General features: G+C 44.6%; 223 protein-coding genes, 1 tRNA gene, 6 pseudogenes, 1 riboswitch and 6 other annotated features (2 of these 237 cut by a window edge). Of the genes and pseudogenes, 42 read left to right on the top strand and 188 right to left on the bottom strand.

Annotation, left to right across the window (positions count from 1 at the left end; translation table 11 throughout):
• The 3 genes from aspS to SB658_RS01720 all read right to left on the bottom strand — a co-directional run.
• Positions 1 to 805: the start of an aspartate--tRNA ligase gene (gene aspS / locus SB658_RS01730; RefSeq protein WP_003229758.1), read on the bottom strand. Its footprint begins 974 nt before the window's first position; the window shows 805 of its 1779 coding nt (coding positions 1–805); it begins with the start codon at positions 803 to 805; the stop codon falls past the left edge of the window.
• A 13-nt stretch (positions 806 to 818) separates the two neighbouring features.
• Complete coding sequence (hisS, locus tag SB658_RS01725) at positions 819 to 2093, bottom strand: histidine--tRNA ligase (RefSeq protein ID WP_003229755.1); 1275 nt, start codon at positions 2091 to 2093, stop codon at positions 819 to 821.
• Between the two features lie 89 nt (positions 2094 to 2182).
• Positions 2183 to 2415, bottom strand: a binding site (T-box leader).
• 59 nt (positions 2416 to 2474) lie between these two features.
• On the bottom strand, positions 2475 to 2645 hold the full coding sequence (locus SB658_RS01720; RefSeq protein ID WP_004399157.1) for a YrzK family protein: 171 nt from the start codon (positions 2643 to 2645) through the stop codon (positions 2475 to 2477).
• A 132-nt stretch (positions 2646 to 2777) separates the two neighbouring features.
• Here SB658_RS01720 and SB658_RS01715 point away from each other — a divergent pair, with 132 nt between their 5' ends.
• Positions 2778 to 4334, top strand: a complete 1557-nt coding sequence (locus tag SB658_RS01715; RefSeq protein WP_144500667.1) for an N-acetylmuramoyl-L-alanine amidase family protein — start codon at positions 2778 to 2780, stop codon at positions 4332 to 4334.
• Between the two features lie 26 nt (positions 4335 to 4360).
• On the opposite strand, the gene dtd is transcribed toward SB658_RS01715, so the two are convergent.
• The 8 genes from dtd to comN all read right to left on the bottom strand — a co-directional run bounded on the left by dtd (position 4361) and on the right by comN (position 13733).
• Positions 4361 to 4801, bottom strand: a complete 441-nt coding sequence (gene dtd, locus SB658_RS01710; protein WP_004398689.1) for a D-aminoacyl-tRNA deacylase — start codon at positions 4799 to 4801, stop codon at positions 4361 to 4363.
• Between the two features lie 12 nt (positions 4802 to 4813).
• Entirely contained in the window at positions 4814 to 7018 is a 2205-nt protein-coding gene (gene relA / locus SB658_RS01705; RefSeq protein ID WP_410601061.1) for a GTP diphosphokinase, read from the bottom strand.
• A 167-nt stretch (positions 7019 to 7185) separates the two neighbouring features.
• Positions 7186 to 7698: an adenine phosphoribosyltransferase gene (locus SB658_RS01700; protein WP_029727134.1), complete on the bottom strand. Its 513-nt coding sequence runs from the start codon at positions 7696 to 7698 to the stop codon at positions 7186 to 7188.
• A gap of 5 nt (positions 7699 to 7703) precedes the next feature.
• Positions 7704 to 10064: a single-stranded-DNA-specific exonuclease RecJ gene (recJ, locus tag SB658_RS01695; RefSeq protein ID WP_015714440.1), complete on the bottom strand. Its 2361-nt coding sequence runs from the start codon at positions 10062 to 10064 to the stop codon at positions 7704 to 7706.
• Positions 10065 to 10130: 66 nt separating this feature from the next.
• On the bottom strand, positions 10131 to 10454 hold the full coding sequence (locus SB658_RS01690) for a LapA family protein (RefSeq protein ID WP_003229740.1): 324 nt from the start codon (positions 10452 to 10454) through the stop codon (positions 10131 to 10133).
• Between the two features lie 75 nt (positions 10455 to 10529).
• A complete protein-coding gene (locus SB658_RS01685; RefSeq protein ID WP_015714441.1) occupies positions 10530 to 11027 on the bottom strand; it encodes a cation:proton antiporter regulatory subunit in 498 nt (165 codons plus the stop codon).
• Positions 11028 to 11184: 157 nt separating this feature from the next.
• Positions 11185 to 13398, bottom strand: a complete 2214-nt coding sequence (gene secDF / locus SB658_RS01680; RefSeq protein ID WP_015714442.1) for a protein translocase subunit SecDF — start codon at positions 13396 to 13398, stop codon at positions 11185 to 11187.
• Positions 13399 to 13436: 38 nt separating this feature from the next.
• Positions 13437 to 13733 carry a post-transcriptional regulator ComN gene (comN, locus tag SB658_RS01675; protein WP_003229735.1) on the bottom strand — a complete coding sequence of 99 codons (297 nt, stop codon included), beginning with the start codon at positions 13731 to 13733 and terminating at the stop codon, positions 13437 to 13439.
• Positions 13734 to 13848: 115 nt separating this feature from the next.
• On the opposite strand from comN, the gene spoVB reads away from it, so the two are divergent.
• The gene (spoVB, locus tag SB658_RS01670; protein ID WP_015251562.1) at positions 13849 to 15405 is read left to right on the top strand and encodes a stage V sporulation protein B; all 1557 of its coding nucleotides are present in this window, start codon (positions 13849 to 13851) and stop codon (positions 15403 to 15405) included.
• 3 nt (positions 15406 to 15408) lie between these two features.
• Here the strand turns inward: spoVB and SB658_RS01665 are convergent, their stop codons facing one another.
• Positions 15409 to 16065, bottom strand: coding sequence for a DUF421 domain-containing protein (locus SB658_RS01665; protein ID WP_015483509.1), 657 nt, complete (start codon positions 16063 to 16065; stop codon positions 15409 to 15411).
• 197 nt (positions 16066 to 16262) lie between these two features.
• Here SB658_RS01665 and SB658_RS01660 point away from each other — a divergent pair, with 197 nt between their 5' ends.
• Positions 16263 to 16652: a TIGR04086 family membrane protein gene (locus SB658_RS01660; RefSeq protein WP_031315243.1), complete on the top strand. Its 390-nt coding sequence runs from the start codon at positions 16263 to 16265 to the stop codon at positions 16650 to 16652.
• A gap of 56 nt (positions 16653 to 16708) precedes the next feature.
• Here the strand turns inward: SB658_RS01660 and yajC are convergent, their stop codons facing one another.
• From yajC to iolG, 9 genes are all read right to left on the bottom strand, one after another.
• Positions 16709 to 16975, bottom strand: a complete 267-nt coding sequence (yajC, locus tag SB658_RS01655) for a preprotein translocase subunit YajC (RefSeq protein ID WP_004398708.1) — start codon at positions 16973 to 16975, stop codon at positions 16709 to 16711.
• A gap of 36 nt (positions 16976 to 17011) precedes the next feature.
• Positions 17012 to 18157, bottom strand: coding sequence for a tRNA guanosine(34) transglycosylase Tgt (gene tgt, locus SB658_RS01650; protein ID WP_003229725.1), 1146 nt, complete (start codon positions 18155 to 18157; stop codon positions 17012 to 17014).
• A gap of 26 nt (positions 18158 to 18183) precedes the next feature.
• Positions 18184 to 19212, bottom strand: a complete 1029-nt coding sequence (gene queA, locus SB658_RS01645) for a tRNA preQ1(34) S-adenosylmethionine ribosyltransferase-isomerase QueA (protein WP_003229723.1) — start codon at positions 19210 to 19212, stop codon at positions 18184 to 18186.
• Positions 19213 to 19241: 29 nt separating this feature from the next.
• Entirely contained in the window at positions 19242 to 19442 is a 201-nt protein-coding gene (locus SB658_RS01640) for a DUF2905 domain-containing protein (RefSeq protein ID WP_003222669.1), read from the bottom strand.
• Entirely contained in the window at positions 19435 to 20439 is a 1005-nt protein-coding gene (ruvB, locus tag SB658_RS01635; RefSeq protein WP_003229718.1) for a Holliday junction branch migration DNA helicase RuvB, read from the bottom strand. The genes SB658_RS01640 and ruvB overlap by 8 nt, the downstream gene beginning before the upstream one ends.
• Before the next feature lie 10 nt (positions 20440 to 20449).
• Complete coding sequence (gene ruvA, locus SB658_RS01630) at positions 20450 to 21055, bottom strand: Holliday junction branch migration protein RuvA (RefSeq protein ID WP_003229717.1); 606 nt, start codon at positions 21053 to 21055, stop codon at positions 20450 to 20452.
• 138 nt (positions 21056 to 21193) lie between these two features.
• The gene (gene bofC / locus SB658_RS01625; protein ID WP_014480438.1) at positions 21194 to 21706 is read right to left on the bottom strand and encodes a sporulation cell-cell signaling protein BofC; all 513 of its coding nucleotides are present in this window, start codon (positions 21704 to 21706) and stop codon (positions 21194 to 21196) included.
• 47 nt (positions 21707 to 21753) lie between these two features.
• Positions 21754 to 23061, bottom strand: coding sequence for an MFS transporter (locus tag SB658_RS01620; protein WP_015483512.1), 1308 nt, complete (start codon positions 23059 to 23061; stop codon positions 21754 to 21756).
• 70 nt (positions 23062 to 23131) lie between these two features.
• Positions 23132 to 24157 (bottom strand): inositol 2-dehydrogenase, encoded by a 1026-nt coding sequence (gene iolG / locus SB658_RS01615; protein WP_032726305.1) that lies wholly within the window; start codon positions 24155 to 24157, stop codon positions 23132 to 23134.
• A gap of 237 nt (positions 24158 to 24394) precedes the next feature.
• Between iolG and SB658_RS01610 the strand changes: the two genes are divergently transcribed.
• Positions 24395 to 25042, top strand: a complete 648-nt coding sequence (locus SB658_RS01610; protein ID WP_003246159.1) for a phosphotransferase — start codon at positions 24395 to 24397, stop codon at positions 25040 to 25042.
• A gap of 45 nt (positions 25043 to 25087) precedes the next feature.
• Here the strand turns inward: SB658_RS01610 and SB658_RS01605 are convergent, their stop codons facing one another.
• Entirely contained in the window at positions 25088 to 25210 is a 123-nt protein-coding gene (locus SB658_RS01605) for a hypothetical protein (protein WP_003229707.1), read from the bottom strand.
• Between SB658_RS01605 and SB658_RS01600 the strand changes: the two genes are divergently transcribed.
• The 3 genes and pseudogenes from SB658_RS01600 to SB658_RS01590 all read left to right on the top strand — a co-directional run bounded on the left by SB658_RS01600 (position 25190) and on the right by SB658_RS01590 (position 27145).
• The gene (locus SB658_RS01600; RefSeq protein WP_350337728.1) at positions 25190 to 25741 is read left to right on the top strand and encodes a DUF5412 family protein; all 552 of its coding nucleotides are present in this window, start codon (positions 25190 to 25192) and stop codon (positions 25739 to 25741) included. The genes SB658_RS01605 and SB658_RS01600 overlap by 21 nt on opposite strands.
• A 6-nt stretch (positions 25742 to 25747) precedes the next feature.
• Entirely contained in the window at positions 25748 to 25888 is a 141-nt protein-coding gene (locus SB658_RS01595) for a hypothetical protein (protein ID WP_004398683.1), read from the top strand.
• Between the two features lie 163 nt (positions 25889 to 26051).
• A pseudogene (locus tag SB658_RS01590) lies at positions 26052 to 27145 on the top strand (alanine/glycine:cation symporter family protein).
• A 40-nt stretch (positions 27146 to 27185) separates the two neighbouring features.
• Here SB658_RS01590 and SB658_RS01585 read toward each other — a convergent pair.
• The 6 genes from SB658_RS01585 to nadB form a co-directional block, all read right to left on the bottom strand.
• Complete coding sequence (locus tag SB658_RS01585) at positions 27186 to 27908, bottom strand: YebC/PmpR family DNA-binding transcriptional regulator (RefSeq protein WP_144500744.1); 723 nt, start codon at positions 27906 to 27908, stop codon at positions 27186 to 27188.
• Positions 27909 to 28010: 102 nt separating this feature from the next.
• Positions 28011 to 28607, bottom strand: coding sequence for a spore germination protein SgpA (sgpA, locus tag SB658_RS01580; RefSeq protein WP_032726308.1), 597 nt, complete (start codon positions 28605 to 28607; stop codon positions 28011 to 28013).
• Between the two features lie 147 nt (positions 28608 to 28754).
• A complete protein-coding gene (gene safA, locus SB658_RS01575) occupies positions 28755 to 29918 on the bottom strand; it encodes a spore coat assembly protein SafA (RefSeq protein WP_144500665.1) in 1164 nt (387 codons plus the stop codon).
• Between the two features lie 116 nt (positions 29919 to 30034).
• The gene (nadA, locus tag SB658_RS01570; RefSeq protein WP_144500664.1) at positions 30035 to 31141 is read right to left on the bottom strand and encodes a quinolinate synthase NadA; all 1107 of its coding nucleotides are present in this window, start codon (positions 31139 to 31141) and stop codon (positions 30035 to 30037) included.
• Complete coding sequence (nadC, locus tag SB658_RS01565; RefSeq protein ID WP_144500663.1) at positions 31128 to 31997, bottom strand: carboxylating nicotinate-nucleotide diphosphorylase; 870 nt, start codon at positions 31995 to 31997, stop codon at positions 31128 to 31130. The genes nadA and nadC overlap by 14 nt, the downstream gene beginning before the upstream one ends.
• Positions 31951 to 33546 carry an L-aspartate oxidase gene (gene nadB, locus SB658_RS01560; protein WP_144500662.1) on the bottom strand — a complete coding sequence of 532 codons (1596 nt, stop codon included), beginning with the start codon at positions 33544 to 33546 and terminating at the stop codon, positions 31951 to 31953. Before nadB ends, nadC begins: the two co-directional genes overlap by 47 nt.
• Before the next feature lie 102 nt (positions 33547 to 33648).
• Here nadB and nifS point away from each other — a divergent pair, with 102 nt between their 5' ends.
• Together nifS and SB658_RS01550 are read left to right on the top strand one after the other, a co-directional pair.
• Positions 33649 to 34836 carry a cysteine desulfurase NifS gene (gene nifS, locus SB658_RS01555; RefSeq protein ID WP_070547604.1) on the top strand — a complete coding sequence of 396 codons (1188 nt, stop codon included), beginning with the start codon at positions 33649 to 33651 and terminating at the stop codon, positions 34834 to 34836.
• Complete coding sequence (locus SB658_RS01550) at positions 34796 to 35338, top strand: transcription repressor NadR (RefSeq protein WP_004398582.1); 543 nt, start codon at positions 34796 to 34798, stop codon at positions 35336 to 35338. Before nifS ends, SB658_RS01550 begins: the two co-directional genes overlap by 41 nt.
• 23 nt (positions 35339 to 35361) lie before the next feature.
• Here the strand turns inward: SB658_RS01550 and pheA are convergent, their stop codons facing one another.
• Genes pheA through spo0B form a run of 4 tightly spaced genes read right to left on the bottom strand, consistent with a single transcriptional unit; the run spans position 35362 to position 38638 of the window.
• The gene (pheA, locus tag SB658_RS01545) at positions 35362 to 36219 is read right to left on the bottom strand and encodes a prephenate dehydratase (protein WP_014477545.1); all 858 of its coding nucleotides are present in this window, start codon (positions 36217 to 36219) and stop codon (positions 35362 to 35364) included.
• 16 nt (positions 36220 to 36235) lie between these two features.
• Positions 36236 to 36679: a transcriptional regulator ThrR gene (thrR, locus tag SB658_RS01540; protein WP_003222630.1), complete on the bottom strand. Its 444-nt coding sequence runs from the start codon at positions 36677 to 36679 to the stop codon at positions 36236 to 36238.
• A gap of 60 nt (positions 36680 to 36739) precedes the next feature.
• Positions 36740 to 38026: a GTPase ObgE gene (obgE, locus tag SB658_RS01535; protein ID WP_021480237.1), complete on the bottom strand. Its 1287-nt coding sequence runs from the start codon at positions 38024 to 38026 to the stop codon at positions 36740 to 36742.
• A 33-nt stretch (positions 38027 to 38059) separates the two neighbouring features.
• Positions 38060 to 38638 (bottom strand): sporulation initiation phosphotransferase Sop0B, encoded by a 579-nt coding sequence (gene spo0B, locus SB658_RS01530; RefSeq protein WP_004399131.1) that lies wholly within the window; start codon positions 38636 to 38638, stop codon positions 38060 to 38062.
• Positions 38639 to 38715: 77 nt separating this feature from the next.
• On the opposite strand from spo0B, the gene SB658_RS01525 reads away from it, so the two are divergent.
• On the top strand, positions 38716 to 38838 hold the full coding sequence (locus SB658_RS01525) for a hypothetical protein (protein WP_003229671.1): 123 nt from the start codon (positions 38716 to 38718) through the stop codon (positions 38836 to 38838).
• Positions 38839 to 38958: 120 nt separating this feature from the next.
• Here SB658_RS01525 and rpmA read toward each other — a convergent pair whose 3' ends face one another.
• From rpmA to valS, 16 genes are all read right to left on the bottom strand, one after another.
• Positions 38959 to 39243, bottom strand: coding sequence for a 50S ribosomal protein L27 (rpmA, locus tag SB658_RS01520; RefSeq protein ID WP_003222623.1), 285 nt, complete (start codon positions 39241 to 39243; stop codon positions 38959 to 38961).
• Between the two features lie 12 nt (positions 39244 to 39255).
• Positions 39256 to 39594, bottom strand: coding sequence for a ribosomal-processing cysteine protease Prp (locus SB658_RS01515; protein ID WP_003229669.1), 339 nt, complete (start codon positions 39592 to 39594; stop codon positions 39256 to 39258).
• A gap of 2 nt (positions 39595 to 39596) precedes the next feature.
• Positions 39597 to 39905 carry a 50S ribosomal protein L21 gene (gene rplU / locus SB658_RS01510; RefSeq protein ID WP_003229668.1) on the bottom strand — a complete coding sequence of 103 codons (309 nt, stop codon included), beginning with the start codon at positions 39903 to 39905 and terminating at the stop codon, positions 39597 to 39599.
• A gap of 13 nt (positions 39906 to 39918) precedes the next feature.
• Positions 39919 to 39994: a sequence feature (ribosomal protein L21 leader region), on the bottom strand.
• A 57-nt stretch (positions 39995 to 40051) separates the two neighbouring features.
• The gene (gene spoIVFB / locus SB658_RS01505; RefSeq protein WP_004398649.1) at positions 40052 to 40918 is read right to left on the bottom strand and encodes a stage IV sporulation intramembrane metalloprotease SpoIVFB; all 867 of its coding nucleotides are present in this window, start codon (positions 40916 to 40918) and stop codon (positions 40052 to 40054) included.
• On the bottom strand, positions 40911 to 41705 hold the full coding sequence (gene spoIVFA, locus SB658_RS01500; protein WP_029727118.1) for a stage IV sporulation protein SpoIVFA: 795 nt from the start codon (positions 41703 to 41705) through the stop codon (positions 40911 to 40913). The genes spoIVFB and spoIVFA overlap by 8 nt, the downstream gene beginning before the upstream one ends.
• A gap of 148 nt (positions 41706 to 41853) precedes the next feature.
• On the bottom strand, positions 41854 to 42660 hold the full coding sequence (gene minD / locus SB658_RS01495) for a septum site-determining protein MinD (protein ID WP_004398624.1): 807 nt from the start codon (positions 42658 to 42660) through the stop codon (positions 41854 to 41856).
• A gap of 1 nt (position 42661) precedes the next feature.
• Positions 42662 to 43342 carry a septum site-determining protein MinC gene (minC, locus tag SB658_RS01490; protein ID WP_004398901.1) on the bottom strand — a complete coding sequence of 227 codons (681 nt, stop codon included), beginning with the start codon at positions 43340 to 43342 and terminating at the stop codon, positions 42662 to 42664.
• Between the two features lie 52 nt (positions 43343 to 43394).
• A complete protein-coding gene (gene mreD, locus SB658_RS01485; protein ID WP_004398811.1) occupies positions 43395 to 43913 on the bottom strand; it encodes a rod shape-determining protein MreD in 519 nt (172 codons plus the stop codon).
• Complete coding sequence (gene mreC, locus SB658_RS01480; RefSeq protein WP_003222609.1) at positions 43910 to 44782, bottom strand: rod shape-determining protein MreC; 873 nt, start codon at positions 44780 to 44782, stop codon at positions 43910 to 43912. Before mreC ends, mreD begins: the two co-directional genes overlap by 4 nt.
• A 30-nt stretch (positions 44783 to 44812) precedes the next feature.
• Positions 44813 to 45826: a cell shape-determining protein MreB gene (mreB, locus tag SB658_RS01475; RefSeq protein ID WP_003229650.1), complete on the bottom strand. Its 1014-nt coding sequence runs from the start codon at positions 45824 to 45826 to the stop codon at positions 44813 to 44815.
• Positions 45827 to 45917: 91 nt separating this feature from the next.
• Positions 45918 to 46613, bottom strand: coding sequence for a RadC family protein (gene radC / locus SB658_RS01470; RefSeq protein ID WP_014480455.1), 696 nt, complete (start codon positions 46611 to 46613; stop codon positions 45918 to 45920).
• 36 nt (positions 46614 to 46649) lie between these two features.
• On the bottom strand, positions 46650 to 47219 hold the full coding sequence (locus tag SB658_RS01465) for a Maf family nucleotide pyrophosphatase (RefSeq protein ID WP_024572904.1): 570 nt from the start codon (positions 47217 to 47219) through the stop codon (positions 46650 to 46652).
• Positions 47220 to 47371: 152 nt separating this feature from the next.
• On the bottom strand, positions 47372 to 48364 hold the full coding sequence (gene spoIIB, locus SB658_RS01460; protein ID WP_144500661.1) for a stage II sporulation protein SpoIIB: 993 nt from the start codon (positions 48362 to 48364) through the stop codon (positions 47372 to 47374).
• A gap of 133 nt (positions 48365 to 48497) precedes the next feature.
• Positions 48498 to 49244 carry a prepilin peptidase gene (locus SB658_RS01455; RefSeq protein ID WP_144500660.1) on the bottom strand — a complete coding sequence of 249 codons (747 nt, stop codon included), beginning with the start codon at positions 49242 to 49244 and terminating at the stop codon, positions 48498 to 48500.
• 141 nt (positions 49245 to 49385) lie between these two features.
• A complete protein-coding gene (locus SB658_RS01450) occupies positions 49386 to 50678 on the bottom strand; it encodes a bifunctional folylpolyglutamate synthase/dihydrofolate synthase (protein ID WP_029727116.1) in 1293 nt (430 codons plus the stop codon).
• Between the two features lie 59 nt (positions 50679 to 50737).
• A complete protein-coding gene (valS, locus tag SB658_RS01445; RefSeq protein ID WP_029727115.1) occupies positions 50738 to 53380 on the bottom strand; it encodes a valine--tRNA ligase in 2643 nt (880 codons plus the stop codon).
• 59 nt (positions 53381 to 53439) lie between these two features.
• Positions 53440 to 53662, bottom strand: a binding site (T-box leader).
• 165 nt (positions 53663 to 53827) lie between these two features.
• Here valS and SB658_RS01440 point away from each other — a divergent pair.
• A complete protein-coding gene (locus SB658_RS01440) occupies positions 53828 to 54019 on the top strand; it encodes a hypothetical protein (protein WP_003222590.1) in 192 nt (63 codons plus the stop codon).
• A gap of 18 nt (positions 54020 to 54037) precedes the next feature.
• Here the strand turns inward: SB658_RS01440 and cotN are convergent, their stop codons facing one another.
• From cotN to hemA, 8 genes are all read right to left on the bottom strand, one after another.
• Positions 54038 to 55063: a spore coat protein CotN gene (gene cotN / locus SB658_RS01435; protein WP_029727114.1), complete on the bottom strand. Its 1026-nt coding sequence runs from the start codon at positions 55061 to 55063 to the stop codon at positions 54038 to 54040.
• A gap of 32 nt (positions 55064 to 55095) precedes the next feature.
• On the bottom strand, positions 55096 to 56823 hold the full coding sequence (spoVID, locus tag SB658_RS01430; RefSeq protein WP_144500659.1) for a spore coat morphogenetic protein SpoVID: 1728 nt from the start codon (positions 56821 to 56823) through the stop codon (positions 55096 to 55098).
• Positions 56824 to 56953: 130 nt separating this feature from the next.
• On the bottom strand, positions 56954 to 58246 hold the full coding sequence (hemL, locus tag SB658_RS01425; protein ID WP_144500658.1) for a glutamate-1-semialdehyde 2,1-aminomutase: 1293 nt from the start codon (positions 58244 to 58246) through the stop codon (positions 56954 to 56956).
• A 29-nt stretch (positions 58247 to 58275) separates the two neighbouring features.
• Positions 58276 to 59250 carry a porphobilinogen synthase gene (hemB, locus tag SB658_RS01420; RefSeq protein ID WP_029318190.1) on the bottom strand — a complete coding sequence of 325 codons (975 nt, stop codon included), beginning with the start codon at positions 59248 to 59250 and terminating at the stop codon, positions 58276 to 58278.
• Positions 59247 to 60035 (bottom strand): uroporphyrinogen-III synthase, encoded by a 789-nt coding sequence (hemD, locus tag SB658_RS01415; RefSeq protein ID WP_014477560.1) that lies wholly within the window; start codon positions 60033 to 60035, stop codon positions 59247 to 59249. Before hemD ends, hemB begins: the two co-directional genes overlap by 4 nt.
• Positions 60025 to 60969 carry a hydroxymethylbilane synthase gene (gene hemC / locus SB658_RS01410; RefSeq protein WP_015251536.1) on the bottom strand — a complete coding sequence of 315 codons (945 nt, stop codon included), beginning with the start codon at positions 60967 to 60969 and terminating at the stop codon, positions 60025 to 60027. Before hemC ends, hemD begins: the two co-directional genes overlap by 11 nt.
• A gap of 32 nt (positions 60970 to 61001) precedes the next feature.
• Positions 61002 to 61832, bottom strand: a complete 831-nt coding sequence (locus tag SB658_RS01405; protein ID WP_003222575.1) for a cytochrome c biogenesis protein — start codon at positions 61830 to 61832, stop codon at positions 61002 to 61004.
• A gap of 7 nt (positions 61833 to 61839) precedes the next feature.
• Positions 61840 to 63207 (bottom strand): glutamyl-tRNA reductase, encoded by a 1368-nt coding sequence (hemA, locus tag SB658_RS01400; protein WP_004399038.1) that lies wholly within the window; start codon positions 63205 to 63207, stop codon positions 61840 to 61842.
• A 228-nt stretch (positions 63208 to 63435) separates the two neighbouring features.
• Between hemA and SB658_RS01395 the strand changes: the two genes are divergently transcribed.
• Positions 63436 to 63933, top strand: a complete 498-nt coding sequence (locus SB658_RS01395) for a hypothetical protein (RefSeq protein ID WP_144500657.1) — start codon at positions 63436 to 63438, stop codon at positions 63931 to 63933.
• A gap of 21 nt (positions 63934 to 63954) precedes the next feature.
• On the opposite strand, the gene yihA is transcribed toward SB658_RS01395, so the two are convergent.
• From yihA to ilvB, 13 genes are all read right to left on the bottom strand, one after another.
• Positions 63955 to 64542 carry a ribosome biogenesis GTP-binding protein YihA/YsxC gene (yihA, locus tag SB658_RS01390; protein WP_003229621.1) on the bottom strand — a complete coding sequence of 196 codons (588 nt, stop codon included), beginning with the start codon at positions 64540 to 64542 and terminating at the stop codon, positions 63955 to 63957.
• Positions 64539 to 66863 (bottom strand): endopeptidase La, encoded by a 2325-nt coding sequence (lon, locus tag SB658_RS01385; protein ID WP_003229618.1) that lies wholly within the window; start codon positions 66861 to 66863, stop codon positions 64539 to 64541. Before lon ends, yihA begins: the two co-directional genes overlap by 4 nt.
• A 180-nt stretch (positions 66864 to 67043) precedes the next feature.
• A complete protein-coding gene (gene lonB, locus SB658_RS01380) occupies positions 67044 to 68702 on the bottom strand; it encodes an ATP-dependent protease LonB (protein WP_144500656.1) in 1659 nt (552 codons plus the stop codon).
• A gap of 153 nt (positions 68703 to 68855) precedes the next feature.
• Positions 68856 to 70118 (bottom strand): ATP-dependent protease ATP-binding subunit ClpX, encoded by a 1263-nt coding sequence (gene clpX, locus SB658_RS01375; RefSeq protein ID WP_003229613.1) that lies wholly within the window; start codon positions 70116 to 70118, stop codon positions 68856 to 68858.
• Positions 70119 to 70389: 271 nt separating this feature from the next.
• Positions 70390 to 71664: a trigger factor gene (tig, locus tag SB658_RS01370; protein WP_003229611.1), complete on the bottom strand. Its 1275-nt coding sequence runs from the start codon at positions 71662 to 71664 to the stop codon at positions 70390 to 70392.
• Positions 71665 to 71891: 227 nt separating this feature from the next.
• The gene (ddcA, locus tag SB658_RS01365) at positions 71892 to 72896 is read right to left on the bottom strand and encodes a DNA damage checkpoint antagonist DdcA (protein WP_029726367.1); all 1005 of its coding nucleotides are present in this window, start codon (positions 72894 to 72896) and stop codon (positions 71892 to 71894) included.
• A gap of 118 nt (positions 72897 to 73014) precedes the next feature.
• Entirely contained in the window at positions 73015 to 73614 is a 600-nt protein-coding gene (leuD, locus tag SB658_RS01360) for a 3-isopropylmalate dehydratase small subunit (protein ID WP_029726368.1), read from the bottom strand.
• A 12-nt stretch (positions 73615 to 73626) separates the two neighbouring features.
• Positions 73627 to 75045, bottom strand: a complete 1419-nt coding sequence (gene leuC, locus SB658_RS01355) for a 3-isopropylmalate dehydratase large subunit (protein ID WP_003229604.1) — start codon at positions 75043 to 75045, stop codon at positions 73627 to 73629.
• A 49-nt stretch (positions 75046 to 75094) separates the two neighbouring features.
• Complete coding sequence (gene leuB, locus SB658_RS01350; RefSeq protein ID WP_144500655.1) at positions 75095 to 76192, bottom strand: 3-isopropylmalate dehydrogenase; 1098 nt, start codon at positions 76190 to 76192, stop codon at positions 75095 to 75097.
• A gap of 20 nt (positions 76193 to 76212) precedes the next feature.
• Positions 76213 to 77769, bottom strand: coding sequence for a 2-isopropylmalate synthase (locus tag SB658_RS01345; RefSeq protein WP_410601040.1), 1557 nt, complete (start codon positions 77767 to 77769; stop codon positions 76213 to 76215).
• Positions 77756 to 78784 carry a ketol-acid reductoisomerase gene (ilvC, locus tag SB658_RS01340; RefSeq protein WP_144500653.1) on the bottom strand — a complete coding sequence of 343 codons (1029 nt, stop codon included), beginning with the start codon at positions 78782 to 78784 and terminating at the stop codon, positions 77756 to 77758. Before ilvC ends, SB658_RS01345 begins: the two co-directional genes overlap by 14 nt.
• Positions 78785 to 78807: 23 nt before the next feature.
• Complete coding sequence (gene ilvN, locus SB658_RS01335; protein WP_004399096.1) at positions 78808 to 79326, bottom strand: acetolactate synthase small subunit; 519 nt, start codon at positions 79324 to 79326, stop codon at positions 78808 to 78810.
• The gene (gene ilvB / locus SB658_RS01330) at positions 79323 to 81047 is read right to left on the bottom strand and encodes an acetolactate synthase large subunit (protein WP_029726372.1); all 1725 of its coding nucleotides are present in this window, start codon (positions 81045 to 81047) and stop codon (positions 79323 to 79325) included. Before ilvB ends, ilvN begins: the two co-directional genes overlap by 4 nt.
• Before the next feature lie 121 nt (positions 81048 to 81168).
• Positions 81169 to 81415 (bottom strand) — a binding site (T-box leader).
• 447 nt (positions 81416 to 81862) lie between these two features.
• On the opposite strand from ilvB, the gene cotQ reads away from it, so the two are divergent.
• The 3 genes from cotQ (at position 81863) to SB658_RS01315 (ending at position 83821) form a co-directional block, all read left to right on the top strand.
• The gene (gene cotQ / locus SB658_RS01325; protein ID WP_029726373.1) at positions 81863 to 82189 is read left to right on the top strand and encodes an inner spore coat protein CotQ; all 327 of its coding nucleotides are present in this window, start codon (positions 81863 to 81865) and stop codon (positions 82187 to 82189) included.
• A 168-nt stretch (positions 82190 to 82357) separates the two neighbouring features.
• Entirely contained in the window at positions 82358 to 82813 is a 456-nt protein-coding gene (locus tag SB658_RS01320) for a GNAT family N-acetyltransferase (protein ID WP_029726374.1), read from the top strand.
• Positions 82814 to 82996: 183 nt separating this feature from the next.
• Complete coding sequence (locus tag SB658_RS01315; protein ID WP_029726375.1) at positions 82997 to 83821, top strand: YsnF/AvaK domain-containing protein; 825 nt, start codon at positions 82997 to 82999, stop codon at positions 83819 to 83821.
• Between the two features lie 63 nt (positions 83822 to 83884).
• Here the strand turns inward: SB658_RS01315 and SB658_RS01310 are convergent.
• From SB658_RS01310 to sdhC, 12 genes are all read right to left on the bottom strand, one after another.
• A tRNA-Arg gene (locus tag SB658_RS01310) sits at positions 83885 to 83958 on the bottom strand.
• Between the two features lie 129 nt (positions 83959 to 84087).
• A complete protein-coding gene (locus tag SB658_RS01305; RefSeq protein WP_029726376.1) occupies positions 84088 to 84597 on the bottom strand; it encodes a metallophosphoesterase in 510 nt (169 codons plus the stop codon).
• A gap of 15 nt (positions 84598 to 84612) precedes the next feature.
• Positions 84613 to 85209 carry an XTP/dITP diphosphatase gene (locus tag SB658_RS01300; protein WP_015251523.1) on the bottom strand — a complete coding sequence of 199 codons (597 nt, stop codon included), beginning with the start codon at positions 85207 to 85209 and terminating at the stop codon, positions 84613 to 84615.
• 12 nt (positions 85210 to 85221) lie between these two features.
• Positions 85222 to 85959, bottom strand: coding sequence for a ribonuclease PH (gene rph / locus SB658_RS01295; RefSeq protein WP_019712911.1), 738 nt, complete (start codon positions 85957 to 85959; stop codon positions 85222 to 85224).
• A gap of 110 nt (positions 85960 to 86069) precedes the next feature.
• Positions 86070 to 87170, bottom strand: coding sequence for a spore germination protein GerM (gene gerM, locus SB658_RS01290; RefSeq protein WP_003229578.1), 1101 nt, complete (start codon positions 87168 to 87170; stop codon positions 86070 to 86072).
• Between the two features lie 114 nt (positions 87171 to 87284).
• Positions 87285 to 88103: a glutamate racemase gene (racE, locus tag SB658_RS01285; protein ID WP_010886589.1), complete on the bottom strand. Its 819-nt coding sequence runs from the start codon at positions 88101 to 88103 to the stop codon at positions 87285 to 87287.
• A 7-nt stretch (positions 88104 to 88110) separates the two neighbouring features.
• On the bottom strand, positions 88111 to 88551 hold the full coding sequence (locus SB658_RS01280) for a MarR family winged helix-turn-helix transcriptional regulator (protein WP_003229573.1): 441 nt from the start codon (positions 88549 to 88551) through the stop codon (positions 88111 to 88113).
• Between the two features lie 243 nt (positions 88552 to 88794).
• Positions 88795 to 89019: a spore germination transcription factor GerE gene (gene gerE / locus SB658_RS01275; protein WP_003184172.1), complete on the bottom strand. Its 225-nt coding sequence runs from the start codon at positions 89017 to 89019 to the stop codon at positions 88795 to 88797.
• Between the two features lie 115 nt (positions 89020 to 89134).
• A complete protein-coding gene (locus tag SB658_RS01270; protein ID WP_072173596.1) occupies positions 89135 to 89578 on the bottom strand; it encodes an acyl-CoA thioesterase in 444 nt (147 codons plus the stop codon).
• Positions 89579 to 89638: 60 nt separating this feature from the next.
• Complete coding sequence (sdhB, locus tag SB658_RS01265; protein ID WP_144500652.1) at positions 89639 to 90400, bottom strand: succinate dehydrogenase iron-sulfur subunit; 762 nt, start codon at positions 90398 to 90400, stop codon at positions 89639 to 89641.
• A gap of 2 nt (positions 90401 to 90402) precedes the next feature.
• Entirely contained in the window at positions 90403 to 92163 is a 1761-nt protein-coding gene (gene sdhA, locus SB658_RS01260; protein ID WP_003229567.1) for a succinate dehydrogenase flavoprotein subunit, read from the bottom strand.
• A gap of 33 nt (positions 92164 to 92196) precedes the next feature.
• On the bottom strand, positions 92197 to 92805 hold the full coding sequence (gene sdhC / locus SB658_RS01255) for a succinate dehydrogenase cytochrome B558 (RefSeq protein ID WP_003222512.1): 609 nt from the start codon (positions 92803 to 92805) through the stop codon (positions 92197 to 92199).
• A gap of 292 nt (positions 92806 to 93097) precedes the next feature.
• On the opposite strand from sdhC, the gene SB658_RS01250 reads away from it, so the two are divergent.
• A complete protein-coding gene (locus SB658_RS01250; RefSeq protein WP_144500651.1) occupies positions 93098 to 93544 on the top strand; it encodes a YslB family protein in 447 nt (148 codons plus the stop codon).
• Between the two features lie 43 nt (positions 93545 to 93587).
• Here the strand turns inward: SB658_RS01250 and SB658_RS01245 are convergent, their stop codons facing one another.
• From SB658_RS01245 to zapA, 14 genes are all read right to left on the bottom strand, one after another.
• Positions 93588 to 94814: an aspartate kinase gene (locus tag SB658_RS01245; RefSeq protein WP_024572581.1), complete on the bottom strand. Its 1227-nt coding sequence runs from the start codon at positions 94812 to 94814 to the stop codon at positions 93588 to 93590.
• Between the two features lie 125 nt (positions 94815 to 94939).
• A riboswitch (Lysine riboswitch) is annotated at positions 94940 to 95119 on the bottom strand.
• Positions 95120 to 95183: 64 nt separating this feature from the next.
• A complete protein-coding gene (gene uvrC, locus SB658_RS01240; protein ID WP_144500650.1) occupies positions 95184 to 96956 on the bottom strand; it encodes an excinuclease ABC subunit UvrC in 1773 nt (590 codons plus the stop codon).
• Between the two features lie 135 nt (positions 96957 to 97091).
• Positions 97092 to 97406, bottom strand: coding sequence for a thioredoxin (gene trxA, locus SB658_RS01235; RefSeq protein WP_003222500.1), 315 nt, complete (start codon positions 97404 to 97406; stop codon positions 97092 to 97094).
• A 322-nt stretch (positions 97407 to 97728) separates the two neighbouring features.
• Complete coding sequence (gene abfB / locus SB658_RS01230) at positions 97729 to 99216, bottom strand: alpha-L-arabinofuranosidase AbfB (RefSeq protein WP_015483534.1); 1488 nt, start codon at positions 99214 to 99216, stop codon at positions 97729 to 97731.
• A 218-nt stretch (positions 99217 to 99434) separates the two neighbouring features.
• The gene (gene etfA / locus SB658_RS01225; protein ID WP_004398999.1) at positions 99435 to 100412 is read right to left on the bottom strand and encodes an electron transfer flavoprotein subunit alpha; all 978 of its coding nucleotides are present in this window, start codon (positions 100410 to 100412) and stop codon (positions 99435 to 99437) included.
• Positions 100413 to 100447: 35 nt separating this feature from the next.
• Positions 100448 to 101221, bottom strand: a complete 774-nt coding sequence (gene etfB, locus SB658_RS01220; protein WP_014480500.1) for an electron transfer flavoprotein subunit beta — start codon at positions 101219 to 101221, stop codon at positions 100448 to 100450.
• 14 nt (positions 101222 to 101235) lie between these two features.
• Positions 101236 to 102012 carry an enoyl-CoA hydratase gene (locus SB658_RS01215; protein ID WP_017696681.1) on the bottom strand — a complete coding sequence of 259 codons (777 nt, stop codon included), beginning with the start codon at positions 102010 to 102012 and terminating at the stop codon, positions 101236 to 101238.
• A 14-nt stretch (positions 102013 to 102026) separates the two neighbouring features.
• Positions 102027 to 102611, bottom strand: coding sequence for a fatty acid metabolism transcriptional regulator FadR (gene fadR / locus SB658_RS01210; RefSeq protein ID WP_014477593.1), 585 nt, complete (start codon positions 102609 to 102611; stop codon positions 102027 to 102029).
• A 104-nt stretch (positions 102612 to 102715) separates the two neighbouring features.
• Positions 102716 to 104398, bottom strand: coding sequence for a long-chain-fatty-acid--CoA ligase LcfA (gene lcfA / locus SB658_RS01205; RefSeq protein ID WP_144500649.1), 1683 nt, complete (start codon positions 104396 to 104398; stop codon positions 102716 to 102718).
• Positions 104399 to 104586: 188 nt separating this feature from the next.
• The gene (locus SB658_RS01200; RefSeq protein WP_003237674.1) at positions 104587 to 104991 is read right to left on the bottom strand and encodes a DUF350 domain-containing protein; all 405 of its coding nucleotides are present in this window, start codon (positions 104989 to 104991) and stop codon (positions 104587 to 104589) included.
• A gap of 14 nt (positions 104992 to 105005) precedes the next feature.
• On the bottom strand, positions 105006 to 107363 hold the full coding sequence (locus tag SB658_RS01195) for an endonuclease MutS2 (RefSeq protein ID WP_410601030.1): 2358 nt from the start codon (positions 107361 to 107363) through the stop codon (positions 105006 to 105008).
• Between the two features lie 20 nt (positions 107364 to 107383).
• Positions 107384 to 109096, bottom strand: coding sequence for a DNA polymerase/3'-5' exonuclease PolX (gene polX, locus SB658_RS01190; RefSeq protein WP_015384310.1), 1713 nt, complete (start codon positions 109094 to 109096; stop codon positions 107384 to 107386).
• Between the two features lie 73 nt (positions 109097 to 109169).
• Positions 109170 to 109703, bottom strand: coding sequence for a CvpA family protein (locus SB658_RS01185; RefSeq protein WP_003229537.1), 534 nt, complete (start codon positions 109701 to 109703; stop codon positions 109170 to 109172).
• 6 nt (positions 109704 to 109709) lie between these two features.
• Positions 109710 to 109967, bottom strand: coding sequence for a cell division protein ZapA (gene zapA / locus SB658_RS01180; RefSeq protein ID WP_003229534.1), 258 nt, complete (start codon positions 109965 to 109967; stop codon positions 109710 to 109712).
• A gap of 133 nt (positions 109968 to 110100) precedes the next feature.
• Between zapA and rnhC the strand changes: the two genes are divergently transcribed.
• On the top strand, positions 110101 to 111039 hold the full coding sequence (gene rnhC, locus SB658_RS01175) for a ribonuclease HIII (protein ID WP_144500647.1): 939 nt from the start codon (positions 110101 to 110103) through the stop codon (positions 111037 to 111039).
• A 35-nt stretch (positions 111040 to 111074) separates the two neighbouring features.
• Here the strand turns inward: rnhC and pheT are convergent, their stop codons facing one another.
• Entirely contained in the window at positions 111075 to 113489 is a 2415-nt protein-coding gene (gene pheT, locus SB658_RS01170) for a phenylalanine--tRNA ligase subunit beta (RefSeq protein WP_144500646.1), read from the bottom strand.
• A 15-nt stretch (positions 113490 to 113504) separates the two neighbouring features.
• Positions 113505 to 114539: a phenylalanine--tRNA ligase subunit alpha gene (pheS, locus tag SB658_RS01165; protein WP_004398818.1), complete on the bottom strand. Its 1035-nt coding sequence runs from the start codon at positions 114537 to 114539 to the stop codon at positions 113505 to 113507.
• Between the two features lie 82 nt (positions 114540 to 114621).
• Between pheS and SB658_RS01160 the strand changes: the two are divergent.
• Positions 114622 to 114827 (top strand): annotated as a pseudogene (locus tag SB658_RS01160) (hypothetical protein).
• Between the two features lie 66 nt (positions 114828 to 114893).
• Here SB658_RS01160 and SB658_RS01155 read toward each other — a convergent pair.
• Positions 114894 to 115640 carry a TrmH family RNA methyltransferase gene (locus SB658_RS01155; protein ID WP_032726352.1) on the bottom strand — a complete coding sequence of 249 codons (747 nt, stop codon included), beginning with the start codon at positions 115638 to 115640 and terminating at the stop codon, positions 114894 to 114896.
• A gap of 118 nt (positions 115641 to 115758) precedes the next feature.
• Between SB658_RS01155 and sspI the strand changes: the two genes are divergently transcribed.
• The 4 genes and pseudogenes from sspI to SB658_RS01135 all read left to right on the top strand — a co-directional run bounded on the left by sspI (position 115759) and on the right by SB658_RS01135 (position 119995).
• A complete protein-coding gene (gene sspI / locus SB658_RS01150) occupies positions 115759 to 115974 on the top strand; it encodes a small acid-soluble spore protein SspI (RefSeq protein WP_021480275.1) in 216 nt (71 codons plus the stop codon).
• 68 nt (positions 115975 to 116042) lie between these two features.
• Positions 116043 to 117149: pseudogene (locus SB658_RS01145) on the top strand (CdaR family transcriptional regulator).
• A 102-nt stretch (positions 117150 to 117251) separates the two neighbouring features.
• Positions 117252 to 118664: a glycolate oxidase subunit GlcD gene (gene glcD / locus SB658_RS01140; RefSeq protein ID WP_038828004.1), complete on the top strand. Its 1413-nt coding sequence runs from the start codon at positions 117252 to 117254 to the stop codon at positions 118662 to 118664.
• On the top strand, positions 118661 to 119995 hold the full coding sequence (locus SB658_RS01135; RefSeq protein WP_074794638.1) for a (Fe-S)-binding protein: 1335 nt from the start codon (positions 118661 to 118663) through the stop codon (positions 119993 to 119995). Before glcD ends, SB658_RS01135 begins: the two co-directional genes overlap by 4 nt.
• Positions 119996 to 120033: 38 nt before the next feature.
• On the opposite strand, the gene SB658_RS01130 is transcribed toward SB658_RS01135, so the two are convergent.
• The 14 genes and pseudogenes from SB658_RS01130 to SB658_RS01065 form a co-directional block, all read right to left on the bottom strand.
• Complete coding sequence (locus tag SB658_RS01130; protein WP_015384319.1) at positions 120034 to 120402, bottom strand: VOC family protein; 369 nt, start codon at positions 120400 to 120402, stop codon at positions 120034 to 120036.
• Positions 120317 to 120504, bottom strand: a pseudogene (locus SB658_RS01125) (hypothetical protein). Before SB658_RS01125 ends, SB658_RS01130 begins: the two are co-directional and overlap by 86 nt.
• Complete coding sequence (gene cstA, locus SB658_RS01120) at positions 120447 to 122243, bottom strand: carbon starvation protein CstA (RefSeq protein WP_014477607.1); 1797 nt, start codon at positions 122241 to 122243, stop codon at positions 120447 to 120449. Before cstA ends, SB658_RS01125 begins: the two are co-directional and overlap by 58 nt.
• 151 nt (positions 122244 to 122394) lie before the next feature.
• Positions 122395 to 123897: an alpha-L-arabinofuranosidase AbfA gene (gene abfA, locus SB658_RS01115; RefSeq protein WP_003222445.1), complete on the bottom strand. Its 1503-nt coding sequence runs from the start codon at positions 123895 to 123897 to the stop codon at positions 122395 to 122397.
• Positions 123898 to 123915: 18 nt separating this feature from the next.
• A complete protein-coding gene (araQ, locus tag SB658_RS01110; protein WP_003229508.1) occupies positions 123916 to 124761 on the bottom strand; it encodes an arabinooligosaccharides ABC transporter permease AraQ in 846 nt (281 codons plus the stop codon).
• Positions 124762 to 125703 (bottom strand): arabinooligosaccharides ABC transporter permease AraP, encoded by a 942-nt coding sequence (gene araP / locus SB658_RS01105; protein ID WP_003229507.1) that lies wholly within the window; start codon positions 125701 to 125703, stop codon positions 124762 to 124764. It lies immediately after the preceding gene.
• 35 nt (positions 125704 to 125738) lie between these two features.
• Positions 125739 to 127040, bottom strand: a complete 1302-nt coding sequence (gene araN, locus SB658_RS01100) for an arabinooligosaccharides ABC transporter substrate-binding protein AraN (protein ID WP_074794645.1) — start codon at positions 127038 to 127040, stop codon at positions 125739 to 125741.
• 30 nt (positions 127041 to 127070) lie between these two features.
• On the bottom strand, positions 127071 to 128255 hold the full coding sequence (gene egsA / locus SB658_RS01095) for a sn-glycerol-1-phosphate dehydrogenase (RefSeq protein ID WP_074794650.1): 1185 nt from the start codon (positions 128253 to 128255) through the stop codon (positions 127071 to 127073).
• Positions 128252 to 129070 carry a sugar-phosphatase AraL gene (gene araL, locus SB658_RS01090; protein WP_074794671.1) on the bottom strand — a complete coding sequence of 273 codons (819 nt, stop codon included), beginning with the start codon at positions 129068 to 129070 and terminating at the stop codon, positions 128252 to 128254. The genes egsA and araL overlap by 4 nt, the downstream gene beginning before the upstream one ends.
• Positions 129048 to 129737, bottom strand: a complete 690-nt coding sequence (gene araD, locus SB658_RS01085) for an L-ribulose-5-phosphate 4-epimerase (RefSeq protein WP_003229501.1) — start codon at positions 129735 to 129737, stop codon at positions 129048 to 129050. Before araD ends, araL begins: the two co-directional genes overlap by 23 nt.
• 16 nt (positions 129738 to 129753) lie before the next feature.
• Positions 129754 to 131436 carry a ribulokinase gene (araB, locus tag SB658_RS01080; protein ID WP_080529649.1) on the bottom strand — a complete coding sequence of 561 codons (1683 nt, stop codon included), beginning with the start codon at positions 131434 to 131436 and terminating at the stop codon, positions 129754 to 129756.
• Between the two features lie 13 nt (positions 131437 to 131449).
• On the bottom strand, positions 131450 to 132940 hold the full coding sequence (gene araA / locus SB658_RS01075; protein WP_101172345.1) for an L-arabinose isomerase: 1491 nt from the start codon (positions 132938 to 132940) through the stop codon (positions 131450 to 131452).
• A gap of 177 nt (positions 132941 to 133117) precedes the next feature.
• Positions 133118 to 134089, bottom strand: a complete 972-nt coding sequence (gene abnA, locus SB658_RS01070) for an arabinan endo-1,5-alpha-L-arabinosidase AbnA (RefSeq protein WP_144500644.1) — start codon at positions 134087 to 134089, stop codon at positions 133118 to 133120.
• 197 nt (positions 134090 to 134286) lie between these two features.
• Positions 134287 to 135372, bottom strand: coding sequence for a M42 family metallopeptidase (locus SB658_RS01065; RefSeq protein ID WP_003229495.1), 1086 nt, complete (start codon positions 135370 to 135372; stop codon positions 134287 to 134289).
• A gap of 183 nt (positions 135373 to 135555) precedes the next feature.
• Between SB658_RS01065 and ysdB the strand changes: the two genes are divergently transcribed.
• On the top strand, positions 135556 to 135948 hold the full coding sequence (gene ysdB, locus SB658_RS01060; RefSeq protein WP_029318219.1) for a sigma W pathway protein YsdB: 393 nt from the start codon (positions 135556 to 135558) through the stop codon (positions 135946 to 135948).
• A gap of 15 nt (positions 135949 to 135963) precedes the next feature.
• Here the strand turns inward: ysdB and SB658_RS01055 are convergent, their stop codons facing one another.
• Genes SB658_RS01055 through infC form a run of 4 tightly spaced genes read right to left on the bottom strand, consistent with a single transcriptional unit; the run spans position 135964 to position 137415 of the window.
• Positions 135964 to 136233, bottom strand: a complete 270-nt coding sequence (locus SB658_RS01055) for a DUF1294 domain-containing protein (RefSeq protein ID WP_003229490.1) — start codon at positions 136231 to 136233, stop codon at positions 135964 to 135966.
• Between the two features lie 56 nt (positions 136234 to 136289).
• Positions 136290 to 136649, bottom strand: a complete 360-nt coding sequence (gene rplT / locus SB658_RS01050) for a 50S ribosomal protein L20 (RefSeq protein WP_003222420.1) — start codon at positions 136647 to 136649, stop codon at positions 136290 to 136292.
• 31 nt (positions 136650 to 136680) lie between these two features.
• Positions 136681 to 136881, bottom strand: coding sequence for a 50S ribosomal protein L35 (gene rpmI, locus SB658_RS01045; RefSeq protein ID WP_003222418.1), 201 nt, complete (start codon positions 136879 to 136881; stop codon positions 136681 to 136683).
• A 12-nt stretch (positions 136882 to 136893) separates the two neighbouring features.
• On the bottom strand, positions 136894 to 137415 hold the full coding sequence (gene infC / locus SB658_RS01040) for a translation initiation factor IF-3 (protein WP_010886591.1): 522 nt from the start codon (positions 137413 to 137415) through the stop codon (positions 136894 to 136896).
• Between the two features lie 58 nt (positions 137416 to 137473).
• Positions 137474 to 137604: a sequence feature (ribosomal protein L20 leader region), on the bottom strand.
• Positions 137605 to 137861: 257 nt separating this feature from the next.
• On the opposite strand from infC, the gene SB658_RS01035 reads away from it, so the two are divergent.
• Positions 137862 to 138524: a hypothetical protein gene (locus tag SB658_RS01035; protein WP_041851081.1), complete on the top strand. Its 663-nt coding sequence runs from the start codon at positions 137862 to 137864 to the stop codon at positions 138522 to 138524.
• Between the two features lie 31 nt (positions 138525 to 138555).
• Here SB658_RS01035 and lrgB read toward each other — a convergent pair whose 3' ends face one another.
• The 4 genes from lrgB to lytS all read right to left on the bottom strand — a co-directional run bounded on the left by lrgB (position 138556) and on the right by lytS (position 142331).
• Positions 138556 to 139251, bottom strand: a complete 696-nt coding sequence (gene lrgB / locus SB658_RS01030) for an antiholin-like protein LrgB (protein ID WP_003229482.1) — start codon at positions 139249 to 139251, stop codon at positions 138556 to 138558.
• Between the two features lie 21 nt (positions 139252 to 139272).
• Positions 139273 to 139713, bottom strand: coding sequence for an antiholin-like murein hydrolase modulator LrgA (lrgA, locus tag SB658_RS01025; RefSeq protein ID WP_014477620.1), 441 nt, complete (start codon positions 139711 to 139713; stop codon positions 139273 to 139275).
• Positions 139714 to 139846: 133 nt separating this feature from the next.
• Positions 139847 to 140572 (bottom strand): two-component system response regulator LytT, encoded by a 726-nt coding sequence (lytT, locus tag SB658_RS01020; RefSeq protein ID WP_019712907.1) that lies wholly within the window; start codon positions 140570 to 140572, stop codon positions 139847 to 139849.
• Entirely contained in the window at positions 140550 to 142331 is a 1782-nt protein-coding gene (gene lytS / locus SB658_RS01015; RefSeq protein WP_019712906.1) for a two-component system sensor histidine kinase LytS, read from the bottom strand. Before lytS ends, lytT begins: the two co-directional genes overlap by 23 nt.
• A 166-nt stretch (positions 142332 to 142497) precedes the next feature.
• On the opposite strand from lytS, the gene SB658_RS01010 reads away from it, so the two are divergent.
• Positions 142498 to 143280 (top strand): HAD family hydrolase, encoded by a 783-nt coding sequence (locus SB658_RS01010; RefSeq protein ID WP_004398978.1) that lies wholly within the window; start codon positions 142498 to 142500, stop codon positions 143278 to 143280.
• A 40-nt stretch (positions 143281 to 143320) separates the two neighbouring features.
• Here the strand turns inward: SB658_RS01010 and thrS are convergent, their stop codons facing one another.
• From thrS to SB658_RS00965, 9 genes are all read right to left on the bottom strand, one after another.
• Complete coding sequence (thrS, locus tag SB658_RS01005; RefSeq protein ID WP_003229473.1) at positions 143321 to 145252, bottom strand: threonine--tRNA ligase; 1932 nt, start codon at positions 145250 to 145252, stop codon at positions 143321 to 143323.
• A 397-nt stretch (positions 145253 to 145649) separates the two neighbouring features.
• Positions 145650 to 146495 carry a putative sporulation protein YtxC gene (ytxC, locus tag SB658_RS01000; protein ID WP_003229471.1) on the bottom strand — a complete coding sequence of 282 codons (846 nt, stop codon included), beginning with the start codon at positions 146493 to 146495 and terminating at the stop codon, positions 145650 to 145652.
• A 78-nt stretch (positions 146496 to 146573) separates the two neighbouring features.
• Positions 146574 to 147215 (bottom strand): TVP38/TMEM64 family protein, encoded by a 642-nt coding sequence (locus tag SB658_RS00995; protein ID WP_003229468.1) that lies wholly within the window; start codon positions 147213 to 147215, stop codon positions 146574 to 146576.
• A gap of 33 nt (positions 147216 to 147248) precedes the next feature.
• Positions 147249 to 148184, bottom strand: a complete 936-nt coding sequence (gene dnaI / locus SB658_RS00990) for a primosomal protein DnaI (protein WP_003229466.1) — start codon at positions 148182 to 148184, stop codon at positions 147249 to 147251.
• A 27-nt stretch (positions 148185 to 148211) separates the two neighbouring features.
• Positions 148212 to 149630 (bottom strand): replicative helicase loading/DNA remodeling protein DnaB, encoded by a 1419-nt coding sequence (dnaB, locus tag SB658_RS00985; protein WP_003229464.1) that lies wholly within the window; start codon positions 149628 to 149630, stop codon positions 148212 to 148214.
• Positions 149631 to 149744: 114 nt separating this feature from the next.
• Positions 149745 to 150203, bottom strand: a complete 459-nt coding sequence (nrdR, locus tag SB658_RS00980) for a transcriptional regulator NrdR (RefSeq protein ID WP_003223586.1) — start codon at positions 150201 to 150203, stop codon at positions 149745 to 149747.
• 273 nt (positions 150204 to 150476) lie between these two features.
• Complete coding sequence (speD, locus tag SB658_RS00975; protein ID WP_003223584.1) at positions 150477 to 150857, bottom strand: adenosylmethionine decarboxylase; 381 nt, start codon at positions 150855 to 150857, stop codon at positions 150477 to 150479.
• Positions 150858 to 151095: 238 nt separating this feature from the next.
• Complete coding sequence (locus SB658_RS00970; RefSeq protein WP_003229459.1) at positions 151096 to 152118, bottom strand: glyceraldehyde-3-phosphate dehydrogenase; 1023 nt, start codon at positions 152116 to 152118, stop codon at positions 151096 to 151098.
• A gap of 205 nt (positions 152119 to 152323) precedes the next feature.
• Entirely contained in the window at positions 152324 to 152704 is a 381-nt protein-coding gene (locus tag SB658_RS00965) for a winged helix-turn-helix transcriptional regulator (protein ID WP_003229458.1), read from the bottom strand.
• 183 nt (positions 152705 to 152887) lie between these two features.
• Between SB658_RS00965 and SB658_RS00960 the strand changes: the two genes are divergently transcribed.
• The gene (locus SB658_RS00960; protein ID WP_032726374.1) at positions 152888 to 154075 is read left to right on the top strand and encodes an MFS transporter; all 1188 of its coding nucleotides are present in this window, start codon (positions 152888 to 152890) and stop codon (positions 154073 to 154075) included.
• A 23-nt stretch (positions 154076 to 154098) separates the two neighbouring features.
• A pseudogene (ytbE, locus tag SB658_RS00955) lies at positions 154099 to 154939 on the top strand (aldo/keto reductase YtbE).
• Positions 154940 to 154980: 41 nt separating this feature from the next.
• On the opposite strand, the gene coaE reads toward ytbE, so the two are convergent.
• The 10 genes and pseudogenes from coaE to SB658_RS00905 all read right to left on the bottom strand — a co-directional run bounded on the left by coaE (position 154981) and on the right by SB658_RS00905 (position 167128).
• Positions 154981 to 155574 (bottom strand): dephospho-CoA kinase, encoded by a 594-nt coding sequence (coaE, locus tag SB658_RS00950; RefSeq protein WP_004398928.1) that lies wholly within the window; start codon positions 155572 to 155574, stop codon positions 154981 to 154983.
• 15 nt (positions 155575 to 155589) lie between these two features.
• Positions 155590 to 156240, bottom strand: a pseudogene (gene ytaF / locus SB658_RS00945) (sporulation membrane protein YtaF); the annotation flags it as partial.
• A 147-nt stretch (positions 156241 to 156387) separates the two neighbouring features.
• Positions 156388 to 157218, bottom strand: a complete 831-nt coding sequence (gene mutM, locus SB658_RS00940; protein ID WP_003246122.1) for a DNA-formamidopyrimidine glycosylase — start codon at positions 157216 to 157218, stop codon at positions 156388 to 156390.
• 22 nt (positions 157219 to 157240) lie between these two features.
• Positions 157241 to 159883 (bottom strand): DNA polymerase I, encoded by a 2643-nt coding sequence (gene polA / locus SB658_RS00935; protein WP_004398870.1) that lies wholly within the window; start codon positions 159881 to 159883, stop codon positions 157241 to 157243.
• Between the two features lie 243 nt (positions 159884 to 160126).
• Entirely contained in the window at positions 160127 to 161866 is a 1740-nt protein-coding gene (gene phoR / locus SB658_RS00930; RefSeq protein ID WP_029726381.1) for a sensory box histidine kinase PhoR, read from the bottom strand.
• Complete coding sequence (phoP, locus tag SB658_RS00925) at positions 161859 to 162581, bottom strand: two-component system response regulator PhoP (protein WP_003229442.1); 723 nt, start codon at positions 162579 to 162581, stop codon at positions 161859 to 161861. The genes phoR and phoP overlap by 8 nt, the downstream gene beginning before the upstream one ends.
• A 211-nt stretch (positions 162582 to 162792) precedes the next feature.
• A complete protein-coding gene (mdh, locus tag SB658_RS00920; RefSeq protein ID WP_003237775.1) occupies positions 162793 to 163731 on the bottom strand; it encodes a malate dehydrogenase in 939 nt (312 codons plus the stop codon).
• 43 nt (positions 163732 to 163774) lie between these two features.
• The gene (gene icd, locus SB658_RS00915; RefSeq protein ID WP_003229433.1) at positions 163775 to 165046 is read right to left on the bottom strand and encodes an NADP-dependent isocitrate dehydrogenase; all 1272 of its coding nucleotides are present in this window, start codon (positions 165044 to 165046) and stop codon (positions 163775 to 163777) included.
• A gap of 164 nt (positions 165047 to 165210) precedes the next feature.
• On the bottom strand, positions 165211 to 166329 hold the full coding sequence (gene citZ, locus SB658_RS00910) for a citrate synthase (protein ID WP_004398810.1): 1119 nt from the start codon (positions 166327 to 166329) through the stop codon (positions 165211 to 165213).
• A 334-nt stretch (positions 166330 to 166663) separates the two neighbouring features.
• Positions 166664 to 167128, bottom strand: coding sequence for a DUF441 domain-containing protein (locus SB658_RS00905; RefSeq protein ID WP_015251478.1), 465 nt, complete (start codon positions 167126 to 167128; stop codon positions 166664 to 166666).
• 96 nt (positions 167129 to 167224) lie between these two features.
• Between SB658_RS00905 and ytvI the strand changes: the two genes are divergently transcribed.
• On the top strand, positions 167225 to 168340 hold the full coding sequence (gene ytvI, locus SB658_RS00900; protein ID WP_029318231.1) for a sporulation integral membrane protein YtvI: 1116 nt from the start codon (positions 167225 to 167227) through the stop codon (positions 168338 to 168340).
• Between the two features lie 32 nt (positions 168341 to 168372).
• On the opposite strand, the gene SB658_RS00895 is transcribed toward ytvI, so the two are convergent.
• The 7 genes from SB658_RS00895 to dnaE all read right to left on the bottom strand — a co-directional run bounded on the left by SB658_RS00895 (position 168373) and on the right by dnaE (position 178677).
• Complete coding sequence (locus SB658_RS00895) at positions 168373 to 168756, bottom strand: FxsA family protein (protein WP_038429450.1); 384 nt, start codon at positions 168754 to 168756, stop codon at positions 168373 to 168375.
• Between the two features lie 92 nt (positions 168757 to 168848).
• A complete protein-coding gene (pyk, locus tag SB658_RS00890) occupies positions 168849 to 170606 on the bottom strand; it encodes a pyruvate kinase (protein ID WP_004398560.1) in 1758 nt (585 codons plus the stop codon).
• 42 nt (positions 170607 to 170648) lie between these two features.
• Positions 170649 to 171608 carry a 6-phosphofructokinase gene (pfkA, locus tag SB658_RS00885; RefSeq protein WP_003229420.1) on the bottom strand — a complete coding sequence of 320 codons (960 nt, stop codon included), beginning with the start codon at positions 171606 to 171608 and terminating at the stop codon, positions 170649 to 170651.
• 183 nt (positions 171609 to 171791) lie between these two features.
• Positions 171792 to 172769: an acetyl-CoA carboxylase carboxyl transferase subunit alpha gene (gene accA, locus SB658_RS00880; protein ID WP_003229417.1), complete on the bottom strand. Its 978-nt coding sequence runs from the start codon at positions 172767 to 172769 to the stop codon at positions 171792 to 171794.
• Entirely contained in the window at positions 172754 to 173626 is an 873-nt protein-coding gene (gene accD, locus SB658_RS00875) for an acetyl-CoA carboxylase, carboxyltransferase subunit beta (RefSeq protein ID WP_024573337.1), read from the bottom strand. Before accD ends, accA begins: the two co-directional genes overlap by 16 nt.
• 334 nt (positions 173627 to 173960) lie before the next feature.
• Entirely contained in the window at positions 173961 to 175193 is a 1233-nt protein-coding gene (gene ystJ, locus SB658_RS00870; protein WP_014664951.1) for an NADP-dependent malic enzyme, read from the bottom strand.
• 136 nt (positions 175194 to 175329) lie between these two features.
• The gene (dnaE, locus tag SB658_RS00865; RefSeq protein ID WP_410601007.1) at positions 175330 to 178677 is read right to left on the bottom strand and encodes a DNA polymerase III subunit alpha; all 3348 of its coding nucleotides are present in this window, start codon (positions 178675 to 178677) and stop codon (positions 175330 to 175332) included.
• Positions 178678 to 178816: 139 nt separating this feature from the next.
• Between dnaE and ytrH the strand changes: the two genes are divergently transcribed.
• From ytrH to SB658_RS00850, 3 genes are all read left to right on the top strand, one after another.
• Positions 178817 to 179158 carry a sporulation membrane protein YtrH gene (gene ytrH / locus SB658_RS00860; protein ID WP_003229410.1) on the top strand — a complete coding sequence of 114 codons (342 nt, stop codon included), beginning with the start codon at positions 178817 to 178819 and terminating at the stop codon, positions 179156 to 179158.
• On the top strand, positions 179155 to 179658 hold the full coding sequence (gene ytrI / locus SB658_RS00855; protein ID WP_003229408.1) for a sporulation membrane protein YtrI: 504 nt from the start codon (positions 179155 to 179157) through the stop codon (positions 179656 to 179658). Before ytrH ends, ytrI begins: the two co-directional genes overlap by 4 nt.
• 101 nt (positions 179659 to 179759) lie before the next feature.
• The gene (locus SB658_RS00850) at positions 179760 to 179951 is read left to right on the top strand and encodes a YtzJ family protein (protein WP_003229407.1); all 192 of its coding nucleotides are present in this window, start codon (positions 179760 to 179762) and stop codon (positions 179949 to 179951) included.
• Positions 179952 to 179968: 17 nt separating this feature from the next.
• On the opposite strand, the gene nrnA is transcribed toward SB658_RS00850, so the two are convergent.
• A complete protein-coding gene (gene nrnA, locus SB658_RS00845) occupies positions 179969 to 180910 on the bottom strand; it encodes a bifunctional oligoribonuclease/PAP phosphatase NrnA (protein ID WP_004398971.1) in 942 nt (313 codons plus the stop codon).
• Between the two features lie 130 nt (positions 180911 to 181040).
• On the opposite strand from nrnA, the gene SB658_RS00840 reads away from it, so the two are divergent.
• On the top strand, positions 181041 to 181343 hold the full coding sequence (locus SB658_RS00840) for a YtpI family protein (RefSeq protein WP_003229401.1): 303 nt from the start codon (positions 181041 to 181043) through the stop codon (positions 181341 to 181343).
• 18 nt (positions 181344 to 181361) lie between these two features.
• Here the strand turns inward: SB658_RS00840 and SB658_RS00835 are convergent, their stop codons facing one another.
• The 15 genes from SB658_RS00835 to sppA all read right to left on the bottom strand — a co-directional run bounded on the left by SB658_RS00835 (position 181362) and on the right by sppA (position 193923).
• The gene (locus SB658_RS00835; protein WP_004398641.1) at positions 181362 to 182681 is read right to left on the bottom strand and encodes a CBS domain-containing protein; all 1320 of its coding nucleotides are present in this window, start codon (positions 182679 to 182681) and stop codon (positions 181362 to 181364) included.
• A gap of 110 nt (positions 182682 to 182791) precedes the next feature.
• Complete coding sequence (locus SB658_RS00830; RefSeq protein ID WP_003245964.1) at positions 182792 to 183475, bottom strand: metal-dependent hydrolase; 684 nt, start codon at positions 183473 to 183475, stop codon at positions 182792 to 182794.
• 62 nt (positions 183476 to 183537) lie between these two features.
• Complete coding sequence (locus tag SB658_RS00825; protein WP_004398521.1) at positions 183538 to 184305, bottom strand: SDR family oxidoreductase; 768 nt, start codon at positions 184303 to 184305, stop codon at positions 183538 to 183540.
• 126 nt (positions 184306 to 184431) lie between these two features.
• Positions 184432 to 184566 carry a hypothetical protein gene (locus SB658_RS00820; RefSeq protein WP_004399018.1) on the bottom strand — a complete coding sequence of 45 codons (135 nt, stop codon included), beginning with the start codon at positions 184564 to 184566 and terminating at the stop codon, positions 184432 to 184434.
• Positions 184567 to 184627: 61 nt separating this feature from the next.
• Positions 184628 to 186013: an argininosuccinate lyase gene (gene argH / locus SB658_RS00815; RefSeq protein ID WP_072175312.1), complete on the bottom strand. Its 1386-nt coding sequence runs from the start codon at positions 186011 to 186013 to the stop codon at positions 184628 to 184630.
• Positions 186010 to 187221, bottom strand: a complete 1212-nt coding sequence (locus SB658_RS00810) for an argininosuccinate synthase (protein WP_003229357.1) — start codon at positions 187219 to 187221, stop codon at positions 186010 to 186012. The genes argH and SB658_RS00810 overlap by 4 nt, the downstream gene beginning before the upstream one ends.
• Positions 187222 to 187389: 168 nt before the next feature.
• The gene (locus SB658_RS00805; protein ID WP_003229354.1) at positions 187390 to 187902 is read right to left on the bottom strand and encodes a MogA/MoaB family molybdenum cofactor biosynthesis protein; all 513 of its coding nucleotides are present in this window, start codon (positions 187900 to 187902) and stop codon (positions 187390 to 187392) included.
• Positions 187903 to 187986: 84 nt separating this feature from the next.
• Complete coding sequence (locus SB658_RS00800; RefSeq protein WP_003223511.1) at positions 187987 to 189174, bottom strand: acetate kinase; 1188 nt, start codon at positions 189172 to 189174, stop codon at positions 187987 to 187989.
• A gap of 172 nt (positions 189175 to 189346) precedes the next feature.
• On the bottom strand, positions 189347 to 189550 hold the full coding sequence (locus tag SB658_RS00795) for a hypothetical protein (RefSeq protein WP_120028477.1): 204 nt from the start codon (positions 189548 to 189550) through the stop codon (positions 189347 to 189349).
• Entirely contained in the window at positions 189522 to 190511 is a 990-nt protein-coding gene (locus SB658_RS00790; protein WP_042974972.1) for a class I SAM-dependent methyltransferase, read from the bottom strand. The genes SB658_RS00795 and SB658_RS00790 overlap by 29 nt, the downstream gene beginning before the upstream one ends.
• Positions 190512 to 190571: 60 nt before the next feature.
• Complete coding sequence (gene tpx, locus SB658_RS00785; protein WP_003223506.1) at positions 190572 to 191075, bottom strand: thiol peroxidase; 504 nt, start codon at positions 191073 to 191075, stop codon at positions 190572 to 190574.
• 109 nt (positions 191076 to 191184) lie between these two features.
• Positions 191185 to 191640: a GerW family sporulation protein gene (gene ytfJ, locus SB658_RS00780; protein WP_003223504.1), complete on the bottom strand. Its 456-nt coding sequence runs from the start codon at positions 191638 to 191640 to the stop codon at positions 191185 to 191187.
• Between the two features lie 13 nt (positions 191641 to 191653).
• Complete coding sequence (locus SB658_RS00775) at positions 191654 to 192334, bottom strand: DUF2953 domain-containing protein (RefSeq protein ID WP_015483561.1); 681 nt, start codon at positions 192332 to 192334, stop codon at positions 191654 to 191656.
• Positions 192335 to 192408: 74 nt separating this feature from the next.
• Positions 192409 to 192903 (bottom strand): RDD family protein, encoded by a 495-nt coding sequence (locus tag SB658_RS00770; RefSeq protein WP_014477652.1) that lies wholly within the window; start codon positions 192901 to 192903, stop codon positions 192409 to 192411.
• Positions 192904 to 192915: 12 nt separating this feature from the next.
• Positions 192916 to 193923 (bottom strand): signal peptide peptidase SppA, encoded by a 1008-nt coding sequence (gene sppA / locus SB658_RS00765; protein WP_021480310.1) that lies wholly within the window; start codon positions 193921 to 193923, stop codon positions 192916 to 192918.
• Between the two features lie 185 nt (positions 193924 to 194108).
• On the opposite strand from sppA, the gene SB658_RS00760 reads away from it, so the two are divergent.
• Positions 194109 to 194912 (top strand): NAD kinase, encoded by an 804-nt coding sequence (locus SB658_RS00760; RefSeq protein ID WP_046160737.1) that lies wholly within the window; start codon positions 194109 to 194111, stop codon positions 194910 to 194912.
• A 31-nt stretch (positions 194913 to 194943) separates the two neighbouring features.
• Here the strand turns inward: SB658_RS00760 and SB658_RS00755 are convergent, their stop codons facing one another.
• The 5 genes from SB658_RS00755 to SB658_RS00735 all read right to left on the bottom strand — a co-directional run bounded on the left by SB658_RS00755 (position 194944) and on the right by SB658_RS00735 (position 200978).
• The gene (locus tag SB658_RS00755) at positions 194944 to 196533 is read right to left on the bottom strand and encodes an amidohydrolase (protein WP_144500642.1); all 1590 of its coding nucleotides are present in this window, start codon (positions 196531 to 196533) and stop codon (positions 194944 to 194946) included.
• A 19-nt stretch (positions 196534 to 196552) separates the two neighbouring features.
• A complete protein-coding gene (gene mbcS / locus SB658_RS00750) occupies positions 196553 to 198142 on the bottom strand; it encodes an acyl-CoA synthetase MbcS (protein ID WP_038827971.1) in 1590 nt (529 codons plus the stop codon).
• Positions 198143 to 198320: 178 nt separating this feature from the next.
• Entirely contained in the window at positions 198321 to 198530 is a 210-nt protein-coding gene (sspA, locus tag SB658_RS00745) for an alpha type acid-soluble spore protein SspA (RefSeq protein WP_003223491.1), read from the bottom strand.
• A 93-nt stretch (positions 198531 to 198623) separates the two neighbouring features.
• Complete coding sequence (gene thiI / locus SB658_RS00740; RefSeq protein ID WP_144500641.1) at positions 198624 to 199829, bottom strand: tRNA uracil 4-sulfurtransferase ThiI; 1206 nt, start codon at positions 199827 to 199829, stop codon at positions 198624 to 198626.
• Positions 199830 to 199832: 3 nt separating this feature from the next.
• Positions 199833 to 200978 carry a cysteine desulfurase family protein gene (locus SB658_RS00735; protein ID WP_021480314.1) on the bottom strand — a complete coding sequence of 382 codons (1146 nt, stop codon included), beginning with the start codon at positions 200976 to 200978 and terminating at the stop codon, positions 199833 to 199835.
• 194 nt (positions 200979 to 201172) lie between these two features.
• Between SB658_RS00735 and brnQ the strand changes: the two genes are divergently transcribed.
• Positions 201173 to 202510: a branched-chain amino acid transport system II carrier protein gene (brnQ, locus tag SB658_RS00730; protein ID WP_003229322.1), complete on the top strand. Its 1338-nt coding sequence runs from the start codon at positions 201173 to 201175 to the stop codon at positions 202508 to 202510.
• 95 nt (positions 202511 to 202605) lie between these two features.
• Here the strand turns inward: brnQ and ezrA are convergent, their stop codons facing one another.
• The gene (gene ezrA / locus SB658_RS00725) at positions 202606 to 204294 is read right to left on the bottom strand and encodes a septation ring formation regulator EzrA (RefSeq protein ID WP_003229320.1); all 1689 of its coding nucleotides are present in this window, start codon (positions 204292 to 204294) and stop codon (positions 202606 to 202608) included.
• Positions 204295 to 204490: 196 nt separating this feature from the next.
• On the opposite strand from ezrA, the gene hisJ reads away from it, so the two are divergent.
• Positions 204491 to 205297 (top strand): histidinol-phosphatase HisJ, encoded by an 807-nt coding sequence (hisJ, locus tag SB658_RS00720; RefSeq protein ID WP_003229318.1) that lies wholly within the window; start codon positions 204491 to 204493, stop codon positions 205295 to 205297.
• Here hisJ and refZ read toward each other — a convergent pair.
• Positions 205294 to 205917, bottom strand: a complete 624-nt coding sequence (refZ, locus tag SB658_RS00715; RefSeq protein WP_014477663.1) for a transcriptional regulator RefZ — start codon at positions 205915 to 205917, stop codon at positions 205294 to 205296. The two genes, hisJ and refZ, sit on opposite strands and share 4 nt — an antisense overlap.
• Positions 205918 to 206043: 126 nt before the next feature.
• Between refZ and SB658_RS00710 the strand changes: the two genes are divergently transcribed.
• On the top strand, positions 206044 to 206535 hold the full coding sequence (locus tag SB658_RS00710; protein WP_015714522.1) for a GAF domain-containing protein: 492 nt from the start codon (positions 206044 to 206046) through the stop codon (positions 206533 to 206535).
• Positions 206536 to 206572: 37 nt separating this feature from the next.
• On the opposite strand, the gene SB658_RS00705 is transcribed toward SB658_RS00710, so the two are convergent.
• On the bottom strand, positions 206573 to 208312 hold the full coding sequence (locus SB658_RS00705; RefSeq protein WP_410600998.1) for a diguanylate cyclase domain-containing protein: 1740 nt from the start codon (positions 208310 to 208312) through the stop codon (positions 206573 to 206575).
• 294 nt (positions 208313 to 208606) lie between these two features.
• On the opposite strand from SB658_RS00705, the gene rpsD reads away from it, so the two are divergent.
• A complete protein-coding gene (rpsD, locus tag SB658_RS00700) occupies positions 208607 to 209209 on the top strand; it encodes a 30S ribosomal protein S4 (RefSeq protein ID WP_003229304.1) in 603 nt (200 codons plus the stop codon).
• Positions 209210 to 209230: 21 nt separating this feature from the next.
• Here the strand turns inward: rpsD and sr7p are convergent, their stop codons facing one another.
• From sr7p to acsA, 3 genes are all read right to left on the bottom strand, one after another.
• Positions 209231 to 209359, bottom strand: coding sequence for a small protein SR7P (gene sr7p / locus SB658_RS00695; RefSeq protein WP_015714524.1), 129 nt, complete (start codon positions 209357 to 209359; stop codon positions 209231 to 209233).
• A gap of 129 nt (positions 209360 to 209488) precedes the next feature.
• On the bottom strand, positions 209489 to 210757 hold the full coding sequence (gene tyrS / locus SB658_RS00690) for a tyrosine--tRNA ligase (RefSeq protein ID WP_014480566.1): 1269 nt from the start codon (positions 210755 to 210757) through the stop codon (positions 209489 to 209491).
• 50 nt (positions 210758 to 210807) lie between these two features.
• Positions 210808 to 211044: a binding site (T-box leader), on the bottom strand.
• 54 nt (positions 211045 to 211098) lie between these two features.
• Positions 211099 to 212817, bottom strand: a complete 1719-nt coding sequence (gene acsA / locus SB658_RS00685) for an acetate--CoA ligase (RefSeq protein WP_144500639.1) — start codon at positions 212815 to 212817, stop codon at positions 211099 to 211101.
• A 160-nt stretch (positions 212818 to 212977) separates the two neighbouring features.
• Here acsA and acuA point away from each other — a divergent pair, with 160 nt between their 5' ends.
• From acuA to SB658_RS00670, 3 genes are read left to right on the top strand one after another with little or no spacing between them, the layout of a single operon-like run.
• A complete protein-coding gene (acuA, locus tag SB658_RS00680; RefSeq protein ID WP_003229296.1) occupies positions 212978 to 213610 on the top strand; it encodes an acetoin utilization protein acetyltransferase AcuA in 633 nt (210 codons plus the stop codon).
• 26 nt (positions 213611 to 213636) lie between these two features.
• Positions 213637 to 214281, top strand: a complete 645-nt coding sequence (locus SB658_RS00675; protein WP_003229294.1) for an acetoin utilization AcuB family protein — start codon at positions 213637 to 213639, stop codon at positions 214279 to 214281.
• Complete coding sequence (locus SB658_RS00670) at positions 214278 to 215441, top strand: acetoin utilization protein AcuC (RefSeq protein WP_015714526.1); 1164 nt, start codon at positions 214278 to 214280, stop codon at positions 215439 to 215441. The genes SB658_RS00675 and SB658_RS00670 overlap by 4 nt, the downstream gene beginning before the upstream one ends.
• A 10-nt stretch (positions 215442 to 215451) precedes the next feature.
• Here the strand turns inward: SB658_RS00670 and motS are convergent, their stop codons facing one another.
• The 13 genes from motS to SB658_RS00605 all read right to left on the bottom strand — a co-directional run bounded on the left by motS (position 215452) and on the right by SB658_RS00605 (position 227552).
• A complete protein-coding gene (gene motS / locus SB658_RS00665) occupies positions 215452 to 216180 on the bottom strand; it encodes a flagellar motor protein MotS (protein WP_003229290.1) in 729 nt (242 codons plus the stop codon).
• Positions 216170 to 216988, bottom strand: a complete 819-nt coding sequence (motP, locus tag SB658_RS00660; RefSeq protein ID WP_014477672.1) for a flagellar motor protein MotP — start codon at positions 216986 to 216988, stop codon at positions 216170 to 216172. Before motP ends, motS begins: the two co-directional genes overlap by 11 nt.
• 62 nt (positions 216989 to 217050) lie before the next feature.
• The gene (gene ccpA, locus SB658_RS00655) at positions 217051 to 218055 is read right to left on the bottom strand and encodes a catabolite control protein A (RefSeq protein WP_003229285.1); all 1005 of its coding nucleotides are present in this window, start codon (positions 218053 to 218055) and stop codon (positions 217051 to 217053) included.
• A gap of 275 nt (positions 218056 to 218330) precedes the next feature.
• Positions 218331 to 219407, bottom strand: coding sequence for a bifunctional 3-deoxy-7-phosphoheptulonate synthase/chorismate mutase (locus SB658_RS00650; protein ID WP_003223454.1), 1077 nt, complete (start codon positions 219405 to 219407; stop codon positions 218331 to 218333).
• A 236-nt stretch (positions 219408 to 219643) separates the two neighbouring features.
• Positions 219644 to 219970 carry a bacillithiol system redox-active protein YtxJ gene (ytxJ, locus tag SB658_RS00645; RefSeq protein WP_038429472.1) on the bottom strand — a complete coding sequence of 109 codons (327 nt, stop codon included), beginning with the start codon at positions 219968 to 219970 and terminating at the stop codon, positions 219644 to 219646.
• 22 nt (positions 219971 to 219992) lie between these two features.
• Positions 219993 to 220448 carry a YtxH domain-containing protein gene (locus SB658_RS00640; RefSeq protein WP_004398549.1) on the bottom strand — a complete coding sequence of 152 codons (456 nt, stop codon included), beginning with the start codon at positions 220446 to 220448 and terminating at the stop codon, positions 219993 to 219995.
• A gap of 30 nt (positions 220449 to 220478) precedes the next feature.
• Positions 220479 to 220901 carry a DUF948 domain-containing protein gene (locus tag SB658_RS00635; RefSeq protein WP_003229276.1) on the bottom strand — a complete coding sequence of 141 codons (423 nt, stop codon included), beginning with the start codon at positions 220899 to 220901 and terminating at the stop codon, positions 220479 to 220481.
• Between the two features lie 161 nt (positions 220902 to 221062).
• Positions 221063 to 222361 carry a UDP-N-acetylmuramate--L-alanine ligase gene (murC, locus tag SB658_RS00630; protein ID WP_003229274.1) on the bottom strand — a complete coding sequence of 433 codons (1299 nt, stop codon included), beginning with the start codon at positions 222359 to 222361 and terminating at the stop codon, positions 221063 to 221065.
• A gap of 249 nt (positions 222362 to 222610) precedes the next feature.
• Positions 222611 to 225469: a DNA translocase SftA gene (sftA, locus tag SB658_RS00625; RefSeq protein WP_144500638.1), complete on the bottom strand. Its 2859-nt coding sequence runs from the start codon at positions 225467 to 225469 to the stop codon at positions 222611 to 222613.
• A gap of 159 nt (positions 225470 to 225628) precedes the next feature.
• A complete protein-coding gene (gene ytpR, locus SB658_RS00620; protein WP_076458270.1) occupies positions 225629 to 226234 on the bottom strand; it encodes a YtpR family tRNA-binding protein in 606 nt (201 codons plus the stop codon).
• Positions 226235 to 226249: 15 nt separating this feature from the next.
• Positions 226250 to 227059: a DUF1444 domain-containing protein gene (locus SB658_RS00615; RefSeq protein WP_009967991.1), complete on the bottom strand. Its 810-nt coding sequence runs from the start codon at positions 227057 to 227059 to the stop codon at positions 226250 to 226252.
• A 14-nt stretch (positions 227060 to 227073) separates the two neighbouring features.
• Positions 227074 to 227397: a thioredoxin family protein gene (locus SB658_RS00610; RefSeq protein ID WP_003229265.1), complete on the bottom strand. Its 324-nt coding sequence runs from the start codon at positions 227395 to 227397 to the stop codon at positions 227074 to 227076.
• Between the two features lie 38 nt (positions 227398 to 227435).
• Entirely contained in the window at positions 227436 to 227552 is a 117-nt protein-coding gene (locus tag SB658_RS00605; protein WP_004399150.1) for a hypothetical protein, read from the bottom strand.
• 78 nt (positions 227553 to 227630) lie between these two features.
• Here SB658_RS00605 and SB658_RS00600 point away from each other — a divergent pair, with 78 nt between their 5' ends.
• On the top strand, positions 227631 to 228077 hold the full coding sequence (locus tag SB658_RS00600; protein ID WP_003229263.1) for a YtoQ family protein: 447 nt from the start codon (positions 227631 to 227633) through the stop codon (positions 228075 to 228077).
• 54 nt (positions 228078 to 228131) lie between these two features.
• On the opposite strand, the gene SB658_RS00595 is transcribed toward SB658_RS00600, so the two are convergent.
• Positions 228132 to 229205, bottom strand: coding sequence for a M42 family metallopeptidase (locus tag SB658_RS00595; protein ID WP_144500637.1), 1074 nt, complete (start codon positions 229203 to 229205; stop codon positions 228132 to 228134).
• A gap of 158 nt (positions 229206 to 229363) precedes the next feature.
• Here SB658_RS00595 and SB658_RS00590 point away from each other — a divergent pair, with 158 nt between their 5' ends.
• Positions 229364 to 229681 (top strand): PepSY domain-containing protein, encoded by a 318-nt coding sequence (locus tag SB658_RS00590; RefSeq protein WP_014477682.1) that lies wholly within the window; start codon positions 229364 to 229366, stop codon positions 229679 to 229681.
• A 52-nt stretch (positions 229682 to 229733) separates the two neighbouring features.
• On the opposite strand, the gene SB658_RS00585 is transcribed toward SB658_RS00590, so the two are convergent.
• On the bottom strand, positions 229734 to 230686 hold the 3' portion of the coding sequence (locus SB658_RS00585) for an NAD-dependent malic enzyme (RefSeq protein ID WP_003229258.1). Its footprint extends 748 nt past the window's final position; 953 of the gene's 1701 nt are visible here — the last part of the coding sequence; the start codon falls outside the window, past its right edge; its stop codon occupies positions 229734 to 229736.

Below are 230686 nucleotides of genomic sequence, written 5' to 3'. Positions count from 1 at the left end.
CCTCACCTTTTGTTTCACGCATAACCTTTGCCATCATCTCCTCAGCCAATGACATAATGTCTTCCTGGCTCATAAAGGACATTTCAATATCAATTTGCGTAAACTCAGGCTGACGGTCCGCACGCAAGTCTTCATCGCGGAAACAGCGGGCAATTTGATAATATCGTTCAATGCCTGATACCATCAGAAGCTGTTTAAATAGCTGCGGAGACTGCGGCAGCGCGTAGAACTCACCTTCGTGCACACGGCTCGGCACCAAGTAGTCACGTGCGCCTTCAGGCGTGCTTCCTGTTAAAATCGGCGTTTCAATATCAAGAAACCCATTTTCATCTAAAAAGCTGCGAACAGCTTTCGTCACGTTATGGCGCAGCTGCATCGTCTGGAACATAGCCGGTCTGCGCAAATCTAAGTAACGGTGTTTTAAACGAACGTCCTCTGACACTTCTTCAGCTTGATCAGAAATCGCAAATGGAGGTGTCTTTGCAGCATTTAATACGTTCACTCCATCAGCATGTATTTCGATCGCGCCTGTTTTCAAATTCGGATTAACTGTTCCCTCTTCACGCGCCACCACTTTTCCTTGAATATCAAGCACGTATTCATTTCTGATGCCTTCCGCAATAGCAAGCGCTTCTTTTGACACATCAGGGTTAAAAACGACTTGAACAATGCCCGTACGGTCACGCAAGTCAATAAAAATCAATCCGCCGAGGTCTCGTCTTTTTTGGACCCAGCCTTTCAGCGTTACAGATTCGCCAATTGCTTTTTCAGTTATATCACCGCAATAATATGTTCTTCCAAACAATGCGTTTCACTCCTTATCCCTTTTGGTTTGCCTTCATCACATGTATAAATTCATCAAGTGCCACTTCAATCTGTTCGCCCGTCTGTGCATCCTTTACATTGATTTTGTTTTGGGCAAGCTCATCTTCACCCAAAATCGCAATAAATCTGGCCTTTAAGCGATCAGCTGTTTTAAACTGGCCTTTCATTTTCTTATTTTCATAATCGATTTCACTGGAAATGCCTGCTTCTCTCAGTTTGTACACCAATGAAACAGAATAATCCTTTGCTTTTTCGCCGAGTGTGACGATATAGCAGTCGATTCCCTTATCAACAGGCAGCTCTCTTTTTTCAGCATCAATTGCGGCAAGCAAGCGTTCGATGCTCATCGCAAATCCGATGCCCGGTGCTTCAGGTCCGCCGATCTGTTCGACAAGCCCGTCGTAGCGTCCGCCGCCGGCAAGTGTCGTAATCGCGCCAAAGCCCTCCGCATTGCTCATAATTTCAAATGCGGTGTGGTTGTAATAATCCAGCCCTCTCACAAGGTTCGGATCGATTTCATACGAAATGCCAAGATCATTTAAGTATTGTTTCACTTTTTCAAAATAAGCGGCTGATTCTTCATTTAAATATGTCAAAATCGAAGGTGCCGATTTCATCAGCTCATGATCACGGTCTTTTTTGCAGTCCAAAATTCTAAGCGGGTTCGTGTGCAGCCGGGACTGGCAGTCTGAACAAAATTCTTCGATGCGAGGCTCGAAGTGTTTCACGAGCGCTTCTCTGTAGCTTTTGCGGCTATCTTGATCGCCGAGACTGTTTATGACAAGCTTAACGTTTTCTAAACCTGCTTTTTCATAAATACTCATCGCAAGCGCCATTACTTCAGCGTCGATTGCAGGGTCTTTCGAACCAATCGCTTCAATTCCAAACTGATAAAACTGGCGGTAACGGCCCGTCTGAGGACGTTCATAACGGAACATCGGCCCGACATAATAAAGCTTTGTCGGCTGTACAGGATTTGCGAACAGCTTGTTTTCATTAAAAGCGCGAACCGCAGCAGCTGTTCCCTCCGGACGAAGCGTCAGGCTTCTGCCTTTGCGGTCCTCGAAGGTATACATTTCTTTTTGTACGATATCCGTTGATTCTCCGACGCCTCTGGCAAACAGTTCTGTATGCTCAAAAATCGGTGTGCGGATTTCTTTATATTGATAAGTGCGGCAAGTGTCTCTCATAATTTGTTCAACAAACTGCCAGCGATCTGATTCTCCAGGCAGAATATCCTGTGTTCCTCTCGGAATGTTATATCCCATAGGTAGACCTCCTTATGTATTCCTTATAAAATATCCAATGATCGTTAATGATGAAAATGAAAAAAACTCCCGCCCCTACTATACATGATAGTAGGGACGAGAGTTATACCCGTGGTGCCACCCTAGTTGGAATACGTTCATATTCCCGCTCGATCCTTTAACGCAGGTTCACGTTCACTGCCTAATGGCGTTATTCACGCGTTCAGCAGGAAACCTCCGGAGTGTTGTTTCGAGAAAGACGCAATGGGATCCGCTTTCAGCCTAGGGCGGGTTCCTCTCTAATCATGCAATCTGACCTACTCTTCTCCATTATTGGTTCGAATCTTTCATCATTTGCTATGTACTCAATTTCTATTATAATAATGGGATTGGGGTTCTCTGTCAAGCTTTATTCCGGTTGTTTTTCCTCAGCGCTGCTTCTTTGGACATAAGACCAAATTCAGATGCTGTTTCCGTAAGATAACCAGTCGTATCGGGATCTGCGTGATCGCTGTAATGCAGATTCGCTTCACCGTCGTGAAATGCACGTCCCATTTTTGGATGATATTTCATGATTTGCACACCTTTTTGATTGTATTTACGCTTAGTATAAACAAATCATTTTATTTTTATTTAAAAATCAGAAAGGACTTTACGATATTAAACAAGAATGCTTTTTTAATGATCATCAGAAAGGAGGACACAATGAACAAGAAATACTTTGTCCTTATTGTATGTATTATTTTCACCGCAGCGCTATTCCCGACCTTTTCATCCGTTACAGCTGCTCAAGGAGAAGCGGTCATCGCAACAGATGAAATGAACGTCAGAAGCGGCCCTGGGCTTAGCTACGGCATTACAGCGGAAGTAAAAAAGGGAGAACGCTATCCAATTTTAAAGGAAGATGGAGACTGGGTGCAGACACAGCTTGGTTCTGGAGAAAAGGGCTGGGTAGTCTCCTGGCTTATTACAAAGGAAGACCAGGCCAGCACAAGCTCCTCAGGAAGCAGTGACACTGTGACATCAACAGACCCCGATCTGCGGATGAGAAGCGGCCCGGGCACTTCCTACGAAGTCATCGGCAAATTCCCGCAAGGCAGCCAAGCATCTGTCATTGATAAAGATTCGGGCTGGATCAAGATATCCTATCACAGTGCCACCGGGTGGGTATCATCTGAATATGTCACATCAGGAGGCAGCAGTTCAGCGTCTGATGAGAGTGACCAAACCGAGGATTCGGGTGCGTCAACGACGGGCACAGTCGGTGTTTCTTCGCTAAATGTAAGAGCCTCCGCCTCACATGACGCGGCAATTATAACAAAACTTGATCGCGGAACGAAACTGACGGTTCTCAACGAGAAAAATGGCTGGGCTCACATTGAGGTGAACGGGCTAAAAGGCTGGGTTGCAAGCCATTACCTTTTGACTAGTTCTGTTCCAGCTGATGATTCAGCAAATGCCGGCAGTTCATCCTCCGCTAAAAAAGCCTATATCATGTACGGAGGAACGAATCTAAGAAGTGATGCGTCAACATCAGCTTCGATCGTTGAGCGCGCTGCCAAAGGAGATTCATACACCATTACCGGTTCAAAGGGAAGCTGGTATGAAATAAAGCTTGATAACGGGCAAACTGCTTATGTAGCCAATTGGGTGGTCCAAACGTCTAAAAGCGCAGAAGAAGCAGGTGAACCGCCAGTCTCTGATTCCCCGTCTGGAAACGGCTCTCTAAACAATAAAACGATTATTGTTGACCCGGGACATGGAGGAAAAGACAGCGGAACGATCGGGTATTCGGGGAAATTCGAGAAAAACCTGACGATCAAAACGGCAAAACTGCTCGCCAGCAAACTTAGATCGGCTGGAGCGGATGTATATGTGACACGCCAGGATGATACCTTTGTCAGCCTGCAGTCACGGGTCTCTACCTCTCACTACCGTAACGCTGACGCCTTTATCAGTATTCATTATGACAGCTATGCGGATACCTCTACTAGAGGCAGTACAGCATATTACTACAGTCCTGCCAAAGATCAGGAACTCGCATCAGATGTCCACTCAGAAGTGGTGAAGCGTTCTTCCATTCCAGACCGCGGCGTATTATTCGGAGATTATTATGTGCTCCGGGAAAACAGACAGCCCGCAATGCTGTATGAGCTGGGATATGTAAGCCATCCGCAGGAAGAAGCCATTGTACATAGCAATTCATACCAAGAAAAAGTAACAGATGGGATCGAAAGCGGATTAGAGAAATACTTCCAATAAAAAAAGCTGCCTTTTGGCAGCTTTTTTTATTTTGAATCCATAATGAGCGTGACCGGTCCGGAGTTTGTAAGCTGAACATCCATCATTGCTCCAAACGTTCCGGTCTCCACTTTGATTCCCTTTTCACGAAGCAGGTCATTCCATTTTTCATAAAGACCTAAAGCTTTATCGGGTTTGGCCGCGTTCATGTAGTTCGGCCGGCGCCCTTTTTTCGTATCTCCATAAAGCGTAAACTGTGAGACGGATAAAATCTCTCCTCCTATATCTACAAGAGACAGATTCATTTTTCCTTCACTGTCATCGAAAATACGGAGATTGACAACTTTATCGGCTAAATAAGCTGCATCATCTTCTGTATCATCATGAGTGATGCCGACCAGCACCATGAGGCCTTGTCCAATTTGGCCGACGACCTCTTCGTCCACTGTAACGCTTGCTTCTGTTACTCGCTGAACAACTAATCTCATTTTCTAACCCCTTTAGTTCATGACGCGGCGCACAGAATAGATATCTCTAATCTGTTTAATACGCTCGACGACTTTGTGCAAGTGATTGATATTCTGGATAAAAATCGCCATATGAATGGTTGCCACTTTATTGCGATCCGATTTGCCAGAGACAGATGAAATATTGGTTTTCGTTTCATTCACTGCCTGGAGTACCTCGTTCAGCAATCCGCGGCGATCATACCCAAGAATCTCTATCTCAACATTGTATTCCTTGCGCTTTTGAACCTGTGACTCATGTTCCCACTCTACCGGGATCAGCCGCTCTTGGGCTTCATTCGTTTTGACATTCGGACAGTCTTCGCGATGGACCGAAACCCCTCTGCCTTTTGTGATAAAGCCGACAATATCATCACCTGGCACAGGATTGCAGCATTTTGATAAACGGACAAGGAGGTTGTCGATGCCCTTGACACGAACGCCAGCTTCCCGTTTTCTTCCTTGCGGGTATGGCTTAGGTTCCCCAGTGACTTCCTGAACGATCTTTTCCTGTTCTTCCTGATCGCGCTGCTTTCTCTCTTTTTCTGTTAGGCGGTTCGCCACCTGCAGAGCCGTAATGCCGTTGTAACCGACCGCCGCGTACATATCCTCTTCATTTGAGAAATTAAATTTGTCAGCAACCTTTTGAATATTCTCCGGCGTTAAAACATCCTTCAATTCAAAATCCAAGTTTTTAATTTCTTTTTCGACCAGCTCACGGCCTTTTTCGACATTTTCTTCACGCCGCTGTTTCTTAAAGAATTGACGGATTTTATGCTTCGCTTGGGATGTTTGGGCAAGCTTCACCCAATCCTGGCTCGGGCCGTAGGAATGCTTAGAGGTGAGAATTTCAACGATATCACCTGTCCGAAGCTTATGGTCAAGCGTAACCATTTTTCCGTTTACTTTGGCACCGATTGTTTTATTGCCGATTTCAGAGTGAATCCGGTAAGAAAAATCAATCGGAACAGAACCGGACGGAAGCTCGATTACATCTCCTTTTGGCGTAAAGACATACACCATGTCAGAGAACAAATCAATTTTGAGCGATTCCATAAATTCTTCTGCATCTGTCGATTCATTTTGAAATTCTAAAATTTCACGGAACCAAGAAAGCTTTTTCTCAAAGGTTGCACCTTCATTGGCTGCTTTCCCTTCTTTATAAGCCCAGTGAGCCGCAACCCCGTATTCAGCTATTTCATGCATTTCAAAGGTGCGGATCTGCACTTCAAGCGGATCGCCTTTAGGCCCAATAACCGTTGTATGAAGCGATTGATACATATTCGGCTTCAGCATTGCGATATAATCTTTGAATCTGCCGGGCATCGGTTTCCAGCATGTATGAATGATGCCAAGCACCGCGTAGCAGTCCTTTATGCTATTCACAAGAATACGGACAGCCAACAAATCGTAAATTTCATTGAATTGCTTATTTTGCAGCACCATTTTTCGATAAATGCTGTAAATATGTTTCGGACGTCCCGAGAAGTCAGCCTTGATATTTACTTCTTCGACACGTTTCTTCACTTCATTGACAACCTCATCAACATAAAGCTCACGTTCTGCGCGTTTCTTCTTCATGAGGTTGACAATTCTGTAATATTGCTGAGGGTTCAAATAACGGAGCGCCGTATCTTCCAATTCCCACTTAATTTTTGAAATCCCGAGACGATGCGCCAAAGGAGCAAAAATTTCCAGCGTTTCATTGGAGATTCTCCGCTGTTTTTCCTGAGGCAGATGTTTCAGTGTCCGCATATTGTGAAGACGATCCGCCAGCTTGATCAATATGACCCTGATATCTTGAGCCATAGCGACAAACATTTTGCGATGATTTTCCGCCTGCTGTTCCTCTTGAGATTTATATTTAATTTTGCCGAGTTTCGTTACGCCGTCTACAAGCATTGCCACTTCTTCGGAAAATGCTTCTTTCAGGTCATCGAGCGTCACATCTGTATCTTCCACGACATCGTGCAAAAATCCGCCCGCGATTGTGGAAGGGTCCATTTCAAGATCAACGAGTATCCCCGCAACCTGAATCGGATGAATAATATATGGCTCGCCCGATTTGCGGTATTGCTCGCGATGAGCATCTTCAGCGTACAGATATGCTTTTTCGACAAATGCGATATGCTCATCAGATAGATAGCTGCGCGCTTTATCTATAACTTGCTCGGCAGTCAATACTTGTTCGTTCGCCATGGAATCACCTTTTTTAAAATGTAAACTGTATTGTAGTTTATTATCAAGAAAAAAACGAAAGATGTAAAGAGCAGAAGTTCAAATAGCCAAATATTATATAAAATAAATGCAAAACAATAGGAAAAAAGCACCCTGACATGGAGTGCTTTTTCGTTATGCGGTTATCCTTAGTATTTCATCAATGTTAAGATGTCGTAATTTTCCAGCTTATCTCTGCCGTCAAGGTAAGAAAGCTCGATTAAGAAAGCGATACCAGCAACAACGCCGCCAAGTTCTTCAACAAGTTTGATTGTCGCTTCAATTGTGCCGCCTGTCGCAAGCAGGTCATCTGTAATAAGCACACGCTGACCAGGCTTAATCGCATCTTTGTGGATCGTTAATACGTCTTTTCCGTATTCCAAGCCATAATCCACTTTGATTACTTCACGAGGCAACTTGCCTTCTTTGCGGACCGGCGCAAAACCTACGCCAAGCGCGTAAGCAACGGGACAGCCGATGATAAAGCCGCGCGCTTCAGGGCCAACGACCAAATCAATTTGCTTTTCTTTCGCATATTCAACAATTTGATCTGTGGCATAGCGGTATACATCGCCTTTATCCATCAGTGTCGTAATATCTTTAAATTGCACGCCCTCTTTCGGGTAATCCGGTACAATTGTTACGTATTGTTTTAAATCCATCTGTTTTATGTCCTCCTCGTACTTTCATAAGCCTCTGAATCTTGTTTCATCAGCTTATTCAGCCATTCCTTCAGCTCTTCAGCAGAAGAATAATTCAGCTTTTGATCCAGTTCCATCAGCTGCTGTTTCGCCTGATATGTTTGTGAGTCTGTTAAGTCGCGTTTCTTTGCTCCGCTCACAACAGACAGCACACCATTCTCTATTTTAACAAAACCGAGATCAAAAAACACCTTTGTCATGAAATTGATTGTTTCAACGGACCAGCCTTTATGTTTTGCAAGCTCTGAACCGTGTTTTTTCACGTCAAAAGCGCCTCTTTTCAGCAAGAACGCATAATACCATTTAAAGTGGTCTCTTGCGGGAAAAGTTGATAAAAAGTGGTCCTCATGATTGAGAAAAATAAAATATATCCGCTCGGGCGCCTTTCCTTCCAGCAAACGGGCGAGCATGTCCAGCGAAGGCGGCGGATCCAGTAATACAATATATGCACCATCGAGGTCAAACGCCTTTGCTTGATCTTTAGAACTGATGACGTGCACTTCTCGGCGAAGGTCTTCAGTTTGAAGTAATGTTGTTGAGTCTTCTTTGAAAGAGACAATGGCCCGTTTAGCAGATGGAAGGGCGGAAACTGTGTCTTCCCACGTCCGTTTTCCCCTTAAATCAAACAGCTGCCATTCAGAAACAGCGGCATCCTTTATCATAAGCTGCGGCTTTTTTCGATTGTTCCATTCGTTGATTGACATCTCACCGACAATGGAAATTCTTGAACCCGGTACGATGCCTTCTTGAAGCTCGCCTTTATTAAAACCGACGCAATCAAGCTGGGACGACTCGTTTCTGATCGTCATTTTGACATGAGTTTTATTTGCCCCTATCTTGCGGACATCTTCCAGTACTGCGTTTTCTACGAGAACGTGCGGTTTCGGGTTAAGCATGCCAAAAGGAGACAGCATGTTCATTTCTGCGATGCTTTCAACTGTAATGTCCTCGACGCTGCAGACAAGGTCGACTTCCTGTACGGGAATAAAATCCTCTTCCGTAAGCGTATTGTCCGCTATTTCGTTCAGCCTGCTTCGCAAATCCGGCACATCTTCAGCTTTCAGCGTCATCCCCGCAGCCATTGGATGGCCGCCGAAATGAGGAAGAATATCTCTGCATTCAGAAAGGCTCTCAAATAAATTAAAGCCTCTGATGCTTCGGGCCGAACCTTTAGCGATTCCCTTTTCTTCATCAATGCCAAGAACAATGGCCGGTCGGTAGAAGCGGTCCACAAGCTTTGAAGCCACAATCCCGACGACTCCCGGGTTCCATCCAGCTTTGGCCACGACAATTGCAGTTTGATCGAGCCCTTGCTGTTCAACCATTTCAATCGCTTCATCCGTCATTTTGCTGACCATTTTTTGGCGCTCTTTGTTCAGCTGGTCAATTTCTGCGGCAAGCTCTTCCGCTTCAAACGAATCCTCTGACATAAGCAAATGAACAGCGGGATCCGCCTGTTCGATTCTTCCGACGGCATTCAGCCTTGGTGCGAGCTGAAATCCGACTGTTTCTTCGTTCGCTTCTCCGATGTCTCCGCCTGACAGCTTAATCAGCTCTTTTAAGCCGAGCCGATTTGTCCGTCGAAGCCTTTCAAGTCCTAGTGTTGCAATTAATCTGTTTTCGTCATGCAGCGGGACTAGATCGGCAATGGTGCCGATAGCCGCCAGGTCAAGCAGTTCATCAGGAAGTTCACCCAATAAAGCGTGGGCAAGCTTAAACGCGACTCCAACCCCGGCAAGCTCTTTAAACGGGTAAGTGCAGCCAGGCTGCTTCGGGTGGACGATCGCATGGACATCCGGAAGCTCCGGTCCCGGTTCATGATGATCGGTAATGATGACATCCAGTCCGAGTTCCTTTGCCACCTTCGCTTCATGCACAGCGGCAATTCCTGTATCAACCGTAATGATCAAAGAGAAGCCCCGATCTTTAATCGAACGAAACGCCTGTTCATTAGGTCCATATCCTTCTTTAAAACGGTCAGGTATATAAAAATCAACTTGAGCCGACAGTTTTTGCAGCGTGTGAAGCATCACTGACGTACTTGTAACCCCATCGGCGTCATAATCGCCATATATCATAATCTTTTCTTGTTGTGAAATCGCCTGTTTTATTCGATCTGCCGCTTCTTTCATGCCTTTCATTTCAAAAGGATCATAAAAATCGGCATCCTTTGTATGTAAAAACAGCCTAGCGCTTTCTGCCGTATCAAAGCCTCTTTTTACAAGCAGGGACGCAACAAGAGGTGTTATATGCAATTGTTCTGTGAGTGATTTGACCTTATCCTGATCTGGTCGCTGGATTTCCCATCGCATTTTTGACGCTAACATAAATTCACCCCTCAACCACCCTATTATACTAGAGCAGGCTGAGGGGTTTCAAATAATATTCGAAAACTAGTCTTTTTTCTCAATCATGGCTGATGCATCCTGTGTGTCAGTCTGATCAGCAAGATGAGTATCCTCTTGTTTATGTATTGCTGTTCTATTTTCTTTCCGCAAGGTTTTTATTTCCCGCTTCAATTTCATTACCTGAAAAATGCCGACAGAAAATACGATCAGCGCTCCCATTAAAACTGAGCCCAAAATAACAAGAATGAGCGGCCATTCTGATCTTCCAAACAGGTAATCAACTTCTACGGATCGAACATTAATGACTGCGAAAATAGCGACAATTAAGGTGAAAATAAGTGCGAAAATAATGGTCCATTGTTTATTCATTCTCTTTTCCCCCAAACTTCTTATTGAGGTAACTTTCCCCATCAAGACTGGTTTTAAACATGGCTTAACACTAGGTTAAGCTCCCTTTGCTGTTAATTTTTCCCAGATCAGCCTCTTCAGTCCGGTTCCCTCACCGGAAATCACAAGTGTATCGCCTTCGTCAATGACTGTTTCAGAGCTCGGATTCAGTTGTTTATCCTGATTCTTTTTTACAATTGCAATGACCGTTACATGATATTCCTGACCCACATTCAAATCACCAATCGTCTGATGAATGGCAGGCGCTCCCGCCTCTGCTTTACACCACTCTATAATCAAATCATCAAGGGCTGACTCGACCTGTTCTAACGCTTTCGGTTTATATGCCATTCCGCCAAGAATTGCAGACATTTGCCTTGCTTCAGCGTCATCAAACTGCACGGAGGCAACACATTCCTCATGGTCGTTTTCGTCAAAATAGTAAAGCTCTCTTCGTCCGTCATGATGAATGATAATTGAAATTTTATCACGGTTTCTAGTAATCATTTCAACTTTTTGTCCTATGCCCGGCAGCTCTGATTCGCGAACCCTCATATATAAACCCTCCTACATATCTGAAAACCAGTCATAAACACTTTTAACACCATATATATGTTTAAATGTAAGCGTATGTCATTATAGCAAATGTCTATTTTAAGTTCAATGAAACTTCAAAAAACAGGCTGCCCTGCAGAGGACAGCCTGATATTTTTTATTGCGCCGAATCTTTTTTCAGTTCTCTTCCTTTCCATGCAAGCCAAATTTGTGCGGCAATGTATAGAGAAGAATAAACGCCTGTTAACAGCCCGACCAATAAAGCAATTGAGAAGTTAGTAATAGAAGATGCTCCAAAGATCAGCAATGTCACAACAACAATCACAACAGTTAATACAGTGTTAATTGAACGTGTAAAGGTTTGCTGCAGGCTCAGGTTTACAATATGGTTCAGATCGGCAAAGGTTTTCGGCTTACGCTTTTTCATATGCTCGCGGACCCTGTCAAATGTAACGATTGTATCGTTAATGGAATACCCGATTATCGTCAAGATGGCCGCGATGAACGTAACATCTACCTCAAGCCTTGTAATACTGAAGAACGTGACGATAAAGAATGCGTCATATAGCAATGAGGCGATGGCAGCAATCGCCATTTTGTATTCGAATCGGATTGAAACGTAAATAATGATGCCAATAGAAGCTATAGCAACTGCGTACAGCGCATTTCTTGCAAGCTCCTTACCGACTGTCGGTGAAACTGTGCTGACATTTGGCTCAGATCCGTATTTGTCTTTAAAATATGTTTTTACTTTTGCTATGGTTTCTTTATCTGGCACCCCGACAAAACGGGCAACACCGATATTGCTCTTTTCGCCTGACAGAACTACAGTATCAGGGTCCATACCCAGAGATTCAAAGTCCTTCTCAACTTGCTCTGTCGTCAGCTTATGGTCGCTTTGCACTTCAATCCGTGCACCGCTTGCAAAGTCAATGCCAAGATTCAGCCTGAACACAAGCAGGATAATAATCCCGGCAACCGTGACCGCACTGGAGAAAATAAAGAAGTATTTGCGTTTGCTCGTGAAATCCCATTTTTGGAATGGCGTATGCGGCTCTGTATTTTCATCCGTATCCTGAATATCCATGATATGTTTCTTATTGACACCAAACCAGCCTTTTTTCCGATCAAGCCATCTGCTTTCCACAAGGAGAGCGAGGAGAAATCTCGATAAGAAAACGGCAGTGATAAAGCTTGTCAAAATCGATAGGATCAGCATTGTCGCAAACCCTTTAACAGAGCTTGTCCCAAAGATAAAGAGCACAACCGCTGCAATAATGGTTGTAATATTCGCATCAAAAATCGTCGCAAATGACCGTCTGTTTCCTGAACGGAAGGCAGAGCGGACTGACTTTCCTAGCTTGAGTTCTTCTTTAATCCGCTCATAGGTAATAATGTTGGCGTCAACAGCCATCCCGACACCTAAAATGAGAGCGGCAATTCCCGGAAGCGTGAGTACGGCATTCATCCAGTCAAAGATCTGGAGTGTAATGTAGATATAAACAGATAGCGTAATCACCGCGATTAATCCCGGCAGACGGTAATAGAAAAGCATAAATAAGAAAATAATTGCGATACCGACAATACCGGCAAACACCGTATCATGGAGAGCCTGCTGGCCGAATTGTGCGCCTACTGATGTTGAATACTTTTCAGTCAGTTTCACAGGAAGTGCGCCTGCGTTTAAAATGCTGGCTAAATCTTTTGCTTCTTGAACCGTAAATTGCCCTTCAATTGTAACGTCAGTTGTGTTTAATTCCTGACTTACATTTGGGGCGGATACATATTTAGGGTGCTCTTTTTGAACCTCTTTTTTAAATGAGTCCCCTTTTTCGTAATCCATCCAAATAACAAGCTGGTTGTTTGGCGCCATTTTCATGACCTTTTTGGTCACTTCGCCGAATTTATCAGCATCTTTCAGTTTAATGCTGACAATCGGTTCATTTGTTTTGGCGTCATACGTTTGTTTAGCTCCGTTTTCGACGAGGTCAGAGCCATTCAGCAATTCTTTGTCATTCGTATCTCTGAAAGAAAGCTGCGCTTCAGTCGCCAGAATTTCACGCGCTCTGTTTTGGTTTGTCACACCAGCGAGCTGAACGCGAATCCGGTTATTCCCTTCAATTTGGATGTTCGGTTCGCTGACACCGAGAACATTGGCCCGGCGGTTCAATGCCTCTACAGTGCTGACCAGAACGTCTTTTGTGATTTTGTCACCTTTTTTTACAGGCTGTACATCATACAGCACCTCAAATCCGCCTTGCAAATCCAATCCTAACGTAATATTGTTAGCGGCAGGCTTCGTAAAATAGCCCAAGCCCGTGCCGATCAATAGAACGAAAAGGAAAAACGCAATCAAGCGTCCTTTTTTCATTATGTATATCCTCCCTTAAACCTGTGCGAATCAACCTGCTATCTCAGCAGTTCTTCCAATGCTTCCTGGCCCTCTTCACTGCCCAGCCAATTAGACGTTTTAAATGACTCAACGGTTGCATAGTTCATAAATTCGCCAATTTTCACTGATAAAATATCACTCGCCAGTTCATAAATGTTCAGTTCCGTTTTCTTTTTCCACTTCTTATCTGTTAAGTATGACCACAAACTTTCGAGTTCAACATCATCATACCCGAGAATCTTAAACTCTTCCAGTTTGCTGTAAAGAAACGGCCTGACGTGGTCTTTATATAGATCGGCTGGATGCTTCTCCACGAATTCCACGCTCCTTTTTTATTGTTTTTCAAGAAGACTTGTCATGCTTGGACGATATATACGCATATCTTTATTGTATATGATTCCAGGTAGTTTGAGAAGGCAGGGGGTAAAAATGGCGAAACAGACGTTTTTAAAGGGCACTCTTATCCTTATCGCAGCAGGAATGGTTACAAGAATGCTCGGGTTTGTCAACCGGGTGGTTATCGCCCGTTTTATCGGTGAAGAAGGAGTCGGGCTTTACATGATGGCGGCGCCTACCTTCTTCTTGGCCACTACATTAACTCAATTCGGTCTGCCGGTCGCGATCAGCAAGCTAGTCGCTGAAGCCAGTGCGCGCGGAGATCATCAAAAAACGAAAAATATTTTAGTCATGTCTCTGACCATCACGGGAGTGCTCAGCCTCATCTTTACACCGCTGTTTCTGTTTTTCGCCCCGGTTATGGCTGAAACGATGCTGACAGATAAGCGAACACTGTATCCGCTCTTGGCCATTACGCCGGTTGTGCCGATTATTGCTATATCGAGTGTGCTGAGGGGATATTTTCAAGGAAAACAGAATATGAACCCGCTTGCTATGTCACAAGTCCTTGAACAGGTCGTCCGGATTTCACTCGTGGCTGTCTGCACAACGATTTTTCTCCCTTACGGAATTGAATATGCTGCAGCCGGAGCAATGCTATCCTCAGTGGCAGGGGAGCTGGCATCACTTCTTTATTTATTCGTTTGCTTTAAGTATAAAAAGACAATTAAAATCAGAAAGCATTTTTTCCAGTCAATTAAAAACGGAAAACAAACCTTTACCCAATTAATGAGCGTGTCCCTTCCAACAACCGGGAGCCGCTTTATCGGAAACCTCTCTTGGTTTTTCGAGCCAATCGTCGTCGCTCAAAGCCTTGCCATCGCCGGTGTGGCAACAGTTGCCGCAACAAAGCAATACGGGGAACTGACCGGCTTTGCCATGACGCTGCTGACTCTGCCCAGCTTTATTACATATTCTTTGTCGACCGCGCTTGTTCCTGCGATCAGTGAAGGAATGGAGCAGAAAAAATTGCAGGTGGTGGAATACCGCTTGGAACAGGCGATGCGTCTCTGTCTGCTCAGCGGAGGCATTTCAGTTGTTATTTTATTTGTATTTGCAGATGAGCTGATGAGAGTGATGTACGGTTCCTCAGGCGCAGCTGTATTTATAAAAGTAATGGCCCCGTTTTTTCTGCTTTATTATTTCCAAGGCCCGCTTCAAGCTGTGCTGCAGGCGCTTAATTTGGCTGGAGCTGCGATGATGAACAGCTTAATCGGAGCGCTTGTCAAAACAGGCCTTATTTTTGTCCTTGCCACAAGGCCTTCTCTTGGCATTATGGGCGCGGCATTAGCCATTGTGACAGGCATGGTGCTCGTCACGCTATTGCACGCAGCAACCGTAAGCAAAGTGCTGCCGATCAGCATCAAAATCAAGGAGTATGCGCTCAGCTTCGCTGTTATTGTAATTTGCGGATTTATCAGCTCCGCCATCAAACAATATATAAGCTTTGGAGCATCTGAGGCTGTCAATCTAGCCGGATGGATTGCGGTGAGCGCCGCCATTTATATCATCCTCCTGCTCGTTTTCCGTTTAATTAAAAAAGATGAGCTTCGCCGCATTCCCATTATCGGACGTCTAATCGTCCGATAACGGTCACGGGCGGTGCCCATCTTTTTCATCAATAAATAATTCTCCGTCTGTAAACGAGCAAAAAGAAATATCTGAAGGGTTTGTGTATCCGTGTTTTTGCAAACTTTCGAGCAGCCATTTTTTATCTTTACTGATTCTGGACAGGTTTTCTGTTTGAATGAAGCCGTCTATAATGAGCGGCATTTCGAGCTGTCGATGCTCTCCGCTGTTTTCTTTCTTAACAATAGTCAGTTTGCCCGACGGCTCTAAAATAGCAAATGATACGTCAGCTACTCTGTCGATGCTATTTTCTCTGAGCTGAACCATTAAATCATCAAAATTATAACGCTGTGATTTCATGGCGTCTTCGTCAATTTTTCCATATTTGATAATTATGGTCGGCTTACCGTCAAGAAGCTGGCGGACTTTTCGGTTTTTTAAAGAAAAGTATGCCAAAGTCACTTGAATGATCATTAATACAAGCATTGGCAAAATGGTATGAAATAGATGATCGTCTACGTTTTCTATGGCTAAAACGGCAATTTCAGCCATCATGATAAAGACAACGAGATCTAATATACTAAGCTCTCCGATCTCCCGTTTGCCCATGAGACGAAAAATGATCAATATCACAAAATACAATACGACTGTGCGAAACGCAATAGTGAGAAGCTCTTCCATCATGCACCTCCAACTCATTATAGGTTGCAACAAAATGATCAATTTATGTAAGAAAAACCGATTGCATTTCACAAAGCTTTTACGTCTAATTCATGGGATAAGGGAATACATTTTTACAAAGACGAGCCATCAGCATGTCTGACGGCTTTGTGCAAAAAGAACAGAAGCCTTTTAATACAGGCAGAAAGGAGACAATCATGGAGGAGACGAAACAAGTTGGAAAAGGCATTCTTTACGGTTTAATCGCCATATTTGCAGCCATGCTCCTGACAAGTTTGGCGGTTTCACTTTTATTGACCGCAACCTCGCTGGAAGAATCATCATTTAACTGGCTGATCACAGCTATCTCATTTCTCTCTTTATTTATCGGCGGGTTCATTTCAGGCGGGAAAGGCAAGGAAAGAGGCTGGATGATTGGAGCATTGACTGCCTTAAGTTTTTCTCTGATTATCTTATTGTTTCAGTATTTAGGATTCGGAAAGACATTTACAGCAGAACAGCTGATCTTCCATCTGGGATTTTTAGGAGTGTGCATGCTGGGCGGGATTTTCGGCGTGAACATGAGGGGAAACAGGTCTTCCACATAAAAAAGAGCGGGCTCACTTGCCCGCTCTTTTTTGTTTGCTATGTATAGCTCCTGCTGTTATTCAGCAGCAGAAACTTCTCTGATCGCGCGGCGGTCGAACGTAAGACGTGTGTTATCACCAGTCTTAATTACGACTTTGCTTTCGTCGATAGAGTCAACAGTACCGTGCAATCCCCCGATTGTCACTACTGAATCGCCTTTTTTCAGTTCCTCTTGCATTTGGCGTACAGCCTTTTGCTGCTTTTGCTGAGGACGAATCAGCAAGAAGTAAAGGACCGCAAACATTAAAATAATAGGAACCAATGTACCTAAAGTGCCAGTCATCATTTTCACCCCTTTCTGTAAGCCTGTTATGTTTATTTAGAAGCTTTTCGCATTTGGCTTGTTATAGCCGTAACGCTCAAAGAACTCTTCTCTGAAATCACCCAGACGATCCTCGCGAATAGCCTGTCTTACCTGCTCCATTAAGTGTAACAGAAAATGAAGGTTATGGTAAGTTGTTAATCGAAGGCCGAATGTTTCATTACAGCGAATCAAGTGCCTAATGTACGCGCGAGTGTAGTTTTTACATGTATAGCAATCACACTCTTCATCAATCGGACGGAAGTCTCTTTCAAATTTCGCATTTTTCATATTGAGTCGTCCTTCAGCAGTAAACACTGTGCCGTTTCTTGCAATCCGTGTAGGCAGCACACAGTCAAACATATCGACCCCGCGGATCGCTCCGTCGATCAGTGCATCCGGAGAACCTACTCCCATCAGATATCTCGGTTTATCCTTCGGCAAGAGCGGTGTTGTAAATTCGAGTACACGGTTCATGACATCCTTCGGTTCACCTACAGACAATCCGCCTATAGCATATCCCGGAAAATCAAGGGAAATCAAGTCCTTCGCACTTTGTGTCCGCAGATCTTCATATTCTCCGCCTTGTACAATACCAAACAGCCCTTGTTCATCCTGACGATTGTGGGCATTCAGGCAACGTTCCGCCCAACGGCTTGTCCGTTCAACTGACCTCTTCATGTAGTCGTACTCCGCCGGGTATGGCGGGCATTCATCAAACGCCATCATAATATCAGAGCCGAGTGCGTTTTGGATCTCCATCGCTTTTTCCGGAGATAAAAACAGCTTGTCTCCATTTAGATGATTGCGGAAATGGACACCCTCTTCCTCTATATTACGAAACTTGCTTAAAGAAAAGACCTGAAAACCGCCTGAATCTGTTAAAATTGCGCGGTCCCAGTTCATAAATTTATGGAGCCCGCCCGCTTCTTTGACAATGTCTTGGCCCGGACGAAGCCATAGATGATAAGTGTTGCTCAAAATGATACCTGCATCCATTGCTTTCAGCTCTTCAGGCGACATTGTTTTGACTGTCGCCAGTGTGCCGACCGGCATAAAAACCGGCGTTTCGAAGGAGCCGTGAGGCGTATGCACTTTGCCCAGCCGCGCTCCTGTTTGTTTGCATTCTTTTATAAATTCATAGCGTATTGGTTGTTCAGCCACTTTTGATGAGGCCTCCTGTTCTCAAATTATATAATCAGCATCGCGTCTCCGAAGCTGAAGAAACGGTATTCCTCTTCCACTGCATGGTTATAGGCACGCAGAATGTTTTCTCTTCCAGCAAGCGCGCTGACCAGCATAATCAATGACGATTTCGGCAAATGGAAGTTTGTAATCATTCCGTCAATGGCTTTAAATTCATAGCCCGGATAAATAAAAATAGATGTCCAGCCGCTTGATGCTTTAAATTGCCCGTCATGTTCCCCGGCAATCGTCTCAAGCGTGCGTGTCGAGGTCGTGCCGACAGAAATGATCCGACCGCCATTTTCTCTTACTTTGTTTAAGGCTGCAGCCGTTTCTTCTGACATTTGATAAAACTCTGCATGCATATTATGCTCTTCCACTTCATCGGCACTCACAGGGCGAAACGTTCCAAGGCCTACGTGCAGTGTGATGAACTCAATTTGCACGCCTTTGTCTTTCAGCTGCTGTAAGATTTCTTCCGTGAAGTGAAGGCCAGCTGTAGGCGCAGCAGCAGAGCCGATTTCTTTTGAATACACTGTCTGGTAGCGCTCTTTGTCATCAAGCTGTTCTTTGATATATGGAGGGAGCGGCATCTCTCCAAGGGATTCAAGCACCTCGTAGAAAATACCGTCATATTGAAATTCCATCTTTCTGCCGCCGTGCTCAAGCTCTTCCGTGCAGATTGCCTTCAATCTTCCGTCTCCAAATGTGACAACAGTTCCTTTTTTCACCCGTTTCGCCGGTTTGGCAAGTGTTTCCCATTTATCACCGGTTTCCTGTTTCAACAAAAGAAGTTCCACTTTCGCGCCGGTATCCTCTTTTGTGCCGAATAACCGCGCAGGCAGTACCCGGGTATTGTTCAGGACTAGACAATCGCCTTCGTTAAAGAAGCTGATAATGTGTTTAAACGAGCTGTCAGTAAGCTCTCCTGTATGTTTATCGAGCACCATCAGCCTTGAAGCATCACGCTGCTCCAACGGTACTTGTGCAATTAAACGTTCTGGTAGTTCAAAATCAAATAAATCGACTTTCATGATGATTTCACCTTTATTCTAGTCTTTTGTTATTTCATTCTGCCAAAAAGATTAAGCAAAATTGATAATACCACACTTATAATAATACAAGTGACAACCGGGAAGAAAAACGTGACATTTCCTTTTTTTACAAAAATATCTCCCGGCATCTTGCCGACAAAATGCAAAACTGCTCCGATAATAAGCAAAACAGCACCAAGAATCATGATGATCTTAGGAAATTCAGTCATATCGGGGAGCCTCCATTTGGAAATGATGATAAACGGCCGGTGTCACGATCCTTCCACGCGGCGTTCTTTGTATAAATCCAATTTGCAGCAGATATGGTTCATATACGTCTTCAATCGTATGCGATTCCTCGCCGATGGTAGCTGAAATCGTATCAAGGCCTACTGGGCCGCCGTTGAATTTTTCGATCATGCCCATCAGCAGCTTATGATCAATATGATCCAAACCGAGACGGTCAACCTGAAGCCGCTCCAGCGCATTCTGAGAAATGTCTTCCGTAATCCTGCTGTCACCCAGCACTTGGGCGAAATCGCGCACCCTTCTCAGCAGGCGGTTCGCCACGCGGGGCGTCCCTCTCGATCTTCTTGCAATTTCAAGAGCCGACGGTTTATCAATCTCAACCTCGAATACATCAGCGGTTCTTGTGACAATATCCGCCAGTTCTTCTTGTGTATAGTACTCAAGGCGAGACATGACGCCGAATCTGTCTCTTAAAGGAGCCGTCAAAAGCCCCACCCTCGTCGTGGCTCCCACCAGCGTAAAAGGCGGAAGGTCGAGCCGAACCGAGCGGGCAGATGGGCCTTTGCCAATCACAATGTCCAGGCAAAAGTCTTCCATTGCAGGATAAAGCACCTCTTCGATCGATCTGTGCAGCCTATGTATTTCATCAATAAATAATACATCTCCCGGTTCCAGCGCCGTTAATATAGCAGCCAAATCACCAGGCCTTTCAATAGCAGGCCCTGATGTCGTCCGCAATTCCACTCCCATTTCATTAGCAACAATCGAAGCAAGCGTTGTTTTTCCGAGTCCGGGCGGCCCGTACAGAAGAACATGATCCAGCGTCTCCTGTCTCATTTTCGCCGCATCTATAAACACGCGCAAATTTTCTTTTACCTTATGCTGCCCGATATACTGTGCCAGATTTTGCGGCCTCAGGCTTTGCTCTATCACTGATTCATGGTTGTCTGCTTCACTTGAGACGAGCCGTTCATCCATGAACATCACCTTACTTTAATAGTTTTTGTAATGCTTTTTTCACATATTGGTCTGTTGTCAGCCCAATTTCTTCTTTAAGGTGAGGAAGCACCTTTTTGATTTCTTTTTCAGCATATCCGAGAACCCTGAGGGCTTCAAGTGCTTCTTCAAGAGCCGTTTCCGCTGTTTGCTTTTCAAGCCTTTCTTCATGATTAAACAGATTTTCAATCATTTCAGGCACAACATCTGCCAGCTTTCCTTTTAAATCTAGAATAATCTGGCGTGCGGTTTTCTTTCCTACTCCAGGAAACTTGACCAAAAAAGCTTCATCTTCATTTTCAATTGCTTGGATGACCGCTCCGGGATCACCCGAGCCCAAGATGGCAAGTGCTCCTTTCGGGCCAATTCCGGTCACGTTTAACAGCTTTGTAAAGAGCGCCTTCTCCTCTCTTGTTGAAAAACCGTAAAGCGAAAAAGCATCCTCTCTGATATGATGGTATGTAAAAATCGTTTCCTGGCTTCTCTCCTTATATATAAACGGATTCGGCGTGAAAATCTGATAGCCGATGCCGCCGTTCTCTATGACAATATATTGGGGAGATACATAATCAATCGTCCCTTTAACAAATTCAATCACGCAAATTCACCTCTTTGACTGTTCTTCATTGTACCATAAAAACAGCCAAAGTCTTATAGAAAAGTTAACATATGTTCGCTTCTCTCTCATTCTTTCACGAAAAAAAAGACATGAATACATGTCTTCAATCAGCGGACGTTACCCGCTGTATGTCTTCATATGTTCGATGACATCCTCAAACTCCGCTTTTGTCCGAAATGGAATGCCTTTCAGCAGATTTTTTTGCATATGGCTTTCCAGCCTTTCTAAATCAATTTGAAAAAAAGACTGAATTGGTTCGGAAGCTGGCTCAGGCCGCCCATGAAAAGTGGAAATCACTCCATTATCCGATACACCGATATACCCGTTGACCTTGCTGAGCGGAGATATATCGTCCATTTGCTTCCGGAAGAGCACATATCCCTTTTTTTGTTCCACAAGCGTCCATCCGGCATAAGCTGCCCAAAAATCATCCATAGAAAACACTTTTTCATGCCTATGCTCAATGCTGACATCGCCGTCCAAATACACCTTTTCAAGCTGCACATGCACCTGCAGCGGCTCATAGTGCTCCACTTCCGCGCCAAGTGCGCGGGAAGGAGCTCCTATTAAAAATACTGCCGCTGAGCAAAGAATGCCCAGCAAAAGATACGCCGTGCTGAATCGTTTCACCCTCTACACCTCTTTGCACACGTTTATGATTAGTTTGACCAAAGAGGCTACTGCTTAACCGTTTTATCAAAATTTGTCTGCACATTTTCCCTGACAAACCGTTCCTCCGTATACACACCTGTGCTTTGCTCAGAAATTGTCAAGAATCGCGTCAGAAAGGCACTGAAAAAATACAATGCCGCAAAGATCCAAATCACGCCGCCTGCACCGAGCGGCCCAATGAAAAGACTCACGATGCCCGGCGCGATAAACGCACATAAACCAGATCCCAAATTCAACACTGACATGGCAGCACCTTTATTATCAGGTGCAAGCGTCGGCAAAAGCGCGCTTAATGGAACGTACCCTGCTAAAGCCGCGCCGTAGCAGCAGGCGATAATCATGAGCACCCAATACTGATGCCCGATCAGCTGAGGCGTGTAATACAGCGCCAGCGTAAAAATACCGCATCCGACACCGCCAAACCACATGACCGTATTGCGCCAGCCAAGTCTATCTCCGACTGCACCGAAAATGATATTAAACACAATATTCACAAAAAACAGCGTCCCCCATATTTGCAGCCATTCCGAAACCGAATACCCGTATCGTGCTAAATAAGTAGGAAGAAAGATGGCAAATCCAAATTGTCCTATCGCATTAATCGTCTTGACCACTCCGCCGATGCCTACCTTTGGGTTTTCAAACATAATCGTAAATGCCTTCGACAGTTCTTTCCATTTCGGCTGATCTTGTTTTTGTATCGGAGTAAATTTATCTTTGTTAAAAAATAAGGCAAGAATTCCGCCTGCCGCCACAAACAGTAAAGCGCTCCAAAGCGTATTGATTTCTCCAAAGGCCGGAACTGCATAGCTGGAATAGAACGGGCCGAGCACGTTAAGGCCGCACGTAAACATAAACCAAAACCAGCCGACGGCTTTGCCGAGAATATTTTGAGAGGTGCTGTATGACACCCATACGAGAAAAGAGTATGCAAACAGCGGATATCCCAAGCCTCTAAGAGCATAGCTGCCCAAGAGAGCCGGATAATACATATGAGGAATCGCCCAGCCGATAAAAGCGGCCGAACCGAGAATAAATGCAAGCAATCCGACAGTCATCGTTTTTCTCGGCCCCCAAGTTTGGACAAACGTTCCTGAAAGCCAAGCTGAGATGGTGACAGCAATGCCGTACATGGTAAATAACGATGCGGATTGCTGCATACTGAGACCATGATCAACGAGAAAAGGAGACAGCCAGCCTTGTTCGAGGCCGTCTCCAACCATAAAGATGACAACGCCAATATAACCCCAAACCATGTGAGAAGGAATTCCGATTTTGTTCAAAACATTTCCTTTAGCATGTACTGTATTCATTTTCTCCACCGCCTACTTAAAGTATCAATGGAGTATATACCCAAGCTTGCTGAATTGTAATCCTGTTAGATTAAAAAGCGATTTTTTCAGTGTGCTCAATGCTGACAGGCATGCCAAAAGCAAGCGATTGCTGTGCTGCTCTGGCGATCCTTCCGGCCTGTAAACCGTCATTGCCGGTGCAGGGAGTCTCCTGGTTTGTGCCGATCGCTTCTGCAAAACGGAGAATCTCCTCCTCATATGAATCCTTATAGCGTTCAAGGAAAAAGAAATGCGGTTTATCCTTCATCACAAAATCAGCTGTTGACACCTCAACCGTTGTCGGCCTGCTATTGTCAGCCGCTGCAGAGCCTTTCGTCCCGAAAACCTCAACCCGCTGGTCATATCCGTACACAGCTTGGCGGCTGTTATCAATCACAGCCATGGCACCGTTTTCAAAAGTCAGTGTAATAACAGCTGTATCAATATCACCCAGCTCCGCAAAAGAAGGATTCACCAAAGCCGCCCCTTTGGCATACACTTCCGTCACTTCGCTTCCCATAATATATCTGGCCATATCAAAATCATGGATCGACATATCCATAAACAATCCGCCTGACGTACGGACATAATCTATATTCGGGGGTTCTGGGTCCCGGGACGTGATTTTTAATAAATGAGGTGTACCGATTTCACCATTTTCAACAATCGTTTTGATTTTCTTAAAATGAGGATCAAAGCGGCGGTTAAATCCGACTTGAAGTGTTACCCCGTGTTTCCGGACAGCCGCAAGCGCTTCACTCGTTTCGTCCAGAGAGAAACTAACGGGCTTCTCACAAAATATATGCTTTTTCGCCTCGGCTGCTTCTTTGATCATCTGTGCATGTACGGCTGTAGGAGAGCAAATAAAAATAGCATCAATATCAGGATCATGTAATAAATCACGATAATCAGAGGTTATGTATTCAATCTGATGACTGTCGGCCCAGCTTTTTATACGGCTTGCCTGAATGTCAGAGACTGCTTTTATTTTCATGTGAGGAATCCGGCTTATATTTTGAACATGAAGTTTGCCGATGCGGCCTGCACCGATAATCCCTGTCACAATCTGTTTTGTCATGGCTTCTTCCCCCTTGATCATTCACGAAAGCGCTTTATTTAAAATTAATACTATCCCATTTGTAAGCGCTTTTCAAGAATGGAAATTAAACGTTCTATGTCTCTTTTATCACAATTCATGCTTATAAGTAGCCTTCTTCTTCAAGACCAGATACACTAGAATTAGGCTCTTTTTCCTGAACAGTTTATGATTTTCCTATAAACAGCTGCATAAAATAGAGCAAAGAAGGTGAATGAAATGCTGACAAAAGCAGAGGCACTGGCCCATACCGTCATATACCGCAAGAACAGCAGATTTGATAAAGTCAAAGAGAAATCCGAGGAATTAACACTAATCGGCAAGGGAAGAAGCGCCTATGTGTTTGCCTTAACAGAAGGCGGTCGAAAAATGGCGCTGAAAGTATTTTTTCCGGAATATCAAGCGACAGCAGTCAAAGAAGCAGCGATCTATGAAAAATTAGCCGGGTCCGCATTCTATCCTGACATTTACGAAACTGGCGATTCATTTATTCTCATGGAATATATTAAAGGTGAAACCTTTTATAACTGTCTGAAGAAAGGCATTGCAATCAGTGATGACATGATTCAGCAGGTTGAAGAAGCGCTTTCTGACGCCCGGGCAGCCGGACTGAACCCGTCAGATATTCATTTGCGGAATCTGATATTGACAGAAACCGGGGCGGTGCGGGTGATTGATGTTGCGAGATTTGAGCAGACAAAAACATGCACGCAGTGGGACGACTTAAAATCCGCATATCATGCACTCTACAAAAAACCGATATTCCCCAAAAAGATTCCGGGTTTTTGGCTGGAGATCATCGCATTTTTATATAAGAAAGATTGGTTTCAAAAGCATTTCGCACAGCGGAAAAGAAAATATTCTTAAATCAAAAAGGCAGCCGCACAAGCGGCTGCCTTTATCATGTATTTTTTACTTTCTGACGGCAGAAATCAGTTTCATTTGTTCAGGCGACAGCTTAATTCGATAGCCTCTCACAGTTAAGTAGACCGCTTCTGGGTCCTTCTCGCCGGAATGACAATACGTTTTTTCCATTTCTGTCTCCCCTCACCCTTTATTGGCTTTATTTCATCTTATCATTGCTTTATTAAGGTAATTTTAAAGAAATGTAAAGATCATATGAATCCGATATATAGTAAAATGAAAGAAAAAAAGGGAGAGAGTCACATTAAGACACGCAGCAACATCCCGCTTATTATGTTTGCCCTGCTGGTCTTCTTCGGCGGCGCCATCTATTGGATGTTATTTTCACTAAAAAACGTTCCGAAAGGCAATCTCGTCCAATCGGTTGAATCGCCGGACGGCAGCTATACGTTAAACACTTATGTATCCGAAAACACCTTGAGCTTAGATGCAGCCAGAGGTGAACTTGTAAATGAAAAAACACTTGTCAAGAGAACAATCTACTGGAATTACCCGGACAGCCGCCCAGCAGTGACGTGGGTCAATCACCATACAGTGAAAATCGGCAATCAGACTTTACATCTTGATACTGATGAAACGTATGATTGGCGAAAAGATGATCATTGGATCCGTGAAGAACCGCCGCAGGCGTCAGTGAGGTGATGAAACATGAATAAGATGAACGGAACAAATGATGAAAAGCATTTCAATCATTTTGTGATTGCTTTATCCTTTATATACGGTTTGACTGAACTAGGCTATTTGTTGCTGAAGGATTTTATAACAATTGCCATAAGTTTGCCTCTGTAGAAAAACGCAGCGTAGTCGATACGCCGCGTTTTTTCTTTTTCCCTTCCTCTTCTTATTGATAATTACAGGTCATATAATGTGACAAATCGATTGTAGAAATAGTTCGATTAGACCAAAATCCTTTTTATACATGTATTCGAATTTGAAGTGAGGGGGAATCTTGATGGCAGATTTTGTTGCTAGTTTGAATGCGGTCTTATGGAGTACGCCCGTCATTTATATTTTATTGGGAATTGGATTCGCCTTTTCAATTATGACCCGTTTTTTACAAGTCCGACATTTAAAAGAAATGATTGTTCAGATGTTCAAAGGCAAGAGCTCTGAAGCCGGCGTTTCATCTTTCCAAGCGTTATCGATTGCGCTGTCCGGCCGTGTGGGCACAGGAAACATCGCGGGAGTGGCGACAGCAATTGCATTCGGCGGACCCGGTGCAGTGTTCTGGATGTGCTGTCTTTGATTATTATTGTCATGAATGTGTCTGAATTGCCTGCTGTGATCTCATTAATATTCAAAAGCGCCTTTGCATTGGATTCCGCTTTTGGCGGCTTGATCGGCATGGCGATTTCCTGGGGCGTTAAACGTGGCATTTATTCAAACGAAGCCGGCCAGGGAACAGGCCCGCATCCGGCAGCTGCTGCAGAGGTTTCTCATCCGGTCAAGCAGGGACTGGTTCAGGCATTTTCTGTTTATATTGACACCTTGTTTGTATGTTCCGCTACAGCTTTCATGATCTTGTTTACCGGCATGTACAATACCCAGGCTGCAGATGGTTCCTTTATCGTTCACCAGCTTAAAGGCGTAGAAGCAGGACCTGGTTTCACACAAGCGGCAATTGACAGTGTTCTGCCCGGATTCGGTGCAGGCTTTGTTGCCATCGCTTTATTCTTCTTCGCTTTTACAACAATTATGGCGTATTACTACATCGCAGAAACAAATATCGCCTATTTAGCACGAGGCAGAGAAAGCAAATGGGCGATGCTTGGCTTAAAACTGATTATTTTAGCCGCCACGTTCTATGGTACTGTGAAAACAGCTTCACTTGCTTGGGCATTAGGGGATGCAGGGCTTGGCATTATGGTATGGCTGAACGTCATTGCCATTGTGCTGCTTGCCAAACCGGCGCTTCTTGCTTTAAAGGATTATGAGCGCCAAAAGAAGCAGGGCTTAGACCCGGTCTTTGATCCAAAAGCGCTGGGTATCAAAAACGCTGATTTCTGGGAGAAAGAATACACTCATGAAAGTGAACGTGTCTCCTGAACATACTAAAACCGGCCCGATATGACCTCGTGCCGGTTTTTTATGAACGATAGTTTGTATACACTTCTTGAACATCATCGTCTTCTTCAAGGACGTCTATTAATGTGTCCAGCTTCTCAACAGCCTGATCATCGGCTTCTGCATAGGTATTGGGAAGCATGGTCACCTCCGCCGAAGAAATTAGATATTTCGATTCGAGGGCTGTTTGCACTTCTTCAAAATGCTCAGGCTCTGTGAACACCTCATATAGGTCTTCTTCAATTCGCAGCTCTTCTCCTCCTGCTTCAAGCACATCAAGCATGAGCTCATCTTCTTCTATTTGCCGTTCAGTACGGTCTATCGTAATGAACCCCTTTCGTTCAAATAAAAAGGCTACACATCCGCTTTCTCCCAGACTTCCGCCATTTTTATTAAAGGCTGTCCGCACATTTGACGCCGTTCGGTTTTTATTATCTGTTACGCATTCAACCATGACGGCAATCCCTGAAGGGCCGTAGCCTTCATAGGTGATTTCTTCATAGCTGCTTCCGTCTTGGCCTCCCGCAGCTTTTTTAATGGCCCGATCTATATTTTCATTCGGCATATTGGCGCCTTTTGCTTTTTCGATGACAAGACGCAATGCTGAATTTGCTTCTGGATCCGCTCCGCCTTCTTTCGCTGCCACATAGATTTCTTTTGCAAGCTTCATAAATATTTTGCCGCGCTTTGCATCCTGTGCATTTTTTCTTTTTTGAATGTTTTTCCACTTGGAATGGCCTGCCATGTTTTCACCTTCTTTTACTTTTTCTATGTACACTTTAATGGGAATTGTTCGCTGATGCAAAGAAAAAGGCTGCCGAATATCACTTCCGGCAGCCCTTCCTTCCTAGCGGTTGTTCATTTTATGAAGTTTTCTGAACAGCCCTTTATCTGTTGATACCTGGACATCACGGCCATTTGCATAGTTGCGCGCTGCTTTTACGACATTATCTCTGTCAGACTTTGTGAACTCTCTATGGCTTCTGACTGCGATAACTACTCGATCATCCGATACCATAACTTGTGTGTCATTGACGTTTTTCACTTGTTTCACACGGTTGGCAATTTTTGCAGCCAGTCTTCTGTTTTCTTGGTTGTCATACCCGTTGTTCGCTGCATTCCGATTCATGTTTCGGTTATTCGTGTTGTTATATGTTCCGTCAGTTGCCAAAGGAACACGATCGTCAGCAGTAACACGGTCACGGTTATTTACATTCGTGGTGTTTCGGTTACCGTCGTTCTGATCCTCCATTAATTCAGAAACAGGACCATCGTGGTCGACTCCGTCTCCCTGTCTATCGGCGTCATTTTCATTTGTATAATATCCGATTGGACGGGTATTGCCGTTATTGCGCGTATCATTCATAGCATTATCGTTTGCTCCGCATGCTGTTAAGCCGGCTGTCATTAGAATCAGGCTAGCGATCGTCATTTTTTTACCCAATGGAAAAACCCCCCGTGGACGAATTGAGCATGTTTGCTCGCTTTTATCATGTGCGTATGGGGGGCATGTTAAGCGTGTCAGTTCTCTCCATTTGGCAGTGATCTGCTTAAAAATAAAAAAAGGAACGATTTACATCGTTCCGAACGATCACTCATTTTCTTCTTCCGGCCGGCCAAACATTTGGTTTACAGAAGGCTGATTCGTCATTGGCATAGAAACTCCTGCCGAATATGGGTTTGGATTTGGGTTAGCTGTGCCATATGGCATATTGGGGCTTCCGTAAGCTCCCATTCCCGAATGGCCAGGCGCAGAGAAATATGGCTGATGATCACCGTCACAGCCGCAGTCGTCATGATCTTTGTACGGCATGTAACCATGAGCCGCAGCAGGCTGGTATGCTCCCATTACTTGGGGAGTGCCGTAATAAGGGCCATACGGCATATGTCCATACGGAGATCCATAAGCCGGAGATGCGTATTGCGGCGCACCGTATGAACCGTAATGTCCGTGATGGCTGTTTTCATGATGCTGGTTTTCATAACCCGGGTCATACTGAGGCGATACAAAGCCTGGCTGGTATCCATGCATCGGATGCATTGGATAAGCTTGTGCCGGATAGTACGGATAGCATAATCCTGATCCTGGAAGAATTGGCGAAACAGGCACCGGACACGGTACGAAATGAGCCGGATAATGATAATAAGGCTGAACAGCCGGCATCGGCATATTCGGAACTGTGTGATGAACGTTTTCCTCTTCTACACCGCCTACCTCTGGCGCCTTTGGCATATTAGGCATATTCGGATAATTTGCATTTTCCATATTACTCATAGCCTCCTGTTGTGGAAATTGGTCTTGCATATGATACATATGATCCATATTTCCGTCAGAATGTTTTTTCGGCTCCTCCGGTTTAGGAGGCGACCAAGGCTGGAAAAGCTGTTTCATATCATAATAATCGTTCACATCAGCTTCAGGGTACACATTTTCCTGCAAATTAGGCATCGGCGGGACATACGGCATGGACTTCTTTTCTTTCGGCTTTGTGTCTTCTACATCGACAACGGATTTAGGCTTCTCTTTCGCATATGGATGTTCTTGCTTCACACTCCCGGCCGCAGGACTTTTGCCCGCTTTTGGCTCTTTTCTGACCGGGACTCCTTCTGACGGCACTTTTATTTTCATTCCAGGCATGATTAAGTCTGGATTGCTAAGCTGTGTATTGAGTTTTTTCACTTCCTCAACATCGACTCCGTACTTTTCAGCTATTTTCCAGAGCGAATCACCTTTTTGAACGATATGGATTTTCAACGTTTTCCCCTCCTATGCAAAACGTGAACAGTTCAGCTGTGATTACAATATGTTTCTTCACAACATATGCCTGAACAAAAGAAGTTATGAGTAAAGGAAGGGAAAATATTTCTGATCTACGTGATCGAAAGCATTCGATTCAGGGCAAGGAGTGCATCTTCCTGAATGGCTTTTGGCACCTTGATGACGCCTGAAGGTTCTCCTTTTTCAATTTGTTCCAGCGACCACAACAAATGCGGCAAATCAATTCGGTTCATTGTCAGGCAAGGGCACATGTCAGGGTTAAGTGATTCGATTTGTTTATCTGGATGCTCGTGAATGATCCGCTGAACAAGATTCATTTCTGTCCCGATTGCCCACTTGCTTCCCACCGGAGCCTGGTTGATTGTGTCGATAATATATTTCGTTGATCCGTTATCATCGCTTAGTGTCACGACTTCGTGTGAACATTCCGGGTGCACAATGATCTGAATGTCGGGGTCTCGCTCTCTCATATCATGGATATTTTTAGTGGTGAATTTCTCGTGAACAGAGCAATGCCCTTTCCACAAAATCACTTTCACATTCGTATGCCCGGATTCAGCTACTAATTCATCTTTCATCGGATGCCACACAGCCATATCTTCAAGCGCAATGCCCAGATCATAAGCCGTATTTCTCCCTAAATGCTGATCAGGCAAAAATAAAATTCTTTTTTTCTGTGTAAACGCCCATTCAAGCACTTTTTTCGCATTCGAAGAAGTCACAGTTGCTCCGCCATGCTTTCCGACGAATGCCTTGATCTCCGCAGTGGAGTTCACATAAGTTAAAGGTATGATCGTATCTCCAAATATATGCTGAAGCTTCTTCCATGCCCTATTGGTCTGCTGCATGTCAGCCATGTCAGCCATAGAACATCCAGCTCTCATATCTGGAAGGACGACCGTTTGCCGCTCACTTGTCAGCATATCGGCGGTTTCTGCCATAAAGTGAACGCCGCAAAATACGATATAATCCGCTTCTTTGTTTTTTTCCGCTACTTGGGCCAATTGCAGGGAGTCGCCTGTTTGGTCAGCAAATTGTATCACTTCATCCTTTTGATAATGATGGCCTGGTATAAAGAGCCTGCTGCCGAACTTTTTTTTAATGGCGGCAACGCGCGTTTCCATATCCTTTCTCGATAGTTCTTTATAACTTTCGGGCATCATATCATTCGATTGTTTGATCACATCAAGAATTGACATAACGGCATTCCTCCACAGATTCATTTGATAACGTAACATCCATGCTGATATCTAAACTTTTGACGGAATGAGTCAGAAATCCTAATGAAATATAATTCACACCCGTCCCTTTAAAAGCAGGCAAAGATTCTAACGTAATCCCGCCGGAGGCTTCAGTTTTTATATGATCCGGTGTGAGCTTTGCAAAATGACGGACCGTATCAGGCGGACAGTTGTCAAACATAATAACATCCGCGCCAGCTGCAATTGCTTCCCGCAGCTGTTCCTCCGTTTCAATTTCCACCTCGATATTTACCATGTGCCCTGCGGCCTGACGGGCTTTTTTGCATGCCTCTAAAATAGAGCCGCATGCTGCGATATGATTATCTTTAATCATGATGCCGTCATACAAACCGAATCGATGATTATACCCGCCGCCGGCTCTGACAGCATATTTCTCCAGCATTCTGAGCCCCGGTGTTGTTTTTCTCGTGTCACAAATTTTAATCTGTTCATCATCCAGACACCGAACAGCCTCTCTTGTCATTGTCGCAATTCCTGACAGCCTCTGAATAAGATTTAATACGACCCGCTCTCCTGATAGGAGCGCAGCTGCGGGACCGTGTAACTCGGCAATCACTTCACCTTTATGCAACATGTCCCCATCTTTTTTGTGCAAAATGATTTGAGCATTTTCGTCCAATAACGAAAAGCCTTCTTTTATGATCGCTGCTCCTGCAAAAATACCCTCTGACTTTGCAACAATCTCCGCTTCACAGCTCTGTTCTCCAAAAATAGACTGCGATGTAAGATCCCCTGTCCCAATATCCTCAAGAAAAAAGTGATTCAGTAATTTTTTCAGCTGTAAATGATTCATTGTTCCAAATCCCCTCGTTTTTTCTGATCTTCGTTCCTTTTTTTGTATGGACAATTTGTCTTCCTTGCCAGCTCACCTCAGCATGAGGAAAATCGGTGCGGAAGTGAGCCCCTCTGCTTTCCTCCCGCAAAAGCGCAGAAAACGTCATCAGCTTTGCAGTTTGCCATAGATGAGAAAGCTCCATCTGCCGAATTGTGATATCCTTCACATTCACTTCCTGAAAAGGCAGCGTATGAAGCCAGATGCTAAGCTCAATCAAACTGCTTTGTTCCCGCAAAATAGACATGTGGCTTGTCATTTTGCTTTGTAGTTCATACACCTCTATATCCGGCACCTCGTAGACGACACTGGTTTCTAACCTTGATTGATATTGCCTGTTATAAACCGGTTTTTGGATAATATGCTCTGCTGCCCTTTTTCCAAATACCAGCGCTTCCAATAAAGAATTGCTTGCAAGCCGGTTTGCTCCATGTAAACCGGAGCATGCTGTCTCGCCAATCGCATAAAGTCCCGGCACTGTCGTTTCTCCCCAGCGATTAACTGAAACACCTCCCATTAAGAAATGCATTCCCGGAGCAACAGGAATTTTTCCGCTTTGAATATCAACCTCTGCTTTTTCACAAATAGCGGTGATGGTAGGGAAACGCGTTTCAAAATCAGAAATCGCACTGAAGTCTATATAAACGCGATTTCCTTTTGCCATTTCTTCGTGAATAACCCGTGAGACAATATCTCTTGGAGCCAGGTCACCTAAAGGATGCCGTTCAGCCATAATCCTGCGGCCGTTTTCGTCTACTAAACATCCGCCTTCCCCTCTGACAGCTTCTGAAACAAGCCCGTAGGATACACCATTTTTCACAAGCAGTGTCGGGTGAAACTGAGTAAACTCCAAATCCGTTAATTCCGCCCCGGCCCGGTAAGCCAGAGAAAGACCGTCACCTGTGACAGTAGGATCATTCGTATGGTGAAGAAACAGGTTTCCACAGCCGCCGGCAGCCAGCACAACTTCGTCTGCGTGCCTTACCTTGAGCCGCCCTTTGCTGTCTTTTGTCATGACGCCGATACATCGTCCGTCCTCTATAAGCAAATCTGCTGCCATTTCATTCTCGATTAATTTGATTTTGCTGTTGATCCGTTTGAGCAAATAATCGATAAGCAGCCTGCCTGTTGCGTCTCCGCCTGCATGAAATATGCGGTTGTATGAGTGGGCCCCTTCTCTTCCAAGACAAACACCGCCTCGTTCATTGCGGTCGAATGGAAATCCACGCTCCAATAGGCTTTGAACCATCATTTTTCCATCATGTAAAATGTCTGCTGCAATAGCTAGATTATTATGGCCGCACCCTGCGTATAACGTATCCTCCAGATGGGCTTCAATCGAGTCATCTTTTGCATAGGCCGCAGCAATCCCGCCTTGTGCATAGACAGAATTGCTGTTTTTGACGCTTTTTTTTGTGATAACAGTCACTTCGTATGAGGGTGGGAAAGCTGCAGCTAAGGAAAGTGCCGCCGCCCCTGAACCGATGACTGCAATCGTCTTTTTAGACATATGCCATCCTCCTGTTGTTTACACCTGTCTTGACACCTATATTTACACAAGGATAAAATAAACTCAAGAGTTTTTTATGGAGAACGGATGGAGGAAGACCGGATGATTTATTTAGATTATGCAGCGACAACGCCTATTTGTGAGGAAGCCCTTACTGTATATCAGAAGCTTAGTATGGATATGTACGGAAATGCCAGCAGCCTGCATGATGCAGGAGGAAAAGCAAAGCACATACTGGAGTACTGCCGTGAAAAAATCGCCAACATCATTGGCGGAGAAGCAAGCGGCATCTATTTTACAAGCGGCGGCACTGAATCCAATTTTCTGGCCATTCAATCATTGCTAAACGGCCTGCCAAAAACGAAAAGACATTTTATTACGACTGCCATGGAACATCAGTCCATTCATAATTGCGCTGCTTTTTTGGAACAGCAGGGATATGATGTAACAGTCATTGAACCGAATGAATACGGGCTTATTACCGAGGAAATATTACTAGCCCATATCCGGCCGGAAACAGGCCTTATATCTATTCAGCATGCAAATTCTGAAACCGGGATCATTCAGCCCATTCAACGCCTGTCTTCATACCTGCACAATAAGGGGATTCTTCTTCATTGCGACGCTGTTCAAACGTTTGGAAAGATCCCGATCAATACAAAAAATCTGGGAGTAGATGCACTCTCAATGTCCAGCCATAAAATCCACGGTCCAAAAGGAGTAGGGGCGGTCTATATCCGTCCGGATGTCCCTTGGAAACCCGTTTATCCTCTGACTACTCACGAATACGGATTCAGAGCCGGCACCGTAAATGTTCCCGGGATCGGTGCCTTCACTGCCGCTGCAGAATTGATCGTAAGCGAAATGGAAAAACAGATATCCCGCAATGAGGCATTAAGAACATACTTTCTAGACCAAATCCGTATTCGGTCTCTCCCTATAACCCTTGCGGCAGAGACTTCGCAAGCAGAATGTCTTCCGCATATTATAGGGTGTTTTTTTCACTCATTTGAAGGACAATATGTTATGTTAGAATGTAATCGGAGTAATATTTGCATTTCAACCGGCAGCGCTTGTTCTGCAGGTTACCACGGTCCGTCTGAAACAATGAAAGCATTAAGAAAAACCGAACAAGAAGCTCTGCAATTTATCCGCATCTCTTTTGGCAGGCATACAACAGCTGAACAGCTGGAACAGTTATTACATACGTTTACAGTGCTTTGGGAACAAAAGAAAGGAGAATTTGATATTGACCGAAGAATTAAAGCTAATGGGCGCCAACAGGCGTGACCAGCTTCTTCTGTGGCTGAAGGAATCTAAATCACCGCTGACAGGAGGAGAACTCGCAAAAAAAGCGAACGTTTCAAGACAGGTTATTGTACAGGATATATCGCTCTTGAAAGCGAAAAATGTACCGATTATCGCCACAAGCCAAGGATATGTATACATGGATGCAGCCGCTCAGCAGCACCAGCAGGCAGAAAGAATCATAGCATGTCTACACGGTCCTGAACGGACAGAAGAGGAACTGCAGCTCATCGTCGACGAAGGCGTTACAGTAAAAGACGTAAAAATCGAGCATCCCGTGTATGGAGATTTAACTGCAGCCATCCAAGTAGGCACCCGGAAGGAAGTTAGCCATTTCATTAAAAAAATCAATTCTACGAATGCTGCCTACTTATCACAGCTGACCGACGGCGTGCACCTGCATACACTGACAGCACCTGATGAACATCGCATCGATCAAGCCTGCCAAGCCCTCGAAGAAGCCGGCATTTTAATTAAAGACTAAAAAAAGCCCTCTAGAGGGCTTTTTTATAATTGGTAAGACTGGTATGCACCCAGGAGCTTCACTTTGCAGCCGAGCGCTTCAAGCTCCTGCATGGCCCCTGGAATCAATACATCATCAAACGCTTTCTCAATATCAATAATAAAGAAATAATGGCCTAATCCGGTTTTAGTCGGACGTGACTCAATTTTTGACAAGTTTAAATTTCTCCAAGAAAATGCAGACAGCACTCTATGCAGCGCCCCGGACTGATCATCCTGCGGCAGCATGACCATTAAGGTCGTTTTGGGCCTAGAGCTCAATTTTGAATTCACTTCAAAAGATATGTTTTCATCAGGAGACAGGATAACAAATCTTGTATGATTGTCCCTATAATCCTGTATATCCCGTTTCACGATTTTTAATTCGTATGTAGAAGCTGCCATATCATTGGCAATGACCCCGATATTCAGCTCGGGATGGTCACTGACAAACTTTGCTGCCGCCCCGGTAGAATTGGCGTATTCATATGGAACGGAAGGAAAATGTCGATGAAGAAATTTATGGCATTGCGCAATCGCGTGTGAATGTGAGTAAATTTTGTCGAGCTCTTTCCATGCATTCTCTCTAGAGGGATGGACGAGCAAGTGCTGATGAATCGGCAACGTCATTTCACCCACGATTGGCAAGGGCTGTTCATGTATTAAATAGTCTATTGTTAGATTAACAGATCCTTCTAATGCATTTTCCAAAGGAACAAAAGCAAAATCAACTTCGCCTGCAACGGCTGCATCTATACACTCCGGAATGGTGCGGTAAGCAACATGTTCGGCGCCGTTTTGAAAACAAGAACTGACTGCTAGATGTGTAAATGTAGCTGCTGGACCTAAATAACCGACTTTCATGACGATTTTCTCTCCCTTATGCACCTGAACCTAATATTTCAACCTTTTCTACAAAATCAAACTTCCTGAGCTTATTCATTAATGTATGAATGTCTTCTTCCATTGCCGACGTACTGATAGACAGTGTCACATTTGCTCTGCCTTGAAGCGGAATGGTCTGGTGAATGGAAAGAACGTTGCTTCCAGAATCAGCTACCGCCTGAAGAAGCTGAGATAACGCACCTGACCTATCCTCCAAATGAAAGAAAAGTGTGATAATTTGTTCTTTTACCATGGTGTAGAATGGAAAAACAGCATCCCTGTATTTATAAAACGCACTTCTGCTTAAATCGACCTTTTGAACGGCATCTGCTACTGAATCTGCTTTTTTTCGATCAAGCAGCTTTTTGACTTCTAATGTTTTTCTCATTGCATCGGGCAATACATCTTCACGGACAAGATAAAATGTCTCCTCTTTCATTTGCATCTCCCCTTTAAAATAGAGAGCCTGACACCAGGCTCTCTTTTCAGCCAACATTCATTAATCAATAAATTCAAATTCAAATTCCAGAAGCCTGATTATATCTCCATCCTTGGCTCCGCGTTCTCTGAGTGCTTCATCAACACCCATTCCGCGCATCTGTCTTGCAAACCGTTTAACCGATTCATCACGTGAGAAATCAGTCATCTTGAATAACCGCTCAAGGCTGTCTCCTGAAAGCACAAATACACCGTCTGGATCGCGTGTAATGTTAAATGGCACTTCTTCATTTTCCATCGTGTACATGACACGGTTTTGTGTAAGCTCTTCCTCGTCATACAGCGGGAATTCCGGTGTGTTCTCAAGCTGATTGGCAACCTCAAACAGAAGCTCACGCAGACCTTCTCTTGTCACCGCACTGACCGGGAATACCGGATAATCATCCGTCAGCTTTTCTTTAAAGGCTTCGAGATTTTCCGCAGCCTCCGGCATGTCCATTTTATTTGCAACGATAATTTGCGGACGCTCGGTGAGACGCAGATTGTACTCGCTCAGCTCCTGGTTAATCGTAAGATAATCCTCATACGGATCGCGGCCTTCTAAGCCTGACATGTCAATGACGTGAACAATAACCCTCGTCCGTTCAATATGGCGCAAAAACTGGTGGCCCAGTCCGACGCCTTGGTGTGCGCCTTCAATCAGCCCCGGCAAATCGGCCATGACAAAGCTGCGTCCGTCATCCGTTTCAACCATGCCGAGATTCGGGACAAGCGTTGTAAAGTGATAGTCCGCAATTTTCGGTTTTGCAGATGAGACAACAGACAGCAAAGTAGATTTTCCCACACTCGGGAACCCGACAAGTCCGACATCTGCAAGCACTTTTAATTCAAGAACAATGTAGCGTTCTTTTCCCGGCTCGCCGTTTTCTGAAAGCTGAGGCGCGGGATTAGCCGGTGTAGCAAAGCGGCTATTCCCTCTTCCTCCTCTTCCGCCTCTTGCAATGACAGCCCGCTGTCCGTGCTCTGTTAAATCAGCGATGACCTGTTTTGTATCATCGTCTGTCACAACGGTGCCCGGTGGAACTTTAATGACCATATCATCAGCATTTCGCCCGTGCTGGTTTTTGGACATGCCATGCTCGCCGCGAATCGCTTTAAAGTGTTTTTTGTATCTAAAATCCATCAGGGTGCGGAGACCTTCATCTACTTCAAAAACGACGTCTCCTCCCTTTCCTCCGTCACCGCCGGCAGGGCCGCCTTTCGGCACATATTTTTCACGGCGAAACGCAACCATACCGTTGCCGCCGTCGCCGCCTTTTACATATACTTTGACCTGATCTACAAACATAATGTCCTCCGTTCTAAACCGTTAAAAACTCCGCTAGTCCAACCCAATTTCAATCAGACATTCGTGACTCGTGATTTCAAAACGCATGATATCAACGTCCTCATATCCATTCTGCCGAATATCATCAAAAGCAGATGGATCGGCAAAGGCGCCGTGAAAATCAAGGTACAGAATCAGCTGTCTGTCAGGATGATCCGTTTGAAGCGAAACCGTTAAATGATTTTCACTCTCTCTGCTGACTGCTTGATCAAACAGATGAAACAGCTTTCTCATCAGTTTCGCCAGCTTTTGATCATAAGCCGACAAATCCTTAATTTCTCCGAGAACTTCATATTCAAGCGTCATATAATGGGTTTTCCAATTAAACGTAAGAAAATCAAACGCCAAATGCGGTGTTTTCAGGTTTGAGAGCTTTGATTCGTGCTTTGCGTCTATAACCATTTCTTCAATCATTTCAAAGACGCGGTCATACTTCTGCAAGCTTAAGTTTCCTTTAATCAGCTGCAGCTTATTCATCCAATCATGCCGGGAATGGCCAAGCAGATGAATCAGTTCGTTTGTTAATGCCGTGTCGCTTATATTTTCTTCTTGATTTTTTGAAACATCCTTCATTTTCGCACTCCCAATCATTTAATTTCTTATTTAGGAGTCTGTATAAGTGTGTATTATGAATTATAACAGAGAAGGCTTTGTTAGAAAAACAATTGTTTTTCCCAGAAATATCATGTTCCTTTTTTCTGGCTTTGGTTGATTTGCAGCCAGGCAGAACATTTTATGTATTACTGCTTGGGGAACATATCCAGTGGGTTTGAGATGTTTATTCTCATTCTTGGCGGGGTCTGCTCGCACATACTCTGCATTTCATTCTAGGTGTTTACTCCGCATATTGCAAAAAAAACTCCAGTCATCATCGACCGGAGTTTTTTGAATCATTATTGAGCTACAGGATATACGCTCACTTTTTTGCGGTCACGGCCGAAACGTTCGAATTTAACAGTTCCGTCGATTTTCGCAAATAGAGTGTCATCTCCGCCGCGGCCCACGTTTTCACCTGGGTAAATTTTTGTTCCGCGTTGACGGTAAAGGATAGAACCGCCTGTTACGAATTGACCGTCAGCACGTTTAGCACCTAAACGTTTAGCCTCAGAGTCACGTCCGTTCTTTGTAGAACCTACTCCTTTTTTAGAAGCGAAAAACTGAAGATCTAATCTAAGCATGTAGCTCACCTCCTATATTATGTTTGTGGTCACACGCAAGTTGTCTTTGTAATCCCGTTCGATTGTCTCCAGCGAAACAATCATGCCTTCAATCAGCAACTGAGCTTTTTGGCGTGCCTCTGGATCAAGAGATTCAGGGAATTCAAAATAAAAATAACCCCCGTCCTCCCCTATATCAAGAAGCGGCTCGAAGCCCGCGAGCACAATGACCGCGTTAACGGCTCCAAACACAACGGCTGTCACTCCGGCACAAACAAGATCTTGTCCATGTTCAGCAAAATTCGCATGGCCCGTCATTTCAAAAGACAATATGCCTTTATCATGAGACCTCCTGATTGTTGCCTGAATCATGCTTACGCGTTGATTTTTTCGATCGTCACTTTAGTGTAAGGCTGACGATGACCTTGTTTTTTATGAACGTTTTTCTTTGGTTTGTATCTGAAAACAGTGATTTTTTTCGCGCGGCCTTGTTTTTCAACTTTAGCCGTTACTGTTGCGCCTTCAACTGTAGGGTTGCCGACTTTCACGTTGTCTCCGCCAACAAACAAAACGTCTTCAAAAGTAACTGTTTCACCTGCTTCAGCAGCAAGTTTTTCGATGTAAACAGTTTGGCCTTCTTCAACTTTGATTTGTTTACCGCCTGTTTTAATGATTGCGTACATTCTCTGCACCTCCTATTAGACTAAGACTCGCCAGATACCAGGGGGCTGTAAAAGCTCTTAACACCTGTACTGAGCGGTTGTAGCAATGGTGCTACATCCATAACATTAAAAAATATACCAAAATACAAGCCGTTTGTCAATCAGTTTTAGTAGGGCAGAAGCAGTTCCTCCATGGAAGAATTCGTCCGCTTATCGGCAAAGTAAGCGTGCAGCACTTCATTCTCGTCAAGCTGGCTGAGCTTTTGGCCTGATTTTTCTATAATAATCGGATGCTTACAGCCACGTTTGAACTCGGCCATCACATGATAGACTTTATCCTCCGCCTTTACTGTCAGCGGCAGAAGTTTCTCAAGCTCCCTGTTTTTTCCGTAATACCTTTCGAGGAGAAATCTCACATGGATATAGTGCCTTTGCCGATATTCCTCAAACAAGGAAACAGCCAGAAAGACAAACAAAACCCATGCGCTGATCTGCAGAGGAATCACGAATAAAACCCAGCACCCGAGCAACAGGCAGAAGCAGAGCGACGTTTTTAGATTAAGCCGGTGAGCCTTTTGAAAAGGCAGCTGTTTGGAAAACAACAAAAATAACAGTTTTCCTCCATCCAGCGGCCAGATCGGCAGTAAATTGACAAATAAGATAGAAAGATTATAAAAGGTGAAGAGTTCAAAGGTATGCTGATGAATCACTGAGACTTCTGCAAGCATCCAGGCGGCAAACTGAAGCCAGATGTGCTGAAGAGGGCCGGCAATAATGACCGCAAACTCTTCCTTTAACGGCCGATTCCCGTGTTCTTCCACTTCGACCGTTCCCCCAAACGGCAGCAAAAAAACACGCTTGATTCTCCAAGAAAAAAATACGGCCAGAGCAGCATGCCCCAGCTCATGAATCAATACAATCAGGAGCAGACATAATAATGCTTTCATATGGCCTGTGAGCAAGCCCAGCGCCGCGATAATCCAAAGAAAAGGATGCACATGGATCTTTAAGATAAGGTCGAGCCATTTATTCAAATGTAATCACCTGAATCGGATCAATAAATTTATCGCCGTCTTTCATGGCAAAATAATAGACCCCTTTATTATGATCATCAAGCTTAATCGAACCGAGCTTTTTGCCTTTATCCACAAAATCATATAAAGCAACATCCACATCTTTGAGCTCGCCATAGATACTATAGGTGTTGTCAGCATGCTGCACCTTAACCGTCAGTCCCGTCTGGCTGTCTTTGCTGACTTCAACCACATAGCCTTCTTTTACACTATCAATCTTATCGCTGCTTGTTTCGACTTTAATTCCTTCCCCATTGTCCTGAAAATCCTGCTGTACTTTCCCGGATGCAGGCGCGATCAGATCTTTGCCTACTTCAATCTGCTGTTCCTTATTTTTGTGTTCAGGAGCCAGGAAAGCAAGCGGATTTCCGAATTTGGTTTCGAACCAATGGCTTGCTGAAGCAAATTGAAATTCAGTTTCAAAGGTTTTGGCTACGGCGGGTTTAATCTGACTGACGGGTCCAATGTTTGTTTTATAGGCTATAGCTGAAACGAGAACAAGGCAGGCCGACAGAAGACATTTCAGGATAATTGAATCTGTTTTCACCAATGGGTGTTTTCCGTTGAATGTTGGCATGTTATCTTCGTAGACCGGAAGTGTTCCATGCTTTTCCTGATCCGTTACCATCACCCAGGACGGGGGTTTCTGCTTTTCAGAAACTGTCTGAGTAGAGAAACGTTTTGAGCCGGAAAGCTGCTTTCTTCTTTTCTCTAATCGTTTTCTGATTTCATCTGCTCTGTGACTCATTGCCATCATCCTTTGCATTCGTTGGGTTTGTACATCATATGTCTTGTCCATGGCAAATATTCGGTTTAGTCAGGAACAAAGCAGGCAAAAACAAAAAAACCTGACACAGCATTTGCTTTGTCAGATTCTTCTCTTTAATTCTATCACATTAAGATCTTACGCCGAAAAATGACTTAATCTTAGCCATCATTCCTTTATTTTGCTCTTCAAGCACCTGTAAAGGAACAGATTCACCTAAGATGCGGCGGGCAATATTGCGATATGCAATAGAAGCGCGATTTTTCGGGTCCATCGCAATCGGTTCACCATGGTTGGAAGCTTTGATGACTTCATCATCATCAGCCACGATTCCTAGCAAATCGATCGACAAATGCTGTACGATTTCGTCGATATCCATCGTGTCACCGTTTTTCATCAGGTGATTTCTGATTCTGTTAACAACGAGCCGCGGCGGTTCAATATTTTCCTCTTGCTCCAGCAGCCCTATAATACGGTCAGCATCACGAACAGCTGAGATTTCAGGCGTAGTGACCACAATCGCTTTATCAGCTCCGGAAACGGCATTTTTGTACCCTTGCTCGATTCCGGCAGGACAGTCTATGATGACATAGTCAAATTCCTGTTTGAGCTCTTGGACCATGTTTTTAATTTGTTCAGGAGCAACAGCTGTCTTATCGCTCGTTTGAGCAGCGGGCATTAAATAGAGCAGATCATCGAAACGTTTGTCTTTTACGAGCGCCTGATGCATTTTGCATCTGCCCTCTACAACGTCTACCAGATCGTAAATAATTCTATTTTCAAGACCCATTACAACATCAAGGTTGCGCAGTCCTATATCAGTATCTACTAAGCATACGCGCTTCCCTAAAATGGCTAAGGCGGTACCGAGGTTCGCAGATGTTGTTGTCTTACCTACTCCGCCTTTTCCCGAAGTTATTACGATAGCCTCACCCAATTCACATTCCTCCCTCAAGCCTTGTTAGATCAGGTCTTAAATGAGCCAAATGTTGAAGGCGTTCAATGACCATATTTCCGTCTGTATCTAAATAAGCACATTCCATTTCGTTCCCTTTTTGAATGTGGTCTGGGGAGCGATTTAACACATGATTGATTCTTAATTGTGTCGGAAGCATTTCAGAGGCGGCGATGACCGCTTGATTATTTCCATTAAACCCGGCATGCGCGATTCCTTTCAGTGAGCCCAGAACAAAAATGTTCCCTCCGGCCCTGACTGTTCCGCCGGGATTCACGTCACCGATCAGGAGCAAGTCGCCTTTTACCTGCAGCACTTGGCCTGAACGGACAATTTTTGAAACAGAAATAATTTCGGCTTCCTCTCTTATCTGCTGTGCTTCTTTTTTAGTAATGACTTCACTGTCAATAGAATGAACAAACAAATCTTTCTTTGACGCAATCAATTCGGTTAGCTGTTCCTCTTGCTCCTTATATAAAAAGCGATTTCCCAGCTTAACATGAACGCTGATTTTCTGGCCTTTTCCATCGGTATATTGTTCAATTGACAGCATATTCTGAAGACCATCGAGAAGCTCATCAAAAGAACACGCATCATCCAGATGCAATGTTAGTCCATTCTTTGTTCCTTTTATTGTTACATATTGCTGCTTTTTGGTCTTCACAATATTCACCTCAACAACATACTCATTTCGTCAAAAAAAGATAAAATCCTTTTTACTCATCTCTCAATTCTTTCTTTAGACTCATAAAAAACAATCTAAATGGCAGAACAAGAATAAGAGCTGCTGCAATATTTAATAAAATTGTCGGTATAAACCGGTCAAGCACAAATCCGTTAAACGTCATAATATCTTTATGAATCAAAGACTGAATGCCGAATACGTAAAATTCGAGCAGACAGACAGCCAGAACTGCTATCAATATCACTACAAATGCGTTTGTATGTAACACTTTAAACGCTTTTGAAGCCAAATAGCATAACCCTGCAAAACCAAACATGTAAACGCCTAATAGACTTGTATAGTTCATGTCATATAGAAAACCAAAAATAAATCCGTAAATCATCGCGTGTTTTTGGTTGATAAAAGCCGACATGAATATCAATACAAGCATCAAAAAACGCGGGGCGAGCACTTGGTCATCTGTAACGAAAGGAAAATGCACCAAATCTGTAAAAATGCTTTCCGCAGAAAAAACAAGCATCATAACGAAAGGGAGAAGGAAACGTTTCACGATCCTTCCTCCTCTGTATCGACAGTCGGCACGTCACGGTTAACAACGATCACATTATTTAAATCTGTAAGGTCAGCCGCAGGTTTTACATAAGCAACCTTTGTCAGTCCATAGGAATCTGACTCGATATCAGTCACTTCACCGATTGTCAGCCCTTCTGGGAAAACACCGCCTGTCCCTGATGTTTCAATAAGATCGCCTTTTTTCACGTCTTGTTTATCCTTACGCTCAATAATTGTCATCTTAAGACGTTTTTTCTCTTTGTCATATCCTTCGATCAAGCCGTAGCCTTTGCTGCCTTTTTTTCCGGAAATTTTTGTCGCGACTCTGTTATTGCGGTCAGTATCGCTTAAAAGCTGAACAGTAGACGTAAAATTGTTAAGTCCGGAGCTTTTGATCTTGCCGATTAATGCGCCTTTTTCGTTTGTAACGGCCATATCTTTCGCTACGTTTTGCTGAGTCCCCTTGTTAATGGTGACCTGTTTGGCCCAATTATCAGGGCTTCTGGCGATGACCGTTGCTAAAATCGGCTTGTAATCTTTAATCGATTTGACATGGCCAAGCTCGTCACGCAAGGATTTGTTTTCTTCTTCAAGCTCTTGAAGCTTGGCTTCATATTGTGTCTGTCCGTCAAGTTTTTCTCTTAGACGCTCGTTTTCTTTGTATGTGTTTTTTAAATCATTGATGTTCTCAAATATTCCTGCAAAAAATTCGGCAGGCGTATGAAAAATATTTTGAAATACTCCCGTCGTATCGCCGATCACTTTCTCAGGCCAGGTGGTATTGCGGCCGCCCTTCAGCGAAAATCCAATCATAGCCACCAATATGATAATACACAGAAGTAATAGCATTAACCGCTTATTCGGCATCGTGTTACACCTCTTCTATTGAACTCCCGATTATCTAGTTTTCCCTTTGAAAAGATGGATGTGCTCCAGTGCTTTCCCTGTTCCGATCGCTACACAATCAAGCGGGTCTTCGGCGATAAGGACCGGCATTTTTGTTTCTTCGCTGATGACTTTGTCTAAATTGCGCAAAAGCGCTCCGCCGCCGGTTAACACTATACCTCTGTCCATGATATCTGCTGCAAGCTCAGGCGGTGTTTTTTCGAGTGTGCTCTTCACTGCTTCGACAATTGTAGATACAGTGTCGCGTAGAGCATTAGAAATCTCTTTTCCTGTAATTTCAATTGTTTTCGGCAGACCTGTGAGCAAATCGCGTCCGCGGATTTCCATGTTGTCGGATTCTTCAGGAGCTTCTGCAGATCCGATTTCCATTTTAATCGCTTCAGCCGTACGGTCACCGATCATCAGGTTGTACGTTTTTCTGATGTAGTTGATAATTGCGTCGTCCATCTCATCACCGGCTACACGGATTGACTGAGACGTTACGATGCCTCCGAGGGAAATAATCGCAACTTCTGTCGTACCGCCCCCGATATCAACAACCATGCTTCCAGTCGGTTCCCAAACTGGCAGATTGGCTCCGATTGCTGCGGCAAAAGGCTCTTCAATCGGATACGCGTCACGCGCTCCCGCCTGTCTTGTCGCATCGATAACAGCGCGTTCTTCAACAGCTGTAATGCCTGATGGGACACATACCATTACATATGGTTTTCTGGCAAACATGCCTTTATTTTTTATGGCTTGATTGATGTAATATTTCATCATCGTCGCCGTTGTTTCATAATCAGCGATAACGCCGTCTTTCATCGGGCGAAGAGCCACCACGTTGCCCGGTGTCCGTCCAATCATATTTTTCGCATCATTTCCGACAGCGACAATCGATTTCGTATCCGTCTGCAAAGCGACAACTGACGGCTCTCTCACAACAATTCCTTTTCCTTTTACAAAAACAAGCGTATTCGCAGTTCCAAGATCTATACCAAGGTCTCTAGCACCAATTCCAAACATATGTATGTATCTTCCTTTCTTAAAGCAAAAATACCCTAAAGGGAAAAACTCATAAACTCTATTATAGCTTAATTCGACGAAAAAAAAAGTGTTACAAATATCCTTTTTCCTTTAAACTCACAAATTTTTTATCCCCGATCACCAAATGGTCAAGCAGCTCGATGCCAATCAGGTTTCCGCATTCAAACAGCCGTCTTGTCACTTCAATATCCTCCCTGCTCGGCGTCGGATCTCCAGAAGGATGATTATGAACACAGATAAAGGAAGCGGCAGATCGTTTAAACGCTTCTTTAAACACCTCTCGCGGGTGGACAATAGATGAATTCAGGCTTCCGATAAATACGGTGCGTTTATGGATGACTTGATTTTTTGTATTTAAGTATAAACAGACAAAATGCTCCTGGGTTAAAAAGCGCATATCCTCCATGACGAGATTAGCGCCGTCTTCCGGGGAGCGAATAACGAAATGTTCTTCGTTGGCTAATTTGTGAATCCGGCTTCCAAGCTCAACTGCAGCCAGTATTTGAATCGCTTTTACCATACCGATTCCCGGGATGCTTGACAGCTCTTCAACCGATGCTTCCTTGAGCAGACGCAGCCCGTCAAATGAGCGCAGCAGCCGGTTTGACAGGTCCAAAACAGATTCGTGTTTAGTCCCTGTCCGCAATAATATAGCCAAAAGTTCATGATTCGCTAAGTTCTCGGCTCCGACTTTCAGGAGCCGTTCTCTTGGCTTTTCTTTGATTGGGAAATCTTTGAGTTTTAATGGCAGATCGTGTATGACCAAGCACTCCTTTTCTTTCCCTTCCCGTTTATAGAACCGTCATGCCCTTATATCAAAATGGCGAAGAGCTCTCATTGTTTTTGATATAGGAAGGCCCATGACTGAATAATAATCTCCGTCTATTTTCTTTACAAAAAGCGCGCCTCTTCCTTGGATGCCGTATGCACCTGCTTTATCCATCGGCTCTTTTGTTTCAATATACGTCCAAATCTCTTCTTCACTGAGGGACCAAAACACAACTTCTGTCTTATCATAAAAAGTCTCGCTGTGATTTTCAGCTTGAATGCTGACCGCGGTTATTACTGAGTGACTTCGGCCTGAAAGCCTCCGCAGCATAGAAGCAGCTTCTTCTTGATCCTGCGGTTTGCCAAGACATTCGCCGTCAAGGCATACCATTGTATCAGCACCGATAACGATTGCATGCGGGTGGAGATCAGCTACAGCCTTAGCTTTTTGTTTTGCCAACCATTGGACGTTTTCTTCTGGTGAAAAGTTTCGATTTAATTTTTCTTCTACTTCACTGACAATAATGGAGTAGGGCAGCTGGAGAAGATCGAGGAGTTCTTTCCTGCGCGGAGATTGTGATGCAAGTATTAGCGGTTTTGTCATGTTCGTCATCCTTTCAGGGTTTGCTTAAGAAAAAAAGATACTCGTTTATCCTACCAAATCACGAGGCTTGTCACAATTTCAGAAAAATAACTTTTTCATGACAAAATAAAAAAAGCCTGTCACTAAAGGACGAAGGCTCAGGGCACTATCTCTTATTTTACGACGGCTAACAGCTCCTGCTGAGCCTTCCACCCGGCTTCAGCACTTGGATCCTCTAATTCCTTTAAAGCCTGCAAAATCGCTTTTTTCTCTCCTGAAGCTTTTGTTTCACCAAGCGACTTTTCTATTTTCTCTACACTCGCTTTTGTAATGTCTTCGCCGAGAATCGCCTTTGCTGCAAGCTCCGCTGTTTCCTTAAAAGAATCTGTCATATCTGACTCTATTGATAAGGAAAGCTCCTTGCCTCCCCAGGCTTCAAAATCACTGTCGATTAAAACCTGTCCTAACTGCTGTGAGACCTCCTTTTCACTTGCTAAGCCTGCAATAACATACGTATACCCGTCATCCTTTGACAGTGACACGGCGGAATATCCTTTTTCGGTCAATTGTTCTGTTAACGTTTCGGCGCCCTTTTCATTTGAAAATTTTCCGGCTTGCACAGCGTATGTTTTGTATGTACCTTCAGTTTGTGCCGCTTGTTTTTCTGCGCCTGAAGTTTGTTTTTCAGTTGAAGTATCCCCTGCTTTTGCCGTTTGGCTGCCTAGAGAATCCTCTAAAGAGGCCGGTGCTGACGCTTCTTTATTCCCCGATATGTTTAACGCGAATAACCCTAATCCAGTGCCAATGACAGCCGCGAAGGCAATCGTCGCGGCCACTCTTTTTACCGGTTTGGCAGCCCCGGTCTTTCCTTTTGCATAAAGCTTTGTTTTTTTCTTTTGAAAAGGAGGAACAACTTTTGGATCCTCTTTAAACACCTTGTCCTCCTCGGAATCCCAATTGAATTCATCTTCATCAGGATGTTCCTGGGATGCCGCAACTTCTTGTTCTGCCTGTCTTTTTTCCTCCCAATTTGAAAATGTCATGCTTTTATCTGCCTCTGTATCTGGTGTCTCTTGTTCGTAAACCGTCTCTTCTTTTCCATTAATCGTCACCTTGAGGGCTTTTTCTGCGGCTTTACTGTTTTTTTTATTCTTTCTTTTTTTCAATTCCGCTTCCTCCCTTCATTTGCTTGACCGTTCTTGTCGGCTTTTCATGCTACACACTTTAGCACAGGCAAAGAAAAAAAGAACAAGACTTTTGTCGCCTTGTCCAAAAAACGTTCGTCAAATTTTTCAGCAGTCAGCCCAATGCCATTTTGATATAAAAAGAAATGATAGAGTCACCGTATAAATAGGCTAAAATGCTCCCTGCGGCTATAGCGGGGGCGAAGGGAAGCGGCTGCCTTTTAGCGAGCCTACCAGTCAGAACAGCTGTCGCTCCATATAATGCACCTATCAAAACTGAAAAGAAAAAGGCAGCTGCCAGCATTTTCACACCAAGCACAAAGCCAATCACCGCAAATAATTTAATATCTCCTCCCCCTACTCCCCCATGGGTGATTGCGGCAATTACAGCCAGAAATAGAAATCCGGCTGCCGCACCTAGCAGGCCTGCATACCAGGAATCAAGCGGAGAAATCAATCTCGCGGCCGCCAAAAAGGGAAGAAAGAAAATCAATATTCGATTTGGAATCAGCATAAAATGAATATCTGTCACTGCAACAATAATGAGAAGAGAGATAAACACCACAGCGGGAAACAGTTCCAGCGATGTGCCAAAGCGTATTCCTGCGGAAGCAAATAAACACGCTGTCACAAGCTCTGCTGCGGGATACATAAAAGAAATCCTATGCCCGCAGCTTTTACATTTACCTTTTTGAAATAGGAATGACAGGATGGGAATTAATTCTGCAGGAGTTAATGTCCGCCGGCAAAACGGGCATGATGAACGGGGCGCAATAATAGATAGATGTAAGGGGATACGGCACCCGGCCGTATAGTAAAAAGAACCAAGGATAAGTCCGAAGATAAAAAGAATGGATAGCATAGACAACACACCTTTACTCATTGAGTTCTGGTATGGATTGTAGCAAAATGGACATCCTGAGCTCCAATTGGGAATATTCAATTTTACACATAAAAAAAACGGCAGAATCTTTTTTTTTGATTCTGCCGGAGCCGGATGCTTTTATTTCAACCTTTTTCGAATGTCAGAAATAAAGTAAAGAGATCCGGTAATCAGCACAATTTCATTTGAGCCCTTTTTGCTTTCTATGAATTTGATCACATCGTCTGGATCTTCACTCCAGCTTTTATTGCTGATTTCACTTGCATCATAGAGATCTTTTGCAAGAGAAGCACGCGGGAAATCAAAAGAAGCAAAATGCATCGCATGAGCAATGGTTTCCAGTCTTTTAATCATGTTCTGATACGGTTTGTCCTTTAACGCGCTAAACACCACAGAAATGCGTGAATTGGCGAAACGCTGCTTCATCGTTTCCGCCAGCTTTTCAACACCTTCTTCGTTATGCGCACCGTCTAAATATACCGGAGGATGCTCCTGAACAAGTTCTAACCGTCCCGGCCAAGCAGCCTTCACAAGCCCGCTCCTTAACGCTTCGTCACTGATATGGGCGATATTCTCCTTATTGAGCCACTCCGCAGCCAAAATGGACAAAGCAGCATTTTGTCTTTGATAGGTGCCAATCAGAGATGTCCGAATATCTTCATAGCATTTCTCTTCCGTTTTGAATGAAAACTGTTCTCCTGCAGGCAGAGCCTCTTCATTGAAAATAACACATGCATCATGCAATGACTGGAACGGCGCAGCATGCCGTTCGGCTTCATGGCGGATGACCTGTAAAGCTTCCGGCTGGGTAACTGCTGTAACGATTGGAATACCTTCTTTAATAATACCAGCCTTTTCTCCTGCAATTTCTTCAATGGTGTTTCCCAAAATGTTCATATGATCGTGTCCGATGCTTGTAATCACAGTTAAGAGCGGTTCAACCACATTAGTAGAATCGAATCTACCGCCCAGACCTGTTTCAAAAATAACAAAATCGACCTTATGAAACTCTGCAAAATATAAAAATGCACAAGCTGTCATAATTTCAAATTCTGTCGGCTGTCCGTATTCCGTTTGATCAAGGGCTTCAACGTGCGGTTTCATTTGATTGACGAGTGCTGTCCATTCCTCATCAGAAATCGGTATCCCGTTTACGCTGATCCGTTCATTAAACGTAATAATATAAGGCGATGTAAATGTTCCAACCGTATATCCGGCTTCCTGCAGCATAGAACGGATAAAAGCGACAGTTGATCCTTTACCGTTTGTTCCTGCGACGTGGAACGCTCGGATTTTTTTTTCAGGATGTCCTAACCGCGCCATCAGCTGTTTCATTCGGCCAAGTCCGGGCTTCACCCCGAATTTCAGCCTCCCGTGAATCCAGCTGCGCGCATCTTGATATGCAGTAAACAATGATAATCCCCTCTTTTATAAGACAAGGCGGTTTCTCTAGAAACCGCCCCGGCTTTTCATTAACCCTTCAGCTCAGCCATTCGTTTTTGAACAGCGTCACGCTTCGCCACATAATCTTTTTCTTTTTCACGTTCTTCATCAATTACGTGTGCAGGCGCTTTTTTCATAAATCCTTCATTTCCAAGTTTCTTTTGGACACGCTCAACTTCTTTTGTCAGTTTATCAAATTCTTTTTGCAGACGGGCAATTTCTTCATCAATATTGATTAAGCCTTCAAGCGGAAGAATAACCTCTGCTCCTGAGACAACGGCCGTCATCGCCTTATCAACAGCCTCAATATCGGTGCCAATTTTAAGCACACTCGGATTCGTAAAGCGTTCAACATATGAACGGTTTGCTTCGAGGCGGGCTGCTATTTCGTCTGTGCTTGTTTTAATGTACAGTTCAACCTGCTTGCTCATTGGCGTATTGACTTCACTGCGGATATTGCGCACAGAACGGATCAGCTCAACAAGAAGCTTCATGTCAGCTGCCGCTTCAGTATCGGTATGCTCCGGCACTACTACAGGCCATTGACTTACTGTAATCGAGTCCCCTTGGTGAGGAAGGTGCTGCCAAATTTCCTCCGTTAAGAATGGCATAAACGGATGGAGCAGACGCATCGTTTGATCAAGTACGTAAGCAAGGATGGAACGGGTAGTTTTCTTAGCCGCTTCGTCTTCTCCATAAAGCGGAAGCTTCGCCATTTCAATATACCAATCACAGAAATCATCCCAAATAAAGTTATATAAATGGCGTCCTACTTCACCAAATTCATATCGATCAGCAAGCTGGGTCACGTGCTCGATCGTTTCATTTAATCGCGTTAAAATCCACTTGTCAGCGACTGACTTTTCGCCTGACAGATCAAGCTCATCGTACGTCATGCCATCCATATTCATTAATGCAAAACGGGAAGCGTTCCAAATTTTATTGGCAAAATTCCAGGTTGATTCCACTTTTTCATAGCTGAAGCGCAGATCCTGGCCAGGAGAGCTTCCAGTCGCAAGGAAATAACGCAGAGAATCGGCTCCGTACTTGTCAATCACATCCATCGGGTCGACACCGTTGCCAAGAGATTTACTCATTTTCCGGCCTTGCTCGTCACGGATTAAGCCGTGGATTAAAACATCTTTGAACGGGCGCTCGCCTGTAAATTCAATGCCTTGGAAAATCATGCGTGATACCCAGAAGAAAATGATATCGTACCCTGTCACGAGAACATCTGTCGGATAGTAGCGTTTAAAGTCTTCAGCCGTTACATCAGGCCAGCCCATTGTGGAGAAAGGCCATAGCGCAGAACTGAACCATGTATCCAGTACGTCTGTATCCTGTTCCCAATTTTCGCTGTCTTCCGGCGCTTCAAGCCCGACATATAGCTCGCCTGTTTCTCTATGATACCAGGCAGGAATACGATGGCCCCACCACAATTGACGGGAGATACACCAGTCGCGGATGTTTTCCATCCAGTGTAAATACGTTTTTTCGAAACGGTCAGGCACAAAGTTGACCTTTTCTTCTTTCTTTTGCAGCTCAATCGCTGCATCAGCAAGCGGCTGCATGCGCACAAACCATTGTGTAGAAAGATAAGGCTCCACAACAGCCCCGCTTCGTTCACTATGGCCGACAGAGTGCATATGATCCTCGATCTTGAAGAGAACTCCCGCCTCCTGTAAATCTTTCACGAGCTTTTTGCGGCATTCAAAACGATCCATACCTTGATATTGGAGCGCATTTTCATTCATCGTGCCATCTTCATTCATGACAAGGATGCGTTCTAAATTGTGGCGGTTGCCAAGCTCGAAGTCGTTCGGATCATGAGCAGGCGTAATTTTCACGGCACCTGAACCAAATTCCATATCAACATAGTCATCACCGACAATCGGAATTTCACGATTTACAATCGGCAGGATCACCGTTTTTCCGATAAGGTGTTTATAGCGCTCGTCTTCAGGGTGAACGGCAACAGCTGTATCACCGAGCATTGTTTCAGGACGTGTCGTCGCAATTTCAATTGAGCCTGAACCGTCAGCAAGCGGATAGCTCATATGATAGAATGCGCCTTGAACATCCTTGTAAATCACCTCAATGTCGGATAGGGCTGTTTTTGTCGCTGGGTCCCAGTTAATAATATATTCGCCTCTGTAGATCAGGCCTTTTTCATAAAGCTTAACGAATACTTCCCTTACCGCTTTGCTCAAGCCTTCATCCAGCGTAAAACGTTCACGGGAATAATCTAGGCCAAGACCTAATTTCGCCCACTGGCTGCGAATAAAGTCAGCATATTCTTCCTTCCACTTCCACGTTTCTTCGAGGAATTTTTCACGGCCTAAATCGTAGCGGGATTTGCCTTCTTCACGAAGTTTCGCCTCCACTTTAGCCTGTGTCGCGATGCCGGCGTGGTCCATGCCAGGAAGCCACAGCACATCATAGCCCTGCATGCGTTTCATTCTTGTTACAATGTCTTGCAGCGTTGTGTCCCATGCGTGGCCAAGGTGAAGTCTCCCTGTTACGTTTGGCGGCGGGATGACAACAGAGTATGGCTCTTTTGTCTGGTCACTGCCCGCTTCAAAAAATTTGCCTTTTAGCCAAAAATCATATCGGTCTTTTTCAACCGCTGCCGGATCATATTTCGTCGGCATTGTTTGTTCATTCGTTTCCATCATAACCCTCCAGCATGTTTAAAAATGGCTGAGAACGAAAAAAGAGCTCTTCATCCCTGTAAAAGGACGAAAAGCTCTTTCGCGGTACCACCTTTTTTCATGAACTCAATCAGTTCATGCACTTATAACGGATAACGGGTGTTTCCCGAATTTCTCTACTCTTCTTTCAAGAAATTATGCTCCCGGGCGACCTTCCAATCAGACAACATAAGAAGCCTTTCAGCAAACGGCTTCTCTCTCTGCATGCGCCTTTTTTGTACTCTTCCCGTTCTAAGCAGGTGTATTTATCAGCTCATTGTATACATTATTTATGTTCTTTATTATAGTAAAAGTGTTTTTGATTCGTCAATCATCTTTTCCAAAAACACCGCTTTCTATACAGATGGGCAGGCACCTATTGCCCAAGTTTACATATGATGCTTGTAAATGCGTAGAGGAGGATGCACCGTGAAGAAACGTTTCAGCTCTTATTCGCTGCCGCCATGGGTAAGGCAAATTCGGCTTGTATCCGCACAAGTGATTATTCCCATTACGATTTTTCAAGGAATCAGAACCATTTTCTTTCCGACAACCTTTGATGTTTTGCTGCTCGCAATCCTAATCTTTTTAGCTTGCGCCCTTCATTTAGAATGGATATAAACAAACAAGTCCGCGCCATTAAGACGTGGACTCGTTTTCAGCCTGAAATTTTTTCTCTTGTTCAATCTGATGAATTTTCATCACAAACGGCTCTATGTTTTTCATTTGCCAATAAGCCTTTAATAATTGTGTACATTCCTCTTTTTCATGCTGTCTTTTCCCAGTTTGATAACCGTTCAGCACCTTGTACATGGCTGCCGGATATGCCATATAGCTGAGAAAAAGACTGACTTCCGCTTCACGCAAAGGGAATGATTTCGTATATCCATAAAACCATTCGACGCATTCCGGACAAGCTTTCGGAAAGCCTCTGAACATTTTTGTATAAAAGCCGAGCAGGTCGTTTTGCGGAGGACCGACAGATGCTCTTTCGAAGTTTGTAAAATATCCGGTCCCAGCATCATTATACAGAAAATGGTGTATAGACAGGCTGCCGTGGTTCATTACAACCCTTGAAACGTCCTTTTCCTTTGCGGACTCATACCAGTCCTCCAGCCGTTCCAGCGCAAAGTTCACCGCGGAAATGGTTTCAGAAAAATAGGTTATGGCCTGGAGTTCAAAGGGAGAAAGGTACCATTCCTTCTCCGCTCTATCCACAAACTGCTCATAGAAAATTTTATCTTGTTCCCACTTTTTTTTCGTTTGCCCGTAATAACGTTCAATCTCATCACGTCTAACCTTTAGTTCCTGTGCAGTTCTCTCGTGAAGACGGGCTGTTTCTCTAAATAAATAAACATGTTTTTGATCCCGTTCTTCCTCTTGGTCAAATTGGAGCCAAGGCATTAAATAGTAGGTATCTCCGTATTGTATGCCTGCTGAGAAAAACTCACCGCTATTTGTTCTGTAAACGGGAACGAATGAACGAAAGCCTTTTTCCTCAATCGCCACCATATGATCCGTAAAATGCTTGCCGCGACCTTCTTTCAATTTTTTCAGGGCAAATATGCCGTAGTCTGTATACACTTTCCAAACAAGAGGACTGACAGGCTCAATAAATTGAGCAGTCAGTCCGTATTCCTGAAGAACCGATTGGGTATCTTCCATTTCATTCACCACATTTTCCGATCGCTTACGGTTTACGCATGGCTATTTTTATATTGAGGAATATAGAGAATCTGTCCTGCTTTTAATTCATCATCCAAGGCTAAAGAATTCATCCTGATCAGCTGCTGGGATGTAATTTCATACCGTTCGCATAAACGCTCGATCGTATCTTCCTGCTGCACAATACAAATTTTCATTCTCGAAAACTCATCCGCTTCTTTTGTAAAGAGTTTTGTTAAATAAAGAGAATTATCACTTTCCTTTGTTTGAGGTTCCTTCGTTTCAGCAGCAGGAGCAACCCTAGGAACAGCATCCGTTTCCTTCCTTTCAGTCTCAGAAGATTCAGGCAGCTGGAAGGATTGAAAAGGTGTTTCTTCCTTAGGCTCTTCAGGTGATGGTGTTTTTCTCACTTCAATTTCGAAGCTCTCTTCCTCTTGTTCTTCCTCCTCCAGCAGCTTAGGCGCTGAATAAAAAGAATCCTCCTCTTCTTGTTCAGACAGGAAGGTACGGTATGCCGGTTCAGGCAATTCTTCTTGAGATGCCTCCTCCGAGCTTGTTTTTTGATTGAAATGGAAATGTAAATCGGCTTTGTCATTCTCCACATATACAGCTGAAGCTGTGTCTCTGCTATCTTCTATGGAGAGAGCGGCCTCTGATACACTCTCCAAAGCTTCATCCGCTTCCGCCTCTTCTTGGCAAAGTGCAGGATCAGCCTGATCCGATTGAGCTGCTTCTTCATTTTGAGCCTCTTGGCGCAGCGCATATTCATGATTAGGAGACACTGTTGTTTCCTCTTTTTCCTTTGCAATCACAGTCTCTGAATGAAGCTCAGCTTCCAAAGCAGGCGATTCTTCTGCTCCAACGTGTTCACGAAGCTCAGTCTCCGCTGGAGAGTCTGCTTCTTCACGAACATCCGCTATTGCAGCTGCCGGCTCTGCCGTTTCTTTTTTTGCTTTAACGATCTCTTGAATCTCTATTTCTGAAGGATCAGGTTCTGGCTCAGATTCTTCTGTTTCCGATTCAGCACGAACCTCCGTTTCCGGCACAGCAAGCTCTTCTGACTCTTCTTCCTCTTTCACATCTTCTCTTGCCTCTGGTTCTGAAGCAACCGATTCAGGCGGCTCAGATTCTGCTTTTTCTGTCTCCAGTTCTTCACGGAGCCCCGCTTTCGAGATAAAAAGTTCTGGCGGTTCGGCTGGCGGTTCATGCTGAAGAACTGCTTCCTCTGCCGATGATGCACCCGGTTCTTCTACTACACTATGTGCCGGCGGCTCTGAAAGCTCTTCCTCCCTGAATGCCGCAGGAGCTTCATATAAAGGTATCTCCGGCTCTTTGTCTTGCGTATCATCCAAAAGCCCTTCAATCGCTAAATCAGCTTGAATTGTTAAAATGCGCGAATCCGTCAATTGATAGTCAAATGCGTCAATAAAGACGAAGACATCCTGTAAATGGCTCACTTTATTTTTCGGAATGGTAATATCCACAGGAAAACAGTGAGTCAGTTCCGCACTTCCATCCTCTCTCTTTCTGACTTGTTCAACAAACCGCTTATCTGTATAAATCTCTTCGGTATGTTTGTTTTGATCTATGTTGTACTCACCTGTAAGTTCAAGCGATCCTATGATTGATACATAATCATTTACTTCCTGAACCCTAATATCAGGATCTAATGAAATAGAAAGCAGTTCAGAAACTTCCTGTCCTTTTTGGAAACAGATCGATTCTTCTACAGAAAATTGCAATCGATGATTTTGCGGCAAGTTCATATCCTCCTTTCATCTAATCCTTAAAATTAGATGTCACTAAAGGTGTATGTATGAACTGGAGAAAATATGAGTGGGAGAGCACGAAAAAACCGGCACAAGGAGTCCTTGATACCGGTTTTCACTCTTATCTGCGGCTGATCTCAGCAAATACTTTCTCAGCTGCCTGGATTGTGTTTTCAATATCTTCATCAGTATGGGCCGTTGAGAGGAAAAGACCTTCGAATTGTGATGGCGGAAGGAATACCCCTTCATTTGCCATCCCTTTATAATAGCTTGCGAACAGCTTCAAATCAGATGATTTCGCTGTTTCATAATTGATGACTGGTTCGCTTGTAAAGAAGAAACCGATCATCGAACCTGCACGGTTAAAGGTATGCGGAATGCCATGAGCCTCGGCGGCTTTTGAAATTCCTTCTTCCAGTCTGTCGCCTTTTTTGATGAAATTCTTGTAGGAATCAGGTGTCAGCTGTTTCAATGTCTCTAAGCCAGCCGTCATCGCAAGCGGGTTGCCTGACAATGTACCAGCTTGATAGATCGGGCCGCTTGGAGCGATCTGCTCCATGATTTCTGCCTTTCCGCCATAAGCGCCGACAGGAAGTCCGCCCCCGATTACTTTTCCTAAACAAGTCAGATCAGGCGTTACGCCGAAGTAGCCTTGAGCGCAGTTATAATCGACCCGGAAGCCAGTCATCACTTCATCAAAAATCAGCAGGGAGCCGTACTGCTCAGTGATATCACGCAGACCCTGCAGGAAACCTTCTTGCGGCGGAACAACACCCATATTTCCGGCAACTGGCTCTACAATGACTCCCGCAATGTCTTCACCGAATTGCTGGAAAGCAAGCTTTACACTTTCTAAATCATTGTACGGAACGGTGATGGTGTTTTTCGCAATGCCTTCAGGCACCCCCGGGCTGTCAGGCAGACCGAGAGTGGCAACACCTGAACCAGCTTTAATCAAGAGAGAATCGCCGTGTCCGTGGTAGCAGCCCTCAAATTTTAAAATCTTGTTGCGGCCCGTATAGCCCCTTGCCAAACGGAGGGCACTCATTGTAGCCTCTGTTCCGGAGCTTACCATTCGTACAATTTCTACAGATGGCACACGATCAATGACGAGCTTAGCCAGTTCATTTTCTACTTCAGTCGGAGCACCGAAGCTTGTCCCGTATTCAGCCACTTTTTTGAGGCTTTCTACGACGCGGTCATTTGTATGCCCTAAAATTAAAGGCCCCCATGACAAGACGTAGTCAATATATTCATTCCCGTCAATATCAAAGATTTTCGAGCCTTTTCCGCGCTCCATAAAAATCGGGTCCATGTCTACCGATTTAAATGCGCGAACGGGACTGTTCACACCGCCCGGCATGAGTTTTTGCGCTTCTTTAAAAGCCGTTTTTGATTTTTCATAGCTTCTCATCTGCCTCAACTCCTGTCAACTGAATAAAATTACTCCGCAAGCCATTTCGCTGCGTCTTTCGCATGATACGTAATAATCAGGTCGGCACCCGCGCGCTTCATGCTTGTCAAAATTTCCAACACAATTTCTTTTTCTTTGATCCAGCCGTTCTGCGCTGCAGCCTTCACCATTGAATACTCTCCGCTTACATTATAAGCGACGAGCGGCAAAGTAAACTCATTTTTTACGTCACGCATGATATCCATATAAGAAAGCGAAGGTTTGACAATCAAAAAGTCCGCGCCTTCCTCGACATCTGATTGTGCTTCGCGGAGTGCCTCCATACGGTTGGCAGGGTCCATCTGATATGTTTTGCGGTCTCCGAATTGCGGTGTGCTGTTTGCTGCATCACGGAACGGACCGTAAAACTCGCTAGAATATTTCACAGCGTAAGACATGATGGGAATATTGACGAATCCTTCTTTATCAAGTGCTTCTCTGATCATTGTAACAAATCCGTCCATCATGTTTGATGGCGCAATGATATCCGCACCTGCTTTCGCTTGGCTGACAGCTGTCTGCGCCAAAAGCTCCAGCGATTCATCATTGAGGATGACCCCGTCTTTGACAAGTCCGCAATGGCCGTGGTCTGTATATTCGCACAGGCACGTGTCAGCGACAACAACCATTTCAGGGAAGTGTTCTTTAATTTCTGTGATGGCTTTTTGGACAATTCCGTGATCATGGTACGCTTGTGTTCCGCAATCATCTTTTTCTTCCGGGATGCCGAACACGATAACAGATTGAATGCCCAGTTTGACCAGCTCCGCTACTTCATCCTTCAATAAATCTAATGATACATGGTAAACATCAGGCATTGACGGAACAGCTTTTTTGCCTTCCAGCCCTTCAACGACAAAAATCGGATAAATAAAATCTGATGGATGCAAACGTGTTTCCTTTACCATTTCTCTCATTGCTTTTGATGTCCGCAGGCGGCGGTGTCTATTAAATGATTGACTCATATTCTCTCTTCCTCTCTTGACATGCTGCACATTAATTCAAGCATGCCATCTATTGTAAATGTATCAGGCGTATGCGATGTGATGCCGTACGTCAGAAGGGCATCATTTGTTAAAGGCCCAATGCTGATACAGGCCGTCCCATTCGCCTTCCACTTTTTTAATTCTTCTCCCAAGACATGCATAAACGTATGTACGGTTGATGAACTCGTAAATGTTACATAGTCAAAGGAATATTGACCCGCAGCGTCTTTCAGTGCCTCAATGCCTTCTTCATCCGGAATCGTTTCGTAGAGAACCCATTCCTTTACTTCAAAACCGAGCGGGACAAGCTCTTGTTTTATCACATCACGTGACAAATTCCCTTTCATCACGGTAATGGGCTCCCCCGGTTCAGCATGTTGCTTAAGAGCGTCAGCCAATTGTTCAGCAATATACTCCTGTGGCATCACATCAACCGATACGTTATGCGTTTTTAAACGGCGGGCGGTTTTTTCACCGACGGCTGCAATTTTTTTATGTGCAGGGAGAATAAGCTGATTTTCCTTCAGATAAGAAAAAAAGAAGTCTGCCCCGTTCACACTTGTAAAAACAAGCCAGCCTGGCGCGGCAAGATCCTCTCTTACCTGTTCCGCAACATCATTCGGCAAAGCGCGGCGAAACGTAATCAAAGAGGTTAAAACCGCTTTACCGCCAAGCGCCTCCACTTTTTGCTGAAATGATGTTGCCTGTGCCTTATTCCGGGTGACAAGCACTGTTTTTCCTTTCAACGGAAAATCATTTTCCATCCTCATCAAGCTCCCGTTTTACACGATCAATTAAATCTTTTGCTCCTTTGTCAGCCATAAGAGCGGCACAGCGCTTTCCTACTTCCTCCGGATCGTTTCCGGTGACGGTTTCTTTAAAAATGATTTTGCCGTCAGGTGAAGCGACAAGACCTGTCATTTCAATTTCATCCTGTCCATTTAACACGGAGTAGCCTGCGATCGGAACCTGGCAGCCGCCCTCCATCGCGTTTAAAAAAGCACGTTCCGCTAAGACAGTCCGTTTTGTATATTCATCTGTAAACTGAGAAAACAACGCCAACAGCTCTTCATCCGATTCTCGGCACTCAATCGCCAGTGCTCCCTGCCCCACAGCAGGCAAACAGCGCTCAGGCTCAAGGAATTCGGTTACGACATCTTGCTTCCACCCCATTCTAGAAAGTCCGGCAGCCGCTAAAATAATCGCGTCATAATCCTCTGTTTCCAGCTTTTGAAGTCTTGTATCTATATTACCTCTAATCCATTTAATTGTAAGGTCAGGGCGCTCAATCAAAAGCTGTGCGCTTCTTCTTAAACTGCTTGTGCCAATGACAGCACCTTCCTTCATTTCTGAAAGCTTTACGCGATTCTTTGAAATAAGGGCATCACGCGGGTCCTCCCGTTCAGGAATACAGCCGATCACAAGGCCTTCAGGCAAAACAGCAGGCATGTCCTTCATGCTGTGCACCGCCATATCAATCTCTTCGTTTAAAAGCGCCTGTTCAATTTCTTTGACAAAAAGCCCTTTTCCACCCACTTTTGAGAGTGTAACATCGACAATCCGGTCGCCCTTTGTCACGATCTCTTTAATTTCAAAAGCAAACGAAGGATTGATTTCCTTCAGTTTTTGAATAACCCATTTTGTTTGAGTCATAGCGAGTTTGCTTCGTCTGGAACCTACTTTAATCGTTCTCATCATTTCTTTCCTCCCGAATCTGCTTGGGACATCGTTTAACTGAACCAATGGAATTGCGACAGGCTTCCAAGCAGGAAATAATTGATCATCAGCACCAGAAAACAAGCCGTATTCCACAGTGCAGCGACCTTTCCTTGCAGCTCTTTAATCAGCCTGATATAAAGATAATAGCTGTACAGCAGCAGGACGACAAACGAACCAAGCACTTTGGCGTCAAACCAATACAGCGTTTCTAGTGAGACATATGCCCATATGACGCCGAGAATCAAACTCAGCAGCAGCATCGGAACCCCGATGACATTTAAAACATACGCCATATAATCAAGCTTAGATAAATCTTCTATTCTCAACAGCCATTTTCCCCACTTTTTCTTTTTCAGCAGATGATATTGAAACATATATAGCACAGAAAAAACGAAAGAAAGGGAAAAAGCGCCGTATGAAAGAATCGCCATTGTAATATGAATCACCAAAAGCTCGGATACAAGCTGCCCGGAAAAAGCAGCTGACTGCTGCTCTGTCGGTGAAAATGTGTGAATGGCGATCATAGAAAATCCTATAACATTTGTAAAAAACACGATAAAGTCAACACGTAAAAGCTTTGTCAGTACAAGTGACAGCGTGACAAGCACCCAGGCATAAAAATAAAGCGCCTCTGTCACATTTAATACCGGAAACCGCCCCGTCACCCACATAAAATAGGCCAAATACACGGTTTGCAGAGTCCAGACAATAGAAAGCAACCAGAAGGCCATTTTTCCAGCCTTCCGGTTGTGTTGAAGAAAATCTATAAAATAAAAGAGTACACTTAACGCGTAAATGACGATTGTCCCCTCATTAAGTCTTGCCATTGCAGTATCAATCATTCAGCTTTCACTCACTTACAAGTGGGCTAAAGCCCGCTTTTGATTCAGCCTTCTTAAAAGAGTGGACCTTTTGGCTGCTTTCAACGGTTTTCATCATTTGACGGCCCGCAGCTTCTTCAATATCAAAAATCTGCATAAACAACGCGAGCTTTTCTTCCGAATCAGCATCTGCCGCAAGCTCTTTCACCTTTAAAATCGGATCACGAAGCATTTGGTTAATAATACTTTTGGTGTGTTTGTTCAACAGTTTTTTCTCTCTTGTGCTTAAGTGAGGCAGCTTACGCTCAATGCTGTCCATCGTTTCTGACTGGATGGCAAGCGCCTTTTCGCGCAATGCAGAAATAACCGGCACAACACCAAGTGTATTCATCCATTGTTTAAATTCCACAATGGTTTCTTCAATTAACAGTTCAACTTTTTCAGCTGTTTCTCTCCGCTCTTTCATGTTCGCTTCTACAATGCCTTCCAGATCGTCGATATCATAAAGAAAAACACCTTCAAGATCATTCAGCGCCGGATCAAGATCTCTAGGCACGGCAATGTCGACCATAAACAGCGGACGTCCCTTGCGAAGCTTATTCGCGTTTTCCATCATCTCTTTGGACACGACAAATTCACTTGCACCGGTTGAACTGATTAAAATATCAGCCTCCGCAAGCGCACTTTCAAGCTGATTCAAGCTTCTCGCTTCACCTGAGAAACGGTCTGCAAGCTCCTTCGCTTTCAAGTATGTTCGGTTAATGACAGTGACCTTGCCGATTCCCTGTCCGTGCAGGTTTTCCGCAGCAAGCTCGCCCATTTTTCCCGCACCGAGAATCAATATGTGCTTGCTTGAAAGATTTCCGAAGATTTTTTTGGCAAGTTCAACTGCAGCATAGCTTACTGACACCGCATTTGAGCCAATGTCTGTTTCGGCGTGAGTCCGTTTGCCCACTGTAACCGCCTGCTTAAACAGCTCATTAAAAATAGTCCCGATCGTTTTTTCTTGCTGAGCTGTTTTAAAGCTGTCGCGTACCTGTCCGAGAATCTGCGTTTCGCCAATCACCATAGAGTCAAGTCCGCAGGCTACACGGAATAAATGCTCAACAGCGGCATCGCTCTCATAAAACGTTAAGAACGGTGACAGCTCTTCTTTGCTTAATTGAAACCAATCAGCTAAAAACTTTTTTATATAATAACGGCCGGTATGGAGCTGGTCGACTACCGCATAAATTTCAGTGCGGTTGCAGGTTGAGACAATGATGTTTTCAAGAATGCTTTTCTCTTCTTTCAGCTGCACCATTGCTTCTGCCAGCTCATTCGGCTGAAAACTTACTTTTTCACGTATCTCAATAGGGGCGGATTTATAATCTACTCCCACAACAAGTATATGCATCGCTCTAATTACACCCCCAACACCCAATCTTAATTTATAATCATTCTAACATAGAACTCATTATTTATAATAATTATAACATAGTTTCTTTCACAAAATGTGAACAGATTTTAAAATTCTTATGCTATATTAGAAAAAGCTTCAGGGAAAAGAAGCATTCCTATTGACAATACCAAAAACAGCAGAAATTTACTACACATCAGCTCTAAAAAACAAGAAGGTGATATCATGAAACAAAAATCAATTTTATTCCCTTGTCTGCTGCTTGCCGCTTCTGTATATGCATGGCTAGAAAGCGGCCAAGCCGAACTGTTTTCAGGGCAGGATCAATGGCCTGTTCTCCTCATGCTGTTAGGCGCAGCCTTTGTATATCAAGGAAAAAAAGAAGCCGTCACACCCCATTTTTTTATTGGTTTGCTTCTCTTCGGGATCGGTTTACACTTTTTTGCCAAGCCGAAGTGGGCATGGTGGCCGGATGATTTTGAAATGCTCCTCTTTATGATCGGCTTCTCACTTCTCGTTTCAACCGTTCAAAAAAAAGAATATGTATATGAAGCTGTGTCGATGATTTGTTTTTCCCTGTTTTTGTACTTTTTCAAACAAATTATGGCATGGCTTGAGTCTGCGCATATTCCAACAGCGCTTCTGAAGGAGTATTGGCCGTTTGTCTTTATTGGAATCAGTTTATTGTTATTATTGATAAAACGAAAAAAATCTATACGATAAATAAAACCGGTAGAGGATCCTCTACCGGTTTATCATTTTTTTGATCGCTCCCCAAGCTTCGTCTTTTCCCTTTTTCGTTTCTGAGGAAAAGAGAATCAGCTCGTCTTCCGGATCAATATTTAATGTTTGTCGGACAACCTTCGCGTGTTTGTCCCATTTGCCTTTCGGGATCTTATCCGCCTTTGTAGCGATAACAATAACAGGAATGCCGTAATACTTTAAGAATTCATACATCTGTACATCATCATTAGATGGCGCATGCCGCAAATCAACGATCTGCACCACAGCTTTTAATTCCTCGCGTGTCGTGATATAGGTTTCAATCATTCTGCCCCATGCTTCACGCTCAGACTTTGACACTTTGGCAAAACCGTAGCCCGGCACATCCACAAAATGCAACTCATCATTGATAATGTAGAAATTAAGCGTTTGTGTTTTTCCCGGCTTTGATGACGTTCTCGCAAGATTTTTGCGATTGATTAATGAATTGATAAAAGACGATTTTCCTACGTTCGATCTTCCGGCCAATGCGATTTCCGGAAGCCCCCCTTCAGGGTACTGTTCCGGTTTTACTGCACTGATCACGATTTCTGACTTTGTGACTTTCATTTCTTCTCTCCTACTAAGGCATGTTCCAAAACCTCGTCTAAGTGGGACGCCAATATAAATGTCAGCCCCTCCCTGACGCTTTCCGGAATATCCTCTATATCTTTTTCATTATCTTTAGGCGCAATAATGGTTGTTAATCCCGCTCTGTGTGCGCCAAGCGCTTTTTCCTTTAAGCCGCCGATCGGCAGCACGCGCCCGCGAAGCGTGATTTCCCCAGTCATGCCGACTTCACGCGAAACCGCCCGTCCCGTTAAAGCAGAAACAAGCGCTGTTGCCATCGTAATACCGGCTGACGGACCATCTTTTGGCACCGCACCCTCTGGTACATGTATATGAATATCATACTTCTCATGAAAGTCAGGTTCAATGCCAAGTTCTTCTGTTTTGGATCGCACATAGCTGAATGCAGCCTGAGCTGACTCTCTCATAACATCTCCGAGCTTTCCTGTCAGGATTAATTTCCCTTTCCCCGGAGAAAGCGATACTTCAATCGACAGCGTATCTCCGCCAACGGTTGTATAAGCAAGCCCTGTCACTACACCAACCTGATCCTCTGTTTCAGCTTGTCCATATCTGAAAATGCGTTTTCCGATAAAGTCTTGAAGGTTCTTCTCAGTAACCGTAATCCGTTTTCGCTCTTCAGCAACAATGGCTTTTGCAGCTTTACGGCAAATCGCGGCAAGCTGGCGTTCAAGGCTTCTCACACCAGCTTCTCTCGTATAGTAGCGGATAATATCAAGAATCGCCTGATCACGCAGCTGCAGGTTGCTTTTCTTCAGCCCGTGTTCTTTGATTTGCTTTGGAAGCAAGTGATCCTTTACGATTTCAAGTTTTTCTATTTCTGTGTAGCCTGCGATATTAATAATTTCCATTCTGTCTCTGAGCGGGCCCGGGATTGTGGCCAAATTGTTCGCCGTTGCGATAAACAGCACTTTGGATAAATCAAAGGTTTCTTCAATATAGTGATCACTGAAGCTGCTGTTTTGCTCTGGATCAAGCACTTCAAGCATAGCGGATGATGGGTCTCCTCTAAAATCAGATGACATTTTGTCAATTTCGTCTAATAAGAAGACCGGATTCAGCTTGCCCGCTTTTTTCATCCCTTGAATAATACGTCCAGGCATTGCTCCGACATAGGTCCGTCTGTGTCCGCGTATCTCTGATTCGTCCCGTACTCCTCCGAGTGAGATTCTGACGAATTTGCGTCCCAAGCTTTTTGCAATTGATTTGGCTAAAGACGTTTTTCCGACACCTGGAGGTCCTGCCAAACAGAGAATCGGGCCTTTCAAGGATTTGGTCAGCTTCTGGACAGCCAAATATTCTAAAATACGTTCTTTTACTTTTTCAAGCCCGTGGTGCTCTTCGTCCAAGAGACGTCCTGCTTCTTTCAAATCAAGCTTATCATCTGTTTCATCCGTCCACGGAAGAGCAACCAGCCAGTCGATATAGTTCCGGATCACGGAGCTTTCCGCAGAACTTGACGGAATTTTTTCATATCTGTTCAATTCTTTAAGCGCTGTTTCCTTCACATGATCAGGCATGCCTGCTTCTTCGATTTTTTCCGTCAGCGTCTGAACTTCGCCAGTTTTGCCTTCTTTATCGCCAAGCTCTTTTTGGATCGCCTTCATTTGTTCACGCAAGTAGTATTCCTTCTGCGTACGCTCCATCGAACGTTTGACGCGCTGGCCGATTTTTTTCTCAATCTCCAGCACCTCTTTTTCATTATTAATAAAATCAATGACCTTGTTTAGCCTGTCTTTGACATCAGCCGTTTCTAAAATATCCTGCTTATCCTTTAGTTTAAGGGGCAGATGAGAAGCAACGATGTCTGCCATTCTCCCCGGCTCTTCGATATCAGTAACCGCGGCGTACGTTTCGGCCGAGATTTTTTTAGAAATTTTTATGTACTGATCAAAGTGGTCTAGCAAAGTCCGCATCAATGCTTCGTCTTCTGTATCTTTTGAATCATCTTCATGAATAAGTTGAATGTCGACCGACGTGTAATCCTCGTGTTCATTGTATTTGACGATATGGGCGCGCTTGAGGCCCTCCACCAACACACGAATCGTACCGTTCGGAAGCTTCAGCATTTGCTTAATTTTTGTATAGGTGCCGACAGTGAAAATCTCGTCTTCACCAGGTTCGTCTATCGAAATATCCTGCTGAGTGGCTAAAAATATCATATGATCATGCATCATTGCCTGTTCAAGAGCCTGAACCGACTTGTCACGTCCTACATCTAAATGCAAAACCATCGTCGGGTACACTAATAAACCTCTTAAAGGGAGGAGCGGGATGCTGCGTTTTAATTCTTCTGCCATGTGACTGACACCTCCGTGACTTTAGTATGAACCATTATAATACAACTTTTTCATCCTTGTACAATAAACGGCATGGTTCCATTTTCTATAAAACAGTCTCCTCGTAGTATACCCTTTCTTTCTGATATGAAAAAGGAAAAGATGTCCTTCATGAAAAAAACCCTATTATCAAAATAGGGTTTAAACAGATTCTTTATTGATTTCAATATGAAACGGTTTTTGTTCCGTTGGCGGATTCACTAAAATTTCATCAAGCACTTCTTGGAACGTCTTCACTGCAATAATCTCGATCCCGCCAATCTGCTTTAAGATGGCCTGCTGATTTTCATATGGGATAATCACCTTTTTCGCACCGGACTGCTTGGCCGCTTTTATTTTCGGAATGACGCCTCCGATGGGTTTCACAAGACCGTTCAGGCTGATTTCGCCCGTCATCGCAACGGTATTGTCAATAGGAATTTTGTGTATCGCCGAGAAAATCCCCGCCGCCATCGCAATGCCTGCTGACGGCCCATCAATCGGAATCCCTCCTGGGAAATTGATGTGAATATCATAATCAGAAGGCTTCATTCCCATTGTCCGGAGCACGGTTAATACATTTTCAACCGAACCCTTCGCCATGCTTTTTCGCCTGATCGATTTTGATTGGCTGCCGATGCTTTCTTCTTCAGCTATTCCTGTGATGTTAATTGATCCTTTATCTTGAGCCGCGGTTACACTTACTTCGATTTCCAGAAGCGATCCGCTGTTAGGCCCATAGACTGCAAGCCCATTTACAATGCCAACCTGTGGTTCAACACCGATTTTTTGCTCGTGCTTTGGAGTAAGCTGACTGGAGTGAATGACCCATTCAATATCCTCAATCGTAATGTCCTTCCGATTCTCCGTTACAGCCATCCCCGCTGCGATTTGAATCATATTGACGGCTTCCCGCCCGTTCCGCGTGTAGCTGGTCAAAAGATCCAGTCCTTCTTCGGAGATATTTTTTTCAATTTTATCCGCTGCTGTTTTAGCAACCGTTTTCAGCTCATCCTTTTCAAGCTCGCGGAAAAAAACCTCCAAACAGCGGGACCGGATAGCTGGCGGAATTTCGTTTGGCATTCTCGTGGTCGCGCCAATCAAGCGAAAATCAGCCGGCAGCCCATTTTGAAAAATATCATGAATATGATTCGGAATTTGTGTATTTTCCTCACTGTAATACGCACTGTCTAAAAAGACTTTTCTGTCCTCAAGCACCTTCAGCATTTTATTCATTTGAATAGGATGCAGCTCCCCTATTTCATCAATAAACAGCACACCGCCATGGGCATGGGTGACAGCTCCCTGCTTCGGCTGCGGAATCCCAGCCTGTCCCATCGCTCCGGCCCCTTGATATATCGGGTCATGGACAGAGCCGATGAGCGGATCGGCAATTCCTCTTTCATCAAAACGGGCTGTTGTCGCATCGAGTTCCACAAAGACAGCCTGCTCTTTAAACGGTGATTGTTTATGTTTTTTTGCTTCTTCCAACACAAGCCGCGCAGCAGCCGTTTTCCCAACTCCCGGTGGCCCATAGACAATCACATGCTGAGGATTTGGCCCGCATAAAGCCGCCTTTAATGCTTTTATGCCGTCTTCCTGTCCGACGATATCTTGAAAGCTTTTGGGGCGGACCTTCTCAGATAATGGCTCGGACAAGCTGATAGCGCGCATTTTCCGAAGCTGCTCCATTTCCTTCTTTGATTCTTTATCTATCGTGACCTTTTGTGTCCTTTGATTTTTAAGCAAATTCCAAAAATACAAACCGATGATGATCCCAAAAAACAGCTGAATAAATAACGCAATCCCTGTCCAACTCATGGTGGTCCCTCCTGAAAAACAATTTATGTATCCAATTCATTCCTCTGATTGCTAGTATCTCCCATAGGAGGCGGGAATAAACGTTTTTCCGGAAGAGTTTGCATGCAAAAAAAACCTCCTGAGTGTTACCACTCAGGAGGTTTGTGCTTATCTTTATGCAGATGTTTTATCTTGGCTTACCTCAGTGCCGTCTTTTAATAAGAGGCGAGGAGGCTCTCCGTGTGTCACAGTTGCCCCGGTAATTACACATTTTTCAATGTCATCACGAGAAGGCAGCTCAAACATCACATCAAGCATGATGCCTTCAATGATAGAACGGAGTCCGCGTGCTCCAGTCTTGCGTTCAATTGCTTTTTTAGCAATTTCAGAAAGCGCTTCTTCTTCAAACTCAAGCTCAACGTTATCAAGCTCAAGCATTTTCTTGAATTGCTTAACAAGAGCGTTTTTCGGTTTTGTTAAGATCGCAACCAATGCTTCTTCGTCAAGCTTTTCAAGGCTTGCAATAACCGGAAGACGTCCGATAAATTCAGGAATTAACCCGAAACGGAGCAAATCTTCAGGAAGCACTTTTGAAAGAAGATCTTCTTTCTCAAGATCAGCAGCTTTATTGTCGGCACCGAATCCAATCACTTTTTGGCCTAAACGGCGTTTGATGATTTGTTCGATACCATCGAAAGCTCCGCCGCAAATGAACAAAATATTTGTTGTGTCAATTTGAATGAATTCTTGATGAGGATGCTTACGTCCCCCTTGAGGCGGCACGCTTGCCACTGTACCCTCAAGAATTTTAAGCAATGCCTGCTGTACACCCTCACCTGACACATCACGTGTGATAGACGGGTTTTCAGATTTTCTAGCCACTTTATCGATTTCATCAATATAGATAATGCCTTTTTCGGCTTTTTCCACATCATAATCAGCAGCTTGGATGAGCTTCAAGAGAATATTCTCTACATCTTCACCCACGTATCCAGCTTCAGTCAAAGATGTAGCGTCTGCAATTGCAAACGGCACATTTAAAATGCGAGCCAATGTTTGCGCCAGAAGGGTTTTACCGCTTCCCGTAGGGCCGATTAATGAAATATTACTTTTTGAGAGCTCAACATCATCAACTTTGCTGTTAGAGTTAATGCGCTTATAGTGGTTATACACAGCAACAGCAAGTGATTTCTTCGCTTGATCTTGGCCGATGACATATTCATTCAAAATTTCGCGAATTTCCTGAGGCTTTGGTACGTCTTTAAATTCTACTTCTTCTTCTGTTCCGAGTTCTTCCTCTACAATTTCAGTGCAGAGTTCGATACATTCGTCACATATATATACACCAGGTCCAGCTACAAGCTTACGAACCTGATCTTGTGTTTTTCCACAGAACGAGCATTTTAATTGTCCTTTTTCCTCGTTAAATTTAAACATTCTTTCACCCCTTAATCTTGTCTCACTTTTTCTTTTACCGGCAGAGCAAAAGAAAATGATTCTTGAAACGAACGAGTATGTATTGCATTTTACCATACTTTCCAAAAAGACGGTAACAATGTGTTTCTGACTTGCACATTCTATATGTATGACAAAAAACAGCCCTGCATTAACTATATTGCCCCAAGAAAAAGAGATAACTCATAATTGTACAAAACAAGGCACGAATGATTCGCGCCCTGTTTTATTAGTACTATTATTATGCACCATATTAACGGTTTTCTACAAGAAAATCAATTGCTTTGCGAACTTTTAAATCTTCTTTCATCGCGTCAGTAGAACCGATGGCTTGTTTAATATTTTCAACAGGCATGTTGTATGCTTCAGCCATTTTAGTAAGCTCAGCATCAACTTCCTCATCTGATACTTCAAGGTTTTCCGCTTTCGCAATCGCCTCAAGAGTCAGGTTAGATTTTACGCGTTTTTCAGCATCTTCTTTCATTTGCTCTTTAAGCGCAGCTTCATCTTGGCCTGAGAATTGAGTGTAAAGCTCAAGGTTCATGCCTTGCATTTGCAGACGCTGTTCGAATTCTTTCAGCATGCGGTCAAGCTCAGTGTCGACCATTGCTTGCGGAACATCGATTTCAGCATTTTCAGAAGCTTTCAGAACAAGCTCTTCACGCAATTTAGCGTCAGCTTCGTTTTCTTTTGCTTCTTCTAAACGTTTCTTTGTTTTTTCAGTTAATTCAGCAAGTGTTTCCACTTCTTCATCGATATCTTTTGCGAATTCATCGTCAAGCTCAGGAAGCTCTTTCGCTTTGATTTCGTGAATTTTCACTTTAAACACAGCTGGTTTGCCTGCAAGATCTTCAGCGTGGTACTCCTCAGGGAATGTCACTTCAACATCCTTCTCAGCACCTGCTTCAAGGCCAACTAATTGATCTTCGAAGCCAGGGATGAATGAGCCAGAACCTACTTCTAGAGAGTAGTTTTCAGCTTTTCCGCCTTCGAAAGCTTCGCCGTCAACGAATCCTTCGAAATCAAGAACAACTGTGTTTCCTTCTTCAACAGCGCCTTCTTCTTTTACAACAAGCTCAGCTTGACGCTCTTGAAGGGCTTTTAGTTCGTTTTGAACATCTTCGTCAGTTACAGTTGTGTCGTCTTTTTCAATGCCCAGGCCTTTGTATTCGCCAAGCTTCACTTCAGGTTTTACTGTTACTTTCGCAGTGAAGATTAAGCTTTCGCCTTTTTCGATTTTTTCAACATCAATTTCAGGACGGTCTACAGGCTCGATTCCAGCTTCTTCAACCGCTTTAGGGTATTCTACAGGAAGAAGAATATCCAAAGCATCTTGGTAAAGAGCTTCTACGCCAAAGCGCTGTTCGAATAATCCGCGAGGAATTTTACCTTTACGGAATCCAGGAATTGAAACTTGTTTTACTACTTTTTTAAATGCATCATCAAGTGCTGTTTTAAACGTTTCAGCATCAACTTCAACCGTTAAAACGCCTTCGTTGCCTTCTTGTTTTTCCCATTTTACAGACATGTGTTTCCCTCCAAAAATCTATTCAGGTTGTGTCGGTCTTCCATTCTAAAGCAATCATTCGGCTTCGTCCAACAAAAACAAAGCTGCCAAAGATCAGAATCATTATGTATAGATGTTAATAATGAACTGCAAAGCCTGTCCAACCGTATTTCTTATAACCCGTTATACACAAATACAACCACTATATTATAACATAACACATAGCGCTTTCAACTATATGGCGCGATTTACAAATAAGAAATTTCTTCAATATCTTTTAACATTGTGCAAGCTTCATCGAGTTCTCTGTCTGTAAATTCATACATCATATGAAGTTCTTCGCTTTCAATTTCAATCCCGTGCATCTCGTAACCGACTTTATGAAGGGCAGCCGCCCAAAGGTCAGCCGACAGCAATTTCGGCTGGAACGGATATAAAACGTACAAATGTCTTCTCCACAATTCTTCTACTGCCGCGTATAAGGTTGGATTTTCATTTCCAAGTGTCTCATCCAGCACCCTGAGAACACGGTGCAGAATCGGCGCGGCATCAGGCGGAACAATCTCAGACGGTTCAATTGTCAACGACTCGCCAAATTTACTAATGTGTACAGGTTTACTGTACTCATGCTCAGCTAACAGCATGACAATCATCGTTTTGATAATCGGATGGGCTGAGGGGTCTTGGAGGATTGTTTTGAGCAATCCTGTATACTTTGCTACGTTACGGTCTTTTAAGGAATGAATGAGATTCATTTGCTCCTCAGGGCTTGCCAGCACTTTCTCGGTGTCAATTGTATCCTCATATTCTTCGGCCCAAGCCTCGTCCTCACGATCCGGATCGGTCATTTTCCGGCTGAAATCCAGAAGCTTATAAAATTGCTCGGCGCTTTCTGCCGGCAGCTGATTTTCTTCCAAAACGGCTTCAATGGTGCTTTTGACTTCCTCGTATTTTTTGAGCTGAATTAAGATGGTCATGTACACCTGCAAAACCGTAAAATAATGGCCATAACCTTCTTTGAGCATCTTCTCGCACACGCTTTTTGCCTCTTCCAGCTCGCCCAGCTCTAAAAAGCAGATGGCCATCCCTAAGTGAAGATCGGCTTCAGTATCATCATATTTCATCGCTTCTGAAAACAGTTCGAGCGCTTCTTGATACTTTTTTTCCTTTAGTGATGACATCCCTTTTTCCACAAGGCGGTCTTTCAGATGAGGAAAAGGAATAATTTTTGCGTTTTTCTTGTCATGCGTCATACCTATATTCCTTTCAGGCATTTATTTTGTTCAAGTGTATCAACACCTGTGAACAAAAACAAGAAATGAAAGGTTTCACCAGGCAAAAAAAGCCGCCGGACAAATACCGGCCGCTTTTTCAGGCTTGAAGCCAAGAGCTTCTTTGTGATTCAAATTGCTTGATTTCATCTTCCAGCAGCAGCGTTAATGAAATTTCATCATATCCGTTGATCAGCATCTCTTTCCAATGTGAATCAACTTCAAATGAAATTTGATTGCCTTCACTGTCATGAATCAGCTGCTTTTCAAGGTCAACAGTCATTTGCAATGACTTGTTTTCATACTGGCCGACAAGCTGTTTCCAATTGTCATATGGCATGCGGATCGGAAGCATGCCGTTTTTAAAGCAGTTCTGATGGAAAATATCAGCAAATGACGGTGCAATAATAATTTTAAACCCATAATCATCAAGTGCCCACGGAGCGTGTTCACGCGATGACCCGCAGCCGAAGTTTTCTCCTGCTATTAAAATGGAAGCTCCTTGATAAACAGGCTGGTTTAATTCAAATTCAGGGTTCGGTTCACCATTCGCATCATATCTCCAGTCAAAGAATGCAAAACGCCCGTAGCCTGTTCTTTCAATCCTCTTCAAAAATTGCTTAGGAATAATCTGGTCTGTATCCACATTGATCCGATTTAATACGGCTGCTTTCCCCGTATGTGATTTCAAAGGTTCCATCTCGCGCACTCCTTACACAACTGTTTTTTCCTGATAAAACTTTCTGACATCAACGAAGTGTCCGTGAATGGCAGCCATCGCAGCCATTGCCGGGCTGACGAGATGTGTTCTTGCACCTTTTCCTTGTCTGCCCTCGAAGTTGCGGTTAGAGGTTGATGCACAGCGCTCTCCCTCAGGAACAACATCATTATTCATACTCAAACACATGCTGCAGCCTGACTCTCTCCATTCAAATCCAGCTTCCAAGAAAATCTGGTCAAGCCCTTCTTTTTCAGCCTGAAGCTTCACGCTTTGGGATCCGGGCACGACGATGGCCCTTACGCTGTCAGCTACCTTCTTCCCCTTGATCATGTCAGCAGCCTGGCGAAGGTCAGTCATGCGGGAATTCGTGCAGGAACCGATAAATACGTGCTCCACTTTAATGTCTTCAATTTTCTGATGAGGAGTCAGTCCCATATATTCATAAGCGCGAATCGCTTCTTTTTTATCATCTTCTGCAGAAAAGCTTTCCGGCGCAGGAACTTCAGAATCGACAGGAAGAACCATTCCCGGGTTAATGCCCCATGTCACCATAGGGGAAATTTTGTTGCCGTCAAGGACGATAGATTTATCGTAAACAGCGCCCGGGTCTGTGCGCAGCGCCTTCCATTCCTCTACGGCCTTGTCAAATTCTTCGCCTTTTGGCGTGTACTTGCGATTTTTGCAATATTCAAACGTCACCTCGTCAGGTGCAATCAAACCTGCTCTTGCTCCTGCTTCAATTGACATGTTACAAACAGTCATTCGTTCATCCATCGTCATATTTCTGAATACTTCCCCAGTGTATTCAATGACGTAGCCTGTGCCGAATTTCACACCGTATTTGCCGATGACAGCAAGGATGACATCCTTTGCCGTTACCCCTTTTTGAAGCGTTCCATCTACGCGCACTTCAAGTGTTTTTGGACGCTGCTGCCAAAGTGTCTGTGTGGAAAGGACATGTTCGACTTCACTCGTCCCGATTCCAAATGCAAGAGCGCCGAAAGCGCCATGTGTTGATGTATGACTGTCACCGCACACAATCGTTTTCCCTGGAAGCGTTAAGCCCAGTTCAGGGCCGACGACATGGACAATCCCTTGATCCACGCTGTGAAGATCGGCAAGGCGCACGCCAAATTCCTCACAGTTTCTTTCAAGCGCCGTTACCTGGCGTTTCGCAACTTCATCCTTTATCTCAAAACGATTGACAGTCGGGATGTTGTGGTCCATTGTCGCAAATGTGTTTTGGGGTCTTCTGACCTTTCTTCCCTTTTGTCTCAAGCCTTCAAATGCCTGAGGAGATGTCACCTCATGAATGAGGTGCAAATCAATATAGAGAAGATCCGGCTTTCCCTCACCATGTTTTACAATATGCTGATCCCAAATCTTTTCGATGATTGTTCGAGGCATCATCTTTTATTTCCTCCCTCTACCTAGAGCTAAGACCGCTTAACGTAAGCTGTCACACATTAGACATTGTATTTTCACTCATGATTGCTGCCTTAACTTCCTCTGTAATGGCCTGAGTGCTGCTGAACTCTTCACCCCGTGCCAAGTCTCTTGTTCTTTTTCCGGAAGCCAAGACTTTGTTTACCGCATCTTCTACAGCTTTCGCTTCCTCTTCAAGCCCGAAAGATGTTCTCAAAAGCATTGCCGCTGACAATATGGCTGCGAACGGATTTGCCATCCCTTTACCGGCAATATCAGGCGCGGAGCCATGAACAGGTTCAAACAGATGAAGGCCAGAGCTTGATAGGCTGGCTGACGGGAGCATTCCGAGCGAGCCTGTAAGCATGGACGCTTCATCGCTTAAAATATCACCGAACATATTTTCAGTCACCACGACATCAAATTGATTCGGTGCATAAATTAGCTGCATGGCCGCGTTATCCACAAGCATGTGCTCAAGCTTCACATCAGGAAACTCTTGTGCAACGTCCTCAGCCACTTCACGCCACAGCCGGCTTGATTCAAGAACATTCGCTTTATCTACAGAGGTCACTTTGCCTTTTCTGGCTGCCGCCATTTTGAAGCCCTCTCTGATCACTCGTTCAATTTCCGTTCTCTTATAAAACAGTGTATCTACTGCTTCCTGCTCACCTTCAGTGTTTACATAACGTTTGCTCGGCTGGCCGAAATACAAGCCGCCTGTGAGCTCACGAACGATAACGAAATCAACATTATCTATATATTCTTTTTTCAAAGGTGAAGCGTCAGAAAGGCTTTCAAATACCTTCACAGGCCGCAAATTCGCAAACAAATCAAGCTGTTTTCTGATGCTGAGCAGCCCTTTTTCCGGTCTCAGTTCCGAAGGATTTTGATCCCATTTCGGTCCGCCGACAGCACCAAGCAATATCGCGTCTGCATTTTTACAAGCAGCAACGGTTTCCTCCGGGAGGGGGTTATGATGTTCATCAATAGCCGCCCCTCCAATCAGGTCATATTCAAATTCAAATTCATGGTTAAAGCGTTCGGCAACACTTTTCAGTACGTCTGTCGCTGATTCTAATACTTCAGGGCCGATCCCGTCTCCGGGCAATAGAGCAATACGTTTCTTCAAGTTAACCGTTCTCCTTTCTTTTATGATCCGACAGCTGTGTGGTTTTTCAATCCGCTCATATTCGACTGGAAAACCAATTGACGGTTTACTGCGTTCAAATAGGCTTTCGCTGATGCTTCTAATACGTCTTGCGCTATGCCCCGCCCTGCTGATTCTTTTCCGTTCACCAAAACTCTTACATACACCTGGGCAAATGCATCTTCGCCTTTTCTATTAGACTGAATGCGGTAGTCTAAGAGCTCCACATCCTTATCGATGCAGCGCTCAAGCGTATTGTAGATTGCTTCCACGCTTCCAGCTCCAGTTGCAGCTTCCTGAATAAGCTGTGCGTTTTCTTGATTTTTCAAAGATAGAGTAGCCGTAGGGACCTGACTTGTTCCGTAATGTACTTGCAGAGAAAGAAATTCATACCCAATCTTGCGATCTGTTACTTTTTCTTCTAAAATAAGAGAAACAAGATCCTCATCAGTGATTTCTTTTTTCTTCTCAGTCAACTCTTTGAACATCGTAAAGAATTTATTAATCTCTTCACTGTCAAATTGGAATCCTAAAGCAGTCAGCCGGTCTTTAAATGCGTGGCGTCCGGAATGTTTACCTAGGACAAGCGCATCTGCGGTTACACCGACAAGCTCCGGTGAAATAATTTCATAAGTCGATTTTTCCTTTAAAAAGCCGTCCTGATGGATGCCTGATTCATGAGCAAATGCATTATCTCCAACAACCGCTTTGTTGCGCGGGACAGCCATGCCTGTCAGTTTGCTTACTAAATCACTTGTTCTCTTAATCTCGTTCAGTGTAATGCCTGTTTCGACTTGGTAGAAATCTTTTCTGGTATGGAGGGCTACGGCAATTTCCTCTAATGCCGCGTTTCCGGCTCTTTCACCGATCCCGTTCACAGCACATTCGATTTGATCAGCGCCATTTTCAATCGCAGCAAGAGAGTTTGCGACTGCCATTCCTAAATCATCATGACAGTGGGCTGAAAGCTTTGCTTTGTGAATGTTCGGAACGTTTTCCTTCATATATCTAAAGATATTTCCGTATTCCGCCGGAGCCAGGTAGCCGACAGTGTCCGGAAGATTGATAACACTGGCGCCTGCGTCAATCACTTTTTCGACGACTTCTGCTAGAAACGGCAGTTCAGTGCGGCAGGCATCTTCAGCTGACCATTGCACAATCGGAAAACGTTCTTTTGCGTATCTCACCATTTCAACCGCTCTTTCAATGACTTGCTCACGTGTCATTTTCAGCTTGTGCTTCAAATGAATGTCCGATGTGGCGATAAATACATGAATTCTTGGTTGAGCGCCATCCTTTAACGCTTCCCAAGCAGCATCAATATCACCTTTTACACAACGGGCCAGACCAGTTACTGAACAATTTTTAATGGTTCTTGCGATTTCCTGAACAGCTAAAAAGTCACCTCGGGACGAAGCGGGAAATCCCGCTTCAATGATATCTGCCCCGAGTCTTTCGAGCTGCTTAGCTATGGCAAGTTTCTCCTGTGTATTCAAGTTCACTCCAGGGGACTGTTCACCATCACGAAGCGTCGTATCGAAAAAATTAATTTTGCGCAACGGAGACCACCGCTTCCTTCTTCTTGCCTTGTTTCACAAACGGCATCATTTCACGAAGCTTTCTTCCCACTACTTCGATTTGATGTTCGTTCTCGCTTGCATTGATAGCGTTGAAACGAGGACGGTTTACTTGGTTTTCGACGATCCACTCTTTTGCGAATGTACCGTTTTGGATATCTTTTAATACTTCTTTCATAGATTCTTTTACTTTAGCGTCCACAACGCGAGGGCCTGATACGAAATCTCCCCACTGTGCTGTGTCAGAGATTGAATATCTCATTCCTGCAAGTCCTTCTTCGTACATAAGGTCTACGATTAATTTCAGCTCATGAAGGCACTCGAAGTATGCAAGTTCAGGCTGATAACCTGCTTCAGTTAATGTTTCAAATCCGGCTTTGACAAGCGCGCTTAATCCGCCGCAAAGAACTGCTTGCTCACCGAACAAATCTGTTTCTGTTTCTTCTTTAAATGTCGTTTCTAATACGCCAGCTCTTGCGCCGCCGATTCCTTTAGCATAAGCGAGGGCTTTGTCTCTTGCTTCTCCAGTCACATCTTGATAGATTGCGAACAATGCAGGTACGCCAGCTCCTTGCTCATATGTTCTTCTTACCAAGTGTCCCGGGCCTTTAGGGGCCACTAAGAATACATCTACATCCGCTGGAGGAACAATTTGATGGAAATGCACGTTAAATCCATGAGCGAATACTAATGATTTTCCTGTTGTCAATTCATCTTTGATTTCAGCTTCGTAGACTTTTTGCTGCTGCTCATCCGGAAGCAGAACCATGATGATTTCGGCTTGGGCTGCCGCTTCTTTTACTGAAAATACTTTATGTCCGTCTTCTTGGGCTTGAGTGAAAGATTTTCCTTGTCTAACACCGACGATCACGTCTACTCCGCTTTCTTTAAGGTTCAGGGCATGTGCGTGGCCTTGCGAACCGTACCCGATAACCGCTACTGTTTTTCCAGCCAATACGTTCTCTTTGATATCACTGTTATAATATACTTTTACCATTTTAATCTCTCCCTTGTTATGTTTTATACAATAGATATTGTTTTATTGGATGACGCCTTTTGCTGGGTTCCCCTCGCAAAAGCCGTTGTACCTGTTCTCGCGATTTCTTTAATGCCATAAGGTTTTAATAACTCAATAAGCGCTTCAATTTTGTTAGATTCACCCGTCACCTGAACAACGATGCTGTCTCTGCTGACATCAACGACAGAGGCTCTAAACGGTTCTATGATTCCATTAATCTCTGTTCTCGTTGAAGGTGCGGAGACAACCTTGATTAAGGCCAGCTCCCTCTGGACAATCGATTGATTTGTGATGTCTGTGACTTTCAGCACATCAATCTGTTTGTTGAGCTGTTTCGTTAACTGTTCAACATCATTTTCTCCTTCAACGTGAACGACGAAGGTGATTCTGGAAACGCCGGCTGTTTCTGTGTGTCCAACTGTAATGCTTTCAATGTTGTAATGCCTTTTTGTGAATAGACCGGTGATCCGGTTTAACACCCCGGAGCGGTTCACCACAGTCAATGTGATAATTCTTTTCAAGGTTTCACCCCCACCATTTCATGCAGCCCTTTCCCCGGAGCCACCATCGGGAATACTTTTTCTTCGCTGGCAACCCGCACGTCAATGACAACAGGTTCTCTTGATGTTAATGCCTCTTCCAGCTTTTCCTTTGCTTCCGCTTCTGATGAAATTCTGATGCCTTTAATGCCGTATGCTTCGGACAATTTGACGAAGTCAGGCTGAGAAGCGAATTTAGATTCTGAATAACGTTCTTCATAGAAAATTTCCTGCCACTGTCTGACCATTCCGAGACAAGCGTTATTTAAAATCACTACCTTGACCGGAAGATTTAATTCGCGAATAACATCGAGTTCTTGAAGCGTCATTTGGAATCCGCCGTCTCCGACAACCGCGACAACAGTAGCATCTTTTTCGGCCAGCTGTGCGCCGATCGCCGCCGGAAGACCGAATCCCATCGTTCCAAGTCCGCCTGACGTGACCCATTTATCTGCTTTTTGGAACGGATAAAATTGCGCTGACCACATTTGATGCTGGCCTACATCCGTTGCGACAATGGCCTCTCCTTTTGTAAATTGATGAATATATTCAATCAATTTCTGAGGTTTAAAACCTTCTTCTTCATTATCTACATACCAGAGCGGATACTCTTCTTTCCATTCGGCGAGCTGTTTTTTCCATTCGCTTGAATCGCTTTGTTTGCCGTCTTGTTTGATCAGCTCCTGCAGGACAATTTTGCTGTCTCCGACTACAGGAATCTGTGTTTTCATGATTTTTCCGATTTCAGCTGGATCAATATCGATGTGAGCAATCTTTGCGTTTCTGGCAAAGTGTTTCAGGTTTCCTGTGACACGGTCATCAAAACGGGCGCCGATACTGATTAATAGATCACATTCATGAAGGGCCATATTGGCTGTATAAGTACCGTGCATTCCCGCCATCCCCAGGAAAAGCGGATGGTCAGCCGGGAAGCCTCCGAGCCCCAAAAGGGTGTGTACCACAGGGATTTGCTGCTGTTCAGCATAATTTTTTAATTCTTCTGACGCTTTTCCGTGCAGTACGCCCGCACCCGCCAGGATCACCGGTTTTTTCGCACTGCTCACGGCTTCCACAAGCTTGCGGATCTGCAAATAATTCGGCTCTGTTGTCGGCTGGTATCCCGGGAGATTCATCTCATGATCGTAGCTGAATTCTCCTTCAATTGTTGCTACATCTTTCGGAATATCAATCAATACAGGTCCGGGTCTTCCAGTTGTTGCAATATGGAACGCTTCTTTAATGATGCGCGGCAGATCTTCCGGCTGGCGAACCTGGTAGCTGTGTTTTGTTACTGGCATCGTAATCCCTAAAATGTCTGCTTCCTGAAATGCATCGCTCCCGATTACAGAGGTTGCTACCTGCCCTGTAAAGACGACTAACGGCAATGAATCAATCATGGCATCAGCAAGGCCTGTAACAAGGTTTGTCGCTCCCGGCCCTGACGTGGCAATGACGACACCCGGTTTTCCGGAGACCCTTGCGTATCCCTCCGCTGCATGAATTGCTCCTTGTTCGTGACGGGGAAGGATATGTACCAACCCTGAATTGTATAGCTTATCGTAAATCGGAAGCACAGCCCCGCCCGGATAACCGAAGATCATTTCTACTTTCTCTTTTTTTAATGATTCAATCAGCATTAATGCTCCGCTCATCGTCTGTGTACATTCGGCAGATGCTGAATCCACCTGTACATTAGTCCCCATTTTAGTTCCTCCTTTTGGATTTTCATCCTTTAAAGATCATCTTTTCATTAGCTATATAGCTGATTATTCAATAAAAAAAGCCCTTCCGCCCACAATCAGCCGCGCAGTAACTGCGATAGCTAAAAGGGGCGAAAAGGCTTTTCTTTCCGCGGTACCACCCTTGTTTACGGCCTGTTAATCGGCCGTCTCATGGATATTTCTATCCGCTTTAGTAACGAGTGAATCAAGTTCACCCGGCCAAGTCCTACTGTCATTTCAGACTGGCACTCTGAGGCGAGTTCACCTTGTAAAGCTTCGCCGGTTCTCAGCTAACCCGGTTCTCTGTGGAAAGCTTTTTCAAGGCTACTTATCCTCATCTGCGCTTTTCATATTCAGCCTTCGGAACGGCTTTCCAGCTGTTCAAGAAGGTCGTTTGTTTTTCACTTTTTTAGAATCATACTGCGATGATTTTCGCTTGTGAAGCTTGCGTTTATCTTTTGTTGAACTCATATTACGCCGCTTTGGACGCAGTGTCAACAGCATTTTTTAAAATTATTAGACAATTTCGATTAATCAAACTATATTGTATACGCTTTCATTATTGATACAAAAGGAATTGCAAATGTTAAAAGTTTTTATAATTTTTTTATTAATCTATCAAGAATACACCAGAATTATTTAATTTTATATAAACATGTAAGATTTTATAACGCGATATGGTTCGTATATGGATTGAGTCTGACAGATCATCTTGCAATCCATTTCAATTTCGGATAGGCACTTCTCTTGTTCCCTCGGCATACATTAATGATATCTTGCAAAGAAAAGGTGATACGATGAATAAATCATTAGCAGACATGCAAGGATTCCCTGCAGGCTTCCCGAGCTTTCCGCAGCAGTACTATCCTGCTACCCCTGCCTTCTACCAGCAAAGCCAGCAGCCATTTGGAGGCTACGGATACGGACAGCCGTTCAGCCAGGCATACAGCCCGTTAACCACTCCCTCTGGAATGTACTCCTCATTCCCATACGCTTCAGGATTTTACGGACAGCAATTTTCAGGTGCAGGCTTTAGCGGCCATGGCGGCAGCTTAAGTGCTCCAGCGATACATGCCGGCGGATTCAGCGGGGCGCCAGGCGTACACGGAGGCTTTAGATATTAAAGAAGACCACAAGGGCCGAACATCTATTGCGGTCCTTTTATTGTTTTAAAACGACTTCACAAATACAGTCACATTTTCTGTCTTTATATTTGGAAACAGGATGGAATATGATTAAGATGAATTGAACGATATTCTGCACAACCCGTAAGTTTTCGAGGAGGAATAAAATTGCATATAAAAATAGACGATTTAACTGGACGTCAGGTGGTCTCACTTGTGAATGAGCATTTACATAGCATGACGCTTATGTCCCCGCCGGAAAGCATCCATGCCTTAGGTTTAGAGAAACTAAGAGGGCCTGGAATAACATTTTGGAGTGCATGGGAAGGTGATGAACTAGCCGGTTGCGGAGCGCTAAAAGAACTGGACACCCGGCATGGAGAAATCAAATCAATGCGAACATCTGTATCACATTTAAGAAAAGGCGTTGCCAAACAAGTTCTCCAGCACATCATTGAAGAAGCTGAGAAGCGAGGCTATGAGCGGTTAAGCTTAGAAACGGGTTCAAAGGCTTCATTTGAACCGGCAAGAAAATTGTATGAAAGCTTCGATTTTCAGTACTGTGAACCGTTTGCAGACTATGTTGAAGATCCAAACAGTGTGTTTATGACGAAGGAATTGTGAGACGGCTTTATAAGGATAGATAAGTGCAGGGGAAGGTCTGTCTTATCTATCTTTTTTTATTTTCACACATTTTTCACCTTTATGATACACGCCAATGTTTTCAATTTTGTTTAATTCAAAGAACAGCGGGAATTACAAACGACATGAACGATATCATGCAAATTCATAAAGGAGGAGATTGATATGAAAAGCATAGTTGGTGTATACGAAACTCCGCAGGAAACCATCGCAGCGATTGAAGGCTTACTCACAAAAGGCTATGATTCTGATGACATTTCTGTTGTGACAAGCCGGCGAGATACAGATTATTTGGAGTCACGTACAGGAACAGAAGTCAATCAAGCCATCGATGCACATCAGGACGAATCTGAATCTTTTTTCGATAAACTGAAAGATTATTTCACAATGGATGATACTTCTACACACAGCAAAGCATTATCCGACTTGGATATTAAAACTGATGAAATAGACAAGTATCAAGAAGATTTGGATGACGGAAAACTTCTGGTAGCCGTCGATACAGATGCAGATGTAAATGCTCCTCTTGATAACGGCAATGCCCTTTCAGGCGGCTTTTCAAGCACAAATGAAATGGCGGATTATACAACGAAAGAAGAAAAAACGATGCCGCTCCGGGAAGAACAGCTGAAAGTCGATAAAGAAGACGTTCAAACCGGTGAAGTAGAGATAGGAAAAGAAGTAAAAACAGAAAAAAGAGAGATGGATATCCCGGTGAGACATGATGAAATTTATGTCGAACGCCGGCCAGTGGATGAAAATAAAGCGGATGCTTCTCCCGTCAACGATTCGGAAGAGATCAGAGTGCCAATCGTTGAGGAAAAGCTGGAAGTGACTAAAAAACCGGTTGTCACTGATGAAGTGGTTGTCGGTAAACGCACTGTTGAAGAAAATGAACATATTTCTGAAACTGTGAAAAAAGAAGAACCTCGTCTGAATAAAGACGGAAAAGTTGACGGCTTGGATGATGATCCGTTAAATAACAAATGAAAATCATAGACCGACAACAAAAAACCTCAAATCCTAAATGGATTTGAGGTTTTTCTTTTGGTACGTCCCAGGAGAGATTCGAACTCCCGACCGACGGCTTAGAAGGCCGTTGCTCTATCCAGCTGAGCTACTGGGACACGTTTTATTTTTTGTTTTTCGCTTTAACTATCAGCGACAAGATTTATTATATATGGGATGCAACAATAAGTCAACGGTTTTTTAGAATTTTTTTCATGAGGAAGAAAATTTTCTTCCTCATGACATTTTCATAGTGTGACTCGATTTTGCAGATCCTCAATTTCATTGCCTGCTTGGTCGTAAAAATGGACTGTCGCAGCATCATTTTCTAATGTCAGTATAGCATAGCTTTCTGTCCTGCGCACCCTCGGAAGCCGGATGCTGCCTGGGTTAATCATCAGCTTGCCCCGCAGCACTTCGCTTCCCGCGATGTGCGAATGCCCGAAGCAGATAATATCCGCTCCGAGCTCCTCTGCACGATAGTATACGTTTAACAAGGTCTGTTTTATACCGTGAAGGTGGCCGTGTGTGACCAGTATTTTTCTTGAACCGGCAGTCAGTAGAAGCTCGTCCTTAAAATCGCCGGCAAAATCGCAATTGCCTTTTACAACCGCATAAGGCTCCAATGCAGGATGCCTCGTTTCAAGCTCAGAGTCCCCGCAATGAATCATGAGATCAACTTCTGCCTCATGCCGTTTCGCAATGGTTTGGAGTTCTTCTTCAAGCCCATGGCTGTCACTGATAATCAGCACGTTCATGTACAAGCTTCCTCCTTATGCCTCCAAAAGCTTAGATAGCTTTTTAAGCGCGTCAGCCCTATGGCTGATTTTATTTTTTTCATCACTTGTCAGTTCAGCCATTGTCTTATCTTTATCTTTCACGATAAAGATTGGGTCATAGCCAAAGCCATATTCTCCTCTCGGTTCTTCGGCAATATACCCTTCAACATGGCCTTCGACTGTTTTTGTTTCCTCACCGGGAATACTCACGGCCAGTGCGCAGCGGAAACGGGCGGTGCGCTGTTCTTTTTCGATACCTTTCAGCTCGCTGAGCACTTTTTCGATATTTGCCTGGTCGTCTTTCTGTTCCCCTGCATAGCGGGCTGAATAAACACCGGGTCTGCCGCCAAGATTATCGATGGATAGACCGGAGTCGTCCGCAATCACCATTTTGTTCACTGCTTTGGCAACAGCTTCCGCTTTCAGAATGGCATTTTCTTCAAATGTATGGCCTGTTTCTTCAATTTCTTCTGTGAATCCAATTTCAGCTAAAGATTTGACATCATAGCCTCTTGGCTCAAGAATTTCTTTGAATTCCTTCACTTTTCCCGGATTATGTGTCGCAATAATTGCTTCTTTCATGATGATCAAGCCTTTCTGTCTTTATTTCAGTTCTGGCAGAGAATCACCCAGCACTTCTTTTTGCTTGTCAATCAGCTCTTGGATTCCTTTTTCCGCAAGACCCAGAAGACCGTTCAGATCCTCTCTAGAAAAAGTCGCCTCTTCCCCGGTTCCCTGCAGTTCCACAAAACGGCCGCTGCCTGTCATGATGACATTCATGTCAACTTCAGCAGAGGAATCTTCTTCATAATTTAAATCTAACAAAATTCCCTGTTCCTTATCAATTCCAACAGAGATCGCAGCAAGAAAATCAGTGATCGGATTTGTCTTGATTGTTCCTGCTTTGATCATCTTGCCAATCGCAATCGCCATAGCAAGAAATGCGCCTGTAATGGAAGCTGTTCTAGTTCCTCCATCAGCTTGAATGACATCACAGTCAATCCAAATCGTCCGTTCACCGAGCTTTTCCAGATCTACAACAGCTCGAAGCGCGCGGCCGATCAGGCGTTGGATCTCCATTGTTCTGCCGGAAATTTTCCCCTTAGAAGATTCTCTGATTGTTCTTTGGTTTGTTGCCCGCGGCAGCATGCTGTACTCTGCTGTAATCCAGCCTTTCCCTCCGCCCCGCAAAAACGGCGGTACGCGGTCCTCAACAGACGCGTTGCAGATTACCTTAGTATTTCCCGATGTTATTAGAACAGAACCTTCCGGATGGCTAATAAAATCCAGATCGAATGTGATTGGACGCAGCTCATCGTGTTGTCTTCCGTCATGTCTCATGTTTTACCTCCGATTGTATGTACATAAACCATTTTTGTCCCGGAATTGAATAAAGAAAGAGGCAGCCGGAACGCTAACCTCTTTCTTTCTAGTATATCAAAAATCCCAATTTAAAAACTACCCGTATTCACTTGAGATGGTCTGGAGACCGGTTCTGTGAGCTTTTCGCCTTTTTCATTTACCAGCTCTGATTTTCCGTTCACTTTAACAGAGACGCTTTTTACATCCGGCTGCTCCGTTAACGTCAGCACAATGCTGTTCAGCACTTCTGAAGAAATCATTTTCGTCTTCTCATCGGCGCTGCCGAATATAGATTGATTGAAATCCAACGTCACGCGCCCGTCTTTGATTTTCGGTTTGCTGACCAGCTTTACATCTTCACTGAAGTCTGTTAACAGCCCGCTCACCTTGCTCGGCCCTTTAGCCAATTCATTAATGGCTGCTGTGATGTCGTCTTTTTCCGAATTGTCGATTCGTTTGGTCACCGGCACGTAGTATTCACTGTCTTCATTTTCCGCCAAATAGTAGACTGTCAGCGGATGGGTAGCAGTGAGATCATTTACACCGGCTGTTTCCAAATTAATGCCGTCTTTGCGGCTTAAATCATCTGAGATCGGCGTCCCTCCTACAGGCATCTCCTTCAGTTCATGCCCGTTTATTCTCAGCTTCACTTTATCTATCGAACTAAATTGCGTCAGCGTCCACGTCACAGATTGAACGATTTTCTGTTCGTCTTCTTTCTTATAATTTTTGAACTCATTAGAGAAATCAGCTATCGCCGTTCCATCTTTTTTGATGTCAACGTTAACGGTGGTGTCAGCCGGCAATACAGCTCTGAAGCCATTCGGAAGAATTTCAGACACAGGCCCGCCCTGTACGAGGTATTCAAGCGCCTGCTTAGCCGTGCTCTCACTTTTAGGAAGAGGCAGCGTTTGCGCAACAACATACCCGTTTTTATCAATGAGATAAAGCTCCCTCATAACAGTAGATGAGGCTTGATCCGCTTTTGCGGTATCGCTTTTTTCACTTTCTGTTTTTTTGGCTGCTGTTGTATTTGAATTGGCACCCGCTTCATCGTTCACGAATGTAACGTCTTGAGGCGGATCAATTTCCTCGGCTGCCTTATCAGATTGAAACAAACCGCATCCGGATAAAAGCAAGGCAGAGGTGAGACAAGTGGCACCAATGACTGCAGGTCCTTTTTTCAGCATACTTTTCCCTCCTAAGGATGTTTGTACTATTATGTATACGAGCCTCTTTAGGAAATAGACCGAAGAATTCCGGCAAAACAGAAAAAAACCCGCAACATACCGTTGCGGGGAAAACTATCTTTTAATCGGTTCTTGCAGTGAGATACATTCCACATGCCCGACTTCATGGCCAAACCAATCGTCTGCGATTTTTGCAAACTGATCACGCGCCCCTGTTGTCAGGAACTGATGATCCGGGGCAATCGGAGACTGGTTCAGCAGCCCTTTATAAGAGAGAATTGTGCTGACTTCCCGGGCTGTTTCATCGCCGGACGAAATAATGTTTACGTGCTCTCCCATATATCTTTGAATGGCTTCTTTTAAAATAGGGTAATGGGTGCAGCCTAAAATCAGCGAATCAATTGATGTGTCTTTTAACGGATACAGCGAGGTTTTAACAATCTCGTCTGCTGTTTTGTCGAGAAACTTCCCGCTTTCCACAAAAGGCACAAGCAGCGGGCAGGCAAGGTTTTCAACCTTCAAATCAGGGTTTAATGCCAAAAGCGCTTCTTCGTATGCATTGCTCTTAATCGTATTCTCTGTGCCGATGACACCGATATGCTGATTATCCGTCACTTTTATCGCTGCTCTCGCACCAGGCTGGATGACTCCGACCACCGGTATACCGACGCTGCGCTGGATGTCATCCAAAGCGATCGCTGTTGCTGTATTACAGGCGATCACGAGCATTTTGATGTGGTGGTTTTCGAGTAAATAATTCGTCAGCTCCCACGTATATTGAAGCACCTCTTCTTCAGGGCGCGGCCCGTAAGGACACCGTTTCGTATCCCCGACGTAGATAATATTTTCTTTAGGTAGCTGTCTCATGATTTCCTTCGCAACGGTTAAACCGCCAACCCCGGAATCAATGACTCCTATTGGTTGTTCCAACAAAATCGCCTCATTTTCTCTTCATTTCATGCTGCAGTTTCATCAAAGATTTTTCGAAGATGGCTATTTCTTCATCTGTAAACGATTCGAACATATCACGCAGATATTCCTGTCTTTTTGTAATGACCTCTTGGATAATCCGTTCTCCTTCAGGCAGCAGATGTATCCTGACAACACGTCTGTCCGCCGGGTCCTTGACCCGCTCAACAAGCTCATTTTTTTGCATGCGGTCGATTAAGTCCGTTGTCGTGCTGCATGCCAGATACATTTTGCCCGATAATTCACCGATTGTCATATCTCCTAATTCATAAAGCCATTGCAAGCCGACAAATTGCGGCGGCGTAATCGCATATTGGTTAAGGATTTCTCGTCCTTTTTGCTTAATGATCGCGGCAATGTGGCGGAGTGACTTTTCAATATCCGCAACATGCTCCAAAGGTTTTGATGTCATTTGTCCATCCCTCACTCAAGGATCTCTTACGCACAAAAGCGTTCCGTGTCTATTTTCCTTCTTTTTTGAAGAAAATGCAAGACTCGCAGGAGAGAAATAGAGGACTTTAGTCAAACAACATCAAGAAATAAAATTTAATTTATGACTTGCCTACGTTTTGCACAGCATTCCAAATATGGTTTCGAATGTTCCAAACAAACAGCAATAACCGGCTCCTTCCAAAAGAAGGAATACCGGCAAGGATTAAAGCTCTAGCTCACCCATTCTAAGAAGCTCAACAACGGCTTGCGAACGCCCTTTCACACCCAATTTCTGCATGGCATTTGAAATATGGTTTCGAACGGTTTTCTCACTGATAAATAGCTCGCTTGCAATCTCCTTTGTTGTCTTATCTTGAACGAGCAATTCGAACACTTCTCTTTCTCTTTTCGTTAGCAGCGGCTTCGATTGAAATTCTTTCTCCTTCAAGTATTGTAACCCTCCTTGCTAAGGTGAGAGCGAATCAGAAACGAATGGGTTTTGATATAGTCGAGATATCATATGTAAGAAGGGCGCAGGAGGTGACGTTTACAAGATAATTAGTTTATCGTGTATGAAGGAGCGTTTCTTTCTCCTCATCTGTCCAGCTGACAGCCTTGCCGCTTTCCTTTGAGACTTGAACCATCACGACTGCCCCGGTGAAGCAGGGTTCGCCTTCGAGGTTCTCTCCGAGATAGTGCAAGGTAAGAGATGAACTGCCGACTGCGCTTGTTTTCACATAGATGCGCAACTCTTCATAAGGCATGACTTGGCGCAAATAATCGCATTGCTGGCTTGCCACGACTGTCATGGTCTGTTTGTTTTCACTCATCATATTCAGCTTTTTAAAATAAGAAATCCGCGCCTCCTCAAAATATATAAAAGGGGTTACATTATTCATATGCCCAAACATGTCTGTCTCGGAAAATCTTACGGATACCTCATTAACAAAAGAAAAGGATGTTTTCCATTCTTGAAACGGCATATCAATATAAGCGGGAAGCTTCATCTTTTTTCATCTCCTTATTGTTTAAAAAAACCTCTCCCATGCGGAAGAGGTTTTTTCTTCTTATACTCTGTCGCTTCCGAAGAAATTGCGGAACGCTTGTATGTTTGTATCTCTATTCAAGGCTGCAATCGAAGTGGTAAGCGGAATCCCCTTCGGACAGGATTGAACACAGTTTTGCGAGTTACCACAATCTTGAAGGCCGCCTTCATCCATTAATGCTTCTAATCGTTCAGATTTATTCATGGCGCCTGTCGGATGCGCGTTAAACAGGCGGACTTGCGACATCGGTGCAGGCCCCATGAACTTCGATTTGCTGTTCACATTCGGGCAAGCTTCGAGGCAGACGCCGCATGTCATGCATTTTGATAATTCATATGCCCATTGACGGCGTTTTTCCGGCATTCTCGGCCCCGGTCCTAAATCGTACGTACCGTCAATCGGTATCCATGCTTTTACTTTTTTCAATGAATCAAACATTCTGCTGCGATCAACCTGCAAATCACGAACGACTGGGAATGTTTTCATTGGTTTTAAACGGATCGGCTGTTCAAGCTGGTCGATAAGCGCCGTACAAGACTGGCGGGGTTTTCCGTTTATGACCATTGAACATGCGCCGCATACTTCCTCAAGACAGTTCATATCCCATGTGACAGGGGTTGTCTTCTCACCTTTGACATTAACCGGATTCCGGCGGATTTCCATCAGAGCGGAAATGACGTTCAGATTCGGGCGGTATGGAATCTCAAATTCTTCATCGTAAGGCGTGCTGTCGGCTGTATCTTGACGTGTGATAATAAATCGTATGGTTTTTTGTTCACTCATGATTATTTCGCCACCTTCTTCTTCGAGTAATCCCGTTTCCGAGGCGTTATCAGTGATACATCGACATCCTGATACTCAAATTCCGGCGCTTCATACGGGCTTACATGTTTAGCCATTGTTGTTTTGAGCCATTCATCATCATTACGTTCAGGATAATCCGGTTTATAATGGGCGCCCCGGCTTTCATTACGGTTGTATGCGCCAAGGGTAATCACCCTAGCAAGCTGAAGCATGTTTGAGAACTGGCGTGTGAACATCGCTCCCTGGTTGCTCCATTTTGTCGTGTCATTGATGTTGATCTTTTTGAAGCGCTCCATTAACTCCTGAATTTTGTCATCCGTTTTCAAAAGCTTGTCATTATGGCGGACAACCGTTACGTTCGCCGTCATCCACTCACCGAGCTCTTTGTGAAGAACATAGGCATTTTCGGTTCCGTCCATACTCATAATATCAGCCCATTTTTCTTCTTCTTTCTTAACGTGAGCGTCGAATAAAGATGAAGACATGTCTTCCGCTGAAGATTCTAAGCCGTTTACATATTTCACCGCATTCGGTCCGGCCACCATGCCTCCGTAAATCGCAGACAGCAGGGAGTTCGCTCCCAAGCGGTTGCCGCCGTGCATAGAATAATCACATTCCCCAGCCGCAAACAGTCCAGGGATATTTGTCATTTGATCGTAATCCACCCATAAACCGCCCATAGAATAATGGACCGCCGGGAAGATTTTCATTGGGAGCTTACGCGGGTCGTCTCCCATGAATTTCTCATAAATCTCAATGATGCCGCCAAGCTTAATATCAAGCTCTTTCGGATCTTTATGAGACAGATCGAGATATACCATGTTTTCACCGTTAATGCCGAGCTTCTGGTTCACACACACATCAAATATTTCGCGTGTCGCAATATCACGCGGCACCAGGTTTCCGTATGCCGGATATTTTTCCTCCAGGAAATACCATGGTTTGCCGTCTTTATATGTCCACACGCGCCCGCCTTCACCACGCGCTGATTCACTCATCAGTCTTAGTTTGTCATCGCCCGGTATGGCTGTCGGGTGGATTTGAATGAATTCTCCGTTTGCATAATACGCTCCCTGCTGATAAACGATTGATGCAGCAGATCCTGTATTAATCATGGAGTTCGTTGATTTTCCAAAGATGATTCCCGGTCCGCCCGTCGCCATAATGACAGCGTCTGAACGGAAGGATTCAATTTGCATGTTTGTCAGGTTTTGTGCAACAATTCCACGGCAGGTTCTGTCATCATCTAAAACAGCGCCAAGGAATTCCCAGCCTTCGTATTTTGTGACCAGACCCGCAACTTCGTATCTGCGCACTTGCTCGTCCAGTGCGTAAAGCAGCTGCTGTCCCGTCGTCGCACCAGCATAAGCAGTTCTGTGGTGCTGTGTACCCCCGAATCGGCGGAAATCAAGCAGGCCTTCAGGCGTCCGGTTAAACATGACGCCCATCCGGTCTAATAAGTGGATGATCGAAGGCGCCGCTTCACACATCGCCTTGACTGGCGGCTGGTTGGCAAGAAAGTCTCCCCCGTATACCGTGTCATCAAAATGTTCCCACGGAGAGTCACCTTCCCCTTTTGTATTGACCGCTCCATTTATGCCGCCTTGCGCACAAACTGAATGAGAACGTTTGACAGGAACGATGGAAAACAATTTAACCGCCATTCCTGATTCCGCTGCTTTAATTGTCGCCATGAGGCCGGCAAGACCCCCGCCGACTACGATAATGCTTGATTGACTCATGATAGCCCCTCTCCCTCTAGTAATCTAGTACTCTTAAACAAATGCGAAAATCGCTTTTAAGCCTACGTATGACAGTGCAACAAAAATAATCAGCGTAACGTATGTCGAAATTCTTTGAGAACGAGGCGTTACCGTGATGCCCCATGTAACAGCGAAAGACCATAAACCGTTCGAGAAGTGGAAAATTGTTGATAAAACACCGACAATGTAAAAACCAAGCATAGCCGGAGAGCTCAAAATATTCGCCATCATGTCGAAATTGACCTCAGCACCCATTTGCGCGGCAATGCGGGTTTCCCACACGTGCCAGCTGACGAAAATGAGGGTGATGATACCGGTTACACGCTGCAGGACGAATAGCCAGTTTCTCATGTAGCTGTATTGACCTGCGTTATTTTTCGCAGTAAACGCTATGTACACACCATAAACTGCATGATAAATTAATGGTAAGAAGATAATAAAAATTTCCAAGGCATACCTGAAAGGCAGACTATCCATAAAATGAGCAGCGCTATTGAATGCTTCAGCGCCCCTTGCGGCAAACTGGTTGACGACTAAATGCTGAATAAGAAAGATGCCGACCGGTATGACGCCAAGCAAGGAATGCAATCTTCGAAAATAAAACTCTCTGTTCCCAGACATTACTTTACCCCCTGTTTGATAAGTGCGAAATGTGCTAAATCTCTTCCCCCACTTCTTTCAATTGTAAGCACTTTATTAAGATTTATTGACAATTTCATTTTACTCCTCCCTCAAAAGGGCGTCAAGAAAACGCGTACATAAATTATAATTTTCCGAATTGATTAGTTGATTGAAAAATTTTATTTTATCAATATATATTTCTTGCTTAATTTTTCATAAGAATTACAGGATCATTCTGTAATCCTCCCCCCTGTTTGAGCTATAATATACGCAGGAGAGAGGGGAGACAGATATGAAGTCTAAATTTGAAGCATCTATTGACAACCTAAAAGAAATTGAAATGAACGCTTATGCCTACGAACTAATACGAGAGATCGTTCTCCCAGATATGCTTGGCCAAGATTACTCTTCCATGATGTATTGGGCAGGAAAACATCTCGCCCGTAAGTTTCCTCTTGAATCATGGGAGGAATTTCCGCCCTTCTTTGAAGAAGCGGGCTGGGGAACCCTCACCAACGTAAGCGCTAAAAAACAGGAGCTTGAATTTGAACTTGAAGGGCCGATCATTTCCAACCGGCTTAAACATCAGAAAGAACCATGCTTTCAGCTGGAGGCTGGTTTTATCGCTGAACAAATTCAATTGATGAATGATCAGATTGCCGAATCATATGAACAAGTGAAAAAGAGAGCCGATAAAGTGGTTCTGACTGTGAAATGGGATATGAAAGACCCAGTGTAATCAAAAAGGCGGTGACTGCATAGTCCCGCCTTTTTGATTGTCATTACACAGCTGAAGGATGTTTTGAAAGCTCAAATGCATCGTGAAGCGACTCAACTGCTTTCACCATGTCATTTTCGCTTACGACTGTTGACACTTTGATTTCAGATGTGCTGACCATTTTGATTAAAATGTTTTTTTGCGCCAGTACAGCAAACATTTCAGCCGCTACACCGGGATTTGAGACCATGCCGGATCCAACAATGGATACTTTAGCCAATTTGCTTTCTGTCTCGATTTTCTCAAATTCCAGCGCGTCTTTATACTCTTCAAGCACCGCAACGGTTTGGTCTGCATCTTCTGTTTTGACAGAGAAGGAAATTCCAGTCTTGTCCTCGGCCTGCGTTTGGATAATGATATCCACGTTTATGTTTCTTTTGGCAAGTGTCGTAAAAATAGTAGACAAAGTTGTCAGACCGCTAGTCAGACCGTAAATGGTTACTCTTGTGATTTGATCTTCAAATGCAATTCCTCTGACAATTAAATTCTGTTCCATGGATGATTCCTCCTCAATTAATGTTCCCGCTTCGGTTTCTGTACTTGAACGCACTTCTAACGGCACTTGGTAATTTTTCGCGAACTCAACTGCTCTCGGATGAAGAACGCCGGCGCCTAAATTGGCAAGCTCAAGCATTTCATCGTATGAGATGCCCGCAAGTTTTCTCGCTGATTTCACATAGCGCGGATCGGTTGTAAACACACCTGGCACGTCTGTGTATATGTCACATTTATCAGCTTTTAAAGCGGCAGCCAAAGCAACTGCTGTTGTATCTGAACCGCCCCGGCCCAATGTCGTAATTTCACAATCCTCTGTCATTCCTTGGAAGCCTGCAACAATGACAATTTTTCCTTTTTCAAGCTGGTCTGCTAAAACCGAAGTGTCGATATCTGTAATTCTGGCGTTTCCGTGAATGGCCTCCGTACGGATTCCCGCCTGCCAGCCAGTATAAGACACAGCGTCATAGCCTTTTTCCTGCAATGCCATTGAAAGGAGTGAAATCGTGACCTGCTCGCCTGTCGCCAGCAGCATATCCATTTCGCGTTTGCTCGGCTGGTCAGAAATAGCTTTTGCAAGGCTGACCAATTCGTCAGTGGATTTTCCCATTGCTGAAACGACGACAACGACTTGATGGCCTTTCTGTTTTTCTGCAATTGCGCGGTTTGCCGCATTTTGAATTTTTTCGACTGAGCCGACGGAAGTGCCTCCGAATTTTTGTACAATAAGACCCATGTATTACCACCCTTTACATTTTGGTTCGTGCGGGTGAGGAGAAAGAGCGCTTTGTCCACAATAAAAAAAGCAATGAGAGGAATACTCTCATTGCTTATCAATTAATCATCATAAATGATTATGAACAACGAGATAGCCCTCCAAGAAAATGATTTCTTGACAGCCTTACATTTATTCAATGCACGGCCAGCAAATAATACCGATGGGGTTTTATTTGCTTCGGCGACGCTCCCCTTTCAGCCTTTTTCACAGAATCCATCTTTCTCCAAAGGCATACTCTTGAAGTTCGCACCTCTATCTTCACCATATAACACGATCTAACTATGAAATTAGTTCACATTTTATCAGATCTTATTTAAAAGGACAACATTATTTTTGCAATTTGTCGTAAAGGAGCTGAGCCGCCGCTGCGGGAACACCGGCTTTTTTGATGTCCTCAAGGCTTGCTTCCTTCATTTTTTTAACGGAACCGAAATGCTTTAACAGCATTTTCTTTCTTTTCTCTCCGATACCCGGGATGTCGTCCAAAACGGATTGAAACGCGCTTTTTCCCCGGATTTGCCTGTGAAAACTGATTGCAAAACGGTGCACCTCGTCCTGAATGCGCTGCAGGAGGTAAAATTCCTGGCTGTTTCGTTCCAGATACACCACCTCCAGCGGCTCACCGATCAGTAAATTTGAGGTTCTGTGTTTTTCATCTTTCGCTAAACCGGCGATCGGGATATCCAAGCCGAGTTCATTTTCAATGACATCCCTTGCTGCGTTGATCTGCCCTTTTCCTCCGTCAATGATAATCAGATCCGGCAGCGGCAGATTCTCACGAAGCACTCTCGTATAGCGTCTTCTGACAACCTCTCTCATAGAACCGTAATCATCCGGCCCTGTAACGGTTTTGATTTTATATTTGCGGTATTCCTTTTTGTATGGTTTGCCGTCGATAAACACAATCATCGCGGAAACCGGGTTTGTCCCCTGTATGTTTGAGTTATCAAACGCTTCAATTCTGTGCGGCGTATAAATATTTAATGCCTCACCTAGTTTCTGCACTGCCCCGATTGAACGCTCCTCGTCCCGTTCGATTAAAGAGAATTTTTCTTTCAATGCGATTTTCGCATTTTTATGGGCAAGCATGAGCAGTTCTTTTTTCGGGCCTTTTTTCGGCTGGTGAACGTTTGTTTCCAGCAGCTGCTCGATCATGGATTGATCTACGCTGTCCGGAACTAAAATCTCCTTCGGAAGGAAGTGGTTGTTTTTTGAATAGAACTGCCCGATGAACGTGAGGAACTCTTCATCTGCTTCCTGATAAAGCGGGAACATGCTGACATCGCGTTCAATGAGCTTTCCTTGGCGGATGAAAAAGACCTGCACGCACATCCAGCCCTTATCGTACGCGTACGCGAATACATCACGGTCGACTAGATCGTTCATCGTCATTTTTTGTTTTTCCATCGTTGATTCAATATGGGCAATTTGGTCACGAAGCTCTTTTGCTCGTTCAAACTCAAGATTCTCAGCAGCTTCATGCATTTTCTCTTCAAGCTCTTTTTTGACCTCATTATAGCCGCCCCTTAAGAAACGTGTAATGCTTTCAACCAGCTCTCTGTTCGTCTCTTCGGAAATATCCTTTACACACGGAGCGAGGCATTGGCCCAGATGATAGTAAAGGCACACTCTGTCCGGGAGCTTGGAGCATTTTCTGAGAGGATACAGACGGTCGAGCAGTTTTTTTGTTTCCCTTGCTGCCTGTACATTCGGATACGGCCCGAAATAGCGCCCTTTGTCTTTTTTGACATTGCGGGTGACAATCAGCCTTGGGTGGCGTTCATGGGTGAGTTTTATGAAAGGATAGGTTTTGTCGTCTTTGAGCATGACGTTGTATTTCGGATCATGCTTTTTGATCAGATTCATTTCTAAAATAAGCGCTTCAAGATTGGAGGACGTCACGATATATTCAAAATCCTCGATTTCCGTCACAAGCCTTTGGGTTTTCGCGTCGTGAGAACCGGTGAAGTAGGAGCGCACTCTGTTTTTCAGCACTTTTGCTTTCCCTACGTAGATCACAGTCTGGTGCCGGTCCTTCATGAGATAACAACCCGGTTGATCAGGAAGGAGGGCGAGTTTTTCTTTCAGTTGTTTGTTCATATGTTACCCTTCCTTATGTTTAATCCTTTATTTCCAGTTTAACACGAACGTTTGTTTTTCTCTATGGTTCACAATTGGCGAATAAAAAAAGCGATCCCTCAATCGGAATCGCTCTGGCATGTAAGCAGCGGAAAATTAAAGATGTTTGTTTACAAGCTCTTGAAGCGCTTCTTTTGGTTTGAAGCCGACTGAAGTTTCAACTACTTCGCCGTCTTTTAACACAAGAAGAGTCGGGATGCTCATAACGCCATATTTTCCGGCAGTTTCTTGGTTTTCGTCTACATCGATTTTTACGATTTTCAGTTTGTCTCCCATTTCTTGATCCAATTCTTCAAGAACAGGTGCAATCATTTTACAAGGTCCGCACCAAGGAGCCCAGAAGTCTGCCAGTACGACGCCTTCGCTTGTTTCAGCTGAGAAAGATTGATCAGTTGCTTTTACGATAGCCATTATTGAATTCCTCCAATGTGAAATGATGATTTTTAGTATAGCATCTCCCATTCGTTCACGCTATTTTAATGCTTACAAATTATTTTTTCCTGATCACAGCCGGTTTACTCATTTTTATATGGTTGAATGGGATATGCTCTTTTTTTAAAACACAAATCTGATAATGGCCCCGATCACTACAATTGCCCCAATAATCATTAAAATGGTACGAAGCATAGGATCACATCTCCTCTTCACTGTCATGTACTTTACCATGCCCTGCCGGAGCTGTTTTAAAACCTGAAAAAGAGCGCCGGCATGAAGCTCCGGCGCTCTTGCGCGATTAAGAATCAGCACGCAGCGTAAGTAAGACGACTGACATTGGCGGGAGTTTTACTTTCAGTTTGTTTTTGCTGAGCGTGTATTGCCTGAAGGATTCCGGTTTGACATGATGAGGATCGTCAAACGTATTATGCGCATTCATTTTTTCTGCCGTAAGAATGACTCCGGAATGGTCCGCTGCCTTGTGTAGACCCCTCAGCTCGATTTCCGCCTCCGCTTTGTTTTGGTGATCGATGTTGCAAATTGTGATATTGATATCGCCTTCAGCTTGTTTCGACGCTGAAATGCTGATTTGCGGAAGCGTTTCACCGTTCCATTCATAGTCGGCAGACATTGTCTCTGTGGCTAAAAGAGAAGCGTCCTGGTGCACCTTAAACATATTGAATACATGGTACGTCGGTGTCAAAAGCATCCGCTCTCCCTCAGTCAAAATCATCGCTTGCAGAACGTTTACTGTTTGGGCGATGTTGGCCATTTGCACCCGGCGGCAATGTTGATGGAAAATGTGGAAATGAGAAGCCGCCACCAGTGCATCACGAATGGTGTTTTGCTGATATAAGAAACCGGGATTCGTGCCTGGCTCGGGATCAAACCACGTGCCCCATTCATCAATAATCAGCCCGACCCGCTGCTCCGGATCGTACCGGTCCATAATCGTGCCGTGTTTTTGAATCAATTCATCGATGTATTTGGCTTTTTTCATCGTAATAAACCATTCATCTTCCGTGAATTCTGTGGCTGATCCTTTGCCCTTCCAAAAATCCCCCGGAATCGTGTAATAATGAAGACTCAACCCGTCCATCAGGCCAGCGGCTTTTTTCATAAGCACGTCCGTCCAATTAAAATCATCCACATTTGCGCCGCCTGCAATTTTATAAATGTCATTCCCGCTGTAATTGCGGACATAAGTCTGAAAACGCCGGTACAGATCTGCGTAGTATTCGGGATGCATGTTGCCGCCGCAGCCCCAGTTTTCATTGCCCACGCCGAAATATTTCAGCTTCCAAGGTTCTTCTCTTCCATTTTGCTTTCTCCAGTCTGACATCGGCGTGCCTTCTTCAAATGTCATATACTCAATCCACTCCGCCATTTCCTGAACGGTTCCGCTTCCGACATTGCCGCAAATATATGGCTCGCATTCAAGCAGCTCGCAAAGCATCATAAATTCATGCGTTCCGAATTCATTTGATTCAATTGTACCGCCCCAGTGAGTGTTCAGCATTGTCTTACGGTCACCGACACCGTTTGCCCAATGGTATTCGTCCGCAAAACACCCGCCCGGCCACCTGAGGACAGGAATGTGCAGCTGTTTGAGCGCCTCCAGCACGTCCTTTCGTATCCCGTTGATATTGGGGATGTCTGAGTCCGTTCCAACCCAGATCCCCTCATAAATCCCTCTTCCTAAATGCTCAGCAAAATGACCGTATATATTTTTGTTAATGGTTCCTTTTACGATATCTGTTTGAATCACTGCTTGATGTTCAGACATGCCTCTGATCATTCCTTTCATACGGATATGAAAAGCACCACAGTCAAATATGTGATCTGTCTTTTGCCTGAGGAGTCAGCATGAATGTAAGCGCTTTTAAAGTAACCATATTATATATGTTCGTACATGTCAACGACATTTTCTATTGTTTTTATATTTGTACGTATGTATTTATAAATATGAAAAAAATCCCGAACTTTTAAAGTCCGGGATTTCCTTTATGAGTGTATATTCAATTGTTTGAATTCCTCAGTTAATAACGGGACAACTTCAAATAAATCACCGACGATGCCGTAATCCGCTATTTTAAAGATATCGGCTTCGGGGTCTTTATTGATGGCGACGATCACCTTGCTGTTTGACATGCCGGCCAAATGCTGGATGGCGCCGGAAATGCCGCATGCAATGTACAAATCCGGAGTGACGACTTTCCCGGTCTGCCCGATTTGGAGCGCGTAATCGCAATAATCAGCGTCACATGCCCCGCGAGAAGCCCCGACTGCGGCCCCTAGCACCTCTGCAAGCTCCTGCAGCGGCTGAAATCCTTCCTTACTTTTGACTCCTCGGCCGCCCGCAACGATAATTTTTGCTTCGGAGAGATCAACGCCGTCAGCTGTTTTTTTCACGACCTCTTGGATAACAGTGCGGAGGTCAGTAAGAGAAACATCAATGCTTTCGATGCTCCCCGATCTGCTGGTGTCTTTTTCTGAAGCTTGAATGTTATTGGGGCGAATTGTTGCAAAGATCATCGGATCGGTTGAAATGACGCGTTCAAAAGCTTTCCCCGAGTAAATCGGCCGTGTGAACACAACATTCCCTCCGGTAACGCTTACATCTATAGCATCAGAAATTAAGCCTGTTTGCAGCCGGGCAGCAAGCTTCGGTGAAAGATCCTTGCCCATTGCCGTATGCCCGAAGATGACTGAATCAGGATTTTCTTGCTCGATAACACCTCTCATGACTTGGCTGTACCCGTCTGCCGTGTATGTTTTCAGCTTCGGGTCCTCAGCGGTAAGAACTTTATCTGCTCCGTAATGAATAAGCTCTTGTGCAATGCTTTGTACATTTTCACCGATGAGAACACCGATGACTTCCCCATCTCCTGAAATGGTTCTTCCTGCAGCTATTGCTTCAAAGGTGACATTCCGCAATTCCCCATCGCGTATTTCTCCAAGCACGATCACTTTTTTTCCCATTCTAACATCCCCCTGTTTCTTTGAATGTCCAAGCTTTAAATGACTTTAGCTTCGCTGCGGAGCAATGAAACAAGCTCTTTTGCCTGTTCAGCAGGCTCACCTTGGAGAAGCTTCCCAGCTTCTTTTTTCGGCGGCAGAAAACGTTCAATGGTTTTCAGCTTTGGTTCGGCATCCTCTTCGTCCAGGTCAAGATCATCAAGTTCAAGCTCTTCAAGCGGCTTTTTCTTAGCCTTCATAATTCCCGGAAGCGATGGATAGCGCGGCTCGTTTAAGCCCTGCTGAGCTGTGACAAGCAATGGGAGCGTCGTTTTGATTTTTTCAACATCCCCTTCGACGTCCCTTTCTGCTTCTGCATCAGTGCCGTTGATTTCGAGTTTGGTGATCGTAGTGATACACGGAATGTCCAGTAGCTCGGCAAGCCGAGGCGCCACTTGTCCTGATCCTCCGTCAATGGCAACATTTCCGCCGAGAATCAAATCAAACTCCTGATCCTTCATATAGTGGTATAAAACTTGAGAAATGGAATATTGGTCGGGTTCTTCAAGATCATCTTCTATGTTGATTAAAACAGCTTGGTCACAACCCATGGCAAGCGCCGTACGCAATTCTTTCTCCGCTTCTTCACCGCCGACCGTGACAGCGGTGATCGTGCCGCCATGCTTTTCCTTCAGCTGGATGGCTTCTTCTATCGCGTACTCATCATATGGATTAATGATCCATTCCGCTCCGTCATCCTGAATCTTTCCTGTTTCAATGACGATTTTTTCTTCTGTGTCAAACGTCCGTTTCATCAGTACAAATAGATTCATGATCATATCCCCTTTTATTCGCCTTTGAACTGAGGCTTTCTTTTTTCGAGAAATGCCTGGATGCCTTCCTTGGCGTCCTCTGACTCAAATGCTTCCCCAAATCGCTTTGCTTCAAGCTTTAAGCTGCCTTCATAGGAATACACCTTGTTGGAATAAAGAAGTTCAAGCAAAGATGCCAGCGTTTGCGGGCTTTTCTCTGCAAACTTAGCGGCAAGTGCTTTTGCTTTTTCAAGCACTTCTTCCTCATCTTTTGCTCCAATTGAGACAAGTCCGAGATCAAGCGCTTCTTTTCCGGATATCGGTTCTCCTGATCCGATGAGCTCTAATGCTTTGGCTGTACCGACATATCTCGGAAGGCGCTGTGTCCCCGCAAAACCTGGAATGATACCGAGATTAAGCTCCGGGAGCCCCAGCTTAGCATCTTCTGTTGCGATTCTGATATGACAGGCCATCGCAAGCTCCAGCCCGCCTCCGAGTGCAGCGCCGTGAATCGCTGCGATAATCGGTTTTGGAAAGCTTTCGATTCTCTCCATTAACTGCTGGCCGCGCTCAGCGAGCAATGAGGAATCCTCATTGCCTTTAAGCGATGTAAATTCTTTAATATCAGCGCCGGCTGAGAAAAATCTCCCCTCGCCGTGAATGATAATGCTTCGTACGCCTGCATCTGTCTCACATTGATCAAGACAGGAAGACAGCTCTTCTAATATCCGGCTGGAAAGCGCATTTGCCGGCGGATTGTGAATCGTCAAAACTGCCACAAATTGATCAACTGCCAGTGATATTGCATTCATAGGACAGAACTCCTTTACTTATTATGAATTCCGGACACCAATAATTCTAAAACGCTGTCTGAAAGCGCAGCAAGATCGTACTTTTGGTCATTCATCACCCATGTTGTCACGGTTTCGTCAATCGTTCCAAAAATCATCTGCCGGGCGAGGCGGACGTCGAGGCCTTCTTTTAATTCGCCTGATTGTATGCCTTCCGTCAAAATGCCATCCAAAATATTTAAGTAGCCTTTTAATATTTCGTTGATTTTTTGGCGCAGCTCCAAGTTGGATTGGCGGAGCTCAAGCTGCGTGACAATTGCGAGATTATGGTCACCCGCTAAAAGGGAAAAATGCTTTGAAATCACAAGCGCCAATTTCTCTTTCGCTGTTGCTTTTTCTTTAATGTCCTCTTCCATCCGCTCAATAAATTGACCCATTTTTTCTTTGAATAGAGAAATTAAAATATCTTCTTTGTTTTTAAAATAGAGATAGATGGTGCCGTCCGCTACTCCGGCTTGTTTGGCAATTTTGGATACCTGTGACTGGTGGTAGCCGTTTTCTGCAATGACTTCTACTGCTGCATCAATAATCTGCATATACTTTGGCCGTTTTTGCTTCAATGTTCATCGTTCCTTCCTATAGAAATGAATGACTATTCATTCATAATTTTATGATAAGAAGGATTTTCAGGTTTGTCAAGTTTATTCATGGACGTTCTCTTTTTTTATTTGATATGATGATTTTCGGTTTCTTCTTCAAGTAAACGCCTTCTTAAAATTTTTCCCACCGCCGTTTTCGGCAGCTCTTTTCTGAACTCATAGGCTTTGGGCACCTTATAGGGAGCTAGACGTGATCTCGCAAAATCGTCCAGTTCTTCTGCATCGGCTTTTGCGCCTTTCTTTAATACGACAAATGCTTTTACTGTTTCTCCCCTGTAGGAATCGGGAACGCCTACGACAACAATTTCCTGGATGGCTTCATGTTCATAAAGCGCTTCTTCTACCTCACGCGGGTAAATATTGTAACCGCCGGCAATGATGATATCCTTCTTCCTGTCAGCAATATAGAAAAAGCCTTCTTCATCCATATAGCCCATGTCCCCGGTGAACAGCCAGCCATCTCTCAGCACTGCGGCGGTTTCCTCTGGTTTATTCCAGTATCCTTTCATGACTTGCGGACCTTTTACAATGATTTCTCCATGCTCATACGGAGCGGCAAGCTCACCCGTCTCTTCAGAATAGATCGCAGCGTCCGTACTCGGCCAAGGACAGCCGATACTGCCCGGCTTGTTTTTTCCCCAGATAAAGTTGGCGTGCGTCACTGGGGATGCCTCAGACAAACCATAGCCTTCCACAAGCTTTCCGCCAGTCACCTTTTCAAATTTCTGCTTTACCTCCACGGGGAGCGCGGCTGATCCGCTAAGACAGCTTTTAATGGATGACAGATCATAATGCTGCAATTCGGGGTGATGCAAAAGGCCAATGTAAATTGTCGGTGCGCCAGGAAAGAGCGTCGGTTTGTGTTTGTCGATGATTTTAAATGTTTCGAGCGGATCAAACTTAGGAAGAAGAATCATTTCGAAGCCTAGTTTAATCGAATAGTTCATGACTGCCGTCAGTCCGTAGACATGAAAAAACGGGACGATGCCCAGCACTTTTTCAGCGCCTTCTTTCACGTCATACATCCAAGCGGCGCACATTTCAGTATTTGCCAAAATATTTTGGTGCGTGAGCATGACCCCTTTTGGAGCTCCGGTTGTTCCTCCGGTATACTGGAGGACAGCGATATCATGCTCAGGATCGATCTTCGGGATTGTCAGGAGTTCAGTTTTTTCCTGCTTCATACTGGAAGCGAACGTGTGAATGTTAGCTGTTTTGTCAAAGTCGATATGCACTTTTTGTTTTTGCGTCAGCGGGTAAAGAATATTCTTCGGAAAAGGCAAATAGTCTTTTACGCTGGTTATCAAAATCTGGTCAACTATTGATAACGTTTTCATTTTTATTGCCTTCGGGAAAAGCAAATCTAAGGTGATGATTACACTTACCTGAGCATCTCTAAGCTGGTATTCAAGCTCATGCTCGGTATAAAGCGGATTCGTCTGCACCACGATGCCACCGGCAAACAAGACGCCATAATAAGAAATCACTGTTTGCGGGCAATTGGGCAGCATAACAGCCACTCTGTCTCCTTTTTGCAGGCCATTGCACTGCAAAAAAGCTGCAAGTTTAAGAGCATCCGTCAGAATGTCATGAAAGGTGAGTTTTTTTCCATAAAACGATATTGCGGTTTTATCAGGGAATCGTGCGGCGGAGTCTGTCAGGATGGATTGCAGGGTTTTATTCGGCAACGGAAGCTCATGCGGGATATCGTTGGGATACTCGGCAAGCCACGGCTTTTGAGACTGCATAAAACCTCCCCTTTCGATTTTAGAGATCCACCTTATCATTATAGCAGATGGACGGCAAAAAAAAGAAAAAGAAAGGTAAATCTTTCTTTTTCTCATAATATGAACAGATATATAAGACCAATTAACAAAAAGATTCCCGCCGCGGCGAGCAGTATTTTCGCAAGCTTTTCCATTTATTCTCCGTCCCCTTATATTCCGGCTGCCACCACAAAAGAAAGCCCGACAGAAATGACAAATGAAATAAAGCCGACAGCCCGGTTATCATTCTCGATTTCCTGATCAATTTTAAACCGCGGAGTCAAAAACTCAAAAATAAAGTAGCTGATCAGAAGCATAACAAACCCGTAAACGCCCCAGCCGATCATTTGCAGCAGCGAATTATGCTGGGAGATGGAATGCTGAAATACGTTTGCGATTCCCAAAATTTTTCCGCCGGTCGCCATTGCCACCGCAAGATTTCCTTTTTGAATCTCTTCCCAGTTTTTATAAGCCGTCACCAGCTCAAACACAGTCAAAAAGAGGACGAGGCAGAGAACCGCGACACTGTAATATGCCGCGATTTCCACAAGCTCGTTTTCCCAAAAATCACTCATGGCCATACTCCCTTTTATTTTAGTTCAACAACCGTAACGCCTGATCCTCCCTCACCTGCTTCACCGAAACGGGAACTTTTGACGCTGCGGTGGTTTTTCAGAAGATCCTGTACGCCTTTTCTTAAAGCGCCGGTTCCTTTTCCGTGGATGATTGACACTCTTGGATATCCGGCTAACACCGCATCATCCAAGTATTTTTCAACCCGGCTGAGGGCATTTTCATAGCGTTCGCCGCGGAGATCAAGTTCAAGCGATACGTGATAGTCCTTTCCCTTGACCGCTGTAATGATTTTTTCTTTTTTTGGCTCCGGAGCTGATTTGATAAACTCCAGATCTTTTTCTTTTACTTTCATCTTTAAAATACCGATTTGAACATTCCATTCATTGCCGCCTGTTTTTTCGAGCAATGTTCCTTTTTGCCCGAAAGTGAGGACTTTCACCTCGTCGCCAGGCTTAAAGTCGCGTTTTTGCGCTTTCGGCTTTTCCGGTTTCTTGGACTTTTCAAAAGCCGGCATAGCGCCTTCTAACCGTTTCTTCGCGTTAATCAGCTCGTGATCCTTGAAGGATTTGTGTTCTTCTTTTATGGAGCGCAATTCATGAATAATGTCCTCGGCTTCTTTCATTGCCGCTTTTACTTTTTCAGCAGCCTGCTGTTCTGCCTCTTCAAGCATTTTGTCTTTTTTGCTGTTAAGCTCGATGATTTGCTGCTGCAGCTCTTTATGCAGTTTTTCCGCTTCTTTTCTGATTGATTCTGTCTCAGAAAGCTCTTCTTCCGCACGTTTTTTGCTTTGTTCCAGCGACGCAATCATCGTATCGACTTCGTTATGCTCGGCCGTCATTTCTGACTTCGCCTGCCCGATGATATGGTCCGGGAGCCCGAGGCGTTTTGAAATTTCGAAAGCATTGCTTCGACCCGGAACACCAATTAAAAGTTTATAGGTCGGTGACAGCGTTTCGATGTCAAATTCAACGCTGGCATTCATGACGCCTTCTCTGTTATAGCCGTACGCCTTCAATTCCGGATAATGCGTCGTAGCTAACACTCGTGCATTGGTGCGATGCACGTCATCCAAGATGCTCATGGCGAGGGCCGCTCCCTCCTGCGGATCTGTCCCTGCACCAAGTTCATCGAAAAGCACAAGGCTGTTTTCATTGACCTGTTCTAAAATGCCGACAATGTTTACCATATGGGATGAGAACGTACTTAAACTTTGCTCAATCGACTGTTCATCACCGATATCAGCGAATACGTGCTCAAATACTGCCGCTTCTGACCCTTCATCTGCCGGGATATGAAGACCTGACTGCGCCATTAAGGTTAGCAGGCCTAACGTTTTAAGGGTGACTGTTTTCCCCCCGGTGTTTGGCCCTGTGATGACAATGGTTGAAAAATCGCGGCCAAGCTCGATGTCATTGGCAACAACCTGATCAGGCGGAAGCAATGGATGGCGGGCTTTTTTCAAACGGATAAAGCCGGTGTCGTTCATAATCGGTTTTGTCGCTTTAACCGCTTTTGCATATCTAGCTTTTGCAAAAATAAAGTCAAGCGTCTGCAGCACTTGCAAATCTAGAAATAGCTCCTCTGTATACTCTGCCGTTTTCTCTGTCAGCACACGCAAAATCCGTTCAATTTCTTGCTTTTCTTTCACTTTCGCCTGCTGAAGGGAATTGTTCATATCTACAATCGCCTGCGGTTCAATGAATAGTGTCGCACCAGAGGATGAGGTGTCGTGCACAATTCCTCCATAGCTGGATCTGTACTCCTGTTTGACCGGGATCACAAAGCGGTCATTCCGAATCGTAACAATCGTATCAGACAGCATTTTCGATGCGGAAGAGGAACGCAGCATCGACTCTAACCGGTCTCTGACTCTTGATTCGAGTGTTCTGAGCTGTGTGCGGATTCCTCTTAAAGTTTCCGATGCATGATCAAGCACTTCTCCGTGATCATCAATGCAGGAATTAATGTCCCGCTCTAAATCGGACAGCGTGATAAGCTGTTCAGCATGCTGATGGATCAGCGGAATGTCGACACCGTCTTCAGCCATTTGGGTGATAAAATGTTTCATTTGTTTAACTGCATAAAGCAGGCCTGAGATTTCAGTGAATTCAGAAGGACTGAGAACGCTGCCGATTTCCGCCCGTCTTAACGCTCCTCTGATATCTACAAGGCCGCCAAATGGCGCTTGGCCTCTCAGCCGGATAATGTCAGAAGCTTCGTCTACTTCATCCAGCTGTTTTTTGATTTCGTCTATAGAAGCAGAAGGCTTAAGCTCGAGAAGCATTTCTTTTCCGAGCGATGAAGCGGCATGCCCAATAACCTGTTCTTTCACTTTATGAAATTCAAGAGCTAATAATACTTTTTGCTGCACGATTGTGTGAGCCTCCTTACTTAATCGTTGCGCTTCAGAAATGCCTCTACGTCTTTAAGCGACCGGGCATTCAGAACGTTTTTCGTTTCCGTCCATCCTTTGCGCGCGGCAGTAACGCCAGTTTTCATATCGTCTAACATCTCAATATTATGGGCATCAGTATTAATCACCAATGTAACCCCTTGTTCGTTTGCTTTCATTAAATGCTCTGTGCGCAGATCAAGGCGCGCAGGGTTGGCGTTGAGTTCAAGCGCCGTATTTGTTTTCCTCGCAAGCTCAATCAGCTGATCAATATCGATTTCGTAACCGGCCCGTCTGCCGATAAGGCGCCCGGTCGGGTGTGCGATAATGTCAACATGCTTGTTTGTCAGTGCCGTCTCAAGCCGTTTCATAATCACGTGTTCCGGCTGATTAAAACTGGAATGAATCGATGCAATAACGATATCCATTTCCGCAAGCACATCGTCATCATAATCGAGCGTACCGTCAGGCAGGATATCCATCTCAACGCCTTTCAAAATACGGAAGTTTTCAAACTCTGCATTCAGCGCATCAATTTCTTTTGCCTGCTGCTTAAGTCTTTCTGCAGTAAGGCCGTTGGCGACCTTTAAATATTGTGAGTGATCGGTGATCGCCATGTATTGATAGCCTTTTTTGATGCAGGCTTCAGCCATCTCTCTGATCGAAAATGCGCCATCGCTCCACGTTGAGTGCATGTGGAGATCACCTTTGATTTGCCCGGGTTCTATCAGTTCAATGCTGTCGCTGTAGGTTTCCACTTCCTGTCCGCTTTCACGAATTTCCGGCGGAATCAGCGGCAGGCCGAAGTGCGCATAAAATTCACGTTCACTCGGAAATGTTTTGATCTCTCCGGTTTCAACTGTCTCAACGCCGTATTCACTGATCCGCTCGCCGCGTTCTTTGGCGATTTGGCGCATCTTAATATTGTGATCCTTTGATCCCGTAAAATGATGGAGTGTTGTCGGAAACTGCTCTTCCGTCACAAGACGGAAATCGACGCTTGTTTCATATTCAAAGGAAAGGATGACGGACACCTTCGTATCTCCGCTTGCGATCACGCTTTTGATGTTTGGCAGCTCAAGAAGCTGCTCTCTTACTTCAGCCGGATGATCTGTAGCAATGATATAATCCAGATCCTTCACCGTTTCCCGCGCTCTGCGGAGACTTCCGGCACGAGAAAATTTGATGATATGCGTAAATTGAGAAAGATGCTCCTCAATTTCCCGCGCGATCCGGAGGGCGTAGCCGATCGGGAACCGTTCAGGCTGTTTTCCGGCTTCCCCGAGCGCCTGTAATATTTTTTCTTCCGATTTTTTGCCGAAGCCCGCAAGACCTTGTACCTTTTGCTGTTCACAGGCTTCCTTCAGAGATTCTGCATCATGTACGCCGAGCTCTTTATATAGCTTTGCGATTTTTTTGCCGCCGAGCCCCGGCAGCTTCAATAAAGGCACGAGTCCTTCCGGCACTTCTTTCTGAAGCGATTCGAGCGTGCTTGACTTTCCTTCATCTATATACTCTTTAATGACGCTGTACGTTCCTTTTCCAATGCCGGACAGCGACATCATATCGTCCATTTCTGATAAGCTTCGGTCGTCCTGTTCCAGGGCTGCCGCCGCTTTTCGGAAGGCGGATACTTTAAACGGGTTGTCCCCTTTTAGTTCCATATAGACTGCAATGGTTTCAAGCAGCCGGATAATATCTTTTTTATGCATATCATAACCCCCAGACGTTCACATATGTTTCCATCATACTTGAAAAAAACTTCTCCGGACAAGAGAAGTTTTTTTATGCCCCGTACTGTGTCCACAGCTCTTGTAGGAGCCCTGACAAGTATGGTGTATGGTTAATGATCACATTTGCGAGGGACGATTGCCCCATCATTTGCTGCAGTGCATCTACCGGCAGAACGGATGCGACATACAGCAGCACAAATGTAAATAAATAGACTTCTAGAAAACCGAGAACGGCGCCCAGCATCTGGTTGATTTGTTTAATCACCGGAATGCCGGCTACAATACTCAGGAACGAGCCGATGATTCTCAGTAAGATTTTAGCAATGATAAATAAAACGATAAACGCAATCGCATTATAGTACGCTGCTTCCAAATTCCCCGTAAAAAAAGAAAGAGCCGGCTGTCCCGCTGAAAAATCGGGTGCGGGAATCCAATGTAAATGCGGTGCCACGTTTTTATAGAATAAAGCCGCAAAGGCAATTGATAAAATAAAGCTCGTCAAGCGGATAAACTGCAGGATAAAACCGCGTTTTAACCCCAGTAAAGTCCCCATCAGGAGCAAGATTAAGATGATGATATCTAGCATAGTTGTTCAATCCTTTTCTTTAAGCTGACGCTCCAGTTTTTCACATTTCTCTTGTAATTTGACATAATCGTGCACCACATTTACCGCTGTCAGCACTGCAAGTTTATTTATATCAAGGTATGGATTTTTTTCATTGATTTCTCTCATTTTATCATCAACAATTCCGGCGACATACCTCATATGGGCTCTGCTTTCTTCACCGACAATCGTGAAGTGCTGGCCGTAAATGTCAACGGTTGTTTTTGTTTTTTTGCCGTCAGACAACGTTTCTCCTCCATTCCGCGAGAATCCTAGTTCTTATCATAACACGTTTATTAAATGAATGGAAAGACGAGCCTCCCGCTGTTATGATACACTGGTATATACAGCGAAAAGTGTAAAAAAAGGAGATTATTACGTGTCCCATTCAGTGATAAAAGTATCGTTGTCTGCTATTGACCAAATGAAAATGACATACAGCGGTTCGCTTACAGCCTCTGTTCCGCAGGGAGCCGTTTTTCAGGCGAAACCGCCCGGCTGTACCATTACAGCATATAAATCAGGCAAGGTCTTGTTTCAAGGCAAAAACGCAGCGGCAGAATCCGCGCGCTGGGGAACAGCAGAGCCGGAAAAGAAGAAAATGGCCAAAAAGCCGGCTGATCCCCGCTATGCCCCTCCGGCAGATATCGCCGGAATGTCTGTTATCGGTTCTGACGAAGTCGGAACCGGAGATTACTTTGGCCCAATGACGGTTGTATGCGCGTACGTCGACAAAACCATGCTTCCTTTAATGAAGGAACTCGGTGTTAAGGATTCTAAAGATTTAAAAGATCCGCAAATCATCGAGATTGCCCGAAACCTGATCAAAACTATTCCATATAGCCTGCTGGTTTTAAAAAATGAAAAGTATAACAGCATGCAGGAAAAAGGCATGAGCCAAGGGAAAATGAAAGCTTTGCTGCACAATCAGGCGATCACCCATTTATTAAGAAAATTGGATGGAGTAAAGCCTGAAGCCATTTTGATTGACCAATTCGCTGAGCCAGGCGTCTACTTCAATCATTTAAAGGGCAGAGACATTGTGAAGGAGCGGACCTATTTTAGCACAAAAGCTGAAGGTATTCACCTGGCTGTCGCCGCTGCTTCAATCATTGCAAGATATTCGTTTTTAATGGAAATGGATAAACTATCACGCGAGGCAGGAATGACGCTTCCAAAAGGGGCCGGTCCTCACGTCGATGAAGCGGCCGCCAAGCTGATCCTCAAAAAAGGGGCATCTGCACTCAGAACCTTTACAAAACTCCATTTCGCCAATACGCAAAAAGCGCGGCGCCTTGCTGATAAAAAACGTTCATAGAAAAAAGCTTGCAGATTTCTCTGCAAGCTTTTTTATCAGCCTCTTAAAACAGCTTGATATGTGTCTTCTAACGCTTTCAGCACTTTGCTGTGCGCCTTTGTCACTTCTTCTTCAGTCAGTGTTTGTTCAGGGTTGACATACTGGAGTGAGAAAGCGACTGACTTCTTGCCTTCCTCCATATGTTCGCCTTCGTATACGTCAAAGACGGTTACCTCTTTCAGAAGCTTTCCGCCAGCCTCTTTAATGACGCTCTCGAGCTGTCCGCTTGTGACGGTTTTATCTGTTACAAGGGCGATATCACGTGTCACAGACGGATATTTCGGAATCGCCGTGTAAACAAGAGGTGCTGTTTCTGCTGCGAGCAACGCATGAAGATCGAGCTCAAATACGTATGTTTCCTTTATATCCAGTTCTTTTTCCAATGAAGGATGGACTTGGCCGATGAAGCCGATCAGAGAACCATTCAATAAAATGTTCGCTGTTCTGCCCGGATGCAGCTGTTTGCGTTCAGACTGTACAAATTCAATGCTGTCTAGGACGTTGAGTTTGTCTAACAGCCCTTCTACAATTCCTTTGACAACAAAGAAATCAACTGGTTTCTTTTCACCCTGCCATAGCTGCTTGCGCCATAATCCGGTAACAGCTCCTGCTACGCGTTCTGTTTCAACAGGTTTTGTGTCCTCTTCCTTCGTCAGGAAAACGGAGCCGACTTCGTACAGTGCAACTGAGTCAGTCTGCCTCGCGATGTTGTAAGAAACAGAATCAAGCAGATTCGGAACAAGACTGTGTCTGAGAATGCTTCTTTCTTCACTCATTGGAAGCGCAAGCACAGTATTCAGTGATTTTTCAATCGCAAACGCTGCCGCTTTCTTCTCGTTTGTCAGTGAGTAAGTGATGGCTTGTGATAAGCCTGCGCCTTCAAGGAAGCGTCTGACTTTACGGCGTTTTGCCTGGTATGGCGTTAATCCGCCTGTAGTTCCCGCTGTCTCAGGAAGCGTAGACGGAATGTTATCGTAGCCGTACAGTCTTGCCGCTTCTTCGATTAAATCCTCTTCTATTGTAATGTCGCCGCGGCGTGATGGGACAGTCACAACGAGAAGTTCACCCGCTTCACCGACCGTAAAACCGAGACGTTTATAAATGCTAATCAGTTCTTCTTTACTGATCGTCAGGCCTAGAACGCTGCTCACTTTATCAGCAGATACGTGAATGTTATTTGCTTCGATTGTCAGGTGATCTTCCTCAACTGTTCCAGCAAGCACCTCACCGCCGGCATACAGATGGATCAGCTGCGCAGCCCGTTCTGCTGCAAGACGTACGCGCGCCGGATCAATTCCTTTTTCAAATCTTACGCTTGATTCACTTCTCAAACCAAGGTCTTTGGAAGCCTTGCGAACCGTCTGCCCGTTGAAATACGCAGCCTCAAGCAAAATCGTTTTCGTATCTTCCTGAACCTCTGACTCTGCTCCTCCCATGACACCCGCAACGGCCTGCGCTTTCGTTCCGTTTGTAATGACAAGGTGATCGGCGGACAGCTTACGTTCTTGATCATCAAGAGTTACGATCATTTCATTCTCAGCTGCTTTTCTTACTACCACTTCCTTAGAGCCAAATCTGTCATAATCAAACGCATGAAGCGGCTGTCCGTATTCCAACAGGACAAAATTTGTGATGTCAACGACGTTGTTGTGCGGACGAATGCCTGCATTCATCAGCTTTGTCTGCATCCAAAGCGGTGACGGAGCAATCGTGACATTTTTAATGATTTTTGCAGTGTACAGCGGGTTCGCTTCTTGATCTTCAATTTTGACTGAAATGTAATCAGACGCTTGTTCTGAAGCAGCCGGGTAATCCGTTTGCGGAAGCTTTACCTCAGTGTCTAAAATCGCGGCAACCTCGTAAGCAACACCAAGCATGTTCATGGCATCCGCGCGGTTTGGCGTTAAACCCAGCTCAAGAATCGCATCGTCAAGCTGTAAAGCCGCTAAGGCATCGCTTCCTGTTTCAGCGTCATTCGGGAATACGAAAATGCCTTCTGCATACTCCTTCGCCACAAGTTTGCTTTCAATACCAAGCTCCTGTAAGGAACAGATCATGCCGTTTGATTCTTCACCGCGAAGCTTAGCTTTTTTGATTTTGAAATTGCCCGGCAGCACCGCTCCGACTGTTGCAACTGCGACTTTTTGTCCCTTATCCACATTCGGCGCACCGCAAATGATTTGTACAGGGGCTTCAGCTCCGATATCCACAAGGCACTTATTCAGCTTATCAGCATTCGGGTGCTGCTCGCGCTCCAGCACATGGCCGATGACAACGCCTTTGATGCCTTCTCCTTTGTATTCAATTCCTTCAACCTCAATACCGGCTCTTGTAATTTTTTCAGCAAGAACAGCCGGGTCCATGCCTTTTAAATCAACATAATCCTCTAACCATTTATAAGAAACAAACATCCTTGCATCCTCCTCTTACGCCTGTTTAAACTGCGAAATAAATCTGACATCGTTTGTATAGAAGTGGCGGATATCATCAATGCCGTATTTCAGCATCGCGATGCGCTCAACACCCATTCCGAATGCGAAGCCCTGATATTCCTTCGGATCAAAGCCAGCCATTTTAAGCACGTTCGGGTGAACCATGCCGGCGCCGAGGATTTCAATCCAGCCTGTTCCTTTACAGACTGAGCAGCCGTTCCCACCGCATTTAAAGCATGTCACATCCACTTCTACTGAAGGCTCAGTAAACGGAAAGAAGCTTGGACGGAGTCTGATTTCGCGGTCTTGCCCGAACATTTTTTTCGCAACGAGTTCAAGCGTTCCTTTTAAATCACTCATGCTGATGTTTTTGTCAACGACAAGCCCTTCAATTTGCATAAATTGGTGAGAGTGCGTCGCATCATCGTTATCACGGCGATATACTTTACCCGGGCAAATGATTTTAACGGGACCTTTGCCTTCATGCTTTTCCATCGTACGTGTTTGGACAGGAGAAGTTTGCGTTCTCATCAAAGTTTCCTCTGTGATGTAAAAGCTGTCCTGCATATCGCGCGCTGGGTGTTCTTTCGGAAGATTGAGCGATTCGAAGTTGTAGTAATCCGTTTCAACCTCTGGCCCTTCCTCGACTGTGTAGCCCATACCGATAAATAAATCTTCAATTTCTTCAATGACAACAGTGAGCGGATGGCGGCCGCCGACTGCAACAGGGTTCCCCGGCAGCGTGACGTCAATTGTCTGTCCTGCAAGCTTCTGCTTCATTTCCTCTTCTTCAAGCTTCTCGTTTTTGTCAGCAATCGCATTGGCAATACGCTCCCTTACTTCGTTCGCGAGCGCCCCCATTTTTGGACGTTCCTCAGCAGAAAGCTTGCCCATTCCGCGCAGCACTTCTGTAATCGGCCCTTTTTTTCCGAGATATTGCACCCGAATATCATTGACAACCTTCAATGAGCTTGCCGCTTCTACTTGTTCTAAAGCTTCTTGTTCCAGCTGTTTTAGCTTTTCTTCCATTTTGCATCCTCCTTTTATGTAAACAAACCGTTCATATGTCTTTGGAAAATAAAAAAAACCCGTCCCTTGTACAAGGGACGAGTTGTGGCCGCGGTACCACCCTTATTTCAGACAGACTGATGCTGTCGTCAGCTTCATTGACATAACGGAATCAGATTCCGGTTCACCTTTACGCGCATGTGCACGGTCCCGGCGACAACTCAAGAGGTGAAGCCAATTTCCGGCTGCGTTAAAAATGCTCTCAGTCAGCGGCATTTTCTCCCTGGAAAGCAGTTGATCAGAAATTGAGGTCCTCTGTCACGGTTTTTGAAATATTATGTTCTATTATAGAGAAATCCAACGCTTGGCGCAACACTATCCTCGCAAGTAATACACGAGGATGGCAGCCGCAACCGCAACGTTTAGTGATTCAGCCTGTCCGTAAAGCGGCACGTACAGGTTCAAATCCGTTTTTTCCAGCAATGCAGCATCCACCCCTGCACCTTCATTTCCTACAATGAGCGCAAAGGATTCAGACTGAGGGATCTCCTGGTAAGGCGCTCCGTTTTGCAACGCCGTGCCGTATACTTTTACGCCCTCTGCCTTCAATTCGTCCACATATGAAGGCAGGTTTCTTCTCACAACAGGAATATGGAAGTGAGATCCTTGAGCAGATCGCAGTGTTTTTCCGTTAAAGGCGTCCGCCGTGCCGTCACCGAGTACAACCGCATCCAAACCGGCCGCATCAGCCGTTCGAATCATTGTGCCAAGGTTTCCCGGATCTTGAACAGCGTCAATCAGCAGCACCTTGCGTGCCGTTGCCAGCTTTTCTTCAGGCATATGGCACACAGCGGCAATCTGCTGCGGCGTTTCGGTTTCAGTCACAGCTGAAAACGCATCTTCACTCAGCATATAGCACTGGATACCAGTCTCAAGATCTGAAGGAATCTTCGTTTCATCCTTTACAAGGATTTCTTTCACAATGCCCGGGCTTTTCAACGCCTCTTCAACGAGGTGTTCTCCCTCTATCAGAAATGTATTTGTTTTTGTTCGTTCTTTTTTTGTGTGAAGCTTTTTCCAATCCTTCACTTTTTGGTTTTTTGCCGATTCTATTTGTTTCACTGTCTATGTGGCGCTCCTTTTTTTAACATGATGTTATTATATCGCAAGAACAGCACATAATAAACCAGGTGCAGGGTTAGAATATACGTATTACATTTTAGAAAAAGGAGCGTTTTACATGGATCTTAATTTACGTCATGCCGTCATCTCCAATGTCACCGGTAATAATCAGGAGCAGCTTGAGCATACAATCGTAGATGCGATTCAAAGCGGAGAAGAAAAAATGCTTCCAGGGCTCGGCGTTTTATTCGAAGTCATTTGGCAGCACGCATCCGAAAGTGAGAAAAACGAAATGCTGAAAACGCTTGAAGGCGGATTAAAACCCGCCGAATAAGACATGAAACCGGGTGACAGCGCCCGGTTTTTTTCTTATATAATAAAAACATGATGAGGGGGAACGCCATGTTTTTACAGCCGTTATTAGCGAAAAAAATTATTGCTGAAGTTAAAAAAATGTACGAACGTGAAGTCATTATTGTAAACACGGACGGTCTTATTATGGCAGGCACAAACGATGAGCGTGTCGGACAATTTCATGAGGGAGCGCTTATCTGCGCAAAAGAAAGACGCAGCGTGATTATTACAAAAGAAGATGAAACAAGATTAAAAGGAGTGAAAGCAGGCATAAACCTCCCTGTATTTTTTGACCATGATGTGATCGCCGTCTTCGGGCTGACAGGTGAGCCTGCAGAGATTCAGCCATTCGGAGAACTGCTTCGAAAAATGACAGAGCTGTTCATTAAGGAATCGCGGCACTTAGAGCAATCCCAGTGGCGTGAGAGAATGCTGGAGTCCTTTATGATCGATTGGCTGCAACTATAGGAGTGGTCTCCCAGTTTTCTTGAGAAAGCTCAACTTCTTGGTGTTGACCTTTCCTCCCGGCGCCAAATGATTCTTATTCAGGGGTATGAGTGGTCACGTCATGATATTGAAAAAATGGCACGCATCTGGAAATCATCGTACCCTGCGGATTTGTTCATCAGGTGGGGAAATGAACGGATTTTGATTAATCATGAAGTGCCGCAGCATGAACAAAGGGATCGGCTTTTACGGAAAATCCTTCACATTTGTTCGTTTGCCAATACCGCAAGCAGCCAATATACAGCAGCTGGCGCCGGAAGAGCTGTCGCAAGCTCCAGCCTGACAGAGTCATACGAGCAAGCGGAAAAAGCGCTGGCTGTCAGCCTTAAGCGAAAAACGCCCATATTTGAAGAGGATCTGAAGCTTGATATGTGTCTGACGGAGATCAGCCCGGGAACCCGAAACGAATTTCCGCAAAGAGTATTAGGAGATGCGCTAGAGCATCAGGAACTTATGAATACGATACGGACTTTCTTTCATCACGATTTGTCTTTGAAACAAACCGCTGAAGACATGCATATACACATCAATACATTGCGTTATCGTCTGTCTAAGGCTGAACAGCTGACGGGTTTACGTTTTGACCGTACCGAGGACATCGTCACGATGTACGTTGCCCTCTATTTTTTAGATCAAGATACAAAATAGAGAGAGTTTCAGTTTCATTTTTTGTATGTTTCTCCATGGAAGGCTTTGCTTTTTTTCTTTTACAATAGATTGAAAGCGTTTTTTGACAGGGGGATGGGTGAAATGATCACCAAGGATGTAAAGGAGCAGCTGATTCGGGTCTCCGGACCAGAAAACTTTGATGACTCGAATGCCGGCCGTCTCGTCTATTCATATGATGCGACGCCTCAGTATCAGTCTATGCCTGATGCCGTGATTGCTCCGAGGAATACTGATGAAGTATCACGCATTTTAACAATTTGCAGCGAACATCGAGTGCCGATCGTTCCAAGAGGATCAGGGACAAACCTGTGCGGCGGCACGTGCCCGACTGAAGGCGGACTTGTGCTTCTCTTTAAGCACATGAACCGGATTCTTGAAATTGATGAAGAAAATTTAACTGCCACAGTTCAGCCGGGCGTTATTACGCTGGATATGATCAAGGCAGTTGAAAGCAAAGGTTTGTTTTATCCGCCCGATCCGAGTTCTATGAAAATATCAACTATCGGCGGCAACATCAATGAAAATTCCGGCGGGCTCCGCGGATTAAAATACGGCGTCACCCGCGACTATGTTATTGGACTGGAGGTTGTGCTCGCAAATGGTGACATCATCCGCACCGGCGGAAAACTCGCAAAGGATGTGGCCGGATACGATCTCACACGTCTTTTTGTCGGCTCAGAAGGAACACTCGGCATTGTGACAGAGGCAATCGTCAAGCTCGTTCCAAAGCCTGAAACAAAAAAGACGCTGCTTGCCCTATATGAAAATATCGATGCCGCTGCTCAAACGGTATCAGACATCATTGCCGCAAAAATCATACCCGCCACACTTGAATTTCTCGACCAGCCTACACTTTTGGTGATTGAGGATTATGCCAAAATCGGACTTCCGACAAGCGCAAAAGCAGTTTTGTTAATTGAACAAGACGGGCCATTTGAAACTGTTGAACGGGATATGGAAAAGATTGAGGCGATCTGCAAAAAAGGCGACGCCGTTTCCGTTCAGACCGCACAAACAGAGGAGGAAGCGTTTGCCCTGACTGAAGCCCGGCGTTCTGCACTTTCTGCCCTAGCCCGCCTCAAACCGACGACGATTTTAGAGGATGCGACCGTTCCTCGCTCAGAAATCGCCAATATGGTTAAAGCGATTAATGATATTGCTGCTAAATATGATATTTCCATCTGCACCTTTGGCCATGCGGGAGACGGGAACCTTCACCCGACATGCACGACAGACATAAGAAATAAGGATGAAATGGAACGTGTCGAACAGGCTTTTGCCGAGATTTTTGAGAAAGCGATTGAACTTGGCGGGACGATAACCGGAGAGCACGGAGTCGGGGAAATGAAAGCGCCTTACTTGGAAATGAAGCTGAAAAAAGAAGGCATTGATGCGATGAAAGCGTTGAAAGCGGCATTTGACCCCCGGAACATATTAAATCCGGGCAAAGTGTTTGCGAAAGATGCCAGAAAACGTGTGGTGGCGGAAAGATGACAACAGAAAAAGAAATGAAACAGATCCAAAATGAATTTAAAGAGCGTATGGATGAAGGCGAGTTATTAAATTGTATGCGCTGCGGTTTCTGTCTTCCTTCCTGTCCGACCTATATCGAATCGGGATTTCAGGAAACACACTCTCCGCGCGGGCGCATCGCCTTAATGAAAGCCGTAGCCGACGGTATGATTGAACCGGATGAAGATGTCGAACGGTCGCTGTCACTTTGCCTCGGCTGCCGCGCCTGTGAGCCTGTATGCCCGTCTGGCGTGAAATACGGGCAGCTGCTTGAGGAAGCCAGAGATATTATCCACCAAAATAAAAAACACTCGCTTGGTGAACGTGTCATGCGAAAGACGGCTTTTCACGAGCTGTTTCCGCATCAAAACCGCATGCGCTCAGCTGTAAGCCTTATCGGTTTGTATCAGCGTTCAGGACTGCAAACCGCTGTGCGAAAATCAGGCATGCTTCGGGTCCTGCCTGAGCATTTGCGGACGATGGAAGCTGTTCTTCCTGATGTTCCAAAAAGCAAAGACATGAAACATCGGCCGCGTTTCCTGCCGTCCATTGGCCCCATGAAAAAACGGGTCGCCTTTTTTTCGGGCTGCTTAATGGATACAATGTTTTTACCGACCAACAACGCCACATTGAAGCTTTTACAGCTGGCAGGCTGTGACATTGTCATTCCGCCTGAACAGGCTTGCTGCGGGGCGCTTCATGGACACAGCGGTGAAAAAAACACAGGGAAAGAGCTCGCGAAACAAAATATCGCTGCTTTCGAAGCATTAGACGTGGATGCAGTCATTACAAACGCAGGAGGATGCGGAGCCTTTCTGACCGAATATGATCATTTGCTGAAGGATGACCCGGAATGGTCGGAGCGGGCCGCCGCTTTTGTTCAAAAGCTGAAGGATTTTTCTTCTGTTTTGGTTGAACTCGATTTCCATCAAATGGACTTAGCGCTCGAGACGCCTCAGGTCGTTACCTACCAAGATTCATGCCACCTAAGAAATGTAATGCATACGTCGCTTGAGCCCCGCCAGCTTCTTAAAAGCATCAAAGGGGCGGAATTCAAAGAAATGGAGAAAGCAGACAGCTGTTGCGGGTCAGCGGGAATTTACAACATCGTCGAAGCTGAAATGTCTATGAAAATACTGGACAGCAAAATGGCTGCCGTCAAAGCAACCGAAGCGATCCTCATTGTAACAGCAAATCCCGGCTGCCTGCTGCAGATGAAGCTCGGGATTGAACGCGAAGGACTAAGCGGTAAAGTCAGAGCCGTTCACCTGGCTGATTTGCTATTGGAAGCAGCCGGGCACAAAACATCATGAGAAAGCCCAAAACAGACATTGTTTTGGGCTTTTGTGCGTTATTCCATCGGACTGCAAATTTCGATATAATGTCCATCCGGATCAGCGATATAGGCGACCGTCTGCCCCCATGGTTTCACTTTTGGCTCCCCGATAATCGATACGCCTTGTTCTCTCATCCTTTTGATGACAGCTTCTACATTTTCAGTAACAAACCCGATTTCAAATGTGTTTGAAGCAGATGTATCCGGAATGTCCAGCGCCGTGATGTCTCTGGCGCTTTCCCGCGTATTAAGCGCCAATATCGTAGACCCTGTATCAAATTCGATATACGTTCCGTGTTCAGCACGAATCGGCAGTCCTAAAATATCCCGGTAAAAATGAATAGCCCGCTTGCTGTCCGATACGTATAGAATAAGATATTTCATTGATAGATTCATTGAAAACCCCCTCAACATTTTCAATAGTCCTTCTAGCCCGGTATAGACGCTTCCATCCTTAAGCTCGGATCTTTCCACATCTGCGCCCATTTTTTCACAGCCGCCACGATAATAATGAAGCCTAACACCAGCATGATGATAGATAATACGCCATTCAATACACTATATCCTGCTGCTTCAGGATTGAGATACACATTGCGCACCATCCAATAGCCCGCATAATTGACAGTGACATATAAATAGGCAAGCGGGATAAGGCAAGTCAGAATGTATCGGCGTTTATCAGCGATTTTCAGCACGATGGTCGCTCCGATAATCAGCCCCACTGAAGCCATCAGCTGATTAGAAACGCCGAACAGCGCCCAAATGGAACCGATATCTCCTGAATACAGCAAGTACCCCCACATCAAACAGGCAAGCGCGCTGGCAAATACAGAGCCCGGAATCCAGTCTGTTTTCTTCAGCGGCTTATACACCTCCCCGAAGAAATCCTGGATCAAATAACGGGCGACGCGTGTGCCGGCGTCAATCGCTGTTAAAATAAAGACCGCTTCAAACATAATGACAAATTGGAAAAAGTATGAGGCCAAATGGCTGAAAAACGGCATTCCGGTAAAAATATAAGTCATTCCCACCGCAAGTGTGACGGCTCCCCCTGTTCTTCCTTCTAAGTCCAAACCGATTTCCCTGCTCAATTCAGGCAAATGTACGACATTCATGCCAAGCGTACGGAAAACCTCAGGCGTGCTGTTAATCGCAAAGTAATCAGCAGGCTGTAAAGCGGTCGCTGCAATCAGCGCCATGATGCCGACAAGACACTCAACAAGCATTGCGCCAAACGCAACCGGCTTCATATCACTCCATTTATTCAGCATTTTCGGTGTCGTTCCTGAGCCGACAAAGGCATGGAACCCAGAGATCGCCCCGCAGGCGATGGTTATTGAGATGAACGGCCAGACAGGTCCTGCCAGCACCGGCCCGCCGCCTTTTACGAATTCTGTAAACGCAGGGAACGGAATGGACGGATTGACGACAAACACACCAACAATCAAAGCGATAAAAACACCGATTTTCATAAAGCTGCTTAAATAATCACGCGGAGCAAGAAGCAGCCAAACGGGAAGCGCAGCCGCAAAAAACGCATAAACAGGAAGCGCTATTGCAAGCGTTTTCGTATCTAGTGTTAAAAAGTCACCGAGCGCTGTAGTCTGTACCCATGGACCGATAAAGACTCCTGCCATTAAAAAGAGAAAGCCGACCGTTGAAGCGAGCTTTAAATTTCCCGTTTTCTTATAAAATAAGCCCACACCCATCGCAATCGGTATCGTAATCCCTACCGCAAATGTTCCCCATGGATTACGTTCAAGCGCATGCAAGACAACCATCGACAGACCCGCCATTGTGATCGTGATGATAAACAGCATGGACAGTCCTGTACAAAATCCTGCAACAGGGCCAAGCTCATCCTTTGCCACTTCCGACAGCGATTTTCCGTTTTTGCGCATCGATGCAAACAACACCACAATATCATGGACGGCTCCCCCAATTACCGCCCCGATTAACAGCCACAATAATCCCGGCAAATAGCCAAACTGCGCCGCCAGAATTGGTCCGACCAGCGGCCCGGCCGCTGCGATCGCGGCAAAGTGGTGGCCGAACGAAACCCATTTATTTGTAGGCACATAGTCTTTCCCATCCTCAAGCGCATGAGCAGGTGTTGGCTTGTCATCATTCACTTTGAGAACCTTCACCATCATAAATGTTCCGTATAAACGATAGGCAATAGCCAAAATACACATTGATGCTATCACAATTGTAACCGCATTCATTTTCTCCCATCCCCTTTGCTGTTTTTCATAAATATATCATAATTTCATGGTGAAAAGCGGTCATTTTTTCCTATACAAAAAGCCGGCTTGAACGGGCCGGCTCGTGGCAGTTGAAAGACAAGCCGGAGAGAAATCTCCGGCTTAGCTTCTCTTATGACTGTTTTTTCAGGCGGATCACATTCCAGGAAAGCGGCGTGAAATGAGCAGTTAAGCCGTTTTCGCTGACAGACGATGTTCCGTTGGAATGCGGAACGACATTTTTTCTGTTATGCTGGTTTGTCGCTTTGATATCCTGATGCTCAAGTACGATGTGCTCTGCGATTTGGTAGGATTCAAAGCCTCTGAGCGAAATCTCCGTCTCCATCTGATCCTCAGCCTTGTTTACCGCAAAAATAGTGAGGGTTTCTTCCTCTTCAGAGTACACAACAGCAGCATCAACATATGGCACATCAGTGAAATCAGAACAGTCGTACTTCGGAGAAGAAATAAGCGGTTTCAGTGACTCGCCCCTTCCATAAACAGAAGCATGCATGTATGGATAGAAAATCGGCTGTCTCCATGCTTCTCCGCCTTTTTCCGTCATGATCGGCGCGATGACATTGACAAGCTGTGCAAGACACGCAATTTTCACACGGTCTGCGTGCTGCAGCATCGTAATGAGCAGAGAGCCGACTAATAAGGCATCTTCAAAATTGTAAATATCCTCTAAAATCGGACGCGCAGTGATCCACGGTTCGACTTTTTTATCAGCCTCATTTGAGTGATACCATACGTTCCATTCATCCAGAGATAGATTGATTGTTTTCTTGCTGCGTGTTTTTGCTTTTACATAGTCACAGGTCGCAGCGACTGATTTGATAAAATGATCCAAATCCATGGAACGGGCCAAGTAGTTTGGCAGATTGTTATCCCGGTTTCCGTAGTAAGTGTGAAGAGAGATATAGTCGACATGCTCATACGTATGCTCAAGCACCTTCGCTTCCCAATCGATAAAGGTCGGCATGCCGCTGTTTGAGCTGCCGCAGGCAACGAGTTCAATTGATGGGTCAACCCACTTCATGACCTTTGCTGTCTCTGCAGCAAGCCGTCCGTATTCATCAGCTGTTTTGTGGCCGATCTGCCACGGTCCATCCATTTCGTTTCCTAAGCACCATGTTTTGATGCCATACGGCTGTTCATAGCCATGCGATCTTCTTAAATCACTCCAGTAAGAGCCTTTCGGATGGTTGCAATATTCAACGAGATTACGAGCGGCATCTATGCCTCTTGTGCCAAGGTTGACGGCCATATTGACCTCAGTGTTCACCTTTTTTGCCCAAGATAAAAATTCATTTGTTCCCACTTCATTGGTTTCTGTCGTTTGCCATGCCAAGTCAAGCCGTCTCGGGCGGTTTTCGACTGGTCCGACACCGTCCTCCCAGTTGTATCCGGATAAAAAGTTTCCGCCCGGATAGCGGATGATGGGAACCTGTAATTCTTTGATCAGCGACTGGACATCTTTTCTAAATCCATCTTCATCCGCTTCAGGGTGATCAGGCTCGTATATGCCTTCATATACCGCACGACCCATATGTTCGATAAACGAGCCATAAATCCGTTTATCTACTTCACCGATTTTATATTCTTTGTCTACAATCATTCGCGCTTTTTTCATCACACGTTTCCTCCTTCATTAACCTTTGACTCCCCCTACCGTCAGGCCGGAGATAAAGTACTTTTGGAAAAACAAGAAAATAATAATCACCGGCAAAATCGCAAATACTGAGCCGGATATAAGCATGTCGTAATTATTTCCATAAGGGCTCAGCAAGCTGGACAGCCCTATTGGAAGCGTAAACATTTCTTTCGACCGAAGCACAATCAGCGGCCACAAGAAGTTGTTCCAGCTGTTTAAGGACTGAAGGATAATCATCGCACCGAAAGCCGGTTTCATCAGCGGTGCCATAATCCTGAAAAAGATGCCGAATTCCGTACAGCCGTCCATCCTTGCGGAGTCCAGCAGATCTCTTGGAAGGCCAAGGGCATATTGCCTGAAAAAGAAAACGGCAACAGGTGAAACGATAAACGGCAATATGACACCCGTATATGAATCGATCAAGTGCAGTCCGACAGTAAGCTTAAACAGAGGAAGCATCATCACTTCCAGCGGAACCATCATAATAATCAGCACAAGAACAAAGATGATATTTCTTCCCTTAAAATCATAAACCGCAAGCCCGTACCCGATCATCGAAGAAAAAAACAGAGTGAGCACGGTCGTAAAAAGCCCGAGTACAAGACTGTTAAAAAACCATTTGAAATAAATGCTGCCGCCATTAAACAGAAATGTGTAGTTATCAAAACTCATCACTTTTGGATCAATATCAAGATTCAGCCCTACACGCAAAAGCTCAGATGACGGCTTTAATGATCCTAAAAGCAAACAGAAAATCGGAAAAAGATACAATAGGCTCAGCATCATAAAAAACAGGGTTAGCGCAATTCTATAAACGCTAAACTGAGGACTGTGCCGCAACATTTATCCCTCCCCCTTAAACGAGCCTGACAGCTTTAATGAAATCAGGCTGACAACAAGGATCACAATCAAAAGCACAATGCCGATGGCCGCTCCGTATCCCATTTCATTGTAGGCAAGTCCCTGCTGATACAAATATCCGACAAGCGTCAGACCAATATTACCCGGGGAATTATTCTGCCAAAGGACGTAGCTTTCCTCAAACATCCTGAAGCCGCCGATGATGCTGATGGTCAGCACATATACGGTTACAGGCTTGAGAAACGGCAGCGTGATGTGCAGAAATTTTTTCATTGTATTCGCGCCGTCTATATCAGCGGCTTCGTACAGCTCTTTCGGCACATTTTGCAAACCGGCTAAAAAGTAAAGGATGTTGATTCCCATCCATCTCCATGAAGCAAGCAGCACCATCAAAAACATGCCGGTATGTTCATTGTTCATCCAGTTCTGAGGTGAAAAGCCGAGTTTGAGTAGGATGGAATTGGCCAGAGACGTTTCCATTTCTCCGAAGATCAGCCGAAAAATGATCCCCGCGACAATGGTGGAGGTCAATGCCGGGATGAATAATGCTGATTTAAATATATTTCTAAATTTGACCAGCTTTGAATTCAGGAATATGGCCAGAAGCAATGGAACAGGAATCAGCACGATCAGCGTCCAAAAGGTGTATTCCAGCGTATTCCAAAGGGCGGTATAGAACGTCGGGTTGTTTAGCGCTGTATAATTAGACAATCCGACAAAGGACACCTCTCCCGGCAAAATTCTTTGGAAGCTCATGATGAAGACACTAATGATGGGGTATAGAAAAAATACGAGAAAGGATAAAACGAATGGCGCTGTAAACAGATAGGGCGCCGCTTTTTTTGAATAAAACAGATCTCGCCAGCCTGATTGTTTCGCAGCTGAAGGAACGGGATGAACCGTTCCCGTTTTCACAGGTTTCATGAGAACCTCCCCGCTTTCACTTTTTGAATGGGATTCTATTTCTGTTTCAGTTCACCTGCCGCTCTGTCCAAGGCTTGTTTAGGCGTTTTTTGCTGAGATTTAAGCGCGTCGAACAATACGCTTCTGTTGACAAGGTCTGAAGCCTTGGCAAAATCCTCATGTAAATAAATTGGATTGATTTCATCCTTGATATCGAGCAGCACAGAAAAAATGCCTGTTCCGTTTTGGAAGTAATCCGTGTATTTGTTTTTCTCTTTCAATTCCTTGGAGCTCCAAACATCCCAGCGAAGCGGGTCAAAGCCGAGTACGCTCCAGAGTTTTTTATTTCCTTCTTCAGAGCCCTTCGCAAAGGCCAAAAACTCTTTTGCTAACTCAACATGCTTGGATTGCTTCGGTACAACAGTTGCCGTACCGCCCAAACCTGCCGAGCGGTCGCCCCCCTCTTTCCATGCCGGGAGCGGTCTGATGGCAATCTTCCCTTTCAGATCAGGCATATAATCGATAAATCTTCCCATATACCAAATCGGCATGAGGACTGAAGCAGCTCCTCCTTGGTTCATAAAGCCGTAGTATTCTTCACTGTGATGCCCGCCGCCCGGCGCAGGAATCATCGTTTTATCATTGATCATGTCTTTTAAATATTGAAGTGTTTTTACGTTGGTGTCATTATTGAGGATCAGCTTGCCGTTTTTATCAAAATAGCCTGAGTTTTGCTGTGAAATCATAGATAAGAACGTTGCGGAATCATTTGTTTCCACCGTTCCCATCGGCTTCCCGGTCACTTTGCGCACTTTCTGTCCGGCTTTATGGTAATCATCCCATGTTTTAATATCGTCAGGATTGACGCCGGCTTTTTTCATCACATCCATGTTATAAAACATGACCGTTGTCCCTACATGTGTATCGAGTCCGTAAAGCTTTCCGTTTTTGCTGTACAATGTCAGCCGCGCCTCAACGAATTTATCGCGATCCTTTTCAATCAGCGGAGTCAAGTCGGCAAGCGGTATGTCAGAGCCCTTCAAAAAGTTTGAAAAACGGGCCAATTCGACATCTGCAATATCAGGAACGCCTTCTCCCGCTATTAGGGAGATAGATAAGTTATCGTGCATTTGTCCATATGGATAAACGACCGTATTCAGCTTAATTTTGCGGTCAGGATATTTTTTGTTCCATTCCTTCACCATTTCTACATAGAACTGCTCATGAAGCCCGTTAAATGTCCAAAAGGTCAGCTCGGTTTCACCCGACTTCCCGGATGATCTTTCTGCTGAACACCCGGCAATGAGTAATGTCAGCAACATCATGAGCACAAGAAAACAGACAGTCATTTTTTTCATCTGCGTTACCCCTTCCATTCGAGGTGCGGGCTATTCATATAGACCATGGTTGATCAGTGTTTTGTTTTCATTAATGATTCTTAATCCGGTGCAGCGGTCTCTTAAGGTATGCGCGTGTCTGAAGGCATTCTTGACAGAATCCTGCCCGACACCGATTTCGTCAAAATACGCAGGGCCTCCGGCTGATCTCAGCCAATCAGCCAGCACTTCTCCTTCCGGGAGAGTTTGATAAGCCGATTGGATGGCTTGCCGCCGGCTCGGTGAAAATTCGTTCAATCCCTCATCCTTAGCGAGCTTTCTGTATGTGTCAGTTAATAAAACAGCTGCACAGCCCACCTTTGCCCCATGAAGAATCTGTGGCCGTTTTTTCTCCATTAATTCCATCTCAATCCAATGTGAAATATGATGTTCTCCGCCTGATGCCGGGCGGGAATGATCTAATGCCAGCATGACAAGCCCCGATACAAGTAAAGACTCCATCAAAACCCGTATGCCTGTTTCCGTTTTCATCGCAATGTCTTCTGTGTGTTCAATGCAGGCAGCAAGCGCCTCCTGAACGATCTTAGCTCCTGCAGGCGAATAAGGCTCACCGGCAAGATGCCGGGATATTTCCCAATCTGCTAAAGACGTGATTTTACCGAGCATGTCACCAAATCCAGCCGCCACCATTGACTGGGGTGCCGCTTTTAATAGATCCAGATCAGCGAACAGCGCAGATGGGGCCTTCGTTTGAATGGTTGTTTTCGTACCGTATAAAATAATTGGCGCCCCTGCTGATGTAAAACCGTCTACTGATGGAGCAGTCGGATAAGAAATAAACGGCAAATCTCTTTGAAACGCCGCAAAGCGGACGATATCATGAATCGTGCCCGAACCGACTGCGATCATGACATCCGTTGATTGTTTCGTATGGATCAGCACATGAATGAGCGATCGTTCATCAGCTGTCACATCTCCAGCTTCATTTTCTGGAATGATCAGGCACTCGGCCTGAAATCCTGCTTGATTCAGCTGATTTTCCAGATCAATTCCTGCAATGCGGTGTGTATTCGCGTCGCAGACAAGGACAATATGTTTATTGTTTTTTCGTTTTACATAATCCAAAAGCGAATCAGCTGCTTGTTTACCGAGAACAATTTCTTCAACTTTTATAGGTAACGTCTTTTCTCCGGCGTTTTCAAAAGCACGCTGAACGTCAGCTGCGATACGATTCATATCAGAATCCCCTCCTCAGCCAATTTGGTTACATCCTTAATAGAATCCAGCACATAATCCGGCGTGTACAAACGCTGTTCACCCTGTTTCGCAGAACCAGTTAGCACTAAGGCGCTTTTCATGCCATAAAGCTTCCCCATCGCAATGTCAGATTCAATGCTGTCTCCTATAATCATGCATTCATGTGCGGACAGCCCCATTGCTGTACAGGCAGCCTCCGCCATCAGCCATGACGGTTTTCCGACAACAAGTTCAGTCTTCGCTTGTGCGGAAGCCTCTATTGCCCCAATCATTCCAGCCACATCAATGGCATTTCCGTCTTCGTTCGGAAAAGAGCGGTCTTTGTTTGTAGCGATAATACGAGCGCCGCCGGCAGCCGCTTGAAAGGCTTGATTTAAATCGTCGTACGTGAGCGTTTCATGAAGGGAGATCACGAGCCAATCCGCTTCCTTCGGTTCGTTCGCGTTCTGCACACCGGCCAGCCTCAGCTCGTCAACCAAGCCTTGTTCCCCAAGCACCCATACCTTTGAAAAACGATAATGTTTTTTCAGAAAAGCCGCTGTCACGCTTGATGACAGAACAATGTCGTTTACGTCCGTTTCAATCCCCGCGCCAAGAAGTTTTTTTCTGCACATGGCACGGGAGATATTCCCCCGGTTGCTTAAAAAGACGATTTTCTTTCCCATTCTCCTAAGCGTTTTGATCGCTTCTCTAGCTCCTTCGATCAACTCATTTCCTCTGAATACAGTACCGTCCAAGTCAATCAGAATGCCAGCCGGTGACACAGGCGTATCATGACTGGCCATAATACGCATTTGCTCCGTGTTTTCGATAAAAATGCTTTTCATGCAGGACTGTATTGATTGGGGTTACATCCTTGTTCAGCATAATGGAGTGATAGGCCATTTCGGCAACCGTTTCTAATACAACTGCGTTATGAATGGCATTTAAGGCGTCAGTGCCCCAGCAGAACGGTCCGTGATTATTCACGAGCACACCCGGCACCTGTTCGTAATTATGATGCTGAAAGGTTTCCGCTATGACTTTTCCTGTATTCAGTTCGTAGTCATGAATGATTTCTTCATCATACATTTCTCGAGTACATGGAATCGCACTGTCAAAATAATCAGCATGGGTCGTGCCTAACGGAGGGATGTCTCTGCCCGATTGTGCCCAGCTTGTCGCCCATTGAGAATGGGTATGGACAATTCCCCCGATATTCGGAAAGGCTTTATATAAATAAACATGGGTAGGTGTATCTGAAGAAGGCTTAAGCGAGCCTTCGACGACCTCTCCATCAAGGTTCAAAACAACCAAGTCATCGGCTGTCAGATCGCTGTATTCGACTCCGCTAGGTTTGATGACAATTCTTTCTTTTTCACGGTCAATACCGCTGACATTTCCCCACGTAAAGGTTACCAGCTGATGCTCTTGAAGCTTCAGGTTGGCAGCCAGCACTTCCTTTTTTAATGTTTCAAGCATGCTCCATCACCCTTTATCAATTCTTTTTGGCGGCAGATGAAAATTGAAGATTTTTGATCGTTTTCAGACGTTTCATGACATGGTTTTCTTTTCCGAAATAATGAACCAGCTCTTTATATTCAGCGTACAATTTTTCATAAACCGCGGCGTTTTCGGCATTTGGCGTATAAGTTATATCTTTCAGTTTTCCCATGTTCGCCGCTGCCTCTTTGATGTCATCGTAGCCGCCTTTTTCTTTGCCTGCTGCAAGCGCGCCGAAAATGGCAGATCCTAAGGCTGGGGCTTGCGGTGAACCAGAGATTTTAATGTCCATATTTGTCACATCCGCATAAATCTGCATGACAAACGGGTTTTTCTCAGCTATTCCGCCGGCTGCGAACAGTTCCTCAATCGGGACACCGCTTTCTTTGAATGTTTCGATAATCATCCGGGTTCCGTAAGCTGTCGCTTCAACTAACGCTCTATAAATCTCTTCAGGCTTCGTCAGCAGTGTCATGCCAAGCAGCATCCCTGTTAAATCTGCATCAACAAGAGTTGAACGGTTTCCATTCCACCAATCTAAAGCAAGCAAGCCGCTTTCACCAGGCGCTTGATGGTTTGCTTTCTCACTCAGCAGCTCATGAACGCCAATGTTTTTTTCCTTTGCTTCCTCTTGATAAGCTGGCGGGACACATGTTTTCACAAACCAGTCAAAATGATCGCCGACACAGGACTGCCCGGCTTCATATCCCGCATAGCCCGGGAGAATTCCGTTGTCCACAACGCCGCACATTCCTGGAACGATATGCACCTCTTCACCAAGTAGAACATGGCACGTCGAGGTTCCCATAATCATCAGCATTTTCCCTGGCTCTGTAATGCCGACCGCCGGTACCGAAACATGAGCGTCCACATTGGCAACCGCAACAGCCGTTCCCGGGAGAAGCCCTGTCAGCTTTGCCATTTTTTCAGTCAGACTGCCGGCTTTTTCTCCTACTGAATGAATAGAACCTGACAATTTGTCCTTTGTAATCGTTTTCATTGAAGGATTTAATTTCTCAAAGAAATTATCTGACGGATACCCCGCTTTTTCACTCCACATCGCTTTATACCCTGCGGTACAATTGCTTCGCTTGAGCGAGCCGCACAGCTGGTACACGATCCAGTCTGCAGCCTCGATGATCCGGTCAGCCGCTTCATAAATGTGAGGCGCTTCCTCGGCAATTTGCATGACCTTTGGAATCATCCATTCTGATGAAATTTTTCCTCCGTACCGCTGTAAAAAAGCCTCTCCTTCTTCTTCCGCGATTTGATTGAGCCGATCAGCATGTTTTTGGGCCGCATGATGCTTCCAGAGCTTCACATAGCTGTGCGGCTCCTCTTCATATTCAGGCAGCATGCATAACGGCTGCCCGCTGCTGTCAATAGGAAGGATCGTACATGCCGTGAAATCAATTCCAATCCCGATAATGTCTTTCGGGTCAACGCCCGTCTGTTCGAGTAAAGACGGAATGGTTGTTTCCAAGACTTCGAGGTAATCAGCAGGGTGCTGCAGCGCCCAGTCACGCGGCAGCTTTTGACCCGTTTTTGGAAGGACGGTATCAATGACAGCATGCCTGTATTCTTTTACAGCAGCTGCAAGTTCCTCCCCTGTTTGGACATGAACGAGCACCGCTCTTCCTGATAAAGTTCCAAAATCAACCCCTATTGTGTAAGCCATGTGACATCCCCCTCTACTTTTGAAGCCGGTAAAGCGCCTCGTTCCATTTTAACTCGTGTTTCAGTTTATGAATTGTCGTATCACGGGAAATGAGAACACTTTCGATCCCCGCCATTTCCGCCCAATCAAGCATTTGCTCCGCTGTCAGTTCATAAGACAGGCAGGTATGGTGTGCACCGCCGGCTAAAATCCATGCCTCCGCTGCTGTTTTCAATGACGGCTCCGGCTTCCAGAGAACACGGGCAACCGGTAAATTCGGCATGTCTTTTTCAATTTCCTGGCCGGTGACTTCATTCAGCACAAGGCGGAAACGCCCGCCAATATCAACAATGCTAGCTTGAATGGCAGAACCGCTGATGCCGTTAAATACAAAACGCGCAGGGTCCTCTTTGCCGCCAATCGAAAGCGGATGAACCTCGATTTTCGGCTGATCCAAAGCGACAGTCGGACACACTTCAAGCATGTGAGAGCCCAGAATCATTTCATTTCCCGGTTCAAAATGGTACGTGTAATCTTCCATGAAGGAAGTTCTTTTTCCTTTAGCCATGATTTTCATCATCCGTACAAGGGCCGCTGTCTTCCAATCTCCTTCACCGGCAAACCCATAGCCTTTCTCCATCAGGCGCTGAACGGCAAGTCCCGGCAGCTGTTTCATTCCGTGCAGCACTTCAAACGATGTCGTAAACGCTGTGTATCCGCCTTGCTCAAGAAAAGCGGTTAAGCCAAGTTCAATTTTCGCCTGTTCTTTAATGGACGCTACCTTTGCTTCGTCACGTTTTGTTTCCTCACTGATCACATATAGTCTGTCATACTCGGCATAAAGCGTGTCAACCTCGTCGTCCGTAATGCGATCCATCACTTCAACGAGATCCCCGATGCCATATCCGTCAACCTGCCAGCCAAATTGAATATGCGCTCCCACCTTGTCTCCGTCCGTTACCGCGACATGACGCATGTTATCTCCAAATCTGGCAACCTTAATATGTCTGCTTTCATTTAATGCAGCCGCCGTATCCATCCACTGGGACATTTCTTTTTTCACTTCTTCATCATCCCAATAGCCGGCAATGACTTTTCGGCTAAGCCCCATTCTCGAGTTGATGTAACCGTACTCTCGATCGCCATGCGCGGATTGGTTGCTGTTCATAAAATCCATGTCAATCGTACCCCACGGGATATCGCGATTATATTGGGTATGCAAATGCATAAGCGGTTTTTGATAAGAGGAAAGGCCTTCTATCCACATTTTTGCAGGGGAAAATGTGTGCATCCATGTAATGATGCCAGCACATGTCTCACTGTACTCCGCTTCTCTTAACAGCTCTCTAATGGTTTCCGGTGAAGTGACGACGGGCTTATGAGTGATTTTATATCTGGAAGAAACCCCGCTGAGCCCCTCACAAATGCTTTTAGCATGCTGATCTACGAGTTCCAGCGTCTCTTCCCCGTATAGGTGCTGGCTTCCTGTCACAAACCAGAATTCATAATCCTTTGTCTGAAGCATGTAAACTGCCCCTTTCTCATAAAATAAAACGCTTTCAAATACAAAAGATACGTACTAATGATAGAAAATAAACCTATAAATAAATATTTGTACGAACAATTTTATTATAGTAATTGACTATTATACTGTCAATCTTTTCTTTTAAAAAAAGCCGGGGGCAGAGCCCGGCTTTTTGATTCAATAGGACGGCCAGCCCGAGCTCCAATTCAAATCATTGATGAGAAGCTTTGGAATGCCGTTGTCATTGGCATCATAGGCATGACGAACAAGAATGTTTCCGTTCACAATATCCTGGCCTCCAGGTCCTTTCCATTGGTCATTGCCCGAATCCAAAATGGTGCCTCCGCCTTCAAGCATGCTTTTTCCGCTTTTATCAAGATAAGGGCCTGTAATGTTTTTGGATCTTCCGTAAGCAATTTTGTACGTACTGTTTACCCCGTCACAGCATTTATCAAATGAAACCATTAAATAGTAATAGCCATTTTGATACGTAAGAGTAGGAGCTTCTAAGGCACCCCCATTATTCGGTCTAGCTGCAATCGAATAGAGCGAGCCTGTAGGCTTCATCGTACTCTTATCGAGCTTAGTCAGCTTAATGCCGCTCCAAAACGAGCCGAATGCAAGCCACGGATTGCCATCCTTGTCGAATGTCAGCTCCGGATCAATGGCGTTATAATTATTGGAGCTTGTCGAACGGATCACCAAGCCCTCGTCCTTCCAGCTCCCCGAACTGATGCTTGTTGAAGATGCCAGGCCAATGGCAGATGTATTGCTTCCAAAAGAAGAAACGGAATAATACAGCCAGTACTTGCCGTTATAGTATTGGATGTCCGGCGCCCACTGGTTTAGACCATAATTCGGCACATAATTGGACCACCACGATAGCGGTGTAGTGAAAATGGATTTTTGTACGGTCCAATTTTTAGCGTCTGAAGACTTCAAAACCCGCAGTCCCCGTTCTTCAGTAAGCCCTGTTCCGAGCGCATACCATGAGCTCCCCTCTTTAATCATAGTCGGGTCATGAAGCAGCTCATTGGATGCACCCCAAAATGCTGCCTCTGCGGGAGCAGCAGAAGTGAATATCAAACCTGCAGCCAGAGCGGCACTCGAAAAGTGTAAGAAGCGTTTCCATGTTTTTTTCTTTTTCAATTTTGTTCAACCTCCTTTATATTAGAAAGCGCTTACAAATTAGATTATTTATCCTCCCTTCCTGTCAAATCGAGCTGCGTATCGTATATCGTCATGTTCAGGAAATTTTCGGTATCCCCTTTATTGTAGTCACTATGCTGTAATTTGTACAGACAAAAAAATAGAATCCGCCTCAATAGGCGGATTCTTCCGTATCTTTATTGGTACGTAATTTCGTCAACCGTTTTTCGGTCTAACTTCTTAATGACTTCTGTAATTAACTTTACCGCGTTTTCATAATCATCACGATGCAGCATGGCCGCGTGCGTATGAATGTAGCGGGTTGCAATGGTAATGGACAGTGCAGGAACGCCATTTGCCGTCAAATGGATGGCACCCGAATCAGTTCCGCCGCCGGCAATGGCATCAAATTGGTACGGAATGCCGGCTTCCTCTGCAGTTGCCACAACTGCATCACGCAAACCTTTGTGAGAGACCATGGATGCATCGTAAACGATAATCTGCGGGCCTTTGCCCATTTTGCTCTGCGCTTCCTTCTCGGAAATGCCAGGCGTGTCTCCTGCTATCCCTACATCAACACCAAACGCAATATCAGGCTGAATGGTGTGTGCAGCCGTTTTCGCTCCCCTCAGCCCAACTTCCTCCTGCACGGTTCCGACGCCATACACTATATTTGGATGGTCTGTGTTTTGTAAGTTTCTTAACACATCAATTGCAATCGCACAGCCGATGCGGTTGTCCCACGCCTTTGCGAGTAGGAATTTTTCATTGTTCATGACCGTAAATTCAAAATGCGGAACGATCATATCTCCCGGAAGTACCCCCCACTCCAAGGCTTCTTCCCGGCTTGAAGCTCCAATATCAATAAACATGTCTTTTATTTCCACTGATTTTTTTCTTGCTTCAGGAGACAAAATATGAGGCGGCTTAGATCCGATAACCCCAGTGATTTCTCCTTTTTTTGTGACAATGGTGACCCGCTGAGCAAGCATAACCTGAGCCCACCAGCCGCCAACGGTTTGAAAACGGATAAAGCCTTTATCTGTGATTTGTGTCACCATAAAGCCGACTTCATCCAAATGTCCGGCGATCATAATTTTCGGGCCGTTTTCTGCACCAGTTTTTTTGGCAATTAAACTGCCAAGGCGATCTGTTGTCACCTCATCAGCAAATGGTTCTATGTATGATTTCATCACTTGCCTTACTTCTCTTTCATTGCCCGGTATGCCTTTTGCATCTGTTAAATCTTTCAGCATGGTCAATGTTTCATCTAATTTTGCCATGTTCCAAACCCTCCTTCATCAGTCCTGCATTCTTATTATACAGAACATAGCGCTAACCATACGACTATTTCACTTGAAAATCGGGTATATGTTTTTACAGCTTTCTTTTAGAAAAAGTGAAACCTTTTTCTATGCTTTTCGTATTACATCAGATCATCACCATAAGGGAGGTGCCTTCACACAATGTTTGTCATGGTTCTAAGGATTATTTTGCTTGCACTTTTTGCTTATTGTATTTATGCCGTGGTCAAATATGTCGCGAATCCTAAGAGAAGGCTTAAGCTGGCCCAATCAAAAGAACATTTTTATATTATTGATGAACAAAACAATACCCGGAAGAATTTTCAGCTGACGTATAAAGGCGTGCTTTTTGAGGGAGAAAAGCATATTCCTTCCAAGGATCATCCGCTGTTTATTCACACGATCTTTGTCTGGACAGAATCTCCTGAGAAGCTGAAGCATTTCTCTGCAAAAGATTTTGAGAGCATTGAAGAAAAAGTGCTGGAACGATATCCAAATTGTAAGATTGACTGGGACCAGCCCATTAAACTCGCAAAAAAAGCAGAAGAGCGTTAAACGCTTTTCTGCTTTTTATAAATCAAACGGGCTGTAGTAAATAGCGATGAGAATCGCTTCAATTACCAGAAGAAGCGGTACTCCGTACTTAAAAGAAGCGTGTTTCGTTTTATGTCTGAAGGTTTGCATGCCAAGCCAGACACCGAGCGCTCCAAACACGATGGCTATCAGCCACAGCCGGTCTTCAGAAATTCTCCACTTGTGCTGCTGCGCTTTGCGTTTGTCAATGCCCATCACCCAAAAACCGCACAGATTAATCAACACCAAATAAGCAGCAATAATCATGTTGCCTCATCCTTTATATAGAAAAAGCCGCTCTGCTGGAGAGCGGCTCTATATGATTACTTGTTTAATTGAGCTTTAGCAGCATCAGCAAGCTGATTGAATGCAGTAAGATCGTTTACAGCAAGATCAGCAAGCATTTTACGGTTTACTTCGATACCAGAAAGCTTAAGACCGTGCATTAAACGGCTGTAAGAAAGGCCGTTCATGCGAGCAGCTGCGTTGATACGAGTGATCCAAAGTTTACGGAAATCACGTTTTTTCTGACGACGGTCACGGAAAGCATAGTTTCCAGATTTCATGACCTGCTGGTTAGCTACTTTGTATAATGTATGTTTTGAACCGAAATAACCTTTTGCTAATTTAAGAACCTTTTTACGACGCTTACGTGTAACAGTTCCGCCTTTTACTCTTGGCATTGAATTTCCCTCCTAATTGTTCCTTATCCGATTACTTGATGTTAGCAAGCATTTGTTTGATACGTTTGAAGTCTCCTGCGCTTACAACAGCACTCTTGCGAAGCTTACGCTTTTGCTTTTGAGATTTGTTGGCGAATAAGTGACTTGTGTACGCGTGAGAACGTTTTAACTTCCCAGAACCTGTCTTTTTAAAACGTTTAGCAGATCCGCGGTGAGTTTTCATTTTTGGCATGGGATTTCCTCCTTATTGCTTTTCGTTTTTCGGTGCGAGCATTAAGAACATGCTGCGGCCGTCCATTTTTGGTTTTGTTTCGACTGTCGCAACCTCAGCACATGCTTCGGAGAAACGGTCTAATACACGCTGACCGATTTCTTTATGAGTGATTGCGCGTCCTTTAAAGCGGATAGAAGCTTTCACTTTATCGCCTTTTTCAAGGAATTTAATCGCATTGCGCAATTTCGTGTTAAAGTCATGCTCATCGATTGTCGGACTTAACCGAACTTCTTTTAAGTTAATGATTTTTTGATTCTTGCGTGCTTCTTTTTCCTTTTTCTGCTGCTCAAATCGGAACTTACCGTAGTCCATGATTCGGCAGACAGGCGGTTTTGCATTCGCTGCAACTAACACAAGGTCAAGATTTGCGCGGCCGGCGATTTCAAGTGCTTCCTGACGGGACTTGATTCCAAGCTGGTCGCCATTTTGTCCGATTAAACGGACCTCACGTGCACGGATACCCTCATTAACCAATTGATCTTTGCTAATAATGAGCCACCTCCATAGTTTCTTCGAATTGATTCACAACTCATTTTGAATGCATTTTGCAGGCAAACAAAAAGTGTGGGCATTATAAAACACCCACACTACGAACATCTGTATCAATAAAAATGTACGGTCAACCTGCCAACTACATGCATGTGTCAATCAGGTGAGAAGCGGGTGCTTCTGCTTGTGATTTATATTCAATTCAATAACTATTCTACACAATACCGGATCTTTAGTCAAGGACGACTTATCCGGAACAACTTTTACATTGTAACATGGGTTTTCTATGAGCGCAAGAGAGAAAAAGAAAATCTTTCATCCCCACCCAGAATGCAAAGAACCAACAATTCCCCCCTTATTTCGCAATTTACAACAAAACCACCGACAGGAAGAAATGTAAAACAAAGTTAATCTCTGACCGATATAAGAAGCAGAAGGGAGCCTGACACATGAACAAACTGATACAGCTTGCTTTATTTTTCACATTGATATTAACCGGTTGCTCGAATAGCAGCACATCTTCCGAATCAAAAGTCGAAACTGTTAAGACAACTGCAGCATTTCCTCAAAAGGGGCTGGAGAAAGAGCTAAAAAAACTAAAACCCGTTTCATTGGACATGAAGTTCGAGAGTCCACTTGCTACTGAGTTAGGAAAGCGGAAGGCAAAAGAAGAAGCTGAAAAGCAAAGACAAATCGCCGCAGAGAAAAAGCTTGAAAAAGAGCGGGAGGCGAAACGAAAGAAACAGCAGGAGGAAAAAGCAGAGAGACAGCGATTAGCAGAGCAGCAGGCGGCAGAGAATCAGCGATTAGCGGAAGCAAAAAGACAAGCTGAACTTGAAAGACAGCGGCAGGCAGCAATCCAAAAAGAGCAGAAAGCGAACGCTGAGAAAAAGCGGCAATCACAGGCACAACGGCAGCAGACCGAGGCACCCTCATCTAATAGTAAAAATCCACCATCTTCCTCGAGTCAGACAGATAAAACCATTCAACAGCCAGCTTCAGAGCTTCCTGATGACGATGGTTATGGTTATGAAGAACGAAAAAAGTGGCATGACGATCAAGTAGAATGGGGCATTAAACAAGGGTATATCGATCCCGAAGACGCACCATAAAATAAAAAAAGCCAAGGCATTCAGCCTTGGCTTATCCTCCGATCAGCTGCACGAACACAGGGATGACCAGAACCGTTACCACTCCTACTACGACAACAGCAATACTTGCCATCGCAGCTTCAACTTCTCCCATCTCAATCCCGACCGCTACACCAAGTGCATGTCCGGATGTTCCAAGAGCCAATCCTTTAGAAATCGGATTTTTCACTTTAAACACCTTCAAGAACAATGCTCCGAGCGCATATACGATGACAGCGTTAAAGATGACCGCAAAGGCTGTGATGTCGCTGATGCCCCCGATGCCTTTTGATAAAGGAAGCGCAATTGCCGTTGTAGCCGCCTGCGGAAGCATGCTTTTCATTACGGCCGAATCGAGATGAATGCCTTTAGCGAGCAGATAAACAATCGTGACAGAGCAGATAGAGCCGGCAATAATGGAGGCCATGATTTGCCACCAGTATTTTTTAAGCTTATCTCTTTGTTTGTACAAAGGAATTGCAAATGCGATCGTTGCCGGTTCAAGGAAAAACTTAATGATCTCTCCCCCGTTATTATAATCCGCGTAGGAAAAACCGCCGATTTTTAAAAATGCGATCCCCAGCACCATGGCAACAAACAAAGGAGTGAAAAGGAAGAAGCCTTTCGTTTTCTTAAATAAAAAGGTGCCGATGCCGAATGCAGCAAGTGATACGACAATCCCAAAATAAGGACTCATTGTGCTTTCCATTTGAAGAACCTCCTGTTTCCCTTAATGGTGAACGAGTTCGTTATTGTTCTGCGGGCTTTGTACTGTTTTTGTTTTCATGTCCGCTGCGGTCTTGCGTTTTCCGCTCAGCGAAAGAATCAGCTGAGAAAACAATCCCGTAGCCCCCAGCAAAATAATCGTTGCGAGCAGAATGACAAGAACAATTTGCAGGCCGTATTGCTGCATCACACCAAGCGAATTCATAACAGATATACCTGACGGAACAAATAAAAATCCGATCAGAGAGGTTAAAGACGTTCCGAGCGTTTCCACTTGTTCCAGTTTAATGACTTTCAAACATAATAGGAGAAATAATAAGACCAACCCTACAACCGATGCCGGGATAGGTATTGGGACAATAGCGGCAATCATATTTGAAACCAGCATAATGACGGCAAAAATAAATGCTTGTGTTAAAAACCCGTACACTTTTTTAGCACTCATTTTCTTCACCTCTTTCTCTTTGGTACCCTCATTATAAATAAGAATCCCCTGTTATAAAGCGCTTACAAGATAACATGCCGAATAGCGGGGCTGAGTTGCAGAATCAAATGGCTGAAATGCAAAAAGCCGCCCATCAAATATGGAGCAGCTTTTTCAATTCCTTCGCATATGTCCGGCTGACCGGTATTTTCGATCCGTCTTTCATGATCAGATTATACGTTGAATTAAACCATGGCTGAATTTCTTTAATATATTCGGTATTCACGACAAAGCTCCGATGGACGCGGATAAAATCAGAATCCGGCAGCTTTTTCTCAATCACAACGAGTGTATCGCTGACCGTATAAGAATGATCGAAGGTTTTTACATTGACATGACCATCTTCTGTTCCGGCATAGATAATGTCCTTCGTATCCACAATCACAATCGATTCCCCCACAGATAGCGCGAGCTTGTGCTGGCCCGCATGGCTGTTTTGCTCTATTTCTACAATATCCCGATTGACTTTTTTATATTTTTTCAGCGTTTGCTGAATTCTTTCTTCATCGAAAGGCTTGGTTAAATAATCAAGAGCGTCCACCTCAAACGCTTTGAGCGCATACTGGTCATACGCTGTCGCAAACACAACTGCAGGAGGATGCTTCATTTTCTTCAATCGCTTTGCGATATCAAAACCGTTTTCTCCGGATAAATCAACGTCTAGAAACAGCAAATCAGGTTTTTGATCCATCATTTGGTCAAAAGCGGATTCGATATTTTCCGCTTCATTGATTTCCATTTCCTCATTGGTCCGCTTAAGCAAGTAAGCCAGTTCATCTCTTGCCAGCATCTCATCATCAACTATTAACACCCTGAGCATGTTCTTCTCCCTCTTTCATCTGTTGCATTGGCACTTGAAAGGAAACCTCTGTCCCTTTATGAACCTCACTGCTGATATGCAGTGCAGCCTGCTGTCCGAATAAACCGATCAGCCGCTGATTTAGGTTATAAAGCGCTGTACCGGTTCCCTCCTTAGACGGAAACGGTTTCTTTCCCAGTTCCGGCAAGACGTCCGGCGGAATTCCGCGTCCGTTATCCGCCACCTTCATATAGACGGATGCATCATCAGATAAGACACAGACTGTAACCTTGCATATGTCTTGTTTTTTCGGAAACGCGTGCCGAAGCGCGTTCTCGACAAGCACCTGCAAAACAAACGGAGGGATTTCAATCTGCTCCAGTCTTGTGTCGATCTTAAGCTCAATTTTATATTTCCCGGGAAAACGCGCCTGTTCTAATGACAAATAGGCGTTAAGATGGTTCAGCTCCTTTGAGAGCGGAATCAGCAGCTGTCTCGCTCCTTGAAGGTTTGAACGAAAATAAACACTGAGCTGCAATAGGAGCTTACGGGTTTTTTCAACATCTGTACGGCATAGCGCAGAAATCGTGTTGATCGCATTAAATAAAAAATGCGGATTCACCTGTGCTTGAAGCGCTTTAATTTCAGCATCCTTGAGAAGTTTGCTTTGCAGCTCTGCTTCCCCAAGCTCAAGCTGTGTCGAAAACAGCATGGCCAGCCCCTCGGCAAGTTCCTCCTCTACCTGACTCAGGCCTGCCGGGCTTTTAAAGTACATTTTCAAGGTGCCGATTGTATTGCCGTTCGATGTCAGCGGCAGAACAATTGCAGCGTGCAAAGGGCATTCAGCATGCGTGCATTCAATCTCTTCCTGCGAAATCGCCTTCATAATATGCCCTGTTTTAATCACCTTTTTGGACAGGCCGGTGATCAAACTTTTCGATGGGATGTGGTGATCCATTCCCGCACCGACATGCGCAAGGATCTTTTCTTTATCAGTGAGAGACACCGCATCTGTTCCTGTCAGCTTATGGATAATAGCCGCTACACTTTTACAGGAGTTTTCATTTAATCCTTGGCGAAAAAATGGAAGTGTCTGATCAGCAATCGTCAGCACTCGATGCGTTTCGAGAGCTCTTGCCTGTTCTTCCTTGCGAATGATCGCTTGAATAATAGACAGAAAAATAAAACTGCCTGTTCCATTGATGAGTATCATCGGAATTCCGATCATGCTGACAAGCTCCCAAGCGTCACTGAACGGCTTTGCCATCAGCAAAATAATGATCATTTGCAGTGACTCCATGCCGATTCCCACAAGAGCGGCGATGCGCGGTGTCGGCATTCGATATCGCTTCGTAAAATACCTGCCGATCAAGCCTGCAAGAACACCCGCTAAAATAGATGAGACGGCACAGCTTAAGGCCGTGCTGCCACCGAGTGAAAAACGATGCAGGCCCGCAAGTATGCCGATCCCAGCCCCTACAAAAGGACCTCCGAGAAGGCCCCCGATTTCCACGCCCAAAATACGGGTATTCGCGATAGAGCCCGATGGATCTATCGTAAACACCCAGTCATTGTTTACAATCATATTTCTTTGAATTTCGATGCCTGTATAATTGCTGATGATGCTGAAAAGAGAAAAAATAGAAATTAAAATCGCTTTTCCTTTATAGCCGTCCTGATTCTGAAGAGCTTGTCTGAAAAGTTTCGTATGGGCGAGAATGAACCCTAATATAACAATAATCCCCACTCTCTCCAGCATCATAATCATTAAATGAATCATTCATGTCACCTGTTCTTTCCGTTTTCATTCTAGCATGTTTTCGTTTTGCGGCTGACTGTTTTTTTAAAATCGTCTGAAAACATATTTCACAAGGCTTTTATCTATTGTAAAATAAAACATGAGCCTTTTGGCAGAAAGATTTGAATCTGAAGCAGAGGAGAAGATCATGAAAGCCGTATTTTTTGATTTAGATGATACACTACTTTGGGACGAAAAAAGCGTCAGAACAACATTTGCAGAAACTTGCTTACAGGCGGAGAAAAAATATGGCCTTGCCCCTGAGGAATTCGAAGCAGCTGTTCGCGAAGCGGCGAGAGAATTGTACATGTCATATGAGACGTATCCATATACAGTGATGATCGGCATTAACCCGTTTGAAGGACTGTGGTCCAATTTCTCAGAGCCAATCAGTGAAGGCTTTCAAAAGCTGAACAAGATTGTGCCGGAGTACAGAAGAAATGCATGGACCAACGGACTGAAAGCGCTTGGGATCGATGATCCTGCATATGGCGAATACTTGGGAGAGTTTTTTGCGGCAGAGCGCAGAAAGCGCCCGTTTGTATATGATGAAACTTTTGCTGTACTCGATCAATTAAAAGGCAAGTATGAATTATTGCTTTTGACAAATGGCGATCCTAGTCTGCAAAAGGAGAAGCTTGCCGGCGTGCCTGAGCTCGCTCCTTACTTCAATGAAATCGTCATCTCGGGCGCATTCGGCAAGGGCAAGCCGGATGTTTCAATTTTTGAACACTGCCTTAAGCTGATGAATATTGAAAAAGACGATGCCATCATGGTCGGCGATAATTTGAATACTGATATTTTAGGCGCTTCAAGAGCCGGAATCAAAACCGTTTGGATCAACCGGACTGATAAGAAAAACGAAACTGACGTAAAGCCTGATTACATCATCAGCAGCCTTCATGATTTGTTTCCTATATTAGAGAAATAAAAAAAGCATGATCTCTTCAATGAGATCATGCTTTTTTATTTTATTTTTTCGCTTCAGCTACTGCCTTTTTCACAAACTCATCAAGTGAAATGGTTTCAGAGTTCTGTTCTCCGTATTTACGCACGTTTACCGCTCCGTTTTCTGCTTCTTGGTCACCGACCACCAGCATGTACGGGATTTTTTGCATTTGCGCTTCACGGATTTTGTAGCCGATTTTTTCATCGCGGCTGTCGACTTCAACACGCAGGCCTTCACATTGCAGGCGTTCCTGCACTTTTTTCGCGTAGTCTAAATGCACAGCCGGAGAAACCGGGATGACTTGGAACTGAACCGGTGCAAGCCATGTCGGCAGCGCGCCTTTGTGTTCTTCGATTAAGAAAGCAACAAAGCGTTCCATTGTTGAAACGACACCTCTGTGAATGACAACCGGACGGTGCTGCTTGCCGTCCTCACCGATGTATGTCAGGTCGAAACGTTCCGGCAATAAGAAATCAAGCTGAACCGTAGACAGTGTTTCTTCTTTTCCGATCGCAGTTTTCACCTGAACATCAAGTTTAGGTCCGTAGAATGCCGCTTCACCTTCTGCTTCGTAATAGTCGTGGCCGATTTCGTCCATTGCCTCTTTCAGCATGGATTGCGCTTTGTTCCACATTTCATCGTCATCAAAATATTTCTCTGTATCTTCCGGATCGCGGTAAGACAGACGGAATGTGTAATCACTTAAACCGAAGTCTTCATAAACATCCTGGATTAAACGGACTGTACGGATAAACTCATCCTTAATTTGATCCGGGCGCACAAAGATGTGTGCATCATTTAACGTCATTCCGCGTACCCGTTGAAGTCCTGACAGCGCACCTGACATTTCATAGCGGTGCATCGTTCCAAGCTCTGCAATACGAATCGGAAGCTCGCGGTAACTGTGAATGTCTTGTTTGTAAATCATCATATGGTGCGGACAGTTCATCGGACGCAATACAAGTGTTTCATTGTCCATTTCCATCGGAGGGAACATGCCTTCCTGATAATGATCCCAGTGTCCTGATGTTTCATACAGCTCTTTGCTGCCTAGCACAGGTGTGTATACGTGCTCATAGCCGAGGCTGATTTCTTTATCGACAATGTAGCGCTCGATGACGCGGCGGATTGTTGCGCCTTTTGGCAGCCAAAGCGGCAGGCCTTGTCCGACTTTTTGAGAGTTCGCGAACAGCTTTAATTCTTTGCCAAGCTTTCTGTGGTCGCGTTCTTTCGCTTCTTCTAGCATACGAAGATGCTCTTCAAGATCAGCTTTTTTGAAGAAAGCTGTACCATATACGCGCTGAAGCATTTGGTTTTTGCTGTCACCGCGCCAGTATGCGCCTGCAAGGCTTAACAGCTTAAATTCTTTGATTTTTCCGGTTGAAGGAACATGGACGCCGCGGCACAGGTCAAAGAATTCGCCTTGCTCATAGATCGAAACGGTTTCTCCTTCAGGAATCGCATCCAATAGTTCAAGCTTCAGGTCGTCGCCGATTTCCGCAAAACGGGCTTTCGCTTCTTCACGGCTGACTTCTTTTCGAACGATCGGAAGGTTCGCATTAACGATTTTTTTCATTTCTTTCTCGATTTTCGGCAGATCCTCCGGTGTAATCGCTTCGTCCATTTCTACATCGTAGTAAAAACCGTTTTCGATAACCGGACCGACGCCGAATTTAACATCCTTGTAGATGCGTTTAATCGCTTGAGCCAGCAAGTGAGCCGCACTGTGGCGCATAATTTGAAGACCTTCTTCTGAGCCTTCTGTAATGATTTCCACTGTACCGTCTTCATTGATCGGCGTTCTCAAATCGATTTCTTTTCCGTTCAGTTTTCCGGCTAATGACTTTTTCTTTAATCCCGGACTGATGGATGCCGCGATATCTTCTGTTGTTGTTCCTTTCGCAAACTCCTTGACTGCTCCATCAGGAAATGTGATTTTTACCATATCTGACATCTTTGTCACTCCTTTTTTTGCATATAAAAACCCCGCCCCCTATGAAAGGGACGAGGTTGAATAAACGGAATCGTGGTTCCACCCTTTTTTCCGCAAAGCCAATACACGGCACCTGCGGCTCTAAGCTCTGTAACGGGAGTTCCCGTCAGCCATTACTGTTCCTTTTCAAGAGGTTCACAGCTGAAGTTCAAAGGCGGTAAAGCGAATGGTCCTTAGCTGGGAAGCTTGCAGCCAGGGCTTCCCTCTCTTTGAGCCGGTATCATTCCTTCGTGTCCTTATCAATACGTGTGTCTTTCTTAATCTCCTATGTATTATAAATTGTTCAATCCAAAAAATCAACACGATCGCGTTTCCTTTTTTTTAAACCGACAGCCTTAAATAGACAGGCTGCCGGCCCTCATCCTTCCGAGTGCTTCACCGGTATTTCTGCATCTGTAAAAGCATGCAGCGGGAGCATTTCCACTCTCTCTTGAAATACGTTTTGAATGGTCCTTGCCATCATGTGCTCGGGCTGGTCGGTATAAAGCACGACTTCATCAGGCGCAATGGAAATCAGCGGCGCGAGCAAATGAGAATCAATATACATAGGATGATCCCGGACAAATCTTCTGTCTATGTATTTCATTTTTTCCCGTTCCGGCACATAGCGCAGCTCCCATAATGTAAAGGAACCATCATGGACAATATGCACTTTTTTGATTCGCGGCTGTTTGGCGTCCACATAGTCTCTGAGTGTTTGAATAAAGTTTTGATATTCCTGTTCCATCTTATATTCATCAATCGCTGCTTCTGTAATATCTCTCAGCTGCTTATAGTATGATCCAAGTCGGAAGGTCTGAAAGGAGCGAATGTAAAATACTCCTTCCTCTAAACAGATCGTTTGGAGTTCATCCAAAATTGATTGTTTCCGTGAAAGCTTCAGCGGCTCAAACGGAAGATCGTCTGCTTCACCTTCAATAATACTGTGTGCGAGCTGAAGGATTTGCTGCTGTTCATCCTGGTCCGTGAAACAATACGTTTCCTCAATCAATGACAGCATATGCTCGTCTTCTTTGCATTCCAAAAAAAATTTGACCAGAATCGGCTCCATAAAACGCTGAATAGGAAAAGCCGGATTCGCTTTTTCAATCCCGATTTTTCGTATGCCTTCACGGACAATGATATTGTTCCGATCGTCCGAATGCTGAATGAGATGTAAAAAAGCGGCTGCATCATGGTCATCTTCAAAGATTATTTCAAGCATGTTTGTCCCCCCTTACGGCATCTGTTACAAGTATATGGGGGATGTTTTTAAAATAGACGTAAAGGTCATTGGCAAATCTTAATTTGATTCTTGGAACAAGTTTTGCATTTTCTTTCTGAAGATGAACGGCAATGAGATAAACACGATATACAAAGCGAGCACCATAAAGAAAGCGGGCAGATTGCCAGCCAAAAAGCTCGCACCCAGCACATTAAGCGCAATCGTCCCAGGGATGATTCCCACAGCCGTTGCGGCAAAATACGGCAGCGCTTTGACATTGGAAAGGCCTGCCGCATAGCTGACGAAATCAAAATTGATCGGCAGGATTCTCAAAAGAAAGATATAGAAAAATCCGTTATCCTCCATTTGCTTCTGTATGGCTTCAAGCCTTTCGTAATGCCCGTTCTTTTTCGCCGAAAACAAACCAGCCGCAAAAAACGAAACAGCTGAAGCGCACATCGAACCGAATAACGTATAAAGCGTGCCGAGAAGCGGGCCAAACGCAAGTCCGCCAGCTATTGAAATAACAGACACCGGAAATAAAACAAGTGGCCTGACGATGGATATCCCGATAAACATCAGAGGTGCAAAGACTCCGAACGACAATACCCATACCCTGATTTCTTTCGGCGATACATTCAAATACGTTTTATTTCCCCAATAGAGTAAACCAGCACCTGCAAGCACTGCCAGCCATTTGACAGCCGTTTTTCGTTTCATACCCTCAGTTCCTTCCCCTTTGAACCACAGCAATTATGGATGTCGGCGGTTTTCTCCGTCAAGGCGGATCGGAGCAGCCAAATATAATATCCGCTCCATTAATCTTGCAGCTTTTACTTCTTCTTTTTCTCCCCTCTGCGAATACGTAAAATGATGCTTCAGCTCGTCAGGTGAGAAATTAGAAGAAAAGAACGTTGGCAGCTGCTGGGACATTCTGTGCTGAAGCACCGTTCCGATGACCTCATCCCTTACCCAGCTTGTCATTGATTCTGCTCCGATGTCATCAAGCATTAATACGGGTGTGGTCTTTACCATATTGAGCTTCTCTTCCAATGTCTGGTCTTGCAGCGAATTCTTAAGCTCTCTCACAAATTCAGGCACATAAACAATCATGGAGGAATACTCTTTTTCCGCCAGCTCATTGGCAATTGCAGCGAGCATAAACGTTTTTCCTACCCCAAATTTCCCGTATAAATATAATCCTTTCCCTTTTCCCGTCTCATTATAGCTTTTCAGGAAGTCTGTAACATGCTGAAACATCGCGAGTCTGCTTGGGTCACTGATATCAACTTGCTGGAACGTCGCTCCAAGAAGATCCTGCTGGATATACATGCTTTTCATAAGAGACTGTTGTTTCTTCTGCTGGTCGAGCTTCCGTTTGACTGGACATTCGTAATACTCGATATCAATAGACCTCCCATTGACAACAAGCTTCGGATGGTAGCCCTCCAACAAATTGTTGCAGTTTTCATCTTCCGAACAATAGGAGCAATTCTTGCTTTGTTCGATATATTCATAAAGCTTATTTAAGCTCTTTTCGATCATTTTTTGGTCAATCACTTCTTCGTTTTCCTTCAAAAATGCTTGAACATCTTGATCTTTCATGACTTTTTCCTTCATTTGTTCAAGACGTTTTTGGAAATCCGGCCTGCCGGTTACGCCCTGCAGGGAACGGCCGATTGGTTCCATCTATTCCTTCACCCCGCATCTCTGTCTTTAATAGGCAGAGTATTTTTTCAGTTTTTGCATTTCTTCCATCATCTTTTTCTTCTGTTCTTCCAAATCCTGCGGATGCAGCTTCTGCTGTCCGGATTCTGAATCGGACGCTGTTTCCTTTTCTGTCATCCAATCAGGAAGCTTTTCTTCACGAATCACTTTTTGGTTTCGTTTCGAAGACTTTGTTTTTCCCTCAGCCCATTCAAGATACTGGCGGTTTTCTTCTATTGCGAGCTTCATCGCTTCCCTGACCGTTTTCACCTTTTTGCGTGCCCAATGCGAAGCGATTTTTTGGATATAGTTTTTCGACAGCTTCATGTCGGTTTTCAGCATGACATAATAAATTAACACATTTGTGACGCCTGGCTCGAGCTTCTGTTCGAACATAATTTCTTCTATGATCTTCAGATCAGCTTTTGACGGCTCTGTTCCGTCAGCAATGTCCTGCAGAAGCTTCTTCGGGGAAATCGCCTCCAGCAATGCAATCAGCTTCCCATCCAGAGAATCCTCTTCTGCCGGTTGTTCGCCTTCACGCAGATGCACCGGCTGTGTTTTTTCCACCAAATCGGGCAGCTGTCCGTTTCTTTCAATTTGATACCAGTCGCTCGCCGCTTTTCTTAATGCCTCCGTCGTAATGACGTCACGCTCATCAATTGCGCTCATCACAACATTTTGCATTTGCAAAGGGTCAATTCCGTACAGATAAGAAAGCTTTTTGATTGTGTCCCGCACCTGCTGGGTCATCGCTTTTCTCGGTATCATCGTCTCAGAAAGTCCCGCTAAAAACAAATCAAAATCAAACACATCCTCCGTTATGGTGTAGGACGGAGACTGTCCGACAGAAGTATACTCGGACCCCTCGGCAAGCCTTACCGTTTCCTCCATATCGGATGTGAGCTTCCATTCACTCGGCTGCAGCGATTCAAACGCATGATTAAACGGACGCGTAATGTCCTTCGCATCTTCTGAAATGGCCGGGTGCGTAAAAAATTGTTTTAATTGCTGATATTTCGTTTTTCCGACCCTATTATACAGAAAAACATTCAGCATTCCGTCTTCAAAAAATTCATTTGGTCTGAGCGGCGGAAGGAGTTCATATATAAAGAGGCGCTCCTGCCGCTCGGATTCTTTCATATATACTTTCAGCAATCCGATGCCCTCGAGCTTCCCCTGTTCCTGATGGATCGTTTTTAAGTTGGACTGTGTCATCCCCATCAGCTGTCTATGTGTGGACTCTCCGCCCCACAGACGGTTTTGTTCAAGCTCTCCCCACAATGTCATATAAAGAGAGAATGCAACAGGGCCGATTAAGGGCTGGTACAGTTGTGTAATAATTTGTCTGTCAATATCCTGCAGCATCGATCTGCTTTTAACCACATACGGGTCTACAGGCAGTACATCTTTCCAATAGTCAGCCATACATTCTCAAACCTTCCGAATTTGTTTCTACCTTTCATTTTACACCGTTTCTTATATCTATCAAATGCCAATTTTGCACATGAGAAAAGAGCTAGAAGAATCCTCTTAGCTCTTTTAACGCTCTTTCTTTATTAAGTCTTTTAATTCATCGATAAAGACGTTTATATCTTTAAACTGCCGATAGACGGACGCGAACCGCACATATGCGACTTCGTCAATCTTAGCCAGCCGGTCCATGACCATTTCTCCGACGAGCTCACTCTTCACCTCGGAGCAGCCTTGATTGCGAAGTTCTTTTTCAATATCAAAGCACATGTCTTCAAGCGTTTTGAGTGAAACAGGCCTTTTTTCACATGCTTTTATGAGGCCGCGCAGCATTTTTTCTCTGCTGAATTCCTCACGCACACCTTCTTTTTTCACAACGATGAGCGGGGTTTCCTCCACTTTCTCAAAGGTCGTAAACCGGTAGTGGCAGGATTCGCACTCGCGTCTTCGGCGAATCGACTTTCCGTCATCCACAGGCCGTGAATCAAGGACTCGTGTTCCGTTATGCTGGCATGAAGGACATTTCAATAAAATCAGCTCCCAACTATATCGTTCCCTGCAATGTATTTTCGGCAGCCTCCGCCTTTTAAAAATAGATGTGACAGCATCTGTCGGGAGAGCCGTTGTTAAATTTGTTTCTATAGCATTAGGTGGTTTGTGAAAATCTCCTTCTTATTTTACAAAAAAAATGAAAAAAGAAAAAGCTGACACTCTCGTTTCTTTATAAAAATAAAAGGAGCATAAGCTAAAAAGCGCATAATGGCTTTCTAGCTCCAGCTCCCTTTGTGTTCGCAATTTACTTTATAGTACTTTCGCTTGCGCCTGTTTAATTTGCACAGGCCCCATTCCTCTTGGTATTTCAATGTTTTCTCTTGTATCAGCATGTAATGCCTCTGCAATGTAATCAGCAGCGACATTAGGATCTAAGTCTCCACAAGTATAAACATCAATGCTCGCATATCCGTGCTCAGGAAAACTGTGAATCGTTAAGTGTGATTCAGAAATAATCACAACTCCGCTTACGCCTTGCGGTGCAAATTTGTGAAATGCAACCTCGCGCACCTCAGCACCTGATTTTAGAGCAGCATTTACAAACGTTTTTTCAATAAAATCCATGTCATTCAGCTTATCAAAATCGCATCCCCATAGCTCGGAGATAACGTGACGCCCCATTGTTTCCATAGTCATGGACCCCCCTTAACAAGAATTAAAAAGTGAAATTCCAACAACTGGGTCGGCCATTTACCACGGGGGAAAGTTAGTCCGGAGAGGTCCTAACCCTTTAAGTAATTCCGAAACAGTCTCAAGCAAGAAGTTCACGAAAAATAGTATACTGTGTTTAAGTCTAATTTGCAAGGTGCGTTTTTTCAGAAATATGCTGTTAAGGGTTTTTTCTTTAAAATGTGTCCATGACCTTATTTTATACAGCAGACGGATGTTTCATTCGTGCCGCTACATGACGGATCAGATCAACAACTCTGCAGGAGTAGCCCCATTCGTTGTCATACCACGCCAGTACCTTTACTTTCCTGTCTTCCATTACCATTGTTGTAAGCCCGTCAATGACCGCTGAATGAGGATTCGTATTATAATCAGTCGAAACAAGCGGTTCATCTGAGTAATCAAGTACACCGTACATCGACGTTTTGGCAGCGCGTTTAAATGCCTCGTTTACTTCTTCAGCCGTAACATCCGTTTTCAGATCAACAACGAGATCAACCAATGAGACGTTCGGAACAGGGACACGCAAGGCGAGGCCGTGAAGTTTTCCTTTCAAATGCGGCAGCACAAGTGAAAGCGCCTTTGCCGCTCCTGTTGTCGTCGGAATGATGGATTCACCGCAAGCCCGCGCCCGGCGCAAATCTTTGTGCGGGTTATCAATATTTTTTTGGTCATTCGTATACGCATGAACTGTAGTCATCAGACCGCTCTCAATGCCAAACTCTTCATCCAGCACTTTTACAACAGGCGCAAGGCAGTTTGTCGTGCATGACGCATTTGAAATAATGACGTGGCGCTCAGCGTCAAATTGGTCCTCATTTACGCCCATCACAATGGTAACGTCTTCATTTTTTCCCGGAGCGGTCAAAATCACTTTTTTTGCACCTGCTTCTATATGGCCCATCGCTTTATCTTTAGCATTAAACTTCCCTGTTGCTTCGACGACTATGTCAATATCATATTCCCGCCAAGGCAGCTGTTTTGGATCACGGCTGTTTAACAACAGCACTTTCTTTCCATTTACGATCAGGCTGTCTTCACCAGCCACAACCTCTTTGTCGTATCTGCCGTGAATTGTGTCATACTTTATTAAATGAGCCAGCGTTTCTGCGGAATAGCTGGCGTTAATGGCCACTACTTGAATTTGATCGTCTAACATCGCTTTTCTAAAAACCATTCTTCCGATTCTTCCAAACCCGTTGATCGCTACTTTTACCTTCATGTTGGACACCCCTTATCAATTATGCCATCCTAATTTGTTACTATCTAAAATTAGTATAACACATTAAAACAAATTCGCCAGTACATATTGATAAAAATCAACGATTATAACGCTAATTTATGATGCATCTTATGTTTTCTTGCACAGAATATCAGGCGTAAGAACCAAAAAGCAGCCAGCGCTCTGCACTGACTGCCCTCATGCTTTATGATTCCTGTTTTAACTTATCATTGAGCACACTTTCTTCTAGCACAGAAAATGTATCCCCGTACACTCTGTTAATATGATTCGCTCCCCAAGCACACAGCATATCTAAAATCCCTTCTAAGCTGCGGCCGTATTCGCTGAGCTCGTATTCCACTTTGGGAGGAACTTGATTATATACGATTCGGTTAATGACACCGTCCGCTTCCAGCTCGCGCAGCTGCTGAGTCAGCATTTTTTGCGTGATGTTGGGCATTAGGCGTTTTAATTCACTTGTGCGTTTTTTTCCGTGCGTCAGATGGCATAAAATGACGCATTTCCATTTCCCACCGATCACTTCAAGAGTCGCTTCAACAGAAATGTTATATTTTTTCTTCTCCATACAATCCATTCTCCTCACAGGCACCAAAAAGTGACTATAGCACTTCAAAGTACGTACTTTTATTTCTTAACGATATGTTTCATAATCACATTTGCCGGCTGATTTGAATCTGCTCTTTTTTATTTATATAGCTTACTCGGCAGAATTTCAATCATACAACACATCTTACAAAGGAGGAACATCATGACTTCAGCCAAAAGCAGTATTCCTGCACTACTGGCTTTGGCCGTAAGTGCATTCGCAATAGGGACAACTGAATTTATCAGTGTCGGCCTTTTGCCGCTCATTGCTGATGACCTGGATATTCCCGTCACGACAGCAGGATTGACCGTTTCCCTTTATGCGCTCGGCGTTACATTTGGGGCACCTATATTAACTTCATTGACCTCAAGCATGTCACGTAAGACACTATTGCTTTGGATCATGTTTATTTTTATTGCCGGTAATACGATGGCAGCAACCGCTTCAAGCATCGGGATTTTACTAGCAGCACGTGTGATATCGGCATTTTCGCACGGTGTGTTTATGTCGATCGGTTCGACAATCGCAGCGGATATTGTCCCGGAGGATAAAAGGGCTAGCGCGATTTCAATTATGTTTACTGGCCTCACTGTGGCAACTGTAACCGGAGTTCCTTTTGGGACATTTATCGGCCAGCAGTTCGGCTGGCGTTTCGCCTTTATGGTCATTATCGCCGTCGGAATCATTGCTTTCATTACAAATGGCATTCTTGTACCGTCCAAATTACGAAAAGGGACGAAAACAACGATGCGGGATCAATTGAAGCTTGTGACAAACAGCCGGTTATTGCTTTTATTTGTCATTACAGCGCTTGGATACGGAGGAACATTCGTTGTGTTCACGTATCTGTCTCCCCTGCTTCAGGAAGTAACAGGCTTCAAAGCCGGGACTGTTGCAGTGATTCTGCTCGGATACGGAATAGCTATTGCTATCGGCAATATGATTGGCGGAAAGCTGTCAAACCGAAATCCGATTGCCGCTTTATTCTATATGTTTATCGTACAGGCAATCGTTCTATTCGTACTGACATTTACAGCCCCGTATCAAGCAGCAGGGCTCATTACCATTCTCTGTATGGGATTGCTGGCCTTTATGAACGTGCCCGGCCTTCAGGTGTATGTCGTCATGCTGGCTGAGCGTTTTGTCCCGAGTGCAGTTGACGTCGCATCCGCGATGAATATCGCTGCCTTTAATGCAGGGATCGCGCTTGGGTCATACCTTGGCGGTGTGATCACCGATTCAATCGGATTGATTCATACCGCTTGGATAGGCGGATTAATGGTGGTCGGTGCAGTCATTTTAACAGGCTGGAGCCGCTTGATGGAAAAACGAGATCGGCAGGAAGCCTGACAATTTTAAAGGAGGAAATAAACATGACAACACATTTACAAGCAAAAGCAACACTTCATAATGGGGTAGAAATGCCTTGGTTCGGCCTCCGTGTTCCAAGTGGAAGAAGGATCTGAACTGGTAAACGCAGTTAAAACTGCCATTGTTCACGGGTACCGCAGTATTGATACTGCAGCAATCTATGGAAATGAAGCTGGAGTCGGAGAAGGGATTCGGGAAGGCATTGAAGAAGCAGGCATTTCAAGAGAGGATCTGTTTATCACATCGAAAGTATGGAATGCGGATTTAGGCTACGAAGAAACACTCGCCGCGTTTGAAACAAGTCTGTCCAAACTCGGTCTGGATTATTTGGATCTATACCTCATCCACTGGCCTGTAGAAGGAAAGTATAAAGAAGCTTGGAGAGCGCTTGAAACGCTGTATAAAGAAGGCCGTATCAAAGCGATTGGCGTAAGCAACTTCCAAATTCACCATCTTGAAGATCTGATGACGGCAGCTGAAATTAAGCCTATGATTAACCAAGTGGAATTTCACCCGCGCCTCACACAAAAAGAGTTGATAAGATACTGCCAAAATCAGGGCATCCAGATGGAGGCTTGGTCACCTTTAATGCAGGGACAGCTGCTGGATCACCCTGTATTGGCTGACATCGCTCAAACATATAATAAATCTGTCGCACAAATTATTTTGCGCTGGGATCTGCAGCATGGCATTATAACGATTCCTAAATCAACGAAGGAACACCGCATTAAAGAAAATGCAAGCGTATTTGACTTTGAATTAACGCAGGATGACATGAACCGAATCGATGCACTGAATGAAAACTTGCGCGTCGGTCCTGATCCGGACAACTTTGATTTTTAATGGCCAAAAAACACCGTTCAATATGAACGGTGTTTTTTGTATTATGCCCAGCTGTTCATGATTTCATCAAGCTGCCTTTTGGTCTCTTCAAGCGTGCCGCTGTTATCAATGACTTGATCTGCTCTTGCTGTTTTTTCCTCTAAGGGCATTTGAGAGCGGATACGGCTGACTGCTTCTTCTTCTGTCAGCTGATTGCGCTTCATCAGACGTTCCAGTTGAAGCTCTTTTGTCACACTGACCACAATAATTTTATCAACCAATGATTCCAATTTGCTTTCGAACAATAGCGGGATATCCAATACAACAAATGCCTCCCGATTTGCAACGGCTTCATCACGGCGATTGAGCATTTCCTGCCTGACTGCGGGATGAACAATTGCATTTAAAGCGAGACGTTTTTGTTCATTTGTAAATACCAGCGCTCCAAGCTTTTTTCTATCTATATCGCCATTTGAGAGCAGTATGTCTTCACCGAATTCGTCAATGATTTGCCGGTAGGCCGGCATCCCTTTTTCTACCGCTTGTTTTGCAATGATATCTGCATCTATAACTGTTATTCCTTTTTCAATCAGCATATTGGCTACCGTGCTTTTGCCGCTAGCTATTCCTCCCGTTAAACCAATGACTAAGGTCAAGAGATCCACTCCTTTTTACAATTTCCAGAGCCCAATCGTGATTAATAGAAGCCCCGGCAAAAACGCCATTTTATCGATCCATTTCCACTTAGACAGAAAATGGCCGGCATTGATTCCAATTGATACAAACAGCGAGCTCATGATTGCCACGGCGATGCTCATCACAATCGGCGAAAAACCGAGAATGGCTGCGCCTATACCTGCTCCAAAGGCATCAATCGATAAGGCAAATCCCAATAAGACCGCCTCAATTCCGTTGATCACACCCGATTTGTCGATATCCGCACTCATGGGTTTTCTCAAAATATGAATCACAATTCCTAATGACCGAACCTCTAGATTAAGCAGTGTTTTTTCATGCAATAGGTATTCTTTATCTTTTGCCGGTTTGAAAAATTGATACAGAACCCACGCACCGATTCCAACCAATATCAAACCGCCAAGCTTCTCCGTCACATATACAGGAAAAAACTTCGTGAGAAAGCTTCCGATCAGCATGGATATAAACATGACAGCACCGGAACAGCAGGCGATAACCAAAATCGCTTTAAACGGTATTTTCATTTTTCTCAATCCGTACGTAAATCCGACTGAAAAACTGTCCAAGCTGACAGCCAACGCCAGCAGCAGTATAGAAACCATTTGCATATCCGTTTCTTCCTTTCTGTTGGTGCTCTTGTATCAGATGTGAAATGCCCGGGATTCATCACAATCATATATATGGGAAAGTGAAAAATCCGTGTTTCGAAAATGGCATCCTTAATCCAGAGTTACTGATATATGCACCGACAGCTTGGACAATGAAGCATTATGCTACTTTTTTGTCTGGCACTTTGCGCAAAAATGCGTGCCTCTTCCTCCAACGACAATTTTCGAAATCATCGTTCCGCAATTTTTGCATGGCTCGTCTTTTTTTCCGTACACAAAATGCTGCAGCTGGAACATTCCGATTTCCCCTTGGGAGTTGATATATGAACGGACTGTGCTTCCGCCCGCATCAATCGCCTCCTGCAGAGTGTTTTTGATTTCAGCGTGAAGGGTTTTGATTGTTTTATCTGATAATTGATTTGCTTTTGTCTCGGGATGGACACCCGCTCTGAAAAGAGCCTCATCCACATAAATGTTCCCGAGTCCAACTACCGTTTTTTGATCCAGTAGGGCAGTTTTGACAGCGCGGTTTGTTTTCGCAAGCCGGTCTTTTAAATACGCACTTGTAAATTCTTCTGCATCCGGCTCCGGCCCTAACTGAGAAAGCGGGAGCTCGCCCGCTTCTTCTCCCGGTTTAAATAAGTGCATGGTTCCAAATTTCCGCACATCCCTGTACCGGAGCTGGGTTCCATCCGTCATCGTGAATATGACATGCACGTGTTTATCGTCAGGCTCCTCGGCTTGATGAAGACCGTATTTTCCTTCCATTCGAAGGTGAGAAACCATAACATAATGATCTAAATGAAACAGTAAAAACTTTCCCCGTCTTCCGATGGACTGTATCGTTTCTCCTGCTAGTTTTCGCGCAAATTCCTCCGGTTCGGCAGGCCGTTTGATGATATTCGGCCATCTGATCTCTACCGATTTGATTGTTTTTCCCTTTACAAGCCCGGTCAGAGTGCGCCGGACCGTCTCAACCTCTGGTAATTCCGGCACATCCATCACTTCCTATCTCTGTTTATTTCGCATCGTACCAAGATGGGCCTGATGCAAAGTCCACCTTTAACGGCACATCTAATGCAAGCGCATGCTCCATCACTTCAGGAACAAGCTTTTCAAGAATTTCAATTTCTTCCTTTGGCGCCTCAAAAATCAATTCATCGTGTACTTGAAGCAGAAGCCTTGCTTTCAACTGTTTTTCTTTCAGCTTGGCAGCCATGTCAATCATGGCTTTTTTGATAATATCAGCGGCGCTTCCTTGAATCGGCGTATTCATGGCCGTCCGCTCCGCAAAACTTCGGATATTAAAGTTCCGGCTCGTCAGCTCAGGGATGTAGCGGCGGCGATGCATAAGCGTTGTTACGTATCCTTTTTGTTTCGCTTCCTGTACTGAATCTTCCATGTACGCTTTTACGCCTTGGAAGCTTTCCAGATAGCGGTCGATAAATGCTCCCGCTTCCTTCCGGGTAATGCCGAGGTTCTGTGACAGACCGTAATCGCTGATCCCGTAAACAATGCCAAAGTTGACCGCTTTCGCCTGGCGTCTCATCGCAGATGTCACTTCATCCTTAGCGACATGGAACACATCCATTGCCGTTTTCGTGTGAATATCCATATCATTAGTAAAAGCTTCGATCAGATTTTCATCCTTTGAAATATGGGCAAGCACCCGCAGCTCGATTTGTGAATAATCGGCTGCAAAAATGAGCCAGTCTTTTTCAGACGGCACAAAAGCTTGGCGAATTTTCCGCCCTTCCTCAAGCCTGATCGGAATGTTTTGCAGGTTCGGATCAGTCGAGCTGAGACGGCCAGTTTGCGTTAAGGCCTGGTTAAATCGCGTGTGCACTTTATGCGAATCCGGTCTCGTCACCTTTAAAAGCCCTTCGATATATGTTGATTGAAGCTTGCCAATTTGTCTGTACTGTAAAATATAGTCGACAATATCATGCTTGTCAGCCAGCTTTTCAAGCACATCGGCAGACGTAGAATAGCCTGTTTTCGTTTTCTTTACGACAGGAAGGCCGATCTTTTCAAATAAGATGACGCCTAGCTGTTTCGGAGAATTGATGTTAAACGGCTCTCCCGCAATCTCATGGATTTTTTCTTCATATTCCTTCAGCTTCGCACCCAGTTCTTCACCCATCCGTTTTAAACGGTCAACATCGACCTTGACGCCAGTTGATTCCATTTCGCCAAGAATAAGCGCAAGAGGCATTTCCAGCTCTTCAAACAGTTCAAGCTGGTCGTTGTTTTCCAGCTCTTGAACGAGCTTTTCCCGAAGGCTTTGAATCGCTAACGCTTTTCGGCCAAGGTGCTCAGACAGTACGTCTTCTGACGGCACTGCCCGTTTTGCTCCTTTTCCATAAACTGATTCATCACTTGAAACGATATGCAGGCCGTAATCCTTAGCCACACTCGCAACGTCGTCATATGAATTGCCCGGGTTGATGATATAAGCCGCAAGGAGCGTATCAAACTCGGCTCCTTTCAGCTCAATGCCCTGCCAGCGCAAAGCGACAACGGCCCGCTTGCTGTCGAAGACCCATTTCTTCTGCTCGTCATTTTCCACCCATTCTTTAAACACCTCAGACTCAACGGCAATGTCTTTCGGAATGAAATAAGCTCCCGTTTCATTTACGATCGAAAATCCGAGGATCGGCTCTTCATGATAATTATCGCCAATCTGTTCAACGACAAATGCGGATGGAGAAACCAATATATCGCTTGTCACGTCTGTGACTGTTTTGACATTAATGTCTTCCAACGATTGATCCTGTTCTGCTTCTGCACTGTCTTCTCCAAGCCGTTCAAGAAGCGTGTTGAAGCCAAGATCTTTAAAGATGGCAATGACCTGTTCACGATTAAAGCCTTGATATTCCAGGCCGGAAACAGATACCTCAATCGGAGCATCCGTCATAATTGTCGCAAGCTCCTTGCTCATCAATGCCTGATCCTTAAACTCCTCAAGCTTTTCCTTCAATTTCTTTCCGCTCACCTCGTCAATGGACTCCAGCAGCTTTTCAACCGAATCAAATTGTTTTAAAAGCTTAATCGCAGTCTTTTCTCCGACGCCGGGCACACCCGGAATATTATCTGAGGAATCGCCCATCAGACCCTTCATGTCAATGATTTGTTCAGGCGTAAGCCCGTATTTCTCTTTGACATGCTCCGGTGTGTAAAATTCAACATCGGTAATTCCCTTTCTCGTAATGGCAACTGTCGTTTTGTCCGTTGCCAGCTGTGTTAAATCCTTATCTCCTGAGAAAACCTTAACTTCAAATCCGTCTTTTTCAGCCGATTTGGCCAGTGTGCCGATAATATCATCCGCTTCATATTGTTCCAGTTCATAGCGGCTGATCTGGTAGGCATCCAGCAGCTCGCGGATAAACGGCATTTGTTCGGAAAGCTCAGGCGGGGTTTTCTGTCTGCCGCCTTTATATTCTTTAAATGTGCCGTGACGAAATGTTGTTTTCCCGGCATCAAACGCAACCAGCATGTGCGTCGGTTTTTCATCCTCAAGCATTTTCATCAAAATCATCGCAAAGCCGTATACAGCATTCGTATGAACACCTTTATCATTGCTTAACAGCGGCAATGCAAAAAACGCCCGGTAAGCCAGACTGTTTCCGTCTACAAGCACTAATTTTTTTCGTTCCGTCATTCAATTTCCTCCTAAGAAGCCTCAGGCTTCCATTCATCTCTTACATAGTCATTAGCTCCTCTTATTTTAACAAAGTTCAATTTGAAAGGAAAATACGTGAACTATAAGAGAAGACACAAAAAAGGACGGGAACACAAATAGGTTCCCGCCGTCAAAATTGGCTCCTTGGATGAAGGGGTTCTACTACATCCTACCAGCATAGGTTTAACAGTGCATGAAGATATTGTTAAACCTTTGTAAACATTAGGCGGACTTTTCAGCGGCCCGTTTCAGCGTCACGGTAAAGACAGTTCCCCGTCCAAGCTCGCTTGTGACATCAATTTTCCCTTCATGAGCCTCTATTAAATGCTTGACAATCGCAAGGCCCAGCCCGGTTCCGCCCGAATTTCTGCTTCTGTCTTTATCTACGCGGTAAAAGCGTTCAAAGATGCGCGGAATTTCTTCTTTCTGAATTCCGATTCCAGAATCGGCAACCTCAATCTGAATGTCTTTTTCTCTGGGCTTTACATTGATAGCCACGGATCCCCCCTCAGGCGTGTAGGTTAACGCATTGTTTACGAGATTAAGAAATACCTGTTTCAGCCTGTACGGGTCACCAGATACATATTGAGGGTCTTTCGGGACATTCAGGTGCAAGGAGATGCCTTTCTCATCCGCCTTATGCTTCAGAAGCGTTTCAATCTCAACAAGCATTTTGGCCGGCTCAAACGTTTCGATACTGAGCGTGAAATTTTGCTGCTCGATTTTTGAGAGATCGAGCAAATCCTGAACCAAAGACTGAAGCCTTTCGCTTTCCTTAAGAATAATAGAGAGAAATTCAGAAAGCGCCTCTTTGTCTTCCATCGCCCCATCCAATAACGTCTCCGTAAACCCTTTTATGGACGTAATCGGTGTTTTCAGCTCATGAGAAACATTGGCCACAAAATCCTTCCTCATCTGCTCTAATTTCTTTGTTTCCGTCATGTCATGGAAAACAAGCACAATTCCTTTCCATTCATCGTCCGGCCCCATAATCGGAACGCCGTCCACTTCAAAATAACGCCGTTCTATTTTGATCGGCAGTCTTAACAGCTTGCATTTCTTTGTCTCCGTCATAAAAATGTCTTCGACAAGCTGGATCACTTCTTCATGTTCAAATGCATCGTGATAAAGACGGCGCAGCATATGATTCGGATTGATATGAAACTGCTTGGCGTAAGACCTGTTTACGAGATTAATAAAGCCTCTTCCGTCGATCATAATCAGCCCGGAGCCAATGTTTTCAATGACTGTCAGCAGCCGATCCCGCTGCATTTCCTGCGTTCGCGTCATTTCCATCAGATCAATGGCAAGGCTGTTCATCGCATGTCCTAGCTTATCAGAACGCCTAATATAGCCGCCGTACGTCCGTGCATCGTAGTTGCCCTTAGAGAGTTCTGTGGCTACATTTGTCGCTGACTCAATTGACCTTTTATAACGTGAGGTCATGCTGGAATAAAAATAAACAATGACGATAAATGCGGTACAAAGACTGGCCGTCAGCATCCCCCACAATTCGCCTTTTAAGCCGTCGCTTTTTTCAGAGGCGGAAAGCAGCACATATCCTGTTTTTTCACCTTCGCTTCTAAGTGAAAGTCCGTAATAAAGCTTGTTATCTGTTGTTGACAGAATACCCTCATGGCCAGAAACAAGCGCCTGCACCTTTTGGGAATCAGCCGATCTACCGTTTGACCCATACAGCACCTTACCGTCTGTATCGATAACGGATGCGCTCACATCAAGCGCGCCGCCTGCATCTTTAATGATTTTCTCATTTGCTTGATTATTCAGATTGCCGGCATCAAGAAGCGAAGCCAAGTATTTTGCTTCTTTTTCAATGTGTTCCTCTGCTTTCCTTTGATCAGATGTTTCAAAAAGCTGCTGTAAAAACAGCCCGAGGACACAAAACACCAGAATCATACAGACAACGAATACAGAAAAAAGGCGCACACGGTATTTATTCATTCATTTTTGGCTCCTCCAGTTTATACCCCAATCCCCTAATCGTTTTAATGTAGATCGGTTTTTTGGTATTGTTTTCAATTTTGTCGCGAAGATGGCTGATGTGCACATCAACAATTCTCGTATCTCCGGCAAAATCATAATTCCAGACTGCGCTCAGCAGCAGGTCTCTTGTCAGAACTCTGCCTTTATGTCTGCCTAAATAGAGCAACAGTTCGAATTCTTTCGGTGTCAGTTCAAGCTGACTTTCTTTAAAGTACGCTTCATAATGATCAGGCAGGATTTTCAGATCGCCGATTACGATCTGGCCTTCCATTTCATCGTTCTTCATCTCACTAGAGGGCGCAGCTATTTCCGAACGCCTTAAAATCGCTTTGACTCTCGCATTTACTTCCCTTGGACTGAACGGCTTGGTCATATAATCATCAGCACCGAGCTCAAGCCCTAATACTTTGTCGAATTCCTCATCCTTCGCTGTCAGCATTAAAATGGGAAACATCAGTTTTTGCTGTCTCAGCTGCTTGCATACTTCGATTCCGTCCAATTTTGGAAGCATCACATCAAGCACAATCAAATCAGGCTTCTCTGTTTCCGCTTTTTTGAGTGCTTCTTCCCCATCCGAGGCGGTAATGACATCATAGCCTGACCGTTCCAAATTGTACTGTAAAAGAGTAACAATAGATTCTTCATCATCCACAACTAAAATTTTCTTGTTCATGCTGTGCCTCCAGTATTATAATTCCCCGACATCCTATTTCTCTATTTTATGTCATCTTAACATGTTTCATGATTTTATTTTAGCGAAAGCAGGACATTCCGACAATTCGCCTTTTACATCATTTTTAAAAGAAATAAAGACGTTTATGATAACGCTTTCATTTATAGTAAAAAGAGAAAGGCTGTATTAAGCAAGCCTTTCTCCCTTTTTATTAGGATAATACTTTCATGACATTTTTGACAGATTCAACTGATTTATTCAGCTGCGCTCTTTCATAGTCTGTCAGTTCAAGTTCAATGATTTGCTCAAGACCGTTGCCGCCTACAATTGTCGGAACACCAAGGTAGATGCCTTCATAGCCGTATTCCCCTTCAAGATAAGCAATTGTAGGAAGGACGCGGCGCTGATCTTTCAAGATCGCTTCGACCATTTCTGTCAGAGAAGCCGCAGGCGCATAATACGCGCTTCCGTTTCCAAGAAGATTCACGATTTCGCCTCCGCCTTTTCTAGTACGCTCCACAATTGCGTCAATCCGTTCTTTCGGAATAAGAGTTTCAAGCGGGATACCGCCAGCATAAGAATAACGCACAAGCGGAACCATATCGTCACCGTGTCCGCCGAGTACGAAACCAGTCACATCTTTCACTGACAGGTTTAATTCCTCTGCCACAAATGTTCTGAATCTTGCCGTATCAAGCACACCGGACTGGCCGATTACACGCTCTTTAGGGAAGCCTGATTCTTTGTACACCGCGTATGTCATTGCATCAACAGGATTTGTCAGCACCACAATAATAGAGTCAGGAGAATATTTCACGATTTCCCGCGTAACGCTTCTCATAATCTTTTCGTTTGTAGAGACCAGATCATCTCTGCTCATACCAGGTTTTCTTGCGATACCGGCTGTAATGACAACAATGTCAGAGCCAGCTGTATCCTCGTAATTGGATGTTCCCGTAATTTTTGCGTCAAAGCCTTGAACCGGGCTTGCTTCAAGCATATCAAGCGCTTTTCCCTTTGTCGGGTTCTCCAATTGCGGAATGTCAACAAGAACAACGTCTGCCAGCTCTTTTTGAGCGATTAAAAATGCAGTTGTAGCTCCGGTAAAACCTGCTCCGATAACAGAAACTTTTTTACGAGTATTTCCCATGTCTCTCTTCTCCTTTATGGCTAGTTTTAGGCTTTTTCCTTGCTTAGTCCATGTTTTTGATCAGTTCTTCTCCGAACTCTGAACATTTCACTTCAGTCGCCCCGTCCATTAATCTGGCAAAATCGTAAGTTACGACTTTGGAAGCGATTGTTTTTTCCATAGATTTGATAACCAAATCAGCCGCTTCGTTCCATCCTAAATGCTCAAGAAGCAGAACACCTGAAAGAATAACCGAAGATGGGTTTACTTTATCAAGGCCTGCATATTTAGGAGCCGTTCCGTGCGTCGCTTCGAAAATCGCATGTCCTGTTTCGTAGTTGATGTTCGCTCCAGGAGCAATGCCGATTCCGCCGACTTGCGCAGCAAGAGCATCTGAAATGTAATCTCCGTTCAAGTTCATTGTCGCAACGACATCAAACTCGTTTGGACGCGTTAAGATCTGCTGAAGGAAAATGTCAGCAATGCTGTCTTTGATAATGATTTTTCCTGCTGCTTCCGCTTCGCTTTGCGCTTTGTTGGCAGCGTCTTTTCCTTGTTCTTCAGCAATGCGGTCATATTGAGCCCATGTAAAGACTTTATCTCCGTATTCTTTTTCAGCAAGTTCATAGCCCCAGTTTTTGAAGGCGCCTTCTGTGAACTTCATGATGTTTCCTTTGTGAACAAGCGTTACAGATTTGCGGCCATGCTCGATCGCATAATCAATGGCAGCTCTGACCAAGCGGCTTGTTCCTTCTTCTGAAACAGGCTTAATGCCGATACCTGATGTCTCAGGGAAACGGATTTTGTTGACGTTTAACTCATTTTGAAGGAAGCTGATAAGCTTTTGCACTTCTTCAGAGCCTTTTGCATACTCGATGCCTGCGTAAATATCTTCTGTATTTTCACGGAAGATGACCATATCAGTATCTTCAGGGCGTTTTACCGGTGACGGCACTCCAGTAAAGTATCTTACAGGTCTTAAGCAGACGAATAGGTCAAGCTCTTGTCTGAGCGCTACGTTCAAAGAACGGATACCGCCGCCGACAGGTGTCGTTAACGGGCCTTTAATCGCGATGAAATATTCGCGGATCACATCTAATGTTTCAGCAGGGAGCCACTCACCTGTTTTATTATAAGCCTTTTCTCCGGCGTAAACTTCTTTCCATGTAATTTTCTTTTCGCCTTTGTATGCTTTTTCTACTGCTGCTTCCAAAACCTTCGAAGCCGCGTTCCAAATATCAGGACCGGTTCCGTCTCCTTCGATAAATGGGATAATCGGGTTGTTTGGTACGTTTAATACTCCGTTAGAGACTGTAATTTTTTCACCTTGTGCCACAATAAAAACCTCCCAGTATGTAATTCATATTTAGAAAACATTTTATTTTTCTTATATAGAAAATAAAATGTTTTTTCCTAACATTCAATTTAAAGTGTAACCCAATTTTGATGTTCTGAACAAGAGGCTAACCTCATTGACGCAAGCCAGCCTCCAATGGTTCTTTAGGCTCTTTCTTCAATCGGAACGAATTTTTGTTTGTCAGGGCCTGTGTAATCTGCCCGCGGGCGGATCAGACGGTTGTTGTCATACTGCTCAAGAATATGAGCGAGCCAGCCGGACATTCTGCTTACAGCAAAAATCGGTGTAAACAAATCATGGTCAATACCGAGGCTGTGATATACAGAAGCCGAATAGAAATCAACGTTAGGCGGAAGCTTTTTCTCTGATGTGACGATGTCTTCTATACGAATCGACATCTCATACCATTTGCTTTCGCCTGTCAGGTTGGTCAGGCGCTTGCTCATTTCTTTCAGATGCTTCGCGCGCGGATCACCATGCTTATACACACGGTGGCCGAATCCCATGATTTTTTCTTTCTTTTCAAGTTTAGCGCGGATGTACGGCTCAGCGTTTTCCACTTCACCGATTTCTGTCAGCATTTTCATAACGCCTTCATTCGCTCCGCCGTGAAGAGGCCCTTTCAGCGCGCCGATTGCTGCAGTAATGCCTGAATAGATGTCTGAAAGTGTTGCGACGCAGACCCTCGCTGTGAACGTTGACGCGTTCAGCTCATGGTCAGCATGTAAAATCAATGCTTTGTTGAAGGCTTCAACCTCAATTGGTGAAGGCTCTTCACCGTTTAATGTGTAAAGAAAATTCTCCGCAATACCGTAATCTTCTCTCGGTTCAACAGGCTCAAGACCCTTGCGAATTCTGGAAAACGCTGCAACCAGGCCAGGCACCTTTGCCTGAAGGCGGATCGCCTTTCTGTAGTTGGCTTCCGGGTTCATGGTATCAGCCTCGCTGTCTAGCAGGCCTAGTAATGAAATTGCTGTCCGAAGAGCAGCCATGGGATGAACATTTTCGAGGGAATAAGATTTGAAGTGCTCAATAATTTCTTGCGGAACGGCAGCTTCCTTTGCAAGCTGCTGCTTTAACTCTTCAAGCTCTTTTTTGTTTGGCAGCCTTAGATGCCAAAGCAAGTAGATGATTTCTTCAAAACTTGCATTCTCTGTCAAATCATCGATATCATACCCCACATATGTAAGGGTATCATCAATAATAGAACTAACAGATGATGTTGTTGCTACAACCCCTTCAAGACCGCGTGTCGCTGTCATATATAACATCTCCTTTTCAATAAATTTCCCCTTTAAGAGTGTTGTAAAAACATGAGGCTTACTTAAAAAGCACGATGCAAGTATTTCTCTCCCCCAAAAAGAAAATGCTTACATTTTACTGGCTGCTGGAACTAAAACCCTTTGCTTATGAAAGAACATAACAAATTCTTATAAGCTTATTTAAGTTTAAGCCTATTCTCATTATAAACAATAATCAGACATTTGTTAAATGTTTACCTATAATTTTTTTTTTCATTCTGTGATTTCCCCGAAAAAACGCCTTTATTTGCGGGTTTTTGCATACAAAAAAAAGCGGCTTTAAGGCCGCTTTTTGTTATGAAGTGAACAGTTTTACGATCTGCATGGCTAAATAAGCAATCCCCGCTCCGATCAGCGGCCCCACCGCAACTCCTCCAAAAAGCGCGACTGCAAGAATGGTCCCGATCACGAGAGCAGTTGTAATATGCGGATCATTTTCAAGCAGGGCCAGGCCGTTTTTTGCAATCAGCGCCACTGCGATCCCCGCTCCAAGGGCGATCCATGCGTAGGAAGACCGCATTGCTTCTCCAAGCTGCTTAAATCCGATTTCTCCCGTGGCAATCGGGACAAGAACGGCGATGGTAATAATGGTCACACCCCAGTTAATGCCTTTTGACTGGATGGTCGGAAATAATTTCTGATCAAGCCCAACGATTTTGATGATCAAAAGGACGGATACAGCAAAGAGCAATGATTGGTTTTTTGCGATAAGTGCGATAGCCAAGAGTAAAATTAAAAATAAATTCGCTTGTGTAAACACATGCCATCCCTCCTTTAAGATGAATGTATTCATATTCAGCCGCAGCGTGAATACATATAAAAAATAGGACATGCTGACGAGAGGAGGACCGTTTTCGTGAATCAATCTTATATCACTATTTTTTTCAGAACCCTCTTTGTCATATCAATGACCGCAGGGTCGATAGCTGCGGCCTATTATTCGTTTCCGTTAACTTATCCGTTCCTGATCGCCCTTATTCTTTCTTCAGTGATTCATCCTGTTGTCGATTATTTGGACAAAGTGACAGGATTCCCCCGAACGATAAATGTTCTGGGCGTTCTTGCTTTTTTTCTGCTCGCAGCCTTCGGCGTCCTTACCATTCTGGTAGCCGAAATCGTAACGGGAACAGCCTATCTAGCAAAAACGCTGCCTCCGCATATCAGCACGTTTATTTCATATTGCGAAAAATTGTTTACAACTCATATTCAGCCGCTCTATAACGAGTTAACTCTTTTGTTTCAAGAATTGGAAACGAACCAGCAGGCTTCCATCGTCACTCATATCCAGACACTCGGAGATTCTGCCGCTAAAAATGCCGGGCTCCTGCTGTCCCACATTCTAGAGATGATCCCGAGATTTTTCGCTCTTCTTCCCAATACGGCGGCGGTTCTGATTTTTTCTCTTCTGGCAACCTTTTTTATGACAAAGGATTGGCATAAGCTTAAAGCCATGCTTGTTTTAATTCTGCCGGATCGTGTGACAGCTAACAGCAAAGCGATCAGCAGCGAATTAAAAAAAGCAATGGCTGGTTTTATCAAAGCACAAGCCGTCCTCGTTTTCATCACGATGGTGATTGTATTTATCGGCCTTTCTCTCTTAAAGGTTGAACACGCCGCAACAATTGCTTTTTTAATCGGGCTTGTAGATCTTCTCCCTTACTTAGGTGCCGGCTCCGTATTTGTGCCCTGGATTTTGTATTTATCGATTACGGGCCAGCTGCCCCAAGCAATCGGAATTGGTATCCTGTACCTCGTCGTTCTTATTCAGCGGCAGCTGACAGAGCCCAAGATACTAAGTAAATCTATCGGGATCGATCCGCTGGCAACACTCATCGCCCTGTTTGCCGGCTTTAAATTATTCGGGTTTTTAGGACTGATTGCGGGACCGGCTGTACTCGTCATCATCCAAGCCTTCATCACAACAGGCGCATTAAAAGAAATATGGTCCTATATCACCGTTCAGCAAAAATAAAACGGCAGCCGTTTTTTCATGGCTGCCGTTTTTTATTTGATGATGATCCGCTTATTCTTCGACATACCTCTCAGCCATTTGAACAGAATCGGCTTACACCAGCCGCGGGTAAACGGGATAAGAAGACAGGCGCCGGCCAAATCTGATAAAAAGCCCGGAAGCATCAGCAATAGACCGCCAATGAAAATGCACAGACCGTCAGCAATCGCTTCTCCCGGCATTTTGCCATATTGAAGATCACGCTGAACCTTATAATACACTTCGGTTCCTTGTTTTTTTGCAGCTGCTGCGCCGATAATGCCAGTCATAATCATGAATAGAACTGTCGGTAAAATGCCAATCAGCTTGCCTAAAAATAGGAATATGCCGATTTCTATTGCCGGAAACACAATAAAAAGCAAAAACAAAAATCTCATATCCAAGCCCCCCACACGTGTAACACGTTCTGTTCAACAAAAGGCATGATAAAGAGAAAAGGAAGGGATTCCCCTTCCGTTTTCACCTGTAATTAAAGAACGCTCGCACGGCCTTGATAGACTGCGCCTCTGGAAGCGTCAACTGTAATATCCTGGCCATCTGTCAAAATAGATGTCGCATTTTCCAGACCCACGATAACCGGGATGCCAAGGCTTAATCCGACTACCGCAGCATGGCTAGTCAAGCCGCCTTCTTCTGTAATGAGAGCAGACGCTTTTTCAAGGGATGCAATCATATCACGGTCAGTGCTTTTGGTAACAAGTACCGCACCGTCAGTCATTTTTTGCTCAGCTTCTTTTGCATTTTGTGCAACGACAACCGGACCGTAAGCTGATTTGCGTCCAATGCCTTGGCCTTTAGCGATGATATCGCCGACAGTATGAACCTTCATTAAGTTCGTAGTGCCGGACTCACCGACAGTGCCAGCTGTAATAACGATAAGATCGCCGTGTTTTACAATTCCGCTGTTCAATGATTTTTGGACAGCATCCTCAAGCATCTCATCTGTTGAGCTCGCATTTTGGCCGCTTTCCGCGAATACACCAGATACGAGGGCAAGCTTTCTGGAAATAGAGTCATTTACAGTAACCGCAACAATCGGAGCCTGCGGACGGTATTTTGCAATCATACGTGCTGTATGGCCGCTTTCTGTCGGCGTTACGATCGCAGCAGCATTCAGGTTAATCGCCGTATGTGCGACAGATTGTCCAATTGCGTCTGTAATTGTCATGCCCACTTGGTCTCTGCGTTTTGAGAGAATTTCTTTATAATTTAATGCTTCTTCAGAACGGGACGCGATGTTATGCATTGTTTGAACTGCTTCAACCGGGTAACTTCCGGCAGCAGTTTCACCAGAAAGCATGATCGCATCTGTTCCGTCGAAGATCGCGTTTGCAACGTCACTTGCTTCCGCACGAGTCGGACGCGGGTTGCGCTGCATGCTGTCAAGCATTTGTGTTGCTGTAATAACAGGTTTGCCCAGCGCGTTGCATTTTTTTATCAGTTCTTTTTGCACAAGCGGCACTTCTTCAGCTGGAATTTCCACACCTAAGTCTCCGCGTGCAACCATTAAGCCGTCAGACACTTCGAGAATCGCATCGATGTTGTCAACGCCCTCTTGGTTTTCGATTTTAGGGATGATTTGAATATCCTGAGCGTTGTGCTCTTCAAGAAGCTCACGGATTTCGAGCACATCCGTGGAACGTCGAATGAAAGATGGTGCGATGAAGTCTACTCCTTGCTCAATACCGAAAACGATGTCTCGCGCATCCTTTTCAGTAATCCCCGGAAGATTGACACTTACGCCCGGTACGTTAACACCTTTTTTATTTTTGAGTGTTCCGTTGTTTAATACTTTTGTTTTGATTTCGCGTTTAGCGGCATCTACATCAAGTACCTCAAGACCGATAAGGCCGTCATCTAACAGAATCGTTGAACCTTGTTCAACGTCATGGACTAAACCTTCATATGTCACTGAAATTTTATCTGTTGTTCCTACAACCTCGTCCATTGAAATAATGAGCTCTTTGCCTGTTTCAAGCTCAATACCGCCGTTTTCCATTGTATGTGTGCGGATTTCAGGACCTTTTGTATCAAGCAGAATTCCAACGTTCTTGCCAAGTTTTTTACTTGCTTCGCGGATATTTTTAATTCTTGCACCGTGCTCCTCAAAATCTCCGTGAGAAAAGTTTAATCGAGCCACGTTCATTCCTGACTCCATTAATTTCGTAAGCATTTCAATACTTTCACTTGCCGGACCGATGGTACAAACAATTTTAGTTTTTCTCATTTGGTTCACTTCCTTCTGAAATCTTCAGCCTTCAGCTGTACATTAGATAGACAGTTCCTTTGAAAGCTGATACATGTTTTGCTCAACTGTGTGTTTTGTCTCCAGTATTTCTATAATATCATGGTCTACAAGCTTATTGTTTTGTATACCTACACAGCGTCCGCCTTTTCCTTCAAGCAGCAGTTCAACTGCATATGCGCCGAGACGGCTTGCTAACACACGGTCAGCAGCACTCGGAGAACCGCCGCGCTGGATATGGCCCAATACAGATACCCTAGTTTCAAGATTTGTTTCTTCTTCAATGCGTTTCCCGAATTCAACACCGCTGCCTACACCTTCGGCAACAATAATAATACTGTGCTTCTTGCCGCGTTCGTGGCCGCGTTTTAAGCGGGCAATGATTTCGTGCATGTCATAGTCTGCCTCAGGGATTAAGATCGATTCCGCGCCCCCTGCAAGACCGGCCCACAATGCGATATCGCCGGCATGACGACCCATTACTTCGATTACATATGTACGTTCATGAGAAGTCGCTGTATCGCGAATCTTATCAATTGCGTCAATTACTGTATTTAAAGCTGTATCGAAACCGATTGTAAAATCAGTGCCCGGAATGTCATTATCAATTGTACCCGGTACACCTACACATGGAAACCCGTGTTCCGTTAATTTTTTCGCACCCATATAGGAACCGTCTCCGCCGATAACAACAAGGCCTTCAATACCAAGCTTCTTCAAGTTTGCTATCCCTTTTTCACGGCCTTCAACTGTTTTGAATTCAGGACATCTCGCCGTATAAAGCTTAGTCCCTCCACGATGTATAATATCGCCTACTGATCCGAGTTCAAGCTTTTCAATCTTTCCGCTGATCAATCCCGCGTATCCGTTGTAAATACCGTAAACTTCAACGTCATGATAGATCGCTTTTCTGACTACTGCGCGAACTGCTGCGTTCATTCCCGGGGAATCCCCGCCGCTCGTTAATACCCCTATACGTTTCATTCTCCATTCACCTCAGCAACATATATGATTAAACATAACATGATCATTGCCCTAAAAACAATGAAAAGGGATCTCCATCCTCCCTATGAAACCTTACCTATTATACAATTAAATAAATTGTTTTTAAATAAAATTTAAGGAATGTCACAAAAAATAAACGTGAGCCAAAGGCTTCACGTTTATTTAGTTTACCCCGATATATTGATCTTCAACCGAGACTTTGCCAATTGCTTTATATTTTTCATAGCGCTGCTGAACTAATTCTTCTTCGCTCAGCTTCAGCAAAGTTTTTAACGATTGTTTAAGGGTTTCGTCCATATAGCTTGCCTGCAGCTTCACATCATGGTGCGCTCCGCCTTTTACTTCTTTAATCATATGATCTATAATACCTAATTCTTTTAAATCCGGCGCAGTGATTTTCATTGTTTCTGCTGCTTTTTTAGCAAGACTGGAGTCCTTCCATAAAAGTGCCGCGGCACCTTCCGGAGAAATAACAGAATAAGTAGAGTTTTCCAGCATATGCAAGTGATTCCCTACACCCAGACCAAGGGCTCCGCCGCTTCCGCCTTCACCAATGACGATGCAGATAACAGGCACTCGAAGACCGGCCATCTCAAACAGGTTTTTGGCAATAGCTTCACTTTGTCCTCTTTCTTCAGCTGCTCGTCCAGGGTATGCCCCCTTCGTATCAATAAAACAGATAATTGGTCTGTTAAATTTGTCAGCCTGTTTCATCAGACGAAGCGCTTTTCTGTAGCCTTCAGGATGCGGCATCCCAAAATTGCGGACTAGGTTTTCCTTCGTGTCTTTGCCGCGCTGATGCCCGATTACCGTTACAGGGAGGCCGTGGAACTTCGCAATCCCGCCGACAATGGCTTCATCGTCCCCGTACGCTCTGTCTCCGTGACATTCAAAAAAGTCGGTAAACAGGTGTTCGATATAATCAAGAGTTGTCGGACGGTCCGCCAGACGCGCGATTTGAACCCGGTCCCATGGCTTCAGATTTTTGTAAATATCATCCTGAAGCTTAGCGAGACGGTCTTCGAGCCGTTCGATTTCCGCACTTAGATCCATATCGGAATCTTGGGTGAATTTTTTTAGTTCGGCGATTTTGGTTTGCAGTTCAATCACCGGTTTCTCAAATTCTAATCTTGGAGCCACTCAATGTCACCTCCTGTTTGATGCATATCCAGCAGATTTTCTAACGTTTTTTTCATATCGTCGCGATGAATAACCGCATCAAGCTGTCCATGTTTTAATAAAAATTCAGCCGTTTGGAAGTCCTCAGGCAGTTTTTCTCCTATTGTCTGTTCAATAATCCGTCTTCCGGCAAAACCGATCAGCGCGCCAGGCTCAGCGAAATTGTAATCGCCAAGGGATGCAAAGCTTGCTGATACGCCCCCGGTAGTCGGATGCGTCATTACTGAAATAATAAGACCCTGTTCTTCACTGAACAGTTTTAACGCAGAGCTTGTCTTAGCCATCTGCATCAAACTTAATACGCCTTCCTGCATTCTAGCGCCGCCTGAAGCCGTAAAAATAATAAACGGAACTTTATCAGCTTTTGCTTTTTCAATCGCAAGCGTGATTTTTTCACCGACGACTGAACCCATGCTGCCCATTCTGAATGAAGAGTCCATGACGGCGACTACAGCCGGGTGTCCGCCGATGGTGCCCTTGCCTGTCACAACAGCCTCGTTTAAGGATGTTTTCTCGCGATCTTTTTCAAGCTTTTCCAGATATCCCGGGAAACCAAGCGGATTTTCCGAGAGCATTCCCTGATTGAATTCCTCAAAGGATTTTTCATCCATCAAGCTTTCGATACGCTGTTTTGCGTTCATTGGGAAATGATAATCGCAGTTCATGCATACCCGCATATTTTTATCCAACTCTTTAGTGAGCATGATTTTTTTACACTTAGGACATTTTGTCATAATGCCTTCCGGAACATCGTGCTTCGCTTGATCAGATGGTACGGAAGCATACTTTTTCTTTTTCGTGAATATATCCTTTAACAAATGATTACCTCCCTTTTGTGAAGGGTTCTCTTCACCGCATGTCATCAAACAGATAGACTTGCTAATAACTTTACCGAAACTATTGTACTTTTTTTGTCAAACGCTGTCATCCTCAATTCGACAACTTTTTATTCGATGACGTGCTCGGAAAGGCTTGTATGAAATCAGATAAGGTGTTGAAACGACAAGGTTGACAGCGCATTCAAAAATAATGTTAAACCCGGCTGAAATTTTTTTAAGGCTAACCCCCTAAAAAAATTTCAGCCGTCAGTTTAACTTGAGAACAGCGCGCCGGTCTCCGCCAACGCGCTGCCATTTTTGGAATGAATTAAAATTATTCACCAATAATCGTAAGTTTTCTTGTTTTTTCTGCGACTTCCTCAGGGTCAACAGTGATTCTTGCAACACCTGTTTCCATCGCAGCTTTTGCCACAGCCTTCGCAACAGCAGGCGCAACACGCTTATCAAACGGTGCAGGGATGACATAGTCTGCGCTAAGCTCATCTTCTGAAACCAGTGAAGCAATGGCTTCAACCGCTGCGATTTTCATTTCCTCGTTAATATGAGTGGCACGCACATCAAGTGCTCCGCGGAAAATACCAGGGAATGCAAGAACATTGTTTACTTGGTTCGGGAAGTCAGAACGGCCAGTTCCGATAACGCTTGCTCCGGCTTCACGCGCATCTTCCGGCATGATTTCCGGATTTGGATTTGCCATTGCAAAGATAATCGGATCTTTTGCCATGCTTTGAACCATTTCTTTTGTTAACGCGCCTGCTACAGAGACACCGATAAATACGTCAGCATCAACGATGACATCTTTCAGAGAACCGTCTTTGCGATCTTGGTTCGTGAACTTCGCCACTTCATTTTTGACATCGTTCATGCCGTTCGGGCGCCCTTCATAAATGGCCCCTTTGGAATCGCACATCACAATGTCGCGAACGCCATAATGATGAAGAAGCTTGATAATCGCAATGCCAGCCGCACCCGCGCCGTTTGCGACAACTTTAATGGATGACATGGATTTTCCAGACAGTTTCAGCGCGTTCACAAGACCTGCTACGGTTACAATGGCAGTACCGTGCTGATCATCATGGAAAACCGGGATGTTTGTTTCTTTTTTGAGGCGCTCTTCAATGATAAAGCAGTTTGGCGCTGCAATATCTTCAAGGTTGACGCCGCCAAATGTTGGTTCCAGCAATTTTACAGTTTCAACGATTTTATCAACATCGTTTGTGTTTAAAGCAATCGGGAACGCATCTACGCCCGCAAAGCTTTTGAAAAGAACTGCTTTCCCTTCCATAACAGGAAGCGCCGCTTCAGGGCCGATGTTTCCAAGGCCAAGTACAGCTGTACCGTCAGTTACAACTGCTACCATGTTCCCCTTCATTGTATAATCATATACTTTGTTAATGTCTTCATGAATATCCTTACACGGTTCTGCAACACCCGGAGAATACGCGAGGCTTAGATCTTTCGCATTTCTGACCTCTACTTTTGATTTAGACTCCAGTTTCCCCTGGTTGACTTTATGCAGGTGTAATGCTTCTTCTCTTAATGACATTCTCCTAAACACTCCTTATGGATATTTTTTGATTCGTATACTGCTGCGTTGATTGCTGCATTCTGCGGAGTAAATCTATCTGAATATTTAAACAGGATCACATAATTGCTCCAATTGTATAACAAAAAGCGAATCGTTACCACTGTTTTAAAACGACGTTTTTTTGACCCAACAGCTCTTTTAAGCGATATAACACCTGGTGATCTGCATTGATATGGAACGACTCAGGTAGCTTAATCGTCTGTTTTTGCCTTTCATAATAGAGATAAACGCCTGTTTCCCCTTTATGCTCCAGCAAAATGCGCTTAATCTTTGCCAGGATCTCCTGGCTGTGCTGACTGCTTTCTATTTTTATATAAACCGATGGCGCTTTTTCTGCATCCATATTTTCTAATAATTCTGCCCGGGACATGATGAATTGGATCTTATCTTGTCTAACTTCACATTTCCCCGCTGTGAACAAAAGAGCGCCTTCTCTTAAAACGGGAGAAAGCTGTCTGAATTGTTCAGGGAAGACTACGGCTTCCATCTCGCCGGTTTCATCACTGAGCGTTAAAAACGCCATGTTTTGACCTGTTTTCGTCCGAATCGTTTTGATCTTCGACAGCAGAACGCCTAGTGAAAGCTGCCTTTTGACTGCCCGCTGAGCCTGCAGAATGGAGACTGCTCCTTGCGCAGTGAGCTGTTTTCGGAAGGCGGAGAGGGGATGATTTGAAAAATAAATGCCAAGCGTTTCCTTTTCAAACGCAAGTAAATCCACCAGAGGAAGCTCCTCCGTCTCCACATACTTCGGCTTAATTGAAAACGATTCATCTAAAAACAATCCCATTTGGTCATCGTCCGCGGCGAATAGCTCAGCATGTTCCAAAGCAACATCAATGGATGCGAGCAGCGTGGCCCGGTTTTGGCCGAATTCGTCCATCGCACCAGAAAAGATAAGTGCTTCAAGCATTTTGCGATTTACGCTTTTTGACGGCACGCGAAAGCAGAAATCGAAAAGATCTTCAAATGGTTTCTCTTTTCTTGCTTTATATATATCTTTGACTGCTGAGACGCCTACACTTTTTATCGCGCGGAGGCTGTATCTGACAGATCCGTTTTCAACTGTAAACGGAAAACTGCTTTTATTCACTGACGGAGGAAGGATACGAATCCCGCTCCCCTTTGCTTCGTAAAGATATTGAGAGATTTTATCCTCATTGCCAATGACGCTTGTCAGCAATCCGCACATAAAATATAACGGATAATGAGCTTTCAAATACGCAAGCTGGCACCCGATCATGCTGTATGCCACCGCATGGCTTCTGTTAAAGCCATAGTTTGCGAATTTGACGATTAAATCGTAGACCTCATTTGCAGTGTCTACAGAATACTCCTTTTTTAAGCACCCTTCAACAAAATGGCTTCGCTCTCTGTCCAGGATTTCTTTTTTCTTTTTGCTGACCGCCCTTCTCAATAGGTCCGCTTCGCCTAAAGAAAACCCCGCCATACGGGAAGCAATCATCATAATTTGTTCCTGATACACAATGACGCCATATGTATCTTCCAAAATGCTCCTTAAATCTTCATGAGGATAGTGAACAGGCGCCCGGCCGTGTTTACGGTCGATAAATAACAGAATATTTTCCATCGGACCCGGCCGGTACAGTGCATTGACCGCCACAATATCTTCTAGGCCCGAAGGTTTCAGCCGTTTCAAGACGCTTCTCATCCCTGCAGATTCAAGCTGGAAAATGCCTGTCGTATCCCCTTTTGACAGCAAGGAGAACGTTTTGTCATCGCTGTAGGAAATACTTGAAAGGTCTATTTTAATATTTTCTTCTTTTTCAATCATTGAAGTGATAGATTCAATAAGTGTCAGATTCCTCAAACCTAAGAAATCCATTTTTAAAAGGCCCAAGTCTTCAAGATGGTCCATCGCGTATTGCGTTAAATAGATCCCTTCATGCCCTTCTTGAAGCGGAACAACATCTGTTAACGGTTCTTCACTCAGGACAACGCCCGCTGCGTGGGTTGATGCATGCCTTGGCAGCCCTTCTATTTTCCGGGCAATTGAATAGACTTGCTGAAGCAGGCTTGACTCCCGAAGCCGCTTATCCAGCTGCGGTGACTGCTGTCTCGCTTCATCCAGCGTCATTCCCGGTCTTGAAGGAATGAGTTTTGCAAGCTGATCTGCCTCCTTCGGGCTGACGCCGAATACTCTGCCGACGTCCCGGAGCGCCGCCTTTGCCGCAAGTGTTCCAAAGGTGATAATCTGTGCGACGTGCATTGCACCGTATTTCTGCTGAACATATTGAATGACTTCATCCCTTCTAGTATCGGGAAAGTCAATATCAATATCCGGCATGCTGACGCGCTCGGGATTTAAAAATCTTTCAAACAGAAGGTGATGCTTAATCGGGTCAACATCTGTGATATACAGCACATATGCCACAAGAGAACCTGCCGCAGAACCCCTTCCCGGTCCTGTAACAATCCCTTTTTCATGGGCGTGCTTCATAAAATCCCACACGATCAGAAAGTAATCGCTGAACTTCATCCGCTTGATGACATCAAGCTCATATTGAAGACGGCGAAGGTATCGTTCATCAGGCTTGCCGAAACGGCTGCGGAGTCCCTCCATACAGATATCCGTTAAATAATCATCAGCGGACGTTCCGTCTGGGGTCGGAAAAGACGGTAGACGGGTCTGCCCGAGACTGACGTCAACCCGGCATTGTTCCGCGATCTCTACAGAAGCTTGCAGTGCCTCGGGATGCTCTCGATAAATGTTTTGCATTTCTTCGAGTGGTTTCAAATCGAGATCAGGCAAATCTTCAGCGGGTGCATCCGTCAGTTTTTCCCCCGCTTTAATCGCTTTCAGACAACGGTAGGCAGCCTTATCTTCCTTCCTTATGTAATGCACATCGCCTGTGGCCGTAACAGGGATACCCGTTTCTTCTGACAGCTTTAGAATCTGCTCAGACAAGACTTGATTCCCTTTAAAAGGCTGATAGGAGAAATAAAAAGCTCCCTTTCCGAATATAGACTGAAATTCCAGCGAGGCTTGAGCAGCCTGTTCGAACAGCCCTCCTTCAAGAAGCGTTTCAATATATCCTTTTTCGCCGGGCGTTATTGCGATAATCCCTTCTCGATAACTGTGAAGCCATTTCGGCTTCAGTCCGCCTTTTGATTTAGATTGCAGAACGCTGCTGATTTTCAGCAGGTTTTGATAGCCTGTATTTGATTTTGCCAGCAGGACGAGCGGGTATGCTTCAAGCTCGCTGTCATCCGTAAAAACAGAAGCCGTCAAACCGATTATTGGGTTGATCCCTCTCGCCTTGCAAGCTTTATAAAATTGAATAGCTCCGTACATGACATGATCATCTGTCAGCGCCAAAGACGCATATCCGAGCCTGTCAGCTTCACTGACGAGCTCTTCCACAGCCGCGGCGCTGTTTAGCAGGCTGTACCCGCTATGCACTTGCAGGTGAACAAAAGACATGCTATCACCTCTTTCTCATTACGATTCATTTCTTCCCTCATTATAAGGCCGGTTTCCAAAAGAAACAAATGTTCTTTTTTGACTCATCATCATACTTGTCCTGAAAGCTCAATATGATATAAAAGGTGAGGTGATAAAGATGGATCAGGAAGCAGGATTTATGGTGAATTTTATCAATAGCTACTTCATTGCGTTAGGGGTGCTGATCGGGGGCGCACTCATTGGAGGGCTCGGAGCATATTTGGCAGGCGAACCCCCGCTTACAGCCATTACAAAGCTTGCCAACCGGTTAAAAATATGGGCGCTTGTCGCAGCTATCGGAGGCACCTTTGATGCGGTATACAGCTTTGAACGCGGCATACTCGAAGGCAATACGAGAGATATCTTTAAACAGCTTCTTTTAATTATTTCGGCCATGGGAGGCGCGCAAAGCGGCTGGCTCATTATATCATGGCTGACCCAGGAGCATCTTTCTTCATGAGGGTCCCCCAGCATTACAAAAAACCGGGATGGCAGCGTTTTTTCGCGGGAATGATGTGCGGAGCCGTAATCAGCTGGTTCTTTTTCCTGTTTACCTACGGAACATTCCAAGAGGAGCAGGTCAGCCTCATCGAAAAGCAAAAAGAGCATGTAAAAGACTTGAACAATCAAATTTCGATCTATCAGGAAGACCTCCATAAACTGAATGAAGATAATAAAAGAAAACTGCTGATTCAAAGCGTCAGCGTCAAATTGCTGAATGGGGATAAATATAAAATATCACAGCCGGATAAAACGAAATTCGAGGAGCATGTAAAGGATGATATTTCAGAGGTGATTACAAAAGACATAGAGAGCGTCTATCAAACAAAGGATCTCTTGAAGCGGACAATTGAAAATAAAGTCTATATGATCAATGAAAAAAAATACGAGGCAACCGTCAGAGAATTGATTATTTATACGAGGCTGACAGTGGAACTTGAAATATCTTTCGCCACATAATTATGGATTTTTTTTAAATTCTCCAAACTTCTGTCGCTTTTTCCCATTCTTTTTTATAAACTATATGTGAGGCTTAATGGCGAAAGGAAGGAGGAAGGGAAATGGAGGTTTACAGTGACCGTCAGTTAGCAAAAGATCAAGCAGCCCGTCTCAGACAAGGTTTTTCTGCATATGCCGAAACAAACTCACTCGCTTCCCTCATCAAAAAAGAACTTCAATCACACAATCTCCAAGTCTACGAGGACCTTACTGATTTCGGCTGCTGGTTCATCCCCGTCACAGATGAACACTAAGAGAGAGGGTCTCCCCTCTACTCGTGTTCTTTACATAATGTTTCCAGATCAGCTAAAATCCGATCAGCTTCATCCCAGCTGTAAATAGAGGCGCCTGAAGCTAACGGATGCCCTCCGCCGTTATATTTCCGGGCAAGTCCGTTAATGACAGGCCCCTTCGAACGGAATCTGACTCTGATTTGATCGTCTTCTTCTACGAAAAACACCCAGGCGCGAATACCTGAGATATTGCCAAGCGTCCCAACAAGCTGTGACGCTTCAGAAGCCGTTGTGCCGAATTTTTCAAGCGTATCCTTTTTGATGAAAACAGAAGCCGCCCCGTTTTCGGACAAAGACACATTTTGAAAGATAAAGCCGTTAAGCTTCACCACATTCAGTTTTGTTTCATACAATTGATTAAATAACTCTGAGGAAGAGAATGGATACTGAATGAGCTCGCCTGCATATTTTAATGTTTTTTCCGTGGTATTCGGAAATAAAAAGCGTCCGGTATCTCCAACAATGCCGGCGTAGATCAGCTCTGCCGCTTTCGTATTCAGCTTCCAGCCGTGCTCTTTTCCTTCTAAATACAGCTCGTAAATCATTTCACTTACTGAGCTGGCGCTTGTATCGACCCAGAGAAGGTCACCGTATGGATCTTCGTTCGGATGGTGGTCGATTTTCATTAGTTTGGCGCCTGAAGGATAACGCTGATCGTCGATTCTTTCCTGATTTGCCGTATCGCAGACAATGACAAGTGCGCCTTCATATGTTTCATTGTCCACCTCATCAAGGGAATATAAGAAAGAGAGGGACGGTTCAGGCGTGCCGACCGCAAAAATATTTTTTTCAGGATATGTTTCACGCAGGATTTCCGTAAGCCCGCACTGTGATCCGTAGGCATCCGGATCAGGACGCACATGTCTATGTAAGATAATCGTGTCATATAATGATATGGTTCTGATCAATTCTGTTTTCATTTGATACTCCTTTATTGTTTTTATTCATTAAATCACATTCTCTGCCGACGGAAAAGAAAAATAACGTCAAAACCAAGCCCGTTTTTGTATAAAATGGGTTTGTAAACTTTTACGATGGAGGATTTCATTTATGCTGGTTCTTGTTTTTTTGATTGGGCTTTCCGCCTGCTTTTATGTGTACTATAAAGTAAAAGGCGTACGGGCAAAGCCATCTTTGGCAAAAGAAATATGTTCAGCAAAATCAAGCATGGCCTTAGGGTCACTAGTCCTGTTCTACGGGCTCAACCAAATGATATTATTCCATTCAGTATTAACGTTAGTAATCGGCGGTATCTTTATCGTCATAGGAGCAGGAAGCGCTTGGGCAGGTTATAAAGCCTTCAGGCATTACAATCCCCTTCACGCCAAAGAAGCTGAAAGAGATCACGCGTAAGGGGCGCCTGAACGTCCCTTAGCTTCTTTCCATCAGCTGAACCATCAGCATCGCTTTAGACACGATATGACCTTGGCTGTGCACTTCCACTTCCATTTTCCCAAACTTTCTGCCAGCCTCCAAGATGCGAGGTTTGACTTCGATGACTGATTCCATCTGCACAGGCTTCAAAAAGAAGATGGTGATGCTCTCTATGACGAGTTCGCCGCGTTTTTTCGAGCGCAAAAATCGGTTTGCCGCTTGCGTCAAAATGGTCGTAAATACGCCATAAGAAATGGTTCCAAGCTGATTTGTCATTTGCGGCGTGACTTCATACTCGTAAACCGTTTGATCTTCTTTATCATCACCCTCATCTTTAAACCCCCTTGAAACGATATCATCAAGCTTCTCCCCGACCTGCGGCTGCTTTTGAATCATTTGAAGAGCTTTCAATACGTCTTGGCGGCTGATCATGCCGATGAGTTTTTGGTGGCCGTCAGTGACGGGAAGCACTTCGATCCCTTCCCATACCATCATTTGCGCAGCTGAAGCGACAGATGTTTTCCCAATAACCGTGACGGGATTTTTGGTCATAACTTTTTCTATAGATGCATTTCGGTCATGGCCAGCAATATCTTTTGATGTCAGAATGCCATGGATTTTCATTTGATCGTCGACAACCGGGAAGCGGCCGTGCCCCGTTTCAAAATTTTTCTCATACCATTTTTCAAGTTTATCCTTAGGCGAAAGATATACCGTGCGGTCAGCAGGTGTTAGGATGTCCTCCACTAAAACAATTTCTTTTTTGATCAGCTGGTCATAAATTGCCCGGTTAATCATCGCGGCAACTGTAAAGGTGTCATAGCTCGTGGATAAAATCGGCAGTTCAAGCTCATCTGCCAGCTGCACAATGCTGTCATCCGTGTTAAAGCCCCCGGTCACCAATACGGCCGCGCCCGCTTCAAGCGCCTGCCTGTGTGCATTGATTCTGTTTCCGACAATCAAAAGATTCCCCGCTGCGGTGTAACGCATCATCGCGTCAAGCTCCATCGCGCCGATGACGAATTTATTCAATGTCTTATGGAGCCCTGCCCTGCCTCCGAGCACTTGTCCGTCTATAACATTTACAACCTCTGCATAGGTAAGCTTTTCAATGTTCTCTTTTTTCTTTTGTTCAATTCTGATTGTGCCCACACGTTCAATTGTGCTGACAAACCCTTTATTCTCTGCTTCCTTGATCGCTCTGTACGCGGTTCCTTCGCTTACTTTCATTTCCTTTGCAATTCTTCGGACAGAAATTTTTTCACCGACAGGCAGTGAATCGATATACGTTAAAATTTGTTCATGCTTCGTTGCCAAGCCTTTCACCTCTAAGGACAGTCTTCTTGTTTTTATTATAAGGTTTCAAAGGATTTATACGCAATGAGGCTGGAAAATAAAAAACCATCTCCTAGAGATGGTTTCACGGTTTAAAGCTCGATCGTCTCACCGACCGACATGACTTTGCCGACTCCGCCCGGCAGGCTGTCAGCGAATGCTTCTGGGTCTTGTTCGATGACCGGGAATGTATTGTAATGCACCGGCACGACCTGTTTTGCGCGCAGCCATTCAGCGGCAAGCTTGGCGTCTTCAGGCCCCATCGTAAAGTTATCGCCAATCGGCAGGAAAGCAAGGTCGATATGATTCAATTCGCCAATGAGTTTCATATCAGAGAAAAGAGCCGTATCGCCCGCGTGGAAAATCGTTTTATCTTCTACAGTCAGCAAAATACCGGCAGGCATGCCTGTGTAAGTGATCGTTTTGTTTTCTTCATCTGTGATGGCTGATCCATGAAAGGCCTGTGTGAGCTTCACTTTTCCAAAATCGAACTGGCGGGAGCCGCCGATGTGCATTGGATGAACATTCAAGCCTTTCCAGCCTAAGTACACAGCAAGCTCGTTCGGAGCTATAACCAACGCGTTATTTTGCTTGGCGATTTGTTCAGTATCACCGACATGGTCATTGTGGCCGTGCGTTAATAAGATGACATCCGCTTTTACATCCTCCGGCTTTATATCCGTTAATGAATTCCCTGTTAAAAACGGATCAAAAATAATATGATGGTCCTTCGTTTCCACTGTGATTACAGAATGTCCGTGATATGTCACTTTCATTTCTTTCACCTCGTCACATGATTTTGATTTTTTTATTTTCCCTTTTTAAAAAGCTGAAAAACTTATGTTGTTTGATTCTTGTTAATGACATTGAGGCCTCCGGTGGCTTCAATGACAGTCCCAGTCACAAGGTCTGAGTTCTCCTCACACAAGAAAGCGATAATCCGGGCGATATCCTCGCCTGTACCGGATCTTCCTATCGGCGTTTTTTCTTTGCCGATTCGCATTCTTGCTTCCTCTATCGATGCTTCTTTCATGTCGCCGACAATGTCTCCCGGGCAAACCATGTTGGCGGTTATGCCGAATTCGGCTTCTTCAATGGCAATTGTCTTCGTCAAAGAAGCCAAGCCCACTTTTGCAGCGCCAAATGCCGATCGGTGAAGCCAGCCGGGCGCGTGAGCCGCACCTTGGAATCCGTACGTAATGATGCGTCCAAATTGCTGTTTTCTCATAATAGGAATAACCGCTTTGAATAAATGAAAGACGGCGCTTAAATTTCCTTCCAGCATGCCATACCATTCATCATCAGTATAATCGGCTAACTTTTTACGTTCAAATATGTATGGTCCCGCGTTGTTAATCAAAAAGTCGATCCTTCCGAAGCGGTTTAAGGCAGCCTCTGCAATACGCAGCAGATCTTCTTTTTTGGTGACATCACCTTTTACAAATTGCAGCCGGTCAAGACAATCGGGACAGGCTTCCTTCAGGCGGCTGACTGCCTCCTCATCCTGTCTGTAATTGACTGTTACTGAATACCCCTTTGCAAGCAACGTTTCAGTCACTTTGCGGCCTAAACCCTTCGAACCGGCAGTAATTAAAGCATGTCGCACATGAATACCTCCCAAAGCAACGTCGCCGCTTTCAATAAAGTGTTTCTTCTTCTACTTTACTATAAAAGGCTTGCAATATCACTTTTTACACTTTGGCATACAAAAAAAGCTGTCTGTACAGACAGCTTATTCTGCAGGAGATGAAGACTCCTGATCAGGCATATCGACATAACCGCTTTGATATGCTTCTGAAATGAGCCTTGTTGTCTCCTGGCTTTCTTGTTCATCATAAATATAGCGTTCCGGTTCTTTTTTCATCATTCTGCCTCCCATCATTATAGAGGTAGGTTGGCTATAATGACGGGATTTTATGAAGGAAATTTTAACAAACTCCTGCTGCCACGCAAGCTTTCGCTTTTTCAAGCGCCTGCTTTACCTGTTTGAATCCGGTGCCCCCGGCGCTCATTCTTTTTTCAACTGCGTAGTAAGGGTCTAACACAGTGTAAATATCTTCTTCGAATAGTGTGCTCGCCTGCTGAAACTCGCCAAACGGCATATCGCTTAAATAGATCCCTCTTTCGATGCATGTGTACACAAGTTTCCCGACCACTTCATGCGCTTCTCTGAACGGCATTCCTTTTTTAGCTAAATAATCGGCCAGTTCCGTCGCGTTTGAAAAGTCTTGTTTTGTTGCTTGCTTCATGACGTCTTTGTTTACAGTCATTGTTTGGATCATGCCTGTGAAGATTTGCAGGCTGCCCTCCACCGTTTTCACCGTGTCAAACATGCCCTCTTTGTCTTCCTGCAGATCTTTGTTGTAAGCGAGCGGAAGTCCTTTCATGATCGTAAACAGACCCATCATATCGCCGTATACGCGCCCTGTTTTGCCGCGGATCAGCTCCGCCATATCAGGGTTTTTCTTTTGCGGCATCATGCTGCTTCCTGTTGCGTACGTATCGTCAAGCTCGATGAATTTAAACTCCTGCGAGCACCATAAAATGATTTCTTCAGAGAAACGGGATAGGTGCATCATCAGCATACTGCTGTTGCTTAAAAACTCCAAAATGAAGTCTCTGTCGCTGACGCCGTCCAAGCTGTTTTCATAAATGGCATCAAAGCCGAGCAGTTCTGCTGAATAATCACGGTCAATTGGGAAGGTTGTTCCCGCGAGCGCCCCGCAGCCGAGCGGAGATTTGTTAATCCGCTTCATCGAATCCTGAAAACGCTCCTTGTCGCGCTCAAGCATCCAGAAATACGCAAGCAGATGGTGAGCGAATGAAATCGGCTGGGCGCGCTGCAGATGTGTGTAGCCCGGCAGAATCGTTTCAACGTTCGCTTCCGCCTTTTCAATCAGCGCACTTTGGAATGCCTCAATCAGCTCGATGATGTGGCCGACATGATTCTTCAAGTATAAATGCATGTCAGTCGCCACCTGGTCATTCCGACTTCTGCCGGTATGCAGCTTGCCGCCAAGAGGACCGATTTCGTCAATGAGCATTTTCTCAATGTTCAAATGAATATCCTCATAATCGACTGAGAATTCCAATGTTCCCTCCTCTGCTTTTTGCAAAAGGGTATTCAGGCCCTCTCGGATTTTCAGCTCTTCTTCTGCTGTCAGAATACCGCATTTTTTCAGCATGGCAGCATGTGCGAGAGACCCTGTAATGTCTTCAGCAACTAAGTGTTGGTCAAATGATATGGACGCGCCGAACTCGTCGACCCATTTTTCCGGTGTTTTTTGAAATCGGCCTCCCCAAAGCTTCTTCATGCTTTAATCTGCTCCTTCTTTTTCACGATGCTGTTCACTTTTGTCGGAAGTCCCCAAAGCTCGATAAATCCGATTGCTGCATGGTGATCAAATGCATCGTCTTTTGTATATGTTGCAAGTTTTTCATCATATAGAGAGTATTCCGATTTACGTCCTTCTACAATTGCATGGCCTTTAAACAGCTTCACGCGGACAATGCCTGTGACATGCTTTTGCGTTTCTTTTAAGAAAGCGTGCAGCGCGTCTTTTAACGGCGAGAACCATAAGCCGTTATAAATGATTTCTGACATTTTTTGCTCGATGATCGGTTTAAAGTGGGCTACCTCTTTCACCAGTGTCAAATCTTCTAATTCTTTATGCGCTTTGATCAGTGTCATCGCACCAGGGCATTCGTATACTTCCCGGGATTTAATGCCGACGAGGCGGTTTTCCACGTGGTCGATACGTCCGACACCGTGCGCCCCCGCCATTTCATTCAGCTTCAAGATCAGCTCAGAAAGCGAGTAGGAAACACCGTCAATGGAGACAGGCACGCCCTGTTCAAATGCAATTTCAATCACTTCCGGCGTGTCCGGCGTTTTTTCCAGCGGAGCTGTTAAATCGTATGCACCTTCTGGCGGCGCCGCCCATGGATCTTCTAAAATGCCGCACTCATTGGCGCGTCCCCAGAGGTTTTGGTCGATAGAATACGGGCTGTCAAGATTGATCGGAATCGGAATGCCGCGGCTAGCCGCATATTCAATTTCTTCTTCACGTGACCACTGCCATTCGCGAACCGGCGCGATGACTTCAAGATCAGGGTTTAATGATTTAATGGAGACTTCAAAACGAACCTGGTCATTTCCTTTCCCTGTGCATCCGTGGGCAATCGCCTGTGCATCTTCTTTTTCCGCAATTTCAACCAGTTTTTTCGCGATCAGCGGTCGAGATAATGCCGAAACAAGCGGGTATTTTCCTTCATACATCGTGTGGGCCTGCAAAGAAATAAGCGCGTAGTCCTGTGCAAATTCTTCTTTTGCATCGATCACGTAGGAGTTTGTCGCGCCGACTTCAAGCGCTTTCTGCTGAACAAATGCCAAATCTTTGCCCTCACCGACATCCAGACAGCAGGCGATTACATTATATCCTTGCTCCTGAAGCCATTTTATTGCGACGGAAGTATCAAGACCCCCTGAGTATGCTAATACGACTTTTTTCTGTTCTGACATGATAAAATTCCCCTCTCAACCGTGTTTCTATTTTGTATAAAAATAAATTATATTTAATAAAAATACATTTTATATGTATACACTTTAACAAGTACGTTTCGTTTTTTCAAGCCTTTTATAAAAAAACTTCACCTAAATTTCAGGTGAAGTTTCATAGTATTTATTCATTTACTTGTCTTTTCTGATTTCTCTGACCACATGTGCAAGTTCAGGAATAATCAGCTTATTCATTGCCAGCTTTACCGCGCCGCTTGAGCCTGGCGTTGAGAAAACAGCGGTATGCTGAATGACGCCGGCAGTTGCTCTCGACATGATTGCGGCAGAGCCGATATCCTCTGTATAACTCAGCATCCTGAATATTTCTCCAAAGCCGGGCAGTTCTTTCGAAAACAGCGGCGTTATGGCTTCAATTGTGACATCCCGATCTGCTATGCCTGTCCCTCCGTTTAAGAGTACCGCGTCTGTCTGTTCATCCATGCAGCCTGCAAGCACTGACCGCTGCAAAGCATCCTTTTCGTCTTTTACAATTTCATATGCGGCAATATGATGACCGGCTTCTTCTAAAAATGAGATCATCAGCTTGCCGCTTTTATCGGTTTCCTCTGTCCTCGTGTCACTGACAGTAATCACTTTGCAACGAACGATATCGGGAGCTTCTTGTTTATGCTCTTGAACACTCATTGGCCCACCTCTTTTATGTTTTCTGTCTGTCACTATCATGCATCAACAAAAAAGCACATTCAAGAGAATGTGCTTTCATGCGATTTATTTTGCTAAACGAACAACGTCGCGCGCAATCATGACTTCTTCATCAGTCGGAATGATCATGACTTTTACTGGAGAATGCGGATAGCTGATGAAAGCTTCCTCGCCGCGCACGTTATTAAGCGCAGGATCCCAGTATACGCCCATGAATTCTAAACCGCGAAGAACGCGTTCTCTGACTTCCACACTGTTTTCACCGATACCGGCAGTAAAGATGATCGCATCGACACCGCTCATTCTTGCAGCGTAAGAACCGATGTATTTGTGGATTCTGCTTGCGAATACTTCAAGAGCCGTTTCCGCGCGCTCATTTCCTTCTTTCGTTGCTTCGACGATGTCACGAAGATCGCTTGAGAAACCGGAAATGCCGAGCAGTCCGCTTTTTTTGTTTAATGTATTCAATACTTCGTCAGCCGTTTGGCCTGTTTTCTCCATGATGTATGGAATCAGGGCAGGGTCGATGTTTCCAGAACGTGTACCCATTGCTACACCGGCAAGCGGCGTAAAGCCCATGGATGTGTCAATTGATTTTCCGCCTTCAACAGCCGCAATACTTGCTCCGTTTCCAAGGTGGCAGGAAATCAGGCGCAAGTCTTTTAACGGACGGCCGAGAAGCTCTGCCGCACGCTCAGTTACATATTTATGTGAAGTGCCGTGGAAGCCGTATTTACGGATGCCGAATTTTTCATAGTATTCATACGGCAAGCTGTACAGGTAAGACTGCTCAGGCATTGTTTGGTGGAATGCCGTATCAAATACAGCTACCGCAGGAACATTTGGAAGCACTTCTTTGAACGCTTTAATTCCAACGATATTTGCCGGATTGTGAAGCGGTGCCAATTCAGAAATATCTTCGATTTCCTTAATGGTTTCATCCGTTAATAAAACAGAATCGCTGAATTTTTCTCCGCCGTGAACGACACGATGGCCAATTCCGTCAATTTCATTCAAGTCTTTAATAATGCCGAATTCCGTTAACTTATTCAGCAGCATTTTAACAGCTACCGCATGATCCGGAATATCAGTTACTTCTGTATTTTTTTCGCCGTTCACAGAAATTGTGAATACGCTGTCGGCGATACCGATTCGTTCAACTAAACCCTTCGTTAAAACGGTTTCTGAAGGCATTTCGAAAAGCTGAAATTTCAAAGACGAGCTTCCTGCGTTAATTGCAATAATTTTGGACATGATTGACGCTCCTTTATACTCTGTATCAACAACTTCGTTTTTCGTACTTTTTTCCCGGTGAATATCAACATCTTCTCCGAAAAATATCTGACTTTTCCATTTAAACATTGTCATGTCGGCTTTTCAAGTCAACTTGCGTATTGATAACGCTTACAATAAGAAGTCGTTATTTTCAGACACATTCCCTATAGGTTTTGTATTGATGAACGCTTACAATTTGCGGTTTTTCCCTCTGTATTTTGTGTTTCAAAGCTGGATTCAATTCGTCAAGTCCGGTCTTCAAAAGCATAAATAAAAGCAGCTTAGGCATCGACCTCATACGGCTGTCTAAGCTGCTTTTAAAACACTTACTTTTCTTTTTTAAACCATTCATCAAATTGAGCCATCATATCAAGCATCGCCTTTTGATTGGAGAAAGACGGAAGATTCGCAAGCAGAATTTGCCCCGGCGCTTTCGTATTCTCTCCTTGTTTCTGAAGCACAAGGATGCTTTTGGCATGAGCTTCGTCTTTAAAAATAGATTTTGGCAGCTGCAACAGTGCGTTGATATGAACCTTATCTTTGAAAAACTGTTTCAGCTTGCCGCTTTGGGAGCTCTCAAACAAATGATTCGGAATCATAAAAAATAAGTAGCCGCCCGGTTTGGTATGCTTGACGCTCTGTTCAATAAACAGATGATGAGCGAAGGAATGGCCTTCGTCAGCTTTGAGCTCAAACGCTTCTGCTCCTTCGTCATTCGGATAATAGCCGACTGGCAGATCACAAATGACCGTGTCAACTGGATCGATAAACAACGGCTCAAGGCTGTCTTGGTGGAAAAGCTCAAGCTCTTTTTTCAGAAGGTTCGCTTGGGCATAGGCGATCTTCAAGAGCACATCATCAATTTCAATGCCAAAGCTGTTTGCCGTTTTTTCAGACAGCTGGTTCAGCACGGTAAACAGAAGGTTCCCAGTTCCCAAGGCTGGATCAAGAATGGTCAGTTCCTTTTTGTCCGCCATAAACTTATTCACCAAATAGCTGATGAAAAGCCCGATCGTATCCGGCGTCATCTGTCTGTTTGGATGGGAGATATCTTTCATTCCTTTAAGGACGGCAAGCTGAAAAGCCTTACGTACCCACTCATGCTCATACGTGCCGAATTCCGCTTTTTCAAGCAGAGCCTGAAGATGTTTGGTTTTCTGATCAGCAGGCAGTTTCAGCTGATCCGTTTTTTCAAGAAAATACATTTCTCCTGCTTCGGCCAGCGCCTCTATATATGAAATCTGCAATTCATTCTTTATCATAATCGCGGCTTCGTTTAACAGCTCATACACCGCACCTACATGGTCTTTTTGCATATTGTGTTCCTCCTTGCCATGAAAAAAGCTCCGGCGGCAGCCTGGAGCTTTTTTCCCTGCTTACTTCACTAATGCCTTAGCAGCCTCAATTGGCTTTTCATAGTTCGGGTGGTTTGTTGCTTCGCTTACATATTCAGCGTAAACGACTTTTCCGTTCTCATCAAGGACAAATACGGAACGAGCAAGCAGACGAAGTTCTTTAATATACACACCGAACGCTTCGCCAAATGACATATCTCTGTGGTCAGACAGTGTTTCCACTTTGTCAATTCCGTTAGCGCCGCACCAGCGCGCTTGCGCGAATGGAAGGTCTGCACTGATTGTGTAGACGTTGACATCTCCAAGCTTTGCAGCTTCTTCGTTAAAACGGCGTGTTTGTGCATCACAAACACCTGTATCAATTGAAGGGATAACAGAAATAATCGTTACCTTTCCTTTCATGTCAGCTAACGATTTTTCTTCAAGGCTGTTAGTCAGCACTGTGAAATCAGGAGCTTGATCTCCTACCTTCACTTCTTGTCCGACAAGTGTAACCGGACCGCCTTTGAATGTAATTTCAGCCATTATAATTCCTCCCTTTAGTATGTATGTCTCTATCATAGTAAAGTTTCCTGCAAACTGCAAAGTTTATGCCAAAAAAAAGTTAACTGCGGCCAGCGCAGTTAACCTTTTTTTAATAATTCATATTGTTCATTTGGTTTTGATTTTGGCCCTGGCCTTGGTTCTTGTTATTTTTCTTGAACATTTGCTGGATGCGCTCGAGTGTTTGAGGGGCTGCGTCTAAAATTTTCTCTATTAAATGGGTATTTTCATCTAAATGAAGCATTCTGATGCCTGTCGATCCGACAATTAAAAACGCGATCGGCGTAATGGACACACCGCCCCCGCTTCCGCCTCCGAAAGGAAGTTTCTGTTCTCTTGTCTCATCGTCTTCCGATTTCTTTTCGGCCGGCTTTCCGCCAAACTCGCTTCCGCCTGCGGCGAATCCGAATCCAACTTTAGAAACAGTTAAAATCACACTTCCATCAGGCGTTTCTACTGGATCTCCGATGATGGTGTTAACATCAATCATTTCCTTCAAGTTTTCCATTGCGGTTTTCATTAACCCTTGGATGGGATGGTCTGCCATATACGCTTCCTCCTTAAACTGATGAATCATTCTTTGAAGTCATTCTAGCCGACGGATTCTTCTTTAATACGGATAGCTCCCGTCCGTATTTGACGAATTTGAAAGCTGCAAGCATAGCATGTCCAAAGCGAAAAAAGAATATACACTGAAAATGGGTCTTGGAAACAGGGACTTGAAACGACGGGATCACCTCATAGACAGGTTTATTCACAAAGTCCAGGTGGTCGTAGAGCATTGCTGCGATACCGCCCTTCACACCCCATACAGCACCTGTTAACACACCTGTCACTGCCGCGTCCTGAATTCCGATTACTGTAACCCATTCTAGTTTTGTGATATGTAAATGCGCGAGAAAAGATGCGCTGATTTTTCGTAGTCTGGTAACCTGATGCAAAAGCATTTCGATTTTATTAATGCTTTGCTGCACATCGTTTTGTGTAATTTTTTTCTTTCCGCTGCTTTTTTTCATTTTAGATTCAGTTTTTTGTTTGATATCCACTGTTCCGTCTTCTTTGTTCACCTTAATCGCCGGGATTGTTTTTTTGATCCTTATAAGGCCAAACAGCGCCGTAATCTTCAAGGTCAATTTGTCATTATCAGCGGCATGAAGATACTCCAGCGCGACATGGATTTTCATTCTGAGAAGCAGTACGATCCCTATGAGAATAAGAATGGCTGTCAGTACATACACCATATTCTTCACTTCCTCTAGGAGCATTATCGCCAATTCCTAAAAAAATAAACCCGGACGGAGGCCCGGGTTATCGGTTATTTACGGTATAATTTTTCATGCACCACGGTGGTATCCGCGATGTAATCATGAATCCCTTGTTTTGTAGGTGAAAAGGCAACAACGATATATAAAATCCAAATCTTATCAATATACCGTCCCACCACTTCACGAAAAATCACTGTACTCCATGTCAGCTTGCTATCTTGCTTCACAGAAACCACTTTGAGGCCGAACACCATTTTACCAAGCGTCTGCCTGAAGTATTTTGTCATGAGTGCGAAATAGGCAAGATACACAATAAGCGTTGTCACACTGTAGGCCGAGAAGGTAAACATGCCGGATGTTTTCGGCAGATCCAATACGGTAAAGAGGGGAGAAACGAGCAAATGGTTTAATCCCCATATCACGAGCCAATCAAGCAGGAAAGCCCAGAAACGAACCCAAAAGCCAGCATAGGCATGTGTCAGCTGCTCCGCTTCTTGCGGGCCTTTGATGTCATTGCGCTCTAACTCTTCATATGTCGCGTCCATTATTGTTCCCTCCTACTTCGCATAGAGATACATCATTCTCGGCGAACCGGATTGCGATAGAATTTCTCTCATATTCAAAAAATCAATTTCACTTTTAAACATTTTGTTCGCGCCCATGGAAAACAGTGAGCCTAATCCGAAGCTTTCCTCATAAGAAATGACAGAGGCGTTTTTCAAATCCTTGTGATCCTTTTTCATGGCCGTAATGGTATCGTCATAAAAACCAAGCTCATCAACGAGGTTCAGTTTTTTCGCCTGCCGTCCGTCATACACGCGGCCGTCCGCAATTTTCTTTACCTCTGCTTTCGGCATGCTGCGCCCTTTTGAAATGACATCAACAAAGCCTTCATACGAATTATCAACCATCGATTGCATGATGTTTTTTTCTTCTTTCGTCATCTCACGGGAAGGAGACATAATGTCCTTATGGGCCCCGCTCTTAATCGTTTCAAAAGAAATGCCAAGCTTATCGGCAAGCTTTGAATAATTGACGCTTTCCATAATGACGCCGAGTGACCCGGTCAGGGTTTCCGGTGTAGCAAAAATCTTATCAGCCGCTGTTGAGATGTAATAGCCTCCGGATGCTGCCATCGAACCCATTGACACGTAAATCGGTTTTTTCGTTTCTTTCTTGATTTCTTCCAGTTTCTTATGTATTTCAGCACTTTCATACACTCCGCCACCCGGAGAATTCACCTTCAGAACGATACCTTTGACCGTCTTGTCATCTTTTGCGCGCTCAAGGTTTTTTAAGAACGTTCTGTGGTTATATCCGTCTGCACCAAGCAGACTGCTTGAGTCCCCATTATCCTGAATGGTGCCGCTGACCTCTAATACGGCAATTTTACTTGAGAGACTGCCGTTTTCCAGCGTCTTTTCCTGCGATTCATCCGTCAGTGATGTGAGATCCGTTTGAGCGCCTTTGACGCTTTCAAAGAAACTCATAGAGATGCTGACGATAATAGACACGCCGAAAATCCCCAGAGCAATCACTAATGCAATCCATCTTTTTGCATTCATTTTTTCTCCTCCTTTTTCCCAAACTCTCTCATTATACGATTCAATATGAAAAATGTTTCACTTCATGAGAAAGCTCCGGCTTAACGGGCTGCCGGCAAACGTGGTACACTTATGGCCAAAGGTATTTTATCACAAATACTGGATGGCAGAAAAACTTAAATATGACAGCAAAGGGGAAATGGGATATGACCGATCAACGCCGTAATGTTTATTTTTTTCACAAACAGGATCAGGAAACGAACGAACAAGCCCACTCGTTAACACAATTGGCGGAAGAGCATGGATTTACCGTTGTGAACCAGCACTCAGACGCCAATATTATCGCTAGCATTGGCGGGGACGGCACATTTTTGCAGGCAGTCAGAAAGACGAATTTTCGTGACGACTGCTTGTACGTCGGCATTACCAAAAAGGGGAAAGCTCATTTATATTGCGACTTTCATAGTGATGAGCGAGAAAAAATGGTCGATGCAATGACGTTCGAACAAATTGAAGTGAGAAAATACCCGCTAATTGAAGTGACAGTGGATCAAGCCAGTCCTTTTCACTGCTTAAACGAGGTATCCATCCGCTCAAGCATCATCAAAACCTTTGTGATGGACGTGCTGATTGACGATCTTCACTTTGAAACATTTAGAGGTGACGGGATGATTATCTCAACGCCTACAGGCAGCACCGCCTATAACAAATCTGTTGCAGGAGCGGTTGTTGATCCATTGCTTCCATGCATGCAGGTATCAGAGCTTGCATCCCTTAACAATAATACCTACCGGACACTCGGCTCGCCATTTGTCCTCAGCTCTGACCGAAAGCTGACCCTTCGTGTGGTGCAGGACGGCAACGAACACCCAATCATCGGTTTGGACAATGAAGCACTCAGCACGAGAAATGTGAAAACGATCGAAATCAAACTGTCTAATAAGAAAATCAAAACAGTCAAACTAAAGGACAATTCATTTTGGGAAAAAGTGAAGCGTACTTTTTTATAGAAAATAAAAGGACAGGCTGCTGCCTGTCCTTTTATGATTTCTCATATACAATCTGGCCGTTAATCACAGTTTTTTTAATATCTAAAAGATGAAGCTGTGCGGGGTCAATGGCAAACGGATCACCACTGAGAACTGTAAAATCCGCGTCATAGCCTTCCGCAATTTTCCCGCGTGACTTCTCTTTATAAATGATACCGGCGCTACCTTCTGTATAAAGCTTTATCGCTTCATATACAGGTAAACATTCACTTTCATTATAGCTTGGCCCGTTTTGCTCATGACTGCTTTTCCTGAGGACCGCGGACTGGATCCCTAGAAGCGGGTCAACAGGCTCAATCGGGGCGTCTGAACCGCCCGCGCATAAAATGCCTTTAGATATGAGGGTTTTCCAGGCAAATGCAGTCTTCATCCGGTCTTTTCCGAGACGGTCAATGACCCATGGAAAGTCGCTTGCAACGAAATGCGGCTGAAGATCAAGTGCGATCGGCATGCGTGCTGCTCTCTCGATTAATTCGTTATCAAGCACTTGGGCATGAATAAGCCGATCATGCCGGCCGTTTTTGGGCGGATGCTTTTCAATTGCGTTCAGCACTTTTTCAAAAGCAAGATCTCCGATTGCATGAACAGCAACCTCCATCCCTTTTTCTCTCGCTTTGCGAATGAGCCGGCCAAGGGTTTCGTCATCGTGAACCTGAACACCATTTGTTGATGGATCATCCTGATATGGTTCTTTCAACAAAGCCGTTCTCCCGCCAAGCGCCCCGTCCGCAAAGATTTTCATCGCACCAAACTCCACATAAGGGCCGGACGGCTTATCCAGCTGCTCCCATCGATCGACCGCTTCATGATGAACGAGCAAATGGCAGCGGAACGGATACTTTCCGCCAGCGGCAGCTTTCTCATAAGCTTTCAACGGCACCGAAACATCACCATAATAGGACAAGTCTTCCGAATGACCGCCCGTCAGGCCTTTTGTCCAGCAATCCTTTATTGCAGCCGTTAATGCCTCATCGACATAGTGCTGGGAGACTGGCGGGACAGCGTTCAGAATCAAATCCTGCGCCTTATCAAACAGGAGTCCGGTCGGCTCGCCATTTGCATCTTTTACGATGACTCCGGCGTCAGGATCAGGAGTATTTCTTGAAATTCCCGCTGCTTGAAGAGCCGCAGAATTGACAGCTATTGCATGCCGGCATATACGCTTGAGCAAGACGGGCCTGTCAGGAAACAGGCGATCAAGATCATGCTTAGTCAAGTAGTCAGGTGTCTCAAACTGATTTTCATTCCAGCCTTCTCCAATGAGCCAATCGTTTTTAGGAAGCTGCCGCTCTCTTTCCTTCGCAGCCTGTAAAATTGAATCTTTCGACGTCAGTGCGGACAGATCGAGCTGAAGCTGTTTCTCACCGTGGCCGATCAAATGTAGATGGCTGTCAACAAAACCGGGGAACATCACTGCTCCGTTCAGGCTGATTTCTTCTGTTTCCGGCGACCCGTACTTTTCCTTCAAACGTTCATAGCTGCCGGTGCTTTTTATGACACCATCCTCAACATAAACTGCCTCAGTCCGATCGCCTTCTTTGAGCATCGTATAAATGAAACCGCCGTGCCATATCGCCTTCATTCACGTTCACTCTCTTTCTTTACGCCTTTTTATTGGCTTTGAGCTGTTCTTCACGTTTTCTTAATTCCACTCGTCTGATTTTTGCAGAAGCCGTTTTCGGCAGGCTTTCCACAAATTCAATTTCTCTAGGATATTTGTATGGAGCGGTAATCGTCTTCACATGGTTTTGCAGCATTTTGACAAGCTCATCACTGCGTTTTTCATGATTTTGCAGGACAACATATGCCTTTACAATGGAGCCTCTGATTTCATCAGGGCTCGCGACAACAGCACATTCTTTTACTTCTGGGTGCTTAACAAGCGCGTCTTCCACCTCGAAAGGCCCGATCGTATAGCCGGAGCTGATAATAATATCGTCATTTCGGCTTTCAAACCAGAAGTAACCTTCCTCATCTTTTCTTGCTCTGTCTCCCGTTAGGAAATAATCGCCGCGAATTTGTGTTTTCATTCTTTCCGGATCTTTAAAATACTCTTTAAAGAGCGCAGGCGTACTGAGGTGAACAGCGATATCGCCAACCTCACCAGGTTTGCAGATTTCACCGTCTTCATTTATGATCTCCACCTGATTTCCCGGTGTCGGTTTTCCCATGCTTCCCGGTTTAATAGGCGTATCTTTCAAAACACCAACCAAAAGCGTGCTTTCTGTTTGGCCATATCCGTCCCGTACCTTAATGCCAAAGTGCTTTTGGAAAACATCAATGACTTCACGATTGAGCGGCTCACCTGCGGAAACAGCGCTGTGCAGGGCAGAAAGATCAAAACGGTCCAAGCCTTCAACCTTCGCCATTAAGCGGTATTCTGTCGGCGTGCAGCAGAAAACATTGATTTTGTAGCGATTTAAAAGCTCTAGATATTTTTCTGCTTTGAATCTGCCGTGGTACACAAAACCGGTTGCTCCGCTGCCAAGCACCGCTAAAAACGGACTCCATACCCACTTTTGCCAGCCAGGGGCAGCAGTAGCCCAGACGATATCCTTTTCAGAAATATCAAGCCAAGCGCCGGCAGAAGTTTTTAAATGAGCAAATGCCCATCCATGTGTATGTACAACACCTTTCGGCTGACCTGTTGTCCCGGATGTATAAGATAAGAAAGCCATATCATCTCTTGTTGTGTCAGCTGTTTTAAATTGGCTTCCGTCCGCTTCAATTGATAAGAGGTTTTTCCAGCCGGCATCATTTTCACCAATAGACAGTGTAATCAGTTTGTCAGTCGTACTGACATCCCGGAAAGCGCCAATAAATTCTGAGTAGACGATAGCGCCTTTTACCTCTGCATGTTCAATCCGGTATTCAAGATCTTTCGCGCGAAGCATTTCGGAGCACGGAATGACAACCATTCCTGATTTCAGGATAGCCAAATAAACAGCATAGGCTTCAAGCACCCGCGGTACCATTACAATCAGCTTGTCTCCCTTTTTAAATCCAAGATCAGCTAAGGCCGCTCCGATTTTATTTGTTTCTTCCATCAGCTTTTCATACGACCAAGATTCTTGCTTGCCCGACTCGTCCTCCCAAAGAAGAGCGGTTTTTTGTCCAGCAGCACTGAACTTTTCCATTTCATTCACTAAATTATATTGCACAGGGGCAATTAAATCTTCACGTTTTAACACGAACAACTCCTCACTTTCTCCACCCATTATACATAAATACAGGCTCTTTCCGTAAGGATATGCCTAAAAGCAACCTCTGTAAACATAGATTTTATAGGCCGCTGGTCCTTTTTTATATGTAAAAAATGAAAAAGAGTGGGGATACCCCCACTCCTAAGCCATTATGTGAAATTGTAAATTAGAATTGTCCTCCGCCCATGTTTTGTTGAGCAAAAGATACAAGACGTTTTGTGATCTCTCCTCCAACAGAACCGTTAGCGCGAGAAGTTGTGTCTGCTCCAAGGTTTACACCGAATTCAGAAGCGATTTCTAATTTCATTTGGTCGATCGCTTGAGCAGCTCCTGGTACTAAAAGGTTGTTGCTGTTACCTGAGTTATTGTTAGCCATGTGTCTCACCTCCTTGTGAGTATAGAATGTGTCAAAACACATGGCTTCATTCAGAAAAACTTTGGTAATTGTATACAGGAGCTGAAAATTGATTTAAAAGAGTTCAGCGAATTTATCGTTAGCTTCTTGTTCGCTATACAGGGTCATTGTCTCAATGTTATCTACCGCTTCTTGAATATACGGCTCGAAATCAACAAAGCTTTCAAAGTGTTCAATTTTCTCTTTTTTAGGGCGTGTTTTCGGGCTTGGCGGTGTAAAGATCGTGCAACAGTCTTCAAACGGCTGAATGCTTGTCTCATATGTGCCAATTTCCCGTGATTTTTCGATGATTTCTGTTTTGTCCATGGCGATTAGCGGACGCAAAATCGGTGTTGACGTCACCGCATTAATTGCATACATGCTTTCAAGCGTTTGGCTCGCTACCTGACCGAGGCTTTCTCCCGTAATAATGGCAAGCCCGTTTCTCTTTTCTCTGATTCTGTCGGCTATCTGAAGCATGAGGCGGCGGGTTGCCGTCATTGTGTAATTTTCAGGAATTTGTTTTTGGATGAGCTCTTGCGTTTTTGTAAATGGAACAATATGAAGTGTCATGCTTCCCCCAAAACGGGACAGACATTTCGCCAGATCCATTACCTTTTGCTTTGCGCGCTCGCTTGTGTATGGCGGGCTGAAGAAATGAACAGCTTCTACCGACAATCCCCGTTTCATCGCATAAAAACCGGCCACAGGGCTGTCAAAACCGCCAGAAAGCATCAGCATCGCTTTTCCTGCTGAACCAACTGGCAGCCCGCCTGCACCTTTTTCATCACGAATTGTCAAAAATGTTGCTTCTTCCCTGATTTCGATTCTGAGCGGGATGTCTGGGTTGCGAACATCGACCGTCAATCCTTCTGTATTTCGCAAAATATGGCCGCCGATTTCAGCGTTCATCTGGTTTGTATCTAATTCAAATTGCTTATACGCTCTCTTTGTCGCGACTTTAAACGTATCACCTGGTTTATACTGATCTTTGATAGCCTTTAGTGCGGTTGTCTTAATATCATCAAGGCGGCTGTCACATTTAATTGCCAGGCTGAAGCTTTGAATCCCAAACACTTGCTTTAAATGAGGAAAAAGAGCCTCAGGATCCTCTCCATTTAATGTAATCGTCATACGATCCCTGTTGGAAAAGTATTTTAAATTCGGATAGTCTTTCAAAACGAGTCTGATGTTTTGTTTTAAGCGCTCAATAAAGCTTTTTCTGTTTTTGCCTTTGGTCGAAATTTCCCCAAAACGAATTAATATATGATCGTAATTCATGTTCTACCTCATCATTTTCCTTAATTTTTTGATGCCAGGACGAAGCGCGTTCATAAACGGTTCTGCCACATCGCTTGTCTGGCTGTAATTTAAACTGATTCTGATGCTGCTTCCGGCAATCTGCTCTCCTTTGCCCATCTCTAAGAGAACCTTGCTGGGCTTATGTTCTTTTGCCGAGCAAGCCGATGTTGTGGAGACGAAAATATCCTGTTCCTCAAGCATGTGTAAAAGCACTTCCGCTTTAATCCCCGGTACAGAGAAATTAATAATGTGCGGCGCGCTATTCATTTGAGGCGTGTTGATAACGACGCCCTCAATTTCACTCAGCCTTTTCATAAACAATTCCTTTGCGGCAGTCATCGTGTCAAGCCGTGTGTCAAAATCAGCAGAGGCAAGATTAATGGCCTTGGCAAGCGAAACCGCTCCAGCAGTATGTTCTGTTCCGGCCCGTATGCCTTTTTGCTGAGAGCCTCCCGTTATGAGCGGAATAAGGCGTGTTCCTTCTTTTACAATAAGTGCGCCTGTCCCCTTCAGCCCGTGAAATTTATGCCCGGAAATTGAACATAGATCAATGCCGGCCTTTTCAATTGCCAAGGGCACTTTATAGATGCCCTGCACATAATCGACGTGGAACAAAATGTTCGGGTGCTTCTTCAGCACTTCCCCTGCCGCTTCAATCGGCTGCACGGAACCGACTTCATTGTTCACATGCATCATGCTGACAAGCACGGTATCGGGACGGATGGCTGCTTTTAGATCTTCAATAGAAACAAATCCGTCTTCATTCACAGAAAGATAAGTGATATCAAACCCGAACAACTCTTTCAGCTGTTCTAACGATTCCGTAACGGATGGATGTTCAATAGAAGTGGCAATGATATGTTTGCCTGTTTTTATCTTTGACAAAGCCGCTCCTTTTAAAGCCGCATTATTGGCTTCTGTGGCGCCTGACGTAAATACAATATCATATTTTTTTAGGCCTAAGGACCTTTTGATTTGATTTTTGGCTGCTTGAAGCAGCTGTTCCGTTTCGGCTCCATATCGGTGCAAAGATGAAGGATTGCCAAAGTATCGGCTGCTTGTCTGTTCATATACGTTCAAGACTTCATCGTAAGGCTTAGTCGTTGAACTATTATCTAAATATATCATCTTTTTTACTCCTTTATGAAAGCGGTACAAGGTATGATATTTATGTTACCATAACAAAATTTAATAGAAAATTACGAAAAACTAGTATTGACTTCTAATTTTTTTACCATATAATAAGATTTGTTCGTTTCGTCATATTATCTGACAATTAATTGACAGAATATTTTAACATAATTATTAGGAGGATTTTTTTCATGAAACACTCACTGCCTGTCAAAGATACCATTATTATTGGTTTCATGCTATTTGCGTTATTCTTTGGAGCAGGAAATATGATTTATCCGCCGGAACTTGGACAAGCAGCCGGACACAACGTCTGGAAGGCCATCGGCGGATTTTTACTGACAGGGGTAGGCCTGCCGCTTCTCGGCATTATCGCCATCGCATTAACCGGTAAGGACGCTAAAGGCCTTGCTGACAAAGCGCACCCTGTTTTCGGCACAATCTTTACTGTCGTGCTTTATTTATCAATCGGACCATTATTCGCCATCCCGAGAACAGGAACTGTTTCATATGAAATTGGCGCTGTTCCGTTTTTGACTGGCGTACCAGAAAGACTTTCTTTATTAATATTTACACTTATCTTTTTCGGTGTTACGTACTATTTAGCGTTAAACCCATCCAAGGTTGTCGATCGAGTCGGAAAAATTCTGACTCCCATCAAATTCACAATTATTTTAATCATTGTTCTCAAAGCCATCTTCACGCCGATGGGCGGATTGGGCGCCGTGACAGAAGCATATAAAGGAACACCGGTTTTTAAAGGATTTTTAGAAGGCTATAAAACAATGGACGCACTTGCTTCAATTGTATTTGGCGTTGTCGTTGTAAATGCTGTAAAAAGCAAAGGCGTCACACAGTCTAAAGCTCTTGCTGCAGCCTGCATTAAAGCAGGTGTGATTGCCGCTTTAGGCCTGACTTTCATTTATGTATCCCTTGCTTATTTAGGTGCAACAAGCACAAATGCCATTGGTCCTGTTGGTGAAGGAGCTAAAATTTTATCTGCGTCTTCCCATTATTTATTCGGTTCATTAGGCAACATCGTACTCGGAGCAGCGATTACAGTCGCATGTTTAACAACAAGCATCGGCCTTGTCACATCTTGCGGCCAATATTTTTCAAAACTTATTCCGGCATTATCATATAAAATTGTCGTTACGATTGTCACGTTATTCAGCTTGATCATTGCGAATTTCGGACTCGCGCAAATTATCGCGTTTTCTGTTCCTATTTTATCAGCTATCTATCCGCTTGCCATTGTCATTATCGTTCTTTCCTTCATCGATAAGATCTTTAAAGAAAGACGCGAAGTGTACATCGCATGCTTGATCGGTACAGGACTTTTCAGTATTTTAGACGGTATCAAAGCAGCCGGTTTTTCACTTGGATCTTTAGATGTGTTTCTAAATGCGAATCTTCCTCTTTACAGCCTCGGCATCGGCTGGGTGCTTCCAGGAATCGTCGGAGCGGTTATCGGCTATGTGCTGACCTTATTCATCGGACCATCCAAACAGCTTAATGAAATAAGTTAATGTCACAGAACGCCTGCGTTATTGCGCAGGCGTTTTGTAATGAAAAAAAGAGCCTGCTCATTACACTGCGGGCTCTTTTTCATGGTCGTGATTATCTAAGCGGATATGTCAGCTTTGATTTTTTCAACTGCACCTGGCGCAGCCTTTTCTACAGCGGCAGCTGCAATTTCATAAGAGTCGTCATAATCAAAAGCATAAAAACGTCTTTCCGCTTCTTTCAGCTGTTCTGATAAAATGTGATTTTGGCTTCTGAACCGGTTTCCGAACTGAATGATTTTTTCAATGAGGATGACCTGCTCGACAAGTTCCTCTGATTCCCGGCTTGCCCTGTTGACGATATCTTCTGCTTGTTTCAAATGGGCTCCGGCTTCTTCCATATTTAATGGAAGTTCGTTTAGTTGATTGACTGTTTCTTGAATATGATGATGCGCGTTCTCCAGCATCTCTTGAATATGGCTCGGAATGCCTGGAATGTTGCTAGTCTTCAGCAGTCTAGCTGTCTCAGAAATTGTTTTTTTCAAATTGCTGAGCGTCTCCCTCGCCTGAAGCTCTTCTTTTCTCAGCGCTTGCAGGTTTTCACGATACTCGGCATGCTCTTTTTTCACTTCTTCAATTTGCTTCTCTATTGAAGCAACTTCTTCTACTAAAAGTGAGTAGGCGACATGCTCTGCATCGAGCTTATCTTTAACGGATGATAGCAGCTTCCCAATTTCATCAAGGCGCTTTTCAAAAGCCTGCTGTTTGCCGAGCTCACCGGCTGTCAGCCTGTAGCTTTCCTTCACCAGCTCAGTTTCCGCTTTCGTATGCTCTTTCTCTTCTTTAAGCTTGTCGTAAGCAATAATCAATTCAGGCATTTTGCTTAGTACGGATTGACCGGCTTCAACTTCGCCCTCCAGCTGCTGATAAACAGATTGAATATTTTCGTCAATGAGCTGCAGGATTGCGGACGCTTCATCAATATCCAGCTCAGTCATCAGGACATGTTCCGCTCGTTTCAGCTGGTTTGACAGATTTTCTAATTCCTTATCAAGCTGGATATGCTCAAGCTTGTACCCTTTTTCTTTCATTTCGCCATAGCCATCCTTGAGCTTTGCAATCTGTCCGGGCACCGTCTGTTTACAGTCAGCTAACAGCTTCGGCACATCATCTATGTATGACTGAAGCCGTTCAAGATTGCGGTCCTGCTCAAGCAGTACTTTTCGTGCAGTAATATAGTTTCCGCCTTCTGTTTCTTCTTCAAATTGTTTGATGCCGCTCCAAATTTCGTCCAGATCCTTTTCAAGGCTGTCATAAAGCTCCCCGTAAAGGTGGCTGTAAGCCAGCAGGTTTTTTCGAGATTTCGAATAGCGCTCCCTCACCTGTTCAATCTCTTCACGGCTCTTTTCCTCACTTGTGACAAGATCGCTGATTTCCCGAAGAATCTTTTCAATGCTTGATTCAGCCGCTGTCAGCAGGTCGTCGATATGAACGAGCACTTGATTGGCCTTTTTAAACCGGTATTTGTCTGCATTTTCCTCGGCATCATAAAGGAGCTCTTCAACTTTCGGCATGTGGGCTGTGACAATCTCGTCCCATTCTTCACGCCACTTCTCAAAGAACTCTTCTGTCTGACCCGTCATTTTTAAATGTTTTATTTTAGACATTTCTTCCACGATCGACCGATTCAGAATTTCAATCTTCCACGATTCCAGCCGGTCGATTTCGGCGTAGATTTTTTTCCTGAAAAAGTAGCCTGCCGCAAACAGCGCAAGCAGTACAATTAATAATCCAATGACAAACTCCATAATGAGCCCCCTTGCTGTTTACCTTAATCTGTCAGGGTGTTTTATTTATTCAGAAAGATTTCAGGATATGTATTGAGAAAAACTGTCGTTTTCATTGTTATTATGATACCATGTAACAAACATTTTTTGACCAGAAATCAAAAACTTTTTGTGCAAAATCGGCAGGATTTGACTATTTTTTCATGGGGTGACATCAATGCAAAAGCGAGACGGACATATTCACACACCATTTTGCCCTCACGGCTCCAATGACACACTCAGACAATATGCAGAAGAAGCCTTAAAAAAAGGGTTCGAATCGATTACTTTTACCGAACACGCCCCATTGCCGCCCTCTTTTACCGATCCCACGCCGCTGAAAGACAGCGCGATGGCGCAAGCTTCTTTGGAACGCTATATTCATGAAATTTCCGGATTAAAAAAAGAATATCGCGGACAGCTTAGCATACGGACAGGACTTGAAGTCGATTATATCGCTGAATTTGAAGACGAAATTACATTATTCCTAGACACATACGGGCCATATTTAGATGACAGCATCTTATCCGTTCATTTTTTGCGCACAGACTCTTCCTATCTATGCCTTGATTATGACGAGCATACCTTCAAAGAGCTGATTTCAGCCTGCGGAAGCATTGAAGCGGTATATGAACAATATTACCGGAGTATCTATTCTTCCATTGTAGCATCTCTCGGCGTTTATAAGCCAAAAAGAGTCGGTCACATCACACTCGTCCAAAAATTCATCAAGCTGTTTCCATACAGCATGTCAGAACATATTCGCGGCCTCGTTTCCCTGTGCCTGAATGCCATTGAAGAAAACGGAATGGAGCTCGACTTCAATACTTCCGGCTTAAGAAAAACTTACGCTGGCGGTATTTATATCGAGGATTGGATGCTGAATGAAGCGAAGCAAAAGAAGATCCCGCTTGTGTTTGGGTCAGATGCCCATCAAGCGGGAGATGTCGGATATGCGTATGAGGCGTTTTTGGAACGGTGCTAGTTGGTGAGCGCCACGTCTCCTGTCCGGAAGACGCTTCTGATCCAAATCTTGATTTCTTCAAAATACATTTTATAAAAATACGGCTCGTGCGGCTGCATGTAGAGTACTTCTGAAATATATTGAGGCTGGAGATAGGGCATCATCAAGAGAGATTTTAATTGGAGAATAAAATGAGGCAGCGGCAGCGTTAAATATTCACGCTGTTTTTCTCCTTCCTCAATGATCAGCTGGAAGATATACTTTTCCTTCATTAGATATGTCGACATAATTTCCCTGATTAATGTGGAGTCAATTGTGACTTCCCGGTAGACAAAACGAGTTAATTGACGATGATTATGCTGATAGGATAAAATATCGAAAACCAATTGAAGAAGCTGTTCCTGAGTGCTTTGAGAAGAGATATTGCTTGCCGCTGTTTCAAGCGTTTTGCTGTAGCCCTCGTAAAACTCTGAAACTAAGTGTTCCATCAAGCCTCCTTTGCCTTTAAAATAGTAGGAGATGTGCGCAACATTTACATCAGCTGACTTTGCGATTTCACGGACAGACGTGCCAGAAAATCCTTTTTGGTTAAAAAGCATGACAGCAGATTCAATAATTTTGTCTTTGGTGCTTACTTTCATACGGCTCACTCCTTCCTCTTGATACTATTCAAGCAGAAAGCCGCTGTTCCTGTAAGAACTTATCGACAAATGCCGGCAGAAAAGCCGGAACTTTGTTTTATATTATAGAAAAAGTGAGGGTTTTCCATGTTCCATGTCGAAAAACAATCTGGAGATAAAGAAAAAGGCTATCAGCTTCTGCTAAAACAGCTCGAAGCCATGACCGAAGACGAAACAGACCAAATAGCTAACTATGCAAATGCCTCAGCACTGCTGTATCATTCGCTGCCTGAAGTCAACTGGGCGGGTTTCTATTTTGCCAAAGAAGAGGATGGACAGCTTGTGTTAGGTCCGTTCCAAGGCCTCCCGGCATGTGTTCGGATTCCTTTCGGCAGAGGGGTTTGCGGCACAGCGTACGCAAACGGAAAAGTGGAACGTGTTGAGGATGTAAACGCGTTTCCTGGACATATCGCCTGCGATGCAGCGTCCCAATCAGAAATTGTGCTTCCGATTCGTGTAGACGGAAAAATTGTCGGCGTCTTGGACATCGACAGCCCAGTGAAAAACCGTTTCGACGAAATTGATGAAAAATACTTAACTCAATTTGCCGAAACGCTAGAAAAAGCGTTAGCGCAGTAATATAAAAGCCCAAAACTGATATCGTTTTGGGCTTTTTTTATTTTATTGAGTCATGAACCATCAAGCGGTTTTTCCCGCTCCGTTTCGCGCTGTAGAGCGCTTCGTCTGCCTCATGCACAAGCTCTTTCAGCGACTTTTTTGTTTCTGTCGTCCAGCAGGAGATACCGCAGGAAATGGTTACCTCGGGTTTCGTATTTTTTCTGACCGCATAAACCAGTCGCTCAGTAATCCGTTTCCCCACTGCAACCGGCACATTTGGCAAATAAATCGCCAGCTCCTCGCCTCCCCAGCGGGCACCGACATCATGCTTTCGGATGTTGCTTTTAATCACTGAAGCGACTTGAATTAAAATCTCGTCCCCAGTCTGATGGCCGTACGTATCATTTACATTCTTAAAATTATCAATATCAACAAGAATAAAAACACCCTTTTGGTGGATTTTCATGCTGTATTGAATTTTTTTATCTAAATACGCTCGTGAATACAGTTCAGTCAGCTGATCTGTTTTCACGAGATGCTCAAGGCGGTCGCGAAGCATTGAATTGGTTACAGCCAGTGTCGCGTGATGAATCAGCGCCTGAAACAGCTTGTACATTTCAAATGTAAAAGCGTACAGCTCCTGTTTCAATAAAACCGCAAAGCCTAAAAGCCGGTCGTTTTGAATCATCGGAGCAGCCATCAGCGAGCCGTACCCCGCCTTCCCAAAAACAGACTGGCCATTCCCGATGAAAACCCCTTTTTCACCTTCATACAGCTTTTCTTTCAGCTCATTATAAAAATCTGACGGCTTCGCTTCTTTAAAAAATGCTGTGCTGCCTGGGAGCAATGTTAGGTTTTCAAAATGGTCTATATGAAAAAATCCCACTTCTTCTGCCTGAAACGATTCTGCCATTCTCACAGCCAGATCATTCATTGTATCAGTCAATGTCAGCCGCTGATTCAGGCGTCGTGACGTTTCATTTATCAATTCCAAATTTGCGATGCTTGCTTTGGATTCTTCGTAGAGCTGGGCATTTTCAAACGCTTTTCCCGCGGCGTTTGCTAACAGCGACATTTCATCAAGGCAGGCATCAGTAAGAAAGCCGTCTCCCGTTCCTTCAGCCTTCAACACCCCGTATGTGCCCTGCTGTCCTTTGATCGGAATATAGGCGACAGATTCATTTTTCCGCAAAATGTCTCCGGACAAATACACTTTGAGCGCAAAGGAATCGGATTTTTCCCCTTCCATATACAGCTCTTTTGCAGGAATCCCTAAACATTGGTCTTGATCGTGCGATATAAATAAAGAAAACTCAAAAAGAGAAAATGTGCTGGTCAAGCTTTCTAAAAGCTGCTTCAGCACATCTGTCTGATCAAGCAGTGAATGGAACAGCTCTGTCATTTTGTATATCTTTTTTTGATAGATCGTTTTGTTATAGAGTCTTTCCTGTTTCATCGACTGGTTTAAAAATGAAGCAACCACGTCCGGAAGCCCTTCAGGAATCTCTTCATCCTGCCTGCACGCAAGATGGAAACGCCTGCCGGAGCCGTCCTCAATCAGGTAACATGAAGCGTTTATTTTTGAAGCGGAAAAACGCACTTCACCATCTGCCAGTTTTGTCACAAAGTCTGATGATGACGGTGTAAGCGAAACACTAAGGGTTGAAAAATAGGTTTGAATAGCCGAAGTCAGCCATATGAAAGAGTCGGTGAATGTGACTTTTTCAGATTTGGTTAATAAAAAATCGAGCATATGATAATGAAAGGCGGATAATTGATCTTTAGTTTGTTCTACCATGTTTTTATCACCTAAAAGTTTACCACTAATTTTTGTTTATTATATCATAAACGGTGAAGCAATAATGGAGGAATGGTTGACTTCAAAACAAATAAATTATATAATGACCTTTGTGTGAAATATTGCAGCCTTTTTGTTCAGCTTCTATGTTTTCATTTTGTTCCTTATCAATAAGGTGTATCGTGTAACTCTCTGCTGCTGGAGCGAGGATACATGAAAACAAAATGTGCATGGTCGAATAGAGCAGACGGTTTTTATTTTCCACAAAAATAAAACCAAAGGAGGAGTCACATTATGGCTCGCTATACAGGTCCATCTTGGAAACTGTCCCGCCGTCTAGGAATCTCTCTTAGCGGTACAGGAAAAGAATTAGAAAAACGCCCTTACGCTCCAGGTCCACACGGCCCAGGACAACGTAAAAAATTATCAGAATACGGTTTGCAATTGCAAGAAAAGCAAAAGCTTCGTCACATGTACGGTGTAAACGAACGTCAATTCCGCACTTTGTTTGACAAAGCTGGCAAACTAGCTGGTAAACACGGTGAAAACTTCATGATTCTTTTAGATTCTCGTCTTGATAACGTTGTGTACAAGCTAGGTTTAGCACGTACTCGCCGTCAAGCTCGCCAATTGGTTAACCACGGTCACATTCTTGTAGACGGAAGCCGCGTTGACATCCCGTCTTACCTAGTGAAACCTGGTCAAACAATCGGTGTTCGCGAAAAATCAAGAAACCTTTCTATCATCAAAGAATCTGTTGAAGTGAACAACTTCGTTCCTGAATACCTTACTTTCGACGCTGAAAAGCTTGAAGGTACTTTCACTCGTCTTCCTGAGCGTTCTGAACTTGCTCCGGAAATTAACGAAGCGCTTATCGTTGAGTTCTACTCTCGTTAATCGTTTTAAAAACCCCTGCCGCTATGCGGTCGGGGTTTTTTTATCGTCTGTTTCGTCATTCGCCTCTTGCTGGCCAACACTATCTTGCGCCTGCTGATCCCAGTAATCCTGCTGCAGCCGTTCTTTTGCAATCGTACACATGAGATTCACACTTTAGCGCTCCTTTCATTTAAAAGGTGGTGATTGGTCGTGTTTGCCCTATCTAATATACTCTTTTCCTTTCATTCCTATGCGGTAAACAAAAAGATCCTTTGCCTTCAGTGGCAAAGGATCTTTTTCTTATTTATACGTCACAAGGAAGTATTTTTTCTTCCCGCGGCGCAGAACAGTAAATTGATTTTCGATACGGTCTTCTGCTGATAGGGTATAATTGATTTCCGTCTGGCGTTCGCCGTTAATGTAAACAGCTCCATTTTGGATGTCTTCACGCGCTTGGCGTTTAGAAGGAGATAATTTAGATTGCACCAACACATCTACAAGTGAAAGCTCTTGGGTGCTGTCAACTTCCATAGAAGGAACATCTTTAAAGCCTACCTTTACATCTTGAGCGGAAAGCTCTTTAATATTGCCGCTGAACAGCGCTTGGGAGATGTTGATGGCTTGCTCCAGCGCCTCGCGTCCGTGAACAAGCGATGTCACTTCTTCTGCCAGGCGTTTTTGTGCTTCACGTTTTTCTGGCGCCGTTTCTGTTTTTTCAGCGTATGCTTCAATTTCCTCTTTTGAAAGGAACGTAAAGTATTTCAAGTATTTCACAACGTCACGGTCGTCTGTGTTGATCCAGAATTGATAGAATTCATATGGCGATGTTTTTTCTTTATCAAGCCAGATCGCGCCGCCTTCCGTTTTTCCGAACTTCGTGCCGTCCGCTTTTGTGACAAGCGGAATCGTTAGGCCGAACGCTTTTGCTCCTTCTTCTTCTGATTTTCTGATCAGTTCAAGACCCGCTGTAATGTTGCCCCACTGATCGCTTCCGCCGATTTGCAGTTTACAGTTTTTGTCTCTGTAAAGATTTAAGAAATCATAAGATTGAAGAATCATGTAGCTGAATTCCGTGTACGAGATGCCGGATTCAATTCTTGAGCTGACCGTATCTTTTGCCAGCATGTAATTGATGCCGAAATTTTTACCAACGTCCCGAAGGAAATCGATCACATTCATTTTGCCGATCCAGTCAAAGTTGTTCGCGATGACAGCTGGGTTTTCTGCTGCTTCAAAATCTAGAAATCTGGACAGCTGGTTTTTGATTTTTTGGGACCATTCGGATACGATGTCAGCAGTGTTTAATGTACGCTCTGCTTTTTTTCCGCTTGGATCACCGATGAGGCCCGTCGCGCCGCCCACAAGCGCAATCGGATGATGCCCTGCAAGCTGAAAACGTCGAAGTGTTAAAATAGGCAGTAGGTGTCCGATATGCAAGCTGTCTGCTGTCGGGTCAAAGCCTGAGTACAAGCGGATTTTTTCTTCATTCAGCTGTTTATTTAACCCTTCTTCATCTGTCATTTGCTGAATCAATCCGCGGAAGGATAAGTCTTCAAGTAAGTTAGTCATAAGATAAAGCTCCTTTTTTGATTAAAATAAAAAACGCCCCTTCGTTTACACGAAGGGACGATTGATTATCGCGGTACCACCCTACTAATAAGAGAATGCAAACATTCGTCTTATCACTTTGCCTGATAACGGATCAGGTCCGTTCTTTCACTACTGAAAGCCTGGCCGGCTTTGTTTGCAAAAGCGGTTCATGAGTGTATTCGATATATCCGTCTGTGCTGATTTTCACCGGCCATCAGCTCTCTGGAACGTAAGGATATTCTACTTGTCTCAATCTTTACCTTTTCATATGAAGCTATATCATTTTTAACATAAATAAAATCCTGTGTCAACGCCGCCTTTTAATCCTCCATTGTTGACAGATCTCCAGCCGGCAGATTAAGCTCCCATGCCTTCAGCACGCGCCTCATGATCTTTCCGCTTCGGGTTTTCGGAAGCTTATCTTTAAATTCGATCTCACGCGGAGCCGCATGGGCTGCAAGACCCTGCTTTACAAATAGGCGGATCTCTTCTTTCAGTTTATTAGACGGCTCAAATCCTTCCCTGAGTGCAATAAAAGCTTTAATGATTTCTCCACGCACCGGGTCAGGCTTTCCGATTACGCCTGCTTCTGCAATAGCCGGATGTTCGACAAGCTTGCTTTCCACTTCAAATGGGCCGACGCGCTCACCGGAGGTCATGATGACGTCATCAACTCTGCCTTGGAACCAAAAGTATCCCTCTTCATCCATGTAAGCAGAATCCCCAGACACATACCAGCCGCCCGGCATGAAATACGATTCATACTTTTCAGGGTTATTCCAAATGGTATGCATCATGGAAGGCCAGCCCTTTTTGATGGCGAGATTGCCCATTCGGTACGGCGGAAGCTCGTTGCCTTGATTGTCAACGATCGCTGCCTCCACTCCTGGAATCGGCTTACCCATTGAACCTGGTTTAATATCCATGCAAGGATAGTTGCAGATAAGCTGACTGCCCGTTTCTGTCATCCACCATGTATCATGAATTCGTTTGTTAAAAACTTTATGTCCCCATCTGATGACTTCTGGATTTAGCGGCTCACCGACACTGAGCACATGCCGGAGTGAAGTTAGATCATATTTCGCAGCCATTTCATCTCCCGCTCCCATCAGCATCCGAAAAGCGGTCGGCGCGCTGTACCAGACATTGACGCCAAGCTGTTCAATCGTACCATACCAGCTTTCCGGGCTGAAACGTCCGCCGACGATGACATTTGTCGCTCCGTTCAGCCACGGTGCAAAAATGCCGTATACCGTACCTGTCACCCAGCCTGGATCAGCCGTGCACCAATAAATGTCTTCTTCCTTTAAATCAAGGACCCACTTTCCTGTTTGATATTGCTGAATCATCGCTTCATGGACATGCAGCACGCCCTTTGGCGTACCAGTGGAACCTGATGTATAGTGAAGCAGAAAGCCGTCTTTTTTATCCATCCATTCGATATCCAGTCTTGTGCTTTCCTGTTTCGCTGCTTCATCATAATTGATGATATTCGTGCCGCTCTCAGCCTCTCCCCCGACTACGAAGACATGCTGCAAGTGAGGCAGTTTGTCTACCGGTATTCTCTCCAGCAGCTCAGGTGTTGTGACAACAACCTTTGCCTCACTGTTTTCAAGCCGATCTTTCACCGCTCCCTCCATAAATGCTTCGAACAGCGGCCCGGCGATGGCGCCAATTTTGATTGCGCCAAGCATAATAAAATAAAGCTCGGGTGATCTCGGCATAAAAATAAAAACGCGGTCCCCTTTTTCCACATTTCCATACCGTCTCAGCACATTCCCGGCTCTGTTTGATTCTTCCTTCATTTCTTTAAATGTGTATTTTTCATCCCTTTTTGCGTCTTTATAATAAAGCGCTACTTTGTTTTTTCGAAACGATTCGGCATGGCGGTCAATCGCTTCATACGCCGCATTCAGTTTCCCTGTCTCATGCCAAGAGAAATGTTTCTCCGCCTCGGTCCAATCAAAATGCCGGTACGTTTCTTCATAGTTTTTTAAGTTATGATCCCCCTCTATTGCTGGTAACGCTTTCAAATTCATGCCCAAACATCCCCCTTTGCTGAAGTTGTCACAATTATTATAGTATATATTCATATTCTTCTCAATTTTTAAAATATAAACCATGTTGAAAACGCTTTATAATTTGGTATTCTTAAAGAAGGCATGTATTTTTGATAAGAATTGATGGGACGGTGAATTAGTGGAACATCATAAAACATACCATTCAGCAAACATCAAAACAGCAACCGGCTCTTTACTGATAGAAGGGCCTGTCTCTCCAGAGGATTTGGCAGGTTATGAGTTTCATAAAGATTTAACCGCATTTCGCCCGCCTCGCGAGCAGCATGAAGCGCTAGTCGACATTGCAGGCCTTCCCGAAGGGCGCATTATTATTGCCAGAGACGGCCGAACCATTGTCGGCTATGTCACGTATTTATATCCTGACCCGCTCGAAAGATGGTCTGAAGGAAATATGGAGGATTTGATTGAGCTCGGAGCCATCGAAGTAGCGCCGGACTATCGGGGATGCGCTGTCGGAAAGACGCTCCTGACCGTCAGCATGATGGATGAACAAATGGAAAACTACATTGTGATGACGACAGAATATTACTGGCATTGGGATTTAAAAGGGATGAAAAAAGATGTGTGGGAATACAGAAAGATCATGGAAAAGATGATGAATGCAGGCGGATTGGTCTGGTTTGCAACGGATGAGCCGGAGATCAGCTCCCACCCTGCAAACTGTCTGATGGCCCGCATTGGAAAAAACGTCAGCCAAGAATCAATTGAGCAATTTGACAGGCTCCGTTTTTATCATCGTTATATGTATTAACTGACACTGGCAAAGGGGAAAAAATAATGATTGTTGAGCAAATCATGAAAAGAGATGTCATTACATTAACGAAGACGGATACGCTTGAAACAGCAATATGCAAACTGAAGGAATTCCATATCAGGCATCTGCCTGTTGTAGATGAAGAACGACACGTGATCGGCATGATTACAGACAGAGACATGAAACAGGCCAGCCCGAGTATTTTTGAAGAAAACAAACGAAGCCTATTTCTCACACGAAGCGTAGATTCAATTATGAAAAAGGATGTTGTCTGCGCCCATCCGTTAGATTTTGTCGAAGAAATATCAGCCGTGTTCTACGAGCATGGCATCGGCTGCCTTCCAGTGGTACACCATCAAAAATTAATAGGCATTTTAACAAAAACCGATTTGCTGCGGACGTTTGTCAAATTGACAGGCGCTGACCAGCCGGGATCGCAAATTGAGATAAAAGTAAACGACATCACCAAAAGCCTCGCTGAGATCAGCAGTCTTTGCCAAGACCTTCAAGTGAAAATATTAAGCGTGCTTGTTTATCCGCATGACGATCCCGGTGTAAAAGTGCTTGTCTTCCGTGTAAAAACGATGAATCCGCTGCCGTTTTTGCAGGCATTACAAAGAAATGGACACCACGTCGTATGGCCGTCAGAGCAAAGGGACCTGCTATGAGAGACAGTGTATTTATCTATTCTCCATCCTACCAAACCTATATGTTTCATCAGGAGCATCCCTTTAATCAGCAGCGGGTTCTGTTAACATATGATTTGCTTAAGACGATCAATGCCTTTGATGATGGAGACATTGTCACCCCCAGACTCGCTTCAGAAGAGGAGCTTTCCCTTGTCCACACGGACGATTACATTCAGGCCGTAAAGCTTGCGGGCGCCGGAAAGCTTCCCGCTGAAGAAGGAGAAAGCTACGGGCTCGGCACTGAAGACACACCCGTCTTTGCCGGCATGCACGAAGCGGCATCACTCTTGGTAGGCGGCACTTTAACGGCCGCAGACTGGGTCATGTCAGGACAAGCCCTGCATGCGGCAAACCTTGGCGGAGGGCTTCATCACGGCTTTCGTGGGAGAGCTTCAGGGTTTTGCATATATAATGACAGCGCTGTGGCGATTCAATATATCCAGAAAAAATACAGATCCAGGGTACTTTATATTGATACCGACGCCCACCACGGGGACGGTGTGCAATTTACATTTTACGATAATCCTGACGTATGCACGCTGTCCATTCATGAAACAGGAAGGTATTTATTCCCTGGAACCGGTCAGATCCAAGAAAAAGGCAGCGGAAAAGGATATGGCTATTCCTTTAATATCCCGCTTGACGCTTTTACAGAGGATGATTCTTTTCTTGAGGCTTACCGGACAGCAGCTTCAGAAGTCGCCGCTTATTTCAAGCCCGATGTCATTATCAGCCAAAACGGCGCCGATGCCCATTACTACGACCCGCTGACGCATTTATCAGCAACAATCAATATATACGAAGAAATCCCCCGTCTTGCACACACTTTGGCTCATCAATATTGCGGAGGGAAATGGATTGCAGTCGGAGGCGGCGGATATGATATTTGGCGTGTCGTGCCCCGCGCCTGGGCCAGAATATGGCTTGAAATGAAGGGAATTGACCCGGGACACGAGATCCCGCCGGAATGGATTGCTAAATGGCAAAAACAATGCCCCGTGGCCCTTCCGTCGAGCTGGAGCGATCCGGCTGATTTATATCCGCCGATTCCCCGCAAGCCTGAAATCACAGAAAAAAATGCCCAAACTGTCAGCAAAGCATTATATGCGATACGTTCTGAACAGCAAAGAACAAAGTAAAAAACGACCTTTACGAAGAGGTCGTTTTTGATTTTTTGATCACTATTTCCACACGTCGATTTTCCTTCATGTGTTCATTTGTCTTGTTATCCTTCACCGGCTTTGTATCCGCATAACCGACAGCAATAAAGCGCTTGGAGGGAAGCTTCTCTTTAGACGTGAAGTATTGAATCACTCCACTTGCCCGTGCTGCTGATAGCTCCCAGTTCGACGGGTATCGGTATGTCGAAATGTTTCGGCTGTCTGTATGCCCCTCCACCTGAATGTCATTTGGAATTGTTTGAAGAAGAACGGCAATTTGGTGAAGAAGTGTTTCGGCATTTTTCAGCACCTTTGCCTCACCTGTATCAAACAGCACAGCCTCCTGAAGAACGAGCACGACACCGCGTTCATCCCGTTTGGCTGTCATTTGGGCCTTCAAATGATTGTCTTTTATATATGTATTTACTTTCTTGAGAAGCTGATCCTGCTGATCCTCTTGCTTCTTCGTATCAGATGGGGATGTATTCTTTTTTTCTATGGATGTTTGGTCCGGCTGAAGCCCGTTGCCTTCCTTCTGGATCGAGTCCACCGCCGCTTTAAATTTTTGCAGATCGATTTGGGACATCGAAAAGAGTAAAATAAAGAACACAAGGATCAAGGTGATCAAATCTGTAAAGGTTACCATCCAGCTGGATGAAGATTGACTGTTTTTTCCGCTTCCATTCCTTCTTTCAAAACGTTCTCTTCTAAGCTTCATGTACAGATCCCTTTTTTGTTTTTACTTGTTTTGGCTGCTTCTGCCATTCTTCCCGTGAGCTGAAAACGACCAGCTGGCTTTCAAGGTTGCGCGGGTTTTTTCCGGATTGAACACCGATAATCCCTTCCACCATTACCTGCTTGATGAAAATTTCACTTTCTGTTTTCTCTTCAAGCTTAGCCGCGATCGGGTTGAAGACCATATTTGCCAGTAATGAACCATATAAAGTCGTCAGAAGCGCAATGGCCATGTTTGGTCCGAGCATATGCGGGTCGTTTAAGTTTTTGAGCATCAGCACAAGCCCGACGAGTGTTCCGATCATTCCCCACGCCGGAGCGAATTCTCCCGCTTTTTCAAAAACTCGCCGCCCTTTTCGGTGCCGTTCCTCCATTGCTGCGATTTCTGAATCCATGACGAGCCGAATCGTTTCTTCATCCCAGCCGTCAATCGCTAAAAGCAGCCCTTTTTTCAAGAATGGATCTTTGATTTCCCGAGCCTGATCATCCAATGATAAAAGCCCGTGTTTTCGCGCGTGATCGGAAAGGGAAACAAAGGTTTTCACAAGATCTTTCACATTGTCTTCCTGGCGGATGAATGCCTGCTTTAACACAGAGGGCGCTTTTTTCAGCTCTCTTGGCGGAAAACTGATAAAAACAGCGGCGCAAAGTCCCCCTGTTACGATGAAGAAAGAGGTCAGATCAAGAAAAGAGCGGAAACCGCTTACTCCAGATCCCGAAATAATCCCGATAACAATAATAATCGTTCCTAACACAAATCCAACAGGTGTAAGATAATCAAAACGTTTCATCATTTCTCCCCATGAAAAAAGCAAGAATTCACCATAAAGGTGAAGCTTGCTCTTTGTTTTTCTTATGACTTGGTTGACTTTCTAAGCTCTATACGGTGCGGCAGTTCGACGATATGCTCTTCAACCGGCTCTTTATTCATGAGCTTCGTCAGCAGTCTCATCGCAACGGCGCCGATATCATATGTCGGCTGAACAACTGTTGAAAGCTGCGGACGAACCATGAGGCTTAATCTTGTATTATCAAAACCGATAATGTCGAGATCCTCCGGAATGGATAAGCCCTGATCCTGAGCGGCATGGATAATGCCGAGTGCCATTTCATCAGTTGCAGAAAGAATGGCTGTCGGTTTTTTATCCAGGCTCATCAGATGCTGCAGTGCTTCGAGTCCGGAATCATATGTGTAATCCCCTTCAGCTACAAATTGTTCATTAAACGGAAGGTTCGCTTCTTCAAGCGCACGTTTGTAGCCTTGGAGTTTTTTTGAACGGTTGATCGGTTCTGCCATTGGTCCGGAAACGAATGCGATGTCTGTATGTCCTTTATCAACCAAAAGCTTCACAGCATCATAAATCGCCTGTTCGTAATCGATAGCGACTGACGGTGTTTCCTCCTGCTCTTCTACAGAAGCGGCAAGTACGATCGGCACTGGGGAACGCTTAAATTCCGCCACATGCTCGTCCGTAATGTTTCCGCCCATAAACACGATGCCGTCCACTTGTTTGCCGAGCATTGTGTTTAACAAATGGAGCTCTTTCTCCATGTTTTGGTCAGAGTTGCTCAAAATAATATTGTATTTATACATTGTCGCGATATCTTCAATTCCGCGTGCAAGCTCTGAATAGAAAATGCTTGAGATATCGGGAATGATGACACCTACAGTTGTTGTTTTTTTACTTGCCAGCCCTCTTGCCACCGCGTTTGGACGGTAACCGAGACGTTCAATGGCTTCCAAGACTTTTTTCCTCGTTGTCGGTTTTACATTCGGGTTGCCGTTCACGACACGGGAAACGGTTGCCATGCTTACATTAGCTTCTCTCGCTACATCGTAGATCGTAATATTGCTCATCCTAAAACCACTCCTTTTACTGGATACACTTATCCTTATCTATAGCATAAACACTTTATGTAGAGAAATGTCATAATGTCCGAATTTATGTCGTTTATGATTTGTAAGCGTAAGTCAGTAGTGTACATTATTTTTCATTATTCATCAAATTTAATTACTTCTCATGAAATTATACACGTTTTTATAGATGATGAAAACGTATACTTGGTTTTTATAACTAAATAAACGAGAAAGCATAAAAAAAGGCCGCAGGCGCGGCCTTTTGGATTGTTCAATTAAGCGTTGACTTTCACCATTGGCTTCAGTTCATTCAGCCATTTTTCGAATTCAGGAATCGCCATTTGCTGAGCAGAGTCAGAAAGTGCGACTGACGGATCAGGGTGAACCTCAGCCATTACGCCATCTGCACCAATCGCTAAAGCGGCTTTAGCTGTCGGAAGCAAGAGGTCACGGCGGCCTGTTGAATGCGTAACATCAACAAAGACTGGCAAATGCGTTTCTTGTTTCAAAATCGGCACAGCTGAAATATCCAGCGTGTTTCTCGTTGCTGTTTCATATGTTCTGATACCGCGCTCACAAAGGATAATTTGGTCATTTCCTTGTGACATGATGTATTCAGCAGCATTGATGAATTCAGAGATCGTTGCAGCAAGACCACGCTTCAGAAGCACTGGCTTTTTCACTGCGCCGGCCGCTTTCAGCAATTCGAAGTTTTGCATGTTGCGCGCTCCGATTTGAATGACATCAATGTAGTCCAGCGCTTCTTCGATATGAGCCGGAGTTACGATTTCACTGATAACCGCCAGATCAAATTCATCCGCTACACGTTTTAAAATTTGAAGGCCTTCAACACCAAGCCCTTGGAAATCGTATGGGCTCGTACGAGGCTTAAAGGCTCCACCGCGCAAAATTTTAATCCCTTGTTTTTTCGCAGCTGCAGCGACTTCAGCTACCTGCTCATAGCTCTCTACCGCACATGGGCCGACAATGAATCTTTGCTGGCCGTCTCCGATTTTTTCGCCTTTGATATCAACAATTGTATCTTCAGGTTTTTTCTTGCGGGAGACAAGCAGCGCTTTGCTGTGATCTTCTTCCTGAAGCTCTAAACCGGCTTTGAATATCTCTTTAAAAATGTGCTGGATGGTTGAATTTTCGAACGGCCCGTCATTGTTTTCAATGATATTGTTTAACATCGTGCGTTCTCTGACAGGGTCAAATCGGTTGACACCCTGTGCTTCCTTCGCTTTACCGATCTCTTTTACAACATTTCCGCGTTCGTTGATTAGTTTTAAAATTTGTAGGTTTAATTCGTCTGCTTTCTGCCTTAAAAGCTCTAACTCTGTGTTGCTCATTTTTTTCATCCTTTCCCTGCACATTCATTTTTTATTTTGTAGTTATCATGCATCTTACTATAAGTAATTCCAAATGGAAATACTGAAATACAAAAAATTTTATAAAAACTCTACTTTATTACCCAAACGCTTTTAAGTGATAAAGTAATCTATGAAGCTATCCTACATGATGTGAGGGCAATGTTCAAGGGTTTTTTACAAAAAAAAAGCGCCAGATGATATCTGGACGCTTTTTTCTATGACAAATGCTGCTCAATAGCGGCTTCTGTAATTTGTGAATGTGAGGTATGCCATTTCACTTCACCGTTCTGGATGATGAATATCTGAGGGCTTTCATGCTTGACCTCATATGTTTCTGCAATGAAATTTGACAGCGGCCGGGCTTCTTGTACTTGAAGATAGTAAGCCGGCACATCCTCATGCTGATTTGCAAAGGCATCAAACTCATGAAATGCTGCCTGGCTGATCGGGCATGTGGTGCTGTGTTTAAAGAAGACGAAAACGCCTTCCTGTTCTGCAATCCGTTTAAATTCTTCCTCAGATTGAATAAGCTGTTTAGCCATGACTCAAGCTCTTCCTTCCTGCTCAGCGATTCAACTGCTCAGCCTGTTTTTGTGCATCTTTCAGTTCGTCTTTTACATCTTCTTTCGTCTGGAGGACTTGATCTTTTGTTTCATCGGCTGCCTGCATCGCTTCTTCCCTCATATCCTGCATTGCAGTCGATGAATCCGTTTTGTCAGATTTGGAACGGTCTCTTAAATCCTTTACCTTGTTCATGATCTGCCCAGACTGATCCGCTACAAGCTGTGTGATGTTGGAAGTTTTGTCTTTTGCGATGCTGACATATTGCGTGCCTTTTTCCTTCGCATCTGCCGTCATTTTATCAGTTTTGTCCCGTAAAGCAACAGCCTGGCTGCCGAGATCGTCGCGAAGTTCTTTGCCTGATTTAGGCGCTAGAAAAAGAGCTGTAGTGGCACCGATGATTCCCCCGATTAAAGTTCCGATTAAAAAATCTTTACTATTAATTCCATCTTTGCTCATCATTATTCCTCCTCTTAGTATTTTTTTCTCTTATAGGGCTGATTTTTTCTTTTGCTTCCATTTCTCCCAAATTTCCATTGCTGCTTGACTCCATGTGACAACTTGATTGATCTTATCTTGATTTTCTCTAACTGATGCCGATACAGACCCTGCCGCTTGTTTCATGGATGTATTGAACTGCTGTACAGAAGCTCCCACTCCTTGAACAGCATGAACGACCGTGTTCAGCTTTTCTGATTTTTCCTGAATATCTTCAGCCAGGCGGTTGGTCTTATGTAAAAGCTCGGCTGTTTCAGTTGTGATGCCCTTCATTTGTCCCTCCAGCCCTTCAAGAGTGGATGCGACGTTTTTTAGTGTCAGCTGCAATGACTTCAATGTTTTAGACAAGTAGATCACTAATACGAGAAATGCAACTGCGATGAGTGCAACGCTTAAATAAAGAATAATAATCATCTCAAACCTCCTTGCTGCAGGATATACTGCTGTTTACCCGTTTTCTTCAATCATAAACATGTGTACTGGGCTGTATACATACTATTCTCCGTTATGTAAGAAAATCCTTTAATAAGCTTTCCCATCAGATAAATAAAAAGCAGTGAGATCACTGCTTTTTATTATGCCATGACGTTTTCGTAGGCTCTCATATATTTTTGGATATCTCCTGCTCCCATGAAGATGAGAACGGCTTTATCATGAGCTTTTAAAACAGATGTGTCATCTTCTTCAATCAGCTTGGCATTATGAATTTTTCCCTGGAGATCGCCGATCGTCAGCTTTCCGGCATTCTCACGGGCTGAGCCGAAAATATCGCATAAATACACACAGTCAGCGCCGCTCAGGCTTTCTGCAAATTCGTCAAGGAACTGCTGCGTCCGTGTAAATGTATGAGGCTGGAATACCGCGACAATTTCCCGATCAGGATACTTCTGTCTTGCCGCCTCGATTGTCACTTTTATTTCTGTCGGATGATGGGCATAGTCATCAATCAGCACTTGATCCCCAAGCTGCTTCTCATTGAATCTGCGTTTGACGCCCCCAAAGGATTTGAGAGCATGCTTAATGATGCTGGAATCAATTTCTTCATAATGGCATAACGCAATGACCGCCAATGAGTTTAATACATTGTGGTGGCCGTACGCAGGAATATAAAACGTATCATAGAACGTATTGCGGACAAAGACATCAAAAGTTGTCCCTTCCGTGCTTTTTACGATGTTTCTGGCTTGAAAATCATTTTCTTCCCCCGTGCCGTAATACACAACCGGGACGTTCGCATGGATTTTCGGCAGATGCTCATCGTCTCCGCAGGCAATAATGCCTTTGTTGACTTGAAGAGCCATCTCTTGGAAAGCGTCAAATACATCGTCAATGCTTGAGAAGTAATCAGGGTGATCAAAATCAATATTCGTCATAATCGCATAATCTGGCTGATAGCTTAAGAAATGGCGGCGGTATTCGCACGCTTCAAACACAAAGTATTCGCTGTTTTCATTTCCCTGGCCTGTTCCGTCTCCGATTAAGAAAGACGTCGGTTTTGCGTTTTGGATCACGTGAGCCAGCAGACCCGTAGTCGACGTTTTGCCGTGTGCGCCCGTAACGGCAACACTCGTGAATTTTTTCATGTAGTCGCCTAAAAACTTATGATAACGTATCACCGGAATTCCCTCAGACATCGCTTTTTCTATTTCAGGATGCGTGTCTGGGAATGCGTTTCCGGCGATGACTGTCATGCCGGGTTTAATATTTTCCGCGCTAAAAGGAAGAATCGTAATATTTCTTTTTTCAAGCGCTGTTTGCGTAAAAATAAATTTTTCGATATCCGATCCTTGGACAGTATATCCATTATCATGAAGTATTTGGGCAAGCGGACTCATACCGGTCCCTTTTATTCCAACAAAATGATAAACAGTCATAATTGTACCTCCAACAAACGTCTATCTGTTCCCCAGTATATGACGCTCATTTCAATTTGCGACCGCGGCGGCTGAAAAGCCTCCCTTAGCGGCGTATTTTATATGTTTTGTTATGTTTAGTATCAGGTTATTTCTTTCCGATTAAACCCAGATATCAAGATTTGTCTATGCACAGCTGCTGTAAAGCGGCATAGCTGTTAAATGCTCTAAACACTATCATACCATGTTTGGTGTGAAAATGAACCCATATTATTCGTTTATTAAATCACTTGCTGTGATCAGCACCTCTCGAGGCTTGCTTCCTTTTGCCTCAGAGATCATGCCTTCCGCTTCCATCATGTCGATTAGCCTTGCCGCACGATTGTAACCGATTCTGAATCTTCTTTGCAGGCTTGAAGTGCTCGCACTGTTTTGCTCTACAACAAACTCACACGCTTCGTAAAACAGTTCGTCCTCTTCTTTCAGGGCTGATCCTTGTCTTACGAGCTCTTCTTGTTCAAATAAATAGGTCGGCGGCATTTGGCTTCTGACGTGGGAAACGACGCGGTCGATTTCCCGGTCTGACACAAAGTTACCTTGCAGACGGACCGGTTTTCCCGATCCGTTTTCCAAAAAGAGCATATCCCCTTTTCCGAGAAGCTTTTCTGCACCGGCTATGTCAATAATTGTTCGGGAATCAACCTGGCTTGAGACAGAAAAGGCGATTCTCGTCGGGATATTCGCCTTAATCAGGCCTGTTATGACATCGACTGACGGACGCTGAGTTGCGACGAGAAGATGGATACCGCACGCTCTGGCTTTTTGGGCGATCCGCGCAATGCTTTCTTCCACATCGTTTGGAGCCACCATCATCAAATCTGCTAGCTCATCAATAATGACAACTAAATATGGCAACTTTTCACCCATTTGGTGTTCAGCGGTTAATTGATTAAAGCGGTCAATGTCGCGGACACCTGAATGGGCAAAAAGCTCATAGCGGCGCTCCATTTCCTCAACAACCCATTTTAAAGCAGCGGTAGCCGCTTTGGCGTCAGTAATGACCGGGCTGACGAGGTGAGGAATTTTATTGTAAGGGGCCAGCTCTACCATTTTCGGATCAATCAGCAGCACCTTTACCTCACTCGGGTCAGCTTTATAAAGCAGGCTGACTAATATTGTATTGATGCATACGCTTTTTCCGGAGCCTGTAGCGCCGGCAATCAAGCCATGCGGCATTTTCTTCAAGTCGATAACAACAGGATTTCCTGAAATATCTAATCCCAGCGCAGCTGTGAGCGGTGACTTGCTTGTCCTGAAAGCTGAGCTGCGAATCATTTGGCGCAAATCAACCACCTTGCTCGTGCGGTTCGGCACTTCAATTCCGATCGTGTTTTTCCCCGGAATCGGCGCTTCAATCCGAATATCTCTCGCTGAGAGACTGAGTTTAATATCATCGGACAAGTTGGTGATTTTATTCACCTTTACACCTGGTTCAGGATGCACTTCAAATCTCGTGACAGACGGACCCTGGGTTACATGGACCACATTGGCGCGGACATTGAAGTTTTTCAAGGTTAAATCAAGAAGCTGACGCTGTTCTTCGATCCACGCAGTATCATCTTGAACCTGCGCTGGCGGGACATCAAGCAGTGCAACATTCGGAAATACATAGCTGCCGCGGCGCTCCTCTGCTTTTTGCTGTTTATGCGTATCTCTTTTCAGCATCATCACATTAAAAGGAACGGATGGCCCTTTTTGAGAAGATGCGCTTTGTTCGGTCCTTTTCTCCTGTACACCAGGCCTTTTTTTCGGCTCTTCTGAAGCTTTGCGAGGTTTGTCTGCGCGAATTTCCTGCCGATTTTCAAGGGTTGCAGAAAACGATTTGGAACCCTGCTCCATGTGTTCAGCTTTCTCAAGCTCTGTATGGCTGTCTGGCTGAACATCTATCTTCGTTTCCTGAGCCTCTCCCAGGATGTCATAATGATTATTTATTATGCTGTCTGATGGCTCTTCTGATTCTTTTGCCACAGTTTCTGCTGGAGCCAGAGCCTCTGATGAATACTCATGATCAGTAAATAAAGGCTCTTCCTGACGAATGTCCATTTGTTCTTCTTGAACGAACGGGGACTCAGCACCTTCCGCCACGTTTTCATGATGATTGTATACTGGGCTGTCTGACGGCTCTTTTGCTTTTTCATCCTCAGATATTGCCGCTGTCTGAGATTCAGGAGCTGTTTGCTCTTCATCAAGTTCAGCGGAGAAAACAGGCTCTTCAAATTTCTCTGACTGCTGCTCCCTTTGTTCTTCCTTAGCCGTTGCAGGCTCTTCGCGGCCTACTTCACTGTCTGAAAGCCCTTCAGCCGCCGTATCTGTGAGCATCTCAGGCGGTGTTTGCTCTTCGGCATGTTCAGCTGGGAAGGAAGGCTCCTCTTTTTCCGGCTGTTGAACGCCTGACTCAAATGGCACTTTGTTACCTGACGGCTCGGCTGGCCGTTTCGCCAGCGCCTCATCATGCTCCGTATCCTTTCTGTTTAAAACGCCAGAAGGCTGTTTTTCAAATTGGGTATCCGGGAAGAAAGGACTTTCTTTTTTGGAATGCGCCTGTGTGTCTGAAGCAGGATAGCCGCGTTCACGTTCAATCTCTTCTGACAGCAGTGTTACCTTCTCTTTTACCGATTTATCCGGTTCGTTCAATGTTTCAGAAGGCTTTTTCGGCACATCCTTTTTAACGGATGGTTTTTGATTAAATCCATAGATAGGCGAAGGGATATTTGTCGGTTTAAACGGTTTCTTCGCCGGCTCTGCTGCTTGATATGTATGCTGCTCTTTTTCATTTCTGGGACGCTCTCTGTAAGGTGCAGCACTTGGACGAGGCGCGGATTTCGGTTCGTCCGATGGTGTGCGGCGCCTTCTCAGGTCATGATTTTTGTATCCGTCAGGCACGACTGGAAAACGGAATTTGCCTTTTGGATATTCATAATATATTTTAGGATCTTCCAATCTTTTTAATTGTCCTTCAGGATGATGTACTTCTTGTTGCTGCGGAATTTGAGCGGGTTTTGTCTCCCGTTCAGCATCCTCTTCGCTTTCGCCTAAAAACAAATCAAAAAATTTATGAAGCCAACTCATAATTTATCTCTAACTCCCTTATAGTTTTCTGGGACGGTTTTTAGTATACCACTGCTGGTCGGCCCAGAAAAGATTAAGCTATCAGCAGAAACAAAGCCGCTAAACAAGGGCTTAGCGGCTTTTCACATGATTCGTTTTTTTTGGCGGATTTATGGGAGTCTAAAACTGAAATGCGTCTCCTGCCTCATAGTCTCCTTCTAACACAAGGATTCCTTTTTCAGCAGGGGCATCCGGCAAATCAAGCTCTTTCGCTGAGCAGATCATCCCGCTTGACGGAACGCCGCGAAGCTCTGCATCCTTAATGACAAGTCCGCTAGGCATCACAGCACCGACTTTGGCAACGACAACTTTTTGGCCTTTGTCAACGTTAGGCGCGCCGCAGACGATCTGAAGCGTTTCTTCTCCTACGTTGACTTTACATACGCTTAATTTATCCGCATTCGGATGTTTTTCTTTTGATTCTACATACCCCACAACAAACTTCGGAGATAAATCAACGACTAATGTTTCTTCAACGCCGTTTCTGTTTAAAATCTCATTCACATCTTGCACGAATGTTTCTGAGAGCGCAACAGGGCCGTTTTCATCAATGGTCAAGTAAGAAGACGCGTTGAAAATGTTGAAGCCCGTTGTTTCTTTTGTTTCGTTATTGAAAATTTTGACGACGTCGCCGTGTTTTTCATAGCCTAATTGTTCGCGTGTCACATCTTGAAGAGAGATCAGAAGCGTGTCTCCCACACCTTCTTTATTATAAAAAGCGTTCATAAGTAAAAATCCTTTCTAATCCTTTTTCGGACGGCTTTTCGCCAGGATAAACACCGGTTCCAGCTTTCCTTCATTGTACAAAAATGAAAGGGCGGTGATCGGGACGGTGCCGCCTGCAAAGAAGCTCATCGACATTTGTCCTAGAATATCATACCCCGATTCATTCCGGATGTCAGCAAGAATCAAAACGTCCTGATGAGGAACAGAGATCGCCAGCTCCCCTTCTGCATGCTGCTTATACTCATTTAAGATCGCTTCGTTCAAAATCCGGCTTGCGTCGTATCCGTCGTTTGCCCTGAAGAAATAAAAGTAATTGCCGGCGACCGTATCCTCTTTGACAACCGTCGGCAGGGAACGGAGATTAAATGCGGCCGTCTCTCTGATCCGCTCTTTTGTCCAGTTTTCTTTCTCAAGCATGCGCTGGTCAATTAAACGGTAGGTTTTCCCGAGATCTAGCGCGTAATAAATTCTTGTCTCTGCGGTATGATCGTCATAAATGAGCGGGATATCTTCGCTGGACTTGTCCGGGAAGGAAGTCGAGCGGATGACCGGATAAATGCGAGTTTCTTTCCCGGTCATTTCCTGAGCCTTCCCTTCCATTGCCGTCATCGCTTCGGAGACATAGTACACGATCTCATCAATGGCTTCGTCTTTTTTCAGTTCCCATTTTGCAATAATCGGCGGCAAATCGAGTGTAATCCCTTTTTTAGTCGTTTGATCCTCAACACGGAGGGTGTCTTTTTCTCTGTCAAACAGAAAGGAGCGATTCTCGTGCTGAAGGCGCTGCTTCAGTATATCTGACAGCTTCCTTGAGGTCATTTTCAAACCGATGTCCTCCTTTACGCTTTAGCGAGAGAGTCTGTTAAAAACTGTTCAATTTCTTCTTTTGTTTTGCGGTCTTTGCTCACAAAACGATTTACTTCTTTTCCTTCATTAAACACCACAAAGCTTGGGATTCCGTAAATTTCCCACTCTGCACATGTATCAATGAATTTGTCACGGTCTACGTAGTAGTAGGTGAATTCAGGGAAATTCGCTTCCAATTCAGGTAGGAAAGGCTCTACAAAACGGCAATCCGGGCACCAATCGGCTGAAAACATAAATACAGACCAATCATCCTTTACCGCTTTTTCCAGCTCTTGAGTTGATTCAATTTTTTTCATTTCATATCCCTCCAGTTGTTTATGTTCTTACATGTTTTTTATCGATACTCGTCCATTTGGATCATACCAAACTGCTTGAGGCAAAACCACTTATATGCAACGAATGAATATGTAAGATTGGCTTTCCCATTATCATTATCATATTTTATTTGCATTATCAAGTTCGTTTCGTTTAACATCGTGTACATGAGGGTAAAATTTACAGATGGACATACATAAGGAGGGATTTTTATATGGAGTTTATCGTCTATTTAGCAGGAGAAATCCACAGCAATTGGCGCGAGGAAATTAAAGAAAAAACAAAATCACTGAAGCTCCCGATTACGTTTGTTGGCCCGATGGAGAATCATGACCGCTCAGACAATATTGGTGAAGAAATTATGGGCGTACAGCCAAATGCCGTTTTAAAGGATGACAAAGCCTCTGACATCAACAACTTCAGAACCGCCGTCCTGATGAATAAAGCAGACTTTGTGATCGCCCTGTTTGGCGAAAAGTACAAACAGTGGAACACGGCAATGGATGCATCATATGCGATCGCAAAAGGAAAACCCCTGATTATCATCCGGCCGGAATCGCTCCACCATCCTTTAAAAGAGCTTTCCAATAAAGCGAATATTACGGTTGAAACCGTTAACCAAGCCATTAAGGCCCTTTCCTATCTATTTGAAACAGAATAAGAAAAAAGCTTGTCGATCCGAGCTTACTGCTCGTTCAACAAGCTTTTATGAAACCTACATATTTTCTTTAATCGCATCCACCGTCTGCTTATCGCAGGCTGTTACAAGTTTGATGAGCATTTCTTTAGCAGCAGCATAATCATCAATATGAATGATAGAAGCGTTTGTATGAATATAGCGGGAACATATTCCGATAACCGCTGACGGCACACCGCTGTTCGAAATATGAACCTTGCCTGCGTCTGTTCCCCCGCCGGATACAAAATATTGATATGGAATATCATGCGTTTCAGCCATATCAAGAACGAATTCCCTCATTCCGTGATGCATGACTGTCGTTCTGTCAAGAATGCGCAGCAAAAAGCCTTTTCCAAGCTGGCCGAATTCATTTTTGTCTCCGCTCATATCGTTTGCCGGGCTGGCGTCAAGGGCGAAAAACAAGTCCGGTTTAATCATATGAGAAGCCGTCTGCGCGCCCCTTAGCCCTACTTCTTCCTGAACCGTTGCACCCGCATAGAGTGTATTCGGAAGCTCTTTACCGTGTAATTCCTTCAGAAGTTCAATGCTTAAGCCGCATCCATATCTGTTATCCCATGCTTTTGATAAAATTTTCTTTTCATTCGCCATCGTCGTAAACGGACAAACAGGCACAATCTGCTGTCCCGGTTTAATGCCGATTTTGATGGCGTCTTCCTTATCATCCGCTCCAATGTCGATCATCATGTTTTTGATATCCATCGGACGGTTTCGCTGCGCATCTGTCAATAAATGCGGCGGTATGCTTGAAATCACACCCGGAACCGGCCCGTTATCTGTTTGAATTTCAACCCGCTGCGCAAGCAAAACCTGGCTCCACCAGCCGCCGAGCGTCTGGAATCTGAGCAGCCCGTTGTCTGTAATGGATGTCACCATAAAGCCGACTTCGTCCATGTGCCCGGCTACCATAATTCTCGGTGCGTCCTCTGCGCCTCGTCTGACTCCGAAAACACTTCCCAGTCTGTCCTGAACGATGTCATCGGCATATTTGGCTAGCATCTGCTTCATAAAAGCACGAACCTGATGCTCATTGCCCGGCGCGCCGGGAAGCTGCGTCAGTGTTTGGAAAAGCGCTTTCGTTTCTTGATTCATGTTTTCCCCTCATTTCTATGTAGTCCTTTTATTTTATTAGAAACAATGAAGTTTTCCAAGCACCCTGACCCAATCTGCTCGATCAGCCGCGTATTGCTTAACAGGATTTGGCTGTTTCTGTATAATGAAAAGTACGATCAACCAGGAGGTGCTTTATTTTGAAATTGCGTCATCTTCTTTTAGGAGCAGGACTTGGAATTTGTACGGCTGTCGTTGTGAAACAATATGTGATGAAGCCTTATATTTCTTCAGAAAAAGCGCTTCGCATTGTAAAATCTGCTTTTAAGCAGCGGGGCCCGATTGACGGATCATGGATTTACACCCAGCCGGAGCCTTACAATATTAACGGAGAAACGGTACAGGTATACAAAACCGGCATTACACGATCAGCTTTCGGAGAATTAGAACAGTATGAAGTCATGGTGGATGCGAAAACGGGAGAAATTGTTGATGTCATTGATACAATCGCCTCTTAACACCGGACAAGCAAAAAATAGAAGCCGCTGCCTATGCAGCGGCTCTTTTTTATTATATCGCGCGAATCGGTTTGTATACCGGATACCACATCGCATCCTGCACTGCCTGTATAATGTCTTCAGGCTCTTCCGTAGCGACGCCTTCCTTCATTGCGGTTTTTGCAACTTCAACAGCAACGGTTGCCGAAACAGTGCGCAAATCTTCAACTTTTGGAAGCATCGGCGCGCCAGGCACCCCGACATTGACCATACCTGCGATTGCCCGGGCACATGCTTCAAACATGCCGTCGGTAATTAATTTTGATTTTGTAACAATCGTTCCAAGACCGAGACCAGGGAAGACAAGCGCGTTGTTTGCCTGCCCGATATGATACGTAACTCCGTTATATTCAACTGGCGGGAACGGGCTTCCTGTCGTGATCAGCGCACGGCCTTCTGTCCATTCGATTAAATCCTCCGGTTTTGCTTCAGAAAGGGTTGTCGGATTTGACATTGGCAAAATCGCCGGCCGTTTCACATGTGACGCCATTTCTTTTACAATTTCTTCAGTGAAAGCGCCGGAAACTGTAGATGTGCCGATCAGGATCGTCGGTTTCGCCTGCCGGACCACTTCAAGAAGATCAATGCCTCCGCCGTCTCCGTTCCGCTGATAATCCTTCACTTCATCAGCCGAACGGGCATACGGCTTTTGGAAATCAAGAAGCTGATCCATATCATCTGTTAACAGCCCGTTTCTGTCTATGCACCAGAAGCGCTTGTATGATTCTTCTTCACTCAGTCCCTCGCGCACCAATGCTTCCCGCAGCTGTTCGGCAATTCCGATTCCTGCCGTTCCCGCTCCGAATATAACAACTCTGTGATCCCTCAGCGGAACTTTAGACGCTTTTGCACAGGATAAGACTGCGGCCAAAGAAACAGCGCCAGTTCCTTGGATATCATCATTAAAGGTACACACTTTATCTTTATAGCGTTTCAAAATGCTTCGTGCGTTTTTCGCCCCGAAAT

Source organism: Bacillus sp. SIMBA_008, assembly GCF_046535495.1.
GTDB lineage: Bacteria > Bacillota > Bacilli > Bacillales > Bacillaceae > Bacillus > Bacillus subtilis.
The sequence above is the reverse complement of the archived record's forward strand: the minus strand, read 5'-3'. Positions and strand labels throughout refer to the sequence as shown.

Coding starts and splice junctions, on each gene's coding strand:
- hisS (WP_003229755.1), bottom strand. CDS start 2,093: ATGGGATATAACATTCCGAGAGGAACACAGGATATTCTGCCTGGAGAA.
- SB658_RS01720 (WP_004399157.1), bottom strand. CDS start 2,645: ATGAAATATCATCCAAAAATGGGACGTGCATTTCACGACGGTGAAGCG.
- SB658_RS01715 (WP_144500667.1), top strand. CDS start 2,778: ATGAACAAGAAATACTTTGTCCTTATTGTATGTATTATTTTCACCGCA.
- dtd (WP_004398689.1), bottom strand. CDS start 4,801: ATGAGATTAGTTGTTCAGCGAGTAACAGAAGCAAGCGTTACAGTGGAC.
- relA (WP_410601061.1), bottom strand. CDS start 7,018: ATGGCGAACGAACAAGTATTGACTGCCGAGCAAGTTATAGATAAAGCG.
- SB658_RS01700 (WP_029727134.1), bottom strand. CDS start 7,698: ATGGATTTAAAACAATACGTAACAATTGTACCGGATTACCCGAAAGAG.
- recJ (WP_015714440.1), bottom strand. CDS start 10,064: ATGTTAGCGTCAAAAATGCGATGGGAAATCCAGCGACCAGATCAGGAT.
- SB658_RS01690 (WP_003229740.1), bottom strand. CDS start 10,454: ATGAATAAACAATGGACCATTATTTTCGCACTTATTTTCACCTTAATT.
- SB658_RS01685 (WP_015714441.1), bottom strand. CDS start 11,027: ATGAGGGTTCGCGAATCAGAGCTGCCGGGCATAGGACAAAAAGTTGAA.
- secDF (WP_015714442.1), bottom strand. CDS start 13,398: ATGAAAAAAGGACGCTTGATTGCGTTTTTCCTTTTCGTTCTATTGATC.
- spoVB (WP_015251562.1), top strand. CDS start 13,849: ATGGCGAAACAGACGTTTTTAAAGGGCACTCTTATCCTTATCGCAGCA.
- SB658_RS01665 (WP_015483509.1), bottom strand. CDS start 16,065: ATGGAAGAGCTTCTCACTATTGCGTTTCGCACAGTCGTATTGTATTTT.
- SB658_RS01660 (WP_031315243.1), top strand. CDS start 16,263: ATGGAGGAGACGAAACAAGTTGGAAAAGGCATTCTTTACGGTTTAATC.
- yajC (WP_004398708.1), bottom strand. CDS start 16,975: ATGACTGGCACTTTAGGTACATTGGTTCCTATTATTTTAATGTTTGCG.
- queA (WP_003229723.1), bottom strand. CDS start 19,212: ATGAAAGTCGATTTATTTGATTTTGAACTACCAGAACGTTTAATTGCA.
- SB658_RS01640 (WP_003222669.1), bottom strand. CDS start 19,442: ATGACTGAATTTCCTAAGATCATCATGATTCTTGGTGCTGTTTTGCTT.
- ruvB (WP_003229718.1), bottom strand. CDS start 20,439: ATGGATGAACGGCTCGTCTCAAGTGAAGCAGACAACCATGAATCAGTG.
- SB658_RS01620 (WP_015483512.1), bottom strand. CDS start 23,061: ATGAATACAGTACATGCTAAAGGAAATGTTTTGAACAAAATCGGAATT.
- iolG (WP_032726305.1), bottom strand. CDS start 24,157: ATGACAAAACAGATTGTGACAGGGATTATCGGTGCAGGCCGCATCGGC.
- SB658_RS01610 (WP_003246159.1), top strand. CDS start 24,395: ATGCTGACAAAAGCAGAGGCACTGGCCCATACCGTCATATACCGCAAG.
- SB658_RS01600 (WP_350337728.1), top strand. CDS start 25,190: ATGACAATACGTTTTTTCCATTTCTGTCTCCCCTCACCCTTTATTGGC.
- SB658_RS01605 (WP_003229707.1), bottom strand. CDS start 25,210: ATGGAAAAAACGTATTGTCATTCCGGCGAGAAGGACCCAGAAGCGGTC.
- SB658_RS01595 (WP_004398683.1), top strand. CDS start 25,748: ATGAATAAGATGAACGGAACAAATGATGAAAAGCATTTCAATCATTTT.
- SB658_RS01585 (WP_144500744.1), bottom strand. CDS start 27,908: ATGGCAGGCCATTCCAAGTGGAAAAACATTCAAAAAAGAAAAAATGCA.
- nadA (WP_144500664.1), bottom strand. CDS start 31,141: ATGTCAATTCTTGATGTGATCAAACAATCGAATGATATGATGCCCGAA.
- nadC (WP_144500663.1), bottom strand. CDS start 31,997: ATGAATCATTTACAGCTGAAAAAATTACTGAATCACTTTTTTCTTGAG.
- nadB (WP_144500662.1), bottom strand. CDS start 33,546: ATGTCTAAAAAGACGATTGCAGTCATCGGTTCAGGGGCGGCGGCACTT.
- nifS (WP_070547604.1), top strand. CDS start 33,649: ATGATTTATTTAGATTATGCAGCGACAACGCCTATTTGTGAGGAAGCC.
- pheA (WP_014477545.1), bottom strand. CDS start 36,219: ATGAAAGTCGGTTATTTAGGTCCAGCAGCTACATTTACACATCTAGCA.
- thrR (WP_003222630.1), bottom strand. CDS start 36,679: ATGAAAGAGGAGACATTTTATCTTGTCCGTGAAGATGTATTGCCCGAT.
- obgE (WP_021480237.1), bottom strand. CDS start 38,026: ATGTTTGTAGATCAGGTCAAAGTATATGTAAAAGGCGGCGACGGCGGC.
- spo0B (WP_004399131.1), bottom strand. CDS start 38,638: ATGAAGGATGTTTCAAAAAATCAAGAAGAAAATATAAGCGACACGGCA.
- rpmA (WP_003222623.1), bottom strand. CDS start 39,243: ATGCTTAGATTAGATCTTCAGTTTTTCGCTTCTAAAAAAGGAGTAGGT.
- SB658_RS01515 (WP_003229669.1), bottom strand. CDS start 39,594: ATGATTCAGGCAACAATCAGGAGGTCTCATGATAAAGGCATATTGTCT.
- rplU (WP_003229668.1), bottom strand. CDS start 39,905: ATGTACGCAATCATTAAAACAGGCGGTAAACAAATCAAAGTTGAAGAA.
- spoIVFA (WP_029727118.1), bottom strand. CDS start 41,705: ATGAGTCACAGAGCAGATGAAATCAGAAAACGATTAGAGAAAAGAAGA.
- mreC (WP_003222609.1), bottom strand. CDS start 44,782: ATGCCGAATAAGCGGTTAATGCTATTACTTCTGTGTATTATCATATTG.
- mreB (WP_003229650.1), bottom strand. CDS start 45,826: ATGTTTGGAATTGGTGCTAGAGACCTTGGTATAGATCTTGGAACTGCG.
- SB658_RS01465 (WP_024572904.1), bottom strand. CDS start 47,219: ATGACAAAACCGCTAATACTTGCATCACAATCTCCGCGCAGGAAAGAA.
- SB658_RS01455 (WP_144500660.1), bottom strand. CDS start 49,244: ATGCTATCCATTCTTTTTATCTTCGGACTTATCCTTGGTTCTTTTTAC.
- valS (WP_029727115.1), bottom strand. CDS start 53,380: ATGGAAACGAATGAACAAACAATGCCGACGAAATATGATCCGGCAGCG.
- cotN (WP_029727114.1), bottom strand. CDS start 55,063: ATGGAAGATACCCAATCGGTTCTTCAGGAATACGGACTGACTGCTCAA.
- hemL (WP_144500658.1), bottom strand. CDS start 58,246: ATGAGAAGCTATGAAAAATCAAAAACGGCTTTTAAAGAAGCGCAAAAA.
- hemB (WP_029318190.1), bottom strand. CDS start 59,250: ATGAGTCAATCATTTAATAGACACCGCCGCCTGCGGACATCAAAAGCA.
- hemD (WP_014477560.1), bottom strand. CDS start 60,035: ATGGAAAATGATTTTCCGTTGAAAGGAAAAACAGTGCTTGTCACCCGG.
- hemC (WP_015251536.1), bottom strand. CDS start 60,969: ATGATGAGAACGATTAAAGTAGGTTCCAGACGAAGCAAACTCGCTATG.
- SB658_RS01405 (WP_003222575.1), bottom strand. CDS start 61,832: ATGATTGATACTGCAATGGCAAGACTTAATGAGGGGACAATCGTCATT.
- hemA (WP_004399038.1), bottom strand. CDS start 63,207: ATGCATATACTTGTTGTGGGAGTAGATTATAAATCCGCCCCTATTGAG.
- SB658_RS01395 (WP_144500657.1), top strand. CDS start 63,436: ATGAAACAAAAATCAATTTTATTCCCTTGTCTGCTGCTTGCCGCTTCT.
- yihA (WP_003229621.1), bottom strand. CDS start 64,542: ATGAAAGTCACAAAGTCAGAAATCGTGATCAGTGCAGTAAAACCGGAA.
- lon (WP_003229618.1), bottom strand. CDS start 66,863: ATGGCAGAAGAATTAAAACGCAGCATCCCGCTCCTCCCTTTAAGAGGT.
- lonB (WP_144500656.1), bottom strand. CDS start 68,702: ATGAGTTGGACAGGGATTGCGTTATTTATTCAGCTGTTTTTTGGGATC.
- clpX (WP_003229613.1), bottom strand. CDS start 70,118: ATGTTTAAATTTAACGAGGAAAAAGGACAATTAAAATGCTCGTTCTGT.
- tig (WP_003229611.1), bottom strand. CDS start 71,664: ATGTCTGTAAAATGGGAAAAACAAGAAGGCAACGAAGGCGTTTTAACG.
- ddcA (WP_029726367.1), bottom strand. CDS start 72,896: ATGACGCATGACAAGAAAAACGCAAAAATTATTCCTTTTCCTCATCTG.
- leuD (WP_029726368.1), bottom strand. CDS start 73,614: ATGGAACCTTTGAAATCACATACGGGGAAAGCAGCCGTATTAAATCGG.
- leuC (WP_003229604.1), bottom strand. CDS start 75,045: ATGATGCCTCGAACAATCATCGAAAAGATTTGGGATCAGCATATTGTA.
- ilvC (WP_144500653.1), bottom strand. CDS start 78,784: ATGGTAAAAGTATATTATAACAGTGATATCAAAGAGAACGTATTGGCT.
- ilvB (WP_029726372.1), bottom strand. CDS start 81,047: ATGGGGACTAATGTACAGGTGGATTCAGCATCTGCCGAATGTACACAG.
- cotQ (WP_029726373.1), top strand. CDS start 81,863: ATGAATAAATCATTAGCAGACATGCAAGGATTCCCTGCAGGCTTCCCG.
- SB658_RS01315 (WP_029726375.1), top strand. CDS start 82,997: ATGAAAAGCATAGTTGGTGTATACGAAACTCCGCAGGAAACCATCGCA.
- SB658_RS01305 (WP_029726376.1), bottom strand. CDS start 84,597: ATGAACGTGCTGATTATCAGTGACAGCCATGGGCTTGAAGAAGAACTC.
- rph (WP_019712911.1), bottom strand. CDS start 85,959: ATGAGACATGACGGAAGACAACACGATGAGCTGCGTCCAATCACATTC.
- gerM (WP_003229578.1), bottom strand. CDS start 87,170: ATGCTGAAAAAAGGACCTGCAGTCATTGGTGCCACTTGTCTCACCTCT.
- SB658_RS01280 (WP_003229573.1), bottom strand. CDS start 88,551: ATGACATCAAAACCTTTGGAGCATGTTGCGGATATTGAAAAGTCACTC.
- SB658_RS01270 (WP_072173596.1), bottom strand. CDS start 89,578: ATGAAGCTTCCCGCTTATATTGATATGCCGTTTCAAGAATGGAAAACA.
- sdhB (WP_144500652.1), bottom strand. CDS start 90,400: ATGAGTGAACAAAAAACCATACGATTTATTATCACACGTCAAGATACA.
- sdhA (WP_003229567.1), bottom strand. CDS start 92,163: ATGAGTCAATCAAGCATTATCGTAGTCGGCGGGGGTCTTGCCGGCCTC.
- sdhC (WP_003222512.1), bottom strand. CDS start 92,805: ATGTCTGGGAACAGAGAGTTTTATTTTCGAAGATTGCATTCCTTGCTT.
- SB658_RS01250 (WP_144500651.1), top strand. CDS start 93,098: ATGAAGTCTAAATTTGAAGCATCTATTGACAACCTAAAAGAAATTGAA.
- SB658_RS01245 (WP_024572581.1), bottom strand. CDS start 94,814: ATGGGTCTTATTGTACAAAAATTCGGAGGCACTTCCGTCGGCTCAGTC.
- uvrC (WP_144500650.1), bottom strand. CDS start 96,956: ATGAACAAACAACTGAAAGAAAAACTCGCCCTCCTTCCTGATCAACCG.
- trxA (WP_003222500.1), bottom strand. CDS start 97,406: ATGGCTATCGTAAAAGCAACTGATCAATCTTTCTCAGCTGAAACAAGC.
- abfB (WP_015483534.1), bottom strand. CDS start 99,216: ATGTCTGAACATCAAGCAGTGATTCAAACAGATATCGTAAAAGGAACC.
- etfA (WP_004398999.1), bottom strand. CDS start 100,412: ATGGGAAAAAAAGTGATCGTGCTTGGAGAAATACGCGATGGGGAATTG.
- etfB (WP_014480500.1), bottom strand. CDS start 101,221: ATGAATCTATTTGTACTGATGAAACGGACGTTTGACACAGAAGAAAAA.
- SB658_RS01215 (WP_017696681.1), bottom strand. CDS start 102,012: ATGAATGCAATATCACTGGCAGTTGATCAATTTGTGGCAGTTTTGACG.
- lcfA (WP_144500649.1), bottom strand. CDS start 104,398: ATGCAGTCTCAAAAGCCGTGGCTTGCCGAGTATCCCAACGATATCCCG.
- SB658_RS01200 (WP_003237674.1), bottom strand. CDS start 104,991: ATGAGTGATTTTTGGGAAAACGAGCTTGTGGAAATCGCGGCATATTAC.
- polX (WP_015384310.1), bottom strand. CDS start 109,096: ATGCATAAAAAAGATATTATCCGGCTGCTTGAAACCATTGCAGTCTAT.
- SB658_RS01185 (WP_003229537.1), bottom strand. CDS start 109,703: ATGCTAGATATCATCATCTTAATCTTGCTCCTGATGGGGACTTTACTG.
- pheT (WP_144500646.1), bottom strand. CDS start 113,489: ATGTTTGTTTCTTATAAATGGTTAGAGGATTATGTTGATTTAAAAGGC.
- pheS (WP_004398818.1), bottom strand. CDS start 114,539: ATGGAAGAAAAGCTAAAACAGCTGGAACAAGAAGCTTTAGAACAAGTA.
- sspI (WP_021480275.1), top strand. CDS start 115,759: ATGGATCTTAATTTACGTCATGCCGTCATCTCCAATGTCACCGGTAAT.
- glcD (WP_038828004.1), top strand. CDS start 117,252: ATGATCACCAAGGATGTAAAGGAGCAGCTGATTCGGGTCTCCGGACCA.
- SB658_RS01135 (WP_074794638.1), top strand. CDS start 118,661: ATGACAACAGAAAAAGAAATGAAACAGATCCAAAATGAATTTAAAGAG.
- SB658_RS01130 (WP_015384319.1), bottom strand. CDS start 120,402: ATGAAATATCTTATTCTATACGTATCGGACAGCAAGCGGGCTATTCAT.
- cstA (WP_014477607.1), bottom strand. CDS start 122,243: ATGAATGCGGTTACAATTGTGATAGCATCAATGTGTATTTTGGCTATT.
- abfA (WP_003222445.1), bottom strand. CDS start 123,897: ATGAAAAAAGCGCGAATGATTGTAGACAAAGAATATAAAATCGGTGAA.
- araQ (WP_003229508.1), bottom strand. CDS start 124,761: ATGTTGCGGCACAGTCCTCAGTTTAGCGTTTATAGAATTGCGCTAACC.
- araP (WP_003229507.1), bottom strand. CDS start 125,703: ATGAAACCTGTGAAAACGGGAACGGTTCATCCCGTTCCTTCAGCTGCG.
- araN (WP_074794645.1), bottom strand. CDS start 127,040: ATGAAAAAAATGACTGTCTGTTTTCTTGTGCTCATGATGTTGCTGACA.
- egsA (WP_074794650.1), bottom strand. CDS start 128,255: ATGAATCGTATCGCAGCTGACGTTCAGCGTGCTTTTGAAAACGCCGGA.
- araL (WP_074794671.1), bottom strand. CDS start 129,070: ATGCGTATTATGGCCAGTCATGATACGCCTGTGTCACCGGCTGGCATT.
- araD (WP_003229501.1), bottom strand. CDS start 129,737: ATGCTTGAAACATTAAAAAAGGAAGTGCTGGCTGCCAACCTGAAGCTT.
- araB (WP_080529649.1), bottom strand. CDS start 131,436: ATGGCTTACACAATAGGGGTTGATTTTGGAACTTTATCAGGAAGAGCG.
- araA (WP_101172345.1), bottom strand. CDS start 132,940: ATGCTTCAGACAAAGGATTATGAATTCTGGTTTGTGACAGGAAGCCAG.
- SB658_RS01065 (WP_003229495.1), bottom strand. CDS start 135,372: ATGGCAAAATTAGATGAAACATTGACCATGCTGAAAGATTTAACAGAT.
- ysdB (WP_029318219.1), top strand. CDS start 135,556: ATGTTTGTCATGGTTCTAAGGATTATTTTGCTTGCACTTTTTGCTTAT.
- SB658_RS01055 (WP_003229490.1), bottom strand. CDS start 136,233: ATGATTATTGCTGCTTATTTGGTGTTGATTAATCTGTGCGGTTTTTGG.
- rplT (WP_003222420.1), bottom strand. CDS start 136,649: ATGCCAAGAGTAAAAGGCGGAACTGTTACACGTAAGCGTCGTAAAAAG.
- rpmI (WP_003222418.1), bottom strand. CDS start 136,881: ATGCCAAAAATGAAAACTCACCGCGGATCTGCTAAACGTTTTAAAAAG.
- SB658_RS01035 (WP_041851081.1), top strand. CDS start 137,862: ATGAACAAACTGATACAGCTTGCTTTATTTTTCACATTGATATTAACC.
- lrgB (WP_003229482.1), bottom strand. CDS start 139,251: ATGGAAAGCACAATGAGTCCTTATTTTGGGATTGTCGTATCACTTGCT.
- lrgA (WP_014477620.1), bottom strand. CDS start 139,713: ATGAGTGCTAAAAAAGTGTACGGGTTTTTAACACAAGCATTTATTTTT.
- lytT (WP_019712907.1), bottom strand. CDS start 140,572: ATGCTCAGGGTGTTAATAGTTGATGATGAGATGCTGGCAAGAGATGAA.
- lytS (WP_019712906.1), bottom strand. CDS start 142,331: ATGATTCATTTAATGATTATGATGCTGGAGAGAGTGGGGATTATTGTT.
- SB658_RS01010 (WP_004398978.1), top strand. CDS start 142,498: ATGAAAGCCGTATTTTTTGATTTAGATGATACACTACTTTGGGACGAA.
- thrS (WP_003229473.1), bottom strand. CDS start 145,252: ATGTCAGATATGGTAAAAATCACATTTCCTGATGGAGCAGTCAAGGAG.
- ytxC (WP_003229471.1), bottom strand. CDS start 146,495: ATGCTTGAAATAATCTTTGAAGATGACCATGATGCAGCCGCTTTTTTA.
- SB658_RS00995 (WP_003229468.1), bottom strand. CDS start 147,215: ATGAAACGAAAAACGGCTGTCAAATGGCTGGCAGTGCTTGCAGGTGCT.
- dnaI (WP_003229466.1), bottom strand. CDS start 148,184: ATGGAACCAATCGGCCGTTCCCTGCAGGGCGTAACCGGCAGGCCGGAT.
- dnaB (WP_003229464.1), bottom strand. CDS start 149,630: ATGGCTGACTATTGGAAAGATGTACTGCCTGTAGACCCGTATGTGGTT.
- speD (WP_003223584.1), bottom strand. CDS start 150,857: ATGGAAACAATGGGGCGTCACGTTATCTCCGAGCTATGGGGATGCGAT.
- SB658_RS00970 (WP_003229459.1), bottom strand. CDS start 152,118: ATGAAGGTAAAAGTAGCGATCAACGGGTTTGGAAGAATCGGAAGAATG.
- SB658_RS00965 (WP_003229458.1), bottom strand. CDS start 152,704: ATGGAGAAGAAAAAATATAACATTTCTGTTGAAGCGACTCTTGAAGTG.
- SB658_RS00960 (WP_032726374.1), top strand. CDS start 152,888: ATGACTTCAGCCAAAAGCAGTATTCCTGCACTACTGGCTTTGGCCGTA.
- polA (WP_004398870.1), bottom strand. CDS start 159,883: ATGACGGAACGAAAAAAATTAGTGCTTGTAGACGGAAACAGTCTGGCT.
- phoR (WP_029726381.1), bottom strand. CDS start 161,866: ATGAATAAATACCGTGTGCGCCTTTTTTCTGTATTCGTTGTCTGTATG.
- phoP (WP_003229442.1), bottom strand. CDS start 162,581: ATGAACAAGAAAATTTTAGTTGTGGATGATGAAGAATCTATTGTTACT.
- mdh (WP_003237775.1), bottom strand. CDS start 163,731: ATGGGAAATACTCGTAAAAAAGTTTCTGTTATCGGAGCAGGTTTTACC.
- citZ (WP_004398810.1), bottom strand. CDS start 166,329: ATGACAGCGACACGCGGTCTTGAAGGGGTTGTAGCAACAACATCATCT.
- SB658_RS00895 (WP_038429450.1), bottom strand. CDS start 168,756: ATGAGATTTTTGTTTTTGCTTTTTATTGTGTTTCCGGCAATAGAAATC.
- pyk (WP_004398560.1), bottom strand. CDS start 170,606: ATGAGAAAAACTAAAATTGTTTGTACCATCGGTCCGGCAAGTGAAAGT.
- pfkA (WP_003229420.1), bottom strand. CDS start 171,608: ATGAAACGTATAGGGGTATTAACGAGCGGCGGGGATTCCCCGGGAATG.
- ystJ (WP_014664951.1), bottom strand. CDS start 175,193: ATGTCATTAAGAGAAGAAGCATTACACCTGCATAAAGTCAACCAGGGG.
- dnaE (WP_410601007.1), bottom strand. CDS start 178,677: ATGTCTTTTGTTCACCTGCAAGTGCATAGCGGGTACAGCCTGCTAAAC.
- ytrH (WP_003229410.1), top strand. CDS start 178,817: ATGGATCAGGAAGCAGGATTTATGGTGAATTTTATCAATAGCTACTTC.
- ytrI (WP_003229408.1), top strand. CDS start 179,155: ATGAGGGTCCCCCAGCATTACAAAAAACCGGGATGGCAGCGTTTTTTC.
- SB658_RS00850 (WP_003229407.1), top strand. CDS start 179,760: ATGGAGGTTTACAGTGACCGTCAGTTAGCAAAAGATCAAGCAGCCCGT.
- nrnA (WP_004398971.1), bottom strand. CDS start 180,910: ATGAAAACAGAATTGATCAGAACCATATCATTATATGACACGATTATC.
- SB658_RS00840 (WP_003229401.1), top strand. CDS start 181,041: ATGCTGGTTCTTGTTTTTTTGATTGGGCTTTCCGCCTGCTTTTATGTG.
- SB658_RS00830 (WP_003245964.1), bottom strand. CDS start 183,475: ATGAAAGTGACATATCACGGACATTCTGTAATCACAGTGGAAACGAAG.
- SB658_RS00820 (WP_004399018.1), bottom strand. CDS start 184,566: ATGATGAAAAAAGAACCGGAACGCTATATTTATGATGAACAAGAAAGC.
- argH (WP_072175312.1), bottom strand. CDS start 186,013: ATGAAGAAGCTTTGGGGAGGCCGATTTCAAAAAACACCGGAAAAATGG.
- SB658_RS00810 (WP_003229357.1), bottom strand. CDS start 187,221: ATGTCAGAACAGAAAAAAGTCGTATTAGCATACTCAGGGGGTCTTGAT.
- SB658_RS00805 (WP_003229354.1), bottom strand. CDS start 187,902: ATGAGTGTTCAAGAGCATAAACAAGAAGCTCCCGATATCGTTCGTTGC.
- SB658_RS00800 (WP_003223511.1), bottom strand. CDS start 189,174: ATGTCCAAAATTATTGCAATTAACGCAGGAAGCTCGTCTTTGAAATTT.
- SB658_RS00790 (WP_042974972.1), bottom strand. CDS start 190,511: ATGCAAAAAGACCATGTAGGTGCGGTGTATGAGCTGTTAAACGAAGCC.
- tpx (WP_003223506.1), bottom strand. CDS start 191,075: ATGGCTGAAATTACATTCAAAGGCGGTCCGGTTACACTTGTCGGACAA.
- ytfJ (WP_003223504.1), bottom strand. CDS start 191,640: ATGGCAGACCATCCCATCCAAGGGTTAATGAAAACCGCAATGGAAAAC.
- SB658_RS00775 (WP_015483561.1), bottom strand. CDS start 192,334: ATGGTGTATGTACTGACAGCCATTCTTATTCTCATAGGGATCGTACTG.
- SB658_RS00770 (WP_014477652.1), bottom strand. CDS start 192,903: ATGGACGCGACATATGAAGAGTTAGAGCGCAATGACATCAAAGGCCCG.
- sppA (WP_021480310.1), bottom strand. CDS start 193,923: ATGAATGCAAAAAGATGGATTGCATTAGTGATTGCTCTGGGGATTTTC.
- SB658_RS00760 (WP_046160737.1), top strand. CDS start 194,109: ATGACCGATCAACGCCGTAATGTTTATTTTTTTCACAAACAGGATCAG.
- SB658_RS00755 (WP_144500642.1), bottom strand. CDS start 196,533: ATGAAGGCGATATGGCACGGCGGTTTCATTTATACGATGCTCAAAGAA.
- sspA (WP_003223491.1), bottom strand. CDS start 198,530: ATGGCTAACAATAACTCAGGTAACAGCAACAACCTTTTAGTACCAGGA.
- thiI (WP_144500641.1), bottom strand. CDS start 199,829: ATGAATTACGATCATATATTAATTCGTTTTGGGGAAATTTCGACCAAA.
- SB658_RS00735 (WP_021480314.1), bottom strand. CDS start 200,978: ATGATATATTTAGATAATAGTTCAACGACTAAGCCTTACGATGAAGTC.
- brnQ (WP_003229322.1), top strand. CDS start 201,173: ATGAAACACTCACTGCCTGTCAAAGATACCATTATTATTGGTTTCATG.
- ezrA (WP_003229320.1), bottom strand. CDS start 204,294: ATGGAGTTTGTCATTGGATTATTAATTGTACTGCTTGCGCTGTTTGCG.
- hisJ (WP_003229318.1), top strand. CDS start 204,491: ATGCAAAAGCGAGACGGACATATTCACACACCATTTTGCCCTCACGGC.
- refZ (WP_014477663.1), bottom strand. CDS start 205,917: ATGAAAGTAAGCACCAAAGACAAAATTATTGAATCTGCTGTCATGCTT.
- SB658_RS00710 (WP_015714522.1), top strand. CDS start 206,044: ATGTTCCATGTCGAAAAACAATCTGGAGATAAAGAAAAAGGCTATCAG.
- SB658_RS00705 (WP_410600998.1), bottom strand. CDS start 208,312: ATGGTAGAACAAACTAAAGATCAATTATCCGCCTTTCATTATCATATG.
- rpsD (WP_003229304.1), top strand. CDS start 208,607: ATGGCTCGCTATACAGGTCCATCTTGGAAACTGTCCCGCCGTCTAGGA.
- tyrS (WP_014480566.1), bottom strand. CDS start 210,757: ATGACTAACTTACTTGAAGACTTATCCTTCCGCGGATTGATTCAGCAA.
- acsA (WP_144500639.1), bottom strand. CDS start 212,817: ATGAATTTGAAAGCGTTACCAGCAATAGAGGGGGATCATAACTTAAAA.
- SB658_RS00675 (WP_003229294.1), top strand. CDS start 213,637: ATGATTGTTGAGCAAATCATGAAAAGAGATGTCATTACATTAACGAAG.
- SB658_RS00670 (WP_015714526.1), top strand. CDS start 214,278: ATGAGAGACAGTGTATTTATCTATTCTCCATCCTACCAAACCTATATG.
- motS (WP_003229290.1), bottom strand. CDS start 216,180: ATGAAGCTTAGAAGAGAACGTTTTGAAAGAAGGAATGGAAGCGGAAAA.
- motP (WP_014477672.1), bottom strand. CDS start 216,988: ATGAAACGTTTTGATTATCTTACACCTGTTGGATTTGTGTTAGGAACG.
- ccpA (WP_003229285.1), bottom strand. CDS start 218,055: ATGAGCAATATTACGATCTACGATGTAGCGAGAGAAGCTAATGTAAGC.
- SB658_RS00650 (WP_003223454.1), bottom strand. CDS start 219,407: ATGAGCAACACAGAGTTAGAGCTTTTAAGGCAGAAAGCAGACGAATTA.
- ytxJ (WP_038429472.1), bottom strand. CDS start 219,970: ATGGCTAAACAGCTTATTCAATCTGAGGAAGAATTTAAACGGATTGCA.
- SB658_RS00640 (WP_004398549.1), bottom strand. CDS start 220,448: ATGAGCAAAGATGGAATTAATAGTAAAGATTTTTTAATCGGAACTTTA.
- SB658_RS00635 (WP_003229276.1), bottom strand. CDS start 220,901: ATGATTATTATTCTTTATTTAAGCGTTGCACTCATCGCAGTTGCATTT.
- murC (WP_003229274.1), bottom strand. CDS start 222,361: ATGACTGTTTATCATTTTGTTGGAATAAAAGGGACCGGTATGAGTCCG.
- sftA (WP_144500638.1), bottom strand. CDS start 225,469: ATGAGTTGGCTTCATAAATTTTTTGATTTGTTTTTAGGCGAAAGCGAA.
- ytpR (WP_076458270.1), bottom strand. CDS start 226,234: ATGAACGCTTTTTATAATAAAGAAGGTGTGGGAGACACGCTTCTGATC.
- SB658_RS00610 (WP_003229265.1), bottom strand. CDS start 227,397: ATGAAAAAAATTGAATCAACTCAAGAGCTGGAAAAAGCGGTAAAGGAT.
- SB658_RS00605 (WP_004399150.1), bottom strand. CDS start 227,552: ATGCAAATAAAATATGATAATGATAATGGGAAAGCCAATCTTACATAT.
- SB658_RS00600 (WP_003229263.1), top strand. CDS start 227,631: ATGGAGTTTATCGTCTATTTAGCAGGAGAAATCCACAGCAATTGGCGC.
- SB658_RS00595 (WP_144500637.1), bottom strand. CDS start 229,205: ATGAATCAAGAAACGAAAGCGCTTTTCCAAACACTGACGCAGCTTCCC.